Source organism: Planococcus antarcticus DSM 14505, from assembly GCF_001687565.2.
GTDB lineage: Bacteria > Bacillota > Bacilli > Bacillales_A > Planococcaceae > Planococcus > Planococcus antarcticus.
In genome coordinates this window covers 1,600,586-1,831,271 of record NZ_CP016534.2, presented here as the reverse complement: position 1 = coordinate 1,831,271, position 230,686 = coordinate 1,600,586, and the positions used below count along the sequence as shown (strand labels likewise).

General features: G+C 42.1%; 224 protein-coding genes, 12 pseudogenes, 1 riboswitch and 1 other annotated feature (2 of these 238 cut by a window edge). Of the genes and pseudogenes, 40 read left to right on the top strand and 196 right to left on the bottom strand.

Annotated features, from left to right (window positions below; translation table 11 throughout):
* The 12 genes and pseudogenes from BBH88_RS09155 to BBH88_RS09110 form a co-directional block, all read right to left on the bottom strand.
* Positions 1-558: the 5' portion of a glycosyltransferase family 2 protein gene (locus tag BBH88_RS09155; protein ID WP_006829531.1), read on the bottom strand. It extends 417 nt beyond the left edge of the window; 558 of the gene's 975 nt are visible here — the first part of the coding sequence; its start codon is at positions 556-558; its stop codon lies beyond the left edge, outside the window.
* Between the two features lie 50 nt (positions 559-608).
* Positions 609-1,343, bottom strand: a complete 735-nt coding sequence (locus BBH88_RS09150; RefSeq protein ID WP_006829530.1) for a WbqC family protein — start codon at positions 1,341-1,343, stop codon at positions 609-611.
* A gap of 90 nt (positions 1,344-1,433) precedes the next feature.
* Positions 1,434-2,207: an SDR family NAD(P)-dependent oxidoreductase gene (locus BBH88_RS09145; protein ID WP_065536910.1), complete on the bottom strand. Its 774-nt coding sequence runs from the start codon at positions 2,205-2,207 to the stop codon at positions 1,434-1,436.
* A 386-nt stretch (positions 2,208-2,593) separates the two neighbouring features.
* Positions 2,594-3,169, bottom strand: a complete 576-nt coding sequence (locus tag BBH88_RS09140) for a GNAT family N-acetyltransferase (protein ID WP_238323442.1) — start codon at positions 3,167-3,169, stop codon at positions 2,594-2,596.
* Positions 3,170-3,824: 655 nt separating this feature from the next.
* Positions 3,825-4,025 carry a hypothetical protein gene (locus BBH88_RS09135; RefSeq protein WP_006829527.1) on the bottom strand — a complete coding sequence of 67 codons (201 nt, stop codon included), beginning with the start codon at positions 4,023-4,025 and terminating at the stop codon, positions 3,825-3,827.
* Positions 4,026-4,072: 47 nt separating this feature from the next.
* Entirely contained in the window at positions 4,073-4,423 is a 351-nt protein-coding gene (locus BBH88_RS19640; RefSeq protein ID WP_006829526.1) for a hypothetical protein, read from the bottom strand.
* Positions 4,416-4,973 (bottom strand): alpha/beta fold hydrolase, encoded by a 558-nt coding sequence (locus BBH88_RS19635; protein ID WP_006829525.1) that lies wholly within the window; start codon positions 4,971-4,973, stop codon positions 4,416-4,418. The genes BBH88_RS19640 and BBH88_RS19635 overlap by 8 nt, the downstream gene beginning before the upstream one ends.
* Before the next feature lie 23 nt (positions 4,974-4,996).
* A pseudogene (locus tag BBH88_RS09125) lies at positions 4,997-5,464 on the bottom strand (GNAT family N-acetyltransferase).
* A 562-nt stretch (positions 5,465-6,026) separates the two neighbouring features.
* Positions 6,027-6,194 (bottom strand): class I SAM-dependent methyltransferase, encoded by a 168-nt coding sequence (locus tag BBH88_RS19185; RefSeq protein WP_006829524.1) that lies wholly within the window; start codon positions 6,192-6,194, stop codon positions 6,027-6,029.
* Between the two features lie 110 nt (positions 6,195-6,304).
* Positions 6,305-7,885: a YndJ family protein gene (locus BBH88_RS09120; RefSeq protein ID WP_065536911.1), complete on the bottom strand. Its 1,581-nt coding sequence runs from the start codon at positions 7,883-7,885 to the stop codon at positions 6,305-6,307.
* Positions 7,854-8,465 carry a DUF4166 domain-containing protein gene (locus BBH88_RS09115; protein ID WP_065536912.1) on the bottom strand — a complete coding sequence of 204 codons (612 nt, stop codon included), beginning with the start codon at positions 8,463-8,465 and terminating at the stop codon, positions 7,854-7,856. Before BBH88_RS09115 ends, BBH88_RS09120 begins: the two co-directional genes overlap by 32 nt.
* On the bottom strand, positions 8,462-9,376 hold the full coding sequence (locus BBH88_RS09110) for a DoxX-like family protein (RefSeq protein WP_065536913.1): 915 nt from the start codon (positions 9,374-9,376) through the stop codon (positions 8,462-8,464). The genes BBH88_RS09115 and BBH88_RS09110 overlap by 4 nt, the downstream gene beginning before the upstream one ends.
* Positions 9,377-9,697: 321 nt before the next feature.
* Between BBH88_RS09110 and BBH88_RS09105 the strand changes: the two genes are divergently transcribed.
* On the top strand, positions 9,698-10,063 hold the full coding sequence (locus BBH88_RS09105; protein ID WP_238323441.1) for a DUF4181 domain-containing protein: 366 nt from the start codon (positions 9,698-9,700) through the stop codon (positions 10,061-10,063).
* Positions 10,064-10,398: 335 nt separating this feature from the next.
* Here the strand turns inward: BBH88_RS09105 and BBH88_RS19625 are convergent, their stop codons facing one another.
* The 5 genes and pseudogenes from BBH88_RS19625 to BBH88_RS19615 form a co-directional block, all read right to left on the bottom strand.
* Positions 10,399-11,355 (bottom strand): polynucleotide kinase, encoded by a 957-nt coding sequence (locus BBH88_RS19625; protein WP_331244200.1) that lies wholly within the window; start codon positions 11,353-11,355, stop codon positions 10,399-10,401.
* A 74-nt stretch (positions 11,356-11,429) separates the two neighbouring features.
* A pseudogene (locus BBH88_RS19885) lies at positions 11,430-11,540 on the bottom strand (hypothetical protein); the annotation flags it as partial.
* 790 nt (positions 11,541-12,330) lie between these two features.
* Positions 12,331-12,684 carry a hypothetical protein gene (locus BBH88_RS09095; protein WP_065536914.1) on the bottom strand — a complete coding sequence of 118 codons (354 nt, stop codon included), beginning with the start codon at positions 12,682-12,684 and terminating at the stop codon, positions 12,331-12,333.
* Positions 12,685-12,849: 165 nt separating this feature from the next.
* The gene (locus tag BBH88_RS19620; protein WP_238323440.1) at positions 12,850-13,470 is read right to left on the bottom strand and encodes a hypothetical protein; all 621 of its coding nucleotides are present in this window, start codon (positions 13,468-13,470) and stop codon (positions 12,850-12,852) included.
* A 5-nt stretch (positions 13,471-13,475) separates the two neighbouring features.
* Complete coding sequence (locus BBH88_RS19615) at positions 13,476-14,024, bottom strand: hypothetical protein (protein WP_238323439.1); 549 nt, start codon at positions 14,022-14,024, stop codon at positions 13,476-13,478.
* Between the two features lie 463 nt (positions 14,025-14,487).
* On the opposite strand from BBH88_RS19615, the gene BBH88_RS09085 reads away from it, so the two are divergent.
* Together BBH88_RS09085 and BBH88_RS09080 are read left to right on the top strand one after the other, a co-directional pair.
* Positions 14,488-14,673 (top strand): hypothetical protein, encoded by a 186-nt coding sequence (locus tag BBH88_RS09085; protein ID WP_006829517.1) that lies wholly within the window; start codon positions 14,488-14,490, stop codon positions 14,671-14,673.
* A gap of 326 nt (positions 14,674-14,999) precedes the next feature.
* Positions 15,000-15,278, top strand: a complete 279-nt coding sequence (locus BBH88_RS09080; RefSeq protein ID WP_006829516.1) for a hypothetical protein — start codon at positions 15,000-15,002, stop codon at positions 15,276-15,278.
* An 84-nt stretch (positions 15,279-15,362) separates the two neighbouring features.
* Here the strand turns inward: BBH88_RS09080 and BBH88_RS09075 are convergent, their stop codons facing one another.
* From BBH88_RS09075 to BBH88_RS09060, 3 genes are all read right to left on the bottom strand, one after another.
* Positions 15,363-15,941, bottom strand: a complete 579-nt coding sequence (locus BBH88_RS09075) for a histidine phosphatase family protein (protein ID WP_065536915.1) — start codon at positions 15,939-15,941, stop codon at positions 15,363-15,365.
* 82 nt (positions 15,942-16,023) lie between these two features.
* Positions 16,024-16,752, bottom strand: coding sequence for a HEAT repeat domain-containing protein (locus tag BBH88_RS09070; RefSeq protein ID WP_238323478.1), 729 nt, complete (start codon positions 16,750-16,752; stop codon positions 16,024-16,026).
* Between the two features lie 802 nt (positions 16,753-17,554).
* Positions 17,555-18,646, bottom strand: coding sequence for a glycerol dehydrogenase (locus BBH88_RS09060; RefSeq protein ID WP_065536916.1), 1,092 nt, complete (start codon positions 18,644-18,646; stop codon positions 17,555-17,557).
* Between the two features lie 232 nt (positions 18,647-18,878).
* Here BBH88_RS09060 and BBH88_RS20025 point away from each other — a divergent pair.
* Positions 18,879-19,121: pseudogene (locus BBH88_RS20025) on the top strand (DUF3784 domain-containing protein); the annotation flags it as partial.
* Positions 19,122-19,131: 10 nt separating this feature from the next.
* On the opposite strand, the gene BBH88_RS09055 reads toward BBH88_RS20025, so the two are convergent.
* From BBH88_RS09055 to BBH88_RS09000, 12 genes and pseudogenes are all read right to left on the bottom strand, one after another.
* Positions 19,132-19,521: a metallophosphoesterase family protein gene (locus BBH88_RS09055; protein ID WP_065536917.1), complete on the bottom strand. Its 390-nt coding sequence runs from the start codon at positions 19,519-19,521 to the stop codon at positions 19,132-19,134.
* Positions 19,522-19,601: 80 nt separating this feature from the next.
* A complete protein-coding gene (locus BBH88_RS19880; RefSeq protein ID WP_331244240.1) occupies positions 19,602-19,865 on the bottom strand; it encodes a GNAT family N-acetyltransferase in 264 nt (87 codons plus the stop codon).
* A gap of 11 nt (positions 19,866-19,876) precedes the next feature.
* Positions 19,877-20,110, bottom strand: coding sequence for a GNAT family protein (locus BBH88_RS19875; RefSeq protein ID WP_006829508.1), 234 nt, complete (start codon positions 20,108-20,110; stop codon positions 19,877-19,879).
* A gap of 70 nt (positions 20,111-20,180) precedes the next feature.
* Positions 20,181-20,936 (bottom strand): SDR family oxidoreductase, encoded by a 756-nt coding sequence (locus BBH88_RS09045; protein ID WP_065536918.1) that lies wholly within the window; start codon positions 20,934-20,936, stop codon positions 20,181-20,183.
* A 58-nt stretch (positions 20,937-20,994) separates the two neighbouring features.
* Positions 20,995-21,849, bottom strand: coding sequence for a hypothetical protein (locus BBH88_RS09040; protein WP_006829506.1), 855 nt, complete (start codon positions 21,847-21,849; stop codon positions 20,995-20,997).
* Between the two features lie 342 nt (positions 21,850-22,191).
* Complete coding sequence (locus BBH88_RS09035; protein WP_006829505.1) at positions 22,192-22,662, bottom strand: GNAT family N-acetyltransferase; 471 nt, start codon at positions 22,660-22,662, stop codon at positions 22,192-22,194.
* Positions 22,663-22,688: 26 nt separating this feature from the next.
* On the bottom strand, positions 22,689-23,774 hold the full coding sequence (locus BBH88_RS09030) for a hypothetical protein (protein ID WP_065536919.1): 1,086 nt from the start codon (positions 23,772-23,774) through the stop codon (positions 22,689-22,691).
* 249 nt (positions 23,775-24,023) lie between these two features.
* Positions 24,024-24,485 (bottom strand): GNAT family N-acetyltransferase, encoded by a 462-nt coding sequence (locus BBH88_RS09025; RefSeq protein ID WP_006829503.1) that lies wholly within the window; start codon positions 24,483-24,485, stop codon positions 24,024-24,026.
* 31 nt (positions 24,486-24,516) lie between these two features.
* Positions 24,517-24,699, bottom strand: coding sequence for a hypothetical protein (locus BBH88_RS09020; RefSeq protein ID WP_006829502.1), 183 nt, complete (start codon positions 24,697-24,699; stop codon positions 24,517-24,519).
* A gap of 769 nt (positions 24,700-25,468) precedes the next feature.
* Positions 25,469-25,819: a hypothetical protein gene (locus BBH88_RS09015; protein ID WP_065536920.1), complete on the bottom strand. Its 351-nt coding sequence runs from the start codon at positions 25,817-25,819 to the stop codon at positions 25,469-25,471.
* Positions 25,816-26,775: an IS30 family transposase gene (locus tag BBH88_RS09010; protein ID WP_065536921.1), complete on the bottom strand. Its 960-nt coding sequence runs from the start codon at positions 26,773-26,775 to the stop codon at positions 25,816-25,818. Before BBH88_RS09010 ends, BBH88_RS09015 begins: the two co-directional genes overlap by 4 nt.
* A gap of 1,557 nt (positions 26,776-28,332) precedes the next feature.
* Positions 28,333-29,156: pseudogene (locus BBH88_RS09000) on the bottom strand (SDR family oxidoreductase).
* A gap of 768 nt (positions 29,157-29,924) precedes the next feature.
* Here BBH88_RS09000 and BBH88_RS08995 point away from each other — a divergent pair.
* On the top strand, positions 29,925-30,701 hold the full coding sequence (locus BBH88_RS08995) for a potassium channel family protein (RefSeq protein WP_006830930.1): 777 nt from the start codon (positions 29,925-29,927) through the stop codon (positions 30,699-30,701).
* A 573-nt stretch (positions 30,702-31,274) separates the two neighbouring features.
* On the opposite strand, the gene BBH88_RS08985 is transcribed toward BBH88_RS08995, so the two are convergent.
* Entirely contained in the window at positions 31,275-31,547 is a 273-nt protein-coding gene (locus BBH88_RS08985; RefSeq protein ID WP_065536922.1) for a hypothetical protein, read from the bottom strand.
* 1,445 nt (positions 31,548-32,992) lie between these two features.
* Here BBH88_RS08985 and BBH88_RS08975 point away from each other — a divergent pair.
* Positions 32,993-33,562 carry a biotin transporter BioY gene (locus BBH88_RS08975; protein WP_006830934.1) on the top strand — a complete coding sequence of 190 codons (570 nt, stop codon included), beginning with the start codon at positions 32,993-32,995 and terminating at the stop codon, positions 33,560-33,562.
* Between the two features lie 463 nt (positions 33,563-34,025).
* On the opposite strand, the gene BBH88_RS08970 is transcribed toward BBH88_RS08975, so the two are convergent.
* The 7 genes from BBH88_RS08970 to BBH88_RS19495 all read right to left on the bottom strand — a co-directional run bounded on the left by BBH88_RS08970 (position 34,026) and on the right by BBH88_RS19495 (position 38,897).
* On the bottom strand, positions 34,026-34,325 hold the full coding sequence (locus tag BBH88_RS08970; RefSeq protein ID WP_006830935.1) for a hypothetical protein: 300 nt from the start codon (positions 34,323-34,325) through the stop codon (positions 34,026-34,028).
* 248 nt (positions 34,326-34,573) lie between these two features.
* Positions 34,574-35,059, bottom strand: coding sequence for a GNAT family N-acetyltransferase (locus BBH88_RS08965; protein ID WP_065536923.1), 486 nt, complete (start codon positions 35,057-35,059; stop codon positions 34,574-34,576).
* A gap of 261 nt (positions 35,060-35,320) precedes the next feature.
* Positions 35,321-35,524, bottom strand: coding sequence for an alpha/beta fold hydrolase (locus tag BBH88_RS08960; protein WP_006830937.1), 204 nt, complete (start codon positions 35,522-35,524; stop codon positions 35,321-35,323).
* Between the two features lie 397 nt (positions 35,525-35,921).
* Positions 35,922-37,145 carry an MFS transporter gene (locus tag BBH88_RS08955; RefSeq protein WP_065536924.1) on the bottom strand — a complete coding sequence of 408 codons (1,224 nt, stop codon included), beginning with the start codon at positions 37,143-37,145 and terminating at the stop codon, positions 35,922-35,924.
* Between the two features lie 188 nt (positions 37,146-37,333).
* The gene (locus BBH88_RS08950) at positions 37,334-38,401 is read right to left on the bottom strand and encodes an IS3 family transposase (protein WP_065536925.1); all 1,068 of its coding nucleotides are present in this window, start codon (positions 38,399-38,401) and stop codon (positions 37,334-37,336) included.
* The gene (locus BBH88_RS19500; protein WP_006831696.1) at positions 38,398-38,625 is read right to left on the bottom strand and encodes a hypothetical protein; all 228 of its coding nucleotides are present in this window, start codon (positions 38,623-38,625) and stop codon (positions 38,398-38,400) included. The genes BBH88_RS08950 and BBH88_RS19500 overlap by 4 nt, the downstream gene beginning before the upstream one ends.
* A gap of 107 nt (positions 38,626-38,732) precedes the next feature.
* The gene (locus BBH88_RS19495; protein WP_083387767.1) at positions 38,733-38,897 is read right to left on the bottom strand and encodes a transposase; all 165 of its coding nucleotides are present in this window, start codon (positions 38,895-38,897) and stop codon (positions 38,733-38,735) included.
* A gap of 78 nt (positions 38,898-38,975) precedes the next feature.
* On the opposite strand from BBH88_RS19495, the gene BBH88_RS08940 reads away from it, so the two are divergent.
* Positions 38,976-39,578, top strand: a complete 603-nt coding sequence (locus BBH88_RS08940; RefSeq protein WP_065536926.1) for an IS3 family transposase — start codon at positions 38,976-38,978, stop codon at positions 39,576-39,578.
* A 366-nt stretch (positions 39,579-39,944) separates the two neighbouring features.
* On the top strand, positions 39,945-40,142 hold the full coding sequence (locus tag BBH88_RS08935; RefSeq protein ID WP_006831727.1) for a hypothetical protein: 198 nt from the start codon (positions 39,945-39,947) through the stop codon (positions 40,140-40,142).
* A gap of 220 nt (positions 40,143-40,362) precedes the next feature.
* Here the strand turns inward: BBH88_RS08935 and BBH88_RS08930 are convergent, their stop codons facing one another.
* From BBH88_RS08930 to BBH88_RS08885, 10 genes are all read right to left on the bottom strand, one after another.
* Complete coding sequence (locus BBH88_RS08930) at positions 40,363-41,154, bottom strand: MBL fold metallo-hydrolase (protein ID WP_065536927.1); 792 nt, start codon at positions 41,152-41,154, stop codon at positions 40,363-40,365.
* A gap of 75 nt (positions 41,155-41,229) precedes the next feature.
* Positions 41,230-41,985 carry a class I SAM-dependent methyltransferase gene (locus tag BBH88_RS08925; protein WP_006830683.1) on the bottom strand — a complete coding sequence of 252 codons (756 nt, stop codon included), beginning with the start codon at positions 41,983-41,985 and terminating at the stop codon, positions 41,230-41,232.
* A 157-nt stretch (positions 41,986-42,142) separates the two neighbouring features.
* A complete protein-coding gene (gene dcd / locus BBH88_RS08920) occupies positions 42,143-42,715 on the bottom strand; it encodes a dCTP deaminase (protein ID WP_006830684.1) in 573 nt (190 codons plus the stop codon).
* 52 nt (positions 42,716-42,767) lie between these two features.
* The gene (locus BBH88_RS08915) at positions 42,768-43,619 is read right to left on the bottom strand and encodes a metal ABC transporter permease (RefSeq protein ID WP_006830685.1); all 852 of its coding nucleotides are present in this window, start codon (positions 43,617-43,619) and stop codon (positions 42,768-42,770) included.
* On the bottom strand, positions 43,565-44,272 hold the full coding sequence (locus BBH88_RS08910; protein WP_006830686.1) for a metal ABC transporter ATP-binding protein: 708 nt from the start codon (positions 44,270-44,272) through the stop codon (positions 43,565-43,567). Before BBH88_RS08910 ends, BBH88_RS08915 begins: the two co-directional genes overlap by 55 nt.
* A 222-nt stretch (positions 44,273-44,494) precedes the next feature.
* The gene (locus tag BBH88_RS08905; protein ID WP_065537382.1) at positions 44,495-45,547 is read right to left on the bottom strand and encodes a metal ABC transporter solute-binding protein, Zn/Mn family; all 1,053 of its coding nucleotides are present in this window, start codon (positions 45,545-45,547) and stop codon (positions 44,495-44,497) included.
* Between the two features lie 346 nt (positions 45,548-45,893).
* A complete protein-coding gene (gene sufU, locus BBH88_RS08900; protein ID WP_006830688.1) occupies positions 45,894-46,355 on the bottom strand; it encodes a Fe-S cluster assembly sulfur transfer protein SufU in 462 nt (153 codons plus the stop codon).
* Between the two features lie 15 nt (positions 46,356-46,370).
* Positions 46,371-47,384 carry a CobW family GTP-binding protein gene (locus tag BBH88_RS08895; protein WP_083387766.1) on the bottom strand — a complete coding sequence of 338 codons (1,014 nt, stop codon included), beginning with the start codon at positions 47,382-47,384 and terminating at the stop codon, positions 46,371-46,373.
* Positions 47,385-47,403: 19 nt separating this feature from the next.
* A complete protein-coding gene (locus BBH88_RS08890) occupies positions 47,404-47,790 on the bottom strand; it encodes a (2Fe-2S) ferredoxin domain-containing protein (protein WP_065536929.1) in 387 nt (128 codons plus the stop codon).
* Positions 47,791-47,989: 199 nt separating this feature from the next.
* Complete coding sequence (locus BBH88_RS08885) at positions 47,990-48,922, bottom strand: CobW family GTP-binding protein (RefSeq protein WP_006830691.1); 933 nt, start codon at positions 48,920-48,922, stop codon at positions 47,990-47,992.
* A gap of 521 nt (positions 48,923-49,443) precedes the next feature.
* Here BBH88_RS08885 and BBH88_RS08880 point away from each other — a divergent pair.
* On the top strand, positions 49,444-49,785 hold the full coding sequence (locus tag BBH88_RS08880; protein ID WP_006830692.1) for a hypothetical protein: 342 nt from the start codon (positions 49,444-49,446) through the stop codon (positions 49,783-49,785).
* 489 nt (positions 49,786-50,274) lie between these two features.
* Here BBH88_RS08880 and BBH88_RS08875 read toward each other — a convergent pair whose 3' ends face one another.
* The 5 genes and pseudogenes from BBH88_RS08875 to BBH88_RS08860 all read right to left on the bottom strand — a co-directional run bounded on the left by BBH88_RS08875 (position 50,275) and on the right by BBH88_RS08860 (position 53,719).
* Complete coding sequence (locus tag BBH88_RS08875; RefSeq protein ID WP_065536930.1) at positions 50,275-50,694, bottom strand: hypothetical protein; 420 nt, start codon at positions 50,692-50,694, stop codon at positions 50,275-50,277.
* Positions 50,695-50,878: 184 nt separating this feature from the next.
* Positions 50,879-51,622, bottom strand: coding sequence for an ImmA/IrrE family metallo-endopeptidase (locus tag BBH88_RS08870; protein WP_065536931.1), 744 nt, complete (start codon positions 51,620-51,622; stop codon positions 50,879-50,881).
* Positions 51,612-51,956: a helix-turn-helix domain-containing protein gene (locus BBH88_RS08865; RefSeq protein ID WP_006830695.1), complete on the bottom strand. Its 345-nt coding sequence runs from the start codon at positions 51,954-51,956 to the stop codon at positions 51,612-51,614. Before BBH88_RS08865 ends, BBH88_RS08870 begins: the two co-directional genes overlap by 11 nt.
* Before the next feature lie 549 nt (positions 51,957-52,505).
* Positions 52,506-52,556: pseudogene (locus BBH88_RS20020) on the bottom strand (helix-turn-helix domain-containing protein); the annotation flags it as partial.
* A gap of 18 nt (positions 52,557-52,574) precedes the next feature.
* Positions 52,575-53,719, bottom strand: a protein-coding gene (locus BBH88_RS08860; protein ID WP_154669139.1) for an IS3 family transposase whose coding sequence is annotated in 2 segments (ribosomal slippage) — positions 52,575-53,473 and positions 53,473-53,719 — 1,146 coding nt in all. Because the reading frame shifts where the segments join, the coding sequence is not laid out codon by codon here.
* Positions 53,720-53,794: 75 nt separating this feature from the next.
* Between BBH88_RS08860 and BBH88_RS08850 the strand changes: the two are divergent.
* A pseudogene (locus BBH88_RS08850) lies at positions 53,795-54,199 on the top strand (linear amide C-N hydrolase); the annotation flags it as partial.
* 95 nt (positions 54,200-54,294) lie between these two features.
* Here the strand turns inward: BBH88_RS08850 and BBH88_RS08845 are convergent.
* Positions 54,295-55,200 (bottom strand): LysR family transcriptional regulator, encoded by a 906-nt coding sequence (locus BBH88_RS08845; protein WP_006830700.1) that lies wholly within the window; start codon positions 55,198-55,200, stop codon positions 54,295-54,297.
* Positions 55,201-55,305: 105 nt separating this feature from the next.
* Here BBH88_RS08845 and BBH88_RS08840 point away from each other — a divergent pair, with 105 nt between their 5' ends.
* Positions 55,306-56,340: a YeiH family protein gene (locus BBH88_RS08840; protein ID WP_006830701.1), complete on the top strand. Its 1,035-nt coding sequence runs from the start codon at positions 55,306-55,308 to the stop codon at positions 56,338-56,340.
* Positions 56,341-56,429: 89 nt separating this feature from the next.
* Here BBH88_RS08840 and BBH88_RS08835 read toward each other — a convergent pair.
* From BBH88_RS08835 to BBH88_RS08825, 3 genes and pseudogenes are all read right to left on the bottom strand, one after another.
* Positions 56,430-56,987, bottom strand: a pseudogene (locus tag BBH88_RS08835) (GNAT family N-acetyltransferase).
* A gap of 33 nt (positions 56,988-57,020) precedes the next feature.
* Positions 57,021-57,920, bottom strand: coding sequence for a DMT family transporter (locus tag BBH88_RS08830; protein WP_065536932.1), 900 nt, complete (start codon positions 57,918-57,920; stop codon positions 57,021-57,023).
* 75 nt (positions 57,921-57,995) lie between these two features.
* Complete coding sequence (locus BBH88_RS08825) at positions 57,996-58,856, bottom strand: aminoglycoside phosphotransferase family protein (RefSeq protein ID WP_006830704.1); 861 nt, start codon at positions 58,854-58,856, stop codon at positions 57,996-57,998.
* Between the two features lie 272 nt (positions 58,857-59,128).
* Here BBH88_RS08825 and BBH88_RS08820 point away from each other — a divergent pair, with 272 nt between their 5' ends.
* Positions 59,129-59,581, top strand: coding sequence for a DUF305 domain-containing protein (locus BBH88_RS08820; protein WP_006830705.1), 453 nt, complete (start codon positions 59,129-59,131; stop codon positions 59,579-59,581).
* Between the two features lie 75 nt (positions 59,582-59,656).
* Here BBH88_RS08820 and BBH88_RS08815 read toward each other — a convergent pair whose 3' ends face one another.
* The 3 genes from BBH88_RS08815 to BBH88_RS08805 all read right to left on the bottom strand — a co-directional run bounded on the left by BBH88_RS08815 (position 59,657) and on the right by BBH88_RS08805 (position 62,901).
* Positions 59,657-60,097: an NUDIX hydrolase gene (locus BBH88_RS08815; RefSeq protein WP_006830706.1), complete on the bottom strand. Its 441-nt coding sequence runs from the start codon at positions 60,095-60,097 to the stop codon at positions 59,657-59,659.
* 84 nt (positions 60,098-60,181) lie between these two features.
* Positions 60,182-60,532 carry an NUDIX hydrolase gene (locus tag BBH88_RS08810; RefSeq protein WP_269147318.1) on the bottom strand — a complete coding sequence of 117 codons (351 nt, stop codon included), beginning with the start codon at positions 60,530-60,532 and terminating at the stop codon, positions 60,182-60,184.
* 314 nt (positions 60,533-60,846) lie between these two features.
* On the bottom strand, positions 60,847-62,901 hold the full coding sequence (locus tag BBH88_RS08805) for an ATP-binding protein (RefSeq protein WP_006830707.1): 2,055 nt from the start codon (positions 62,899-62,901) through the stop codon (positions 60,847-60,849).
* Positions 62,902-63,281: 380 nt separating this feature from the next.
* Between BBH88_RS08805 and BBH88_RS08800 the strand changes: the two genes are divergently transcribed.
* Genes BBH88_RS08800 through BBH88_RS08790 form a run of 3 tightly spaced genes read left to right on the top strand, consistent with a single transcriptional unit; the run spans position 63,282 to position 64,887 of the window.
* On the top strand, positions 63,282-63,707 hold the full coding sequence (locus BBH88_RS08800; RefSeq protein ID WP_006830708.1) for a DMT family transporter: 426 nt from the start codon (positions 63,282-63,284) through the stop codon (positions 63,705-63,707).
* A gap of 11 nt (positions 63,708-63,718) precedes the next feature.
* Positions 63,719-64,384: a Crp/Fnr family transcriptional regulator gene (locus BBH88_RS08795; RefSeq protein ID WP_065536933.1), complete on the top strand. Its 666-nt coding sequence runs from the start codon at positions 63,719-63,721 to the stop codon at positions 64,382-64,384.
* Positions 64,385-64,395: 11 nt separating this feature from the next.
* The gene (locus tag BBH88_RS08790; protein ID WP_065536934.1) at positions 64,396-64,887 is read left to right on the top strand and encodes a DMT family transporter; all 492 of its coding nucleotides are present in this window, start codon (positions 64,396-64,398) and stop codon (positions 64,885-64,887) included.
* 479 nt (positions 64,888-65,366) lie between these two features.
* Here the strand turns inward: BBH88_RS08790 and BBH88_RS08785 are convergent, their stop codons facing one another.
* Positions 65,367-67,298 (bottom strand): fructose-1,6-bisphosphatase, encoded by a 1,932-nt coding sequence (locus tag BBH88_RS08785; protein ID WP_006831216.1) that lies wholly within the window; start codon positions 67,296-67,298, stop codon positions 65,367-65,369.
* A 333-nt stretch (positions 67,299-67,631) separates the two neighbouring features.
* Here BBH88_RS08785 and BBH88_RS08780 point away from each other — a divergent pair, with 333 nt between their 5' ends.
* Positions 67,632-68,060 carry a hypothetical protein gene (locus BBH88_RS08780; RefSeq protein WP_065536935.1) on the top strand — a complete coding sequence of 143 codons (429 nt, stop codon included), beginning with the start codon at positions 67,632-67,634 and terminating at the stop codon, positions 68,058-68,060.
* A gap of 230 nt (positions 68,061-68,290) precedes the next feature.
* Here the strand turns inward: BBH88_RS08780 and BBH88_RS08775 are convergent, their stop codons facing one another.
* The 5 genes from BBH88_RS08775 to BBH88_RS08755 form a co-directional block, all read right to left on the bottom strand.
* Entirely contained in the window at positions 68,291-68,851 is a 561-nt protein-coding gene (locus BBH88_RS08775) for a DNA-3-methyladenine glycosylase I (protein WP_238323438.1), read from the bottom strand.
* 181 nt (positions 68,852-69,032) lie between these two features.
* The gene (ilvA, locus tag BBH88_RS08770; protein ID WP_065536936.1) at positions 69,033-70,322 is read right to left on the bottom strand and encodes a threonine ammonia-lyase IlvA; all 1,290 of its coding nucleotides are present in this window, start codon (positions 70,320-70,322) and stop codon (positions 69,033-69,035) included.
* Between the two features lie 512 nt (positions 70,323-70,834).
* Positions 70,835-73,261 carry a DNA topoisomerase IV subunit A gene (parC, locus tag BBH88_RS08765; RefSeq protein ID WP_065536937.1) on the bottom strand — a complete coding sequence of 809 codons (2,427 nt, stop codon included), beginning with the start codon at positions 73,259-73,261 and terminating at the stop codon, positions 70,835-70,837.
* The gene (gene parE / locus BBH88_RS08760) at positions 73,258-75,228 is read right to left on the bottom strand and encodes a DNA topoisomerase IV subunit B (protein ID WP_065536938.1); all 1,971 of its coding nucleotides are present in this window, start codon (positions 75,226-75,228) and stop codon (positions 73,258-73,260) included. Before parE ends, parC begins: the two co-directional genes overlap by 4 nt.
* A 119-nt stretch (positions 75,229-75,347) precedes the next feature.
* Positions 75,348-75,761 (bottom strand): CoA-binding protein, encoded by a 414-nt coding sequence (locus tag BBH88_RS08755; RefSeq protein WP_040852984.1) that lies wholly within the window; start codon positions 75,759-75,761, stop codon positions 75,348-75,350.
* 130 nt (positions 75,762-75,891) lie between these two features.
* On the opposite strand from BBH88_RS08755, the gene plsY reads away from it, so the two are divergent.
* Together plsY and BBH88_RS08745 are read left to right on the top strand one after the other, a co-directional pair.
* Positions 75,892-76,485, top strand: coding sequence for a glycerol-3-phosphate 1-O-acyltransferase PlsY (plsY, locus tag BBH88_RS08750; RefSeq protein ID WP_006831416.1), 594 nt, complete (start codon positions 75,892-75,894; stop codon positions 76,483-76,485).
* A 20-nt stretch (positions 76,486-76,505) separates the two neighbouring features.
* Positions 76,506-76,796 (top strand): HesB/YadR/YfhF family protein, encoded by a 291-nt coding sequence (locus BBH88_RS08745; protein ID WP_006831417.1) that lies wholly within the window; start codon positions 76,506-76,508, stop codon positions 76,794-76,796.
* A 15-nt stretch (positions 76,797-76,811) separates the two neighbouring features.
* On the opposite strand, the gene BBH88_RS08740 is transcribed toward BBH88_RS08745, so the two are convergent.
* From BBH88_RS08740 to BBH88_RS08725, 4 genes are all read right to left on the bottom strand, one after another.
* Positions 76,812-77,120 carry a hypothetical protein gene (locus tag BBH88_RS08740; protein WP_006831418.1) on the bottom strand — a complete coding sequence of 103 codons (309 nt, stop codon included), beginning with the start codon at positions 77,118-77,120 and terminating at the stop codon, positions 76,812-76,814.
* Positions 77,104-77,544: an acyl-CoA thioesterase gene (locus tag BBH88_RS08735; RefSeq protein WP_006831419.1), complete on the bottom strand. Its 441-nt coding sequence runs from the start codon at positions 77,542-77,544 to the stop codon at positions 77,104-77,106. Before BBH88_RS08735 ends, BBH88_RS08740 begins: the two co-directional genes overlap by 17 nt.
* A 252-nt stretch (positions 77,545-77,796) precedes the next feature.
* On the bottom strand, positions 77,797-80,511 hold the full coding sequence (gene acnA, locus BBH88_RS08730; RefSeq protein WP_006831420.1) for an aconitate hydratase AcnA: 2,715 nt from the start codon (positions 80,509-80,511) through the stop codon (positions 77,797-77,799).
* A 141-nt stretch (positions 80,512-80,652) separates the two neighbouring features.
* Positions 80,653-81,144: a DinB family protein gene (locus BBH88_RS08725; protein ID WP_006831421.1), complete on the bottom strand. Its 492-nt coding sequence runs from the start codon at positions 81,142-81,144 to the stop codon at positions 80,653-80,655.
* Between the two features lie 222 nt (positions 81,145-81,366).
* Between BBH88_RS08725 and BBH88_RS08720 the strand changes: the two genes are divergently transcribed.
* The 3 genes from BBH88_RS08720 to BBH88_RS08710 all read left to right on the top strand — a co-directional run bounded on the left by BBH88_RS08720 (position 81,367) and on the right by BBH88_RS08710 (position 83,394).
* Positions 81,367-82,227, top strand: coding sequence for a site-specific integrase (locus tag BBH88_RS08720; protein ID WP_006831422.1), 861 nt, complete (start codon positions 81,367-81,369; stop codon positions 82,225-82,227).
* A gap of 273 nt (positions 82,228-82,500) precedes the next feature.
* Positions 82,501-83,043, top strand: coding sequence for a cysteine hydrolase family protein (locus BBH88_RS08715; protein WP_006831423.1), 543 nt, complete (start codon positions 82,501-82,503; stop codon positions 83,041-83,043).
* Between the two features lie 90 nt (positions 83,044-83,133).
* Positions 83,134-83,394 (top strand): GlsB/YeaQ/YmgE family stress response membrane protein, encoded by a 261-nt coding sequence (locus tag BBH88_RS08710; RefSeq protein WP_065536939.1) that lies wholly within the window; start codon positions 83,134-83,136, stop codon positions 83,392-83,394.
* 38 nt (positions 83,395-83,432) lie between these two features.
* On the opposite strand, the gene BBH88_RS08705 is transcribed toward BBH88_RS08710, so the two are convergent.
* On the bottom strand, positions 83,433-84,071 hold the full coding sequence (locus BBH88_RS08705) for a lytic transglycosylase domain-containing protein (protein WP_065536940.1): 639 nt from the start codon (positions 84,069-84,071) through the stop codon (positions 83,433-83,435).
* A 157-nt stretch (positions 84,072-84,228) separates the two neighbouring features.
* On the opposite strand from BBH88_RS08705, the gene mscL reads away from it, so the two are divergent.
* Positions 84,229-84,597, top strand: a complete 369-nt coding sequence (gene mscL, locus BBH88_RS08700; protein ID WP_065536941.1) for a large conductance mechanosensitive channel protein MscL — start codon at positions 84,229-84,231, stop codon at positions 84,595-84,597.
* A gap of 8 nt (positions 84,598-84,605) precedes the next feature.
* On the opposite strand, the gene BBH88_RS08695 is transcribed toward mscL, so the two are convergent.
* From BBH88_RS08695 to BBH88_RS08685, 4 genes are all read right to left on the bottom strand, one after another.
* Positions 84,606-85,169, bottom strand: a complete 564-nt coding sequence (locus tag BBH88_RS08695) for an SCO family protein (RefSeq protein ID WP_065536942.1) — start codon at positions 85,167-85,169, stop codon at positions 84,606-84,608.
* 94 nt (positions 85,170-85,263) lie between these two features.
* A complete protein-coding gene (locus tag BBH88_RS18825) occupies positions 85,264-85,392 on the bottom strand; it encodes a YvrJ family protein (protein ID WP_006831430.1) in 129 nt (42 codons plus the stop codon).
* A gap of 586 nt (positions 85,393-85,978) precedes the next feature.
* Entirely contained in the window at positions 85,979-86,194 is a 216-nt protein-coding gene (locus BBH88_RS08690; protein ID WP_065536943.1) for a DUF2922 domain-containing protein, read from the bottom strand.
* A 22-nt stretch (positions 86,195-86,216) separates the two neighbouring features.
* A complete protein-coding gene (locus BBH88_RS08685; protein WP_065536944.1) occupies positions 86,217-86,435 on the bottom strand; it encodes a DUF1659 domain-containing protein in 219 nt (72 codons plus the stop codon).
* 119 nt (positions 86,436-86,554) lie between these two features.
* Here BBH88_RS08685 and BBH88_RS08680 point away from each other — a divergent pair, with 119 nt between their 5' ends.
* Positions 86,555-86,989 carry a DUF2621 family protein gene (locus tag BBH88_RS08680; RefSeq protein ID WP_065536945.1) on the top strand — a complete coding sequence of 145 codons (435 nt, stop codon included), beginning with the start codon at positions 86,555-86,557 and terminating at the stop codon, positions 86,987-86,989.
* 14 nt (positions 86,990-87,003) lie between these two features.
* On the opposite strand, the gene BBH88_RS08675 is transcribed toward BBH88_RS08680, so the two are convergent.
* From BBH88_RS08675 to BBH88_RS08655, 5 genes and pseudogenes are all read right to left on the bottom strand, one after another.
* Positions 87,004-87,504, bottom strand: coding sequence for a CcdC family protein (locus BBH88_RS08675; RefSeq protein WP_065536946.1), 501 nt, complete (start codon positions 87,502-87,504; stop codon positions 87,004-87,006).
* Positions 87,497-87,820: a thioredoxin family protein gene (locus tag BBH88_RS08670; RefSeq protein WP_065536947.1), complete on the bottom strand. Its 324-nt coding sequence runs from the start codon at positions 87,818-87,820 to the stop codon at positions 87,497-87,499. The genes BBH88_RS08675 and BBH88_RS08670 overlap by 8 nt, the downstream gene beginning before the upstream one ends.
* Positions 87,821-87,844: 24 nt before the next feature.
* Positions 87,845-88,555, bottom strand: coding sequence for a cytochrome c biogenesis CcdA family protein (locus BBH88_RS08665; protein ID WP_065536948.1), 711 nt, complete (start codon positions 88,553-88,555; stop codon positions 87,845-87,847).
* Positions 88,556-88,965: 410 nt separating this feature from the next.
* Positions 88,966-90,750: pseudogene (locus BBH88_RS08660) on the bottom strand (ABC transporter ATP-binding protein).
* Positions 90,750-90,959 (bottom strand): annotated as a pseudogene (locus BBH88_RS08655) (ATP-binding cassette domain-containing protein); the annotation flags it as partial. The pseudogenes BBH88_RS08655 and BBH88_RS08660, both read right to left, overlap by 1 nt.
* Before the next feature lie 99 nt (positions 90,960-91,058).
* Between BBH88_RS08655 and BBH88_RS08650 the strand changes: the two are divergent.
* Complete coding sequence (locus tag BBH88_RS08650) at positions 91,059-92,018, top strand: IS30 family transposase (protein WP_065536538.1); 960 nt, start codon at positions 91,059-91,061, stop codon at positions 92,016-92,018.
* Between the two features lie 13 nt (positions 92,019-92,031).
* Here BBH88_RS08650 and BBH88_RS08645 read toward each other — a convergent pair.
* From BBH88_RS08645 to BBH88_RS08625, 5 genes and pseudogenes are all read right to left on the bottom strand, one after another.
* Positions 92,032-93,486, bottom strand: a pseudogene (locus BBH88_RS08645) (ABC transporter transmembrane domain-containing protein); the annotation flags it as partial.
* A gap of 514 nt (positions 93,487-94,000) precedes the next feature.
* On the bottom strand, positions 94,001-95,374 hold the full coding sequence (gene argH / locus BBH88_RS08640; RefSeq protein ID WP_006831438.1) for an argininosuccinate lyase: 1,374 nt from the start codon (positions 95,372-95,374) through the stop codon (positions 94,001-94,003).
* The gene (locus BBH88_RS08635; protein ID WP_193781246.1) at positions 95,371-96,606 is read right to left on the bottom strand and encodes an argininosuccinate synthase; all 1,236 of its coding nucleotides are present in this window, start codon (positions 96,604-96,606) and stop codon (positions 95,371-95,373) included. Before BBH88_RS08635 ends, argH begins: the two co-directional genes overlap by 4 nt.
* 135 nt (positions 96,607-96,741) lie before the next feature.
* Entirely contained in the window at positions 96,742-97,302 is a 561-nt protein-coding gene (locus tag BBH88_RS08630; protein ID WP_006831440.1) for a DUF3221 domain-containing protein, read from the bottom strand.
* 98 nt (positions 97,303-97,400) lie between these two features.
* Positions 97,401-98,348: an MBL fold metallo-hydrolase gene (locus BBH88_RS08625; protein ID WP_006831441.1), complete on the bottom strand. Its 948-nt coding sequence runs from the start codon at positions 98,346-98,348 to the stop codon at positions 97,401-97,403.
* Positions 98,349-98,465: 117 nt separating this feature from the next.
* Positions 98,466-98,671, top strand: a binding site (T-box leader).
* Positions 98,672-98,720: 49 nt separating this feature from the next.
* Between BBH88_RS08625 and proC the strand changes: the two genes are divergently transcribed.
* Together proC and namA are read left to right on the top strand one after the other, a co-directional pair.
* Positions 98,721-99,524 carry a pyrroline-5-carboxylate reductase gene (proC, locus tag BBH88_RS08620; protein ID WP_081487873.1) on the top strand — a complete coding sequence of 268 codons (804 nt, stop codon included), beginning with the start codon at positions 98,721-98,723 and terminating at the stop codon, positions 99,522-99,524.
* A gap of 46 nt (positions 99,525-99,570) precedes the next feature.
* Positions 99,571-100,587, top strand: coding sequence for an NADPH dehydrogenase NamA (gene namA / locus BBH88_RS08615; RefSeq protein ID WP_065536950.1), 1,017 nt, complete (start codon positions 99,571-99,573; stop codon positions 100,585-100,587).
* Between the two features lie 403 nt (positions 100,588-100,990).
* On the opposite strand, the gene rnz is transcribed toward namA, so the two are convergent.
* The 5 genes from rnz to mce form a co-directional block, all read right to left on the bottom strand.
* On the bottom strand, positions 100,991-101,935 hold the full coding sequence (rnz, locus tag BBH88_RS08610) for a ribonuclease Z (protein ID WP_065536951.1): 945 nt from the start codon (positions 101,933-101,935) through the stop codon (positions 100,991-100,993).
* 7 nt (positions 101,936-101,942) lie between these two features.
* Positions 101,943-103,184, bottom strand: a complete 1,242-nt coding sequence (locus BBH88_RS08605) for a DNA polymerase IV (protein ID WP_006831445.1) — start codon at positions 103,182-103,184, stop codon at positions 101,943-101,945.
* A 92-nt stretch (positions 103,185-103,276) separates the two neighbouring features.
* Positions 103,277-104,395, bottom strand: coding sequence for a M20/M25/M40 family metallo-hydrolase (locus BBH88_RS08600; protein WP_065536952.1), 1,119 nt, complete (start codon positions 104,393-104,395; stop codon positions 103,277-103,279).
* 20 nt (positions 104,396-104,415) lie between these two features.
* The gene (locus BBH88_RS08595) at positions 104,416-105,957 is read right to left on the bottom strand and encodes an acyl-CoA carboxylase subunit beta (RefSeq protein ID WP_006831447.1); all 1,542 of its coding nucleotides are present in this window, start codon (positions 105,955-105,957) and stop codon (positions 104,416-104,418) included.
* Positions 105,958-105,971: 14 nt separating this feature from the next.
* Complete coding sequence (gene mce / locus BBH88_RS08590) at positions 105,972-106,370, bottom strand: methylmalonyl-CoA epimerase (protein WP_006831448.1); 399 nt, start codon at positions 106,368-106,370, stop codon at positions 105,972-105,974.
* Positions 106,371-106,538: 168 nt separating this feature from the next.
* On the opposite strand from mce, the gene prli42 reads away from it, so the two are divergent.
* On the top strand, positions 106,539-106,634 hold the full coding sequence (prli42, locus tag BBH88_RS19175; protein ID WP_154669138.1) for a stressosome-associated protein Prli42: 96 nt from the start codon (positions 106,539-106,541) through the stop codon (positions 106,632-106,634).
* Between the two features lie 337 nt (positions 106,635-106,971).
* Here prli42 and BBH88_RS08585 read toward each other — a convergent pair whose 3' ends face one another.
* The 13 genes from BBH88_RS08585 to BBH88_RS08525 form a co-directional block, all read right to left on the bottom strand.
* The gene (locus BBH88_RS08585; RefSeq protein ID WP_006831449.1) at positions 106,972-107,964 is read right to left on the bottom strand and encodes an aromatic acid exporter family protein; all 993 of its coding nucleotides are present in this window, start codon (positions 107,962-107,964) and stop codon (positions 106,972-106,974) included.
* 54 nt (positions 107,965-108,018) lie between these two features.
* Positions 108,019-108,459: a BrxA/BrxB family bacilliredoxin gene (locus BBH88_RS08580; protein WP_006831450.1), complete on the bottom strand. Its 441-nt coding sequence runs from the start codon at positions 108,457-108,459 to the stop codon at positions 108,019-108,021.
* Between the two features lie 65 nt (positions 108,460-108,524).
* A complete protein-coding gene (gene meaB / locus BBH88_RS08575) occupies positions 108,525-109,592 on the bottom strand; it encodes a methylmalonyl Co-A mutase-associated GTPase MeaB (protein ID WP_006831451.1) in 1,068 nt (355 codons plus the stop codon).
* A complete protein-coding gene (scpA, locus tag BBH88_RS08570; RefSeq protein WP_006831452.1) occupies positions 109,592-111,739 on the bottom strand; it encodes a methylmalonyl-CoA mutase in 2,148 nt (715 codons plus the stop codon). The genes meaB and scpA overlap by 1 nt, the downstream gene beginning before the upstream one ends.
* The gene (locus tag BBH88_RS08565; protein WP_006831453.1) at positions 111,739-113,433 is read right to left on the bottom strand and encodes a methylmalonyl-CoA mutase family protein; all 1,695 of its coding nucleotides are present in this window, start codon (positions 113,431-113,433) and stop codon (positions 111,739-111,741) included. The genes scpA and BBH88_RS08565 overlap by 1 nt, the downstream gene beginning before the upstream one ends.
* Positions 113,434-113,530: 97 nt before the next feature.
* Positions 113,531-114,871 (bottom strand): dihydrolipoamide acetyltransferase family protein, encoded by a 1,341-nt coding sequence (locus tag BBH88_RS08560; protein WP_006831454.1) that lies wholly within the window; start codon positions 114,869-114,871, stop codon positions 113,531-113,533.
* Between the two features lie 427 nt (positions 114,872-115,298).
* Entirely contained in the window at positions 115,299-116,282 is a 984-nt protein-coding gene (locus BBH88_RS08555) for an alpha-ketoacid dehydrogenase subunit beta (RefSeq protein WP_006830423.1), read from the bottom strand.
* Complete coding sequence (locus BBH88_RS08550) at positions 116,282-117,286, bottom strand: thiamine pyrophosphate-dependent dehydrogenase E1 component subunit alpha (RefSeq protein ID WP_006830424.1); 1,005 nt, start codon at positions 117,284-117,286, stop codon at positions 116,282-116,284. The genes BBH88_RS08555 and BBH88_RS08550 overlap by 1 nt, the downstream gene beginning before the upstream one ends.
* Before the next feature lie 15 nt (positions 117,287-117,301).
* Positions 117,302-118,729: a dihydrolipoyl dehydrogenase gene (lpdA, locus tag BBH88_RS08545; RefSeq protein WP_006830425.1), complete on the bottom strand. Its 1,428-nt coding sequence runs from the start codon at positions 118,727-118,729 to the stop codon at positions 117,302-117,304.
* A 79-nt stretch (positions 118,730-118,808) separates the two neighbouring features.
* On the bottom strand, positions 118,809-119,891 hold the full coding sequence (gene buk / locus BBH88_RS08540) for a butyrate kinase (RefSeq protein ID WP_006830426.1): 1,083 nt from the start codon (positions 119,889-119,891) through the stop codon (positions 118,809-118,811).
* 154 nt (positions 119,892-120,045) lie between these two features.
* Complete coding sequence (locus BBH88_RS08535) at positions 120,046-121,140, bottom strand: Leu/Phe/Val dehydrogenase (protein ID WP_006830427.1); 1,095 nt, start codon at positions 121,138-121,140, stop codon at positions 120,046-120,048.
* Between the two features lie 2 nt (positions 121,141-121,142).
* Positions 121,143-122,075: a phosphate butyryltransferase gene (gene yqiS, locus BBH88_RS08530; RefSeq protein ID WP_006830428.1), complete on the bottom strand. Its 933-nt coding sequence runs from the start codon at positions 122,073-122,075 to the stop codon at positions 121,143-121,145.
* Positions 122,076-122,209: 134 nt separating this feature from the next.
* The gene (locus tag BBH88_RS08525) at positions 122,210-124,255 is read right to left on the bottom strand and encodes a sigma-54 interaction domain-containing protein (protein WP_006830429.1); all 2,046 of its coding nucleotides are present in this window, start codon (positions 124,253-124,255) and stop codon (positions 122,210-122,212) included.
* A 125-nt stretch (positions 124,256-124,380) separates the two neighbouring features.
* Here BBH88_RS08525 and BBH88_RS08520 point away from each other — a divergent pair, with 125 nt between their 5' ends.
* Positions 124,381-124,614 carry a DUF2627 domain-containing protein gene (locus BBH88_RS08520; protein WP_006830430.1) on the top strand — a complete coding sequence of 78 codons (234 nt, stop codon included), beginning with the start codon at positions 124,381-124,383 and terminating at the stop codon, positions 124,612-124,614.
* 10 nt (positions 124,615-124,624) lie between these two features.
* Here BBH88_RS08520 and BBH88_RS08515 read toward each other — a convergent pair whose 3' ends face one another.
* From BBH88_RS08515 to BBH88_RS08420, 19 genes are all read right to left on the bottom strand, one after another.
* Complete coding sequence (locus BBH88_RS08515; protein WP_065536953.1) at positions 124,625-125,359, bottom strand: glycerophosphodiester phosphodiesterase; 735 nt, start codon at positions 125,357-125,359, stop codon at positions 124,625-124,627.
* A gap of 1,422 nt (positions 125,360-126,781) precedes the next feature.
* On the bottom strand, positions 126,782-127,579 hold the full coding sequence (gene spo0A, locus BBH88_RS08505) for a sporulation transcription factor Spo0A (protein ID WP_006830432.1): 798 nt from the start codon (positions 127,577-127,579) through the stop codon (positions 126,782-126,784).
* Positions 127,580-127,661: 82 nt separating this feature from the next.
* Positions 127,662-129,359: a DNA repair protein RecN gene (recN, locus tag BBH88_RS08500; RefSeq protein ID WP_006830433.1), complete on the bottom strand. Its 1,698-nt coding sequence runs from the start codon at positions 129,357-129,359 to the stop codon at positions 127,662-127,664.
* Positions 129,360-129,375: 16 nt separating this feature from the next.
* Complete coding sequence (ahrC, locus tag BBH88_RS08495) at positions 129,376-129,825, bottom strand: transcriptional regulator AhrC/ArgR (RefSeq protein ID WP_006830434.1); 450 nt, start codon at positions 129,823-129,825, stop codon at positions 129,376-129,378.
* Positions 129,826-130,046: 221 nt separating this feature from the next.
* Positions 130,047-130,868 carry a TlyA family RNA methyltransferase gene (locus BBH88_RS08490; protein ID WP_006830435.1) on the bottom strand — a complete coding sequence of 274 codons (822 nt, stop codon included), beginning with the start codon at positions 130,866-130,868 and terminating at the stop codon, positions 130,047-130,049.
* Positions 130,865-132,769, bottom strand: a complete 1,905-nt coding sequence (gene dxs / locus BBH88_RS08485) for a 1-deoxy-D-xylulose-5-phosphate synthase (RefSeq protein WP_065536955.1) — start codon at positions 132,767-132,769, stop codon at positions 130,865-130,867. The genes BBH88_RS08490 and dxs overlap by 4 nt, the downstream gene beginning before the upstream one ends.
* Before the next feature lie 93 nt (positions 132,770-132,862).
* Positions 132,863-133,744, bottom strand: coding sequence for a polyprenyl synthetase family protein (locus BBH88_RS08480; protein ID WP_006830437.1), 882 nt, complete (start codon positions 133,742-133,744; stop codon positions 132,863-132,865).
* Positions 133,741-133,977, bottom strand: a complete 237-nt coding sequence (gene xseB / locus BBH88_RS08475; protein ID WP_006830438.1) for an exodeoxyribonuclease VII small subunit — start codon at positions 133,975-133,977, stop codon at positions 133,741-133,743. Before xseB ends, BBH88_RS08480 begins: the two co-directional genes overlap by 4 nt.
* Before the next feature lie 4 nt (positions 133,978-133,981).
* Positions 133,982-135,331: an exodeoxyribonuclease VII large subunit gene (gene xseA, locus BBH88_RS08470; RefSeq protein ID WP_065536956.1), complete on the bottom strand. Its 1,350-nt coding sequence runs from the start codon at positions 135,329-135,331 to the stop codon at positions 133,982-133,984.
* A gap of 84 nt (positions 135,332-135,415) precedes the next feature.
* A complete protein-coding gene (gene folD, locus BBH88_RS08465) occupies positions 135,416-136,276 on the bottom strand; it encodes a bifunctional methylenetetrahydrofolate dehydrogenase/methenyltetrahydrofolate cyclohydrolase FolD (RefSeq protein ID WP_065536957.1) in 861 nt (286 codons plus the stop codon).
* Positions 136,277-136,290: 14 nt separating this feature from the next.
* Positions 136,291-136,680: a transcription antitermination factor NusB gene (gene nusB, locus BBH88_RS08460; protein WP_006830441.1), complete on the bottom strand. Its 390-nt coding sequence runs from the start codon at positions 136,678-136,680 to the stop codon at positions 136,291-136,293.
* Positions 136,681-136,888: 208 nt separating this feature from the next.
* Positions 136,889-137,284 (bottom strand): Asp23/Gls24 family envelope stress response protein, encoded by a 396-nt coding sequence (locus BBH88_RS08455; protein ID WP_006830442.1) that lies wholly within the window; start codon positions 137,282-137,284, stop codon positions 136,889-136,891.
* A 15-nt stretch (positions 137,285-137,299) separates the two neighbouring features.
* Positions 137,300-138,649 (bottom strand): acetyl-CoA carboxylase biotin carboxylase subunit, encoded by a 1,350-nt coding sequence (gene accC, locus BBH88_RS08450; protein ID WP_006830443.1) that lies wholly within the window; start codon positions 138,647-138,649, stop codon positions 137,300-137,302.
* A gap of 17 nt (positions 138,650-138,666) precedes the next feature.
* Complete coding sequence (gene accB / locus BBH88_RS08445; protein WP_006830444.1) at positions 138,667-139,173, bottom strand: acetyl-CoA carboxylase biotin carboxyl carrier protein; 507 nt, start codon at positions 139,171-139,173, stop codon at positions 138,667-138,669.
* Positions 139,174-139,299: 126 nt separating this feature from the next.
* Positions 139,300-139,860 (bottom strand): elongation factor P, encoded by a 561-nt coding sequence (gene efp, locus BBH88_RS08440; protein ID WP_006830445.1) that lies wholly within the window; start codon positions 139,858-139,860, stop codon positions 139,300-139,302.
* A gap of 17 nt (positions 139,861-139,877) precedes the next feature.
* On the bottom strand, positions 139,878-140,945 hold the full coding sequence (locus BBH88_RS08435) for a M24 family metallopeptidase (protein WP_269148246.1): 1,068 nt from the start codon (positions 140,943-140,945) through the stop codon (positions 139,878-139,880).
* Positions 140,942-141,382 carry a type II 3-dehydroquinate dehydratase gene (gene aroQ / locus BBH88_RS08430; protein ID WP_006830447.1) on the bottom strand — a complete coding sequence of 147 codons (441 nt, stop codon included), beginning with the start codon at positions 141,380-141,382 and terminating at the stop codon, positions 140,942-140,944. Before aroQ ends, BBH88_RS08435 begins: the two co-directional genes overlap by 4 nt.
* Before the next feature lie 413 nt (positions 141,383-141,795).
* Positions 141,796-144,354: a vitamin B12-dependent ribonucleotide reductase gene (locus BBH88_RS08425; protein ID WP_006830448.1), complete on the bottom strand. Its 2,559-nt coding sequence runs from the start codon at positions 144,352-144,354 to the stop codon at positions 141,796-141,798.
* A gap of 187 nt (positions 144,355-144,541) precedes the next feature.
* Positions 144,542-145,321: a lipoate--protein ligase family protein gene (locus BBH88_RS08420; protein WP_050977246.1), complete on the bottom strand. Its 780-nt coding sequence runs from the start codon at positions 145,319-145,321 to the stop codon at positions 144,542-144,544.
* A gap of 156 nt (positions 145,322-145,477) precedes the next feature.
* Here BBH88_RS08420 and BBH88_RS08415 point away from each other — a divergent pair, with 156 nt between their 5' ends.
* Positions 145,478-145,861 (top strand): rhodanese-like domain-containing protein, encoded by a 384-nt coding sequence (locus tag BBH88_RS08415; protein WP_006830450.1) that lies wholly within the window; start codon positions 145,478-145,480, stop codon positions 145,859-145,861.
* 186 nt (positions 145,862-146,047) lie between these two features.
* Here the strand turns inward: BBH88_RS08415 and gcvPB are convergent, their stop codons facing one another.
* The 11 genes from gcvPB to comGA form a co-directional block, all read right to left on the bottom strand.
* Complete coding sequence (gene gcvPB, locus BBH88_RS08410; protein WP_006830451.1) at positions 146,048-147,511, bottom strand: aminomethyl-transferring glycine dehydrogenase subunit GcvPB; 1,464 nt, start codon at positions 147,509-147,511, stop codon at positions 146,048-146,050.
* Positions 147,504-148,871 carry an aminomethyl-transferring glycine dehydrogenase subunit GcvPA gene (gcvPA, locus tag BBH88_RS08405; RefSeq protein ID WP_006830452.1) on the bottom strand — a complete coding sequence of 456 codons (1,368 nt, stop codon included), beginning with the start codon at positions 148,869-148,871 and terminating at the stop codon, positions 147,504-147,506. The genes gcvPB and gcvPA overlap by 8 nt, the downstream gene beginning before the upstream one ends.
* Positions 148,872-148,899: 28 nt before the next feature.
* The gene (gene gcvT / locus BBH88_RS08400) at positions 148,900-150,000 is read right to left on the bottom strand and encodes a glycine cleavage system aminomethyltransferase GcvT (protein WP_006830453.1); all 1,101 of its coding nucleotides are present in this window, start codon (positions 149,998-150,000) and stop codon (positions 148,900-148,902) included.
* A gap of 169 nt (positions 150,001-150,169) precedes the next feature.
* Positions 150,170-150,261: riboswitch (glycine riboswitch) on the bottom strand.
* Between the two features lie 142 nt (positions 150,262-150,403).
* Entirely contained in the window at positions 150,404-150,916 is a 513-nt protein-coding gene (locus BBH88_RS08395; RefSeq protein ID WP_006830454.1) for a shikimate kinase, read from the bottom strand.
* Between the two features lie 23 nt (positions 150,917-150,939).
* The gene (locus BBH88_RS08390) at positions 150,940-151,143 is read right to left on the bottom strand and encodes a hypothetical protein (RefSeq protein ID WP_006830455.1); all 204 of its coding nucleotides are present in this window, start codon (positions 151,141-151,143) and stop codon (positions 150,940-150,942) included.
* Positions 151,124-151,561, bottom strand: coding sequence for a competence type IV pilus minor pilin ComGF (gene comGF / locus BBH88_RS08385; protein WP_065536958.1), 438 nt, complete (start codon positions 151,559-151,561; stop codon positions 151,124-151,126). The genes BBH88_RS08390 and comGF overlap by 20 nt, the downstream gene beginning before the upstream one ends.
* Complete coding sequence (locus tag BBH88_RS08380) at positions 151,549-151,812, bottom strand: hypothetical protein (RefSeq protein WP_006830457.1); 264 nt, start codon at positions 151,810-151,812, stop codon at positions 151,549-151,551. Before BBH88_RS08380 ends, comGF begins: the two co-directional genes overlap by 13 nt.
* A gap of 25 nt (positions 151,813-151,837) precedes the next feature.
* A complete protein-coding gene (comGD, locus tag BBH88_RS08375) occupies positions 151,838-152,275 on the bottom strand; it encodes a competence type IV pilus minor pilin ComGD (protein ID WP_269147314.1) in 438 nt (145 codons plus the stop codon).
* On the bottom strand, positions 152,262-152,576 hold the full coding sequence (gene comGC, locus BBH88_RS08370; RefSeq protein WP_006830459.1) for a competence type IV pilus major pilin ComGC: 315 nt from the start codon (positions 152,574-152,576) through the stop codon (positions 152,262-152,264). Before comGC ends, comGD begins: the two co-directional genes overlap by 14 nt.
* An 11-nt stretch (positions 152,577-152,587) precedes the next feature.
* Entirely contained in the window at positions 152,588-153,631 is a 1,044-nt protein-coding gene (comGB, locus tag BBH88_RS08365) for a competence type IV pilus assembly protein ComGB (protein WP_065536959.1), read from the bottom strand.
* A complete protein-coding gene (comGA, locus tag BBH88_RS08360; RefSeq protein ID WP_006830461.1) occupies positions 153,585-154,628 on the bottom strand; it encodes a competence type IV pilus ATPase ComGA in 1,044 nt (347 codons plus the stop codon). The genes comGB and comGA overlap by 47 nt, the downstream gene beginning before the upstream one ends.
* Positions 154,629-154,941: 313 nt before the next feature.
* On the opposite strand from comGA, the gene BBH88_RS08355 reads away from it, so the two are divergent.
* On the top strand, positions 154,942-155,184 hold the full coding sequence (locus BBH88_RS08355; RefSeq protein ID WP_006830462.1) for a DUF2626 domain-containing protein: 243 nt from the start codon (positions 154,942-154,944) through the stop codon (positions 155,182-155,184).
* 91 nt (positions 155,185-155,275) lie between these two features.
* Here the strand turns inward: BBH88_RS08355 and BBH88_RS08350 are convergent, their stop codons facing one another.
* Entirely contained in the window at positions 155,276-155,914 is a 639-nt protein-coding gene (locus BBH88_RS08350; RefSeq protein WP_006830463.1) for an MBL fold metallo-hydrolase, read from the bottom strand.
* A 152-nt stretch (positions 155,915-156,066) separates the two neighbouring features.
* Between BBH88_RS08350 and BBH88_RS08345 the strand changes: the two genes are divergently transcribed.
* The gene (locus BBH88_RS08345) at positions 156,067-156,249 is read left to right on the top strand and encodes a DUF2759 domain-containing protein (RefSeq protein ID WP_006830464.1); all 183 of its coding nucleotides are present in this window, start codon (positions 156,067-156,069) and stop codon (positions 156,247-156,249) included.
* A 32-nt stretch (positions 156,250-156,281) separates the two neighbouring features.
* Here the strand turns inward: BBH88_RS08345 and BBH88_RS08340 are convergent, their stop codons facing one another.
* The 13 genes from BBH88_RS08340 to BBH88_RS08280 all read right to left on the bottom strand — a co-directional run bounded on the left by BBH88_RS08340 (position 156,282) and on the right by BBH88_RS08280 (position 169,511).
* Complete coding sequence (locus BBH88_RS08340; RefSeq protein WP_065536960.1) at positions 156,282-158,186, bottom strand: LTA synthase family protein; 1,905 nt, start codon at positions 158,184-158,186, stop codon at positions 156,282-156,284.
* A 136-nt stretch (positions 158,187-158,322) separates the two neighbouring features.
* Positions 158,323-158,520: a YqgQ family protein gene (locus tag BBH88_RS08335; RefSeq protein ID WP_006830466.1), complete on the bottom strand. Its 198-nt coding sequence runs from the start codon at positions 158,518-158,520 to the stop codon at positions 158,323-158,325.
* Complete coding sequence (locus BBH88_RS08330) at positions 158,517-159,092, bottom strand: 5-formyltetrahydrofolate cyclo-ligase (RefSeq protein WP_065536961.1); 576 nt, start codon at positions 159,090-159,092, stop codon at positions 158,517-158,519. Before BBH88_RS08330 ends, BBH88_RS08335 begins: the two co-directional genes overlap by 4 nt.
* Positions 159,093-159,156: 64 nt before the next feature.
* Positions 159,157-159,306, bottom strand: a complete 150-nt coding sequence (rpmG, locus tag BBH88_RS08325; RefSeq protein WP_006830468.1) for a 50S ribosomal protein L33 — start codon at positions 159,304-159,306, stop codon at positions 159,157-159,159.
* Positions 159,307-159,541: 235 nt separating this feature from the next.
* Positions 159,542-160,201 carry a phosphate signaling complex protein PhoU gene (gene phoU / locus BBH88_RS08320; RefSeq protein WP_006830469.1) on the bottom strand — a complete coding sequence of 220 codons (660 nt, stop codon included), beginning with the start codon at positions 160,199-160,201 and terminating at the stop codon, positions 159,542-159,544.
* Positions 160,202-160,219: 18 nt separating this feature from the next.
* Complete coding sequence (gene pstB / locus BBH88_RS08315; RefSeq protein ID WP_006830470.1) at positions 160,220-161,032, bottom strand: phosphate ABC transporter ATP-binding protein PstB; 813 nt, start codon at positions 161,030-161,032, stop codon at positions 160,220-160,222.
* Between the two features lie 28 nt (positions 161,033-161,060).
* The gene (pstA, locus tag BBH88_RS08310; RefSeq protein WP_065536962.1) at positions 161,061-161,939 is read right to left on the bottom strand and encodes a phosphate ABC transporter permease PstA; all 879 of its coding nucleotides are present in this window, start codon (positions 161,937-161,939) and stop codon (positions 161,061-161,063) included.
* A 1-nt stretch (position 161,940) separates the two neighbouring features.
* A complete protein-coding gene (gene pstC / locus BBH88_RS08305; RefSeq protein ID WP_065536963.1) occupies positions 161,941-162,867 on the bottom strand; it encodes a phosphate ABC transporter permease subunit PstC in 927 nt (308 codons plus the stop codon).
* 73 nt (positions 162,868-162,940) lie between these two features.
* A complete protein-coding gene (locus BBH88_RS08300; RefSeq protein WP_065536964.1) occupies positions 162,941-163,918 on the bottom strand; it encodes a PstS family phosphate ABC transporter substrate-binding protein in 978 nt (325 codons plus the stop codon).
* A gap of 165 nt (positions 163,919-164,083) precedes the next feature.
* Positions 164,084-166,261, bottom strand: a complete 2,178-nt coding sequence (locus tag BBH88_RS08295; protein ID WP_065536965.1) for a peptidoglycan D,D-transpeptidase FtsI family protein — start codon at positions 166,259-166,261, stop codon at positions 164,084-164,086.
* Positions 166,262-166,373: 112 nt separating this feature from the next.
* Positions 166,374-166,982 carry a superoxide dismutase SodA gene (sodA, locus tag BBH88_RS08290; RefSeq protein ID WP_006830475.1) on the bottom strand — a complete coding sequence of 203 codons (609 nt, stop codon included), beginning with the start codon at positions 166,980-166,982 and terminating at the stop codon, positions 166,374-166,376.
* A gap of 154 nt (positions 166,983-167,136) precedes the next feature.
* Positions 167,137-167,616, bottom strand: a complete 480-nt coding sequence (locus tag BBH88_RS08285) for a DUF456 domain-containing protein (RefSeq protein ID WP_006830476.1) — start codon at positions 167,614-167,616, stop codon at positions 167,137-167,139.
* Positions 167,617-167,879: 263 nt separating this feature from the next.
* The gene (locus BBH88_RS08280) at positions 167,880-169,511 is read right to left on the bottom strand and encodes a Na/Pi cotransporter family protein (protein WP_065536966.1); all 1,632 of its coding nucleotides are present in this window, start codon (positions 169,509-169,511) and stop codon (positions 167,880-167,882) included.
* Positions 169,512-169,673: 162 nt separating this feature from the next.
* On the opposite strand from BBH88_RS08280, the gene BBH88_RS08275 reads away from it, so the two are divergent.
* The 3 genes from BBH88_RS08275 (at position 169,674) to BBH88_RS08265 (ending at position 172,105) form a co-directional block, all read left to right on the top strand.
* Positions 169,674-170,192, top strand: a complete 519-nt coding sequence (locus BBH88_RS08275) for a DUF1189 family protein (protein ID WP_065536967.1) — start codon at positions 169,674-169,676, stop codon at positions 170,190-170,192.
* A gap of 188 nt (positions 170,193-170,380) precedes the next feature.
* Positions 170,381-171,502 (top strand): flavodoxin-dependent (E)-4-hydroxy-3-methylbut-2-enyl-diphosphate synthase, encoded by a 1,122-nt coding sequence (ispG, locus tag BBH88_RS08270; RefSeq protein ID WP_006831035.1) that lies wholly within the window; start codon positions 170,381-170,383, stop codon positions 171,500-171,502.
* 12 nt (positions 171,503-171,514) lie between these two features.
* Positions 171,515-172,105, top strand: coding sequence for a hypothetical protein (locus tag BBH88_RS08265; protein WP_006831036.1), 591 nt, complete (start codon positions 171,515-171,517; stop codon positions 172,103-172,105).
* A gap of 47 nt (positions 172,106-172,152) precedes the next feature.
* Here the strand turns inward: BBH88_RS08265 and BBH88_RS08260 are convergent, their stop codons facing one another.
* The 5 genes from BBH88_RS08260 to BBH88_RS08240 form a co-directional block, all read right to left on the bottom strand.
* The gene (locus BBH88_RS08260; protein WP_006831037.1) at positions 172,153-172,563 is read right to left on the bottom strand and encodes a Fur family transcriptional regulator; all 411 of its coding nucleotides are present in this window, start codon (positions 172,561-172,563) and stop codon (positions 172,153-172,155) included.
* Positions 172,560-173,414: a metal ABC transporter permease gene (locus tag BBH88_RS08255; RefSeq protein ID WP_065536968.1), complete on the bottom strand. Its 855-nt coding sequence runs from the start codon at positions 173,412-173,414 to the stop codon at positions 172,560-172,562. Before BBH88_RS08255 ends, BBH88_RS08260 begins: the two co-directional genes overlap by 4 nt.
* Entirely contained in the window at positions 173,411-174,178 is a 768-nt protein-coding gene (locus BBH88_RS08250) for a metal ABC transporter ATP-binding protein (RefSeq protein ID WP_006831039.1), read from the bottom strand. The genes BBH88_RS08255 and BBH88_RS08250 overlap by 4 nt, the downstream gene beginning before the upstream one ends.
* 353 nt (positions 174,179-174,531) lie before the next feature.
* Complete coding sequence (locus BBH88_RS08245) at positions 174,532-175,425, bottom strand: deoxyribonuclease IV (RefSeq protein ID WP_065536969.1); 894 nt, start codon at positions 175,423-175,425, stop codon at positions 174,532-174,534.
* 15 nt (positions 175,426-175,440) lie between these two features.
* The gene (locus BBH88_RS08240) at positions 175,441-176,733 is read right to left on the bottom strand and encodes a DEAD/DEAH box helicase (RefSeq protein ID WP_006831041.1); all 1,293 of its coding nucleotides are present in this window, start codon (positions 176,731-176,733) and stop codon (positions 175,441-175,443) included.
* 130 nt (positions 176,734-176,863) lie between these two features.
* Between BBH88_RS08240 and BBH88_RS08235 the strand changes: the two genes are divergently transcribed.
* Positions 176,864-177,844, top strand: coding sequence for a 4-hydroxy-3-methylbut-2-enyl diphosphate reductase (locus BBH88_RS08235; protein WP_006831042.1), 981 nt, complete (start codon positions 176,864-176,866; stop codon positions 177,842-177,844).
* A 471-nt stretch (positions 177,845-178,315) separates the two neighbouring features.
* On the opposite strand, the gene BBH88_RS08230 is transcribed toward BBH88_RS08235, so the two are convergent.
* The 6 genes from BBH88_RS08230 to yfcC form a co-directional block, all read right to left on the bottom strand.
* The gene (locus BBH88_RS08230; protein WP_065536970.1) at positions 178,316-180,805 is read right to left on the bottom strand and encodes an FtsX-like permease family protein; all 2,490 of its coding nucleotides are present in this window, start codon (positions 180,803-180,805) and stop codon (positions 178,316-178,318) included.
* The gene (locus BBH88_RS08225) at positions 180,802-181,560 is read right to left on the bottom strand and encodes an ABC transporter ATP-binding protein (protein ID WP_006831044.1); all 759 of its coding nucleotides are present in this window, start codon (positions 181,558-181,560) and stop codon (positions 180,802-180,804) included. Before BBH88_RS08225 ends, BBH88_RS08230 begins: the two co-directional genes overlap by 4 nt.
* Before the next feature lie 298 nt (positions 181,561-181,858).
* Positions 181,859-182,263, bottom strand: a complete 405-nt coding sequence (locus tag BBH88_RS08220; protein ID WP_065536971.1) for a hypothetical protein — start codon at positions 182,261-182,263, stop codon at positions 181,859-181,861.
* A gap of 146 nt (positions 182,264-182,409) precedes the next feature.
* Positions 182,410-182,589 (bottom strand): hypothetical protein, encoded by a 180-nt coding sequence (locus tag BBH88_RS08215; RefSeq protein ID WP_065536972.1) that lies wholly within the window; start codon positions 182,587-182,589, stop codon positions 182,410-182,412.
* 429 nt (positions 182,590-183,018) lie between these two features.
* Positions 183,019-184,191, bottom strand: coding sequence for a beta-aspartyl-peptidase (iadA, locus tag BBH88_RS08210; RefSeq protein ID WP_006831046.1), 1,173 nt, complete (start codon positions 184,189-184,191; stop codon positions 183,019-183,021).
* Positions 184,192-184,240: 49 nt separating this feature from the next.
* A complete protein-coding gene (gene yfcC / locus BBH88_RS08205; RefSeq protein WP_006831047.1) occupies positions 184,241-185,755 on the bottom strand; it encodes a putative basic amino acid antiporter YfcC in 1,515 nt (504 codons plus the stop codon).
* A 354-nt stretch (positions 185,756-186,109) separates the two neighbouring features.
* Here yfcC and BBH88_RS08200 point away from each other — a divergent pair.
* The 3 genes and pseudogenes from BBH88_RS08200 to BBH88_RS08190 form a co-directional block, all read left to right on the top strand.
* A pseudogene (locus BBH88_RS08200) lies at positions 186,110-186,706 on the top strand (IS256 family transposase); the annotation flags it as partial.
* 83 nt (positions 186,707-186,789) lie between these two features.
* Positions 186,790-188,166 (top strand): IS4 family transposase, encoded by a 1,377-nt coding sequence (locus BBH88_RS08195; protein ID WP_065536973.1) that lies wholly within the window; start codon positions 186,790-186,792, stop codon positions 188,164-188,166.
* Positions 188,167-188,307: 141 nt separating this feature from the next.
* Positions 188,308-188,910, top strand: a pseudogene (locus BBH88_RS08190) (IS256 family transposase); the annotation flags it as partial.
* A 342-nt stretch (positions 188,911-189,252) separates the two neighbouring features.
* Here the strand turns inward: BBH88_RS08190 and BBH88_RS08185 are convergent.
* From BBH88_RS08185 to BBH88_RS08085, 21 genes are all read right to left on the bottom strand, one after another.
* Positions 189,253-190,677, bottom strand: a complete 1,425-nt coding sequence (locus BBH88_RS08185) for an aldehyde dehydrogenase family protein (RefSeq protein WP_065536974.1) — start codon at positions 190,675-190,677, stop codon at positions 189,253-189,255.
* Positions 190,674-191,885, bottom strand: a complete 1,212-nt coding sequence (locus BBH88_RS08180) for an iron-containing alcohol dehydrogenase (protein ID WP_238323435.1) — start codon at positions 191,883-191,885, stop codon at positions 190,674-190,676. The genes BBH88_RS08185 and BBH88_RS08180 overlap by 4 nt, the downstream gene beginning before the upstream one ends.
* A 66-nt stretch (positions 191,886-191,951) precedes the next feature.
* A complete protein-coding gene (locus BBH88_RS08175; protein WP_238323433.1) occupies positions 191,952-192,722 on the bottom strand; it encodes an SDR family NAD(P)-dependent oxidoreductase in 771 nt (256 codons plus the stop codon).
* A gap of 39 nt (positions 192,723-192,761) precedes the next feature.
* Positions 192,762-193,013 carry a substrate-binding domain-containing protein gene (locus BBH88_RS20015; RefSeq protein ID WP_083387763.1) on the bottom strand — a complete coding sequence of 84 codons (252 nt, stop codon included), beginning with the start codon at positions 193,011-193,013 and terminating at the stop codon, positions 192,762-192,764.
* A gap of 6 nt (positions 193,014-193,019) precedes the next feature.
* Positions 193,020-193,778 carry a LacI family DNA-binding transcriptional regulator gene (locus BBH88_RS08165; RefSeq protein WP_065536976.1) on the bottom strand — a complete coding sequence of 253 codons (759 nt, stop codon included), beginning with the start codon at positions 193,776-193,778 and terminating at the stop codon, positions 193,020-193,022.
* Between the two features lie 279 nt (positions 193,779-194,057).
* Positions 194,058-195,074 (bottom strand): ester cyclase, encoded by a 1,017-nt coding sequence (locus BBH88_RS08160; RefSeq protein WP_065536977.1) that lies wholly within the window; start codon positions 195,072-195,074, stop codon positions 194,058-194,060.
* Between the two features lie 33 nt (positions 195,075-195,107).
* Positions 195,108-196,703, bottom strand: a complete 1,596-nt coding sequence (locus tag BBH88_RS08155) for a sodium:solute symporter family transporter (protein WP_065536978.1) — start codon at positions 196,701-196,703, stop codon at positions 195,108-195,110.
* A gap of 69 nt (positions 196,704-196,772) precedes the next feature.
* Complete coding sequence (locus BBH88_RS08150; RefSeq protein ID WP_065537387.1) at positions 196,773-197,531, bottom strand: HpcH/HpaI aldolase family protein; 759 nt, start codon at positions 197,529-197,531, stop codon at positions 196,773-196,775.
* Between the two features lie 31 nt (positions 197,532-197,562).
* Positions 197,563-198,267: an alpha/beta fold hydrolase gene (locus tag BBH88_RS08145; RefSeq protein WP_065536979.1), complete on the bottom strand. Its 705-nt coding sequence runs from the start codon at positions 198,265-198,267 to the stop codon at positions 197,563-197,565.
* A 3-nt stretch (positions 198,268-198,270) separates the two neighbouring features.
* Positions 198,271-198,891 carry a cupin domain-containing protein gene (locus tag BBH88_RS08140; protein ID WP_065536980.1) on the bottom strand — a complete coding sequence of 207 codons (621 nt, stop codon included), beginning with the start codon at positions 198,889-198,891 and terminating at the stop codon, positions 198,271-198,273.
* 112 nt (positions 198,892-199,003) lie between these two features.
* Positions 199,004-200,188: an ester cyclase gene (locus BBH88_RS08135; RefSeq protein ID WP_065536981.1), complete on the bottom strand. Its 1,185-nt coding sequence runs from the start codon at positions 200,186-200,188 to the stop codon at positions 199,004-199,006.
* Between the two features lie 435 nt (positions 200,189-200,623).
* Positions 200,624-201,646, bottom strand: a complete 1,023-nt coding sequence (locus tag BBH88_RS08130; RefSeq protein ID WP_065536982.1) for a LacI family DNA-binding transcriptional regulator — start codon at positions 201,644-201,646, stop codon at positions 200,624-200,626.
* A gap of 1,106 nt (positions 201,647-202,752) precedes the next feature.
* Positions 202,753-203,931: a staphylopine family metallophore export MFS transporter CntE gene (cntE, locus tag BBH88_RS08125; RefSeq protein WP_065536983.1), complete on the bottom strand. Its 1,179-nt coding sequence runs from the start codon at positions 203,929-203,931 to the stop codon at positions 202,753-202,755.
* Positions 203,932-203,981: 50 nt separating this feature from the next.
* Positions 203,982-204,728: an ABC transporter ATP-binding protein gene (locus tag BBH88_RS08120; RefSeq protein WP_065536984.1), complete on the bottom strand. Its 747-nt coding sequence runs from the start codon at positions 204,726-204,728 to the stop codon at positions 203,982-203,984.
* Complete coding sequence (gene cntD / locus BBH88_RS08115; RefSeq protein ID WP_065536985.1) at positions 204,729-205,538, bottom strand: staphylopine uptake ABC transporter ATP-binding protein CntD; 810 nt, start codon at positions 205,536-205,538, stop codon at positions 204,729-204,731.
* Positions 205,538-206,422, bottom strand: a complete 885-nt coding sequence (gene cntC / locus BBH88_RS08110; protein ID WP_065536986.1) for a staphylopine uptake ABC transporter permease subunit CntC — start codon at positions 206,420-206,422, stop codon at positions 205,538-205,540. The genes cntD and cntC overlap by 1 nt, the downstream gene beginning before the upstream one ends.
* Complete coding sequence (opp1B, locus tag BBH88_RS08105; protein ID WP_065536987.1) at positions 206,423-207,355, bottom strand: nickel/cobalt ABC transporter permease; 933 nt, start codon at positions 207,353-207,355, stop codon at positions 206,423-206,425.
* 89 nt (positions 207,356-207,444) lie between these two features.
* Positions 207,445-209,055 carry a staphylopine-dependent metal ABC transporter substrate-binding lipoprotein gene (cntA, locus tag BBH88_RS08100; RefSeq protein ID WP_065536988.1) on the bottom strand — a complete coding sequence of 537 codons (1,611 nt, stop codon included), beginning with the start codon at positions 209,053-209,055 and terminating at the stop codon, positions 207,445-207,447.
* Positions 209,056-209,200: 145 nt separating this feature from the next.
* Positions 209,201-210,517 (bottom strand): opine metallophore biosynthesis dehydrogenase, encoded by a 1,317-nt coding sequence (locus tag BBH88_RS08095; protein WP_065536989.1) that lies wholly within the window; start codon positions 210,515-210,517, stop codon positions 209,201-209,203.
* Between the two features lie 26 nt (positions 210,518-210,543).
* A complete protein-coding gene (locus tag BBH88_RS08090) occupies positions 210,544-211,338 on the bottom strand; it encodes a nicotianamine synthase family protein (protein WP_065536990.1) in 795 nt (264 codons plus the stop codon).
* A 24-nt stretch (positions 211,339-211,362) separates the two neighbouring features.
* The gene (locus tag BBH88_RS08085; RefSeq protein WP_065537388.1) at positions 211,363-212,196 is read right to left on the bottom strand and encodes a histidine racemase CntK family protein; all 834 of its coding nucleotides are present in this window, start codon (positions 212,194-212,196) and stop codon (positions 211,363-211,365) included.
* A gap of 707 nt (positions 212,197-212,903) precedes the next feature.
* Between BBH88_RS08085 and BBH88_RS08080 the strand changes: the two genes are divergently transcribed.
* On the top strand, positions 212,904-213,230 hold the full coding sequence (locus BBH88_RS08080; protein WP_065536991.1) for a hypothetical protein: 327 nt from the start codon (positions 212,904-212,906) through the stop codon (positions 213,228-213,230).
* A 607-nt stretch (positions 213,231-213,837) separates the two neighbouring features.
* Here the strand turns inward: BBH88_RS08080 and BBH88_RS08070 are convergent.
* From BBH88_RS08070 to BBH88_RS08030, 9 genes are all read right to left on the bottom strand, one after another.
* Positions 213,838-214,737, bottom strand: coding sequence for a hypothetical protein (locus tag BBH88_RS08070; protein WP_065536993.1), 900 nt, complete (start codon positions 214,735-214,737; stop codon positions 213,838-213,840).
* Positions 214,738-215,276: 539 nt separating this feature from the next.
* Positions 215,277-216,389, bottom strand: coding sequence for a Nif3-like dinuclear metal center hexameric protein (locus tag BBH88_RS08065; RefSeq protein WP_006828679.1), 1,113 nt, complete (start codon positions 216,387-216,389; stop codon positions 215,277-215,279).
* A complete protein-coding gene (locus BBH88_RS08060) occupies positions 216,376-217,089 on the bottom strand; it encodes a tRNA (adenine(22)-N(1))-methyltransferase (protein WP_065536994.1) in 714 nt (237 codons plus the stop codon). Before BBH88_RS08060 ends, BBH88_RS08065 begins: the two co-directional genes overlap by 14 nt.
* Before the next feature lie 62 nt (positions 217,090-217,151).
* A complete protein-coding gene (gene cccA / locus BBH88_RS08055) occupies positions 217,152-217,544 on the bottom strand; it encodes a cytochrome c550 (RefSeq protein WP_006828681.1) in 393 nt (130 codons plus the stop codon).
* A 261-nt stretch (positions 217,545-217,805) separates the two neighbouring features.
* Entirely contained in the window at positions 217,806-218,945 is a 1,140-nt protein-coding gene (locus BBH88_RS08050; RefSeq protein WP_065536995.1) for an acyl-CoA dehydrogenase, read from the bottom strand.
* A gap of 151 nt (positions 218,946-219,096) precedes the next feature.
* Positions 219,097-220,251, bottom strand: a complete 1,155-nt coding sequence (gene rpoD / locus BBH88_RS08045) for an RNA polymerase sigma factor RpoD (protein WP_006828683.1) — start codon at positions 220,249-220,251, stop codon at positions 219,097-219,099.
* A 33-nt stretch (positions 220,252-220,284) separates the two neighbouring features.
* Positions 220,285-222,084 carry a DNA primase gene (gene dnaG, locus BBH88_RS08040; RefSeq protein WP_065536996.1) on the bottom strand — a complete coding sequence of 600 codons (1,800 nt, stop codon included), beginning with the start codon at positions 222,082-222,084 and terminating at the stop codon, positions 220,285-220,287.
* A 199-nt stretch (positions 222,085-222,283) separates the two neighbouring features.
* Complete coding sequence (locus BBH88_RS08035; protein WP_065536997.1) at positions 222,284-223,090, bottom strand: pyruvate, water dikinase regulatory protein; 807 nt, start codon at positions 223,088-223,090, stop codon at positions 222,284-222,286.
* 10 nt (positions 223,091-223,100) lie between these two features.
* Complete coding sequence (locus tag BBH88_RS08030) at positions 223,101-223,739, bottom strand: transcriptional regulator CcpN (RefSeq protein ID WP_006828686.1); 639 nt, start codon at positions 223,737-223,739, stop codon at positions 223,101-223,103.
* A gap of 325 nt (positions 223,740-224,064) precedes the next feature.
* On the opposite strand from BBH88_RS08030, the gene BBH88_RS08025 reads away from it, so the two are divergent.
* Positions 224,065-225,441, top strand: a complete 1,377-nt coding sequence (locus tag BBH88_RS08025; protein WP_006828687.1) for a glycine--tRNA ligase — start codon at positions 224,065-224,067, stop codon at positions 225,439-225,441.
* Between the two features lie 813 nt (positions 225,442-226,254).
* Here the strand turns inward: BBH88_RS08025 and recO are convergent.
* The 6 genes in view from recO to BBH88_RS07995 are tightly spaced (at most 19 nt apart) and all read right to left on the bottom strand, a layout consistent with a single transcriptional unit that may run on beyond the window.
* Positions 226,255-227,037 carry a DNA repair protein RecO gene (gene recO, locus BBH88_RS08020; RefSeq protein WP_006828688.1) on the bottom strand — a complete coding sequence of 261 codons (783 nt, stop codon included), beginning with the start codon at positions 227,035-227,037 and terminating at the stop codon, positions 226,255-226,257.
* A gap of 12 nt (positions 227,038-227,049) precedes the next feature.
* Positions 227,050-227,967 (bottom strand): GTPase Era, encoded by a 918-nt coding sequence (gene era / locus BBH88_RS08015; protein WP_006828689.1) that lies wholly within the window; start codon positions 227,965-227,967, stop codon positions 227,050-227,052.
* Entirely contained in the window at positions 227,951-228,361 is a 411-nt protein-coding gene (locus tag BBH88_RS08010) for a cytidine deaminase (protein ID WP_006828690.1), read from the bottom strand. Before BBH88_RS08010 ends, era begins: the two co-directional genes overlap by 17 nt.
* A 19-nt stretch (positions 228,362-228,380) precedes the next feature.
* Positions 228,381-228,734: a diacylglycerol kinase family protein gene (locus BBH88_RS08005; RefSeq protein ID WP_006828691.1), complete on the bottom strand. Its 354-nt coding sequence runs from the start codon at positions 228,732-228,734 to the stop codon at positions 228,381-228,383.
* Positions 228,721-229,203, bottom strand: coding sequence for an rRNA maturation RNase YbeY (gene ybeY, locus BBH88_RS08000; protein WP_065536998.1), 483 nt, complete (start codon positions 229,201-229,203; stop codon positions 228,721-228,723). The genes BBH88_RS08005 and ybeY overlap by 14 nt, the downstream gene beginning before the upstream one ends.
* 14 nt (positions 229,204-229,217) lie before the next feature.
* On the bottom strand, positions 229,218-230,686 hold the 3' portion of the coding sequence (locus BBH88_RS07995) for an HD family phosphohydrolase (protein ID WP_040851913.1). It continues 652 nt past the right edge of the window; only the last 1,469 of its 2,121 coding nucleotides appear in the window; its start codon lies beyond the right edge, outside the window; its stop codon occupies positions 229,218-229,220.

Genomic DNA, 230,686 nt, shown 5'->3' with positions numbered 1-230,686 from the left:
TGCATCAAAATAGAAGGCAGGTACATGATCGGCCATCTCACGCCGATACACCATAGAATTGGTCGGGAAAAGTTCCCCGCCCCCTTCAATTACTTCTTCAGTGGAAAATATTCTATCCTGTCGACTAGGTCTCACTCTGTCAATCATCTTTTTGCGAATTTCAGAGAATTTAAATGCGGAATGGACACTTAACACACATTCCGGATTAGCTTCTAAGTAATCCACCTGTTTTTGTAATTTATAAGGATCTGTCCAATAATCATCCCCTTCACAAATAGCCATATATTTCCCCTTGGCTCGCCGTTGATTTACCTGCAGCATCGTAGCACCTTGAGAAAATTGATTTTCTTTTTGATAAATAGGCTTTATTATATCTGGAAATTTTTTTTCATAGTCTTTAATAATATTAGTAGTGTTATCTACTGATGCATCATCATGAATTAGAATTTCAAATTTAAAATTCGTCTTTTGCATCAAAAAGCCATCGATGGTTTCCGCTATATAATGCTCGTGGTTATAAGCAAGACAATCGACACTCACTAAGATATCTCTTCCCATTGCTCCTGCCCCCCAATCCCATTAGTTTTTTCAAGCTCAATCCATTACAGTTAACTGCCTATATGAAGGAGCGGATAAAAATCTTTAATAATTGTGAAATCATCCAGCATGGAATTGATCTCCTTAGGACTGTTGAACATCATCACGTCAATTATAGATAAATTAGGCACAAATTTCTTCACTTCTTTTTGCTGGTAACTTATATCATTTGTTTTAATGATCTCTAATTTGACACCTTTCGATTCAAAATCCAGTGGTGAATAAAGCGAAAGCCCTCCATAAGCATTCACGTATTGATCAGCTGACAGCATGTTGCAGATTTCTATTAGTTTATCTTGTCCTTTAAGATTCTCGCTTTTCTTCAAATCAGAAGAAAGCAATATATGTGTATGCAAATCTAAATACGTGCATACCTCTATAATAGAATTTGTAAGATATTTAGCCAAATTTAACTCTTCTTGGTTAATCACTTTTTCCATCAAAATATAAACTTCTTTAAAATAAGGTGCTTTACAATAGGTTTCTTTTATGGTTTTCAGCAATTTTTTATTGTAGATAAGATCATTATCAATTTCAATTTCATTGATTCGCTTGTTTTGGCTCACTTTAGACATTTTTAAGGAAATAGCCTTTTCTTCCCCGTTCACTAATATATTGTTCTTATTTATCCAACCCTTTTTCTTATAATTAACATCGTCATAAATGACATACGTATCAACTGCTTTAATTAATTGCCAGTATCCAATATAAGGAAAAAAATACGGTTGCATAATACCTACTTTCATAACCTTACCCCCACGTATATTAAGTTTAAGGCTGAGAAAAGCCATTCTAAATAGTTGTCGCCACAGAGTCCTTGTGTTATCTTAACTCAATTAACGAGCTCCCATGCCTCCGTCTATCCGGTATTGACTGCCTGTTATAAATTCGGAATCGTCACTTGCTAGGAAGAGAATCAGTTTTGCCACTTCTGACATGGTTCCATATCTACCTAGAGGAATACGAGATGCAATCCTTTCCCGAACTTCTGATGGATTTTCACTGTTAACACTTTCTTCGTTTTTTCTCATCATCGTCGAATCAAGGGGTGCTGGATGAATAGAATTTACTCTAACCGATTTATTCCCGGCTTCTATAGCTGCTGTTTTCGTCAACCCAACAACTGCGTGCTTTGAAGCAGCGTAAAGCGAATTTCCACCGCTTCCCATCAGTCCAGAAACAGATGAAGTATTGATAATGCTACCACTTTTTTGTTGCATCATGATAGGCAGCACTTTTTTCAACCCAAGAAAAACTCCTTTGACATTAATATTCATGATCAAATCAAAATCTTCTACAGTTTGATCTATTAAAGGCGCAACTTTCCCTAAAATGCCCGCATTATTTAGAAAAATATCAATTCTGCCCCATCTATCCAACACTTCTTCGATATAGTTTGTTACTTCCTTCTCCGAAGTAACATTTGCAATCACACTGAAAACTTCGCCAAAGTGCGAAAGATTTTCCGCGCATTTTGCGAGCGTTTTCTCATCGCGATCTACTAGCGCCACCTTAGCGCCTTCTTTCAAAAAAATCTCTGCAGCCACTTTTCCAAGATCTCCAGCTGCGCCTGTAATTACGGCTACTTTCCCTTTTAATTTATCCGACATTTATTCACCCTCCAAAATGCAAAATCTTAGCTTCTTTCTTATTGGATTACTTAGCTTTTTCAAGGTGAAATCGATAATTGGCACTGATGCAACTAACTAGACCAACAAGCTAAAGCTCTAGTCGACTTCCACCGCGGTTTATTATTTAGTATTCGTACGTTTCAGAAAACCTTCAAAAAACCGATCTTCTGCTGCAATGCAACAATGAGATCGATTTTCTTCACTTTATCTGACAAGTCGCCGCCTGCGACCTGCTTAGTCATCACAACATGATGTGGCAAACGAAGACTATAAACGTGTAACTAATCACATGTCTCAATGTTCATTTGATCAGTGAAAGTCGAATTTTTATTTGTCTACGATCCATAATTTGACCAATTGGACACTTATGAATCGGCATTCCAATATCCCAGTTCCAAGCATAGCTGTTCGTATTCTTTCTTCAAAATACTGACAATAATTTGTTCGTAATATCGGTTGTTACGAAAAGCATAATCTCGTTTTCTTCCCTCTTCGACCCAACCACATTTTCCAAGGAATAAATTATAAGAAGGAATATTATGTTCCAGAATATCCCCTTCTAAACGATGTAGTTGAAGTTCTTCAAAAGCATATTTCATAGTGGTCATTACTGTATCACGGCCGTATCCGTGTCCACGCATATTCTTTTTCCCTATTAAAATCCCATGATGGGCAGAACGATTTCTATAATCAATATTCAAAATATTTGAGATGCCAATAAAGCCATCTTGCTCTGTTTCAATCGCCAAACGCAGGTTTCGATTATCGAATTCCAGGCGATCAAACCATCGATTCTGTTGTTCAGAGGAAATCGGGATTGTCCATCCTCCAAGAAGGTGGGCGATTTCCGGATCATTATAAAAACTTCGCAGCTCTTCCATGTCTGCTCTTTCTAATGCTCGTAAAGTCACTTTTTTCCCTTTAACATTCATAATTTTCATCACCCTTTCTTTTTATTTTTTCTCTGATTGGTTTGCTGCACAAGTTAACATAACAAGAGACTTCAATTCGCTCCATGATTTTTGAATCCCTATTTTCGTCAAGTAGTTATTAAGGAACTCAAATCGAGAAAATATAACAGCTTTACACATCGTTTCTCCCTCTTATAAGCAAGTTAATCTCAAACTTCTCCTTTAAAAAATTTAAATCATTAGTATTTACAGTTCAATTGTATCATGTTTACTGAAAATTTAGACATTTATTTTTAAATTTTTTTATTAAATTCCCGAACATATGTCGAAGTTTTCCTACTTTAAGTTCTATATAAACCTAATTAATTGACAGAAATCAATACCTGATCGTCTGATTTTTTGAGGATTTACTTTATTTAACAATTTTCTTTTGACTTAATAACCTGGCACTCTAAAAAGTGAATGCTAGAGCAAGAAAAGATACCACTAATTTCCCCGCTTCTTCTCAGTGTTCCTTTCAAATTAACTTCTGACGATTGCAATTGATTTGGCAATCCATCATGGGGATGACCATTTTGCATTTGTATAGACGATTGCCGTTGACTTCAAATTCACTTATGGATATGCCATGAAAAAAGAAAGCTGACTTATGGGGTGTTTGAGGAATAATTCCTCCCACTCCCTCTTACCATACATCGAATTTTGCTAAAAAACCAGATTTGAAAAAAACTGTATATTTCCTTTCCTCCCTGTCAGTGTCGCTTTGACCCATGTAATTCATTGTCACTAAATGCTTGCTGTGATCATAATTTAGTTTCATTAATTGTGAATCAGTGTAGTTGGTAGCCCTTAATTTTGCTTCCATGTCTTGACCACTTAATCTCACTGTCTTGCCTCCACTTCTAGTTGATTATGTATATACAATTTCACGCTTCACTTCGAAGCTATAAAAAGTTCTTTCACAATCGCTATTATTAAATCAGATCGGTCCAGATGAACGGAATGTGTTGATTTCGCTGCATAAATTAAGTTGCTATTTTCTGAAAGTGTTGCTTGCTCTCTAATCAATTGCTCCCATGTATCTTCAAGGAGAGTGATCTCTGTTTCGGGTAATCCCTCTTCTATCCCTTGTTGAATAACATGCCTCTTATCCCGGCCAATAACAAACAGCAGTGTATTAGAAAGACACCCCATTTTTTTGATAGCTTTGGCATCTGCTTTCCAATTTTTTACTTCGGAGTTCATCGCTTTGTATAAATTAGGTTTTTGCTGGAATTCAATCAACTTCTTTTGTATTGATAAAGGCAGTTTTTTTTTGATTTTCCGATAATACAGGCTTAATAATTTGTTTCAATTCTTTTTCGAGTAAGAAAGAATAACTTTTGCATTCTTCCATCCATTCTTCATCTGAAGAATTTTGGTTTAATACAGGAAGGTCCAACATGTCAAGTCGCTCCACATCAACAGAAGTAGAGTCTACCAGAAGTAATGCACTCACTTTATCGGGATATAACTTGGTAAAGTGCTGCGCACATAATCCACCATACGAGTGACCGATTAGAACAATTAGTTCGTCCACTCCTAAAACGCATAACAACTGATTGATTTCATCAACTACTTGAGAACTTGTGCGTACTTCTTCCCCTAATTCACTTTCTCCAAGTCCCGGTCGATGTAACATAAAAACTCTGTTAGTTTGACTTAGAGCTTCTGTCACTTCAAACCATTCTTCAAACGAGCATCCCATTCCAGATAGAATAAGGATTGGAATTCCTCTTTCCCCTCTAAGAAATACTTCCATTCTTTTATTGTTTACATCCACAATATGTCTCATTTCCATGCTCCTTGTCAAAATTATTAGAATGATTGATAAGTCATACTTAGAAAATCGAAACTGCTACCATTTGTAGCATGTGTAAAAGTTACCCCTTCTTCAAAGCCTACTTTTTTATAGACTTTTATGGCTCTTACATTGAACTTAGCTACTGATAAAGTAATTTTTTCTGGACTGTATGCTGATTTCGCAAAGTCTAATCCGGCTTTCACAAAGTTCAAGCCGTTTCCTTTTCCTGTAAAAAGCGGATTCATTCCTAGCTCTATATCGATCTCACCATGATTAATTTCATTGAAATTAAAAAAACCTTAAACTTCACTATTTTTGATGGTCACAACATAAGAATCTCCTCTTTGAGTCGGGTCAAGAAATTCCTGAAGATCCTCTTGATCAGCATTCATATTGTAAAATGAATACTCCTTATTATAGCGCCAGTCATTTGCAATTTCCTCAGCTTGTTCTTGCGTCATTGATTGAAATTTGTACCCCATACTTACCCCCCTTTTTCCTTTACTATTGCTAGAAGAGTAAAACTTGAATTGACATATTGAGGTCTAGAAATAAAAAATCCGGAGCAAACACTTTTTATTTAAGCGTTAGCCTCTCAGATTTCAGCAGCATTATTCTTCCAATGGGTCCGTCAAATTATGGGCAGTTTCATTAAGACTGGTGAATTCTGAGGATTCGCTGTAAATGTCAATTTCCTCTTGCCACCGGTTTGTTCCGGAAATGGCAGTAAGAAGAAGCTGATACGTCTCGTCTCCCAAACTTTGAGCATACTTATCATCTGTGCTCAAGTTAGTCCATTTCTCATGAGATGCATTCACGAAGCTTGTAAAATCCGGGTATTCGATTTTTTCTACCTCTCGTTCGGATACTTTCGACAGCGTCCTTCTCGTTTCTGAAGCTTGTATTCCTTCTTGCGTGGCTACAGAATTTGATCCATCTACATTCGCAGCAATAATATCGAAGAAGAATCTGGCTTTATTCTTCCTCTTTCATATGGTCCGGCAATCCCTTTGATATATCCCATTCCTCCAAATATGATTGCAATCATATTTGGAGAAAATCCAAGCCATCTATTTGATGGCCGTTTTCGTAAAGCTTCAAGGCTACAACACCCGTACCGAATCCAATGTCCAATACGTGCGACTGCTCTTTTTTCGTGATTTCGTTAAAAACCATATTTAATATATTTTTGTATCCGGTAAAAGGATACAAATTATTGTCCTCACTTACTTGGACTGTCCTGTCTTATTCGTCTGCCCACAAATCAAATCCTCGGTTATCAAGCAGGAATGATCCCCCCTTTATATAGTCCATTCATTTGATCAAATCACTATCGAATGAGTTTTGTCCACTTTCTCTTTTATTACATAATCAATATGCAGGAAGTGGAGGCCAAACAAAGTCATGTCATGTGAAGCCAACAGGTCGTCGTCCACTTCTCTGATGGTAAAACTTTCGTGCAGCGGGAGTTGGAATAGATATCGACCGACTGCCAAATAGGTTCCCGCATCTCCGTCTCCGTTGCTCGTCAAATAGAGCCGCTCATCGTCAACTTCCGCTTGCAGAATTCCGTGCATCGAAGAGAAAGGCAATGGCAATGCGACGTTCATGTATGTCCTCCCGTTCGATTGATGTTGGGAGTAAATCGCGGTAAATACTGTCTCTACACCGATTTTCCGTTTCCATACTCTTGGCTTGCTTCTTCCATCACTTTGTTCGTCTACCAACTGCACTTGCCCGGTCATTTCTATTTGAGCCGAAGAAAAAGGCAAGTTGAGCTGCCCTATTTTCCGGCTGATAAACTGATAAATAAATGCAAAAGGCTTGAACCAGGCAGACCAGTTTACAGATGCGAACAATTCGTACCTGTCTGTATTTTCGTAAAAATCAATCGTTCTAAAAGGGAGCTTTCCATGACCTGTATAGTCTGCCATTTGATCCACCAGACCTGGGTAAGGCGCTCCTGGATTTTCCAACTTCCCTCGGATCTTGCTTATAGGGAAACTGAACGATTTTTGCTTCGTGGCTGGCACTTGCAATGCCCAGCCAATTACGGTGAATGACCCGAATAGTAGACAATTCAAAAAACCATGGAAAGCCAGCATGACTGGAATCGCTACAACCGTATTGCCGGTGAAATTGCCGTACGCATAAAGAAATGACCACAAAATGGTGGCGCATAACGTCACCAGCGGAATTCGAACGGCAATCGCTTGTACAGAGCTGGAAAACTTCAACCGGAACGTGTAATAAGTAATTGCATAGATTGTGCCTACATAAAGCGACACCGCAATAATTTCGATAGCAGTTGAAAACGTAATGCCAATCGCCAAGGTCATCGGCCCTGTCGCAATGATGAATGCACATACTTTATAGAGCTTTGTCATTTGTATCCGACCGATCAGTCCCACTGAAATACAAAGCATAAATGCGGAATAATGAAAATGGATCGCTGTTAACCAAGTTGTGGTCTCATCAAATCCGGTATCAAACTGTCCAATATAGGCAAGAAACCACATTCCGCCGATCGCTATGTAGACAAGTCCCAGGTCGATCATCAATTCAGCGGTATTTGTAAACCCTCGCTTTAAAAACCGGTCTATCCCTTTCGAAGCGATCCAAAAGGTGGAAAAAAGATAAACTAATGCACCCAACAGTTCAACGGGATAAGGCATAGTAAAACTAATCAGTGCCACAACCATCATCCCGATAGCCAAAATTAATTTATCCATTTTGCGAAGTTGAACGACCAGTTGCAGCAGCAATGGAACGAAAAGCAATTGAGCTATAGATAAATAATGAAGATAGCCATCTTCGCCATTAAACAAAAAACAGAAAAGAAACAAAATAGTTCCAAATACAATCAGTGGATTACCTAACGCTTTCCGTAAATTCACCAGCATACCTCATAATCCTTCCTATCAAGCTATTGTAGATGGATACATGGATGGTGTAGACATCCTTTACTTCGTCGTATCCTTCCAGCACAAAAACCCGTCCTTTAAAGAGTTTTGGGATAGTCAATTCCTTCTTACCCACCACAACTTTTTGTGTTCCGGAAGTGATCATCAGAAAACCTTCCTTTGTAACATCAAACAGTAAATCTGAGTAGAATAAAGGCACATCACCCAAGAAGTCCTTCACCAGCCGCTTTTCCAAATCGAGTGTCATTTTGGCATTGAACTTGCGCACCGACTCTGGAAAGAAAAACGATCTTTCCCAAGAAACTTCAGCCTCGCCCTCTTGATTGATGCGGCAGCGGTTGGCAATTGTAAAAGGAATATTTTCCCCGCTTTCAGGAAATAAAAAATTGAGCTTAGATGCAAGGAGATACAAAGGAAAAAGCAGCTTACTGCCAGTTTGTATTTGCTGCATCTTCCCATCTGCATAAAAAGTCTGGTCCAAAGGTAAGGCATAGCGATACTGCAGTTTCGGGTGCAGCTGTTCAAACTTCTTTCCTAATAAAGTCGAGTAAATAGTCAAGCGGCTTTCCCTCTCTTTCTTTTGCAGCTTTTTGCAGTCGGGAGCTGTTCATGGAGCAGCAATCCGATGATCGATAAAATCCACAGAGTGACGTTTAGCGTGATGACATTAAAAGGTGCAATGGCTACGGCTGGAGCGGCAATGATTGCACTCAATGTAAGGAAAGGGAAAATGATGACTTGCAGCTTCAGCAAAGGTTTCTGCAGTTTCGGCACGAGCCAGCAACAGGCAAATAATATCTCTGCTACACCGATCCAAATAACCGCAGTAGCGCCTTGTGCAGCAGTTAATGGCGACAGCTGCGTCAACATGCTAATTTCTAGAGGATGTTGCGTTAAGACTTTCGGGACCAATCCTTGGTAAAACCAAACAAACGCAAACAAAAAACAAATGGCATAAAAAGCAAAAAAACGACGATATTGGGTTTTCGGACTTTCTCCTGCTTCAATCCATCGCTTTAACACATCGAAACTTAAAGCAGTTCCCCATCCCATCACCGGGCGAAATAATCGGTCAACCCACTTTCCCAGAACACCATACCGAACATCATAATCATATTGCGTTAAAAATGTGGTGCCTTTTTCATGAGGCATGTATTTCCAATAACCTTTGCCTTCAGCAATAGGCGACAGCAATTGCTCTGTACCAAAATGCAAAGCAGAAGTTTTTTCACCGCTCGCTTTTTCATGTGTGCCTTGACTTTCACCCCACCCTGATATTTGAATGCCGGGCATCACTTTTGTGGAGTAGGTAAAAGTTTGCATATTCTCTCCCGGTAGCTTGTCGTTATATGTAATCGAAGAAAAACGTAAATCCCATTGTTCATGCAGCTTTGGCTGCTGGGTATACTTCCATACTTTTTCTACATCATCTTGCACTTCAATTTCAACATAAATCGGCTTCGGCTTCATAAAATCTATCAAATCCTTTTTTAGAATTTCTCTTGCGACTTACTAGTCTTCACAACTTATATAGTCTTATATTACCATCGAAGACGAGAATTTAATCAGGAAAATCAGGAAAATTTTGCTCTGTAAGAGCTGATTTTCTCAGTATCCGGATGACTTGTTACTCAAGGATGCTTAGAAGAAAGAGTGTAAGTTGCATGACCCATATCCTGTGGGCCCAATGCGTCCGTCTGGAGCGGTTTCTTCGTTTCCCTACCTCATTGAGTTGAAAAAGCTGTTTCTTTAATTCAACTTATATAAGTGCTAAGTATCGGAGGAGATTTTATGTATGAAAATAACTCATCTTTTTGGCTGGACCTGCTCGTCATACTTGGCCCGTTTTTCATACTGACCTATTTGTTTAATAGCATTATGAGAAGATGGTTGAAAGTTGAAAAGCCAAAGATGTTCTCGCATAACCACGTTAATGTCAAACACAAGAAAATCGATTGGACCATTAGAGGTCTTATTGTTGTCTTGATGATTATCGGTGCGTTTGTAAACATTAACAGAATTCCGTTAGAACCTATTTTATTCTTGGAACCCTGGTTTTTGTTGTTGATTTTAGTAACTGTGACCGAAATCGTACGAGCAGTTATGGAAAAGAAATATGTAGAAAATCCGAATGCTTACATTTATACCGTCAGCTAACTAGTTTTCATAATGATTTTGCTCACCTCATTATTTTCTACTGACTTTTGGGGAGTCTTATAGTCATGGGGAACAGAAAAAGTCTTTTCTCAAAAGGCTTTTTCTATGGCAATATATCGTAGCTAGTAGTGACTCGAACTTCGCTTTCTTTGAACCCAGTCTTCTCGAATCAATTAATGCTCATAATCATTACTTCAATTTCGCCGACCGCGTCTTCTCGTCTTCTCCAGTTTAATGCAATTTCATTTCGGATCCTCTCTTTCGCTGTGCTAAATCCTTATAAAAGCCAAAAAGAGCCAGAAGACTTTAACTGCTTCTGGCTCCTTTTGGCTTGGTTACAATCTGGGATCTACAGGATCTGACTCCATCGCAAGTGTCCCCAAACTGCATTCATGAACCCGTTCGATCGAATCTCCACTTGTGTAGCGAATCAGACCTTCTAGACCGAGCGCGAATTCCTTTAACGCCATTTTCTGTTTTTTGCTGGTGTTTCTGTTTTTTAGTCTGTCTAAGTTTTTGTCTTCTAAATAATCCATTCCGTAAATGATTCGTAAGTATTTGCGGCCCCTTACTTTAATGGCCGGCTGCAGCAGTTTCCCTTTGTTTTTGGCGATAAAAAACTCTGGTTTGATAATGAGGCCCTCATGGCCATCTTCTGTTATTTCCTGCCACCACTTTATTACGTCATTTTCGCTAGCTTCATCTGTTATTATTTTGAATTCTGTTTCCACAAATAGTTCAGACTCACTGGCAAGAAACTGAGTCATTTCCATATGCCAGGTATGAGGTTTGTCGATGAAAGCCTTGTTGCTGTGTGCCAGCACGTGAAATGGGGCAATTTGTATCGAGTTGATCGAGTCGACATCCCAACAGTATTTCTGGAACACTTCATTAAATTCATGAGCATTTTCAAGCTTCTGTTTGTACTCATCGAGCCACAGCTGCAAGCTTTCATTGGTTCCAAGTGCCGCACTCAATTTCGCTTTCAGTAGCGAACGGTCCACCATTGCATTTTCTGCTACATGCGCGTATTGGCTGCTGATTAGTTCTTTCGCTTTTATGTTCCATGGCATGATTTCCGCATCCAAGAGAACATAATCTGTTGCGTATTGTTCAAAGTAATTCATGCCAAATAAGTCTTTGTTCAACTGCACAAGAAGCTGTTCTTCTGTTTCACTGTCGAAAAATCGCTTCCCGGTTCTAGTGTAGATTGTCCCCAATGATTCGATTCCAGTGTGTTTTGACGATGCTTGCTTGTCTTTGAATAACAACAAAATGCCGCGGCTGCCCATGTGTTTTTTTCTGCGATCATCGTGTGGATTCCATTGCTTCTGTAATACTCAATTGCTTCTTTCGGATGCTCAAGATAATCTGCCAGTCCAGAGACCTTTGGAGTTGGGCTCATCGTTGGCGGAATATATACCAATTGTTCGATTGAAACCGTGAAGTGAGATACCGCATCGATTGCCGGTTTCACTTGTTCTGGAAATATTTTCACTTCTCCCAGCTCTTCCGTCAATACGGAGTAGCCTTGGATAAATTTTGCAAGGTTTGGTGGGTTTAATCGGTTCTTTTCCCACTCGGCCAACGGATTTTCATCAGCCCCTGAATAATCTTGCTTTGCCTTTACAGCTGCAAATTCTCTTTCTGGGTAACGATAAGCCGTCAATTTCCCGCCAAAAACAACGCCCTGGTCAACGTTGATAGTGTTGTTGATCAGTAAAGGCTTGGGTTTGGGATCATGTCCCCAAACTATCAATAGCTTGTTCTGATGAGCCACAGTCCAATCTTTCCGGACAGGCTTGCCGTTGTCGTTAAATCCATCCGTATCTCCGTAGCGGCAAAAATCACTGATGGCCTCGGATTGCTTACCGATAAATGCATCTCTAATGCCTGCGTGCGTGCAGACCAAAATCGGCGCTCCGTTCTTTTTGAATACGTAATGGGAAGCTGCTTCTAAGAGGAATAGATTTGCGACTCGATTAATGGACAGGGTTTTAGAGAAATTTAAAGATGTCTGACAAAAAGTGCTGCTTACAGAAGAAGCCCCCAATATTCGGCATTTTTATGAGAAGAACGGATTCGATTCTTGCGACAAGGGTACACTCGTTGCGTTTGCAATAATAGATCAGTAAACACTTGCATACCGCTAGTCATAAAAAGCGCATTCGATTTTCTCGAATGCGCTTTTTTGAACTGAACATCAAGTGGCACAAAGCAACGGCTATACTTACTCCATATGTAGATAACGTATACAACATTCTCTGTTAGTTAATAAATAAGAATAGGTATTCCCCGTTTTTGTTTGAAGCTTTGGAGTTAATCGATCTGCTGTAGTTAATCCATTTCACTTTTTTTAACCGGAGCTCTACTTTCTGGTGAAGTTCTTCCTCGGTTTTCATGATTGTGAAGACCACTTTCTCGTAAGGCCATTGGAAATGGCTCATCGCTGCATTTACGGGCGAATCATCCAGCAACAACTTGCAGAATTCATCTGCTGTCTCGGCTTTTTCTGCGAGCGCATCTTCCGCTCTAATGACGAATTCATAGAGTTTTCTTTTTTCCAGTGGAAGTCTTGCCACTTCGCTCTTCCATAAAAAGTCTATTAGTCGTTCACTCATTCCACTCTCTCCTTATGCGTTTATAGGTTTCGATCCCTATCTCAAAAGCTGGTAGAAGGGCTACTATTGATTTCAAAGATTTCTTTCATTTTTTACTCCATGCTGTTAACAAGAACTTTAGCAATATGGATTTCCTTGCTTAAAAAACTATTTCGTTTCTGATGCTTAAACATTTTGAGTTATGCGTTCAGCTGCTTGGCGGGCTCCTGAAATATTTCTTGCGATTGGTCCGATTTCCAGTTCAGCCAATGCACCCATCACGTATAAACTTTGGCCCCATTGAAGATTTTCAGCAACAATAGGATAGCCGCTGTTGGCGCATTTCAAGTGGTTATCTTCTATCGCTGGCGCCAGCCACTCTTTACCTGGCAACATAGCCTGAAATCCAGTGGCCAATAAAACTGTTCCGCTTTCCTGGAGCAATTGGTTGGATTTATTGTAAAGCTTTATGGTGCCTTTTTCAAATTTACCTTGATGAACTTCTCCATTCATAGTGAGTTTGGTATTTTTCCGTTGTTGATGCAGCAGCTTTATATATAAATCGCGAGAAATCGATCCTTTATAGCGCGCCTTAATGATTTGTTCGCGCCGGTTTTGATAGCAATGCGTTTTGTGGAAAGCTGTTTGCTTTTTCGGTCCCAACCATCCTGGATCGCTGTCAAAATCATGGATCCTAAAAGGATTCTGTTTTAACAGTGTCACTTGCTGTGGAAACATTTTGTTCAATTTGAGTGTTAAATGGACGGCAGAAATGCCCCCGCCAATAACTGTAAAAGGCGGCTTCAACTCTTCTAGTTCCGGTAGAGTAGGGTCAAAAATGTGGTAAACGGGTGCCTCGGTACTCTTTTAAAAGCTTCTGCCCATTTCGGCAAGTATAATTGTTCATTATTCCCAATAGCCAATATCAAGTTTTCACCTTCTACTGTTCCATTGTTTTTCATGTTTATTTGCCAACCTGCAGCACTTTGATTGATGGGTTCGACCAATCCCTTTTTCCAGCTCTTTTTCAGCGACAATTCTTTAATCAAACAATTGCAGTGTTCTTCAAACAACAACAGAAAAGGACGTTTAAATCTTCCTAGAAACGAAGCGCTGTCGTCCAATTCATTGTTCTTCGCAAAAGCTTCCAAGCCGAATGGGTTTACATCCAGGTGGTGGACTCCGGGCGAACGCAGGAAAGGCATTGAAATGGTGTTTATGCACCGATGCCAATTGGCTAAGGGCTCAGCGTGCTGATCAATTATCAATAACTTATCTGCACTGACTTTTTGCTTCTTCAATAAGTAACTGGTTATGGTTATTCCTTGGACTCCTCCACCTACAACTATCCATTTGTACATTAATCACTTTCTCCTTTCTTTCATAGTTTCATTTTAGGTGAACCTTTAAACGTAATCATTACTATTTAAAAAATATAATATTAAACTTACCACTTCTTTCTTGAATGAACAAGTTGAATATGTTTATAACTTCGTTTGATATGTAGAAGCTGAAATTTGGATATCGTTTTTTCATTGGGTATCGGTCAAATGGTAGACAGTTCGATTGCTGAGGATGTGTGGTTAGAAGAGTTGTTTTTCCGGTTGCAATTTTTCATTTTTTATAAATTTTTTGCAAAACAATAGTAGCTCCAAGTGAATAAGTAATGTAAATTATTGAAAAGAAATTAAGTTTCTAATTGTACTTAACTTATTAAATTACATTTTCCTCTAAATATAATGAAACTTTATTGGAAATCAACAGGTATATGTTAAGGAGACGATAATTCATATGAACTTTTCAAGTAATACAAGGAGATACATCATGAAACTTGATTGTCCCTATTTCTACATAATTTCTATTAGAGTAATGCTTATTACTTTAGTTGATCTCGATCATAAAAACCGGGGTTCATTTGAGTGGTTTGACAATATTATGCCGTTTGCATTTATTACTGGCTTCTTTATCGGCTATACAGACAAGCTTCCGATGAAAAACAAGCATTCTTAATTTACGCTGTAAATGCAATCTAAGAAAAATTGAAATGGGGAGAGAACATGCACTTTATCATTATTTTCTTTATCATATTCATACTTATGGCATTTCTGCATGTAGCTGGAGAATTTTTAATCACCCGAAACAGTTTTTCAAAAAAGACTGGCTTTAGAATAATAGTTAGTTCACTTATGGGCAGTCTAGTAATCAGTGTTTATTACTACTTGGCTCAAAGATTCCAGTTTTAATACAGGTACGCATCTTTACTATTTCTATCTACTGCGTATTGGCTTCATTTACTCTTAATGTTGAATTAAGTAGATAACGGAAGGAGTTTTAAAGTGGATATTTTGATTTTTGTAAGTTATATTGCCTTGTTAAGTTATTCTGTCAATAAATTTGCCGGAAACCAACGGCATAGATGGATCCATTCAGGTTATATTACCGCTTTTCTGCTTCCTATATTGGTTTTCTTTCTTGCAACTAGAACAGTCGGCACTCTCACAGGTGACGGAATTGCAGGAGGAGTTGCGGGCTTGGGCTATGCAGTGGCTACCTTAATTTGTGGATTCATCTTTTTATATGTAGGTTATACCTCTAAAAATGTTCGCGACGCCTAACATGATTTCTACTAGTAAGTCTTTAGATCCTAATTGTTGAAATCCAGTCGACCCAGCTATTTCATTTTTAATTTTAAACATTCATTACTCAACCACCAGTTGAATCCATTCTGTCTCTCCTAGAAAGTCTTCTCTTGTAAATGCTTGACCGAGAATCGTTTTCCGATAAGAAGTGATGGTACCATCATGTGTGACTAAGTAAATTCTCCCGCGTTTAAAGTTTCGGCAAAAGCCTATAAACTGCTCGGCCAAAGAGCTAAATTCGTCTTCAGAAAGTGTGTTAATGCCTTTTGACCACAAAGAGTGCGCAACATTCGCTGCAGCCGTAAAGTTTCCAAATTCATTTTGAAGCCTTTCTAAATCTAGCAATTCATCACATGGCAATGTAGCGGCACCCATTCGGGCTGGAAATATACGTGGTGCTAGTAGAGGATGTACGATTTTGCGGCAAGCAATATTCCCGCTCCATATCGAAGCCGTTTGGAGGGTTCTAAGAGTTGGGCTGACAATTAACACATCTTTAGCAGTTAACGGAAGTGAGGATTTTAATCTCTCAGCTTGACTAATTCCGTTAATTGTTAGTGAAGGATTGGCCCGTTGAAGGCTGTCAGGCAAATTCACTGTGTGCTCGCCCTGACCATGGCGAATAAAAATCAATTCCATATGTTCACCTCCAATTAAAGTACGCTATTTTTCTGTGAATAGAAATTGAGAGCAACTGGTTGGTCAATAGATTGCTATCATATTATGAGCTTAGTTCATCCAATACTCGTTGCAGTGTAGATTGAGCAGCAATCGTCGGCTCCCTTCTTAATGCTACTTGCAGAGCCTTTTTGATCCCCTTTTCGTTCTCGTGGTCGGCTAAGATCGCCACACTATTGGCGACAGCACATCTTACTACATAGGATGGATCGCTCAATAAATTCAGTAGTGATTTCAAATGCATTTTGGACCCCAACAAGTACAATCCGGTATAGAAACCTACTTTTGCTAAACTGCTCGTTTCCTGCTGAAGTTGGGTTTGCAGCACAGGAATGGCTGTTGTGGCTCCAATTTTGCCAAGTCCTTCTGCCGCATCTCTGCGGACAATTTCTTCCTCATCAACTAGAGACTCAATAAGGTATCTTTCTGCTCGGATATCTCTCAGTTCACCTAAGCCTTTTATAGCGGATATACGCACCAATTCGTCTGAGTCTTTCAGGCGTCTGATGTACGCGTTGAAAACATCTTCCCCGACATACCCCCACAATGCTTCAAGTACCAAGTAACGAATTTCTTCATCCGGATCTTCCGTCAAGGGCAGAAGAGTGGATTTGATCGTTGCGTTGATTGGCAATTCGCCTAAAACTCCAATGGCCGTTATTCTGACCTCTCGATCATCAACTGTTAAATATGCAGCTATTTCCTGAAAGGCATCTGGTTCACCGTGTGCCAACAAATTTTGGATTGCTGTTATTTTTTGCTTTGTATCCATGATCAAAAAGTTCAACTCCTCTTTTAAACTGCTGTGTAGAACACCATAAACAGGCTGATCACAGCAATGAGACAAAGGGTAATAAAAACCACTTTTCTTCCTAGAACGCTTTTAAAATACAGATTTAACAATAGGAAATAAAGCAAACTGATGATCAGAATGAAAAGTAAGAACCCTTCTATGTCACTAATCTCGTGAGCATGAATAGAGACCAGCAAACCTAGAAAAAGAAAAACACCATATAAATTCATAAGGGTTTTCATCCTGTTCGGTTTTGGTGCATCAGCTTCTTTGTGTGACGCTTTTTGCGAGTGGGAGTCCATTTTTCACCTTTCCTTTTATTCATTTAAATATCTATACGAAAAGAGTGATCCGATAGTTTCAAAAAAGAGTTTCAATTTTCATTAATCGATCCGAATGCTTTTCATTGGAATTCGATAATGATAATTCCCCAAACAAATGCGAGAATATACTGTAAAAAAATGCGTCATTTCTGCTAAGCGAGCACATCAAAGACAAGTATCGTTTATCCCCTCCAATAATCGATCAACTCGGAAGTTCTTATTTTTTCTATGTGCATGCCTCGGACTTCTTTGCTTTGAATTTATACGTCTGTAAAATATGATCGATCATTCAGTAAATAGATGAATTCATCAAAGATTTTTTGTGCTTTCAATAAAATTACAAGAACCCCTTCTGGACTATAAAATCCAAAAGGGGTTCTTGTTTAGTCAATACTAAACTTGCATCTTATTGAAAACAGTTTGGCTAAATACGACTCCTACATATAATCGACCAAGAATTAGACAGTCGTGAGTGCATTTACTGCCAAAATAGCATCTGCCACTTGTTCAGGCGTCAGTTCTGGATTCATATTGTGTGTTGTTTCGCCTTCCACTGTTGCCAATTTGCCGACTTCCAACAAATCTTCGTAAGCTACATCGTCCAAATGAAGATCTTTCAATGTGGTAGGCAATTCGATTGCTTTAAAGAAGTCAGCATAACGCATGATTTCTTCTTCGGAATAGCCTTCGAGCACCAATTGAGTCAAGACTCCGTATGCCACTTTCTGGCCGTGGGTCAACTTGTGAATGTTCCCTTTTAATGCGGTAAATCCGTTGTGAATGGCATGAGCTGCGGCTAATCCACCGTTTTCAAAACCTAATCCCGACAACAGTGTATTTGCTTCAATAATCGCTTCTACTTGGGGAGTCACAATTTTTTGCTTGGCTGCTTTGTATGCCGCAATCCCTTGATCAAACAGGATTTCTTCTGCTTTTTCAGCAATCGCAATTGCTGCGAGCGTTGCTTTACCGCCAGCCATTGTATTGGAATTGCGTTTCTGTGAAGCTTTTACTTCAACGAGCGTCGCCATCGCATCACCCATGCCTGAAGCAAGCAAGAAGATCGGTGCACCCACAACCACTTTGGAATCAATCAAAACCAATTCCGGGTTTTTATTATAGAATTTGTAACCTTCAAATACGCCTTCATCTGAGTAGATGACAGAAAGTGCGCTTGTTGGTGCGTCTGTTGAAGCGGTAGTTGGAGCCACGACAACTGGAATGCCCAATGCATCGCCAACGGCTTTTGCTGTATCGATGGTTTTACCGCCGCCTAAGCCAATGACGACGTCCGCTTCTTTATCTTTGCCGACTTCAGTCAGACGATTAATTTCTGTATTGGATGCCTCGCCGGTAAACTCTTCGTAAATGTAAGTTATGTTGGTTACATCAAAACTTTCTTTCACAGTATTTCCAGTAATTTCCCAAACAATGCTATCCGATAACACGAACGGAGCTTTTCCGATTTTCGCTACCTCCTCGCCAATTTCGCTAAGAACCCCAGCACCTTGGATATATTTTTTGGGTGAAATAAATACTTTCTTTTGCATAATTAATTGCTCCTTTCAAATCTTGTATTATAGCCTATTTAAATAATAACGTTAAGTTCTGTGTTTCCCTGCAATTTAGCTAGGTAAACAAAGTGTGTTTTCAAAAACTATGCTCTTGGTACAACTTACGTGTAGTAACTTGTATTCAAAACGTCAATAAAGTGAAACTTTATAAGAAACGAAACGATATGATAACTATAAGTTGTTCCGTCTGAGGAGGTGTTTATCATTTATGACGATTGAAATGCTTATTCCACTTGCGTTAATGTTTCTGTTTCTTATCATGAGTCTCATTTTACTGCAGGGAAAAGGCGCTATTCTTATCGTGGGTTATAATACGATGCCTGCTGAAGAAAAGGCGAAGTATGATGCAGTGGCTTTGTGTAAAGCGACAGAGCAAATACTGCTCATTGTTACGTTCTCAATTGGCTTCATTTTTATGGGAGTGATTCTTCAACTACATTGGTTAGTAAACATCGGGATTTTTATAATGGTTGCTTCCATCGCAATTGCTTTGGTTGATATGAATACGGGGAATCGATATAAAAAAAGCAATGCTCATAAATTTCCTCTGGAACTGCTAAAAATTCATAGCCCAATAAGAAGCCGTGATTTTTGTAAGGTACACTTCTCAACTCGACCACAAGATCTTCTGCGGTTATTTTAATGGTCGCATGATTTCCAATTACAAAGGATGTATCAGTCCTCGAAAATAACAGATCTAGCACTTCATTGGTTTCATAGCCAATACCAACCATATCTCCAATACAGTAAATATGTTCAATGTCGGGATTGTCGTCTATTTCATCCAATACCGCATGCAAAGCCGCAATGTTGCCATGCACGTCTGCAATTACAGCAATTGTTGTACTCACTATAACATCCCCTTTAAACCATCTTTTTTTAGAAGTAAATTACTTACCCGCAAAACATGAACTCCTCATTTTCATGGAACTTAAATGCTCTTTTCCCAGGAATAATGAATAAACTTCATCTTTTGACCATTCATTTCAAACTCTTCATCGCTAATTCCCTTTTGATTAGAGCCGATTTTCCTCAACACTTTTTGAGATGCTATATTAACAATGGTTGTTTTTGCATATATTTTCTCTAAAGATAAATCCCCAGTTAATAGTTTTTTTACGGCTCTATAGCCAATCCCTTGCCCTGTATAGATATCTCCTATTCTTAAACCTAATTCTGCAGTGTTAGTAGTTATATCAATATCAACTAGATTAACTCTACCGAGAATGTTCCCATAATATCTTTCACGAGGTAAAAGCGAGAGTTGCCACTTTCTTGTTCTTTTAATAATTTTCGATGTCTGCCGCTAAAAACCTGCCAACTATAGTAGTCCTCTCCTCTACTCGGCACCATTTTCTCAAAAAATGTTCTATTTTCTATCTCAAATTCTAATAATTTTTCTGCATCACTTTCGTTTATTAAGTTTACTGAAATCTCCATAACTTCCCTCTTCAGATGGTTAGCAATAAAAGGCTGCTATTACTGTGTTGTTTCGACATACTTACTTTATCTACCCCCTAAGAAAGCCACCCTCTGAATTGATAATCTGTCCGGTGATCCATCCTGCTTCTTCGCTGGCCAAAAAGGCTATAATGTTTGCCGCATCTTCAGCTTTCCCGATTCTTCCTGCCTTAAACTTGGGAAGCAGATGTAGCCGAATGTCATCTGTCATCCAAGTCGTATCGGTCGGACCTGGATTAACTGCATTGACTGTAATGCCCAATTCGGCGAGCTCTGAAGATAGCGAAACGGTAAAGGCTGAAATTGCCCCTTTAGTTGCTGCGTAGGCTAATTCCCCAGGCATTGGTCCCAAGCTTTGTCCAGAAGTTAAGTTGATAATTCTGCCGTACTTGCTGTCACTTTTTTGGAATTGCCGAGCAAATTCTGTGCAAAGTAGACTAGTAGTCCTGACATTCTCGTAGTAATGGTCATCCAATAGTTTTTCCGTAAGCTCCATATAATTTGAATCGGTTGAGTAGGCCGCATTGTTGATCAATATGTTAGGTGGTCCAAGTTTTTCCGACACTTCAGAAAACACAGTTTTATAAGCACCCTTTTTAGACAAATCTACTTCTATAAACTCACACTGCACACCCATATCGATAATTTCTAATTTAAACTTGTCAGGGAAATCAGAGCTCGATTCCCAGTGAGTAAAAAATATATCAACACCTCGTGTAGCCAGCTTGCGGCAGACGGCTGCCCCAATTCCTTTTGGATTGCCAACACCGGTTACAATCGCTACGCATTTTTGTTGTTCAGACATTTTAGATGCCTCCTTTTAAAGTGAACATTGCTCAAAGCTTTAGCATTTAAACACCTAGTTACCAATCATAACTTTTCAAACGCTCTGCTTCCTTGCTGCATCCCATCTTTTCAAGTTCTTTTACGAGAAAAGCTTTAAGTTCTGAGTCCTCGAAAATTACTCCAGTAAACTGAGCATCGCGTATGAATACCAGTTTACTTTCATCAGAAGCCTGCTCAAAATACGTGCAAATTTCTGTGAAAGTCATGTTTTCTGTCCTTTCTAACGAAGTACTGCATTGCTCTCCGCTTGTCTTACCAAAAATGGCAACTCCAAGACAATCTAAAGTAGGCAATACCATTTGTGCATTTCGTTTAACAGTTACTGTAGTCTGTACGTAGTCATAAACATCAACAATTTCTTTGCAATCCATGAAATTTCTTAGTTTTAATTCCATCTCATTTCGCTTAGAATTTGCTTCGGAATCCTCCTCTGCCTCCTTTAGGAAGCGCTGACACTGATCCTTCGACTCAATCATCGGTCCATTGTATAGCAACAGTAGGTCGGTGTCGGTGTCGCTAGTAAGATAGTCAATAAACTCTTTCGGCTTGCGTGCCAGCAGTTTCACAGCATTTTCTGGATCCTCCATCGGAGATACACAGACAACAAAGGCTTGTTCCAAATCTGTGATCTTCCCAAAATCAGTCAATAGGCCAACATGAATTCCATCTACACCTGTAGTCATGAATGGCAGCACATCAAGCGGTGTTTGATGGTAAGCCATCCTGATGTCAGTCCATCCTAAACCGAAATTTCCATCAAATGGCTCTCCTTTCTTATCTAGTAAATCAGCAAACTCCTTTAACTTTTTCAATGTCGGCGGGAGAAAACTCAAATCGAGTTCCGCTTCGTCCTGCCCTTCCATCAAGTCCATCGTCTAACCCCCAATTTTTAATTTACTCTATATAGAAATTTCTGGATTTTTATAGTCAATCAGCAAAGTTTTCTAACAAATTTTCTAACTCTTCTTCGCCGTAGATATCCCCATCTGAAATGAACTTCTCGATTACGACTGTATCATCCATAAATTCTATTTCCCATTTCTGACCGGGTACAGTTATTTCTACCGTGGTGGCTTCCTTTCTTACTTCATCTAATTTGTAGTAGATTTTTTTCTTCCAGCTTATTCAGAAAATCGTTTAATGTCATAGCAATCTTCCTCCTCAAAAATTTTTAACAACTTTTTCTCGGTTTCAAATTAATAAATGCAATAAACTCAAACCAATTCCTTAATAAAGTAGCTGCATTCCCCATCATTCAAAAATAAGTTGTATCCTCTGTTCTTGTATAAATCAATTGCGCTTTGCCAGCCGTTATTTGTTTCTAAAACTAATTGTTGATACCCATTTTCTTTCGACCATGCCTCCAAACTATTGATCATCCGTTTTGCGACTCCAGACCTTCTGTGTTCCTTTAAAACAGACATTCTTTCAATTCTTCCTACGCCCGAAGCTTCAAAGGAAACAGCGCCAGTGCAAATTACTTGACCCACATAGATCCCAATTAAAAACACAGCACCTTGTCGGCTGAAGCTCTCGATAATGCTCTTCAAATCCGGATTGTACCTGGAATCGATAAAGCCAAAGCGCTCTTCTAATCCTTTTAAGATCACATCTCTAGCTTCCTCTTCAAATGGCTGTGTAATCTGATATATTTGCATTTCCTCTGAAACGTTAATCAAATTCATTTTATTCACCTTGCCCGTATAAAATTTTATCCACTAACTGTACTCTCTAGCCCAGCAATTTGAGAAGCAGCCAATGCTTTTAACTCTTCAGCAAGCACTAAAAGCCGCTCTTCTATCTCTGCTTTATTGCCATACTGAATTCTCGTTTCTTCAGATATCTCTTCTGATAACAAGCAAAAATGGCTGAATGCCGTTTCAAGCAACTGCAGTAATTGTTCCCCTCTGACTTCGTTAGCTACTTTCGAATCTCCAGCACTGTATCCAGCTAGAAATCCTTCAGCCATACTTTTCAACTGGTCAGCGCTCTCTGAAAATCGATGTTTGCTATAGCGTTCTGTATCTGCCAGAGTGATAAAGTACGTCTCATAAAGGTTCATAAAATTGCCGGCCATCCCTCTTGAATAATAAATGCTTGGATATGGATCGATTAAACGTATGCGGCCGCCATCGAGTAGAATGTTCTCGGGTGAAACATCTTGATTCACCAAGAGCGGCTTCGTGAATTGCCGATTTCTAAGGTCTGCAGCCAATTGAATGGCTCTGCTGACGAGTGGGTCCTTGAACTCCGAGCGGGCCGACCCTAAGACTCTGTAATCTGCTATATGCTCTTCGCTTTCTTCTTCAAGAAATTCATTCGCATCCCTTTCAAACGTACCATGCAATCCTTTTTCCTGCGTCCAGGCAAGGTTTCCAAATCCTTCAAGTTCGTGTGAAATCTCTTCTGTTTTTCTGTGAATCATTCCTACTTCCTGTCCTGTTTGAAAAGCTGTTTTTTCAGTCATCTTATGTAAATCGATTTGTTTTCCAGCGAAGGTTTCCAGCGTGTAGATGAGTTCCGGCGAAACATGAAATTCATAAAACTCAGGTGTAGCACCTACCACCGCTTTATTGACAGACTGGTAATACAGTTTTGTTCCGCCATAGTCTGCTTTCAACATGGCTTCGTTAAAGGGGATAGATTTTCCATAAGCTTCTTCCTTTGGAATACGCAGTACGAATTCACCGCCGTCTTTCTTGACTTGCCAAGCGTAATGCCAAGCTCCTTCTCCAAGAAATACCGGTTCTTGAACGTCGGCATGCTTCAATGCATCTACTAGTTTTGCTTTATTCATTCGTTTGCCTGCTCTCTATTCGATATATGGATCATCTTTCTCAATTCTTTATAAAGGGAGATATTCGAAATTTTAATCCCCTATATTTTCCATGTTATTTCTTTAAATTTTAGTTTGACGAGAATTGCTTTATTAAGTGACCTTTCATAGTATGCACATTTATACAAAAAGGGAGAGAAAAAAAGCTTCTGAATAGCTTCCTTTCTCCCTTCTCTTTTTAACATTATTTGCTTTTGGACTATGTAAATATTAAAGCTTTAGCTTCATACCTTCATGAGATGCTGTAAAACCAAGTTGCTCGTAAAAGCGCAATGCATCTTCGCGTTTTTTATCCGTAGTAAGTTGAACCAAGTGGCAGCCCCGCTCTTTCGCCCGGCAGATCGCCCATTGAATGAGCTTGGTTCCTACGCCTTTTCCGCGTAGGGAAGAAGATGTTCTCACGCCTTCGATCGTAGCTCTCCAGCCACCTTGATACGTCAGATAAGGCGTAAATGTAATCTGTTGGACACCGATAATTTCAGCGCCTATACAAGCTACTATCAATTCATTATTGGGATCATTTGTAATAGCCTGAAATGCTTTAAGATAACTTTCTGGAAGTGGCTGCTCATAACGTTCTCGCTGGCTTCCAAGAAGGTCATCAGCCAACATTTTTACTATACTATCCACATCTTCTATAGTGGCGAGTTTAAACTCAATTTTTTCTTCCACGTTTGCACACCTCCGGTTCTTCTTAATATATTTAGAATAGAAGATTTTGAAAAAGTGAGATGGTGAGTATAGCTGTAAATAATGTGCCGGCAGTCATTAAAGTGACAATTTTACGCCCATTCTTAACGTCTGAAAACTTTGAGAGCTCTCTGGATATAAAAATCCAAATCACACTAGTAACGATAGCTAGTATGCCAATTGATTCCGTAAACATGTACAAATCCTCCTTCACTTCCATTTTATGTGAACCTTTCTTTTCTTATATACGAAACGACAAATTTAAAGTTTCATTTTTTTGTAATATGATTTTCAGAGTTTTCACTTGTTGAATTTGATGATTTTGTTCCTCATTACAATAAAATGGTGTATAAATTGAACTAAAGAATCATCCTTTTATACAAGAAGGACCCTTGATTGCCCGGTCACTCCTTAACTCCCGCTATGAGCCAAGAAGACCGCATATCTCCTATGTTCACCTAGTCCGTGGACGAGCCAACGCTCATTTAATCTAATGAAAATAAGCACCTTAAAAATTCACTGCTATCTTATGGTCGATCAACAGATAAGAATCATTAGTTCACCATATACAGTTTCTTGTTACTATAACGTTTTCCAAATAGTTGAAACTATCAATATTCTATACCGTATATTTAAGAAGACAATTTTATGTTCTTAGCATTCCAAATATTAATCTGGTCAAAGAGTGGCTCTTCCTCAAATTTAAATTGAATGTATGAGCTTTTCGATTGCCACCCCATTCAGAAAGCGAGATAGATTCTGTTTCCACGGAGTTGCTAATGTTTTTTTATTTTTGATCACTTGATGTTCTCGTTAACAACCAACCTACATAAAAATAATCATACTACTTACATATAATATTCTGGGCTTAATTTTCTTTCCCATCCTCCACTTCAAACCTAGACACGCAATAAAATTATTAGTTACATTAGACCAACTTCGTTGCAAAACAGGTGGCAGTTTTTTCAATCATCCGCTGCAAACACTTTTTTGTTTTGCTCTAATGCAACCAAGCAAAGCGTTTTTAGATCTTCAGCAAACTTATTTATGCCCCATATGATTTTATCTACTTCCCATCGCTTATTGGTGTTTAGGCTATATTCATTCAGTAGTCTTTCACAAATAATGACCAACTCATATAAGTCTCTAGATGAAAACAAACGATCGCTATACGGATCTAAGTTTAATAGAAGGCCGTATCTTTGCGCTGGATTGCCTTCCTGATTCAACAGATAGTTGTGAAGTTCTTCATTGAACTTTGCATGTTTTTCAGAGCTATCTGCTTCTTTGGGTCTATTAACAATTCCGTTTGTCAATATAAGCTAGACAAATCCATTCCATTCAGGTGACTCAAAAATGCCTCCAGGGGTGTACGGTAATTCAGCGACTTCCGAGGGATATTATTCCGCTTGTCTGCCACCGTGGAAATGAACGGTTGATCCACCTGGTTGAAGTCCATTTCCTTTGGCAAGCCGTCTTTTCGAAGCAGCCCATTGGAGTTTTCATTCAAGGCGCGCTGGGAAGGCGTGCCGGGATCCGCAAAATAAATCGAGACGTCGTGCTGGTTGCACAGCGGTTTCCAATTGGAGAATTCTTTCCCACAGTCAAACGTGATGGATTTGAACAGGTTTCTGGGAACCCCTTGAAACCACTGATTCAGCGTAGTTTCAATATCGCATGCCTTGCGTCCCGCAGGCTTCAAGGCGATGATGACTTTCGTCAGCCGTTCGACCAGCGTGATCACCGCACTTTTGTGGCGGGCGCCCACAATGGTGTCGCCTTCGATATGTCCGAACTCTTTTTGGAAAGAAGGATAGTCGGTTTCTCGTTCGGAAATATGTCGTTTGAACGCCTGCTTTCCGCGGCGTTCCTCGTGCCCATTGGGTTTTCGTTTCCCTTTCATGGGCAGTGTGGCTACATCAAAGACCTGATTTTTGAACATGCGATAGAGCGTGCGTGCGGAACAATCGATCACCGTTTCTGCACGGCCGACAATGACATCAGGCGTCCATCCCTGCGCCACCTTGTCTTGAATATAGACAACTTGTTTCTTCGGCAAGACCAGTTTTCGTCGGCCGCAGCGTTGTTTGTTTTTCTTGTATTGTTTGTAGAAATCGAGAGCTGTATAGCCCGATTTCAGGAAGTTGATGACATTATAGATCGGCTGCCTGGAACGGTTCAGGCATTCTGCAATTATCGCCACAGGTATATGTTGGCGGTGGTAGGATTCTATCATCACCAATTCATCCGTGGTAAGATGGGTGTAGGTCATTCGTGATCACTCCTCTGTTTTTCTTTGGTCGGAAAATACATTTAGAGTGTATCACGAATGGCTTTTTCAGTTGTCTAGCTTAATTTTACAATCGGCGCAATATAAAAATCGATTCCATTCGTCATTATTTCCCGCCTTATCTTAGAACTGGTAATTTTCAAAAGCATAAAGTTAATTCTTTAGCCAGTACAAGTTGTTATTATACTGCTTTTGTAGTTCACGTCTTATTTGTATATGATAAAATAGATCTGATAATTCCACCAATATTTTTTTGCAACTAAGAATATCTTCTGCGCGAGAAAAAATTCGGGCAATCGCAACCATGATTAATCATGTAGAAACTGATTTCAATGGCCCCCCCATTCTCCTTCCCCATTAAACGGGTCAATTCGCTGGATGTGATGGCAGCAAGAGGCTGTTTTTTTTCGGATCATCATATCTTCCTGGTATATCTGCCAAGACACAGAAAAAGTATAACAGCCCTTTTGGATTAGTTAAGCGGTTAAAGCGCTTAGAATGCTGGTTTTCCAAGTATATATAGATTTCCAAGAAGATCAAGAATCAATCTATTCATCAGGAGAGAAAAAGCCTTATCGAGTGAAACTGATTTTTCGTGGTGGTGAAGTAGGTATCGAAATTTTTAAGCTTCTTTCAGAACCGCATTGGACCGAATATCACTGCTTCATTTATTTTCCTGATCATTATCGAAATAAGCCTTGTTATGCAGCCGTTTATGGGTTTGCAAAAGTTCATAGAAACCCAGACCTGACAAATTTTTTATATATAAGTTGAATTAAAGAAACAGCTTTTTCAACTCAACGAGGTAGGGAAACGAAGAAATCGCTCCAGACGGACGCTTTGGGCCCACAGGATGTGGATCATGCAACTGGCGCGATAGGACGTCGCGGTGCCAGTTGCCAAGGACCTCGCCCCAGCCTCCTCGTCGCAAGCTCCTGCGGGGTCTCCAGGATGTCGCTTCACTGCTCCAGCAGGAAAGTCATTGAACGAAGAGAGTTCGGGCAACGGCTTTGCGACGAAGCTAGCGCAGCGATGCAGGAGCACATCTTTGCCCTTCGCCGACTTGCGCTCTTTCTTCTAAGCACCCTTGAGTAACAAGTCATCAAGATACGGAGCAAATCAGCGGAGACTGTTATGAGAGCAGCGCAAGTGACATGGAAAGAAATCCACTCGGGCAGGCCCGAGTTCGTTCAGCGCAAGCGCTTAGCAGCTGATTGGCAGAACATTAACAGCCCGGAATCATTCGTTCAACTTATATAGCAAGGAAAAATAACTTTACGATTCCGTAAAACGGACAAAACGGAATATATATTTTTTGAAGGGGTGAGGAGTATGACAACACTTGCTGATTTAAGAAGCTGAACAGTTAGAATGAGTCGATAAAAAAAGTCTTGGAAGTCCTGAATGCATTTGGAGTCGGAAAATTTTTAATAGACTTAATGATATATTGGAAAATGAAAAGGCTGCCGGATGGCAGCCTTTTTCTAAAAGCATGAGTAACAGACTCGTATAAAACCATCTAGTCTTTACTTACTTCCATTAGTCTTCTGTTGTTTTTTTCCAACTATCGTCCATCACCATTTTGCCCGGCCACGTATAAGCTGTAATACCGCCGTCTACCACAATATCTTGTCCTGTGAGATAAGAACTGTCGCCAGAAACCAGAAACAAAACTGTCGTTGCAATTTCTTTAGGATCTCCAAGACGTCCTAAAGGTGCCAGCCATCTATTTGTCTCTCTAAACTGTTTTCCGCTTTCTTCTTCCTTTGACCCAGCCAAATGATCGATAAGTGGTGTTTCAATGGTTCCCGGTGATACGGAATTTGCCCGAATATTGGATCTCCCATATTCAATTGCGAGGGATTTTGTGAAATTGATAATACCGCCTTTTGCTGCGTTATAACCTGAACGGTTTAAGTCAGCAAAACTTCCAGACATAGAGGCATTATTGACGATCGCCCCTCCATTTTCTAGCATGAGTGGAATAAAATATTTGCTCATAAGAAAGGTGCCACGCAAATCTGTTTCCATAATTTCGTCAAACAAGTCAACCGGATATTCATGCACTTTTCCGCCTTCTTGGTCTATCCCAGCATTATTGAATAAAGCATGGATGGTTCCATATTCATCTTTTACTTGGTTGGCAAATGTTTTATTTCCTCTTCTTTTGCAATATTCACTTGAAAGCTTTTGGCCTTTCCACCATTTTTATTTATTTGAGCAACTGTTTCGGTTAACGCGTCTTGCTAAATATCCGCAATTAGCACAATTGCCCCTTCGGCTGCAAAAACTTCCGCTGTAGCTTTTCCTATTCCAGTCGCTCCACCTGTAATGACCGTAACCTTATTTTGTAGCTTTCCCATTTTCTTTCCTCCTTCACTATTTTCAAGTTATACATTTGCTTAGAAAATTCTGGTAAATAAATTAACAATAAAGAGTTATCCAGAATTTTTTGCATTGTTCATTTGAGGATTCTTTTCTAAACTACCCTTTAATATTGAGGTAAACCGCTTTTTCCAATGTAACCTGTTAATGTTGCAACAGAATTGACGAATACAATGTACATAGGAAGTCTGGAGAAAGGATTAAATGTACAGCCATTGCCGTGCTATAAAGAAGGCGTCCCCTCAAAATATGATTATCGTAAACGATTATTTTATAATCATCGATGCCTTAACAGGTGTTTTTTTACATGTCCAGAACGAGTCGCTTGCCCCCCCATATCTACATGTGGTGAGATGGATTACGAAGTGCAGGATCACGAAAACAGAAGTTGTGCATGGAAGTTGGCGTCGAACGACATATGTCATTCGGTATCTCCGATGCACCTGTGGTTAGAAGCTACTTCATGAGCTTCAAGACAGCATGATTCCTTACAAAAGATATGAGGCCAAAGCAACTGAATTGATGTAGAACAAGATGATTCTCGAACTGCCAATATTAAGGGTGATGATATAGCCGGTTTCCATATCTTTCAGCGGCAACACGGATTTTTTATGTTATGTTAAGAGCTAAATGCTTGCAGTAGGCGCGACTGACTCCTACATTACCATTCAATATAGCAGCGTAAAACCGCGTGATCAGTGCTCATTTTAATAGTGTATACTTAATATAAAAGGGGAAATTCAAAATTGATTATACTACGACGACTCTACCTGCAGGCGACCAGCCTGTCCTGGCTTATACTCACTGTCAGCACAATGGTACTCATTGCTTTCAGTACACTCCTACTCCCTGTCATAGAGCCATCAACTTTTACTAAATATGCAGATTCATTATGGTTTACTATGACGACTATCTTGACAGTCGGTTACGGTGACCTTTATCCTGCCACTTCTGCAGGAAGAATTTTTACAGTAGTTTTTTTATACATAATAGGCATCGGATTGTTTGCGTCATTCATTGGAAAAGCGATAGAAAGTCTAACCTTACATAAAAAACGGGAAGAAAGGGGCGAGTTGATGTTCAAGGGAAAAAACCATATTGTCATCATCGATTGGTCATATAAAGCTGAAAATGCAATAGCTGAGATATTGAAGCAAGATGAACAAATCGAGGTTGTGGTGATTGATAGACTGGAAAAAGCAAAAGAGATCAATACAAGAATTCACTATGTCCGAGGGAATGCCACCCACGAAAAAGTACTGCGACAGGCAAATGTTCAACAGGCGAAAGCGGTCCTGATTTTTGCGGACGACCGGATTGAGGATCAGATGCTGACCGATGGGAAATCACTGCTGATTGCCACAGCTGTAGAAAGAATGTCCCCACGTGTATATACGACTGTGGAAGTTGAACGGGAGGAACATCTCCCAAGCTTCTCGCACGTAAAGGTCGATAAGTTTATCATGTCCAACAGTACCATAGCGAAAATGGCCGTAAACTCAATCTTTTCTGAAGCGAACTAAGCTAAAAAAATAAAACGAGGCTGTCCCAAAAGTCCTTAAAATAAAACTGCCGAAGAATGAGGATTCTTTTTCTCCGGCAGTTTTTATTATGTAGTGGATTTTGAATACAGCTGGCATATGTTGGTTACTTTCAGGAGATTGTTGGCCATCGCTACAATCTCCTGAAATGTTTAATGTTCTTCTGATAATTGCAGTACTGTTGCTCGATATACATCCTGTATGAAATGAAGGAATCGAATCAAGGTTCTTTAAAACCGAAAATAGCTGTAAAAGCAATATATACATATATCCCTAAACCACATGCGTTTGACGACACCAAATAAAGTCTGACATTTCCTATCACCCCGAGTAATCCCAGAACGATTCTTGCTACACCGAAAAGAAGCGGCAAATAGAAATCGATTTCTATAATAAACACCAAACGGTCAAAGCCTTCTGGTGAATAAGGAAGTGCAAACGGCAGAATCATTAAAGCAAAAAAAATTGCTGAGAGAATTGAGTAGGATTTTTCAGTAAAATATTCCTCCTTCTGATTAGTTTCCTTAGAAATCCAAAACTGTTTGAATGAAAATTTTATGAACCTGAAACAATATCAATGGGAGTAGAATTGCCATTGATAAGCACCTCAATCACTTCAGTATCCTTGTCTACTTTTAGTTTGTAGACGTGTTGCTCAACTAAATTGCTAACTTTGGTAGCTGTCTTTAGTTTAATGTTTAATTTATCTCCATCTTCTTCAAGTTCAGCTGTCACAGTGTCCCGTGATTGATAAATGAGGTAGGCTATTTCGCCATTTTTAGTTATAAACTGGAGAGCAGCCTCCGGATCTACCCAGCTCTTGGACATTTTTTTGGTACTCTCTCTACCTTGAAGATGCTTATCGAAGAACCAGTTAAATTACATGTTGAAAGTAAAACAGCGATTGACACAACTGCTAAGAGTTTATTCAATTTATCATCTCTTTCTGCCAGTATTTAATCCGAACTTTTAATGACTAAAAAGATCTATTAATGTTTATTAGTAGCCTATTATCTTGAAGAGTAGTTTCTGTCAGTACCAAATACAGAATCAACCTCAATCGCAACTTATTTTGTTGTAAGTCATCATATAAAGTCGAACAGCTAGAAAATAAAAATAGCTCAAATGGATAAATCAACTAAGGAGTGTTTCCAAATGAGCTATGCCCATATCGTTCTACGGGAACGTGTGGTAATCGGGATTGATTGCCCGGAAAAGAAATTGCTGTCCTTCAGCCGCGCAGTTGAAACAAAGCAAGGGCAGGATTAACTACGGGCTAAAATGCTGTCAGCCGTATAACGCCCTGTTGGCGAAGCTCGACTATGATGCCATTTACACATAATTCTTAACGCTTTCAGATTTAAAAATTTCTAACACCTTATAGCCAAAAACTAATCCTGCAATGGTAGGGACAGTCGCTTCACCAAAGAGAAGGATTTTGGGTATAGGGAGCCAACTTCCAAATAGTGGCGAGTATGGCAAGAAAATCACTAGTACAATATAAAGCGCCGGTAATCCAATAGCTACGAATTTAATCCAATCAAAATTCCAAGAATCTCTTTCTTTCTTTGCAGCATAAATTTTGGCATGCAAATCAGTAAGTCGATAATCACTGGAAATAGAAAAATGTATACTTGAATTGAGAAAAGGTTAAATGTCATTTGGGATCTTTCAGCACCTGCTCCTGTAGTTACATTCCAAAATACAATATTAGTCCGATTGCTAGTGTCCAAATGAAATAATATAAAAACCATTTCAGAACAAATTCCCCTTTTTTTGTTGCTGAACAAAACTTAATAACCCATATACGGAATTGTGTGATAACGGTTTCATTTTTTTGGAAATTAGTTTATCCAGGAGGGAACTTATAGGGCGAGTTCGTTAATTGATACAACCCCAATGAGGGCAGTGATTTTTGACTGGACTAGTTTTTTGGCTATGTACTTTCGACTTTCTTCCTGAACAAAACGAATTCCACAGAATCCATAGAAAAACTAGGCTACCGAGAATTTCATGGTAGCGTGGCACTAAACACTGTAAGTAGAAGGCTTAAATTGGAGCTCCGCTGTCCATATTTTTTAGTTTAAAAGTTTTTAGAAAAAACGACTTCCCTATCTGTTCTCCTGTACTTCTATTTCATCAATTTGAAATCACCTTATTCAGGTCGGTTTTTATTACTAAAAAAGCTTATTGACAGGCTTTATCCGTATAAGATAAGATATGAGTTAACCTTAAATTTAAATAAGTTAACTAATAAAGGAGGTATACACCCCGTGACAGGATCAAATTTGAAGTTGAGAATGATGATTGTTACTGCACTCTTTGCAGCGATTATTGGTATATTGGCCCAGATAACGATTCCATTGCCGCTAGTACCTATTACAGGTCAAACATTGGCGATTGGGCTTGCCGCAACGATCTTAGGCCCTAAATACGGAACGATATCTGTGTTGGTTTATTTGGGAATCGGTGCAGTCGGAATTCCCGTTTTCTCGCAAATGTCTGGCGGATTGGGGAGCTTGTTTGGGCCAACCGGCGGATATTTGTTTGGGTTTATTCCAACTGCCTTTGTTATTGGTTTTTACCTTCAGAAAACAAGTTTTACAGTTACTAATGCGATTATTGCAAATGTTATCGGCATGTTTGTCGCATTGATTTTTGGAACCGTTTGGTTAAAGATATTTGCTAACCTTTCATGGACAGGAGCATTTTTGGGTGGGTTTGCCCCTTTCATTTTCGTAGGTGTTATTAAAGCCGCTCTCGCTGCATGGATTGGAATCTCAGTTAGAAACCGGTTGAAATCGGCAAGACTTTTATATGTCACAGAACAAAAAATCACTTAAGATTATCAATAGCCGAAACCCGCTGTTACACTCTTGCAGCTAGTAGGTAAACTTGCCTTACACCTACACTACAATTTGAAAAAACTGCCGACCTAAAGTTAGGACGGCAGTTTTTTTCGTGCACTCAGCATTTACCTGCAGATTTTTCCAGCAACTCGAGCTTCTTTTATCAATAAAACCACAAAACCATTCAGATCTGGCTCTTTTCTAACTTTTAAGGCCAACACATTGCCGAGAAAAAGACCAATCACCTCTGCTTTTTCAAAACCTTTGTGTTTAAAGGTTTAAACAAGTACTGTCCATAACAAGAGAAGAAGCTCGAAGTCTAGCTTCTTCTTTTCTGTTTCCTTTGAAACTCTTCAGTCCATCATAGAAAATTTTAGTATAGTGAGGCTTGAAAACAGAAAAAACCCAATAGGTCACTTTTTAAGGTTTCCACCATTTGGCGTTCAGCTTACAACTGCTATTGGTTTTCTTTTTCTACTATTGGTTCATTTGTTGTTTCTTCGACTAAAAAGTACTTCGCTTTCCATTCGTTGTCCGCAGACCTGTAGAGAAACGTAAGGCCTGTAATAAATAAACTGGTACTGATAAGTATCGGAACAATTCCGATTTCTATGAGCGCAGAGCCGTAGAGCCCCCAATGTTCAAAATAGCCGACCGACGATAACTCCAGTGCGTAAACCGCCGCCGCAACCAAGGTAAACCCTAATAACATAATACCTGATAAAATCCCGATTCCGCCTATAATGACATATTTCATTTTGACTTCACCCTTCACTCTCGATTTCGATAAAAAAATATTTCTGAAATATTCGAAACGCCTTTACTTTGAAAAGTTTTCGATGCCAGATGTGCTTGCACTTCCGGTGACAAAGTGCTCGGCTTCTTTAGGAGGGGCGATATTCTCTAGTTTCCTGCAACCGATCGACCTTCAAACAAGAAAATGATTTATCTATTTAGCCATAATTCTCGAGGCTCCCCTTGCGTAACCAGTAGCAAAACGATGTCTTATACTTTCAAAACCATTTCTATTGTTTTCAGTATATGTCCATCAAAATCATCATCAAACTCTCTAACAACTTCAAATGCTTTTGCTTCATAAAATTTCAGCCCTGACAGATTGTCCTTTTCTACATCCACAAAAATTTCTTTCACACCATCTAACGCTTTAATGCCTTTTTGTAACAACGCTGAACCTATACCTTTTCCTTGAAATTCAGGATAAATATAAATAGCAGCTAATCCAACTATTCCATCTTTATTTACTTGTGAAAAATTAGCAAAACCAACAACTTTTCCAGAAATATCGACTACAAAAATAACCGATGACTCCATGCGTTGCTCCATTCTTTCGTCATTGTAAGCAGACCTCAGAAAATTCTCTTGTACATCTAATGGAATTATCCCCTCATAAGTAGAATTCCAAGTTTTGTGTGCAATATCTTGTACTTGTTTAATGTCTTCCGCTCGCATTTTTCGAACTAATAAATCCATAAATTTACCCCTTTTCAAATTGCCATTTATTGTGCATCGTGCTCCCCCTGAATAAATAAAAATCGGATTATGAACTTCTTTTGTTCGTTCTTAGAGATCATAGGTAGAAGATTTATTTCCAAAAAATGATCCAAACGCAGACCACCCGTTTTACCGCAGTTCGGTTTTTTCATAGATTCTTTTAATTTATCTTCTGATTGATAAGAAAATAGCGCCCATTCTTAAATAGCTTATTGACGAAATTCAAGGATGAGTCTAGGATCATTCAGTATGGTCACAATGTCTGCAATCCGATTGTAATCCAGTAGAATGTCCGATAAAAGCCACCTTTTCATGCTCAAGTACTTTCCTAAATATTTCTAGAACTTTCAACATCTCATCCAGGCTATGCTCTTCAGCTTTATTTGCTTTAACAGAACTTCCAGCTCCGCGAAGCTTAATCAAATACACATAGTAATCATTCATAAAAGCCGCTACCATCAATTGCAGGTTTGTTTGAATTCACTGTAAAGATGTGTAGTGGCTAACGGCTCCTCCTCTCCTTTATGAAAGACTTCAACGTTTCCTCTGTCTGTTTTGATAATTCTCTCTTTCCACTCTCCTGATATTTTTTCTTTCTATTCAGACTATAATCATACAATATATGTAAATGATTTGATATAGAACTAATCAAATAACACTTTTTAATAGAGGGTTTCATTCCCAAACAAATTGGAATAGTGAAATGAACACTCAATGTTCAATAAAAAATGCCAATTGATATTAAAAACGTTCGTGAAAGTGCGCATCTACGAAGAAAAAAAGAAACATTTAAATATTTCTTCTCTTCCAATAGCGGACTTTCCGTACCACACATAAATAACTAACTGTTTAAGTTCATATTCTCTCCAAAATGTACTTTTCTTCTTTTAGCGGTTACTACCTTGAATGCCATAATCCCTAATAATAAAAAAGTAAATGAACCTATTAAGCCTACAGACCGTATTGAAGTCAATTCAGCTGCCAAACCAATTATTACGGTTAGAATGATTATAAACAAAGCTTCAACCATACTGAACAAACTGCCAAACCTCCCCATCATTTTCACTGGCACATTGTTCTGATAGAACGTCAAATAACCCGTGTTTGCAAAAGTGATGGCAAATCCAATCACAAAAGTTCCCATTGCAGCACTGATAAAACCTTGAGAGCTGTAGAGAGCAAGATAACCGACTGCAGTAAAAATAGATCCACCCCCGATTAGCAAGTTGACTGCCAATTGTTTGGAAAAAACGGTGTTGATAACAGAACCCAAAATAATTCCCGTTCCAAATACACTGAGTAAGAATCCATAGTTCGTGTCTGACATCAGAATAACTTCTTTCGCAAAAGCTGCTTCTAATGAATCTAGGGCAGTCATAAATATCGTCATTCCAACAAAAAGAAGATAAATCTTTAAAATAAAAGTATGAGTATGACTGAACTTGTAAACTACTTTAAAGTCATCTTTTATCATCTTCCGAGAAAGTTTTTCAGTTTCGGATGGTACTGTTTGCGAATCAACATTAGGCAATAAAAAGATGATAAAAGCTGACAAAATTAACGCAACGGAGTTTATATAGATAGCCGTGTCAGGTGTGCCCATCCAAAATAAAATATCCGCTATTGCAGGGCCGATTAATGTTCCGCAAGAATTGATAAAGCTTCTCAAAGCATTAAATCGTTGGCGATCTTTCTCTGGTATTAGTTTGGTCATATACACCATTGACGTGGGCTCAAACATGGCACTTCCGATATTAATGATAAATACGATGACATAAACATAGACCAGCGAAGGAAGCACAGGGATCAATGCAATACATAAAGCACGTGAAATATCTAACCCAATCATAAACTTCCTCGAATTAATACGATCTATTAGGCTTCCTGCCCATGAATTAGAACAAATCGTCGCGATCGGCCCTAAAATATACAGTAAAGAGATTGCTAGAGGAGAGCCCGTTTCATTGAGGATAATTAAATTCAAGGCAATCAGATAAACCCATCCGCCTATATTCGAAATACCGATATCACCTAACAATAATAAAGAATACTTCCAGTTTTTCATCGTAACCGCTCCCCCAATGAATTTTAGCCAAACAAAAAAATCTCACCCCCAAGACAATTGTCTTGGGGACGAGATTACTAAAATCGTGGTGCCACCCCTATTTGTTAATACGTCACCATATTAACCTTACTCGGTATCGGTGTTTGTCAATATAGTTGTCGCATCTCTCTGTTTTCGAAAACTGCTATTTATTCCTTCTGCCGTTGAAGCAACTGATCCGTCCGCGCCTTCTCTTTCATCGGATTCAATGCGACGGATTCATGCGGTTGCCAATTTTTTGTCGTTCTTGCCCACCGTTCCGGCCGATTTTGTTTCGCTTGTATGTAAACTTCATGCCGATTTTTCAGTACTTCCACGTGAACACCCGTGTGACGCTGTTCTGGCGTCACAAAGTTAATACTGCTGTGCTGATGCTCATGCGTATGCCAGTGGACGAACCGAGTGGTCCATTCCCGTGCCTCTTCAAGAGAGGCAAATCCGTCAACCGGAAACTCTGGCCGGTATTTAAGTGTCCGAAAAATGGCTTCCGAATACGGATTGTCGTTACTGACGCGCGGTCTGGAGTATGAACTTTGAATCCCCAGTTTCTTAAGCAACGCCTGGAACGTCGCGGCTTTCATCGGGCTGCCGTTATCGGAATGCAGTACCAGTGGCGCTCCGTGTATTTTTTCGCTGACGACGGTTTTTCTGATCAGATCGGCCGCATGATTGGCATCTTCCATTTCCCACACTTCCCAGCCGACAATCTTTCGACTAAACAGGTCGATGATCAAATAGAGTCGATAATATAGCCCTTTCACCGGACCTTTCAGCCACGTGATATCCCACGTCCAGACCTGGTTCGGATCCGTCGCCAAATAGCTCTCCGGCAATTTCGCTTTCGGGCGTTTGCTTTGGCCGCGGTGCTGTTGCATCTGTTCTTGGCGCAAAATACGGTACATCGTCGATTCAGAGGCGATGTAGATGGACCGATCGGCGAGCTTCGGCACAATCTGGGAAGGAGGCAAGTCCACAAATTCTTCTTTCTTACCGATTTGCAGCACTTCTTGTCGCTCTTCTTCACTCAGTTTATTTTGAGGCACAGGTCGCTCGGCGTGGGGGCGTTGATCTTCTTTCACTTCGCCACCGGAGACCCACCGTTCATACGTGCGGACATTGATATTCAATTCCTGACAGGCACGGGCCAAGCGGGCCCCGTTGCGGTTCGCTTCTTGGATGAGTTCAACCGCACGTCGGCGATCTGGCGGGCGGATCATTCGTCCTCTGGATCCCCCCAAATCGCTCGGGCCTTTTTTCGCAGAAGCAATAACGCCGCAGCTTCAGCCAGCGCCTTCTCTTTTTTACGCAGATCTTTTTCCACTTCAGCTGTCCGCCGTTTTTCTTCCTTCAGTTCCTGAGAAAGCCGTTTGGTCTGGTTGATTTCACCTGTGTTGGCCCCTAGACAACTGATGCGCCAAGCATCAATCTGTTCTTTGTACAAGCCCTTTTTCCGGCAGTATTCCGCGTCATCGCGTAGGTTTCCAGCACCACCAGAAACTTATCTTCACTGTTCCAGCGTTCGGATGCTTGGTCATTTCCCGGTGTCGCTTATCCGGCACTGCGTGCTTGTTTTCGCCATTTATAAAGTGTTTGTTTGGAAATCTCGAGATCTTCCGTGATGCTTTTAACGGATTCGTTTTGAGGGGGCATCATCCGTTTCAGGATAGCGTCCTTCTGTTCTTTCGTATAACGCGTTCTATTTTCACTCGTCATGTCGCACAACCTTCATCTAATAATTAAAGTATAACAAGAGAGTTTCGTACGACAACCAGCCTAACACAGGGTCGTTACATGAAAGAGCTAGGACTCTGTGCATTGCCAGTAAAACAATTCGTGACAACGACGGATTCCAACCATCACCAATTCGTTTACCCAAATCTTCTCGAGCGCCGTTTTAATGTCGACAAGCCCAATACGGTCTGGGTATACGATATCACGTATATCTGGACGCTAGAGGGATGGTTGTATCTGGCGAGTGTAATGGATCTATTCTCGCGCAAGATTATCGGGTGGAGTCTGGATGTCACGATGAAGACCGAACTGCCACTTGGGGCGCTGCAAGAGGCGCTGCTCTTGCGAAATCCCACTGGTGAGCCAATCCATCACTCTGACCGCGGCTCTCAATACTGTTCCGATGAGTACATTAAGTGCTTGAAAAAAGCCGAATTCCAAATCAGCATGAGCCGCAAGGGAGATCCGTACGATAACGCCTGCATCGAATCGTTTCACGCCACCATTAAGAAAGAGCTAATTTACCGCCACCGGTTCCGAACACGGGAAGACGCTCGAAAGGCAATCGGCCATTACATCGATGACTTCTATAATTTGCGTAGACGGCACTCCACACTCGGTTATTTGTCACCCGAAAACTATGAAAAAAATACGCATCCCTGATATCAGAACGATTGGTTTCGTGACAGTTTGACAGCCATGAGAAGTGGTTCGCTTTTGAACCGCTTCTCATGGCTGTCCGATCAAGCGGAGCGCGATAGGGTTTTTGAAGAAAAAGTACAGTTTTTCTGTGTCCACTTTCTTGACAGAAGACCAAAGAAAGACATTAATCAACCTCTCTTCTCTCCATTCTTATATGAATTGCTTCCGATGACTCATGATATGTAAACTAGATTATTTTCAGAAAGCTAGCTTTCTTCTTCGAGAACTGATTTTGTTCAGCAGACATATTTCCGATCAATACTTTTTTAAAAATATTTTAAATCATTTCTATGGTAGTATAAGGATAAAATAAAAAGAGGTGAATTGATGAATAAAATTTTGGTATTCTTAATTTTAGGGATGGGATTAACTGGTGCCGTTTTGATCATCTCGGTTGCTCTGTTATTCAATCCTCCATTTGGAAATGTGTTGAAGGTAATTACTGCTGGTTCAACAATAGCTTTCGTTATATTTGCTAGTTCGGCTCTAGTGCTTCGTCGGCGATTAGATGAAAAAAGAGCGTAATATATTTATTAAATTAATAAAGTCAGTTTTAAGGAGCAGACAAATTTGTCTGCTCCTTTTTTGGCTCAACACCAAATTATTTCTGGGACCAGGTGGTTTGGATCCAAATAAAACCAGCCGTTCAGCTTTGCTGGGGAATTTCACTTTTTTCACTCCTTCCACTAGCTTTGGTGCAGAGGATTCGCATTCACATCGGTGCTTCTCTGCTGAACCGCCTCTTTTAGTTATCCAGGGGCACCCATGTCCATTGCCCTTCGACTTTCTTCACTTTACCCAGTCCTGGAAACGGATAATGACATGCAAAAACTTGTGCTGATTGCTCATGGGCTTCTTGCAAAAAAGCCTGGCGTGTCTCCATGCCCTTGCCAGGATCCAGTTCGGCAGCAATATGAGAGGCAGGATGTGAAAGAGTGACTGGGTCGTTGAGAATATCGGAAGCGACCAACAAGCGTGTGCCTTGCGACTCAATAGAAACCGTCAGATGGCCTTCTGTATGGCCTGGAGTATGCTTAACTGAGATGCCCCGACAAATGTGAAAATTAGAATGAATGAAGGTGATCTGGCCTTTTAGTGCAGCCAAGGTCATTGATTCCGTAGTTTCCGGATGCTTTGACCAGTAATTCCACTCTTCAGCTGTAATCAGATGTTCAGCATTGGAAAAGACGGGTTTTCCATTTTGAGAAAGCCCCCCGATATGATCTAAATGGCCGTGAGTAATGATGATTGTGTGAATATCTTCAGGCCGGATCCCTTCCTGTTGAAGCTGCCTTAGCAAGTAGCCCCCAGTCGGCAAATATTCCTCACCAAAGCCTGCGTCTATTAGTATTTTTTTCTCTCCTGTATCAATAAGCAAAAAGTTTAGGGGAGCATTGAACTCTTCAGGAATATGTTCAATTATGTCCTGAGGCGTATTCGAAAAAAAGAATTCCTTGGATACCGGAAACGCCCCATCTGATAAAGCGATGAGTTTAAATTCCCCAACTTGGAAATGCCAGTTATCATTTATTTTCATCGTTCTGCTCCTTTCGGATTTTTTGGTGTGTTCGACTTGAATTGACAATTAACACGTATAGAAAAGATGAATGTCTTATTGACCTTTTTTACAAATAAAAATCATTCGCGGAGATTTCTGGAAATGATATTCGCTGCCGTCGTAATGTCCAAGAATTTTTTGGACATAAAGCCCTTTTGATGTTAACATTTTCATCATTTTGTCAAGATCATACAGCTTAATAATTTCTTCGTACTGTTTTTCTTCGCTGCCGGAAATCATAAAGATATTTTTATGCACATGTCCGTTTTCAACTTTCCTATACTGAATTAATTCGATCGGTCCAATCTCTTCTCTTGAATAAGGTATGAGGTTTTCTTCAACGAATTTAGGATTAAGATAATCCATAATGAAATAGCCGCCTTCTTTTAGAGATTGGCTAATTCCCTCAATTACTTTTTCGTTTTCCGCATCCTGGGGAAAATACCCAAAGCTTGTAAACATGTTTAACACCAGATCCATTTCCTTTTGAAACGGAATATTTCTCATGTCACACCTCATATATTGAATCGGTAAATTCACAGTCAAACGGATTGCCTCTTGGAGCAATGGAGCTGATAGATCGACTCCAGTAACTCTCCAGCCAAGTTCTGCAAGGTAACGTGAATGTCTTCCATAACCGCAACATAAGTCAAGAACTGATTGCCCTTTTTCCCAAGGAATTAGTTCCAATAATTTCCTCAACTCATTTTCTGCCTCACTGTGTCTGTGTTGATAAATTTTTATATAGTCTGTCTGGAAATGTTCTTCATACCAAGGGGTTGTTTCTAGTTTCAATTGATTACTTACCATAAAATCACCTCTCCTTAAATCAGTCCTGTTTTTAAATAGAAGTTCAAACGAGTTGAACCCTCAACAACTTCATCATATTTTGCTACATTTTATACATGCTCAATTCATTAAAAACAGCTTCTTTTTGAAAGAAGCTGTTCCCAAACTTAGACTACATTTAATCGAATTGCTCAAATTTCGGTTTTTTTTGATGTATTTCTTCTTTATCGTTATCAAGGTAGATACGGCTTTCGGTTGCTTTTTGTTGGTAATTATACTTCCCTTTATAGGTGTGGCCCTCTTGGTCTAACTTAGCAAAGACTAGCTGACAAAGACGTCTTCCTGCTTTTAGCTCGATGGGTATACGGTTTGCGTTATAAAGTTCCAAGGTGATATGGCCTTTAAATCCAGGGTCTACCCAACCTGCATTCTGAATAAATAAACCCAGTCTTCCAATTGAGCTTCTTCCTTCGACAAAAGCCGTTAGGTCGTTGGGTAATTCAACAGTCTCAATTGTCGTCCCAAGAACAAAACCTTGAGGGGGTATGATGATTGTATCTTGGTAAACCTCTTTATATTTAGCAGGTTTCTCTAATGAAATATAAGGGGTTGAATGCTCATCCATGATTAAAAAATGATTTGAAATCCGCAAATCAATGGAGGCTGGTTGAACCTGGCTTGATGCCATTGGCTTAATTGTAAGTTCTTTCTTTTCTATTTTTTCTGCAATTGTTAACCCGGAAAGAATCATTTAGAAAACCGCCTTTTTAGTGATTGTTTATGGTAATACCTAAAACCAAACGTTATTTATAAGTAACTCTACGAATTTCCTTCTTCCCTCTTCTAGTTAAGTGAATGATTGTTTTTTGTATAATAGAACCAATTACTAAACTAATGACTAAAATTAAAGTAATCGTAGCACCCGGTGGAGTACCAAACATATAGGAAGAGATTAAACCGGAATAAATACTAAACAGAGCAATTACAATCGCTGTAATCATCACTGCTTTGAACCCTTTTGTAAACCTAATTGCAAAAGCTGCTGGCAGCACCATCAAAGCAGAAACTAAGAGCACGCCGATTGTTGGTATAATAACTGAAATAGCTATTCCAACCAGAATGCTAAAGGATAATGACAATAAATTCGTGTTAATGCCACTTGTGTAAGCTGTATCTTCATCAAAAGTCATTAAGTACAGCGCTCTCCTGAAAAAAAAGAGAAAAAGAAGGACTATTAACGTCACAACTGCTAACACATAAAGCTGTTTGGCACTTGTGGTGACGATTGAACCAAATAGATATTGCTCGATATTGGTTGTCAATCCGCCATCACTTAAAGATAATAAAACTAAAGCAAACGATAATCCTGCGGCCATCATAATGGCAATTGAAACTTCTGAATAGGTTTTATATCCCCTTCTCATATACTCGATTCCTATTGCCCCTGCGATTACCACCAGAATTGTCGAAAGTGTAATATTCTGGTTAATAAAAAAACCGATGGCTACACCTGAAAGTGAAATATGAGATAGAGTATCTGCCATCAAAGCTTGTCTTCTCAAAACAAGGTAAATTCCTAGCAATGGGCTCATAATACCAATCAATCCACCTGCCCAAAATGCTCGTTGCATGAATCCAAGGTCAAACATTTCCACTCACCTTGCTCTCCTTTCTCTAATCGAAGTACTTTGTCTAAATAACGCTCAACCTCGTCTTGTTCATGGGTAACCATTAAAACGGTTCGATTATGCTTTTTTACTTGGTGGGACATAAATCTGTAAAATTCCATTCTACTTTCTGCATCCATTCCCGTTGTTGGCTCATCTAGCACGAGAAGATCCGGATCGCTTGCAAGTACTCTGGCGATAATTATTTTCTGCTTTTGCCCTCCTGATAAATCTCCAATCTTACGAGAACGAAACTCCCACATTCCCACCATTTTTAATGCGTTTTCGATTTGCGCTAAATCGTCTTTGGTTAATGTCTTTAACCATTTGCCTTTTTTATATCTGCCTGATCTGACCAGTTCTTGTACGGTACTTGGAAATCCTATATTAAATGAAGAAATTTGTTGCGGTACATAACCGATGGTGAGAGGTTTTCCTTGAATGTTTCTTTTTCTGGTCGTCACACTACCTTCCCACGGCTTTAACAACCCAAGCAGGATACGTAAAATTGTCGATTTGGAGGCTCCATTCGGTCCCATTACACCAACGAACTCCCCACTTTGAATATCAAAGGAAACCCCGTTGAGTATAGGGACATGGTTATAACCAAATACTATGTTTTTCAGTGAAATAAGTTTCATACTCTCTCTCCTTACCAGAAAAGATACACACATAAAAAATTCTTAATCAGTTTTTTGATTCTTTGCCTTTTTCAAACATAATCATTCATTTCAGCTGCTGTTTATATTTTCTCGCCCGTGGCATGGGTATTTATATGTTGCTGCCGCATTGTACCAGCCCTGTACTTTCACATCTATTGCAACTAATACGGTGCAATTAACAGCAAAGAACTGTTGCTTAGACTATTTTTTAAGGGACTTTTCCAGTGACGTTAAGTTATTTTTCATAATGTCTATATAACCTAAACCTGCTTCTTTATCTTCTTGGCTTAAACCTTCTAAAGTGCTCAATACTTCCGTTTCCGCCCCAATTTCAGTAGCTAATGTTTCGGCCACTTTGGGGGAGGTCGTCTCTCCAAAATAAATCACATTTATTTCTTTTTCTTCAGCGAAATCCTTTAATTCAGCAAGCTTCGCTGGACTCGGTTCCTGAGAAGGTGACAATCCTGCAATGGGTACTTGAACCAAATCATATTCTCTGGCTAAATAGCCAAAAGCAGCATGTTGAGTTATAATTTCTTTCCCAGAAATATCTTTTAATGTTTTGTGAAATAGTTCATCTAATTCTTTTAATTCTTGGGTATATTCCTCACTACGACTTTCATAATAGCGTTGATTTTCTGGATCTAACTTTACAATCGCGTCCGTAATGGTTTTGACTTCTTCCTGAGCAAGCACTGGACTTAACCATACGTGCGGATCTAATTGCTCACCGCCATGTTCATGGTGAACCTCTTCTTCCTCATGGTGGTCCCCTTCTTCTCCGTACTCATGGTATTCTTCGTGGTGACCTTCTTCTTCTCCATGCCCATAGACTTCTTCGTGATCATGCTCGTGGGCGGCCCCTTCCATTAAGTCAATACCCTGACTAGCTTCTACAAACAAGGGTTGATTCTCATCTAAACTATCTTGAATAGAAGTAATCCAAGTTTCCATATAGGTACTGTTATAAATGACCACATCTGCCTCTTGGATCATCGCCATATCTTTCGGAGTGGGTTTCCAATCATGTGGTTCAACATTTGAGGGAACTAAAAGTTCCACATTAGCTTTATCTTGGGTAATATTCCTAGTGAACTCATACATAGGAAAAAAGGTCGTCACAATCTTTAATTGATCATCTGATGCCGATGAGTCTTCGTTTTGACCGGAAGATTCATTCTGATTGCTATTGCATCCAGCCAATGCAAGGATGCAAGACAGAATTAATACCATCGAAGTTTTTACTTTTGCCAAATTCATTATTTCTCCTCATTTCTTTATAGCAAAAATTTAGATACCTTTTAAATCGTAATCATTACGATTTACAGGAAGCTATAGATACTCTAGCATTTCCTCCCAAAAAAGACAAGCAAATTTTAAACCGCGGTTATACAATGGCCATTGTATTGTAATTCGCATCATGTTCATTTACGCACGCAAATAAGATGACCCTCATTGACTAACAAACAACCTGTCTTTCCAAAATGAAAGGACTGGCGGATGATTCCAGCAGAATGCTCAAGCAATAGCGTCAAAAAAAGATGACTCCGATACAATACCAGAGTCATCTCATCGCAGCCTAACTGCAGGGTGCTTTTATTTATTTATCCATTAACTGGGAGGTATTTAAGTTATAGTCTTGGTTTTCTTTTAATAGTTTATCGAGTGCCTGCCAAGTCATCAATGCACAATTATGTCGGGCTTTCAATTTATGCACACCTTCTAGCGATAAGCTATCGCCTAAGTCTATTGCTGTTGTCTTTTCTCCCCGCCGAATTAAAACTTCAAATGCATTTCTTAGAGATGCAATCTCTTTAATTGATTTATTTTCAATCAGTTCTGTCATCATAGAGGCTGAGGCCATGCTTATACTACAGCCCTCGCCAATAAAAGCCGCTTTATTCACATGGTCTTGTTCTATATCTAAATACAATGTCATGACATCGCCGCACGTGGGGTTTTTGAAGTGCACCTTTCGAATCCTATTTCCCCGTAATTCTTGGAAATTTCTTTTTCGCCGATAATGCTCCATGATAACATGGCGATACAAGTCATCAAGCATAAAAATAGCACCTCCTTATTTTGTGGTAGTAGCCACGGGGTCATTTGCTATACAATCTTTGAATTGCCTTTCCAGTTCTCCTTTGTCTAAATTTTTCCCAATAAACACAAGCTCACTTAGTCTTGATTCATTTTCTTTCCATTTGCGACCAGGATGTCCTGAAAATAACATATGAAGACCCTGAAAGACGATTCTTTCGTCTATACCCCTAATAGAAAGAATCCCTTTATATCGTAAGAGGTCCTCTCCCTTTTCACGTACCAAGTAACTCATCCATTGCTCTACTTTAATTAAATCGAGGGGTTTAGTTTCTATAAAAGCAACGGAAGACACTCTATCATCATGCTCATGATCGTGATGATCTTCCAAAAAATGAGGATCAATTTCAAGCTTCCGAGTCACATCAAATGTGTTGATGCCCAAGATAGTATTTAAATTGATTTCGCAATTTCGAGCCTGAATACGCTTAGCAGCAGGGTTCATTTTCGAAATTCTTTTCTCTAGTTTATTCAATTCGTCTTCTGATACTAAATCCGTTTTATTTAAAATGAGAACATCTGCAAAAGCAATTTGCTCTTGAGCCTCATCATTTCCGTCCAGATGCCTTGTAACATGTTTACTATCTACAACAGTGATAATGCTGTCTACTTGGAACTTTTGTGAAAGCAATTCATCCATGAAGAAAGTTTGGGCCACTGGGGCTGGGTCAGCTAAGCCCGTAGTTTCAATTAAGACACGATCGAATTTCACTTTTCCTTCTTCCATGGAAAAAGTTAACGTGCGCAAAATCCGAATTAAATCACCACGAACAGTACAACAGATACAGCCATTGTTCATTTCTAGAATTTCCTCGTCTCCACTAACAACTAGCTGATTATCTATTCCTACTTCTCCAAACTCATTGACAATGACCGCAACCTTTTGATTGTGCTTTTCCGTTAGTATCCGATTTAAAAGGGTGGTTTTCCCTGCGCCAAGATAGCCTGTCAAAATAGTAACAGGAATTTTAGCCGGTTTTGATAAAGTCATCGCATTCATCTCCGTTTAGTTATTTTGATGCCTTACTTACTTTTTCGCTATCTTTAGCAACACCTTTAACGACACCCGTTGAGCGCTCGAAAACCTCGCCATTAAAAGAATGGCTTATTTTCGTTGAAAAATTTTCATTTGCATGAAGAGAATCAACAAAGAGATGGGCATCCTCTGGCTTTAAGTCCTTATACCATATGCCTTTGGGATAATCGATAACAACACATTTGTCATGACATCGTCCATTGCACCGAGTACGGGTAGTGTGAATAGTACCGTCCAACTCTCGGCGAGAAATTTCAGATCGAATTGCTTGTGTTAATTCTTCAGCTCCAAATTGGTTGCAGCTTCCACCGTTGCATATAAGAACATGATGTTCCGTGGTTTGTAGATCCCAAGTAGCCATTTAGAAGTTCCCTCCAGTTAAATCGAAATCGTGATGATGAGTCTTTTACTTAATCAAAAGTTTAATTCTGTTTTCTTTTTTGACTTCGTTCTTTATTTTTCAGTCATCACAACGCTATAAATCGTAATGATTACTATTTGCAATTTAAATTTTATCTCTTTATATCAGAAAACACAACCAATACAATGAAGAACCATCTTCAAATTGGGAGAATACTTTTTTTCTCTATGTCATTCAATATCTTTTGGAGAATATCATGGTCAATATCATCCCCGATAAAAACAAGCGTATTTTTCATCTTTAACCCTGCTTTGGTGTGAAAGGGCATTCCATATGAATATTGAAAAAGAAGAGTTTCTTCACTCTCAGTGAAGCGAATATATCCTTTAATACGATAGATCGTATCTGGCATTGCTTTTAAAAATTCTTCAAATAACTTCTGATTAATAGGATGTAAAAAGGTATGGACATAGGTTTTTATATGAAGATGTTGGGTGACATGCACTTTTTCATGTTCGCCGTTTTCTAGTTTCTCGGAAGTAATTAGTTCATTGACATTGACTTCTGCGAAAACGGTTGGAACAATTTTTCCAGAAGGATTAATACTGCGTACTTCTTCTTCTATACAATTCTGTGTATGCTTAGATACACAATCCACTTTATTCAATAAAATAATATCAGCATGTTTTACTTGTTCTATGATAAGTCGCTGAAGAGGTATCCTTAATTTTTTTCGATTGATCCAGCTAACAGCATCTACAAGAGTGATAATGGAACGAATCTTTAGTTTCTCAGCTAAAAGAGGAGATAAACAAGTATCCAATACTTCGATTGGGTGGGCCACTCCAGTGGTTTCGATATAAATGACATCTAAATCGTATTCGCGCAAGAGTTCAGCTATTTGTATTTCAAACTCCCCGGAAAGTGTGCAGCAGACACAGCCGTTAAGCAATTCTTTTAAGGGTGTTTCTTTAGGAACAGAATCTGAATCAATCGAGACTTTTCCCACTTCATTCATAATTACCGCAACTTTTCTTTCAGCTTGTTGCTCTTTTGCTAGAATTTTTTGTAGAAAAGTCGTTTTCCCGGACCCTAAAAAGCCGGATAAAATAATTATTTCTACCTTTTTCATCATTTATCACCCTTTCATTGTTGTTCCATTACTATAACGCAAAGGTTGTTAAAAGTAATCATTACGATTTAAAGAGACTTAGCACTAGCATTCTCTGGGATTTCAATTGATCAGTTCCTATTTTTTCTTCAGCCTATTGCCGTCAAAAATTTCAGAAGTGACTCGTCATTTATTGCTTTCATTCGAATAACAATTAAATTTTTGTTTTTAAAAGTACACTTGTTCATATATAGATTATCCGATTACGCCATTTAGCAGAGGTCCGATACCTGGTAGAAAGCGGTGATTCCGCCAGACGTTGCACGGACGGTTTTGGATTAGTCCCCGGAAAGGACTGATTTTGAACATGCCCTCCCGAAAATTTCTGAGGAGTCTGCTCCTTTTAACTCGCATTTACAATTTACAGGCGATAAAGTGGTCTTAAACTATGCCAAAAGCACATATATCAGAAATATGTTTCGTAAATCTTTGAAAAGGAAATAATATTATCAACAACAAAAAAATACAAAGGAGGTTTTTTTATGAGTACCCAACACAATGTCCATGAGCATCATTCCCACCAGCATAATCTGTCATGCGGCCACACAAAGATAAAGCATGAGGATCACATCGACTATGTGCATAACGGACATCTTCATCATGAGCATGAAGGACATTGGGATGAATGCAAAATTTCTATTACCGAGATGAACCCGGATGTTTGTGTACCTATGAATTGTGGTTGCAAGCACGACAGCGATTGCGGACATGAAATGGTTCCACATGGTGACCACGTGGATTATTTAGTGAATGGCCGTCTGCACCATGTCCATGACGGGCACTGTGACGACCACGGTCCTGTTGAATTAGTTACCGTAAAGTAGACCATTTACAAGAAACCATCTAAACTGCCATTGTCCGATATTCAGTAGGACAATGGCAGTTTAATTTTAGAAGTTTGAAGTCGAATAATTTTAGTAGAGGTGAGTGTAAAAAATAGACGTTCTCAGCTCGTCGCGATGCTATAGTAAAAATTGCTTCAGCTTAGTTTTTTGGTGAATTCAGAATGTAACAAGTTTGCGTATTAGGGACTACTAAAAGCCTTCTGGAAGCTGGAGTCGCCTCCTCTTACAAAATGATTCGCAACTCTAACGCTCTGTCTCTTACAAACAAAATAACTTCCTTCTATATCATATTCTTGTTTCCAGTAAAGCGTTCGTAAAAGTACACTTTTACGAACGCTTTAAAAACAGAGTAAAACCTATAGAAAGAACGTTCGTAAAGGTGGCAACACACTTTACGAACGTTCTTTTGCTGCACTCCACGTTTACGAACAGAAACCACTCGTGTGTGAACAGGTTGCTCCCTGCGAATCAGGTTATTCGTCTATCGAATTTCCCAATCTTCTGCGGTTGAATGGCTTTGAAGAATTTTCGCACCATACTTCGTTCGGCAATTTCATGTGAAATCACAAAGTAACAAAAATCTTCCAGTGTATCTTGTTCCATCAACACACTTTCTTCGTCCTCTTCAACGGTGATGTAAATAGGGGCATCTTCAATGACCTCACGAATATCCAAGTCATTGCTACAAATGATTCCTGCACTCAGGAGCATTGCGGCTGCTAAGCTGTGAATTTCGCCAAGGTCGTTTGTGTTTTTCAATCGGCGTCCTTCAGCCTCTTTTTTTACATCGAGCTGATAAAATGCCTCGCGCATTTCCCTAAGATAGATCACATACAAATCATACAATTCTTCTGTCGGGACGAGTGTTTCTGCTTGCGGATCAAACAAAATCCATTGCCCACTCGCTATGAATTCGTCTGCCTTTTTCCGTACCGATGCTACCTGAAGCTCCTTTAGAACTTCTATATGAACATAGATCTCTTCGTATTACTGATTCAACCATTGGAACACATCCGTCTTCTGAAAACTTCCAGCATGAATGATCATATTGGCGTCAATAAACACTTTGCCTTTACGTTTCATGCTGTTCTTCCTCTGCGACACGCTTCATTTCTTGTTCCTGCAATTTTTTCGCCAACTGGCTGTTGTACTTCTTTAGTTTATGGGATGCGGCCAAAGAATCAACGACTCCTTTTTCAAGAGCATCTTCGACAACGTGCTCATAGGCGGTAAAACGTTCAAACGGTTGCGGAAAATCTAACGTGCTCTCAGACAAGTCCAACTTTACTCGTTCGTTCTTCCATTCCTCTTCAGTAAAGGAAACTCCAATAAGGGAAATTCCTAATTCTTTCAACCGACGAACCACGGCTTCATAAGGAACTTCCGAAAAATCTGCAATGAGAATAATGGCTTCTTTCGGCTCATATAACTTCTTGAACTGAAGCCATAAATCCTTCATTATTGCCTTCGGCAACATGATTGCTGCGGCAAAGCGATCAGCTGCGCGTTCGTGATCAAAATCTTCGTCCTGTAACTGGCTAGCTTCAGACAAATGCCAAAGCTCATGCGCTGCCGTAAAATACCGCACCCGCAACGGATGAAACGTATTGAGCGCGATAAATTGAGCTCCCGATTCGTGACTGACGGCTGCCCCGTAATAAGTAGGATCTTCTACATATTGGTAAATCACTTTTGCTTTACTAGCGAGTATTCGTTCGATATGTGAACCAATAAATATCGCATTAGCAGTGGTTTCTTCTAAAAAATCAGCTGCAAACGCCTCTGCAATCGCTTCTGCCTGTTTTTTACGATCCATTTTTTTGCCCACGCTTCAACCCAAGATAATCTTCAATTGCGAATAGCAACTCTTCCACTTCTTGCTTGGAGCGTCGGTTGGACGTTGTTCCTCTCAACTGGACAACCAACCGTTTTGAGTTAAGAGAGCTGTCTTCCATCAGTTCGTTCACCGACAAACCAAGTACTTTTGCTAACTCAGGGATTCTTTTTGGTTGAATCGTTCGATTACCCGACAGCATATGGCCAACTAATGCTTTGCTTATGTTTAGTTCTTCAGCTAACCATTGATGGGACTTCCCATTTTCTTGGAGCCAAATCTTTACTTTTTCAATCACTACTTCATTTGTTCTCATGTTCTACCGCCTCCTTTAACTACATTTATTATATAACTATTTGTAGTCGACTACAAACCAATCAACTTTTCTTTTTTCTGTCCTCTTCTTTGGTCAGGAATAAAAAATAATTTATTTTTTAGTCAATGTATAGTTGGATAATTTTGAGCTCTTATTGCCGGATTAACATATAGATGTTTATTCTATAGTGATAACAATAAAACAGGTCGCTGCAGTTTAGGACTATATAATAGAAGAAACTCAATGTTATAATGGTAGGAACAGAACCCATCACGCCTCTTAATCATGCGGACCATGGTGGGTCGAATACTTTTCGAGTCTCATGGAAGTTTGTGAAGACCCATTAAATTTATCTGTGTTACTCAAATGAAATTAGTAACGAAGGGTTATTAAGGTGGGAAAGGTTCCCCACGCGCTCACGATGAGTTACCAGAGATCCTGGATACGCCGCCCAGGTAATAACCCCCTAAATATATAAGCCTCTAACTTCGGTTAGAGGCTTTTTTTTGTTCTTCTACCTTATTTCCTTATGTCACATATTCTTGAGAGCTACTTCTTTTCCAAATACCGATAAATAGTAGTACGAGAAATGCCCCATCTTGGTAAGTCAACACTAAATCAAACAACTTTTTTAAGGGCTGCGTTTCGATAAGTGACAGGGCTGGTGTAGCCTAAGCTGCCGTGTAAACGAATATGATTGTACCAATGGACGTAATCAAATAGCTCAAGTGATAGCTGATTAAGGGATTCAAAGTGCATGCCGTTGATCAGTTCCGTCTTCAGAATCTTAAACGTAGCTTCTGCCACCGCATTGTCATAAGGGTTTCCTTTTTGACTCAGCGACCGTTCAATTTGATGCGTCTCTAGTAAGGCATCAATACCGGCATTTTTAAATTCAGATCCACGGTCTGTATGGAAAATGTTCACGGCTCCCAGGTCGCTTTTGACCGTCGCGAAGGCACGCTGAACTAAAGCAGCGTCTTTTCGCTCACCCAGACTGTACCCGACAATTTCACGGTTATAGAGATCGAGAAGGAAACAAATATAATTCCACCGGCCGCCAACCTTCACGTACGTTAAGTCACTAACCAATACGGCACTTTTCTCTGTTGGATTGAATTCACGGTTTAATACGTTTCGATACGTTGCTTCGTTAGGAGGCGTAACCATCGGCTTGTACGAAGGCAGTGCGTATTTCGATTGGATGCCAAGTGTCGCCATGAGGCGTCCAATACGACGTCTCGAGACGATCCAATTCTTTCTGATCTTCAGTTCTTCTTTCAGTTTACGCGTCCCATAGACACGGCGATTCTCATGAAAGATTGCCCAGATTTCATCTTTTAATTCTTGTTCTGCTCGAGCTTTTTGGCGTTCTTTTTCTACTGAAACGGACGTTTCATAGTAAAAAGTACTGCGAGCGATTTGCAGGACATTACACATTGCTGATACCGAATAGAGGTGTTGATTCTGTTGAATGATCTCTATTTTCGTCCCATGATCAGCGCTGCTTGCTTTAAAATATCCACTTCCATCTCCAACTGTTTGTTTCGTTTCTTGTAGGCAAGTAATTCTGCCTCCAGCGGGCTTCGATTATCCTTCTCTTCGAATGAACCCGTTCGATTGAATTGGGCAATCCATCGATCGAGTGCGGAAGCCGTTAGGTCATATTCTCGGACAATATCTACCCGGCTTTTTCCACCTGCGTGCAGTGCAACCACCTGTTTTTTAAATTCTGCAGAAAATGTGCGTCTCTTTTGGGTCATAGTAGATTCTCCTCACGTATTGTGGACTATTCTACGCCCCCTTATATTTTCTGTCCAACTAAGTGTAGACTATCCACTCCAGCTAATAAATTTTCAAAACAACTAGAGTTGACTATTTATAGCCTTGGCATGGGAGGACTTGGGCTTCCTGGGGATTTATCTTCACCTTCCCGATTTGTCAGAGCGGCTTTTGCTAAATTGAATTCGGTCTCAGGTGATTCTGAAACTGAAAGTATCGGTCAATTTTTCCATCTGTTAAAATCAGTAGCATACCCAAAAGGCTTATGTGAAGCAGGTGACGGAAAATTTGAATACACGATTTATTATTCTTGCTGCAATGTCGATAAAGGTATTTATTATTACACGACTTACGAAAATAGCCAAATTTCCGCTGTCAATATGAACAACGTAGATTTAGAGAGCGCGCAATTGACAATGTATCCATTAGTCAATGAGGAGCAAATCAACTTTATAAATTAACCCGAGTAACATGAAAGCGATTCTGTAATTAGTGGCAGAATTGTTTTTTTGTTTGTTTAATAATGTCTATCTTTGCTACTAAACACTAACTTTCTTTAGAGAATTTTGAAATCAGTCAACTCCTTATGACTTCTCAGCAAATCAAGGAATGCAGAAAGAGCTTTGGTCTGGAACGGCGACCTAGTAACGATAGAAAAGTCTCGTGTGTAAGGCATTTCTTTAACGTCCAAGACTTTTATGTCCCCATAGCGCAGCTCTTTTTGAATCGCCCATTCCGACAGCAGGCTGATTCCCATACCGGCCTCGACCATGGCTTTGATTGGCTGAGTACTGCTGAAATGCATGATGGACTGTGGGGATATCGAAAATTGCTCAAAGACATTTTCTGTCGCTTCTCTCGTACCTGAGCCAAGTTCTCTTAAAATCCATGTTTCCTCTATCAACTCTTCCATCTTTATTGGCTCTTTGCGATGTGTTAGAAAATGATCAGATGGAGCAACGATGACCATGCGATCTTCCGCAAACGGTTCAGTCTTCAATTCCTGTACCCCTTTGAAATGACCTTCTACTATACCGACATCCAGCTGGTGACTAAGTACGAGACCTGCAATCGTTGTTGTGTTGCCAATGGTGACGGTCGGTTTAATGTCTGGATATTGCTCTTTTGCTTCTGCAATAATGCGTGGCAACAAGTATTCGCCGAATGTATAACTAGCACCGATCGCAATCGACCCGCTCGCTTTATGGGTCAAATCTTCAAGAAGATGATTCATTTTTGCATAAAGTTCTTTAATTTCAACAGCATGGTGAAAAACAATTTCACCTGCTTTGTTTAGCCTGACGTATTTATTGGTTCGTTCCATCAACTTGACTCCTGTCGATTCTTCTAATGACCGAATATATTGACTAACGGCTGGTTGTGTCATGTGCAACGCTTCGGCTGCTCTGGAAAAATTCTTCTTTTCGATTACCTTGAGAAATACTTCTAATCGCTGATCCATACTATGCCTCCGCTTTTATATATCTAATTACTTATCATCACCATTCTAATTATTTATTTTACTAATGTATAGAGTTTTTCTATGCTTACTGCAGGAGGTTTTATCATGTCTACCTATCAAAATAAACTGAATCGTTTCAACTTACCTCCGTCTTCACCGGAAATTGCTTGGCTAGGCGGTGTAGCATTTACATTTTTGCTCGCTTTTGTTGGGTATCTATTAGCACAAGTACCTGGCTTTGATCAGATTGGCCAATTGGCCTGTGCCATTATCATCGCAGTTTTCTACCGGCAAATTTTCAGTTATCCCAGTGCCATTCGCTCAGGCATCACATTTTCTTCCAAACGTTTGTTGCGTGTTGCCATTATTCTATACGGATTAAAATTAAATATTGATACAGTCTTGAGCGATGGACTGTGGTTGCTTGTACGGGATATTGGCGTTATTACTTTTGCTATTTTGATGACTATTTGGCTAGCAAAACGCTTTAAAGCCGATCAAACTATTTCCTTGCTGCTCGGCGTTGGCACCGGGGTTTGTGGAGCGGCTGCGATTGCAGCGATTGCCCCAATCATCAAAGCAAAAGACGAAGATACTGCGATTGGCGTCGGCATCATTGCATTAATGGGGACTATATTCGCTATTTCTTATACCATCATTCGTCCATTTTTGCCGCTTGACGACATCGAATACGGCATGTGGGTCGGCATCAGCCTTCATGAAATTGCCCATGTCGCATTAGCCGGGGCTCCGGCTGGAGAAGACGGACTCGCTGTGGCTTTATTAGGCAAACTGGGCCGCGTCTTCTTACTTGTTCCTCTTTGCTTTATCTTTATTTTCATGATGAAGCGGAAAAACAAAGATCTGAAAACTACTGCGAAGGTTGAATTCCCATGGTTCCTACTTGGTTTTATCTCACTCAGTATTTTAGGAAGTTATGTCTTTGGTCCCGTTATTCCTTTCCCTGATGCGTTGCGTGACTTCGTGTCGACATGGACTACTTGGTTACTGGCAGCTGCAATGGTTGGACTTGGCTTGAATGTTAGCCTGCGAGATTTGCGTGAACGTGCCTTATTGCCGCTTGCCGCTATGACCATTACGTCAATTTTATTATCGATCCTTACGTATTTTATCGTTTGATGAAAAATGCGCTCTGACAAAAAGAAAGAACTAGCCGATTGGCTAGTTCTTTCTTTTTGTATGTTGTTTTTCCAGTAACAACTTCCACTTCACTTGCCTCGTGCTGCCCACTCTTGCCGCAATATTCCCATTTTAATCGCATCGTGATACTGCCCTTTTACCATGCGTGCTTTTCGTATACGCGCTTCTTCTTTCATACCCAGCCGTTCAGCCACTTTCACCATTCGCTCATTGCCCGACCAAGTCGACATTCCTAGTCGGTGCAGGTCAGTGAACTCGAAAAGAAAATCGATCCATAGCTAATATGCTTCAGAACCATAGCCACCGTTCCAATATTCGGTATTGTAAATGACGACCCCGGTTTCTAGCCAATTTGTATGATGGTCCACCCAATAGGCTCCCACATAACCAATTACTTTTTCGTCAACTTTTACAATAAGCGATGCTGGTACACCGCTCGTTATAACTTCTTCTTCCAGCCACTTTTTACGGTGTTCTTCTTTACTTAGCCATGCTTCTGGAATATAGGGGCCATTCCATTTTTTCGCTTCTTGTTGTTTTTCTATAAAGCGCCAGTAATAGAGCTCGTCTAGCCCAGTTGCTGTTGCTTCTGTAAGCGTAATTTTTATTCCCGTTATTTGGATCAAACTAGTACTCCATCCTTTCTTACGTGCATGCACTTACTGCTTTAGGTCACTGTAAAGATTAGCGTTCGCGGGTATACGTTCTTCCGGCCAATTGACAAGAAAAATTCCTACAAAGATTAAACTTCCACCAATTAAAAGAGGCAAGCCGATTTCTTCTCCTAATACTAGCCATCCAGATATAATGCCGAAAAAAGGAGCTAAAAAGAGGAAAGCACTGACCTTGCCGGAATCTCCTTTTTGCAACAAATAAAACCAAATTGTAAATTGAACAATCGAAGCTGGAATAGAAAGCCATAAAAGAATTGAAATAGATGCAGTGTTTAAGACAAAATAAGATGCTTCTAGGAAAACCGAGCCAATTAGTAAAATGAGGCCCCCAAACAGCATCTGATAAGCGGTTAAGACCCATATATCAATGGCACTTCCCCATTTTTTGATCAACAGCGTTCCTACAGCCCAAAAAACAGCGCTCAAAAAACCAAGCAAAGTACCGATTTGAATATCCAAATGGCTTCCCATCGTGACAAAAACACCCGCAAATCCGACGAATACCCCCAGCCACTGGACCACTCGGTATCGCATGCCCAGTGCAAGTGTGCCGATCAATACTACCAGCAATGGATTCATGAAAGTTAGGATGGCTGACTCCCCTGAAGTAATGGTTCGCAAGCTCAGGAAAATAGCGCCCATAACGCCTGCAGTTTGAATGGCACCAATCAAGACCACTTTTGCCCATGTGACTCTATTCCTTGGATGCGTTCTTTTAAACAGCAGCACAAAGAAAATCATGATGCTGCCGGCTATGGTAAAACGTATGCCTGCCAACAACAAAGGCGATATGTAAATTAAACCGATCTTAGCAACTACAAAAGAAGAACCCATTAAACCGGTTGTAAGGATGACCAAAAAAGAGAAAATTAGTTTTTCTTTCAATTTGCACACTCCTTTGCCTTAAGCTTGTTTGTTGTTATTGAACTTGGCTTGAAGCATAAACACTCTAAACAATAGTTACTGGCTGTTGACGATTGTGTTCCAGTAATTCCAAATCTCAAGATAGGCCTGCCAATCAGCAGGATGGTGCTTCCTGCAGATTGCCAATCGTTGATACAAAATGATGAGCACTTCTCCGTAAAACTGTTTGTTATTGGGCACTTTCACTATTAATCTATCGATGGCGAAATCCAATGCTTCTTTCGTTACATCGTGCGGAGACGAAAAGAAAGCATAAATTAAATCGTAATGTGGCCACCCGAAAATTGGTGTTGGATCGATGACACCAACTAGCTTTTCTTCACGGATGATAAAATTATGATCTCCACAATCTCCGTGCAGCAAATAAGGCATTTGTTGTAGGTGGCTGTTAGTTAGTTCAGTAAAAGAAGGCGGTATAATAGTCATATTTTCCTTCTTCAAGTAGGGTCTCAGACTTTCTGTTGCCACCAATACTTCTTCCGATAGAAATTTCCCCCATGAGCTCACTGACGCATTTTGCCAGCCCCAGGCTTCAGGAGATGAAATAGTTTGATAGTGGTTTATGAAGTCGATCACTAATGTTTGAAGCAACTCTTTTTTGCAGGTGTTGAATGTGGTGGTTGACCCAGGAATATATGTATAGATCATATACAGATATGTACGATCGACAGTTACTAAATTTGGCAGTAGAGAAACATGCTCATACGCCAAAAGAAATTCAGCTTCTGCTTGAGTCACCTTTTCTTTGTTTATTTTGAGGATATAGATCATGCTATTTTCTTGGTCAAGACGATAAACCTCACTCGTCGTTCCGCCATTCAGTGCTGTGATATCCCAATTCGCAGCAGGAAGAATTTTCTCTTCCGCCAAGTGAGTCATGATTGCTGAAATGTACATTTTCCACCTCTTGTTCTCAAGATATTTGCATGTCATATTGTTAGAATAATCATATCATTCTTTAGTCTAGTAATTCACAATACTTATTTTTTAGCTCTTACGATAAAAAACTGAATACCTTTAAACATATAAGGACGTAAAGGCCATTATATCGAAGCACTCACAATCTAATTTATGCAGATTCTATGGAGTTTAAGCTAAGTAATTCATGGTATATACATAAAGAAGAACCATTTTTCAGCTAATTAACGACAAAAGGAGGAGAGTGACTTATGAATGCTTATTTAAAATTCGGAATTATGATTGCAACTTCAACTTTTTTGATGTACTGGTTGATGTTCTTGAATGTATTTCAACTGGACCATATCTTCTATAGCGAAACAAGACTGTATATGGCATTGATCATGGGGGCTATTATGGCGTTTGTTATGTTGCTATTCATGTGGCCTATGTACAAAAACAAAAAAATAAACACACTGATTCTTGCGTCAAGTGCAGTCGTATTCGCTCTTTCATTATGGCTTGTCCGCAGTCAAGTGCTTATTGAAGACACAGGGTGGATGAAAGCGATGATCCCTCACCATTCAATCGCCATCTTGACGAGTGAACGGGCCAATATTTCTGATCCCCGCGTCCGAGAGTTGGTGGACTCAATTATAGAAGCCCAGCGCGAAGAAATTGCCGAGATGAAAAAGCTGATTGACGACCTTGAAGACGAGGAATAATTTCAGACAATCAAAAAAAAGCAGGCTAAGAGCGAATCAACCGCTCTTAGCCTGCTTTTTTTTCGTTGTGTTCTGTCAAAATGCTATATAAAACGGATGGCTACTGCTATTTAGACAGAACTCGATTGTTTGCTTAAAGTTTTTCCAAGTGACCATTTCCAGAGCTTCTGCAATGGGATAAAAGGCTACTTCCAGACTTTCGGCCGAAGTGGTTTCTATGCCCCCGACTGGTTTCGCTAAAAAAAGCGTATTGCAAATCGATTTTTCTACATTTTGAAACATACCGCAAAAATTTTCGATTTCAATGTCTATTCCCGCTTCTTCTTTTACTTCTCGGATTGCAGCCTCTTTAAGAGATTCTCCTTCTTCAACCTGTCCTCCTGGCATTTCCCATCCTCTCCGTGGACCTTTAATCAGCAATATTTCACCTCGCTCATTGAGAACAACGGCAGCTGCAGAAAGAATATGTTTGGGAGACAAATAAACAGGATTAGCATTTTGAATTTGAATAATCACTAGACATCTCTACTTTAAATCATTTTAATTTTATTTATCAATTTTCGATTTTATTTATTATTCGAATAACATTAGCAAACGATCTTAACTTTCAAGTTTTATCCATTCACCGACTTCACTGCCGTAAAGATTATACCGATCCCATAACACCGGAACAACCAATTGAATATTATTCATTCTTTCCCATTCAGTCAAGTTGATAAATTGTGCTGAATAGACTTCATCCATCTGCAAGTTTAAATCGGTCAGTTTGAGTTGCTCTGGACTCTTCCATGTATAGCTATCTAAAAAATAATTATTTTTCTTCAAACTGCCGATAAGAAGAAGATCCTGCCGATTGGCAACAAGCCCTGTTTCTTTTTCAAGTTCACGAATTGCTCCAGACAAACTGCCTTCTCCAGCGGTCACTGATCCTCCTGTGCATTCCCATAACAGAGGGCAAGTCTTTAGCGCATCTCTTTAGGTAACCAACAGCTCACCATCCTTGTTAAAGGTGAAGATTTTCACTAAGAGGTGGTATTCACCTTCTCTCATTACTTGACCGCGAACGTGATGTTTACCGAGTAAGTTTCGTTCTCCATCGAATAAACCCCATATTTCCATTGAATCATTTTGTCCTTTCTTTTGGCCAAGTTGATTATGCAGTTTTCTTTGTTACAGAGGAAAAGAAGAGACCTTGCAGCACAAGCAATCACATCTTTTCGTTATGGAGTTCCGCTAAACACCAAACTATCTTTGCTCTACTTTTTCTAGCTTTCAAGATGGAATTTCACGGAAAACACGGTGCCTTCAGCACTTGATTGTACTTCGATTTTCGCGTTGTGGCGAGCGGCAATGGCATATGTGACACCCAATCCCAAGCCAGTGCCGTTGTCTTTTGTCGTATAGAAAGGAGTGCCAATTTTTTTCAGAACTTCCTCATCCATTCCCTTGCCTTGATCCAGAATTTCGAGTACGACCGTCTTCTCTTCTTCGATGTATGTACGGACCCTAAGCATTTTTCCGGTTTCCATCGCTTCAAGACCATTTCGACACAGATTAATGAGCAATTGACGAATTTCATCGCGGTTTAAAGACATTTCGGGAAGGTCACGAGTCTCAAACTGAATAAATTTATTTTGATTGAGCGTATCAATCTTCAATAAAGGAGAAATATCATGAATAATGGCATTCAAATCCAGCATCTGTAAATCTGACGTCCGCGTATTGCCAATCGACAGAAATTCCGAAATAATAGAGTTGGCGCGGTCCAGCTCGTCAATCATGAGCTCAAAATACGAGTTAAAATGATTCAGTTCTTTATTATCTGTCAGCAACTGCAGAAAACCACGAACTGTAGTCATCGGATTCCGGATTTCGTGGCTGATTCCCGCGGCCATCTGTCCGATCAGTTCTAAATTGGATAAACGTTTCAATTCGTTTTCATAGTTCTTTTTTTCTGTAGTGTTTTTACACAAACAGCAGATGCCATCGTCAAATGGATAGGCAACCACGTCATACCAATAGGAATCAGCAACAGAAGATATTTCAAAATGCACCGGGACCCGCTCGAACATTGCACGGGACAGTTCTTTATAGAGAACAGTATTAAAATTTTCCGAAAAAATCGACCATATCGTCTTGCCCATCACATGTTCGGCCTTTTTCCCTTCTGGAAGTGGCTGGTGGTGATTGACATAGATAAATTCCCAGTCCTTGTTTAATGCGAAAAATCCATCTGTTATGCTTTCAATGACACTGGTGACTTTGTCATTGGCATTAGCCAATTCATTTGTCCGCTTTTTCACACGAAGTTCCAGTTGGTCCATGTAAGTTAGATTGGAATAGGTGAGTGCTGTGGCATCGACGATAGACTGTGCCAGATGCACCTGCGATTTCTCATCAGACTGCAAGGTCTCCATTAAGCAGGCAATGGCGATAAAACCAAAAGCGTCTCCTTTGGAAATCAATGGAATGAGCAATAGCTTGCATCTTTCCTCACTTGGAATAAACTTAATCGTTTGCTGGACAATTACTTCATGGACGATATGTTTCTTGCTTTGATTTGTTTGAATATCATTCAGAACCTTTTTCCATTCGTCTTCTGTCCATTCTGCTTCTTTGCTCATTCCATTAAAGCTTAGAGTGTCCGAATCATTTGAGTCTTTCAAATAGACTGCAACATTCTTGCAATCTACCGTTTTGCTTAAATAATAAAAGCAGGTATCCAAGCTTTCCTCTACGGTTGAACACCTGGAAAGCTCACGGTTGGCATCAAGCAACAATTGTTTTTCAACAATTAACTGTTCTTTTTGTTTTAAGTTGTTGGCGTTTTGGATAGCCACTGCTGCCATATTGACATACGCTTCTATGCTTTGAATCTGCATCTCTGTGATGTTCATCGGTTTTCCACAATCAAATAGAAAAACCAGTCCAAATAGATTCTGCTCGTAAATGATCGGAAGACCAAGAAGAGAATGGATTTTGAATGAAGCCACAGCGCTAGGGTTTGGCCGATTGTCCTTTGAAGTATCGGGAATATAAATTGTCTGTTTAGCGGTAACGACATCTTTTGCAAACAGGTCCGTTTCAATGTCGATTTTTTGTGAAAAGATGGATTGTCCATTGATGAACTCCGGTTTTCCCGCTACTGCTTTAAAGTATCCGGTGCCGTCTGGCAAGTAGATTCCAACCGAATCACATTGAACGATTTCCTCTGATATGGCTGTGGTGACATGCTCCAGCACTTCATGCAACTCGAGCTTTGTATTGATGATTTTCGTTAGTTCTGCTAACCTGGAATATCTATTTTGTTCTTTTAACATGGCTACTCACTCCGCTCTTGATCATCATGAAATGAAGATTTCTACATTTTTTTGGATAAACCGTTCGATTTCATCAAGATATTATGTCAGTATTTTACCATACAAATTTTTGCAAAGGCTGATAAATTTTAAACGAACATGCTATGCTAACGATTTTTGGGGATGTGCATGATATCAGTAAATACTTACATTATAGTGAAAATAAGCATGTCCAAACTGCTGAATGTTTCATAAAAAATGATTGCGCTTTTTTTTCAGTTTGTGTAAATTCTGCAAACAGATTCAGTCAACTCAGTTACACTAGATCAAAAGGGACATATGTCCTTTCAGCTCCCATTATATTCCTGTACATTAAAACGAAAGAAAGGTGGATGGACAAAATGAAAGGCATGCTTTTCGCATTGGCGGGCGGTTTTTTCCTGACGTTTCAAAGTGTCGCCAACGCCACAATCAGCGACAGTATCGGCACTTGGCAAGCAGCTACCATGACGCAATTTACAGGCTTTGTGCTGGCCATCTTAATTGTCCTCTTGCTGCGGGATCAGTCCTACCGGAACTTAACGCAAGTTCCACCGCTGTATGCTTCCGGCGGAATGCTGGCGGCTGTTGTTCTTTATAGCAATATGACCGCTGTCCACCGCATGGGTGTTACGCTGACAATCGGAGTTTTCCTGATTGCACAGCTCGTTACGGCCGTGCTGATTGACGGCAAGGGCTGGTTCGACATGGCCAAGCAAAAAATCGGCCGGACACAGATTGCCGGACTGCTGCTGATGATTGCAGGAGTCATTGTTTTGAAATGGTAAGGAGGATGACAATGGACCAAGCTATCCACAATTTTCTTCGCCGGTACGAACTGGCGGATATATTTCCGGAACGGCTCCGGCATTCTATGCACATAGAAAAGTTGTCCAGTGGTGAGCGACTGCTGTCTCAAGGAGACGATTCCGACACGCTTTATCTGCTAGTCGAAGGAAAACTGAAGGTTTCCATGCTGTCTCCTGAAGGGAAACGGTTGATCTTGGCATTCAAAAGCCCGTTCGATTTGGTGGGGGACATCGAATATGTCCAGCACTGCCCGCTCATCAACACGGTGGAAGCGGTCACTAATACTCGGGTCATCCGGATCCCATATCACGTGCTGCGAAAAGAAATGGGAGACAATGCCGTGTGGCTCGAGTTTCTCTTGAAAACGATTACGCGGAAATTTGAAATGAAATCGTACGCCATGAACTTCAACCTGCTTTATCCGGTAGACGTTCGCCTGGCCAGCTACTTGCTGTCCATGACACCGACGCAGCCGAAACTCGATGCCACTTCCCTTGTCGACATGGCAGACTTGATCGGCACAAGCTATCGTCATTTGAACCGGATCTTGCTGCAATTTCAAAAGGCCGGCTGGATTACCAAGAAACGCGGAAGGATTACCATCCTTGACCGCGCCTCCCTGCTTGCTCAGGCGGTTCAAAATATTTACGAATAGGAGTACAAGTTATGGCAATCGGCATCTTACTGGCGTTACTCGGCGGCGCATTTGTCTGCCTTCAAAATACATTCAATGCTAACGTCAAAAAACGAGTCAGTGTCTGGAACACTACAGCACTCGTCTTGCTGCTCGGATTTTTGGCATCTCTGGCTGCGGGACTGACTTTTGAAGGGAGCGGCCTGTTTAGATTCCAGGCACAGCCTTGGTTCTGGTTCAGTGGTATTCTCGGAGTTGGCGTCGTTGCCTGTGTTACTCAAGGCGTACAGATTCTCGGTCCAAGCCGTGCCATTTCCCTCATCATGGTGTCGCAGATTTTCTTCGGCTTGATGTGGGATACACTCGGCTGGTTCGGCCTCGAAAAAATCCCTTTCACCTGGCAGTCCCTGTTCGGCGTGCTGTTGATCAGCAGTGGTATTGTGCTGTTTCAATTGGGACCGAAACTGGAACAGCGTGAAAGGAAAAGAAAGTCTTTCGATGTTCGTGGCTCAGTAAAAGGGTAATGAAAAATTAATTGAATTTTAAAAGTAGATACACCTGCAAATAGACACCAATTCGAAATAAATGAGGTGTCTATTTTTATTACATAACAAGTCTTCAATATCTAAGGATTCGGTCAGTGATTATAGGATAGTAATAATTACAGAGGTCAGTTTTTAATTTCCCATTCTCTCACCTATAAGAATTTTCCATCTGTTACCTAATGAAAACTAACATTATAGGTTGCTTAACCAGTAGAATATGGAGCAAACTAGTGGAGACTCCCGCGGGAAAACAAAGTGCCGAAATCCACTCGGGCTGTAAGTCCGAGTTAGTTTGGCGCAAGCCCGCAGGAAAGCGGAGCTAGTTTGCGGAATATTCATAACAAAGATGTTATATTGTTTAGATTCAATTATTTACATGCAGACACAAAAAAGGAAGAGCCAGCACGATTTCGTTGCAGCTCTTCCTTTTCCTATGCCCCTATTGTTTCAAAAAACGCTTACTTCATATAACGGTATTCCCTTAAACTGTTCAAATTGAAAATCTCCTGCAGCAAGCCTTCTCCAATATTCGTTTCCCGGACTTTCTTGCGCTCTAGTTCCTCGTCAACTAGCCGTTTAACGGATAATACGTCCGTCCCGTTTTGCAGAACTTCTTCTTTTGAATTAAACAGCTGATGAGCAACTAGCTGCATGCCGTAGGAATTGTACAGCAACGTATATCCGGCAATTCCTGTCGTTGACTGGTAAGCTTTCGAGAAGCCACCGTCAATGACTAACATTTTGCCATTCGCTTTGATTGGGTTTTCCCCGTCCCGCTCCTTGACCGGTGTATGACCGTTGATGATACGCCCATGATCCGGATTTAACTCGAATTCAGCCAGTATTTTGCGGCATATTTCCTCATCTTCGCGCAAATAATAATAAGGATTTTTCCGTTCCTTATGCGTTTCTTTGTCTTTAATAAAATAGCGCTCAAAGGTAGTCATTTCACGCTTTCCGAAAAGGGACGAGTATTCTCCTGTCCATAGGTACCAGACCATATCGGTCGCAAAGTCATCGGTTTCTTCCGGATGGGCGAAGGAATAGCGCAAATAACGTTCGAAAAGATCCAACAATTCCCGTCCGGCATAACTCTTCCCTTCAATCTCCATTTTTTCCATATTGCCGTTTTCTTCCAGTGGAATGCACCCGTGAATGAGCAGATTGCCATTGTACTTCAAATAAAGGCTGCCTTTTTTCATAAGAAAACGCATATGCCGTGTCAGTTTTTCTGAATGCTGTACAGAGAACAGCAGTTTATCCATGACCCGTTTTTCTTCTTCCAATAGTTCATCTGGCTGCTCTGGATTGATCGTTGCAAAACACGTGTTTTCGAGTGGATAGGTTTTTCCGTGGATGGTTGCTTGCTTTTTCTCGTAATCGACTTTCTCTAACAACAGGCGGTCTTCCATCGCAAAGCAAGGGCGCCTCTTGATAATTGGGCTTTCCAACTTGAACTGGATGACAGAAATGGCCTGATGGATTTTAGTGATTTGCAGCTGTTCCTGCTCCGTCATTTTTTCACCTGAAATTCTTTTCGGATGAAAAGCTGGATTGTCATCGTAATACTTCTCCGCCAAGTTCAACAGTGGTCGCAAGTTGATGCCGTAGACATCTTCAATAATATCCAAGTTATTGTAGCGTGCACAAATCCTTAGAATGTTCGCCAGGCACACTTTCGATCCGGCATATGCACCGATCCACAAGACGTCGTGGTTTCCCCATTGAATGTCCACAGAATGATAATCGATCAGTGTATCCACGATTTTATGCGGATCCGGACCCCGGTCGTAAATGTCACCTACCACATGCAAATGATCTACCGTTAGGCGTTGAGTCGTATAGGCAAGGCCAATAATCAGCTGATCGGCTTGTCCCAGCGAGATGATTTGTTCAACCATTTTGGCGTAATACTCTTTTTTGTTTTTAAACTCATCTGTTTTGTACAGCAGCTCTTCAATAATGTAGACAAACTGATTCGGCAAAGCTTTGCGCAGTTTTGAACGTGTGTATTTAGAGGCTGCATAAGAAATAAGCTTCAGTAGCCGTTCAATAACTTCTATGTACCAGGCTTGCAATTCTTTTTTGCTGGTGAAGTGGCTTTTGATCAATTGCAGTTTTTCTTCTGGATAATAAACCAACGTCGCAAATTCGTTGAGTTCTTTTTCGCTCAGCTCATTCTTGAACAGATCTCTTATTTTCACTTTCACATTTCCGGAACCGTTTCGCAGCACATGTTGAAATGCCTGGAACTCTCCGTGTAAATCGCTCACAAAATGTTCGGTCCCTTTGGGAAGATCTAGGATGGCTTCAAGATTAATGATTTCAGTCGCGACTTTTTCTTCGCAGTCATATTTTTGCGCTAACAAATCCAAATATTTTAAATTCAACATCACGTAATCCCCCTTCGCGTCTCGCTTCCATTCTTCCATGCATCGGAACGATAGAAACGGATAAGATAAAGATTGAAAATTCAGGATCAGCAGCTGGCCAAGCTAACAGTAAATATATGCACATGACTTTAATAATCTGGTTTTATTTGGATAGAATTAATCGTATCATTAAGCAAATAGGTCGCGTTAACTAATTCACGAAAAAAGAGTCTTCCTTATGACTCAGTTTACAGGAGAAACCTTGTAAGCTCTAGTAGAAAAAACAGAACAGCGAAAAGCTTTCCGAAAACGGAGGCAATCCATCCATTCAGAGAAAATGAGGTAATTGATATGATTAAATTTGCAGTGATCCAAAGCATTGAGTTGTCCTTGCGCTGGGACGAGCTTTTGAATGTCGCGCTCGGCTTGGCGGATGAGTTTAATGTCGTGTTCCCAAACGGAGAATACGCCCCCGAAAATTTTTTATTGAACGGAAGACCCGAATTCGAATCCGTGTCCGATTTAAAAGTGAGTCATTGGCTAAATATGGAAGACAACTCGATTTATTTTGGCAGTCTGGATGATTCCATACGAAAGTTGATTATGGACTTTAACCACCAAGATCCTACCAAAGATATGAGCTATCTTTGGCATTACAGCTTATATAGACATGGAATCGAATTGCTGAACGTTCAAGATTTCACTGTTTGTCTCCTTGATTTGGATACCGAATTGACCGCTCACCTTCAGCAGTTACAGATCAACTGGCGAGACGAATAGGGCGGTTCTTCCAGGCACCGGGTTGGGGAAAACGATAGGCTTGTAACAAATACAAGGATGGCGATCAAACTGTTCCAATGAAATTCTCCCCTTTTATTTCCATCTTTTTTTGTGTACATCTTACTTACCTTCTTTACCTGTATTCTGCATTTATCTGGAAATTCCTTGTGGAAACGAAAAAGAACAGAGAAGCAATGACTCGGCTTCTCTGTTCTTTAATTTGTTTCGCATTAATTTTGCGTACGGTATTCACAATCTTTGATATGATCATTGATCATCCCAATGGCCTGCATGAAAGAGTATGTCGTCACAGGCCCTACAAACTTGAAGCCCCGCTTTTTCAAATCTTTGCTAAGCTGAACCGATACTGAGGACTGAGCGGGAATCTGTCTATCGGTCTCCCAATTGTTGTGGATTGTCTTGCCGTCTGTATAGCTCCACAGGAACTCAGCAAAACTGTCCCACTCTTTCAAGATACTTAGCACCGCCTGGGCATTTGTACGGACTGATTGAAGCTTTGCACCATGCTTGATTACTGCACAATTTTCCTTTATGGACAACAGATTCGCATCTGTCAGCTCCGCACAATGCGCAATGTCAAAATGATCAAAAGCCTCCTGGTAAGCGTTGCGCTTGGATAACACGATATTCCAGGATAGACCGGCTTGAGCGCCTTCTAGTATCAGCATTTCGAAAATATATCGATCATCCCAGCTCGGCTTGCACCATTCTTCGTCGTGATAGTTCTGCATGAGCATATTGCTTTGCGCCCATAAACACCGTTTTTCCACTTGTCCCACCCCGTCTCTTTAGTTGACTTCACCGTACCATTCAAAAAACCCTGACAGCTGTCGATTTCCAGTTTTTTCAGCTATTTAAAACGTTAAACAAGCGTTCGCCTTTGTGCTAATGCACATTGCAAAACGCCTGTTTATTCAAGTAAGTCTGGATGATCAAAAGGCTGTCAATTCCCTAAATCAATAAATTAAACAGCAGGGAATCATTATTGATATCTTTGTACGGAAAACCATTTTCTGCCATGCGTTTGACGAGTGGTTCATAGTCTTCTCGGCATTTCAGTTCGATGCCGACTAGAACCGGGCCTTCTTCGCGGTTTGTTCGTTTCGTGTATTCGAAATGGGTGATGTCATCGGTTTCACCCAGCACTTGTTCCATAAATTTGCGAAGTGCGCCTGCACGTTGCGGGAATGTGACGATGAAATAATGCTTGAGCCCTTCATAGATCAAGGACTTTTCCTTTATTTCCTGCATCCGCTCAATGTCGTTATTGCCCCCACTGATGACGCATACCACGTTTTTGCCTCTAATGTCATCTTTATAGAAATCAAGAGCGGCTATGGACAAAGCGCCAGCTGGTTCTGCGACTATGGCATTTTCGTTATACAGCTGCAAAATGGTTGTGCAGACCTTGCCTTCTGGGACCAGTGCGATGTCATCTAGTACCTCGGAACAGATAGCCATGGAAAGATCACCGACCTGTTTGACCGCAGCCCCGTCAACAAAGGTATCAACCGTGTCGAGGCGCGTCACTTGACCATTGGCCAGCGAAGTTTTCATGCCGGCAGCCCCCGCTGGTTCGACGCCAATCAGTTTAGTCGAAGGGCTGATGCCTTTTAGGTAAGAGCCTACGCCTGACGCCAATCCGCCGCCGCCAATTGCACAAAACAAATAATCGACCGATTCCTGCATATCATTGAGAATTTCCACAGCAACCGTTCCTTGTCCTGCAATGATGCGGTTGTCATTAAAAGGATGAACAAAGATTTTTTCTTCTTCTGTACAATATTCCATCGCCGCTGTAAAAGAGTCGTCAAAGGAGTCTCCTGTCAAGACAACCGATACCTTGTCACCCCCAAAACGTTTGACCTGCGACACTTTTTGGCGTGGCGTCGTCAGTGGCATAAAGATTTTCCCTTCGATGCCGAGTGCAAAGCATGAGTAAGCGACACCTTGTGCATGATTGCCGGCGCTTGCACATACCACTCCTTTGGCGCGTTCCGGAGCATTCAAGCTGCGGATGAAATTATAGGCACCACGTAGCTTAAAGGATCGAACTACCTGCAAATCCTCGCGCTTCAAGTAAACATTGCAGCCATATCGTGCGGACAGCAGCTCATTTTTTTGCAATGGCGTCTTGATGACGACATCCTTAAGTGCTTGGTTAGCAACCATGATTTCTTCCACAGATACTTTTGAAAAAGTCACTTCCCTGTCAAGCTCTGTGATGTTGGTTTTAGTCATAGATGTCACCCTCTTGTTTTTATTTATCTCACTACTCTAACACATCAAAGCGCTCAATTGGTGAGAAAATTGCGACAATTAAACTAAAAATTTTAATACATTAGTTTAGTTTTTTCTTTTTCAACTCACATGTCTTCAGGTAATAGCCGAGGAACAATAGGGAAAATATTTCTCCGTGTTTTTATGCGTAGAACCTTGGCTTTCTTGCGTATTTTCCCCCTGAACGTGCGTAACAGCAACTGGATCGTGCGTGGTTTTCCCCAAGCGTGCGTATTATCGAAAAAGCGTGCATATCCACTCGCGTTCGTGCATTTCGTGAAGACCCCCGAAAAAGTTCACCAAACAAAGCCCGAGCTTGATCATCCTCTACTTCTACGAGGTTTTTACCCGCGCAAAACTATTCATATTTATTCAAGCTCGTTAAATTTTAACCATTCATAAGCATTTGAATCCATTTAAATATTCATAAAGAAATCCCCCTTCTCTTTGAATAAAAGAAGGAGGATTTTAAATTATTCTTTTCTTTCAAAACGATAGGCAGAATTCACTTGCCCATCTGTTGCCTCATCCGCAATAAATGAACCATTCGAATAACGATCTACGTTTTTCAATGAATTAGCAACCAAAGAGATTCGAATACCTTTGGCAGTTTCCAAAATAATTTCTTCTTTTCCGGTCGCGCCAATTACAGCTACCACACGGTGAGGGTTAGATTTTAATTCCCGAAGCATGACAACACCACGCTTCGCACGGTTGCCGCTTTCAAATTCCTGCAGCTTCATTTTCTTCGCCGCCCCGCGATGAGTGATCAACACAAGCTCCTGCTTCACTTCCGGGTCAATCATGACAGCTGAAACGGCCTCGTCGCCGTCCTTCAAGTTGACGCCTTTGACCCCTCCGGTACGAAGTCCGGTCAGTGGAACTTCGTCCAGTGGGAAACGGACACCGTAGGCTTGCTTTGTACCGATGAATAATTCTGTTTCTTTGGTCACTAATGTCGCATAAATCATCGCATCGTCTGATTTTAGATTCATTGTCTTAATGGCGCGTGAATAGCGCTGAATCTGATAATCCTTCAAAGCCGAACGTTTGACCTGGCCTAGTTTTGAAACGGTTAGGATACTAGCATCTGCATCAAATTTCTCGAATGGATAAACCGCAAGAACAGATTCATTAGCATCCAATTGCACGATGCTGGATAAATGCTGTCCAAGATCTTTCCATTTGATATCAGGCAACTCGTTGATCGGTTGGAAAACGAAGTTCCCAGCCGTGGTAAAAATCAGAATCGTATGCTGCGTATTCAAATTGCCTTCGAACAGCAAGTAATCCGATTCTTTCATCGCAAAGTCCTTGCCGTTTGAAGCCGCATGCGAACGTGTACTGGTCCGCTTAACATAGCCTTCTTTCGTGATTGTCACTACCACTTCTTCACTTGGAATCATGATTTCACGTGTGATGGTGATTTCTTCGATCTTGTCTTCAATAACCGAACGGCGTGGTTCGGCGAATTGCTTACGGATGCTTGCTAATTCTTTCTTGATGATATTTTTCAATTTGGTCGGGCTAGTCAGGATACCCGTCAATTCAGCGATCAGTTTCTTCAGATCGTTTTCTTCTTTTTGCAGGTCGGTGATGTCGGTATTGGTCAGTCGGTATAATTGCAAGGACACAATCGCTTCGGACTGCGCTTCAGAGAAATCAAACGACGCAATCAAGTTGTTCTTGGCATCGCGTTTGTCTTTTGAAGAACGGATGGTTTTGATGACTTTATCCAGAATCGACAAAGCTTTCATCAAGCCTTCCACAATATGCATGCGATCACTAGCTTTTTGCAGATCGAATTCCGAACGCTTGGTGATGACTTCTTTCTGATGTTCGATATAGGCATCCAGCATCGTCTGCAAAGTCATCATTGTCGGACGACGCTTATAGATAGCGACCATATTGAAGTTGTAGCTGACTTGCAGATCGGTATTTTTGTAAAGATAGCTTAAAATCCCGTTGGCTTGCACATCTTTTTTCAATTCGATGACAATGCGCAAACCGCTTCTATCGGATTCATCCCGCACTTCAGAGATGCCTTCAAGCTTGCGGTCAAAGCGGTGATCATCGATTTTCTTGATCATATTGGCTTTATTGACTTCAAAAGGAATTTCCGTAACGACAATTTGCTCTTTTCCGCCTTTTAACGGTTCTATTTGGGCTTTTGAACGGACGATGATCTTGCCTTTGCCAGTTTCGTAAGCTTTACGGATGCCGTCCAGTCCCTGGATAATGCCGCCTGTCGGGAAATCCGGCCCCTTAATGACGGTCATCAGTTCAGCAACAGTCGCTTGTGGATTGTCCATGCGCATCAATACGGCATCGAGCACTTCATGAAGCGCATGCGGTGGGATATCGGTGGCGTAACCGGCAGAAATACCGGTCGATCCGTTGACCAACAGGTTCGGGAAACGGGCCGGCAAAACAGTCGGTTCCATATCGGAATCATCAAAGTTCGGAATAAAATCCACTGTGCGTTTATCAATGTCGCGCAGCAATTCGGAAGAAATGGCAGACAAACGGGCTTCTGTGTAACGCATTGCAGCTGGTGAATCACCATCCATCGAGCCGTTATTGCCGTGCATTTCAACGAGCATATGGCGAATTTTCCAGTCCTGGCTCAATCGCACCATCGCTTCATAAACCGAGCTGTCTCCGTGTGGATGATAGTTGCCGATAACGTTACCAACGGTTTTGGCCGATTTACGAAACGCTTTATCGTTAGTATTGCCTTCATGGTACATCGCATATAAAATTCTGCGCTGAACAGGTTTTAACCCGTCACGGGCATCCGGCAGCGCCCGGTCCTGGATAATGTATTTGCTGTAACGGCCAAACCGATCGCCGATTACTTCTTCGAGTGGCAAATCTTGGTATCTTTCGGTTTGTGTCATACAATTTCCTCCTCAGCGTGAATCAAATCATTTTCTAGTATATTGCTATCATCTTCCAGTCCAAAGTCGACATTGTTTTCAATCCAGCGGCGTCTTGGTTCCACTTTATCACCCATTAATGTTGTAATGCCACGTTCTGCGCGTGCACTGTCTTCAATCGTAACGCGAATCAGCGTACGGGTCTCCGGGTTCATGGTGGTTTCCCATAACTGGTCTGCGTTCATCTCACCCAAACCTTTGTAACGCTGCAGCATATAGCCTTTGCCGACTTTTTTGATGGAGGCATCCAAATCTGCTTCTGTCCAGGCGTAATCGATGATTTCTTTTTTGCCAACTCCTTTGGAAACTTTGTAGAGCGGCGGCAATGCGATAAACACTTTGCCCGCTTCGATTAATGGCTTCATATAACGGAAGAAGAATGTCAGCAACAGCACTTGAATATGCGCTCCATCGGTATCCGCATCAGTCATGATGATGATTTTATTGTAGGCGATGTCGTCAATTGAAAAGTCAGAAGAAACCCCTCCGCCAATAGCATGAATGATGGTCGAAATTTCTTCATTTTTCATGATTTCTTCAAGTTTCGCTTTTTCGGTGTTGACGACTTTCCCGCGTAGCGGCAGGATTGCCTGGAATGTCCGGTCGCGTCCCTGTTTGGCAGAACCACCAGCCGAATCTCCCTCCACCAAGTATAATTCGTTTTTCGAGGCGTTGCGTGATTGGGCAGGTGTCAATTTACCGGACAACAGTGCATCCGATTTCTTGCGTTTTTTGCCGTTTCGCGCATCTTCCCGTGCTTTTCGGGCAGCCAATCGGGCCTGTGATGCCCGGATTGCTTTTCGTACGAGAGAAGCGCTGAGATCTGCGTTTTCTTCCAGGAAGTACATCAATTTCTGAGAAACAACCGAATCGACAATGCTTCGCGCTTCGCTTGTACCCAGCTTGCTTTTCGTCTGCCCTTCAAATTGCAGCATCGCTTCAGGGATGCGAACAGAAATAATTGCCGCCAAACCTTCTCGGATGTCAGAGCCTTCTATGTTCTTGTCTTTGTCTTTCAACAAGTTAATTTTTCGCGCATAATCATTGAAAACTCTTGTCATGGCCGCTTTCGCGCCGGTTTCATGCGTACCGCCGTCACGGGTCCGGACGTTGTTAACAAACGATAGAATTGTTTCGGAATAGCCATCGTTAAATTGGAAAGAAAACTCGATTTCCATTTCGTCCTGTTGACCTTCAATATAGGCCACTGGATGAAGCACATCTTTTTCTTCATTGAGATAGGCAACAAAAGCTTCAATTCCCGTTTCGTAATGAAAAACATCCTTGGCTTCTGTTCGCTGATCGAATAGCTCAATCTTCAGTCCTTTCAACAAGAAAGCAGATTCACGCAGGCGTTCCGAAAGGGTCTCGTAATTGTATTTGGACACTGAAAAAATGGTTTCGTCCGGCAAAAAGTGGATTAACGTGCCACTTTCTTTTGTCGAACCAATTTCTTCCAATGTCGTGTCCGGTTTGCCGCCATTTTCAAAGCGCTGGCGGTATTTTTTGCCATCTCGGAAAATCGTCACTTCCAAAAATTTAGACAGTGCATTGACGACAGATGCGCCGACGCCGTGAAGACCTCCGCTTGTCTTGTAGCCGCCCTGCCCGAATTTCCCGCCGGCATGCAGAACCGTCAAAATCACTTCCGGTGTGGGTTTGCCACTGCGGTGCATTCCCGTTGGCATGCCGCGACCGTAATCCCGGACACTGATGCTATTGTCATCCTGAATGGTAACGGTGATTTTATCTCCGTGGCCTGCAAGTGCTTCATCGACAGAGTTATCGACAATTTCATAGACCAAATGGTGAAGTCCACGTGTATCCGTCGAACCGATGTACATCCCTGGCCGTTTCCTGACAGCATCTAAGCCTTCGAGTACTTGAATCGCTTCTTCGTTGTATGCCGTATTTTGAATTTTAGCCATTTAATTCCCTCCAACAAACGTTTGTTCGCTTTTTTCTCTCTCTTTATCGTATTCTATTTCTTGTCTATCTGTCAAACTTCATAGAAAAAGAGCGCTGGGCGCCCTTTTGCGGTATTGCCTTATTTCAGGATGGCGTGTTCCACTTTGATGCAACGGTCCATTATGACTGTATATCCCACATCAGCCAACCGATTAAATACGTTCTCATCAACCACATTTAATTGTGTCCAAAATACTGGACAATCGATTTTTATGAACTCATCGGCGATACCCTCCAGAAACTCACTGCGCCGGAAAACGTTGACGATATCCACTTTTTCTGGAATGTCACTCAAAGAAGCGTAACTTTTTTCACCCAGTACAGTATCTGCCCGTGGATTAACCGGAATGATGCGGTAACCTGCCCGTTGCATAGATTCTGATACGATATAGGAAGTTCTGCTAGGATTTGGGCTAAGACCGATTACGGCAATGGTTTTCGCATGATCGAGTACATTCTTGATTTCTTTGCGGCTCGGATTGTTCAAGATGATCACCTGTCCTTTTTATTCTATCATACACGATTTCGTCCTGCCTGTTGAATAATTCGCCGTCTATTGTTCAAAGAACATCAGTCATGGTAAACTGAAACTACAAAATAAGGTTGTTCTAAAGGAGTTCATAATGACTATACTGCTTCCCATTCTATTAGCTTACCTCCTCGGCTCGATTCCGTCTGCCTTATGGGTCGGGAAACTATTTTACAAAACAGACATCCGAACAAAAGGAAGCGGCAACCTCGGTGCTACCAATACATTCCGGACACTCGGCAAGAAAGCCGGTATCGCCGTCACTCTGCTGGACATTCTGAAAGGAACGGCTGCTACACTGATTCCACTTTATATCACAACCGATATCCATCCTTTGGTTTTTGGCATCATTGCAGTTATTGGCCATATTTATCCGGTATTCGCTAAATTTAAAGGTGGAAAAGCCGTTGCCACATCTGGCGGCATCTTGCTCGGCTATCAATGGCCGTTGTTCATCATGGCGGTTGCTGTGCTATTGATTGCATTAAAAATTACTAAAATGGTATCATTATCATCAATTATTCTGGCAGTCGTATTCATCATCTACATAACTATTTATGCAATCTTTACAGGAGACTACTTGTTCATGATTGTCATTTATATTCTGGCGTTATTCATCATCTTCCGCCACCGCACCAATATTGCCCGTATTCGTGCTGGCACAGAACCAAAAATCAACTGGCTATAAACAGTGGAAGGACGTGTGACATGCAGATTAACATTAGTGACGATGCACTCAATTGGTTTAAGGAAGAAATGGAAGTGGTATCAGGAGAAGCGGTCCGCTTCTTTGTCCGTTATGGTGGTTCAAGCAAGCTACAGCCAGGATTTTCACTGGGTGTAACCAAGGATCAGCCACATGAAATGGCTGTCCAACTGGAACAAGACCAAGTCACCTATTTTATTGAACAAAGCGATGTCTGGTATTTTGATGGACATAATCTCCAGGTCAGTGTGAACGATGACTTGCACGAACTTGATTATTCATATGCAAAATAAAAAAGCATGAATAGCTCATGCTTTTTTATTTTGCAATTTATTCAGTTGCTCTAGTTGGCCCTCTTGGCGCAAAATTGCTCGTTGACGCTCACCGAACAAGTCAAAATGCGGATAATCCCCTCGCAAATCTAGCCATTCAGGCTGTAATCCATACTGCCTGCCCCAAGAAACAAGTTTTTCCAAGTCGCAGCAGCCAACTTTGGTGACCGTACTACAGCCTGGAAAGCGGTCATCCACCCAGTAATGGGTCAAAAACGAGATTTTTCCGTCGATGACCCCTTGTTTCCAGTGTTCGAGTTCGTCTCGCTTAATTCCGAACGCCATCAGCAGCCTGCCTTTTGATTTCTTCGTATTTTTCATGCCATTCTGGATAGATTTTTTTGATTGAAACCGGTCGGAATGACTCTTTTTTGACGACAACATGCTCGGAGATCGCAGTTGCGGCAATTGCACCATCGTCATGGACAATTTCATAGCCGTATTTGGTACGCAGGCGTCCGTGTTCCTCTACCCACGTACGGATAAAGGCTTTTTCCCCGTAGCGAAGAGCGGCTCTATATTGAATGGAAATATCAGTCACCGGAGACAAATAACCATCCTTCTCCATACCTGCATAGGTAAATCCTAAGTCTTCAATCAGCTTAGTACGCCCGATTTCCAGCCAGATGATGTAGTTAGCATGATAAACTACCCCCATTTGATCGGTTTCCGCGTAACGGATTTCAATTTCTTTTTCACTTATGTACATGTCTATTTCACCTCTTTACCAGTATACAAGATATTCGTTTTTAGATGTAAGAGAAAAGGCTGCTGAGGAAAATCCCCAGCAGCCTTTTGCAGTTTTTTTATAGCTTAGAAACTCTAATTCCTAGCTTATTATTTATTGTCTAGCTCGTCTAACGAATTGATTTTAGGTCATAACTGGCTGTGCGACTAAAAATACATCACTTCACCAGTAGGTCTTAAGACTGTTGGATCAACACGTTCGCTTCTGCTTTTCTTATACTTCAAGTAATTTGTTACGAAGCACCATTTGCAGGATGCCGCCGTGGCGGAAATAATCTACTTCCACTTCGGAATCGAAACGTGCCAATACTTTAAACTCAGTTACTTTACCATCTTCAGCAGTAGCTGTAACAGTAAGAACGTCGCGTGGTTTCACGTCATCAGTCAAGTTGACGCTGATGGTTTCGTGTCCTGTCAATCCAAGAGAATCTGCGCTTTCGCCGTTAACGAATTGCAACGGTAGAACGCCCATCATTACTAGGTTTGAACGGTGAATACGCTCATAGCTTTCAGCGATAACTGTTTTGATGCCTAGAAGGAATGTTCCTTTAGCCGCCCAGTCACGTGAAGAGCCCATGCCGTAATCCTTACCAGTCAAGACAACAAGTCCAGTGCCTTGTTCCTGATACTTCATCGCTGCATCGTAAATCGCCATTGTCTCGCCCGTTGGCCAGTAAGTCGTGTAACCGCCTGTTGTTCCTGGGGCTACCTGGTTACGAATACGGATATTCGCGAATGTTCCGCGCATCATGACTTCATGGTTACCACGACGAGATCCGTAAGAGTTGAAGTTACGAGGCTCGACGCCGTTTTCACGAAGGTATAGACCTGCTGGCGTATCTTTACCAATCGCACCAGCTGGTGAAATATGGTCAGTCGTGATCGAGTCTGCGAATTTCGCAACAACACGAAGGTCAGATAACGCTTGGATTGGAGCAGGCTCTTTTGCAAGACCTTCAAAGAATGGCGGATTTTGGATATAAGTTGATGTAGCATCAAACTCATACAAAGAATCATCGTTTGTCTCAATCGCGTTCCAAGCTTCGTTCTCGTTAAATACATGCTCGTACTCTTTGCGGAACAATTCTGGAGTGACTGTGTCTTTAACGACTTTTTTGATTTCTTCAGTTGATGGCCAGATATCTTTAAAGAAAACGTCTTTGCCTTCTTTATCAGTGCCGATTGGTTCAACTGCGAAGTCGATATCCACTGTCCCAGCAAGTGCATAAGCAACAACTAGCATTGGAGAAGCCAAGTAGTTAGCTTTCACAAGCGGATGGATGCGCCCTTCAAAGTTACGGTTACCAGATAATACAGATGACACCAGCAAATCGTTGTCTAAAATCGCTTCTTCAATTTCAGGAAGCAATGGACCCGAGTTACCGATACACGTTGTACAGCCGTAGCCAACTAAGTTAAAGCCGATTTGATTCATGTAATCCAATAAACCAGAATCATTTAAGTAACCTGTAACAACTTTAGATCCCGGAGCTAGTGAGGTTTTCACGTATGCAGGTGGAACTAATCCTTTTTCTACTGCCTTTTTCGCTACTAATCCAGCACCTAACATTACGTATGGGTTAGAAGTGTTTGTACAAGATGTAATAGCTGCAATTGCCAATGCACCAGTCTTCATTTCAGCAGTTTTGCCGGTTTTGAATTGGACTGTTGCTGTTTTTTCGATTTCAGCTTCATCAAGTGCAAAACCGTGTGGCCCTTCTTCACCTGTTACAGCTTTGTTGAACTCGGGTTTCATTTGAGACAAGGGAATCAAATCCTGTGGACGTTTTGGTCCTGCCAAGTTTGGTTCGATTTTAGAAAGATCGATTTCTACAAGGTCCGTGTAGATCGGATCTTCATTTTCAACTTTGAAGAACATATCGTTCTCCTGCAAATACTTCTTCGTTACAGCGATTTGGTCTTCATCACGTGCAGTCAAACGCATATAATTAAGTGCTTCTTCATCAACTGGGAAGAATCCGCAAGTTGCACCGTATTCTGGAGCCATATTGGCAATTGTTGCGCGGTCAGCAAGTGGCAATGTCGTCACACCAGGACCGAAGAACTCAACAAATTTACCTACTACACCTTTTTTACGCAAAGTTTGTGTCACTTTCAACGCCAAATCAGTTGCAGTTGCACCGTTTGGAAGTTCACCCGTCATTTTAACCCCGATAACTTCAGGAATCGGGAAGTATGAAGGTTGTCCGAGCATCCCGGCTTCAGCTTCAATGCCGCCAACGCCCCATCCAAGAACACCAATTCCGTTGATCATTGTCGTATGTGAATCTGTTCCGAACAATGTATCAGGAAAAGTTTCGAATGTACCGTCTGTGTTTTCAATTGCGTGGACAACGTTTGCCAAGTACTCAAGGTTTACTTGGTGAACGATACCTGTCGCAGGTGGAACTGCACGATAATTGTCGTAAGCTTTTTGAGCCCAGCTAAGGAACTGGTAACGCTCTGCATTGCGGTCAAACTCAAGCTCCATGTTAATGCGGAGTGAATCTTCAGTGCCGTATTTATCAACTTGAACCGAGTGGTCAATGACAAGATCCACTGGAATTTCAGGGTTAATTTTGTCTGGATCTCCACCCATTTCTGCCATCGCTGAACGAAGTGCAGCCAAATCAACGACTACTGGTACGCCTGTGAAATCTTGAAGGATAACGCGTGAGGGCTTGAATGGAACTTCTGCTTCTTTGTTGACATCCTTGCCCCATTTTGCTAATTCTTCAACATGCTCATCTTTGATAACATATCCGTCGTGCTGACGCAATACGGATTCCAATAGAACTTTAATTGAATAAGGAAGGCGTGATACTTTAGCGATCCCTGCTTCTTCTAATGCAGCTAAACGGTAATAATTATACGTTTTGCCGTTAAGCTCAAAAGAAGTGCGGCTGTTGTGCAAACTGCTCTTTGCCATGTGTGTGTTCCTCCTTTGAATCTTTTGAAAAGGCCCGTGACAGCGCTTTTCTCCTCTTCTATCATACCGAACGTGAGAGCATAAGTAAATTACATTAAAATTATACAATGTGATAAGTTTTTCAAATGACTATCTTGTGAATCAATCGAGTTTACTTAATGTTTTCTCCAATTGCTTGAAATGGCGCTTTTCGTGCAGACCGACAAATGGGAACCATTGAATCAGTGGAACTTTACCGAATACTGGATGGTCCATAGATTTTTGCTTGAGCTGTTCATGTGTTGCCTGGCCAAATACTTCATACAGGAAATTATGTGAGGCATTTAAGCGTTCTTTCATTTCTGTAAGTGTGACGAATTCATCTGTCGGTACAACCTGTTTTGGCGCTTCCACTTTGAATGACCGGCTAACTGTCAGAGCAATCGGTTTTTTCAAAGCTTTTTCACTCGTTTCTTTCTTAAGTTCATGCGACACACCTTTCGCAACCGTATTTTCCATTAATTGAAGATGATCCAGTATCTGAATAGGTGACCACTCTTCCGCGGATGGTTTTTGATTTAATTTTTCATCTGTCATCCCCTCTACTGCCTGAAGAATATGACTTCTTATCTTTGCGTTGTCTTCTTTAAACATATCGGTATCCACCTTTATTTCATCTATTTACCCATCCTTATTAACATACCCTAATCTGCATAAATTATATACATCCAACGAGATCTGTTTTTCCTGTTGCCTTCAACTATCCGCAAGCACAAAATGACAGACTCTAGATAGGATTCGTAAGGGAAAACACGTTCTATTTACTTGAATGAATGGTATAATTTACGTAAATCTATTTAGAAGAGGTGACGCATAATGCCTTATGGTTATGAGAAATTCCGACTGGATAACGGCATTAGTCCGAACACAGTTGTTCATGAAGTCCAATTGATTCGCTCGCTCTTCGCTTTTCTTAGGCATACGTACAAAAAACCGGTGGAACCACATAACATTCGCCCTTCCGATATCCAGCAATTTCTAATGGATCAGCATGCATCCGGCATTAAAGACAGCACATTAAACCGAAAACTCATTTATATCAGAAGGTGGTTTGACTATATGTGGCAGATTGGTCGTATTCCAAACGATTTTATGCCCAAGTTCAAATTCAGTGAAAAACTGGATTTGACGCCATCTGATATCTATTTAGATTATGAAGATTTGCTGAAAAAGAAAGAGTCAGTGCTCGAAGCTGATCAGTTGTCCTTGAATGCCAAAATTCTTTTCATTTTATATCTTCGTGGACTTCGACTGCGGGATATGGTAACGATTGACGTGGAGAATTTTGATGACCGCAGCGGAAAATTGACTTTGGCGGTTGAGAAAAAGGATGGCTACCAATGCCTCCTGGGATTTAACGGCAAAGAGATTCCCGTTATGCTTGAGGGTATTGAACGCGCGGTATTCCGTGGGACACCCTACTTGCTATCATCCAAAGTGAAAAACGAATACACGATGTTTCAGATGGGATCACTGTCAGATTATACCGAAGCACTTTCCTCTTTTGTCGGCACCCCAATGCGCTCGGGTGATATCCGTTTTGCCTACGTCCATTACCTGTATTCTGTTAAGCATAAGAACCTGGAAGAAATCCAGGAAATCCTGGGCGTCTCACTTGACTCTGCATCGCGGATTCTCAAGGATTCTTTGGTTCGCCTAAAACGAGGCACACCGTAAAACAGCCTATCCCATTGAGTTGGGATAGGCTGTTTTATAGTTCCAGTCATATAAAAAAACCGAAATCCAAAGCAAAATTTAAAATGAGCAATGTATGAATAACAACAAAAATTATTGCTTGTCTATTCAGCTTTTCAACATTTTCGTATTGCATCAGGACCACCCCTTCTCCCTTAATAGTCTGATTATACTGAAAACAAAGTCTCATGACAAGCATTGTTTCTTTCGGAATTTTATGGTTTATAATCAAGAAAAAGAATAGGAGTGGAGTTAATGAAAAAAGCATTGTTGGTGGTCGATTATACGGTGGATTTTGTAGCAGAAAATGGCGCATTGACCTGCGGAGAACCTGGACAAGCTCTTGAAGAACCGATTTGTAAATTGACGGAACAGTTTTTGGAAGATGATGAACTGGTAGTAATGCCAGTCGATCTGCACGACAAAGAGGATGCCTTCCATCCAGAAGCGCAGCTTTTTCCTCCCCATAATATAAGAGGAACTGCTGGAAGAGAGCTTTACGGTCGCCTCGCAGAGGTCTATAAAGCAAATGCGAATCGCATCATATGGTTGGACAAAACGAGATACAGTGCATTTGCCGGCACCAATCTGGAATTGCTACTGCGTGAACGTAATATAGAAGAAATCCATATTGCTGGGGTATGTACGGATATCTGCGTGCTACACACTGCAGTCGATGCCTACAATAAGGGATACACGATTTTCATCCATGAAAATGGCGTCGCCAGCTTTGATCAGGCAGGACACGATTGGGCTTTGCGGCATTTCACCACTACCTTAGGCGCACATCTTTTATAATTTTTTTGTCCTTTAATGTTTCAACTGTACTAAATGGGGTTATACCTAGAGTGTAGCAATTATACATCACATTAAAAGGAGCTGGAAAAAATGGGTATTATTTTATATCTTATTATGGGTGGTATCATCGGTTGGATCGCGGGAATGATTTTAGGTAAAGACGTTCCAGGCGGCATTATCGGTAACATCATCGCAGGTATCGTTGGTGCCTGGTTAGGTGGATTAATTCTAGGAGATTTAGGTCCTGTCATTTGGGACGTAGCAATCATCCCTGCATTAATTGGTGCTTTGATCTTCGTATTCGTTCTTAGCCTGATTATGGGATCTATGAGAAAAGGCCGTAAAGCCTAATAATAAAGAGTGGACAATTGTCCACTCTTTTTTTGCGTTTAGTTATATTCCTCTTCGTATAGATTATAGTAATGAAGGACATCGGCTACATACTCTTCGCTGTGGTTATATTGGAAAATCGCGCTTTCCAGGTCACCTTCCGCTGCACCATTCTGCGACAAATAATTCGCTGCACTGTATAGGGAATCCGTTAGATTATAAGGATCCGCTATACCATCTCCGTTCCCATCAACTCCGTAGCCGCCATAGTACGCAATTACGTCAAGATTTGTCTTGTCTTCTTCGCTAATCTCACCTTGGCCTTTACCAGAACAAGTGGGGTGACTCCATCCGACAAATGTGCAGGGCATAAATTGCAGGTGCCCTTCTGCTCCAACCGGGGACAGCAAAGGATCCATAGTCGAAAATCTGGTTTCAATCCGGTGATGGGCAGCAAGCAAAGTCCAAGGAATGCTGTAGACCTCCCCCGCTTCTTTATAAAGTGGAATGTTTTCTTCCGGCACTTCCAGTTCAATTATTCGGCTTGGTGCTTCCTTGAGCGTATCCATCACGGAGGGCGAATTGAATAGCATAAAGAGAAGGATGCCGAGTGTACCAGCAACAATTACTGCCGGCACTAAAAGGATCAGACAGCCTAATTGACGCTTATATTTTTTGGGTATCTTCTTTTTTTTCATTTCTTCACACCTAATCATTCATTTGTTTCAGTGTAGCACACCTTCCCTTTCATTGCCGTTTCCCCGCGGATGGACCGCTTTGCAAAAATTCTGTATCGAGCTATATTATTCATTTTCTTCTGATACTATTAACAATTAAAAGCGGGAGGTGAATTTTATGTGGGAGAATTTCAAAAAATTCGCCTTGAAAGGAAACTTCCTTGACCTTGCTGTGGCCGTTGTTATCGGTACAGCTTTTGGGAAAGTGGTTTCTGCTTTAGTTGAAGATATCATTATGCCAGTGGTCGGAATATTGGTAGGTGGAGTCAGCGTCGAGAATTGGAGTTATACCTTTAATAAAGTAGTTTTGAATTACGGTTTATTTATACAAGCGATTATCGACTTTTTCATCATTGCTTTCTCGATTTTTGTGGTTATCCGTATTTTCACCAAACTAAAACGCAAAAAAGATTTGCCTGCTGAAGAAGAACCGGAAATTCTGCTTGAAATCAGAGATCTTTTAAAAAAAGAAAAAACCGGTCTATGACCGGTTTTTTACTTTTCTTCAATTAATTCGCGCAAATCGTTCTTAATATCTTCCACTGGCACATTCTCAAAGCCGTCGTAATTATTGACGACAACTCCATTCTGGTCTACCAAGTAGAAAGCTGTACCATGTATGACTTGATCGCTTTTGGGATCATTTCGCACAAAAGAATTAAAATTATCTTTCGCAAACTCCGATATCTCCGATTGCTCATAACCCGTAAGCAAATGCCAGTTGGATTCATCTGGAACCGAATATTGCGCCAAATATTCCTGCATGGTTTCCGGTGTATCAACATTTGGGTCTACACTGAATGCCACAATTTTGTATTCGTCTAACCCTTCCGCTTCGAGCTCTTCTTGGATTCCGCTCAAATTGAATGTCATCGGCAGGCACACCGTTTCACAGTTCGTAAAAACAAAAGTTGCCAGCCAAGGCGTACCTTTTAAATCTTTTAAAGACACCGAGTCTCCCCGATGATCTGTATAAGAAAATTCCTCAATTGTAGAACTGCCACATGCCCCTAAAAACAGAACCAGGCTCAGCAAAACTGAAAAAGAAATAAATCGCATGAGATTGCCTCCACTCTTTCATCCTTTTAATCATAGCGAAAGTGCAGAAACTCCACAACATATCTTACACCGTCATTGTCACAAATTTGTGAAGTTAGGACAGCTTTAATGTAATGAGTGCGTCATGAATGGCGACTAATTTCGTCTCCACGCGATGCATCAAATAAAAAGACACAAAAATGGGGAAACCAAGTTCCTGAATCCATTGCATCCACTCTGCCATTATTTTCACCTCTATTCTAGAATAGCGTAGGCAGCCATGTAGATTCGACGGGCATAAGACGCCTTGGCGAAGCGGCATCTTTTCAGCCGCACAGCCGAGGTGGCTTATGACCCAAGAATCTGGCTGCCGGAGTCTGGACAAAATGAATAGCGTAGGTAGCCATGTAGATTCGACGGGCATAAGACGCCTTGGCGAAGCGGCATCTTTTCAGCCGCACAGCCGAGGTGGCTTATGACCCAAGAATCTGGCTGCCGGAGTCTGGACAAAATGAATAGCGTAGGCAGCCATGTAGATTCGACGGGCATAAGACGCCTCGGCGAAGCGGCATCTTTTCAGCCGCACAGCCGAGGTGGCTTATGACCCAAGAATCTGGCTGCCGGAGTCTGGACAAAATGAATAGCGTAGGTAGCCATGTAGATTCGACGGGCATAAGACGCCTTGGCGAAGCGGCATCTTTTCAGCCGCACAGCCGAGGTGGCTTATGACCCGAAGAGCTGGGCGCCGGAGTCTGGACAAAGAATAGCGTAGGCAGCCTATTCATTCAACTATCTAAAAAAAGCTCTCCCGAGTCAGGAGAGCTTCTTACTTATACTTCGTACTCCACAATATTCCGTTCGACAATCCGTGCACCTTTGACAGTGCTGAGTGATGAACCTTCCACTTCGAAGACATCCTGCGTGATGATTGCCTGCATCCCTGCCAGCAATTCCGCATCTGTGACATCCGCGCGTGGTTCGTCCACGGTCAATGTGACATCTTTTCCTGTAGTGGTCGTGAAAATCAATTCCAATGTTTTTGCCATCTCTTACTCCTCCTTAAATTGTTTACTGATAGATCGTCATTGCAGATTGTTTTTCAACATCCATCAACGTTTTTGTTCCGAAGTTCGTCAATACAGCTGCCGTTTCGAAGATGCCGTCTGCGGTTGAAGCTTCTTTAACATTGAGGTACGATTTAAACTTTCTCTTTACTTTGCCGTTTGCATCCAAGCCATTGTCGTACGTGCAGCGGATGCTGGCGCTTTTAAAATCACTAAAGGCCATGTTTCTCACCTCCTTTCATTCGCTATATAGACACAGTTGGAAAAAAGAGATACATTTTTAATGAATTTCTTTCTAAACCCTTCTATAATAGAAGTAATGGAAAAATGAGGTGAAACAATATGGAACTGAGTGGCTGGTTTTTGTGGTTTATCCTATTTTGGGTAGTCGTGCTGGTGGGGCTTTTCGCAATTGGTGGATATTTCATGTTCAGAAAGTTCCTGAAGTCTATGCCGAAGGAAGATGGCCTTTCAGATTTGAACTGGGAAGAATATTACGTTGATAAAACCATCCATTTGTGGGGCGATGAAGAAAAGGCAATGTTAAATGAGTTAGTGCAGCCGGTTCCTGATTTATTCCGTCCTGTGGCAAAACAGAAAATTGCTGGCAGGATCGGGCAAGTCCTGCTTGAAGAAAAAGTCAAAAAGATGAAGCTGGAACACATCATTCGCGGTTATATTCTAGCAACTCCAAAACGCGACCATAAATTTTTAAGAAAAAAACTGGCTGAGATGGAAATCGATGTCCGTCCATACGAACGATACTTTGAACAGTAAAAAGCGCCATTCCCTTAAGTGGGAATAGCGCTTTTATCCTTTGCTGCGATTTTTTTGTATTGCCATAGCATGGACAGCCGCCATGGCCAAAGCATACCGAAAGCCAGGATCCAGAACATACCTCCCAATTCGCCGATATCTATGCTCGAACTCAATACTACTTTGCCAATAACACGCACTAGCAACAGCCCAAACAAGATAAAGACAAATGCTTTCGATTGCTTCAAATAAATATCGCCATTACGGACTTCGAATCTGGAGGTCCAGATTAAAACAGTTGAAAAAAGAATTCCGACGGCTAGGGCTTCGAAAATCTGCAAAGATGAAACACGGAAAAACGGGAAAATGAACATCAGGGCACCGGTCGACATAAAAAACGGCGGCAGGATGATTTTCTTGACCGAGGCCGGTTTTTTAGCCGATTTCGAACGAATAACCATTGCCAGTAACCCCATTGCAAACGCACCAATAGTTGTGACGACCAAATAAACTTCAGTGGGGATTTGATCAAACATTTAAACTCCCCTCCAGCTCATCCAATCTGCGACGCAATTCTTCAATCGGTACAAATCGTGCAAAGCGATGAATTTCCTTTCCTTGCCGGAATAATAGGACTACAGGTGCTGTAAAGAGCATCAACTGCCCTGCCAGTTCTGAAATTCTGGCTGCATTCACCAAGTAGAATGGCAGTTGGTAGTCATTTTCAAATGCTTCGACTTGAGGACGCAAACCTTCACAGACTGAGCAATTATCCGTCTTCACAAAAAGCAGAAACGACTGCCCTTCACCAATTTTTGATTGGTATTCTTGCATTCCGGAAATAGTTTCCATCCTTGTCACCTACTTACTGTTAAATTAGAATCCTTGGAAATCACCAAAGAACGGACCCAGGATACGGATTAGATACGTCATGCCATCGAAAAACAACAGAATACCTACTCCAATCATAACATAACCGCCGATCTTCATGATTTTCTGGTTATGTTTGCGGAGCCAGCCCATACGTGCAACGAAGAACGACAAGACGAAAAATGGAATCGCAAAGCCGAGTACGTATGCCAGCATATACCAGACACCCGACCCTGGATTGGCAGCAGCAAGCGCATAAATAGCCGCAGTGATTGGTCCTGTACACGGTGTCCAGCCGGCTGCAAACGCCAACCCGATAACGAATGTTCCTAAAAATCCAGCTGGGCGATTTTTAAATGAGAACTTTCGGTCTTGCATAAGGAATTTCGGTGAAAAGACACCGACAATCATTAGCCCGAACAAAACAATAAATATAGCACCTACTTGGCGGATCAATTCATCATAGCGGATAAACCATTCATAGAAGAACGATGTACTAAAACCGAGCGCAATGAAAATTGTTGAAAATCCTAATAAGAAAAACAGCGTATGGAACATCCCCCGTCGCTGCATCACTTTTTTATCGTTCTTAATTTCATCCATGGTCATGCCTGTTATATAGGATAAAAATGCAGGATACAAAGGCAGCGTACAAGGCGAAATAAAACTTAAAAAGCCTGCGCCAAAAGCCAAAAACAAATTAATATCAGATGCCACTGGTAATTCTCCTTCCTGTGCTCTTCCCATCTTATCAAATTTAAAGATGAAACACTGCTCTTGTACCTGTGAAATCTTTGTGGACAAATAAGCGACCAATTCATCCCATTAAATTCTTCTACTCTTAGTTTCAGCACATGCTGGCAGAATACCTCTATGTCTTTCACCACTTCATAAGCCGATCGAGCTAACAATTCTGTTAAAAATCGATTTCGAACCATTGTTTGTATGGCATTTTGGTTTTATAATCTTTGCTTGTTTAGTTTTTTGCTTGTTGACGTTTTTGAACTTTTCAGTAAAACCTTTTGTAGTTTGTTACATAGTAAGTAATAACAAACGTGTTGTGAATTTTCATTTGCAAAATGAACTCATTTATCAAAAAAAAGAACGGCCTGAGCCGTTCCTCCTGTTTACTCTACGATTCCGTTTTGCAGCAAATACATTTTATGGTACAAGCCCCGCTGCTGAAGCAATTGCTGATGTGTGCCCCGCTCCACAATTTCGCCTTGATACAGTACCAAAATAAGTTCTGCCTCTTGAATGGTACTAAGCCTGTGGGCGATTGCGATGGTCGTCCGCCCACGCCTCATGCATTCAAGACTAGCCTGTATGGCCACTTCCGTTTCGGTGTCGATACTAGCCGTTGCTTCATCCAGCACCAGAATTTTCGGATCGGTCGCCATCGTTCGCGCAAAAGCCACCAATTGCCGCTGGCCACTTGAAAAAGTGGATCCCCGCTCAGTCACTTTTTGGCTATAGCCATCCGGCAATGCTTCGATAAAGCGGTTTGCCCGGACAAATTCGGCTGCTTCCCGGACTGCCGCTGCCGCAATCGTTTGATCGTAGAGGCGGATATTACTCTCGATTGTGCCATAAAACAAGAAAGGATCCTGCAACACCAGCCCCATTTTTCTGCGCAATTCGTCTGTCTCATATTACTTCACTGATACGCCGTCTATGAGGATTTCACCTTTGTCAAATTCATAAAAGCGCATCAGTAAATTGATAATGGAACTTTTGCCGCTTCCCGTATGGCCAACAAGTGCAACGGTCTGTCCCGGCCACGCCCTAAAGGAAATATTCTTCAGAACCTCGGTATGGCCATCATAGGAAAAGCTGACGTCGCGAAATTCGATTTTGCCTCCCTCGATCTTAGCTGCGGCATCCGACTGCCGGGATGTTTTTTCTTGTTCATCCAGCAGTTGGAAAACGCGGGATGCAGCGACAATGGCCTGTTGAAATATCGACAGACGCTGCATGACTTGATTGATGAGTTCAAAAAAGCGATCGATATAGGTGACGAACGCATAGATGACTCCGACTTCGACTGTATTCGAAAATGAGGTAACCCCGAAATAGCTCAGCAGCATAATCAACGCCAATGCGTATACAAGATCGATAGCGGGACGTAGCAGTAAGCCGTCGATTTTAATATTCCGCTTGCCTGCCAGCCAATGCTTGTCATTGATTTCATTAAACTCGTCCTTGAGACGGGTTTAATGGCCAAAAGCCTGAATCATGCCCATGCCCTGCACCGATTCGGATAACTTGGCATTTAATTGCCCCAAACGCTCCCGTAAATCCTGGTAAAACACCGAGCTGTATTTTCGGTACAGGTAAATAATCCAACCGAGAATTGGCAGCAACACTAGCGTAATAAGTGCTAGACGGACGTTAAGGAAAAACATCGCGATGTAAACGCTGACTATCAAGAATGCACTTTGGACAAAGCCGATCAGCACGGTGACAAACATTTCCTTGATGGCTTCGGTGTCATTGGTGACGCGTGACACGATGCCACCAGCGGGAGTCTTATCAAAATAACGCATCCCAAGACTATGTACTTTGGTGAAAACATCAATCCGCAGTTGCTGGATAATCTTTAATGCTGCCTCTTGAAACTTCAGCAGTTGAAAATAGCTAATGATGACATTGGACGTTTGAATAAACAAATAGGCAGCGGCTAAACCAATGACCGGGCCCGTCGGAAAACTTCCCGGCGTCAAATAGTCATCGATAAAAATTTTGATGAGCAACGGACCGAGTACATCGCCAAGCACCGTCAAGATCAACAAACCCATCGCTAAAGCTAACATTTTCTTATGCGGCAGCAAGTATTGCAATAAACGCCCGAAGATGATCCATTGGTCCCGCCCGGTAAGTTTCTGTTGTTTTACGGTTTCTTTGGTCAGCATTACATCTCACCTCCTTGTTCGACAAGCGCTTCTAGTTGCTGCAGCTCATACATTTCACAATAACGTCCTTGTTTCCTCATCAGCTCTTCATGGGAACCGATTTCGACAATTGTACCGTCGTCCATCACCAGGATTTGATGCGCATGCTGGATGGCGCTCAATCGATGAGAAGTGATGATGGTAGTTTTTCCAATCCGTGTTTTTTTCAATTCGCCGATTGTAAAATTAAGCTAGACAACTGAAAAAGCCATTCGTGATACACTCTAAATGTATTTTCCGACCAAAGAAAAACAGAGGAGTGATCACGAATGACCTACACCCATCTTACCACGGATGAATTGGTGATGATAGAATCCTACCACCGCCAACATATACCTGTGGCGATAATTGCAGAATGCCTGAACCGTTCCAGGCAGCCGATCTATAATGTCATCAACTTCCTGAAATCGGGCTATACAGCTCTCGATTTCTACAAACAATACAAGAAAAACAAACAACGCTGCGGCCGACGAAAACTGGTCTTGCCGAAGAAACAAGTTGTCTATATTCAAGACAAGGTGGCGCAGGGATGGACGCCTGATGTCATTGTCGGCCGTGCAGAAACGGTGATCGATTGTTCCGCACGCACGCTCTATCGCATGTTCAAAAATCAGGTCTTTGATGTAGCCACACTGCCCATGAAAGGGAAACGAAAACCCAATGGGCACGAGGAACGCCGCGGAAAGCAGGCGTTCAAACGACATATTTCCGAACGAGAAACCGACTATCCTTCTTTCCAAAAAGAGTTCGGACATATCGAAGGCGACACCATTGTGGGCGCCCGCCACAAAAGTGCGGTGATCACGCTGGTCGAACGGCTGACGAAAGTCATCATCGCCTTGAAGCCTGCGGGACGCAAGGCATGCGATATTGAAACTACGCTGAATCAGTGGTTTCAAGGGGTCCCGAGAAATCTGTTCAAATCCATCACCTTTGATTGCGGGAAGGAATTCTCCAATTGGAAGCCGCTGTGCAACCGGCACGACGTCTCGATTTACTTTGCGGATCCCGGAACGCCTTCCCAGCGCGCCTTGAATGAAAATTCCAACGGACTCCTTCGAAAAGACGGCTTGGCAAAGGAAATGGATTTCAACCAGGTCGATCAACCGTTCATTTCCGCGGTGGCTGACAAGCGGAATAATATCCCGCGGAAGTCGCTGGATTACCGTACACCCCTGGAGGCATTTTTGAGTCACCTGAATGGAATGGATTTGTCTAGCTTATATTGACAAACGGAAATTCCTTTAGAATCGCTTTTTCTGTTTTGGCATCCACCGCAGACAGCGAATCGTCCAAAATCAACAGCTCAGGCTTTGTCATCAATGCCCGCGCAATGGAAATCCGTTGCTTTTGTCCGCCAGATAACGACACACCACGTTCTCCAACCATTGTGGCGTAGCCATCTGTGAAATTCAGGATATCTTCATGAATATGCGCCAAACTAGCAGCCTCTGAACTTCCACTAGGCTTGCATCCGATCGCGCAAATGCGATATTGCCGGCAATACTAGTAGAAAATAGGAAATGGTCTTGGGGAACATAGCCGATCACCTGCCGCAAACGCTGTTTTTTAAAGCTATCGATAGAATAGCCACCGAATAGGATTGAGCCTTCGTAGTTATCAAATTCACGCAAGAGCAGACGAAGAATAGCAGACTTTCCGGAACCGGTCTTGCCTGCTATCCCAAGCGTCTCACCATGTCTGACCTTGAAATAGACATCTCTGAGTGCCTCCCGTTGATCTCCGGTAAATTTAAAGCGATCCAGCGAAACAATCAGGTCACCTGATGGATTTTCATCGATGGCATCTTCACGATCGTCGATGTCAATCGGTTCTGCCAGCAGCAAACGGATGCGGTCATACGAAGCACGGCCGCGTTCCACGATATTGAAAAGCCAGCCGAAGGCCCAGCATCGGCCATACCAACAAACCAAGATAGGCAGTAAAAGCAATCAAATCACCAATGGTCATATCGCTGTTCACTAAGAAATAAGACCCAAAACTGATGGTCAGAAAATAGCAAATACCGATAATTGCAGGAATTGTCGGATCAAATAAGGAATCTACGCGCGCTACTCGTATATTTTCATTCACGACCCGTTCTGACAGGTTGGTAAAATCCTCTATGTCCTGCTGCTCCTGTCCAAAGGTCTTGATAACCTTCATTCCGGAAATACTTTCCTGCGTCTTGTCGTTCAACCCTGAAAATGCCTGCTGCGCTCCATGAAGCCGCTGGTGCACCAGTTTGCCGTAGTAATTGGTCATATAAGCCATCAATGGCATTGGCAGCAGCACGATTAGCGTCAACTTCCAATCGATTGTGATGGCCATAGCAGCGATGACAAAGCCGGCTGTTTGTTGAACTGCCTGCAGATCATTGGTGGCATGCGCCATCAAATCACCAACACGCCGTTTTTGGTAGAAAGCCGGGGACATTTTTGTGAAATGCTGAAACAGCTGCTCCCGCTGATTTCGTGCCCACAGGATGGACGAACCAAATACCAGCCGCCGCCATACATATCTGAGCACATACATTGCTAAGGCAGCCGCTGCCAGAATCCCCAGCCATTGGAGCAGATATTCCGGTGTCAAAGTACCCTGACTGATGCGGTCGACTACAAATCCGATAATACGCGGAGGCAAAACTCCGAGAAATGCAACAATCATCAACAGGAAAATTCCCGTCATGTATTGCATTTTACTCCTTGCTGTTTTATGTTTTTGTGTGGTTTACCTTACCCGTGATATGCGTTTAAATTAAATTCCTAATTACAACCGGAATTTTTCGCTGTTACTATTCTACTAATTAGTTGCTGAAATATATTCAAAAAAAAAAAAGAGCGACAGGCGGCAAAGTGTAAAGAGGTGCTTCTGCATTGCTGCGCGACAAAGCGGCTACCGAAATGCTGATTTCTAAGTTCAATTCACCTAATTGAACAAGTTGGTTTTCATTGGACCAATACAGTATTTTTCATCTCATTTATTATAGCGAGTATTGTTAACTATTGGAAAGACAATCTTTCGACTTGTGAAATAAATCAAACTTCTTGATAGACTCGATCTCCTCTCCCCATTTATTTCTAGTAAAGCTGCAAAGCAATAAAAAACGACAAAAAAATAAAAGCCGATTTTCCATAGGGGAATAGAAAAATCGGCTTTTATGGACCGCTGGCGGGTACCAATCGCGAGCGGCTTTATAGTATGGACTTAGTTACCCGATGAGTTGCTTGGCAAGTCCCAATTGATGATGTACTTGTTCAAAACCTGTGCCGCCCAGAGAGTTTCTTCGCTCTACTGCTGTTCTTGGCTTTAAGGTATTATAAATATCTTCATCAATTAACGTACTCGCTTCTTGAAGATCAGCAAGTGGCAAATCTTTCAGGAAATAACCGCGCTGGATGCAAGTGAAAACCAGTTTCCCGGTCACATCATGCGCTTCACGGAACGGCATGCCTTTGGCAGCCAGATAATCCGCCAATTCTGTAGCATTAGAGAAATCGGAATGCACCGCTTTTTCCATGGAATCTGCACGGACTGTCATGGTGCGAATCATGCCTTCGAAAATCGGCAATGAGCCCATCAAGGTATGGACCGTGTCGAACATGCCTTCCTTGTCTTCCTGCATGTCCTTATTATAAGCCAGTGGAAGACCTTTCAATGTCGTCAGCAATCCGAAAAGATTGCCATAGACGCGCCCAGTCTTGCCACGAATCAGTTCCGCCATATCCGGATTTTTTTTCTGCGGCATGATACTTGATCCTGTCGAGAAGGTATCATCCAGCTCGATAAAACGGAATTCTTCGCTGGACCAAAGAATAATTTCTTCGGCAAAACGCGACATATGCATCATCAATATCGATGAATTGCTAAGGAACTCCAAAATAAAATCACGATCACTAACGGCATCTAAGCTGTTTTGGTAAACGTTTGAAAAACCTAGAAGCTCTGCCGACATTTCACGGTCGATTGGAAACGTTGTGCCGGACATCGCACCAGCTCCAAGCGGAGAAATATCGATACGCTTTAATGATTCCATCAACCGTTCTTTGTCGCGCTGCAGCATCCAGAAATAAGTCATTAAATGATGCCCAAACGAAATCGGCTGTGCACGCTGAAGATGTGTATAGCCAGGCACAATGGTTTCGACATGCGTTTCCGCTTGCGTGACGATGGCGTCCTGGAAAGCCGTAACGGCTTCGATAATCTCTCCAACACGGTTTTTCAAATACAAATGCATATCGGTCGCTACTTGGTCGTTACGGCTTCTTGCTGTGTGCAGTTTGCCGCCGACAGGACCGATTTCATCGATTAACTGTTTTTCTAAATTTAAGTGGATGTCTTCATTCGATACACTGAATTCCAAATCGCCGTCATGCGCTTTCTGTTTCAGCGTCTCGAGACCGGATAAGATAAGCTCCCCATCTTCTTTAGAAAGAATCTGGCAAGCAACCAGCATTTTCACATGCGCTGTGCTGCCTTCCAGATCCTCCATTACCAGCTTTTGATCATAGGAAATGGAAGCACCAAACTCATCAACCCACTGTTCGGCCGATTTTTGAAAACGGCCGCCCCACAGTTTGGTCATGCTTTCACCTTCTCTTTCAAGTCTTCAGGAACCGCCACTTCTTTTTTGTTGACCATTGAGTTAACAACTGTCGGAAGACCCCATAGTTCGATAAAGCCGACTGCAGATGCATGGTTGAATGTATCATCTGTCGAATAAGTTGCCAATTGCTCATTGTAAAGCGAATTTGCCGATTTACGACCTTCGATAATGGCATGTCCTTTAAACAGTTTGACACGTACTGTTCCGTTAACAAAAACTTGTGTTTCTTTCAGGAATGCTTCTAGTGCAGTACGCAGCGGAGAGAACCAAAGACCTTCATAAATCAATTCAGTCAGTTTTTTTTCGATAACTGGCTTGAAATGGGCCATTTCTTTTACCAAAGTAATATCTTCGAGCTCTTTATGCGCTGCAATTAAAGTCATCGCTGCAGGTGCTTCATAGATTTCACGTGATTTAATGCCGACCAGTCTGTTTTCGATATGGTCAATTCTTCCTACACCGTGTTTACCAGCAATATCATTTAACTCAAGAATTAGTTTTGAGAATGAGTACGATACGCCATTCAATTGAGTCGGAACACCGTTAACAAATTCAATTTCGACAACGTCGGCTGTATCTGGCGTATTTTCAAGTGCATTTGTGATGTCATAAGCTTCTTCTGGCGGCGTCGTCCACGGATTTTCCAAGACGCCACATTCGTTTGCACGGCCCCATAGATTTTGATCGATCGAGTACGGGCTATCTAAATTGACGGGAATCGGAATATTATGCTCTTTGGCATAAGCGATTTCTTCGTCACGTGACCATCCCCACTGACGCACTGGTGCTACGACTTCAAGGTTTGGATTTAATGATTTAATCGAAACTTCAAAACGCACTTGATCGTTGCCTTTTCCTGTGCAGCCATGCGCAACGGCAGTTGAACCAGTAGCTTCTGCGATTTCGACCAATTTTTTCGAAATCAGTGGACGTGATAAAGCAGAGACTAATGGGTATTTCCCTTCATATAAAGTATGAGCCTGCAGTGAAATCAATGCATATTCATCCGCAAATTCGTCTCTTGCATCGATCATATAACTCTCAACTGCTCCAACCTGAAGCGCTTTTTGTTTAATGAAATCCAAATCTTTTCCTTCCCCGATATCCAGGCACACTGCGACAACGTCGTAGCCTTGACCTTTTAGCCATGGAATGGCCACCGATGTATCTAATCCACCTGAGTATGCGAGTACAATCTTTTTATTCAATATGAAAACCTCCAATGTATTTTTATGCAATTTTTTAAATGAATATACACATCATATCATGGATATTTGACAAGTGCAAGCCATAAAACCAGAAAATCTTCACAAAAAAACAGCAGCTAGAGCTGCTGTTTCTTTTCTTCATTCATTTTCTTCTCCACCAATTGTATATTCATGTGTATCAAGATCTATCCGAACTTCAGACATTTCTCCTGTTTCCATATTGCTAAACAAGAAGCCAATCTCATTATCTCTGACTATCGGCTGTCCCATCATGATCAATCTCGACAATTGCTCTGTATTGATAAATGCCTCGAGTGCTTCTGATTGTTCGACGGAATCTTCATCGGTCAGGATAGTGATGGTCTCTGCTTCCCCTTGCATCGGGAAGGACTCGGCAAGCGGCCCCTGATAGTCCATGCTGACTTTCATGCCAGTACGAATGTCTCGAATCACGCCTTCTGTCGTTTCAGCGCCATCGCTGAACTGGACCTTAACATCTTCAGGAATGCTGAAATAAATATTGTTGACGAGGATGCTTTCTCCGCTAACTTGTGTGATAAATCCTTCTTCAGTCATGCTTTCCTGATCGACTGCCATTTCTGCTTTTTCCGGTTCCTCTGTTTCAGCCGGTTCGGCTTCTTCATTTGAACATGCGGCAAGCAAGAAGACACTAGCTACTAATAAACTCCATTTTTTCAAAGCTACCCAATCCTTTTCCTATATATTCATGATGTCGTAAACACTGACGGTTTAATTTTACATGTTGCACGGAATAGTTGCAATTATCAGCTTTGATTTCAAACCTTATTGTAGTAGAAGATGCCGTCATCACCTAAACGTTCTGAAATCAGCCCTTCTTCTTGCAGGTAGTCAATTTGACCAATTGTCTCAGATAAAGTCAGACCTAGTTCTTTTTCATAGGCGTGAGAAAACAATTCTTTCGTAAGTTCATAGACTGTGAGGTTTCTTTCGCCAATCATGCCAAGTGCCTTCATGGCCCGCTGATGCTGCTTTGCTAAACGAGAAGTGATCAACTCATTGATATTACGTACTTCTTCACCATGTCCGCTGTAAATCACATCTATTGGCATTTTCAATAGTCGGCTGAGTGAAGCATTGTATTGCAGCAGCGACTTCGGACGCCCTTGCGCTGGGTCTAATGGTGGTTCGATCAGTGGATTGGATGATACCTTTGCAATAACATGGTCGCCCCCAATCATCTCATGCGTTTCTTTGTTCCAGAATGACAGATGGCTTTGGGCATGCCCAAGCGTTTCGAGAACTTCCCATTCTGGATGACCCGGCAAAGTATCGCCTTCATTAATGGCTTTGTCCAAAGGCCGACTACCCATCAAGTTCAAAGGACGTTTCATTTTTTTGACCCAAAACTGCAGATCGCCCGGCACTCCTTCCTCCTTCAGTCTTTCCATATAGAACGCATCGTGGTATTCAAAAAAATCTTGATCGCGGCGAAGCCACAGGTCATTATACGGATGCCCGTATAGTTTTGCATTTTCAAAGCCATCTACCCACCCAGCGTGATCAGGGTGGTGATGAGTTAGCACGACTTGTTCTACATCTCCTGGTTCTGCGCCAAACTCTTTAAGACCTGCTTTAATGGCCATCCAGGCTTCGGGTGTTTTTGGACCTGTATCAATCAAAGTCAGCATATCGCCTTTTAATAGATAAGAATTAACATCTCCAACTGCAAATGGTGTTGGTATAATAATTTTATGTAGAGTCATAATTACCATCTCCTTAAATGAATCACTATTCAACTATCATACATGGAAAACAGAAAGCCGTCACGCCTTTAAGAGATTTGACAAAAGCTTGCTCTATCCTCTATAATTTATAAACATATGTGAGCGAAGATAAAGACCAGTACACAAAGTGATGGTGTAAAGAGAGTGCAGCTTTAGCTGAAATGCGCACCCCCTCTCCTTTGTGGAACCTCCTTTTGAGCTGTCGTGAAAACACGACCGTTTGTCCGCGTTATGGATATCGAGTAGTGTCTTAATGGCAAACTTAGGTGGTACCGCGGAAACAAAGCGTTTTCGTCCTTGTATAAACAGGGATGATTGCGCTTTTTAATTTGAGGAAAGAGAGTGAGTTAAATGAAAATAGTCTGTGTAGGAGCCGGATCGATGGCAGAGTCCATGATCCACGGCTGGATCAATAAGCGAATTATGAAACCAGAAGAAATTTCGGTGATGAACCGATCTGATCAAGATCGACTGGAGTTTTTGAGCGATGAATACGGCGTCAATATCGTCTGCCAAGACAAGACCGAGCTGAAAGATGCTAATTTCATCTTATTGGCGATGAAGCCAAAAGATGTAGAAGTTGCACTCAGTGGAATCAAAGATAAACTGACTGGCAATACCGTTATTGTATCAGTAGCTGCAGGTGTTTCGATTAAAACCATCCAAAAGCATGTTGGTGAATTCCCAGTAGCCCGCGCGATGCCGAATACATCCGCTAAAGTGGGCAAGTCGGCTACCGGAGTGGCATGGAGTAAACATGTATCGAAGGAACAGCAGCATGAATTGCGCAATCTATTGTCCTCAATAGGTAGCGTGACGGTCGTAGCAGAAGAACAATTGCATGCTGTTACAGGCGTTGCGGGCAGCGGACCAGCTTATATTTATTATTTTGCGGAAGCGATGACTGAAGCCGCCGTCGCGAATGGCCTATCAAACGCTGATGCAACAAAACTGGTGCGCCAAACTTTTGCGGGCGCCGCTGAAATGTTACAGCAGGAAGATTTCGCTGAATTGCGCATAAAAGTCACAAGCCCTAACGGCACAACTGCCGCCGGTCTTGACTCTTTAGCAGAAAACAACTTTAAAAATATTGTTGGTCAATGTGTAACCAAAGCTTCCAACCGATCCAAAGAGCTCGGAAAAGAATTTAAGTAAATTCTTCTGTATACTTTATAGTTGTGTATATAGAAGGAGGATGTTTATGGCGAAATTGTTTGAACCCTTTACAATTAAAGAAACTGTTTTCAAAAACCGCATCGTAATGGCGCCTATGTGCATGTACCAATGCGATCAAGAAGACGGCAAAGTGACGGACTGGCATCGTGTCCACTACCCAACCCGCGCAGTTGGAGGTGTTGGCCTCATCATTACCGAAGCGACGGCTATCCAGCCAGAGGGACGCATTTCGTCAAGAGACCTTGGCATTTGGAATGACAACCACATTGACGGCCAAGAGGAAATTGTCCGATTGATGAAACAAAATGGAGCCAAAACCGGTATTCAATTGGCCCATGCTGGTAGAAAAGCTACAATTGATAGTGAGATTTACTCTGCCAGCGCCATTGCTTTTGATGACAACTATAAAATACCGAAAGAAATGTCTATAGAAGATATCGAAGAAACAATTGAAGCTTTTAGAAATGGAGCGATTCGTGCAAAAAAAGCCGGATTTGATGTTATCGAAGTTCATGCTGCACATGGCTACTTAATCAACCAATTCCTGTCACCTTTAACAAATAAACGTACCGACCTTTATGGAGGCAGCGCAAAAAACCGCTACCACCTGTTGAGTCAGGTCATTGATGCAATCAATGAGGTATGGGATGGCCCGCTATTTGCCCGTATCTCTGCACATGATTACAGCGAAGGCGGCATGACACCGGAACAATATGTGGAAATGTGCCAATGGATGAAGCAGCAGGGTGTTGATTTGATTGATGTCAGCTCTGGTGCTGTTGTACCTGCTCGTATTCCTGTGTTCCCTGGCTATCAGGTGCCATTTGCGGAAACCATTAAAAAGCATACTCCGATAGCAACTGGAGCGGTTGGCTTAATCACCAGTCCGCTGCAGGCAGAGGAAATTCTTCGAAATGACCGCGCGGATCTGGTCTTCCTAGCCCGCGAGTTGCTTCGCGACCCTTATTGGGCATACACAGCTGCAAAAGTACTGGACGCGGATATCACGGCTCCAGTGCCGTATGAACGCGGCTGGGTATAAGTCGGTTGCAAAATATTTCAGATTTAGTATACTAAAGGTAACGTAAAAAACCGAATGCGTGAGCATTCGGCCAGCTGTATGCCGCCACGAGAGCGGTTGGCTGGAATAGAGGCTTAAAAAATAACCGTCATTCCACGCCACATGGGACGGTTATTTTTTTTTGTTGATGACCAAAATCATTGAAACGACGAGTGTCAAAGCGCTGATCGTTAACCCGATACTCGTAAAAACGAGACCGAATGATTCTGCAATGGTCATGTTACCACCCCCTTTCTTGGGGAATGGCCAAACCGCCCTCATACAGCTGTAACTTTATTTTATCACAAAAAGAACGTACGTTCTATTATTTCCGTAAATAATTTTACTTTTTACTAAAAAAAGCCATCTTTTGAGGATGACTTACTTATTTTTTCCTTATTTTTTTATCATGTTGCAACCACTCAAATTCAGCGAAATCTTGGGCAATAAATCCTCGCGGGTGAATTTCCTTCATCTGTTTCAGCAATAGTTTATCATCTTCTGGCAGAAAACGAGCACTGATGTGATTCAAAATCAATGTAGTGGCACCGGCCAGACGCGCAGTTTCTGCTGCATCATAGACGGTTGAATGGCCGTATTCTCCGGCCATTTTTTTAGAAGTTCCGTCAAACGTTGCTTCGTGAACCAAAACATCCGCCCCGCGCCCCAATTCTACAGCTGCCTCACAATAACGAGTGTCTCCAAGAATCGTCACGATAAACCCAGGCTCCTCGGGTTCTGTGACATCTCCGCTCCGAACCCATCGACCATCCGTGATTTCCACATCTCCTCCGTTTTTCAGTTTCGCCAGTAGTGGACCTTTTGGGACTCCAAGCGCCAATGCTTTATTGACCATTAATTTTGGCGGTAACGGCTTTTGAATAATGCGAAAACCATAAGATGGGATTACATGATTGAGCAACCGGGTCTCCACTGTCATCAGCTCGTCTTCAAATAACACACCCTCTGTCAGTTCATGGTAGACAATTCGATAAGTCAAGTGAGTCCGGCTGAGCGTTAACGTCATTTCGACAAATTCTTTTATTCCTGATGGTCCATAAATTTCAAGAGGTTCATCTCCTCCTTGAAATGAACGAGAGCCGAGTAAACCTGGCAAACCGAAAATATGGTCTCCGTGCATATGGCTGATAAAGATTTTTTCGATTTTGCGTGGCTTTATAGTAGTATGAAGAATTTGATGCTGCGTCGCTTCTCCGCAGTCAAACAACCAGACAGTTCCCCTTTCTTCGAGCAATTTCAGTACCAGCGCGGAAGTGTTGCGTTGTTTAGAAGGCATCCCGGCACCGGTGCCAAGAAATAATAATTGCATGTTTTCCCTACTTTCTCTCATGATCATGATCGTCCAGAAAATCTTTGCTGAAGCTTGTTTTGGAATCATAATTTGCTTTTTTAATTTTTGTTCCTCGTGTTAATATGCTTTTTCCAAAACGGCTTTCCAATTTAGCCATCAAATCAAGGATTGGTTCTTCTTTGGCATGCTCTTGAAAATTAAAAATCGATAATTGTTCTGTCATATCACCTTTATCTGCGACATTCGATACTGTAACGCCAATCAGTCGCAAAGGTTCGCCGTTCCAATGCCTGGTGAATAATTGCCAAGCATTCCGGTGAATATCGTCTGCTTTCCAAACCGTATTGTTTAGCGTGACGCTTCGGGTTCTGTTTTTCCAATCAGAGCTACGGGTTTGAATACTGACCGTGGGGCCGGCTAATTCTTTCGCTTCCAGTCGATTAGCCACTTTTTCACTAAGCTGCCGAAACAATGCTTTTAATTTTTGTTCATCCGTTTCATCTACTGGTAAAGTTGTTGATGTCCCAACACTTTTTGTATCATAGATCGAATCGGGATCGACTGCCCGGTCGTCGATTCCATTTGCACGCGACTGCAGACGGCCACCGTTTTTCCCCATCTTTTCTTTGACCAATCCTTCATTTGCTGTGGCCAGCTCACCGATGGTTTCAATTTTCAAGATTTTCAACCGAGCTGCCGTACTGTCGCCAATGCCGTGCATATCAATTACCGGTTTTGGCCATAGCAATGCCTGAATGTCACGCTTTCTCAATATCGTAATGCCCATCGGTTTTTTCATGTCGGAAGCTGTTTTTGCCAAAAATTTATTGGGTGCAATGCCAATCGAACAGGGTAAATCCAATTCAGCGAGCAGACGTTGTTGTATGTTTTTAGCGATTTCCAATGCATGCCGCTGTTGCGTCAATTCCGTCACGTCTAAGTAGCCCTCATCAATCGATACCGGCTCTACCATATCCGTGTAGGAACGCAATATTTCAAACATCGCTTTGGAAGCTGCTCGATAGCGCTCAAAATTGGGTGGCAGCAACAAGAGACCAGGGAATTTCCGCTTGGCTTCATGCACTTGCATCGTCGTATAAATACCGTGTGCTCTAGCTTCATAAGAACATGTGACAATAATACCTTTCCGTTCTTTCGGATTGCCGGCGATGGCAATGGCTTTCCCTTTCAGCTCTGGATTATGCGATTGTTCGACTGACGCATAAAAACTGTTCATATCAATGTGAAAAATAACTCGGCTAGCCATAAAGCGCTCTCCACTTTTCTTTTTTCTTTCAGTGTATCAAAAAAAGAGAGAACATACATCCTGTTCTCTCTTTTCCGCTATGCTTCCACTATTCAGTTGAGAGTTGATTCTTTGACGATTTCAACAAGTAATTGGGTCAATTTTTCAAGTTCTTCAATTGGCATACGTTCATTTTTCGTATGGATCTCTTCATATCCAACGCAAAGATTAACCGTAGGAATACCGAAGCCATTAAAAATATTGGCATCACTTCCGCCTCCACTTGTCAGAACCGGTGACGGGCGGCCTATTTTGGCAGCTGCTTTTTGAGCAATTTCTACGACCGGATCCATGTCATCAAAATGGAAGCCGGGATACATCAGCTTGACTTCCGTTTCTGCACGTCCACCAAGTCTTTCCGCAGTCTGTTCAAAAACGGATTCCATATGAGTGGTCTGACTCGCCAGTTTATCTTCGCTGATCGAACGCGCTTCCGATAAAATATGGACTTCATCACAAACGATATTGGTAGCTCCACCACCTTCAAAACGTCCGATATTGGCAGTCGTTTCCTCATCGATGCGGCCTAAAGTCATTTTGGCGATGGCTTTGGCAGCGATGGTGATGGCTGAAACGCCTTTTTCAGGTGCTACGCCCGCATGCGCTGTTTTGCCGAAGATTGTAGTCCATAATTTCGCCTGATTTGGAGCGGCTGTCACAATGCCGCCTACTTTGCCGTCGCTGTCCACAGCATACCCATATTTTGCAATCAATAGCGAGGAATCCAGTTCTTTGGCACCGACAAGACCACTTTCTTCTCCAGCTGTAATGACCAATTGAATATCGCCATGTTCAATCTGTTGTTCTTGAAGCACACGAATCATTTCAAACAATGCGGCAATACCAGCTTTGTCATCAGCACCTAGGATCGTGGTGCCATCTGAATAGACATAGCCATCACGGATCTCAGGCTTGACGCCGACTCCTGGAGTGACCGTATCCATATGGACAGTAAAATAGATAGCCGGAACCTGGTTCAAAGTTCCGCGCAGCGTGGCAATGATATTACCCGCACCATGGCCGGTAACTGCAGCTGATTCATCTATCGCTACATGGAAGCCCATTGATTCAAGCTTTTTTTGCAGAATAGCGGAAATTTCGCCTTCATATTTTGTTTCGGAATCAATTTGAAGTAGTTCCAGAAATTCATTTATTAATCTTTCGTTATTCATCTAAAGCACCTCTTCTATAATTACAGCGGCATATTGCCGTGTTTTTTGGCTGGACGAGTATCTTTTTTATTGCGCATCATTTCTAAGGCCTGAATTAATTTAATGCGTGTTTCGCGAGGATCGATCACATCATCGACCATGCCACGTGCAGCAGCGACATACGGATTCGCAAATTTCACGCGATATTCCTCAATTTTCGCTGCACGGGTTTCTTCCGGATTATCGCTTGCCGCAATTTCGCGAGCAAAAATGATGTTCGCTGCACCGTTCGGCCCCATAACTGCGATTTCCGCATTTGGCCATGAATACACCAAGTCGGCACCGATGGATTTAGAATTAAGCGCTACATATGCTCCCCCATAAGCTTTCCTCAAAATGACCGTCATTTTAGGGACCGTCGCTTCTGAATAAGCATATAAAATTTTTGCTCCGTGACGGATGATGCCGCCGTGTTCTTGTTTGATACCAGGGAAAAAGCCTGTAACGTCCTCGAACGTGATCAGCGGGATATTGAACGAATCACAGAACCGGATAAAGCGAGCTGATTTGTCAGAAGAATCGATATCAAGTCCACCGGCCATAACTTTCGGCTGGTTGCAGACTAGACCCACTGTCTCCCCTTTTATACGCGCAAGTCCTATCACAATATTACGGGCAAACTCCGGCTGTACTTCCATGAAGCTGTCTTTGTCAACCACTTGTTCGACCACTTTTCGCACATCATACGGACGAATCGCTTCATAGGGCACGACGTCGGCCAGATCCGGACGGTAATCGTCATCTTGGCCGCCTGCTAGACGAGGGGGCATTTCCTGGTTGTTTTGTGGCAGGTAGCTAATCAATCGACGGACCATTTCGAGCACTTTTTGTTCCGAATCCCCACGGAAATGGGCGTTGCCACTGATTGCTGTATGTACTCTAGATCCTCCAAGATCTTCAGAGGAAATTTTTTCACCTGTCACCGTTTCAATGACTTTAGGTCCGGTAATGAACATTTGGCTCGTCTTATCGACCATGAAAACGAAATCGGTGATTGCTGGTGAATAAACTGCGCCGCCTGCAGAAGGCCCCATGATAACAGAAATCTGCGGGATGACCCCCGAATAAATAGAATTACGATAAAAAATTTGACCATAGCCATCCAGCGACAGGACACCTTCTTGAATACGCGCACCACCTGAATCGTTCAAGCCGATGAACGGCGCACCATTACGGGCAGCTAAGTCCATAACATTGGCGATTTTTTTAGCATGCATCTCACCTAAAGCTCCTCCGAAAACAGTAAAGTCTTGAGAAAATAAATAAATAGCTCTGCCATTCACTTTGCCATATCCCGTGACAACTCCTTCACCAGGACCTGCTGCCATACCGAAGTCTGTCGTGCGGTGTTCTACAAAAGGACTCAATTCAACAAATGAATCTTCATCAAGCAATAAATCAATACGTTCACGTGCTGTCAGCTTGCCTTTTTCGTGCTGTCTAGCGATACGTTCTTCGCCACCGCCAAGTTCAATTTCACGCTTACGGTCGTACAATTCATTGATTCTTTCGTAAATATCCATTTCCCCACTCCCAATCACTCTTTTTCACAAAGTTCGTATAATACCCCATTCGATGATTTTGGATGCAAAAACGCTACCATGGCTCCGCCGGCTCCAGGCTTGGGTTTGTCGTTAAGCAGTTGCACTCCACTTTCTCGTAATTCTTCCATTCTCTGCTCGATGTTAACGACCCCAAATGCAATATGATGGATGCCTTCACCTTTTTTCTCCAGAAATTTGAAGATGGCGCTTTCATCATCCATCGGTTCCAACAATTCCAGTTTTACATTGCCAGCATCGATAAATGCAACCCGCACTTTCTGCGATTCCACTTCTTCAACTTTAATAAGCGGGAGTCCGAGCGTGTCTGTGTAATAAGGAAGGACAGCATTCAAATCCCTTACAGCGATTCCGATATGATCTACTTTCTTCATCCTTTTTCACTTCCTTTTTTGACTTCTCCCTTATTGTACAGATTCACGGTCAAAAACTCTAGTTGTTAGCGAATATTTGGAAAACAGACAGCTTGTCTCTTCAACTCTCAAGGAAAATATGTTATGATTCGCACATAGATATTTGATTGACAAAGGAGTTTACCACTAATGAGAAATGCGGCTTTCCGCAAGTTTATCGTATACGCAATGATTGGCATCATGCTTTTATCAAGTTTGATGTTCGGCTTGAGCTTTGTAATTTAATGGATTCGTAAAAACAGCAGAAGCCTTGAGGCTTCTGCTGTTTTTACGTTGGACTATTTTTGCTAGCCATTTCGCGGAGTTCCATCAAGCTACTCGGGCGCTTCCGCTTTTCTTCATTGTCCAGACTCCAGCGCCCAGCTCTTTGGGTCACAAGTCAACCCAGCTGTGTGGCAAAGAACGCCACTTCGCTGGTTCGCCTTATGCCCGGCAGAGCTACTCGGGCGCTTCCGCTTTTCTTCATTGTCCAGACTCCAGCGCCCAGCTCTTTGGGTTACAAGTCAACCCAGCTGTGTGGCAAAGAACGCCACTTCGCTGGTTCGCCTTATGCCCGGCAGAGCTACTCGGGCGCTTCCGCTTTTCTTGTATTAAATCCTTTGTAGGCTTGTTTGATCTCCAGATAGGATTCCATTTCATGAATGACTTGGTATAGTTCGGCCATGGCTAGAAATTTTTCGTGGTGATCGGGTAAGGGCAAAGCTGCAAAATTCTCTTTAACTTTGTCCAGTTTCGAAATATACCGATACGCCGTATTGCCTGAATGAACGTGTTCTGATAAGTCTTCCAAAAAGTCGGCCACCAGATCTGTCTGGTCTACTATAACTGGTAACGCAGTGATTTTCGGCAAAATGCGTTCAATGATTTCAAGCTGCTGCTCACGCATTTCAAAATAATGATAGTATTTGTTGTCATGGCGTGTAATATGGTTTTCAACATCCTGATAAGCCAAAGCCTTTGCCTTCTCTAGCAATTTTCGGGCATCCATCAGTTCTTTGCCACTCCAGGCCGATTCTCCTTCACGCAAATAAACGACGATTTCTCGAAAAATGGCCGCGTACATATTTTCAATTTCATGACGGTAGTTTGCTAGCTTTTTCTCAATGCTTGGCATGTACATATTGACTGCCAGCGCTGTACCGAAACCTACCATCATCAAAATTAATTCGTTTGTCAGCAAATCAAAATCCAGATTTTTAGCATCGTACAAATGGAGTAGAATAACTGAACTAGATACAAAACCATCCTGAAACCGCAATGTCACTAGAAGTGGAATAAAGAGGACAATGAGGATACCGATCACGATCGGGTGATAAGCGATTCCTTCAAAAAAGATAAAGGCATATAAGATCCCAATCAAGCTGGCGATAAAACGGGAAAAGGCTGCACGAATCGACTTTTTCTTTGTCGGTTGTATGCACAGGATGGTCAAGATTCCAGCAGATACATAGTAGTCGAGCTGCAGCAATTGAGCGATATAAATCGCGATTGCTACACCCAATGCAGTTTTCATCGTGCGGTAACCAATAGAATAAGGCTTCAAATTTAGCTTCATTGTTCCCTCCAAATTTTGAAATGAAAAAGATGCCTCCAAAAGAGACATCTTTTCTTAAACTTCGTCGCAATGCTGTTCGAATATCGCTTGGATATGAGTAATAACAGACATTGGATCATGGCCTTCAATTTCATGGCGTCCAATTTCGTCAACCATTTTTCCATCTTTTAAAAAGACAAATGATGGCGAAGATGGTAAATGATCGTCACCAAAAATTGCGCGTGCCTGAGCTGTTGCTTCTTTATCCTGTCCAGCGAAAACTGTGTACAGGTTGTCCGGGCGTTTGTCGTAATGGATCGAATGCAAAGCAGCTGGGCGTGCAATGCCGCCTGCACATCCGCATACAGAGTTAACCATTACAAGGCTCGTGCCTTTTTGTGAAAAGGCTTCATTTACCGATTCAGCTGATTCAAGCTGTGTATATCCCCCGTCTATCAATTCTTGACGGGCTTGTGTAGCTATATCATTCATCAGAAAGTTAAAATCCATGCTCATCAAATATCACTCCTTATCATTACTTCTTTAATCATAGCAGGTGTTCAACCCACTTGCAAAAAAGCTTACTCAAAAAGGCGGGCAATTGCCTGCGCCACAGTGAGTTCATCATTCAGCACTAGTTTTTCCAATGTTTTGACCAGTTGCCGCCGTTCTGCATCATCAAAAAAGCGGCTGTGCAACTCGTCTGTAATCATCGAGCGGAACCAGTCTTTAGTCTGTTCCTGGCGGCGCTTTTTCCAGTAGCCACTGTTTTTCACCGCTGTTTCGAATTCCTGTACCATTTCCCAAACATCTGGAATGCCGGTGCTTTCAAGAGAAGAAGCAGCAACTGGACGGGTTGTCCAGCCTTCAGTTGCCGGCTGCAGAAAATGCAGCATCTGCTTGTATTCCGCAACCGTCTTTTTCGACAGGCGCACATTTTCTCCGTCCGCTTTGTGAACAACGATGGCATCCGCCAATTCCAATATCCCTTTTTTCATGCCCTGCAGTTCGTCTCCTGCACCAGTCAACACCAGCAGTAAGAACATGTCGACCATACCCCGCACCAATGTTTCACTTTGACCAACACCGACCGTTTCCACCAAAATAACATCGTATCCGGCCGCTTCACACAGCAGCATCGTTTCACGCGTCTTTTTATGAACCCCGCCGAGCGTTCCGGCTGTAGGCGAGGGACGAATAAACGCATTCGGATTCCGTGCCAGTTGCTCCATACGTGTCTTGTCTCCAAGGATACTGCCGCCGGTGAGCGAGGAACTCGGATCGATCGCCAAAACAGCAACCCGGTGCCCAAGCTCTGTTAACGTTTCGCCGAAAGTTTCGATAAATGTGCTTTTTCCCGCTCCTGGAACACCGGTAATGCCAATGCGGATACTGTTGCCGGTGAATGGCAGCAATTGGTTCAGCAATTCCTGGCCGTTCTGTTTATGATCGGGATTTGAACTTTCAAGCAACGTGATCGCTTTCCCCAAATATAGCCGTGATCCACGCCGAACTCCTTCTGCAATGGTCTGAATGTCCAAGATTTCTTCAGCCGGCTTCTTGAATTTTTTCCGCGGCAAGGCCTTCATGCCATCATGTGTTTCATGAACGCCTTCCATTACACGCCTCGATATTTTTTCACGGCTCATCAGTCTGCCACTTCCTCGTAACCAAGGCGCACATAGATTTCTTCAATGACTTTTTGCGCCGCTACCGGTATCACTGTTCCGGGACCAAAGATCGCGCTGGCTCCGTTATTGCGAAGGAATTCATAATCCTGTGCTGGTATGACTCCGCCGACCACAATAAGAATATCCTCTCGGCCAATTTTCGATAGCTCTGCTTTTAGGTCCGGCACCAATGTCATATGCCCCGCTGCCAGTGAGCTGACTCCAATTACATGGACATCATTTTCCGCTGCCTGTTGAGCCGTTTCAGCCGGTGTCTGGAACAACGGTCCGATGTCGACATCAAAGCCCAAATCGGCAAACGCAGTCGCGATCACTTTCGCTCCGCGGTCATGCCCGTCCTGTCCCATTTTAGCAATTAAAATACGCGGACGACGGCCTTCATTTTCAATAAAGTCTTCTGTCATTTCTTTAACAATTTCCATTTCCTGCTGATTCGAGAAGTTTGAACTATAAACTCCACTCACTGAACGAATCACTGCCTTATGTCTTCCGGATGCTTTTTCAATCGCATCGGAGATTTCACCAAGTGATGCACGGTGCCGTGCTGCTTCGATAGCACAAGCCAGAATATTATTCTCCCCGCTTTTCGCAGCTTCTGTCAATGCGTCTAGTGCTTCCGCCACTTTCCCGTTGTCACGTCCGGCTTTCATGCGGTCCAGCCGCTCGATCTGGGTTTTGCGGACCATGGTATTATCGATATTAAGAATATCAATTGGATCTTCTTGATCAAGGCGATAACGGTTAACACCGATAATCACTTCTTCATTGGAATCGATCTGTGCCTGCTTTTTCGCCGCAGCTTCCTCAATACGCATTTTCGGCAACCCGGTTTCGATGGCTTTTGCCATTCCACCTAGTTCTTCGACTTCTTCAATTAGATCCCAAGCTTTTTCCATCAACTCTTTGGTTAACGTCTCGACATAGTACGAGCCTCCCCATGGATCGATGACATTGGTCATCATGGTTTCTTCCTGGAGGAATAATTGCGTATTGCGCGCAATCCGTGCAGAAAAATCGGTTGGCAAAGCAATGGCTTCATCAAGTGCGTTAGTATGGAGCGATTGTGTATGACCCATAGCCGCCGCATTCGCTTCAATCAACGTCCGAGTGACATTATTGAACGGATCTTGCTCGGTCAAACTCCATCCCGATGTCTGAGAATGCGTCCGCAGCGCTAAGGCTTTGTCATTTTTCGGATCGAAGGTTTTCATCATTTTTGCCCAAATTTCACGTCCGGCGCGCATTTTTGCTACTTCCATGAAGTAATTCATGCCGATGCCCCAGAAAAAGGACAGGCGCGGTGCAAAGTGATCGATGTCGATGCCCGCTGCAAGCCCAGTACGGACATATTCAAGTCCATCTGCAAGCGTATAGGCCAATTCAAGATCTGCTGTCGCTCCCGCTTCTTGAATATGATAGCCGGAAATCGAAATCGAATTGAATTTCGGCATATGATCGGACGTGTATTTAAAAATATCCGCAATGATTTGCATTGACATAGCGGGCGGATAAATATACGTATTGCGAACCATGTATTCTTTTAAAATGTCATTTTGGATGGTCCCGGCCAGTTGGTCAGGCAAAACGCCTTGTTCTTCCGCCGCGACGATAAAAAATGCCATGATCGGCACTACTGCACCATTCATTGTCATCGATACGGACATCTGGTCCAGTGGAATGCCGTCAAATAGGATCTTCATGTCTTCAACGCTATCAATGGCAACACCAGCCTTTCCTACATCACCGACCACTCGCTCATGATCCGAATCATAGCCACGGTGTGTTGCCAAGTCAAAAGCAACGGATAAACCTTTTTGCCCCATTGCTAAATTTCGACGGTAAAAAGCATTGCTTTCTTCTGCTGTCGAAAATCCCGCATACTGGCGCACGGTCCAAGGACGCGAAACGTACATGGTCGGGTAAGGTCCGCGCATATTCGGTGCAAATCCGGGCATGCTTTCTTCGAGGAAATCAATGTCTTGCTGCGTATAAATCGGTTTAATATCAATACCTTCATTCGTGGTAAAGGGGCTTTGTTGCTGAACCGGTTGGGAAGCCCTAGCCAATTGATCTAGCTTTACTTTGGAAAAATCGGGTTTAGCCATTAGAGCGCCTCCTTTCCTAGAGCGAGAATTTTCTCCAGTTTTGCAGTGATTTGCTGACCGGAATATAATGTGTCCTTGATACCGTAATTTTCCCATTCAGCGAGCTGCTCTTTCGGGTACTTGCCTGCAAGGTCGATGCTTGCCTTGGTATCCAATCCTCGAACAATAGCTGCAACAGCTTCTTTAGATCCACACAGTACCGCATAATCAATGCTTTCGTCAGCGAGGAATCGATTGATTTCTTTAGCCTTTGCCAAATGTGGACTAGTCAGTGATTCAATTCCACCAACTGCTAGAAATCCAGAAACAAAATCAACTTGTGCTTTGATTTTTTTCAGCGGTTCAATCAGAACAATGGCAGTTTTTAAGTCGGTCACTCTGCTTTGTGCCCGAAGTTTCTCAAACGGTGTTGCCAGCCTTTTCGCGGTCATATATTCCAAGTGGCCTTCGTCGATTTTCGAGTCTTTGACCGGTTCTTGTGGGTTGGCGTATATATTGGTGCCTATCAACGATTGTTTACGCGTTGCCACGTTGTTTTCTCGTTCGATCCATTTAGCTTGAATATCGTCTGTTAGCCACCCTGATTTAATGACCTCAGAATACCCTCCTGCTTCTTCAATCTCCAAGAAGTAGCTCCATGCTGCCTCTACGTATTCTTTCGTCAAGGTTTCGATAAAGTAAGATCCCGCTGAAGGATCGACTACGTGCGACACGTGCGCTTCTTCTTTGATAACCAGTTGAACATTGCGGGCGATGCGTCGACTCGACAGATCTGGTCTTGTCAGGAAATCATGCGGGTGAACGGTGTGCGCATCGGTTCCGCCGAGTACTGCTGCAAATGTAGAATTTCCTGCACGCAACAGGTTCACATAAGGATCTAGTTTCGAGTAAGAACGGACGGATGTCTCGGTAAAGAGCGGAATCGTCGGCGCTTCTTGTCCGTATGCGGAACTGAAAACCTGCCACAAAACACGGAATGCCCGCAGCTTGGCGATTTCCTGAAAAAATTGCGTATCTACTGCAAAACGAATCCATGTATTTTTAGCGGCTTCTAAAAATTCAGCATCCTCCATCCGTTCCGATAGGATGCTAAGCGCGACCCCTAGTTCATGCACTGCAGTTCCCCCGGCATGATGTATGGGAATGGTATCGACTAAGCGAGTGCGAACATGTTTTGGCGCATCGATTGCTTCTTCAGAAAAAATAACGCCTTGTACTTGATCCAACTGCTCTGGCGCTACAAAATCGAATACCCGCAAAATGCTCTGATCTTCGCTGACCAATTTAAAGTAAAGAGGATATTGAACAATCAATCCTGCTAGTTCATTCAATTGCTCGTCTGTCCATTCAAATTTACGGAAGCCTGTATAGACAATGGTTTCATTTCCACGGAGAATATCGTCTTTCATTAACGCCAGGTATTCCTGTGCAGAATCCGCGATCACTTCTTGAGAAACGAGCCAACTTGGCTGATGCTTGCCATGCTGAATCGCAGCTACTTGTGCCGGGATATAGCTGCCTAATTGATCCAGCATATTTTTGGTATACAGAGGTTCAAGTTTCACATCTTCAATTGTAGGCGTTTTCAAAGTTTCTTCGAAGAGCTTGCCTTTAATCGCTTTTTCAGCTGCTTGTTGCCATTCACTGTATGTACGTGTTGGAAATTTCGTTTTTTTCATCGACTCGATTGTCAAACTATTCCCTCCTCAAAGGCTATCTATCTTTATTTTACCCCACTAGACGCCGACATTAAAGAAAAAAAAGCTTGGAGTCCAAAGACTCCAGCTTTTCTTAATAAACAGATGTATTTTCTTTTGACATATTTTCTAGGATTTCTTTGACACGAGCCAGGAATTGACCGCAGACAAGACCATCAAGCACACGGTGATCGAGCGATAGGCAAAGGTTAACCATGTCGCGTGCAGCAATCATGCCGTTATCCATAATGACTGGACGTTTGACGATTGATTCTACTTGCATAATGGCTGCTTGTGGATGATTGATAATGCCCATCGACTGAACAGAACCGAACGATCCGGTATTGTTAACAGTAAACGTTCCACCCTGCATGTCAGCTGACTTTATTTTACCTGAACGTGCTTTCATTGCCAGTTCGTTAACTTCTTTACCGATGCCTTTAACTGATTTTTCATCAGAATTTCTGATGACCGGAACAAACAATGCACTATCCGAAGCGACGGCGATGGAAATGTTGATATCTTTTTTCTGAATGATTTTATCTCCAGCCCACATTGAGTTCATCATCGGGAATTCTTTTAAAGCTTGTGAAACGGCTTTGACGAAGAAAGCAAAATACGTAATATTGAAACCTTCTTTTTTCTTAAAATCGCCTTTGATGGAATCACGGTATTGGACCAGGTTGGTAACGTCCACTTCAATCATCATCCATGCATGCGGTGCTTCGTGTTTGCTCTTCAGCATATTTGCAGCAATCGCTTTGCGGACACCAGTGACCGGAATTTCAATATCACCAGGTGCACTTTCGATTGCTGCAGGAGCGGCTTTTGGAGCTTCTTGGGCAGATGCAGGTTGTGCCGCCGGCTGCTCTTTCTGCGGAGTCTGAGCCTGAGCTGCTGGAGCGTCTCCGACCTTCGGAATGTTGCCACTGTCGATTAACGCCATCAAATCTTTGCGGGTGATGCGCCCTTCGTTCCCTGAACCTTCCACTTGGGTCAGGTCAATATCGTTATCCTGAGCTAAACGGAGTACTGCAGGCGAGTATCGACCTTTCGAACCAGATGGTTTGACAGGCTGGGAAGATCCTTCCGTCCCTTCCAGTTTTTCCGTAGGCTTCGCGCCGGCTGCCGGCATTTCGGTCTCTTTGTCTCCACTGGTAGGCTTAGCTTCTTCTGCAGGTGCAGCGTCGCCGCCTTCGGTTTCGATGGTGCAGACAATTTCGCCGACCGCCAAAGTTTCACCTTCTGAAGCAAGCAGTTCCTTGATTGTTCCAGTGAATGATGAAGGTACTTCCGCAGTCACTTTGTCTGTATTCACTTCAGCAAGCGGATCGTATTTGTTGACATGATCGCCTGGCTGAACGAGCCATTTTTCAATGGTTCCTTCTGTAACACTTTCGCCCAGCTGAGGCATTTTAATGTTTTCAATAGCCAAGGGAGTTCCTCCTTTACTTGATGGTTCTATTTTATTGAAAAAACGTCGGTTCCGCTTTTCTTTGTCCAGCTTCACCGGCCAACTCCTCGGGTCGTAAGTCGTTCTGGCTGTGCGGCAAAGAGCGCCGCTTTGCCAAAACGTCTTACGCCTGTCAGAGCTGTGCGGCCGGTTCCGCTTTTCTTTTTGTCTAGCTTCAGCGCCCAGATTCTAGGGTCATAAGCCACTCCGGCTATGCGGCAAAGAACGCCGCTTCGCCGGTGCGTCTTATGCCCGTCAAATCTACACGGGCGCTTACGCTTTTCTTTTTGTCTAGCTTCAGCGCCCAGATTCTAGGGTCATAAGCCACTCCGGCTATGCGGCAAAGAACGCCGCTTCGCCGGTGCGTCTTATGCCCGTCAAATCTACACAGGCGCTTCCGCTTTTCTTTTTAAAACTCCGCTAGTTCTCTCATTGCTTTTTCTACTTTGTCTGGGTTGATCATGAAGAATTTCTCCATGGTCGGTGCGTAGGCCATTGACGGAATATCAGGCCCAGCAAGACGTTTGATTGGGGCATCCAAATCGAACAGGCAGTTTTCAGCGATGATTGCTGCCACTTCTCCGATGATGCTTCCTTCTTTATTATCTTCTGTGACCAGTAGCACTTTGCCGGTTTTCTTAGCGGCTTCGATGATGCCTTCTTTGTCGAGTGGATAGATTGTACGTAAATCAAGGATGTGCGCAGAGATCCCATCTTCCGCCAGGCGTTCTGCAGCCTGCAATGCAAAGTGAACTGCTAAACCGTAGGTGATGACGGTGATGTCTTCGCCTTCGCGTTTGACGTCCGCTTTGCCGATTTCAATCGTATAATCTTCTTCTGGCACTTCGCCTTTGATCAGGCGGTAAGCGCGTTTGTGTTCAAAGAACATAACAGGATCTTCATCGCGGATTGCTGCCTTCAAGAGGCCTTTAGCATCGTATGGTGTTGACGGAATGACGATTTTTAAACCAGGCTGGTTCGCGAAGATCGCTTCTACAGACTGGGAGTGATAAAGAGCGCCGTGTACGCCGCCGCCAAATGGTGCACGGAAAACAATCGGACATGACCAATCGTTATTTGAACGGTAACGGATTCGAGATGCTTCTGAAATAATCTGGTTGATGGCTGGCATAATGAAGTCCGCAAACTGCATTTCTGCAATCGGGCGCAACCCATACATCGCTGCACCAATTCCAACACCGGCAATTGCCGATTCTGCTAGTGGTGTATCTAAGACGCGGTCTTCACCAAATTGATCGTAAAGACCTTGTGTCGCTTTAAAGACACCGCCTTTTTTACCGACATCTTCTCCGAGAACAAAGACGTTTTCGTCACGTTCCATTTCTTCTTTCATGGCAAGCGTGATGGCATCAATATAAGACATAATCGCCATTATTCGTCTCCTCCTTCTTCGGCATAGACATATTTCATTGCATCTTCTGGTTCTGCGTATGGAGCTTCTTCTGCATAATCAGTCGCTTCATTGACGATCACCATAATGCGATCATTAATTTCTTTTTCAATTTCATCTGTCATAATATTGTTTTCTTTTAAATAAGCACCAAATGTCAAAATTGGATCTGTCGATTTTTGTGCTGCTAATTCGTCCGCTGAACGGTATTGTCGATGGTCATCATCTGAAGAGTGAGCAGTCATTCGTTCAGAAACGGTTTCGATTAGGCTCGGGCCTTCCCCGCGACGTGCACGGTCAGCAGCTTCTTTAACATGTTTGTACACTTCGATTGGGTCATTGCCATCAATCGTTACACCTGGCATACCGTAACCAATTGCACGATCCGAAACATTCTTACAAGCTAGTTGACGTTCAACTGGTACGGAAATTGCGTATTTATTGTTTTCAACCATAATGATAACAGGTAATTTATGAACGCCGGCAAAGTTCATGCCTTCGTGGAAATCACCTTGGTTAGAAGATCCTTCACCAAGAGTAGTAAACGTGATGAAATCTTTTTTCTTCATCTTCCCTGCTAAAGCGACACCCACTGCGTGTGGCAATTGTGTTGTAACGGGTGAAGATCCAGTCAGGATGCGGTTGCTTTTTTGACCGAAATGACCAGGCATTTGGCGACCACCGGAGTTTGGATCTTCCGCTTTAGCGAAAGCTGATAGCATCAAATCTTTTGCCGTCATTCCGAAGTGAAGGACCACCCCGATATCCCGATAATAAGGTGCGATATAGTCCTTTGTGTTATCAAGAGCAAAAGCAGCGCCAACCTGAGCTGCCTCTTGACCCTGACATGAAATCACGAAAGGAATTTTTCCGGCACGGTTCAATAGCCACATGCGTTCATCCACACGGCGTGCCATCAACATTGTTTCGTACATTCTCAATAAATCATCATTTGTTAAGCCAATTTCTTCATGTTTAGAAGCCATTAATTTTTTCCTCCTTTAACTATGAATTGCTTTGCCATCAACTGCCAATGCTGCTTCGCCCATAACCTCTGAAAGCGTTGGATGGGGATGAATCGTTTCAGCAATTTCCCATGGAGTTGCGTCCAATACCATTGCCAGGCCAGCTTCGGATATCATATCCGTAACATGCGGTCCGATCATGTGAACGCCAAGAATATCGTTTGTTTTTTTGTCTGCGATAATTTTGACAAAACCATCAGATTCACCGTACACCAATGCTTTACCGATGGCTTTAAAAGAAAACTTGCCCACTTTAACATCGTGGCCATTCTCTTTCGCCTGTTCTTCTGTAATACCAACGCTTGCTGCTTCCGGATTGGAATAAACGCAGCGCGACACTAGATCGTAATCGATGGCATGTGGGTTATTGCCTTTAATATGCTCGATGGCCGTAATGCCTTCGTGTGAAGCAACGTGCGCCAATTGTAAGCCACCAATTACATCACCAATTGCGTATATATGTGATTCTTTTGTCTGGAAGGTTTTTTTTACTTGAACAAAGCCTTTTTCGACAATAATATCCGTATTTTCAATGCCGATGTTTTCGACATTCGCTTGACGTCCGACAGAAATCAGCATTTTTTCCGCAGAAAAACTTTCGTTTTTACCATTAATTTCTGCTTGAACCGTCACACCATTTTCGCCTGTTTCCAATGTATCCGCCATCACTTTCGCACTTGTCGCAAAAGTGACGCCTTTTTTCTTCAGTAGCTTTAGCATTTCCTTGGATATATCTTTATCTTCCGTCGGAATGATACGGTCTGCATATTCAATAACTGTCACATCGACGCCAAAATCATTGAGCATTGATGCCCATTCGATTCCGATAACACCGCCGCCGACAATCAAAATCGATTTTGGCAAGCTTTCCATTTTCAAAGCCTCGTCTGAACTCATGACAAATTCGCCATCAACCGTCAAGCCTGGCAGAGTGCGCGGGCGTGATCCGGTGGCGATGATGACATTGTTCGGAATTAGCATTTCATTCTCTTCTCCATTTTTCATTTCAACAGAAATGGTTCCGGCGTTTGGCGAGAAGATAGACGGTCCCAAAATTCGGCCGATACCTTCATAGACGTCGATCTTACCTTTTTTCATCAACCCCTGCACACCTGCGTGCAATTGATCGACAATTCCTTGTTTACGTTCCTGAACACGTGCAAAATCCAATGAAACTTCACCCGTTTGAACACCAAAATCAGCCGCGTGATTTTTGGTCGTTGCGAATACTTCTGCACTGCGAAGCAACGCTTTACTTGGAATGCAGCCTCTATGTAAGCAAGTACCGCCAAGTTCGCCTCTTTCGACGATTGCTGTCTTCAAACCCAGCTGTGCAGAGCGAATTGCAGCTACGTAACCACCCGTTCCGCCGCCTAAAATGACGACATCATAATTTTGAGCCATAGATTTGTCCTCCTTCTTTCTGCTTCAACTTGCAGTAAAAATATTTATACCCTCAACTGATTGAAGTTTTTCGCACCTATTAAAACAGATACGTTTTAACTTGTTCTTCTCCATTCAATACACGCACAGCACCCTCGGCCAAAGCTTGGAGTTCATTTTCACCCGGCTGGATCTCTACATCAGCAATCCAGCTGACACGCTCGGTAATTGCTTCTACAAAATCTTTACCGTGAGCGAGTCCCCCAGTCAGAATGATGGCATCAACGCGGCCTTTCAAAACAGCGCTGGCGGCTCCGATTTCTCGGGCGACTTGATAAGCCATTGCCTGATAAATCAATTCTGCTTTTTTATCGCCTTTCAAAATGCGTTGTTCCACCTTTACTACATCATTCGTTTCCAGGTAGGCAAACAGTCCGCCTTGCCTCACCAGTTTCTTCATGACTTCATGTCGGCTGAATTGTCCAGAAAAGCATAAGTCCACCAAATCACCAGCTGGTACAGTTCCAGCACGTTCAGGACTGAACGGACCATCACCGTTCAAACCATTATTGACATCGATGACGCGGCCGCCCTCATGGACTCCGACTGTGATGCCACTACCCATATGAGCAACGACCAAGCTGACATCTTCGTATGAGCGCCCAGTTTTTTTAACGTATCGCCGAGCGACCGCTTTTTGATTGAGGGCATGGAAAATGGACTTTCGCTCAATCAAAGAAAAGCCAGATATCCGCGCAATCGGCTCCATTTCATCAATGACTACAGGATCGACGATGAACGAAGGAATATTCAAGCCAGCCGCAATTTCAAAGGCAATAATGCCTCCCAAATTAGAAGCGTGCTGCCCTGAATACCCTTCTCGCAAATCTTTCATCATCTCGTCGTTAACTGCATAAGTTCCACCTTCGATAGGCCGAAGCAAACCGCCTCTTCCACAGACCGCAGCCAAATTGGAAACATTCATGCCTTCTTCGTCCAAAGCTTCAAGAATGCTGTTCTTTCTAAAGACGTTTTGGTCGGAAATACTTGAATATCCACCTAAATTTTTTGGTGAATGATGAATGGTCTTTTCCATAATTAGGATATCGTTGTCAAAAACGCCGATTTTAGTCGAAGTCGTGGCAGGGTTAATGACTAGAATACGATTCAGCTGTTTTTGCACATCGATCCCCCTATTCTTCTATCTATTGTGAGAAGCATTGATTACATAAAACGATGGGTAAAAGCTGATTTCTTTGGTTCACCTCATATAGAAACGATCCTATTTCAGATAAAAACAGCAGGTGAAAATGAATGTCTCACCTGCTGGTCTTTGTTTATCTTCTGCTTAAGATATTATGTTCGTTTCTTAAGAATTGAGATCTTGACTTACGGACGCGTTCGATGCGCTCTTCAGCCATGCGGTCTGCAGCAATATAGCTCGGCACATTATCGCGTTTCGAGATTTCAAAGATTTTTGTAATGCTGTCGTAGATTGTTTCAACGCGCTTCATCGCACGTTCGTTGTTGTAGCCGTATAATTCATCTGCAACGTTGATGACGCCACCGGAGTTAATAACAAAATCAGGAGCATATACGATGCCGCGTGCTTCAAGCTCATCTCCGTGGTGAGACTCCTTCAATTGATTGTTGGCTGAACCGGCAACCACTTTTACTTTCAATTGTGGAATCGTTTCATCGTTAATGATAGCGCCCATTGCACATGGAGCAAAAATATCCGCTTCCTGTGAGTAGATGTCATTTGGTGCGACAGCTATTGCACCGAATGCTTGGACTGCACGTTGCACCGCTTCCTGATTAATATCCGTCACGATCAATTTTGCGCCTTCTTTATGAAGATATTCACAAAGTGGGTATGCCACGTTGCCAACGCCCTGTACAGCTACTGTCTTGCCTTCCAAGGAGTCATCGCCGAATGCTTCTAAAGCGGCAGCTTTCATGCCGATATACGCGCCGTACGCAGTGACTGGTGATGGATTGCCTGAAGAACCGAAGGCTGGTGATATGCCTGTTACGTAATCCGTTTCTTCGTGGATCAAGTCCATATCTGCCACTGTTGTTCCAACGTCCTCAGCAGTAATATAGCGCCCGTTCAATCCTTGAATGAAACGTCCGAATGCACGGAACATCTCTTCGTTCTTGTCTTTCAGTGGATCGCCGATAATAACCGTTTTTCCGCCCCCAAGGTTCAGTCCGGCTGCAGCGTTTTTATATGTCATTCCGCGTCCAAGGCGGATTGCGTCTTCAACTGCTTCTTCTTCAGTTGCATAATTCCACATGCGTGTGCCGCCAAGTGCCGGTCCAAGCGTAGTGTCGTGGATACAAATAATGGCTTTCAGCCCTGAGTTTTTATCTTGGCAAAAAATTAATTGTTCGTAATCGTGTTGTTCCATTCTGTTGAAAATTTCCATTGCTAATTCCCCCTAATATATGTTCCTAAAGTTAGCGATGAGCAAATCGCCAAAGCCAATGAATATAGTTTACTTTCGGCACTGTCAGCACGTGATGACAAGACAATCGGCGCTTTCGCACCAGCGATGATACTGCCGACTTTTGCATTTGAAAAAAAGACCAGTGATTTATATAGGATATTGCCAGATTCAATAGTTGGAACAAGTAGGATATCGGCTTTGCCGGCATTGTCGCCCGCTATTTGTTTGTGTTTGGCCGCATCTACGGATATGGCATTGTCCAGGGCAAATGGCCCGTCCACGATACAATCCTTAATTTGGCCACGCTGATTCATCGCCGTCAATGCCGCAGCGTCAAGAGTAGCCTGCATGTTTGGATTGATTACTTCCACTCCTGCTAAAGGCGCAACAATTGGCCTTTCAACGCCGACTGAACGTGCGATCTGAACAGCATTTTGGATAATTTGTACTTTTTGAGGTAAATCAGGACTGATGTTCATGCCTGCATCTGTCACAAATATTAGCCTATCAAAACCAGGGACTTCAAAAGCGGCAATATGGGACATGACCGACCCGGTTCTTAAGCCATAATTGGGATTCAATACCGCTTTCAACAGCACCGCCGTTGCAATCTGACCTTTCATCAAAATATCAGATTCGTTCATGAACACGGATTTCACCGCTCTCTCAGCTGCCATTTCTACACTGCTGACATGATGGATCAGAACATCAGGATGATCGAGCAGCTGCGGGAAATGTTCTCGTAGCATTATTGTGATTGATGGTTCGTCGTCGTACAGGCGAAAACACGCCATTTTCCGGCTGACAGCCATACTAATAGCTTCCAAAACGGCCAAATCGGTAGCAACGGCAACTGCCACTGTGTGTTCGGAACCGTTCGGAACATTTTCGATTAAATGATTTAATGTGGCCATAACTGCTCACCTCATTCTTCTTAATTAAAACAGAACAGATAGTCATATATAAGGGATGAAAGCGTTTTATTTGGATTTACACCCCCAAAACATTGCAATTAATTGCAAAACCCTGCAAAAAGTTGCAAAACCAGTTACATTAGTCCGTATTTTTCTAATTTGTAATAGAGTGTCCTCAAAGAGATTTCCATCTGCTTTGCTGTCTTCGATTTATTACCGCTAGATTGCTTTAAAGCGCGGTGCAGAATTCCCCGTTCAACTGTGTCCAGTTGCTCCTGTAAGGAGGCAGAGGACGGAATGACCACTTCATTTTTCGCTTCTGCAACGCGGAGCATATTTAGAGGGATGTGCTCTTCAGTCAATTGTCTGTCATTCATTTGCATGAAAATCATGGAGCGGCTGAGCACATTCTCCAGTTCCCTAACGTTGCCAGGCCAGTCATAAACACGCAAATACTGAAGAGCTTTATCAGAAATGGAGTTTACGCTGCGACCATATTCTTGATTCAATTTCAATAACAGCCGTTCAACGATTCTTGGTATATCCTGCTTGCGGTTACGTAATGGCGGGATTAGAATCGGCATCCGATTCAAACGGTAATAGAGGTCTTCACGAAATTTACCATCCAGCAAGGCTTTTTCCATATTAGCATTTGTCGAAGCAATAACTCGGACGTTGACAGGAATCGGTTTACTGCCACCAATGCGTAAGGTTTCGTGTTCTTGCAACACACGCAATAATTTGCTTTGCATGGCAGACGATAATTCGCCGATTTCGTCCAAAAAAATGCTGCCGTTGTTTGCTTCTTCAAACAGCCCTCGTTTTTCTCCGGTTTTAATACCTGGTATTACTCCTTCTTCGTAGCCAAAAAGCTCACTTTCCAGCAGTTCTTCGGAAAGTGCAGCGCAGCTGACGCGCACAAATTTGTTGAATTTCCGTTCGCTAGCGCTGTGGATGGCATGTGCAAAAAGCTCTTTGCCGGTACCGGATTCACCTCGCAACAGCACGGTGACCAAAGTCTGTGCAGCCAGTTTCGCCTGTTGGAGAGACAATTGCATTTCGGACGATAAGCCGATAATGTCATCAAAGGTGTACTTGGATTCCAAGGTCCGGATAATGCTGCGGGCACGGTCAAGCTCTTTCATGAGAGAACGAATTTCGGTCGTGTCATGGATAACGCCGACACTGCCTTTTAATTTATTGTCGACGATGATCGGCGCGACATTGACGATTACTTCGCGGTTCGACGGCCCGACTTTCAAATTGACTCCACGCACCGGCTTCCGGGTCTGCAGCGCCTTTAAGTGCATGCTTTCTCCTTCAGATATATCCGCTGATGCAGGCTGACCGATGACATCATCCATCTGCAGGCCGGTAATTCGCGTATACGCTGGATTGACAAGTAGGCCATTGCCTTTTTCATCAACCACTGAAATCGCATCGTCACTCGATTGGATAATGGCTTCCAACATCGTCTGAATTTCCTTCAGATCTGTGATCTCTTCAGCTAGCGATACCACTTCAGTGATATCTTTAAACACCGCAAATGCTCCGATCGTTTCTCCATTATCGTCTATCATCGGGAAACGGGAAGTGACAATTTTCGATCCATTTTTAAGCTCCAGTTCCCTGTTCAGTTCAATTCGCCCAGTTTCATAGATTCTCGGCAATTCACTCAGGGAGATAAACTCGTGAATGTGCCTGCCGATGGTTTCATCTACTTTCACTTCTAGCATCCTTGCTGCACTTTTGTTGATAAAAGTAATATGACTAGTATTGTCGATGCCAATCATACCTTCTTCTATTGAATTGAAAATAATTTTCTCTCGGTGACTTTCTTTGCTGAGCTGATTGATAAAATGTTCTTTCTCTTCTAATAGTCGGACAATTACGTTGGCCAGACTTCCAGGAATGATGACGGTCTTTTTCAAGAAATATTCTCGTAGTTCCTGGTGAAGGGAATCGCTGCCGGTCACATTAAAAACGATGTCAATGTCTGTTTTGCTAAAGTTCAGGTAATCTTCTGCAACCGGAATACTGTGTGATATCGCGGTCAGGATTGCTGTTGCTGCAAGGTCCAAGTCAACCACACCGGACACATGTAGATAATCGGATTCCAATAGAGTGTTTAAAATAGCAGAGCCCCCGATTCCGCCTCCTATAATCAATACATTTTGCAAATTGATTCACCCTTTCACCTGAATTTTTGCAAGTAATTGCAAGAATGTTTTAAGCGTACATCAAGAAGGTTTTCTTGACAACTTTAACTTAATTAGAAACAATAGGTGATGAAGGATGTGGGAATATGGCTCGTTTATTGGCATTCATCATTTTGCTGATTCCTGGGATTATGGCTGCGTATGGCATCAAGTTGATGCGCGATACTTTGTTCAACAAATTGCTTGAGCCCTATCCGGCTCTTTGGCTCCAATTTACACTCGGCACGCTTTTCGTGGTTGTCGGAATCGGTTTTTTTGCAGGATTTCTGTTGAACCGCGATCGTAAAAAAGGAAACGTTTCGAAAAGATTTCAGAAATAAAAAATTGCGCCTACCCAATAAGGGTAGACGCAATTTTTCTTTTTACACGATCCGGATAGTTTGTAATGATACCAACCGTCTGCGGATCGAGCCGATCTATCAGAGATTCCGATCCAAGTACTCCGTATAGTCGGACTTTCTTGTTCAGCTTGCAGATATCCTTCCAGTCCGACTTGGCAAGAAATCGCTTATGGAGATGGATGCTGTCCACCCAGTCCATTTCTTTAAGACGGGACAGCTGAACATTCTTTTTAATGATTAAAGCCATTTCCGTTGAAGGCATCAACATTTTCATTTCACTGAGCAGTTTGGGGTTGAATGAAGACAAGTGGACATCCTCCATTCCCTCCAGCATGGCGGCAAGAATCTGAGGTCCTTTCGGATTTTTCGCAAACGATTCTTTTAACTCGACATTTAATGGGATTCTCTTTCTTTTTGCCCATTGAAACACCTCATAAGCCAACGGCATTTGATGGTGGTGAAAACTGCGCAACCATTTTCTGCCAATCCGCAATTCCTTTACTTCTTCATAAGCAAGCGTTTCGATGCCCGCGTTTAAACCTGTCAGCCGCCGTAAGTTACCATCGTGATAAACCACTACAACTCCGTCTTTTGTAATCTGTACGTCGAGCTCGATGCCAACACCCAATTCACACGCTTTGAAAAAAGCGTTCCATGTATTTTCCAATGCATATCCTGAAGCGCCACGGTGTGCATACACTTTGACTTCAGACAATAAAACCATCCTCTTCCATTTCTGAAATCCGCCAATCAAACAAAGCGGGTTTTGCATATGCTTTTGTTGCTGTCGGATTTATAATTTATCTCCCCATTTTAACATTTCCAGCCTTCAAGTAAAAGCTTTGCCGTTTTCTTCAGTGTAGTCACTATTTTTTCTTGTCACAGGTTTTGAATTTTTCGAATAATTCCTTATGTAAATAACTACATTTAAAGTTGAAAACAAGTTTATTCGACAAATTGCAGGATTCGAATGCAATTTATTCAGAGAAGTTACTCTAAATCAATTCCTATTCTTACTGCACACTCAAAGCCTTTGTAACACGTCTGATCCTCTTGTCTTACAGATTTCATATAGAATTATGATGATCGCCCACTTGATTTATTTGCACAGTTTCCATCACTCAAGCATTTACGGCGAATCCTTTTTGACATTAAGTCATAATCCAGTGAAATCTATTTGGTTTTGGCCATGAATTCCTTATCCATCCAAATCAAGATAAGACTTTTTTTGATGGGTCGTTTTATGTTTGATATCTATCGAATGTTCCGACATCGCTTGAACATATTCCAGACCTTCCACTTTCCCCGCACCTTCTGCAATTGCAATGTTATCCGGGTCCTAAATTGATTTGTTGCCATTTGAATTCTTCAAGCTATCCAAGATTTTAACAATTCCGATTCCGATACAGGCATACTCATTAAAGGCATTCAGTAATATTTAATCTTTTTTCATAGCCAAACTTGCTCAGTCCTATTTTCTTTTATCCTCTACTAGCATAGGAGCATTAAGTACCACTATAGCAAAAATTTTTGAGCTCTCTACTTTTCTACTATTCCTCTTATCTAACTGAGTACATTTGACAACTGACACAGAAATTCTACCTTTTTTTGTAAAGCTGTCGGAGCGACGAGTGACTACCTGTTTTTGCACTCTTGAAATACAATTAATTTTCCCATAAAAAAACCGATGAGCTGTGATCTCATCGGTTATATAATCTATAGGCATACTATCTGTTTCGCTACAAAGACAACATGGTAGAAAACGCAATGAGAATAGCGGAGCAATTAACACCGTAAAAATATAGCCGGTCAACGACAGTCCCTTCGCCATTGCCCAAAAAGTAATCATCAATTTGTCTAATTAATTGCAATTACGCTCGCCTCTTTTCGCTCTGCTGAATTTGTCGGTTTTCGCACCAATAATGGTGTCTGTTTTCTTCTGTCCAAAAAAATGACGTCTTGTCTTAACGTCTTAACCTTTTCCTTTATTTCGCCACTCCTAAACACTATTCCTTCACACAAAATTCGAAAATCTCTGCCACAAAAATCCCTTCTTTTCTTTAGCAGGCTAAAAAGCTTGAGGTGGTAAGCTTTTTAGCCTGCTGATATTCTTTTAGAACGCAAAAAAAACTTTCTTTTCGCGATTTCAGCGATTAGAAAGTTTTTTGAAATTCTGTAGATTTGATTTATCACGCATTTCCAGTTGCAGGCTATCCGCTACCATTGCAATGAACTCAGAATTGGTTGGTTTTGATTCCAGATGAGCCACGCTGTAACCAAAGATTTTGGAGATGTGATCCACGGTTTCATGGCGATTCCAGACCTGTTCGATTGCATGCCGAATCGATCTCTCAACACGAGTCGAGGTCGTGTCAAACTTTGTGGCAATGCGTGGATACAGTACTTTAGTGACTTTATTGAGAATTTCGGGCTGCTCCAAAACGAGCGATACCGCTTCCTTTAGATAGTTATAGCCCTTCAAATGCGGTGGTATTCCGATATCTTTGACTATATTGGTAATTCGGTCCTCTTTCGTCAACCGGCTGTTCGGTTGATCCGACCTATTCCTCGTATTCATAATATGATTGATTTGCACAGCCAATCGGTCGGCTTCAAAAGGCTTCATGATGAAGTAAGATGCACCGTAATCAGCCGCCTGGCTCATAATCGATTCCTGTCCGAACGCAGACAGCATGATGACGTCTATCTCCCGCAAGTCCCCATTTTCCTTGATGGCATCTAGCACGGCTATGCCGTCCAGATAAGGCATGATGATGTCCAGCAACAAAATATCGACAGACAGGTTTTGCAGCATCTCGATGCAGGTCTTGCCGTTATAGGCAACATCCACCACTTCCATATTGGGTTGTGCATTTAAATAATCTTTCATCAGTCCGACCAATTCGCGATTATCATCTGCAATTGCGATTTTTATTTTGTCCATTCGACTCTCTCCTTGATGACTGACTCTTATAGACGCTGGGACAGACAACGGGATTTCCTTTTTCCACGACTGTCTCAGTAACTTATTTCATCAATAGTTTCCGGTCCGCTGCAAGCGACAGCAATTCTTCCGCATGCTGAAGGGTAAGATCTGTTATTTCTGCGCCTGACAGCATTCGGCTCATTTCTTCGGTTCGTTCACGTCCATCCAGTTCTGTGACTGCTGTGGTGGTACGTTGTTTGTCTACTTTTTTCTCAATAAATAAATGCTGGTCTGCCATAGCAGCAACTTGAGGCAGATGCGAGATGCACAGCACCTGGGAATGGACCGATATGGCCGCTATCTTCTCAGCAATCGCTTGCGCTACCCGTCCGCTGACGCCAGTATCCACTTCATCAAAAATAATGGACGTAATGCCTTGGTGCTTGGAAAAAATAGTTTTCAACGCCAGCATCATACGGGACAATTCCCCACCTGATGCCACTTTGGTTAAAGGTTTCAGTGGCTCACCAAGATTTGTCGAGATGTAAAAAGAAATCGCATCATGGCCATTCCGGTCGAAACGGCTATTTGGCAATACAGAAAAATTCACTTCAAAAGATGCTTTTGCCATATGTAATTCCTGTAATTGTTCCATGATAGCCTTGCCTAGGCTTTTGGCGGCTTTTCGGCGAAGAATGGTCAGTTCTTCCGCTTCGACACGCAAGTCTTCAGTTAACTCCTTTAACTTTTCCTGATCCAGCTGATAGCGTTGATCACGGTTGACCAATTTATCCAATTCATCTGTCTGCTTCTCATGATACAGTAAAATGTCTTCAACGGAAGCACCATATTTTCTTTTTAGAGATTGAATGACGGCCAAGCGCTGCTCGATATCATTTAAACGGGCAGGATCAAATTCCATATCGTCTAAAATTCGTTTGATTTCCGTTCCTGTGTCTTGAATTAAATAAAAAGCACTAGACAGGGTTTCAGAAGAACCAGTGAAGGTTTCATCTACCGATGCGGCGTGTTCAAGTTCAGACATGGCTGAGCCGATCCAGTCCAAACCTTTGCTTTCGCCCTGGATCGCTTCGTGTGCTGCTGAAATCGATTCGTAAATCTTATTGAAATTTTGCAACTTTTTTCGTTCTTGAACCAGCTCTTCTTCTTCGCCGAGAACTAATTCCGCCGCTTCGATTTCCTGTAGCTGGAACGTCAGCAAATCAATGCGCTGTGCGATTTGTTGTTCGTTTTCTGTATAAGAAGAAAATTCACGTTTTAATTTTGTATACTTATCGAATGTGTGGGTATAGCTTTCTTTTGACTTAGTTAGACTCTTTCCAGCAAATTGATCTAATAGGTGGAGATGCTGTTTTTCATCCATCAATTCTTGCGTCTCATGCTGCCCATGAATATCGATTAGCGAAGCGCCAACCTCTCTCAAAATGGAGATGGTCACCAGCTTGCCATTGATGCGGCAGACATTTTTTCCTTTGTCGTTCAATTCTCGGCGCAACAAAATATCGCCATCACTCCAAGAAATGCCGAATTCCTCTAATCTGCGAAATACCGGATGCTGCTCGTCTTCCAATGAAAACAATCCTTCAATTTCTGCTTTTTTGGCACCATGCCGAATAAACTCCTGACTTCCACGTCCACCAGCCAAAAGATGGACAGCATCAATGATGATGGATTTTCCAGCACCGGTTTCTCCTGTCAAAACAGTCAGCCCTTCAGAAAAGCTGACAGTTAGTGCATCGATAATAGCAAAATTACGTATGTCCAATTCCCGAAGCATTTCCGTTCACCTCTTTTTAAAGCATTTCGATTAAACGCTGTCTTAGAATTTCACGATGTTCGGTATCTCTGCAAATAATTAGGCAAGTATCATCTCCGCATATGGTACCAAGAATCTCTTCCCAGTCTAAATGGTCAATCAGCGATCCGATTGCATGGGCATTGCCCGGCAATGTTTTCATGACCAGAAAATGGCTGGCACCGTCAATGCTGACAAAAGCATCTGTCAACGCACGATGCAGTTTCTGCATTGGATTAAATCGCTGATCCGCAGGTAAGCTGTATTTATAGCGTCCGTCCTGCAGTGGAACTTTCACTAAATGCAATTCCTTTATATCACGCGATACAGTGGCTTGTGTCACTTCGTACCCAGCTGACTTCAGCAAGTCTACCAGTTCATCTTGCGTTTCAATTTCACGATTCGAAATGAGATCACGTATTTTAATGTGACGTTGTCCCTTGTTCATGGTGTTCCCCCTTGAATGAATATTTATTCCATATACTTAATATCCTACAGTTATTTCATGCATAAGACAAGAAAAGCGCAAGACTACGTGTAGCATGGACAGGTGTAACCGCACAGCTTGTCCAAAGAGCTAGGAAGTAGGTCAGCACAAAAATAAACAGTGAAACTGTTAAAATCATATTTTTACAAGCTATAAGAAAACACATCCCTCTTGGAATGTGCTTACAATAATTTGTGTGCTGACTCTACCGTCTCGTTGATCGATGAAACAGAGATATCGGCTATTTCATCGCCTTCAGCGGCGGATTGAAGATGAAACAAAAACTCGATATTGCCTTCTCCACCAGTAATCGGTGAAAACGACATATTTTTCACATAGAAACCGGAATCGACCGCAAACATGCCGACTTTTTGCAACACGTCGCGATGAATTTTTGCATCCCGGATGATTCCTTTTTTCCCAACATTTTCTCTTCCGGCTTCAAACTGCGGTTTGACTAGTGCAATCACGTCGCCTCCTGGAACCAAAACCTCTTTTAAAACCGGAAATATGATGCGCAAGGAAATGAAAGACACGTCGATTGTCGCGAATTCCGGCAGCCCCTGACCAAAATCCTCAGGTTTGGAATGGCGGAAATTCACCCGTTCCATCACCGTCACGCGTTCATCTTGCCGAATCTTCCAGGCCAATTGGTTATAGCCGACATCGAGCGCGTAGCAATGCTTGGCACCGTTTTGAAGGGCACAATCCGTAAAGCCGCCCGTTGATGAGCCAATATCGAGCATCAGTTTGCCGTCCACCGACAAATCGAATTCCTGAAGGGCTTTTTCAAGCTTCAGTCCTCCGCGGCTGACGTATTTCAAGTCATTGCCTTTCATCTGCAGGGGTGCGTCTTCTGAAATTTTCTCTCCTGGCTTGTTCATCCGCTCAGAACCTGAATAGATGATTCCGGCCATAATAGCCCGTTTTGCTTTTTCACGTGTTTCACAGATGCTCCGTTCAACCAACAAAACATCTACACGTTCTTTTTTGGGTTTGTTCATAGAATGGTCGAGCCTGCCTGCTTTTGGGCTTTCGTCCATTTTTTGACGACCCGGACGACTTCGTCGCTGTTTAGATGGATTTCATCCAGCAATTCAGAAACGTCGCCATGTTCGATAAATTGATCCGGAATTCCCAAACGGTCAATAGCAGACTCGCGATAGTCATTTTCCTGTGCAAACTCCAGAACGGCACTGCCGAATCCGCCTTGTAAAACAGCTTCTTCTATCGTCACCACCGGGATATTGCGCTCGAAGATAGTGTGCAGCATTGCCTGATCCATCGGTTTGATGAAACGGGCATTGACCACTTCAGCTGAAATGCCTTGCTCAAGTAATTGTTCTGCTGCATGCAACGCCATCGGAATTGTTGTGCCGAATGTCAAAATTACCGCATCGGTTCCTTCTTTCAGTACTTCCCATGAACCGATCGGCAACGCGTGAAGTTCCTCATCCATCGGAACGCCTAGGCCGTTGCCTCTTGGATAACGTAAAGCAATAGGTCCACCGTTGTAATCAATAGCAGTTTTAACCATATGTTGTCCTTCATTTTCGTCTTTTGGCATCATGATGACCATGTTCGGCAAATGACGCAAGAATGCGATATCAAAAACGCCCTGATGCGTTTCACCGTCTGCTCCAACTAGACCAGAACGGTCGATTCCGATAAAGACATTCAAATTCTGGCGGCAAATATCGTGGACTACCTGATCGTATGCGCGTTGCAGGAATGTGGAATAAATAGCCAAGAATGGCTTCATATCCTGTGTCGCCAGTCCAGCAGCCATCGTAGTGGCATGCTGTTCCGCAATCCCGACATCAAACATGCGATCTGGAAATTCAGAAGCAAATCCTTCCAGTTTCGAACCGACAGGCATTGCTGGCGTAATGGCCACAATCCGTTCATCCGTACGGGCAAGTTTACGGACAGTTTCCGCTACCAGGCCGCTCCATGAAGGTGCTTTTGAAGAAGATTTCACTAAATCGCCTGTTTCCATCTTGTAAGGACCAATGCCATGCCAAGTTCCAATTATATCCTGTTCTGCCGGCAAGAATCCTTTGCCTTTTTTCGTGACAACATGAAGCAGCACAGGTCCTTTTGTTTTCTTAGCATAACGCATATTTTCTTCCAGTTCTTCCAGGTCGTGGCCATCGATCGGCCCCAAATAAGTAAAGCCCATTTCTTCGAAGAACATGCCGGAAACCACTAGATATTTCAAGGAATCTTTTACCCGTTCAGCCGTTGAAGCCAGTCTGTCACCGACAGCAGGCACTTTTTTCAATAGATATTCCAGATCGTCTTTGACTTTATTGTATTTTCCGGCTGTCCGCATCCGGCCGAGCATACTGTGCATGGCACCGACATTCGGAGCAATGGACATTTCGTTGTCATTCAGAATAATCGTCATATCCGTCTTTGTATGACCAATATGATTTAACGCTTCAAAAGCCATTCCGCCTGTTAATGCCCCGTCACCAATAATTGGAATGACGTAATTGCCGGTTTTTTTAATATCACGAGCTGCCGCCATTCCCATTGCTGCTGATAAGGAAGTCGAACTGTGGCCGGTTTCCCAGACATCGTGATCGCTTTCATTGCGTTTTGGGAATCCGCAAAGGCCTTTGAATTGACGCAAAGTGTCGAATTGGCTAGCTCTTCCTGTCAAGATTTTATGGACATAGGATTGATGCCCCACGTCCCAAATAAATTTGTCTGTCGGGCTGTCGAATACTTTATGCAGCGCAACCGTCAGTTCCACTACTCCGAGATTCGGACCGATATGCCCGCCTGTTCTTGATAAATTTTCTATTAGAAACCGTCTTATATCTTTACTTAATACTTCAAGCTGTTTGGTATTCAACTCTTTTAAGAAAGATGGACTAGTAATCGAATGAAGATCCATTGCCATCACGCTCCTTTTATAAAATTTTCCTTCAGACTGTCTGTTCATATTATATCAGTCCACTGCGAATGTACAAATCAGAGCCTTGAAAAATCAGCTTTTTCTTTGGACGATTAACTGTGTAAGCTGCATAAGCAATGCTTTTTCACCTTTCAGTGATTGGAGGGCATTGATCGCTTCAGAAGCGTGAAATTCCAGCTTCTCCTTGGCTTTCGGCAAAGTCAAAAGACCTGGATACGTGCTTTTTTCGCTTGATTCATCTTTCCCAGCTGTTTTTCCAAGCTCCTGTGAAGTTCCTGTGACATCCAAAATGTCATCTTGGATTTGGAAAGCAAGTCCTATATGCTCACCAAATCGGCTGAGTGCTAAAATTTCCTCATTGGAAGCTTGCGCTAGGATGCCACCGGCCAAAATACTGTATGTCAGCAAAGCACCCGTTTTTAAACGGTGTACCTGCTCCAATTCTTCGAGTGTCAGTTTCTTCTCTTCGCCTTCGATATCCAACACCTGCCCACCAACCATTCCTTCAGCTCCTGAAGAAACACTCATCAAATCCATCAAGCGCACTTTATCGTCACTTGAAACATGTTGCAAGCGTGCCACGATGCCAAAGCTGTAAGTCAACAGTGCATCACCGGCAAGAATGGCAACGGCTTCCCCGAAAACCTTGTGATTGGTGGGCATACCACGCCGTAAATCGTCATTGTCCATACTCGGCAAATCATCATGGATCAGCGAATAGGTATGGATCATTTCAATTGCTGCAGCCACTTTGAGCGCATCCGGATGTTCTTGCCCGCTCAATTCATGAAGGACCGCCAACAGCAGAATCGGACGGATCCGTTTTCCACCAGCCTGAAGCGAGTAATGCATCGATTCCTTTAACGAATTCGGTATCGACAGGGACAAGATCTGCTCAGCCATTTCCTGTTGGATAAGTGGTTCGTAGTGAGTACGGAATTCGGTTAAATTCATTTGGCATTCCCGTCCATTTCTATGTCAGTCGGCACTTCTTTGCCATCTTTCATCATCGTCACCAATTGGCTTTCCGCATTCTGCAATTTATCATGACAAATTTTTGAAAGCTCCATTCCTTTTTGGTAAAGCGTCAGCGCTTGTTCAAGCGGAACATCCCCTTGCTCGAGCTGACGGACAATTTCCTCCAATTGTTCCATTGCATCATTAAACATGATTTTCTTTTCAGCCATTGTTTCAGTCTCCTCCATTTGCTGGATTTATTTCATTGACAATTGTTTGGACGGTACCGTCTTTCATCGCGATAGTCAGTCGATCGCCTGCTTTCACTTGCGATACACTTTTAACGACGGCTCCTTCTACATATGGGATCGAATAACCCCGGTCCATGATTTTAAGTGGACTCAGCGCATCAAGCGTTCGAATTGCTGACGACAATTGCTGCGAGCGACTCTTCAGCAATTGATCCAGCTGATAATCGAGCCTTCTTGACAGCTCTGCCACTTCTGTTTCGGATTGGCGTATCCGCTGGAGCGGCACGCGTGATTTCAGTTGCTGATCCAGCGTCCGGTACCGTTCTTGTGAACGTTTTAAGTGTTGCAGTGATTCCCGCTGCAGCGACTCGGTGGCGCGCTCAACACGCTCGATAAACGGACGGTATAAACGCTCCGGATAGGACAGCGGCAACGATGAGGTGTATCGATTCAAGGCTTGCTTTTGCTGATTGACGGTTCCCGAAACAACCCGGTACATGCGGCTGCGATAATTTGAAACACGTTCTAGCAGCTCTGCTTGGCTTGGTACAGCCAATTCCGCAGCAGCTGTCGGTGTTGGTGCCCGAAGATCTGAAACGAAATCAGCGATAGTGGTATCGGTTTCATGGCCAATAGCAGAAATGACTGGGATCCGCGAATCAAAGATGACACGCGCTACCGCTTCTTCATTGAAAGCCCATAAGTCTTCAATCGAGCCACCCCCTCGTCCAACAATCAACACATCAAATTCGCCTTTATTGGCCGCCTGGATGGACTTGACTATAGATTGCGTCGCCCCGGTTCCTTGCACAAGCGTTGGAAACAGCACAACGTCTGCTAACGGATAACGACGATAGAGCGTGATGATGATGTCGCGTACTGCCGCACCTGTCTGGGCAGTGACCACCGCTATTCTTTTCGGAAAACGCGGCAGTTCCTTTTTATGGGAAGCATTGAACAACCCTTCTTTAGCCAACTTTTCTTTTAATTGTTCAAATGCCAGATAGTAATCACCGATGCCATCAGACTGCATGGACTGTGCATACAATTGGTATTGGCCGGACGCTTCATAGACCGAGACATCCCCGCGGATTAGCACAGTCATACCACTTTCCGGCTTGAATTTAACGGATTTAGCGCTTGCCGAAAACATGACGCCCGGCAAACGTGCGACATTGTCCTTCAATGTGAAATAAATATGGCCACTGGTATGGATTTTGACATTCGACAGCTCACCTTTGACATAGACGTCGCGGAGGTGGGGATCGGCATCAAATTTCTTCTTTATGTATTTGGTTAACGCTTTGACACTTAAGTACGGGTCGGTTGACACACTTTCAACCCCTATCTGTGAATTTAAAAAGCTGTCTTTCTTTCGAAAAACAGCCCTATTGTTCCTTATTTTACATGCTTATATCTATTTTGTCTTTGATAACCCTTTTTCAGCTGATTGCAGTGTATTTCCCATCAGCATCGCAATGGTCATCGGTCCAACGCCGCCTGGTACCGGCGTCACGAAGCCAGCCGTTTCCTGGACATCCTCAAAATCGACATCTCCGCATAATTTGCCGCTGTTGTCCCGGTTCATGCCGACATCAACGATGACTGCACCCGGTTTGATGAACGTATGATCGATGAATTTTGCTCTGCCGATGGCTGCGATCAGGATATCCGCCTGGACTGTAAAATTCGCCAAATCCTTGGTTTTGGAGTGGCAATAAGTCACGGTCGCATCCCTTTGAAGCAGCAACTGTCCAATCGGCTTGCCGACGATATTGCTGCGACCGATTACCACTGCATGCTTGCCCGCCGGATCAATGCCGTAATGAGCCAGCAATTCCATGATGCCACGCGGTGTGCACGGCAGAAAGGCCTCTTTGCCAATCATCATATTGCCGACTGAAATCGGATGGAATCCATCGACATCTTTTTCGGGGCTAATCGCCGAAATGACCTCAAATTCGTCGATTTGCTTCGGTAGTGGTAATTGCACAAGAATGCCGTGGATATGCGGATCCTTATTCAACTCATCAATTTTCGTAAGCAGTTCCTGTTCGGTCAGTGAATCGGGAAACTGGTGAAGGTCAGATCGCATGCCCAGTGCTTCACAGGTCTTTTTCTTATTTTTCACATATGTAAGGGAGGCAGAGTTTTCCCCAACTAGCACGACGGCAAGCCCTGGGATGATGCCCTGCTGCGCTAATTTTTCCACGCGTTCTTTTACTTGTATTTTAATTTTCTGGCTTACCGCTTTTCCATCAATCAATTTTGCAGTCATGTAAACCCCTCCAATTAATTTGCTGTTTCGTCTGTGAATTTCGAGAGGACACCATTGACGAAGCGGCTGGATTTATCGTCTCCGAATGTTTTGCTCAGTTCAATCGCTTCGTTCATGATGACGCGTGATGGCGCATCCTCCATATAGTTCAGTTCAAAGATGGCCATGCGAAGAATCGTTCGTTCAATCTTCGGCAACCTCTCCAACGACCAGTTTTCTAGGTGACCGACCAGTTTTTCATCGATCTCTGCCACATTGGCATGGGTGCCCTGCACTAGCAAACTATAGAAATTGTCATTTTCTCCAGCCATTACATGGTCCATGGCTTCATCGATGGTCAGTTCAGTGCCTTCTAATTGAAATAAGGTCTGAAGCGCTTTTTCGCGTGCTTCGTGTCGTTTCATAATATATCCGATCTCCTTTTCACAGCTAATTACCCTTCATTATACAGGTATTCCGGCTGAACTTCCATGTTTGAAATGTTCGGTCAATAGGTCATTGGCGCCTTTTGTGCTTTGTGTTCTAACGCAGAAACATTTTGGATTCAACCGTTAAAAACAAAGAAGAGGCTGTCCCGAAGCCATTGTTTGGTCTTCAGGACAGCCTCACTGCTTATTCTGCTGCTTGAGGCTCGAAATTGACACCGGTAATATGGACATTCACTTCCTGTGTTTGAAGTGAAGTCATATTTTCAAGTGTCTGCCGTACCTGTTCTTGAATCTTTAAAGCAGTCTTCGGAATGGAAACACCGTAATTGATGACACAATAAACATCAATCGCCAGTCCTTCTTCAGACAAGTCGGTTTTGATGCCTTTGCCGTGAACCTTTTTCCCCAAACGCTCGACAACGCCGGATGCAAAATTGCCACGCATGCTGGCAACACCTTCAATGTCTGTTGCAGCGATGCTTGCGATGATTTCCAACACTTCCGGAGCCACTTCGATATTGCCTAAATCCTGTGCTCCAAGTGATTTCATGCGTACGTAAGGTGCTGTTTTTTCTGCCATTTGAAAAGCTCCTCCTTATGATCCCAGTACATCGTATTTTTCAAGGAATTTCGTATTAAAATCGCCTGACTTGAATACTTCGTGATCCATTAATTTCAAATGGAATGGAATCGTCGTAAACACTCCTTCGATGACGAACTCATCCAAAGCGCGCTTCATTTTTGCGATCGCTTCTTCGCGCGTATCTGCGAACGTAATCAGTTTCGCCACCATGGAATCATAATAGGGCGGAATCGTATACCCTGAATACATAGCGGAATCAATTCTTACACCCATACCGCCCGGGGGCAGGTACATGTCAATTTTCCCAGCTGAAGGCATGAAATTCTTGGCCGGATTTTCCGCATTGATGCGGCATTCGATCGACCAGCCTTTAAAAGTTACATCTTCCTGTTTATAGGCAAGTGTTTCGCCCGAAGCAACCTTCAATTGTTGTTGGATCAAGTCAATTCCTGTAATCATTTCAGTAACCGGATGTTCTACCTGGATGCGGGTGTTCATTTCCATAAAATAGAATTTTTGGTTGACGGCGTCAAAGATGAATTCCACTGTCCCTGCTCCACGGTAATCGACAGACAAAGCCGCTTTGACCGCGGCATCGCCCATTTCTGCGCGCAATTCTGGCGACAGAGCCGGTGATGGCGCTTCTTCGACCAGTTTTTGCATGCGGCGCTGGATGGAACAATCACGCTCGCCTAAATGAATGGCGTTGCCATGGGAATCGGCAAGTACTTGAATTTCGATATGGCGGAAATCCTCGATGAATTTCTCGATATAGACACCTGGATTGCCGAAAGCCGCTGCCGCTTCTTTCTGTGTCATGTTCAGGCCTTTGATGAAATCCTCGCGCGTATGTGCTACACGGATTCCTTTTCCACCACCGCCAGCGGTCGCTTTGATAATGACCGGAAATCCGAGTTCATCGGCAATGCGCAGCCCATCTTCTTCACTGGCAACAATACCGGTCGAACCTGGAACGACAGGCACTCCTGCTTTCCGCATCGTTTCACGCGCAACATCTTTCGTGCCCATACGTGAAATCGCATCTGCAGTCGGACCGATGAACATAATGTCACAGGCTTCACAAAGTTCAGCAAAGCTGGCGTTTTCTGCCAGGAATCCGTACCCCGGATGGATGCCGTCACAATTTGTCAATTTGGCCACTGATATAATATTGGAAAAGTTCAAATAGCTGTCTTTTGATAATTTCGGACCGATGCAATAAGCTTCATCCGCAAGTTCGACATGAAGCGCTTCTTTATCGGCTTCTGAATATACAGCTACCGTCTCGATATCCATTTCTTTACAGGCACGGATGATCCGGACCGCAATTTCTCCACGGTTTGCAATCAATACTTTCTTCATCGTCATCTCCCCTTTCCTCAGTTTGCTTTCACAAGGAATAAAGGCTGGCCGTATTCAACCAGCTGACCATCTTTTACAAGAATTTCAGCAATTTCCCCATCCACTTCAGCTTCGATTTCATTGAATAACTTCATCGCTTCGACGATGCAGACCACTTGATCGGAAGTGACCTTTGTTCCTGGCTGAACATAAGCTGCCTCATCAGGAGTTGGAGACTCATAAAATGTGCCAACCATCGGCGAAAGAATTTTGTGGTACTCAGAGTCGTTATCAACCGGGATTTCCGGCGTTTCCTGTGATACCAATCTCTCTGCTTCTGATTCCTTTGTTGGTGCTGGTGCACTTGGTGCTTCTACTGTTTTTAAAGCTTGAGGTGCTTGGACAGAAGAGCTGCCAGTTTGCCGAGCATTGCCCGAACCATTTTTTTTCATTTTGACTTTGACGCCTTCAAATTCGTAAGAGAATTCTTCAATTGATGACCCATCTACCAATTTGATAATTTCACGGATTTCTTGAATTTTCATATTCATCCTACTCCCCTAATATATATTTAACTGATTTCTATTCTATTTTAGACTTTTTCAGGCTATTTTGAAATAGCTAAGCCAACTTTTTAAAAAAAGGCCTCTAAAATAGAGGCCTCCTACATATTATTGAGCTCGTGACACGTATGAAGAGTCGGTTGTGTTGACGATTAAATGATCGCCTTCATTGATGAAGAATGGTACTTGGACAGACAAGCCGGTTGACAGCTTCGCTGGTTTTGAACCGCCGCTTGCTGTGTCGCCTTTGATGCCTGGATCTGTTTCGACCACCTCAAGGACAACTGTGTTCGGCAATTCAACGCCTAACACTTCGCCTTGGAACTGGATTACCTGGACTTCCATGTTTTCCTGAAGAAACTTCAATTCGTATTCAATGTTTTTTTCAGGCAATTCGATTTGATCGAAAGTCTCCATATCCATAAATGCATGCATATCTCCATTAGCATATAAATATTGCATTTTACTATTGTCAATTTGTGCTTTGGCTACTTTTTCACCCGCACGGAATGTCTTTTCAGTGACACTGCCAGTACGCAGATTGCGAAGTTTTGATCGCACAAATGCTGCACCTTTACCCGGTTTTACATGCTGGAATTCTATAACGCGCCAAATTCCGCCGTCTACTTCAATTGTGACACCTGTTTTAAAATCGTTTACTGAAATCATAATAGTTCCTCCGTTTGTTATAAAATGCGTAGCTCTTTTGTGGAGTTAGTCAACCGTTCATTTCCTGACTCGGTTATCAGTATATCATCTTCAATGCGCACTCCGCCAATTCCCGGAAGATAAATTCCTGGTTCCACCGTTACAGCCATGCCCGGCTCCAAAACCGTTTCCGATCTGAATGACAGGCCGGGACTTTCGTGGACTTCCAAACCGATACCGTGCCCCGTAGAATGCCCAAATGCTTCGCCATAACCTTTAGATTTGATGAAGTCACGCGCAATGGCGTCCGCTTCGATGCCACTCATGCCCGGTCCGATTTTTTCCACGCCCAATTCCTGTGCTTTCAATACAATATCATAAATTTCCTTCATCTGCGCTGATGGTTCACCAACAGCCACCGTGCGCGTAATATCAGAGATATAACCGTTATAAAGGGCTCCGTAATCCAAGGTAATCATGTCGCCTTTTTCAATGACCTTATCCGACGCTACGCCATGCGGCAGCGCTGAGCGAAGTCCTGAAGCAACAATGATATCAAAACTCGATGAAGTCGCTCCTTGCTTTCTCATGAAAAACTCGAGCTCATTGGAAACTTCCAGTTCTTTCAGCCCCGGACGAATAAACCCACAAATATGTTCAAAGGCATCATCCGCGATTTTAGCGGCAGCTTTCAGGATAGAAACTTCCTCGGGCGTCTTGACCATCCGGATCTTTTCAATCAAATCGCTGATGGGTTCCAATTCCGCATCCATTTTCGTTTTGTACTGAATGGCCGTTGCATAGGTCATGTAATCCTGCTCAAAAGCAAGGGTTTGAATGCCCAAGGACTTAATGGTCTGAACAGCCTGGTCCATCAGATTTTTTTCTGCTTGTACCACTTCAAACTCTTTTATCTGGTCGTTTGCCTGTTCCGTATAACGGAAATCCGTAATGAATATCGCTCTTTCCGGTGTGATAATCGCCAGCCCGGCAGTACCGGTAAATTCGGTGATATAGCGGAGGTTAAAAGGACTGGTGACTAATATTGCCCCAACTTCCCTGCGCTTCATTTCAGTGCGTAATTTTTGAAGTTTCAATGTGTTCATCCTCTCTCCTGTCTTAAGATCAAAGCTTGTAGCGCCAACTTGTAGACATCCTGTCCAAATCCAACAATCTGCCCGGTGGTGACCGGGGAGATATAAGAATAGTGGCGGAATTCCTCGCGTTTGTGAACATTCGATATATGTACTTCAATTACAGGGACCTGGATGGCGGCAATGGCATCACGTATAGCAATGCTCGTATGCGTATAGGCACCCGCATTCAAAACGATACCAGTAAGCGCTTCATCGCCCGCTCCATGAATCCAGTCGATCAATTCGCCTTCATGGTTCGACTGACGGCAAATCAATTCAATATTATGGTGATAAGAAAACTCCACCAGCTCCTGCTCCAGCTCTTCTAGTGTAAACGTTCCATATGCTTCTTTCTCTCGTTTACCCAGGCGGTTTAAATTTGGACCATTCAATATCAGCACGCGCATTCGACCTTCTCCTTCCCCTGACACATTCTTCATTATTTTAACATATCAGAACAATCGAGCAACTATAAAAGAAAAGCGCAAGCGCCCATGTAGATTCGACGGGCATAAGACGCGCTGGCGAAGTGGCGTTTCTTCAGCTGCACAGCTAGGGTGGCTTATGACCCTAGCATCTGGCTGCTGACGTCTAGACATAGAAAAGCGAATGCGCCTGCTTAGCTCTGACAGGCATAAGACAGACCTACAGAGTGGCGTTCTTTGCCACTCTGCAGGGTTGGCTTATGACCCGAAGAGCTAGGCGCTGGCGTCTGGACATAGAAAAGCGGATGCTCCTACTCAACACAGTCCGAGTAACTCATTTTCATTAAAAAAACAAAAAAAAGCGCGGTGGCTGTTTGGCCATCGCGCTGATCAGTTTACAATCCGCATTTCAGTTGAGCGTTGCAGTTAGTGCAAGTATTGCAGCCGCCCATTTCTTCCACTGTCCCTTTACGGCAAACCGGACACGTGTCGCCCACTTCTGAACCGATAGCGACATTAGTAGAACGGAGATCTTGAATCGTGTCGATCAAGACGATCGGACGCTTGCCAGTTTCTTCCGGCTGGTGTTCTTCTTCAAATGTGTTGTCTTCAGCTTTTAATGTTAGAACTTGTGAGTCGCGGCTGCCGTCGACGTAAACCGTACCGCCTTTTGCTCCACCTTTGTATAAACGCTCATAGACACCTTCTACTTGTTTGACTGTATAGCCGCGCGGTGCGTTGACTGTTTTCGAAATGGATGAATCGATCCAACGCTGGATGATGCACTGGACATCTGCGTGTGCTTCCGGCGCCAGGTCCATAGACGTGACAAATGCCTTCGGCAGGTTTTCTTCATTGGCTTCTGGGTTGTTCTTCAGGTATTCACCGACAATATCAGCTTTGACCTCAATAAATTTTCCAAGGCGGCCGCTGCGATAGTAGGTGAATGAATAGTAAGGTTCAAGTCCAGTTGAAACGCCGACCATCGTTCCAGTAGATCCTGTTGGCGCCACTGTCAATAGATGTGAATTGCGGATTCCTTTTTCAAGGACTGCTTCACGGACGTGCTCTGGCATGTCCTGCATAAATCCGGTTTCAGTGAACGCTTTGCGAAGTGCTGCCGTTTCATCATCGGTTTTGCCGACAAGAAATGGGAAGCTGCCGCGTTCTGCTGCCAAGTCAGTCGATACTTCATACGCCGCCGTGGCAATCGTCTTGAAGATTTCATCCACAAGGTCATTGCCTTCAGGTGAACCGTATTCTTTATCACAGTAAATTAATAGATCAGCAAGTCCCATGACGCCAAGTCCGACACGACGTTCGCCGAGTGCCTGCACTTGGTTTTCTTCCAGGAAATATGGAGTTGCATCAATGACATTGTCTTGCATGCGGACACCGACGCGGACAGTATCTTTCAAAGCTTCAAAGTCGACTGTCTTCGTTTTCGAATCTACGAATTGTGCTAGGTTGACCGCAGCCAAATTACAGACAGAATAAGGTGCCAGTGGCTGTTCGCCGCAAGGGTTTGTCGCAACGACTTTTTGTCCATATGCCGCCGCATTTGTTTTTTCATTGGCGTTATCAATAAAGAAAATGCCGGGTTCTGCTGAATATGTCGCGCAGATATTGACTAGGTTCCATAGTTCACGGGCTTTCATCGTGCGGTAGACACGGACGCCGTGGCCCATTCGCTCCCATTCGCGGACATCGCCCACTTCTTGCCATTGTTCGTTGTAAACGGCCATTTCTTCTTTTGAATAGGATTCTACTGCTGGGAAGCGTAATTCGAAATCAGCATCGTTTTCAACAGCTGTCATGAAATCGCTCGTCAAGGTGACTGAAATGTTAGCACCTGTCAAAAATTCTTCATTATGGACCGTATAAGTTCCGCCATCGCGCAGCTTCGTATCAGCGTCACGCATAATCTTCTCGTTGAATCCGCCCATGCCAGGGATTGTGCGGTAGTTTAGGATTCCTTGGTACATCGCATCTTCCTGCTCTGTCAAAGGCTTGAATTTCAGTTTATCATAAGCCAATTTCTTGATGGTTTCATCTTCAGTGTTTTCGATCAAATAGCGCAAGATACGCGGATTTTGCATTTTCGAAATGATAAATTCCGCAATATCTGGATGCCAGTCGGCAAGCATGATCATCTGAGCCCCGCGTCGTGAGCCCCCTTGCTCGACAAGATGCGTCAGCTTAGCGATATCATCCAGCCAGGATACAGAACCTGATGATTTGCCGTTGACTCCGCGAGCTAATGTGTTTCGTGGTCGAAGTGTTGAACCGTTGGTACCAACTCCGCCTCCTCGACTCATAATTTCCATCACCTGCTTGCGGTGATCAGAAATACCTTCGCGCGAATCGGCTACAAATGGCATAACGTAACAATTGAAATACGTTACATCCGTATCGGCTCCAGCTCCGTAGAGAACGCGGCCAGCTGGGATGAACTTTAAGCCAACTAATTGCTGGTAGAATTTTTTAAACCACTCTTGGCGCTTTTCAGGTGTTTTCTCTACAGAAGCAAGTCCTGTCGCATTACGTTTCGCAATCTGCTCATAGAATACTTCAAGTGGCTTCTCGATTACTTCGATGGGGCGATTGACAATACCCGCTTCTTGTTCCTTAGGATTGTCGATAGCACTTCTATAGTCTTCCTCGATCCAAACCTGCGCTTTGTTGGATTGCTGATCGATTGAGACAATATAGCCAAGGCCGCGGGCAGGGAATTTCGGATCTTCCTTGACAGTCAATACAACAAAATCGCCTGCCTTAAGAGTTTTTTTCTCCGTATCCTTAAATGAATAGCGGTCAATCATCACGAGGCGAGATACCCCTTTATGCGTTAATTTCATATCAGGAGTAATTGTGTGTACTTGCGGGAACGTTTTGATATCTTCGTTCAACGCTCTGGAATTTAATGAATACTGGGATTGTGTGACGGAAACCATTTGACAATTCCTCCTTCGTGTTATATGGAGTTATATACTATATATAGTATTACTTCATTTCCCAGCATACTACATATTGAAACTTCATTTCAATAATAATTTTCCGCTGTAGAATCTTACCAGTTTAAAAAGCTTTATTTAGCAAGGTTTCTAGCTTTAAAAATCTGCAAAATGAGCCAAAAGTCACTTAAGCGCGGAAATTCCATTCGTCATTGGCGTATTTTTTTTCTTCTAAAGTCTTGACATCCTCGAGTTGCTGTTCCGTCAATACATAAGGCTGTAGGTCGATGGATAAGGCCTGCTCAAATCCGGTCTTGAATGCCTGGATGCATTCTTCCTGAGTGGTCGGTTCCTTGCGAAGCGAATTGATCGACACCGCTTTTTCAGGGATCTTGATACGCATTCGCTGTTTGGCCTCTTCGTTCGAAAATTTAAAAACAGACAACAGCTTCTCAGCATCCAAGTCAATCAGAATCGCACCATGCTGCAAAATAACGCCTTTTTGTCGTGTTTGTGCACTGCCCGCCACTTTCTTTCCTCCAACAACCATTTCATACCAGCTCGGCGCATCAAAACAGACCGCCGATTTGGGTTTTTTCAGGTCAGCACGCTTGTCGTCTGTATCCGGAACAGAGAAATAGGCATCCAGCCCAAGATTCTTGAAACCTTCCAGCAGTCCTTCGCTCAATACGCGATAGGCTTCTGTGACCGTTTCCGGAATGTCTGGATAATCTTCGCTGACAATGATGCTGTATGTAAGTTCATGCTCATGGAGAACGCCTCTGCCTCCTGTCGGCCGACGGACAAATCCAAGGCCGAGCCGGTTGACCATCTCCATGTCAATTTCCTTTTCTACTTTCTGAAAATAACCGATGGACAGTGCTGCCGGTTCCCAGCTGTAAAAACGGATGACCGGCGGGATGAGCCCTTCACTGTGCCATGTTAGCAGGGCTTCATCAAGCGCCATGTTGAAAGACGGACTGCACGCACCTGAATTGACAAAAATCCATTTTGGATATTTCACAAGATCGCCTCCTATTTCCGATAATTAGTGTAACATTAGCATTGAATATCCGTCATCTCTTCTTTTATAATAAAGGAAGATGAGAAAGGGGCAAGAACATTGGAATTTCTGTACATCACGATCGCCGTAGTTTTGGCAATCATTATTTACGCGGTGATTTCTTATTTCCGCATCAAAAAAGCCGTCACTAACCTGACGCAGGAACAATTTATCGAAGGCTACCGCAAAGCCCAATTGATAGACGTGCGCGAGCCGAAAGATTTTGCGGCTGGCCATATCCTGGGGGCACGCAATATTCCACAATCACAATTGCGCCAGCGCTATAAAGAAATCCGAGAGGACAAGCCAGTCTATCTATACGACCAGAACGGGGCACGCAGCGGACGCGTCGCAATTTTTCTGAAGAAAAAAGGCTACAATCAATTGTTCCAACTGCAAGGCGGATTCAAGCAGTGGACCGGTAAAATAAAAGCCAAAGTCTAAGCCTAAAAGCCCTTCCACAATGTGGAAGGGCTTTTCTACATTTGTAGTCATACAAAGTTAAAGATAAGCTTGACGGCAGTTTCGACGATTATTGGATACATATTGACGATGTGGAATCATCAAACAATCAGTCATCCTTTCAAAAAAAGACGTGGAAGCCATTTGGCCCTCACGTCTTTTTCGATTTTATTCAGCTTTATAGTAGCGAAGTACTGGTTGTCGTGCTGCTTTCGTTTCATCCAAACGACTAATCACTGTAGTATGAGGTGCATTTTGGACGATTTCCGGGTTTTCTTCTACCTCTTTGGCAATCTGAATCATCGCGTCGATGAAGGCGTCCAAGGTTTCCTTGGATTCAGTTTCTGTCGGTTCGATCATCATGCCTTCTTCCACATTTATTGGGAAGTAGATAGTTGGCGGATGGTAACCGAAGTCAAGCAGGCGTTTCGCCATATCTAATGTCCGGACGCCAAGTTTTTTCTGGCGGCGGCCGCTCAGGACGAATTCATGTTTACAATGACGATCATACGGCAAATCAAAATGAGGCTGCAGTCTGCGCATCATATAGTTAGCGTTGAGTACCGCGTATTCCGTAACTGCTTTTAGACCATCTGGTCCCATTGAACGGATATACGTATAGGCTCTTACATTAATGCCGAAGTTGCCATAGAACGGTTTGACACGACCAATTGATTCTGGGCGGTCGTAGTCGAACGTATAGGCATCGTCTTTTTTCACCAATAACGGTTTTGGCAAGTATGGCAACAAGTCATTTTTCACACCGACTGGACCAGATCCAGGTCCACCACCGCCGTGAGGTCCTGTGAAAGTTTTGTGCAAGTTTAAGTGAACCACGTCAAAGCCCATATCTCCAGGACGCGCTTTTGACATGACCGCATTCAAGTTAGCGCCGTCGTAATAAAGCTTGCCGCCCACTTCATGGATAATAGCCGCCATTTCCAAAATTTGTTCTTCAAACAAGCCAAGCGTATTTGGATTTGTCAACATCAACGCTGCCGTATCTTCTCCGACCACGCGCTTTAAATCTTCTAAGTCCACAAGACCTTGGTCGCTTGATTTCACTGTTACGGTCTCGAATCCAGCAACAGTCGCTGAAGCAGGATTTGTGCCGTGTGCTGAATCTGGAACAATAACTTTTGTCCGTTTAAAGTCCCCTCGTGCCTCATGGTAGGCCCGAATCATCATTAATCCCGTCCACTCACCATGTGCACCTGCAGCAGGTTGCAATGTAACTTCATCCATACCGGTGATTTCTTTTAAATGCTCTTGAAGGTCAAACATCAAAGCAAGAGCCCCTTGGACAGTTTTTTCATCCTGCAACGGATGAATATTGGCAAACCCTGGGTAACGAGCTACCGTTTCGTTGATTTTCGGATTGTATTTCATGGTGCAAGATCCTAGAGGATAAAACCCAGAATCCACACCGTGGTTGCGGTTGGATAACGCTGTGTAATGACGCATAATATCAAGTTCTGATACTTCCGGTAGTTCTGCTGCTTCTGTACGAATCAAATCGGTTGGCAATAGCTCGCTCAAGTCAACTTCAGGTACGTCAAGTGTTGGCAAACTATAGCCAACGCGACCTTCTTTAGTCAATTCAAAAATTAGTGCTTGGTTATCTTTATGCATGAGTAGCCCCCGCTTCCTTCACTTTTGCAGCAATTCCCTGCACAAATGCATCGATTTCTTCTTTTGTGCGCTGTTCCGTAACCGCAACTAGCATATGGTCTTGAAATTCATCAAAACTTAATCCAAGGTCGTAGCCGCCGATCATGCCTTTTTCAAACAAGCGGTCATTCAATTGCTTGACAGGTTCTTCTGTCTTGACGACGATTTCATTGAAATGAGCGCCTTCAAATGCAATTTCAAGACCCACTTTTTTCAATTGCTGTTTCATATAATGTGTTTTCACAATATTTTGTTTTGCGATTTCTTGTGTGCCGACTTTTCCAAGCGCGGTCATGGCAACAGAAGCTGCCAACGCATTCAAGGCTTGGTTCGAGCAGATATTCGATGTCGCTTTGTCGCGACGGATATGCTGTTCACGTGCCTGCAATGTTAAAACAAATCCGCGGCGGCCTTCTTCATCCGTCGTTTCACCGACTAAACGACCTGGAACTTTACGCATTAATTTTTTCGTTACAGCAAAATAACCGCAATGAGGTCCGCCGTATGCTTCTGGAATACCAAAAGGCTGTGCGTCTCCTACTGTAATATCGGCTCCAAGTTGCCCCGGTGAAGTTAATGCACCCAGCGCTAATGGATTAGAAGAAACCGACAATAAAGCACCGGCTTCATGGACGATCGGCTCGATTTCCTTTAAGTTTTCAACTTGACCAAAGAAGTTTGGATACTGAATCATCACTGTCGCAACGTTCTCATCCAGCATCTCTTTTAATGCATCTAAATCGGTATGGCCATCTTTTATTGGAATTTCAATAACTTCGATAGACTGACCAAGAGCATAGGTACGGACAACGTCGCGTGATTCTGGATGAACTGCACGTGACACGAGAATTTTCTTGCGTTTTGTATGTCCTGCAGCAAGCATACCCGCTTCAGCAAGTGCCGTACCGCCGTCATACATAGACGAGTTAGCAATATCCATGCCCGTCAATTCACTGATCATTGTTTGAAATTCAAAAATGGCTTGTAGTTCGCCTTGTGAGATTTCTGGCTGATACGGCGTATACGCTGTATAGAACTCAGAACGCGAAATCACGTGATCAACAATAATCGGTTTGTAATGGTCATAAACGCCTGCTCCTAAAAACGACGCATAGCGATTAGTATCAGCGTTTTGAGAAGCAAGCTGGGCCAATTCTTTTGTTAATGAAGATTCGGATTTGGCTGCTTTAATATTATATTCACCTTTAAAGCGCACTTTTTCCGGAATATCCGAAAATAATTCATCGATTGAATTAATGCCGATTGTTTCCAGCATTTCTTTTTCGTCTTGAGTCGTCATTGGTAAGTAGCGATGGTTCATTGAGCTCTGTCCCCTTTTCAAGTGAAATTTAGTTGGATCGTTTATAAAATGGCGTTTCTACTGTTTTCGCTTTTAGTCGCTTACCACGAATTTCAACTTCCAATTCGACTCCAAGTTCAGCATAGTCACTTGAAACTAAAGCCAGTCCAATATTCTTTTTGAGTGTTGGAGATTGAGTTCCGGTTGTTACTTCCCCAATTTTTTGATTTCCTGCATATATGGGATAGCCATTGCGTGGAATGCCTTTGTCGATCATTTCAATGCCCATTAATTTTCTTGGAACGCCAGCTTCTTTTTGCGCTTCCAACGCTTTTTTACCGTTGAAATCTTGTTCTTTTTTCAATTTCACAACAAAGTTGATGCCAGCTTCAAGCGGTGTGATGTCTTTCGACAGCTCCTGGCCGTATAAAGCAAGGCAGGCTTCAAAACGCAATGTATCGCGTGCACCAAGTCCTACCGGCACGACGCCCTCTGATTTACCTTCTGACAAGATGCCATCCCAAAGGTCAACCAATGCATCAGGTGCTGCGTAAATTTCAAAACCGCTTTCGCCGGTATAGCCGGTCCGCGATAAAATAACTTTGTGGCCGATAATTTCAACATCCTGCTTAAATCGGAAAGGTTTGATTGCTGAAAGATCTTCGTCAGTTAAGCGTTGAAGCACCGTTTCAGCTAAAGGTCCCTGCAGAGCCAACAAACCATAGCGTTCAGATGCGTTGTCTAATGTGACATCGCCCGTTTTCACCTGCTCCATCCAATTGAAATCCTTTTCGATATTAGATGCATTGACAACCAGTAGATAATGCTGGTCTGCTAATTTATAAACTAGCAAGTCATCCACTGTGCCGCCATCTTCATAGCACATTGCTGTATATTGCGCTTGTCCACCTTGAATTTTAGACACATCATTTGTTACAAGATGCTGGAGATAATCTAAACTATCTGCCCCTGTAACGAAAATTTCACCCATATGCGAGACATCAAAAAGACCTGCTTTTGTTCTGACTGCTTCGTGTTCTTCTTTAATGCTTGAAAATTGCACGGGCAGTTCCCAACCACCAAAATCGATTGTTTTGCCACCATATTTCGAATACGTTTCAAACAGAGGTGTACGCTTTAACTGTGCCAATGATTTTCCTCCTTATTTTTCAAACTCCTCCGGCCTGCACCAACGTGCGCTTGAACACGAAAAAAGGACAGAGATTTCCCTTTAGAGGGAAATCTCTGTCCTGGAACCTGAAAGTTTACCGTAATGGCTTTCCTCGTTGGTAGCTGACATGCAGCATTCTCCAGAGATGCGTCCTGTACGAGTCTTTTTGCCTGAGAGATTCACGACTTCTGTCATTTGCTCCTTCGGCGACGCATCCGCGTTCTCTCCTCATACAATCATCCGCCCAAATCAAAATTGATTGGTCCAATCCGTTATACTGAATAGTATAACTTTTATTATATCTTAACATTGATCATAGGAAAGCGCAATCTTTTTTCTCCAACAGAACAAAAGACGAACGAAATGATTAATTAAAATCAAATCATTCGCCTTTAAGTCGATTTACTTGAAAAGCAGCATATTGCGTAATTTGCCGCAACGTACGAAATTCGGTACGTATGGTAATATGCGCAGTTTGCTTATAATCCCGATAACGATCTTTGTGTAGCCCTTCAATTTCCTCACGCGTGGATCGACGGACAATCGGCCGGTTGGGATCTCTGTGAATCCGCCGCCAGATTTCACGGAAAGGTGCATCCAAAAACAGCACCAGCCCCGTATTTCTCATAATTTTCTGGTTTGCTTTTCGCATGGTGACGCCGCCGCCTGTTGAGATGATGCAATGATCATTTTTAAAATTTTGCAAAAACTGTGTTTCCAGCCCCCGAAAATATTCTTCGCCATGCTGCTCGAAGATTTCTGGAATCGTTTTACCTGTCTGCCGGACAATCTCTTTGTCCATGTCATAAAAGGGCAATTTCAGAAGAAAACTTAGCCTCCTGCCGACCGCGCTTTTGCCGCAGCCCATAAATCCAATCAAATATATTCTGTTCATCCTACCCACCCGATACTTTACCTCTACTCAGGCATTTTATTTTGCTCAATATCCATCAGTAGTTGTATCGTAGCATGTCTGTGCATATTTTCCAAACCATCATATGTTTTATATTGGATGGAATAGAGTGTCAGTGTGTGCGATAACAGCATGATTGCAGACAGGAAAAAGACGATGGCAATGGGATAAACTGAACCTTTCTCGTTGCTAAGGTTGCGTGAAAACATATTCTGCCTCTTCCAGACTGCCAGTAGTAAATTCGGTGCGGACTTTCAGCGTATTCCCGTCTAGTGAAAAACTGCATAGCTGGACACGTGTCAGCATGACTTCGTGGCCTTTCCGGTCTTTTTGTTTGCGAATCATATCCGTATACAATTCGATATCAAATTCCTCTCCCATCCGGATGATACGAATCCCGCTTCCTCCATTGATGATTTCAAGCGAGTCACTGTTGTTCAGGTAACTCTGCAAATCGACAGCAAACAATTGCCATTCTGAACTGTGCGGATCCAAGTCTTCTGTAAAACTGACTGCGAAACCGTAGAACAAGACGATCAGTGGGAGCATCATCAGCAGTATCAGCAAATCGAAAATGGACGTTACAAATGAAAAACCTTTTTCGTCCAGCCAAGCTATTCGACGCATAGTTGCTCTATCTCCCCTTTATAGTCTGCGTAATCGACACATAGTTGACCAGTCATTTTCCAGTTATAGACGATACCGTTGACTGTGCGCTGCCCACTCACTAAACCTGTTGAGCGCATCTCCCTCGCAGCTTCATGCAGAGTTTCATATGCACTGACGCGTTCTTTTTTTAATTGAAGGCTTTGCTGAACATTGAGCATGACTGGCAACAAACTTCCGAAAATGATGAAGACCATCAACAGGCTGACCATAGTTTCTGCCCAGGAAATTCCTCTTTCATTCAGAAAACACCACCCTCCCTCTCCCAAGATGGACAACCAATACCTTTTCTCCACTGCTTGTAGCAAAACGGAATGTACCGGATTGGACAACAGAGCCGTTTGAATTGAAATAGATTTCATTGAGATTGCTGGTTTTTTTCAATGTCATCGAATTCGGTAGTTTTCTGGACAACACCACTGACTGAAGGTCTGTAAAGATTTCATAAGTCCCTTTGGTTTCTCTAAAAATAACTTTTGCCGTTTTTTTCAGGGAATAACTTTGGCTCTGCGCGAAATAGATATCCTGCTGGAGGATATCAAAAAATCGCTGTTCTTCTTTTTTGATAGCAAAGGTCTGGTATCCGGGAATCGAAATGGCGACGATTGCCATTAGGACGACTAGCACCAACAGCATCTCTAGCAAAGTAAAGCCCTGTTCTTTAAGGTTTTGCAGATGTTACCACCCCGCCAACCGAGATATTCACCACATCACCATTTGGACAATCCGTTTCCCCTGTTTTGAGATAGCCTTCTGTTACAAGATCCGTTAAAGTCGGCATCGTTTTCAAGTCCATGCGATAAGACTCCACCTGTCCCTGGACCATCTGCACGAATGCTTTACAGCCTTTTTCGTCAACCGCTGATGATTGTTTTGTGACATTCGGGATTGCGATGGCAATTAGCACGGTGATAATCAGCATGACGATCAGCATTTCAATTAAAGTAAATCCTTTTTGACTTTTTAATAAGCGCATGTTCTTCCTCCTCAAATGGTATGGACTAGGTTATACATCGGCATCAAGATTGCCAAATAAGCGCCTACGATACAGACGGCAATCAGAATAAAGAAACTTGGTTGAATAATGCGCAGCAGTTGCTGCGTTTGCTGTTCAATGCGCTCCATTAACACTTCACTGTAAAGAATTAGTTCTTTGCCCAGATATCCGGTCATTTCACCATGTTGAACAAATGCGGGCATATCCCTAGAGACGAACGAAAAATGCTCGAGCGATGTCGAGAAGGTTTGACCCATCATCAGTTCCTCATGCGATAGCCGGGTCATAAACTGGATAATTTTATGGTAGTTCTGGCGCTGCAGCAGGTCGAGTGACTCCTGCATGGAAATGCCACTGTGTAGTAATGTACCGAGCTCACGCGCGAGCAAGTGTGACCAATACAGTTTCATAAAGCCACGAAAAACGGGAATCGCTAACAGCCAGTTAATTTGCTGATGAATAGGTTGTCTTTTCAGTAGCAACCTAAATGCATAAACCGAAAGGGCCACAATGACAAAAATTGCGATAAAAAAATCGGGCAGACTCAGTAAATAAGACGGTACACCTGAAGATTCATCTCCGGACTGAAGCGACTTCATCATTTCGGTCAAATTCGGTACATAGCTGGTGCGAAAAAACAAAAACAGTACAGATGTGAAAATCAGTAGAGATACCGGGTAGATCAAGATATTTTTCAGTTTTTTCTGCACTTGTTCAGTCCGCGCGAAACTTTTCGCAATGCTGTCAATCGATTCTGGCAGACGGCCGTGGTATTCCGCGATTTCAACCGGAAATAGCACATGGTCTTTGAAGCCCAAATACTTCAGGATTTCAGCGGCATTGCCTCCACTTTTTAAAATGACGGTGATGCCGCTCAGTGTTTCCTCTAGCTTGGAGGTATGCATTGGCAACAATAGACTCAAAGCAATCGGCAGCAGGTAGCCTTCTTTCATCAGAACGGCCAAGCGGGTCAGGAACTGCTCACGATCACGAAGACGAATCTTGTCTGAACGCGTAGGAAGCTTGAATCGCACCGATTTTCACCCCTTCCCGGACTTGTCCGTCAAACGACAGCTCATATGGCAATGTATAGGTTTTTTTCAGCCTTGCTGATAGTAAGGCATCATCTAACCGTTGACCATCGAGAATTTCATAAAGTGCACGATGACAAGATTCCGACTGTCCGATGTCAGAAAACACCGGAATTATTCTTTGGGCAGAAACAGCAATAAGGGTTTGCGACATATCTTCAAAAGATACACCCAGATCACGCAACCGGTGCAGACAGCCAACAGAATGTCTGGCATGAATGGTTGAAAAAACCAAGTGACCCGTTAATGCTGCTCGCACTGCAATTTGAGCCGTCTCCGCATCGCGTATCTCTCCAATCATGATGATGTCAGGATCGTGCCGGAGAATCGCTTTTAACCCAGCCGCATAGCTAAGGCCAGCTTTTTCATTTACTTGAATTTGCAAAATCGCTTGATTTTTTCGTTCTACGGGATCTTCGAGTGTGATGATATTGCGGTTCAGCTTTTCAGCACAATGTTTCAGCAATGAGTATAAAGTAGTTGATTTGCCACAACCAGTTGGACCTGTTAGCAAAATTAGACCTTGAGATGCTTCGGACAATTTTTCTAACAGACGAGCTGAGTCACGGAACGCTGCCAGCTGATGAAGGGATTGAGCGGTGTCGTCCGGCATAATCCGGATGACAATACTTTCCTTAGTCAACACAGAAGGCAATGTCGAAATTCGAAAATAATGGGATAGGTCACAGATAGAGAGCTGGAATGAACCGGTTTGGGGTTTTCTTCTTTCACTCATGTCTAAAAGGGATAGGTATTTGAAATAAGCGATCATGCGATCACCGAGATCAAAGGGGAGTTGTGTCACTTGCCGCAGACTTTGGAAAGAACGGTAAGAAACGGTGTAGCAGGATGGTTCGGGTTTGATGTGGATGTCTGTCGTGCCACTTTTCGCCGCATCGTGTAAAAGGTCAACACAGCGGCGTTCGATAATCGATTGCATATCCACCTCCTGCTTCGGTTTGAACAAAGGCCGCCTCTCTGTTCCCACATAGTATAGCCGGCTCTTTTTGAGAAAGGAATAGCTTTCGTCAAAATAAAATTTTGAATCCCAGATTCGCGCCAAATCTCATATTTGAGGACCTCTTACTTTAGCTTTGTAGAAGAGATTTACGGATTTTTTCCAATTCAGTATGCTCGCAACACCCGTACACCTGTTTGTCACAAAGAAAGACCAACTCGCTGTTTACACATTCACTCTGTTTCCTATATAATGAATGAGAGATTATTGTGTTGTGGCAAAGGAGGGATTACCCATGAATAATATGTTCAAATTAATGGGATGGTGGACTGGTATATTTGCAGTTCTCTTTTATGTAGGCGATATGGTTGAAGTATCATTATTAATGGTCGCTAACACCGGATTTTTTGTTCTTCTTGGATTTTTAAATATTTCTGAACGCATGTATTTGTATATTTTTGGCGCCTATTTGACTGTGTTTTTCGTAGGCTTCACTTATTACTCTACGTTCATCCACGTTCCTGGTGCTGGACATTAATCAACGCGAATAAAAAACAAAAGGTGTACCGGATTTTTTCCGGTACACCTTTTGTTTTTTATTAAGTAGATCATGACAAATTCCTACTGATCTAAAATCCAGTCAAAAATGGATTGCTGTTCATTTCTTGCTCAGGAGTCGTTTCCAGGCCATGGCCTGGATAAAGAATCATATGTTCAGGAAGCGTCAGCAGCGAGTCATGGATGGATTCTAGAAGTTTTTTCTCTGAGCCATCTATTAAATCCGTACGGCCAATGCTGCCACGAAAAAGTGTATCGCCTACTATAGCGAATCCTTCATTGCCAAATGAAAAACTGACACTCCCTGGAGAATGTCCAGGTGTGTGTAAAATAGCAATCTCGAAAGAACCGATCTGCAGATTTTCCTCATCCGTCAGCAAAATATCCGCATCTTTAATCCGGTAATCAGGCAAAGCTGGGTACTTCCCTGAACCATTTAAATTGGGTCGGCTCAGCCACTCTTTCTCTAAGTGGTGCAGATAGACCGGAATTGAATAACGTTCACGAATGTCATCAACTGCTCCAATATGATCAAAATGAGCATGAGTCAATAAGATGGCAATCGGTTTTAGGTTTTTCTTTTTCAACAGCGCATGTATTCTGGCGCTTTCTTCTCCTGGATCGAAAATCAGGCATTCCTTTCGATCATCTGATATGATGTAACAGTTAGTCTGGACTGGTCCAAGCTCCAATTGGTCAATTTTCAACATCCTCTTCACCTCTCTTCGATTATAACACGACACACTTTGCTGGGCTGTCAACATACTGACACTTTTTACCCTCGACAAAAGGGAGGAATTTCTTTACAATATAAAGAGAACAAAGCGGCACTGGCTGTTTAAGTTGAAGGGAGTGTCATTCGATGAGTTGGATTTTAATGGTTATTTTTGGACTTACTGCAGTTCTTGCGGCAATCGGCACTGTACAAACGTTAAAGAATAAAGAAGTCTTAGGCTTTCTTTTTAACTTTGGAACGTTTGTAATTTTCGGCGCCTTCACAGTTGCGACGGTTATCACACACGGTTATCCACCAGGACTACATTAATCTGAAAAAGAGAGCGCTGGGCGCTCTCTTTTTTATTGTTTTAATTCAACGTCGGGAATAGTAGTCAGCTGTCCATCTTCTTCATCATAAAAACGCAGCAGATCGCCATTGATGATCGACTCAGAATACTCAAGCTCTGTGAATGCCTGCTCGATGTATGGTGCACACAGATCCTGCTCGGTAGGTTCACTAGTATCCTTGTCGTAACAGACATTGCCTGCATAAACCACTTCATCGGTGACAAAACGCCCATCGCGAAAAACCACAAATTCTTCATGCTCCTCTGAGAACAAATCGCTGCCAAACTGAATATCTTTTGACGTATCGATGCCCATGAGGTTCATAATGGTCGGACGCATATCGATTTGTCCACCTACTTCATCATCTACATAGCCTTCACCGTATCCTGGGATATGGACAAAGAATGGAACTTTCTGTAATTCGGCAGAAGTAAAATCTGTCACTTCCTCGTCAAGATACTGCGACATAGCTTCGTTATGGTTCTCGGAAATTCCATAATGATCGCCGTACATAACGATGATCGAATTTTCGTAAAGCCCTTGTTCTTTCAAGTCCTCAAAAAGAACTTTTATCGATTCATCCAAGTAACGAGATGTCTGGAAATAACGGTTCAAGGTTCCTGAATTTGAATCGTATTCATCAATCAATTTATCTTCTTCATCCAACGTAAATGGATGGTGGTTGGTCAGCGTTAGCAAACGACTATAGAAAGGCTGCTGCATTTCGGTCATGTGCTCGACCGATTGCTCTGCGAACGGAATGTCTTTCATTCCCCAATTAACTGCTTCACCTTCGCCGATTTCAAAGCTTTCAATATCGTAAAATTTATCGATGTTCATTGATTCGTACATAATGTCGCGGTTCCAAAAGCTTTTCGTATTGGCATGCTGGACATTGGTTGAGTAGCCATTGTTACCAAGGCTCTCCGCCATGGAATTGAAAGTATTCCCGCTGTGCGTGAAGAATACCGCACCGCCGCTTAGCGGATAAAGTGAATTTTCAAGCAAAAATTCCGAATCCGAAGTTTTACCCAATCCTGTTTGGTGATAGAAATTCTCAAAATAGATTGTATCTTCGTCTTCAGTCAACGAGTTCAGGAACGGTGTAATCGTTTGTCCGTTCATTTCGCTGTTGATCGCGAAACTCTGAAGCGACTCCAACGTGACGACAATCAGATTGCGACCTTCGGCAATGCCTTCCATTTCTTTTGAAGGTTCAATCTGGTTGGCGCGCACGTAGTTATTGGCTTCAACCAGCTCAGAGCCATCAGCTAGCGCACGCTGCGCCTGTGATTTGGATTGTACGTATATATCATATAGATGATAATTGTACATCCCCAGGTTTTTCACCAGCATTTCACGGTCAAAACTGCGTGTCAGCAACTGTGGTCGCTCTGTTTCTGCCAGCCCTAAGTTAAAGAACAAGACAGCAAGTGCCAAAACATAATAGGCCTTGCGCTGAACTGAAAAAGAGGCGTCTTTACCCGATTTTACGTTGATGAATTTAATTGCAATTAGAATAATCAGGACGTCTGTGAAGTAAAAAAGATCTGTCCAGAATACACTAGCTGCTGCGCTCACACCCAAATCGCCAAAGTTATCGGTCTGAAACAGAACCGGCAAAGTGATGAAATCACTAAAAAACCGATAGAAAGCAACGTTTCCATAAAGGACAATTGATGTAATTACAGCTACTAATACTAAGTAGCGGTTCTTAGCTTTCTCACTTCTAAAAAACAACGAAATCCCATAAATAAATAAAAGCATACTTAAAGGATTGATAAACAATATGAACTCTTGCAATACATTATCAACTGTAATTGAAAAACTTGTTTTATAAACAATGTATGTCTTCAGCCAAGTAGCGATGATAGCAATTGCCAAGATTGAATGTATCGGCCACTCTTTTTTCAACATTCCTGGACACCCTCCTATTCTAATTAAATGTTTCGAATACGTTATAATAGTTTAGTATAGAATATTTTTTCGGTCAAATGAAGTAATCACTCTTATTCTAGACGAATAAGTTTGACTAAAGTTTCGTTAACCGAATTTACTTCTTATCATACTCCACCTTTTTTTGACGGAGAATAAGCAATGCAGAAGCGTATTCTTTTGCGGAGATAAATTGCAACCGGTAAAGTTCTTTGACTTCATCTTCCATCAACTCTAAATCCGCCTTGTAGTCAGCGGTATAGATGACGGTGCCGTAGCGTTTTAGCAATTGCATGACATCGTATAGATTTTTCATTCATCCACCGCCTTTGTTAGGATAAAGCCACTTTCTGTATAGATGCCTTGAACCGGCAAATCGTGTGATTCTACAGGGATCGACTCTGCGATTTGGCGATCGAAAGCTAAAGAACGGGTGGCGCCCGTATAATTTGCTAAAAAACGATCGTAATAGCCTCCACCAAAGCCGATTCTAAAACCCTGCTTTGAAAAAACCACACCCGGTACGATCAATAAATCGATAGCATTCGGTTTTACGTATGTTGTTGTTGAGACAATCGGCTCTTGTAATTTCATATAGACAACTTCCAATTGATCCTTGTGTTCGATCACCCGGAAATCCATGCCTCGACTCGCGGGATGGCATTTCGGTGTGGCTACTTTTTTGCCCGCCGCCCAGCATATTTCAAGCAAGCGGAACGTATCGACTTCTGGGAAAGCAGAAAGTGTCATGCCGATAGTGTCTGCTTCCACAAATACTGGATCCTCCAACAAACGGCTGATAACCGTTTCCGACTTTTTTCTATATTCTTCTAATGTCATTTGATTGAGCATAGCGAGCACTTTTTTTCGCTGCATAACTTTATCCATATCAGCATCAACTCCTTTACAAAGAAAAAAGCCAAAACCCGAATAGGTTTTGGCAATCAATGAATTACTTCGTTTCGCGGTGTACTGTCATTTTCTTTTCACGTGAGCAATATTTTTTCATTTCAAGACGCTCAGGGTTGTTGCGCTTATTTTTAACAGTGCTGTAGTTACGTTCGCTACATTCTGTACAAGCTAAAGTGATGTTAACACGCATCGGTATCCCTCCTAATTCTTTCAAAGATCATTTGTAAATAAGCGTGATCTATACGACTTAATTATTATAGCATATTCAGCCGTAAAGTCTACTGTAAAAATCCATTTAATTGAACCTTTCTAAATTAAAATGAGTGCCGAGAGCTTAAAAGCTTTCGGCACTCATTTTTTCACTCCCAAAAGACTGTGATTTACTGACAGTACAGAGGCTTACCCCCGCGGAATGAAATGCTATTTTATTTATTCAGGTCGTAATGCTGTCCCCGAACCAAATAAAACAATTGTTCAGCGATGTTGGTGGCATGATCGGCAGAACGTTCCATATAACGGCTGATAAACGCCAATTGTGTAATTTGGCTGAGCCTGTCCGGATTTTCTCCACCCGCACGCATCAACTTACGGATTACATCGCCGTATAATTCGTCCACCTGGTCGTCTAGTTCAGCAATCTCTTTTGCTTTGACGACATCTTCTTCAACAAACGCATCGATGACCTGGCGCAGCATGGCAACAGCCAATTTTTGCATCTGTTGGATCTGACCGATTTGAGGCAACAGCTGCTGGTTGCCAATGCGGATGGTCTCTTTTGCGATATTGACCGCGTAATCTCCCACGCGTTCCATATCTGACGCCACTTTAATGGTCACAACGAGACGTCTCAAATCGGTGGCAACCGGCGATTGCTTGGCTATCAACAAGATCACTCGATCATTGATGAATTCTTCCAGCTGATTGATGTCTTTATCATCTTCGATTACTTCAAGTGCTGCATCCACGTCCTGATTGATCAGCGCTTCCATCGATTTATTTAAGGCGTTAACCGCCATGGTACTCAAATCAATTAATTGCTCTTGTGCAGAATTCAGTTCGAAATCAAATTTTTCACGTACGGACAAAAGTTCCGCCTCCTTCCATCAACCGAATCGCCCTGAAATATAATCTTCCGTCCGTTTGTCGGAAGGGTTTGAAAAGATGTTATCGGTGTGGTCAAACTCAACCACTTCTCCATTCAAAAAGAAAGCTGTTTTATCTGAAATCCGTGCTGCTTGCTGCATATTGTGCGTCACGATAATAATGCTGTAATCTTTCTTCAGCTCCTGGACCAACTCTTCCACTTTCAGTGTCGAAATGGGATCCAGTGCCGATGTTGGCTCATCCATCAAGATGACATCCGGTTCAATCGCCAGTGCCCGGGCAATACAAATCCGTTGCTGCTGACCTCCTGAAATACTATAGGCGTTTTCATTCAGGCGGTCTTTTACTTCCTCCCAAATGGCTGCTCCACGCAAACTTTTTTCAACGATTTCATCAAGGATCTTCTTATTTTTGATGCCGTGGATCCGTGGACCGTATGCGACATTGTCATAAATGGATTTCGGGAACGGATTCGGCTTTTGGAAAACCATGCCAACACGTGTCCGAAGCTCTTCCACTCCGTAATCCTGATCGAAGATATTGCGTCCGCGGTAGAGGATTTCACCAGATGTCTTGACTGATGTCACCAATTCAACCATACGGTTCAAAGTCTTGATGTATGTCGATTTACCGCATCCCGAAGGTCCGATAATAGCGGTTACTTCATTTTCCATGATTTCCAGATCAATATTCTTTAACGCATGGTTTCTGCCGTACCAAAGATTGAGCTGTTTGGTTTCATAAACCGTCTCTTTAACTGTTAGGTCTGATGTTGTCCCAGATACGGACTTATTTGTAATGATGGTTGTCATTTGTAGAACCCCTTCCACATAATTTGCGTTAGTAGCGTTTATCGAACTTATTGCGGATAATTACAGCAATCGAATTCATGAACAGCAAAACTGCCATCAATACGATGATTCCAGCTGCTGCTACCGCTTGGAACTCTTGCTGCGGCCTGCTTGACCAATCATAGATTTGCATTGGCAGAGCAGTGAATGTGTCCAAGACTCCTTCCGGTAAAAATTGAATAATGACCGGAACACCGATGACGATCAGTGGCGCTGTTTCCCCGATAGCGCGTGACAGAGCCAAAATGCTTCCCGTCAAAATTCCCGGAATGGCCGCTGGGAGGATGATTTTGAGGATAGTCTGCCATTTAGTGGCGCCCATGCCGTAGGAGGCGTCACGAAGTTCACCCGGAACTGCGCGAATCGCTTCCTGTGAAGCAACAATAATGACTGGCAGGATCAATAAACTCATTGTGAAGCCCGCAGCTAAAATGCTGTTGCCTAATGCCATTGCACGAACAAATATGGTCAATCCGAGCAATCCGAACACTACTGACGGAACGCCTGCCAGGTTTGAGATATTCATTCGGATAAAGCTGGTGATGTGATTTTGTTTTGCGTATTCTTCCAAGTAGATTGCCGATCCAACACCTAAGATAATCGACGTCGGTGCGACAACCGTCATCAGCCATAACGAGCCGACCAGCGCCGCTTTAATACCGGCCTGATCCGGGAAACGCGAAGCAAAATTAGTCAGGAAATCAATCGATAAATATCCTGCTCCCTGCGTGACGATCCGGTAAAGCAAAATGACCAATGCCAATAATGCCAGTAACGTAGCAGCAAGGAAGATATATTTGAAGATGGCGTTGGCAATCAATCTGCCATTCATCCGTTTGACTACTGTTTGTTGTTCGATATATCTCATATTAGTATTCCTCCCTGAAACGTTTGGATACGTAGCCGGCAAGGATGTTCATAGCCATGGTAAAGAGGAAAAGGGTAAATCCTACCGCGTATATGGAATAGTAGATAGTCGTTCCGTATCCGGCATCCCCTTTTGATACTTGGACAATGTAGGCTGTCATCGTTTGGATCGAGCCGGTAAAGTCTCCGTCGAATCTTGGTGTCGAGCCTGCAGCAAGCGACACGATCATAGTCTCTCCGATCGCTCTAGATACGGCCAGGACAACCGAGGCCACAATTCCCGAAAGTGCGGCTGGCATGGTAATTTTCCACGCCACTTCAAACTTTGTCGAACCCATTGCCAATGCCCCTTCACGAATGCTTTTCGGGACAGAAGACATGGCATCCTCCGACAAAGAGGCAATCATCGGAATGATCATGATACCGACGACGATTCCGGGAGAAATCGCGTTAAAGATTTTAATTTCCGGAAATACTGCCTGAAGCACCGGTGTCACAAATGTCAATGCGAAGAAACCATAGACGATTGTGGGAACACCCGCCAGTACTTCAAGTACGGGTTTTACAACACGCCGGACATTTTCGCTGGCATATTCACTCAAGTAAATCGCCGCTGAAATCCCGATTGGCACCGCTACAATAATCGCAATTACTGTTATTTTCAGCGTGCCGATGATCAAAGGCCAAATGCCGAACTGAGCTTCGTTATTGGAAAATGGCAGCCAGGTTGTGCCTGTAATGAAATCAAAAAACGGAACGCGTGTAAAGAATGTGATGGTTTCAAAAATCAATGTTAAGACAATCCCGATGGATGTCAAAACTGAAACAGAAGCAATCAAAAATAAAATGATTGGAATGATTTTTTCGATTACTTTCTTGTTCCTCTTGCCTCTCGACTGCGCGATCATTTCCTGCACAGATGGTCGCATATAGAATCCCCTTTCAACCGCAAAAGGTGAGCAGTGGCTGCTCACCCTGAGACTGGAATAAACTGTTAGTTGTTTATTCTTTTAAAGCTTCAAGATCGGCTAAGCCAGCTTCATAATCTTCTTCATTCAATGCCACATACCCAACTGCTTCTGCCATAGCTCCGGCGTTTTCAATTGTGTATTGCATGAAATCATATGCTGCTTCATTTTCGCTAATTGCCGAGTTTTTCGCATAAACGAATAGTGGACGTGATAATGGCGCATACTCACCAGACTCGATTGTCTCAGTATTCGGCTCAATTCCTTCGATTGGAACTAATTTTAATGTATCCTGGTTTGCTATATAGTACGCGTAACCGAAGAATCCGATTGAGTTCGGGCTGCCCTGGATTCCCTGCACCAAAGTATTGTCATCTTCTGAAAGAGTCGCCGAGCTGACAATATCTTCTTCTTCAAGAATCACTTCGTTAAAGTAATCGTAAGTTCCTGAAGCAGTTCCTGGTGCATAGAAGACAATTTCTTCATCAGGCCATTCAGGATCGATGTCCGACCACATTTTCGTTGTACCATCTTCCACCCATAGTTTCTTCAGTTGTTCGACTGTAAGATTATCTACAAAGTCGTTTTCCTGGTTGACTACTACTGACAGGCCATCATAAGCCAATAGGAATTCTGTATACTCGATTCCGGCTTCTTCAAGCGCGGCGGCTTCTTCTTCTTTTATAGGACGTGAAGCGTTAGAGAAATCTGTTTCGCCTTGGATGAACTTTTCAAATCCGCCACCCGTGCCTGAAACACCTACTGTAACTTGAACATCCGGCTGAGCTCCGGCATATTCTTCAACGATGCCTTCTAGGATCGGTGCTACGGTAGAAGATCCGTCACCTATTACAGATCCTTCAACAACTGCTTCTTCTTCTCCAGCCGTATCTGAACCTGTTTCTTCTGTTTCTGAACCAGTATCGCCTGACTCTTCTGTGCCGCCACATGCACCAAGAATTAAAGCCGAACCAAGAATAGTAGATGCCATTGCAAATTTCCAATTTCTCATTGCGTTGTTTCCCCCTAAAGTTTATGTTTGTTTACCTTTTCAACTATAAAGAGTGTTTGTTGAGGACATATAAAGACAATGTTAAGAAATTGTAAATAGCCTATTCCTCATAAAAAAAGCTCCAAAGGAGATTTCTCGTAAAGAGAACTTCCTTGGAGCTTAGTTTTATTCGCCTTCTATCACTACTGAATTGCTGTAAGGTGCTTTTATTAAATTAGAAGCTGATTGTGCTTCTTTGTTTTTCAACTCGAAGTATTTATCAGCCGCCGCGCGGGCGATTTCGTTGTTGGCTCTCGGAACGTTTTCCGGATCAGTTGTGACATACGGAATCACCACAGCATAAGCAATTTCCGGGTTGTCATACGGTGCGTAGCCGACATGCGCGATGTTGATGGCATATTGCCCGTTCATTTCATGGTCTTTTTCAAAGAAATACACTTCAGCTGTCCCGGTTTTTCCGGCTGCTGTATAAGGTGCATCACTGAATTGGCCACGCGCTGATCCAGAATTTCCAATATACACATTGCGCATTCCCGTCTGAACCTGATCGATTTCTTCCTGTGTATTATTGATGCGATTCAGGATTTCGGGCTCTACAATTGTTTCAATCGGACCAAGCGTCTCCCCGTCTCTAGAAGCTGCTCGAATTTCTTTGACGACATGCGGCTCCATCCGGTATCCATCATTGGCAATCGTCGAGATATACTGAGCCAGTTGAAGCGGCGTATACGTATCAAACTGCCCAATTGCCAAATCGAGCAGCATGGAACCAGGAGTGGTGCCGCCCATATAACCTGTTGCTTCGTTCGGCAAGTCGATGCCTGTTTTGACGCCAAGTCCGAATTGCGCAAATGAATTGCGCATTGTGGCGAAACTTTCCGGTGCCACATAAAGACCCCGGTTATATTGATATTCCGCTCCTGCGATCTTCATGGCAATTTTAAACATGTAGACATTGGAAGAGCGTTCGATGGCCATTAAATCCGTCATCGGAATACGGTTGAATAATTGCGTATTAAAAATGGAATTCTTTTGGGATGTTCCGGCAAACTTTAAGGGTTCGTCTATTTGGACTTCACCCAACTCTACTGCGCCTTCGGTATAGCCGGTCAGCAGTGTCGCACCTTTAACGGTCGACCCCATTTCATGAGAAGCTGTGAATGTGCCGAAAGCATAGTCATTGATGACTTGCTTGCCGTCTTCATCTTTACCAAGACGCTTGCCTACCATAGAAAGGACTTCTCCTGTCTGGGGATCCATCATGACCAAGTAGGCATCTTTTACCAATTTCGAGCTCGGTCCAGCTTTTAGTTGCAACAATTTATCTTCCACAATTTTTTCCAGTTCACTCTGCAATTCGCTATCGATTGAAAGAACCAGGTCTTTGCCGGCTTCTCCTTCATCTACAGGAATGGTTTCGATGACGCTGCCTCTGCCATCCGTGACGTTTTTGACGACCGACTTTTGTCCCTGCAGCACTTCTTCATACTGCTGCTCCAAAAAGCTGGTGCCGACACGGTCATTCCGTGAATAATCACGAGCCAAGTAATAGTCAAGTTTATTGGCAGGTATTCCAGTTTCCGGAGTTGTCGTGCTTCCGAGTATCGTCAAGTCGCTCGATTTGACCCGTTTCCAGTCCGTCATCGTGTTGACGCCTTTGAGGTTCGGGTCGGTCAGGCGTTCTGAAACGCGAGCAAACTCTTCAGCTGTAACATCTTCGTTTTTAATCATCTGAGGAGCCAATGCATAACCGGAAGTCATTTCGCGGTAAATAGCCAGTATTTCTAGATCTTCAGCGCTTAAACTAGCTAGCTCTTCTTCCGTGATTTTCTCTCTGACCAGTGCGTCCAGTTTGCGCTGCTTTTCTTTTTCTGTAATAGCTTCAGCGGCAATTGCGGTTTTTTCATCATCTGTCACTTTTTTACTTGCACTTTCAGTATTTAATTGTATATAAAAATCCTGTTTATCCCGAAGCGTCACTTTGTCATCATCTTTTTCGATCAGTTTGGCCAATTCCTTTGCTACAGTCATCATTTCTTCTCTTTTGGTTGTTTGCATCGCCGTATAGGTAATCGCATTGACCGGTGTATTGTCGACTTGAATGCGGCCTGCACTGTCGAAGATGCGGCCTCTTGGCACACTGGTGTTGACGGGGACTTCTTCCGTTCTGGCAATGGCACGCGCATAGTCTTCGCCTTTAACGATTTGAAGAAACCCTAAACGGAGAATTAGCACAGAAAACAAGAGGAAAATAGTAAAAAAGAGGATATTCATCCGAAAGACAGTGTTGGACTGCAGTTTTACTCTCGCAAGTGAAACGCGTCTTTTTTGAGGTGGTTTCATGAGAAGTTTGCTCCTTTCGTAAAAATATCCACTTAACAGTATATCATCACATAAAAAAACACACACACTTTTTCGGACGAAAAAGTGTGTGTAAGGTTTCAATTATTGACAATTATTTTGCTGTTTCGTAACGATTAGAAGCTTCTTCCCAATTCACTACGTTCCAGAATGCATTAATGTAATCTGGGCGTTTGTTTTGGTATTTCAAGTAGTAGGCGTGCTCCCATACATCAAGTCCAAGTAAAGGTGTCTTACCTTCCATCAATGGAGAGTCTTGGTTAGGAGTTGAAGTAATTTCTAGTTCTCCGTTTGAAAGAACAAGCCAAGCCCAGCCTGAACCAAAACGAGTTTTGCCGGCAGCAGCGAATTTCTCTTTGAATTCGTCAAAGCTTCCGAACTTGCTGTTGATAGCTTCGCCTAAAGCGCCTGTCGGGTTGCCCCCACCGCTTGGAGATAAAAGCTTCCAGAATAACGAATGGTTAGCGTGTCCTCCGCCGTTGTTGCGGACTGCAGTACGCGCAGATTCAGGAACTGCATCCAAATCAGCAATCAATTCTTCTACTGATTTTGAAGCAAGATCATCGTGGCCTTCTAAAGCCGCATTTACGTTCGTGATGTACGTGTTATGGTGTTTTGTGTGGTGAATATTCATCGTTTCCTTGTCGATATGCGGTTCAAGTGCGTCATACGCGTAAGGTAATTCCGGTAATTCATATGCCATGATCAAATTCCTCCTTGAGTCTATTGGTCTACCTTCTTAGCCTATCAAAATTTTCACACCTACACAAACATAACGCACGGTAAATCTTGTTATTCAGACCTTTGACTGATTTATCCTGATTTAACAGCACGTGGAACTCTGGAACTGCACAAATTTAGATCGTAAAGAAGAAAATGGCAACCATAACAACTTGAATAATTCCTTTCGTAAAGACAGAAGTGATAAACCCGACAACTGAACCAATTCCTGACATGACTGACTTTTTCAGTGACGATTTATTAAAAAGAATCTCCGCAATGATTGCGCCAAGGAAGGGACCGATTAAAATGCCGATGATCGGTATAACAAAAGGACCGATGATCAGGCCGACTGTACTGCCCCAAAGTCCGGCTCGAGAGCCGCCGAATTTTTTGACGCCGAAGGCATTAGCAATGGCATCTGCGCCAAATAACAAAATGACGAACAGGCTTTGAATCGCCCAGAACCACCAAGGCAGATCGCTGAAACTGAAAAACAACCCATACATAATAAAGCCGCCGAAAACAAACAAGACTGCGGGAATAATTGGGTAAACCAAACCGATAAAACCGATAACGAAGCAAAGCAGGATAACAATCCAGCCGATAATTTCCATCTGTACCCCTCCCTATAAGTAAAGCTCTCTTCCATCGTGCCTTACATTTTTTAAAATGTAAAGCGGGAGGAAAGAGAGCTTTATTTGTGTTTTTCGTTTACTGCACAGCGTACAACTTTTCGGATCATTAGTCACTCTGTGGCCAGCTGCAGCGCCTAGAACCTCGGGGTCTTAAGTCCGCTTACCTGTGCGGCACAAAACGCCGCTTCGGTAACCTGTCTTAAGCCTGTCGGTTCTGTACAGGCGCTTCCGCTTTTCTTTTATCAAGCGCGGTTTCCTAGAATTGCTTCTGCAATATTTACTGAGTGGTCTCCGATACGTTCCAGGTTGCTGACGATATCGACAAAAACGATTCCGGCTTGTCCCGTACAGATACCCTCATTCAAGCGCAAGATGTGCTTTTTGCGGAATTTGCGTTCCATCTTGTCGATCAGATCTTCTTGTTCGGCTACTTCACGAGCCAATTCATGGCTGGTCGTATTCAACGCGTTAAGCGCTTTTTGGACCGTTGCAATGGTTAAGGTAAACATTTCCGTTAAATCTTCCATTGCATCTTCCGTGATTTTCACCTTATTGTTTTCCTGGTAATCGACCAGCTCAATGATGTTTTCGAAATGGTCTCCAATCCGTTCAATATCCCGGACTGTTTCCATCAGCATCGTATGGCGTGTCGAATCCGCTGCTGAAATGGATTCTGCTGAAATCAAAACCAGATAATCGGTGATTTTGCTGTCTAGATTATTGATGGCATCTTCCAGCTGGTAACCCATTTCTGCATTCTTTTTGCTCTTCGTCATCAAATATGCATAGGTTTCCTGCAGCCCCTGGACTGAATATTCGCCCATGCGCAAAATTTCTTCTTTTGCCTGCCCCAGCGCAATCGAAGGTGATTGTTCGATAAAGTGGATATCCAGATGCTTTGGTTTAAATTCGACCAAAACTTCTTCACCTGGAATGGCTTTCGTCACTAGATAAGCCCAAGCACCTATTAATGGAAATTGAATAATTGTGTTCGCTACGTTAAATGAACCGTGGGCAAAGGCAATCTGCATTTTCGGTTCCAATGCCAGTACACCCGAAATCCACTCCACGTACGCAGTAAAAGGAATTAGCAAAATCAAAAAGAGTACCGAACCGACAATATTGAATAGTACATGGACTGCTGCTGCACGGCGCGCTGCAATCGAAGTACCCAATGCTGCAAGAACAGCTGTGATAGTCGTACCGATGTTGTCACCGAAGAGTACCGGCAATGAGGCACCCAGTGTGAGGATATTCTCAGCGTAAAGCCCTTGCAGAATCGCCACCGTTCCACTAGAACTCTGAACAATCAACGTAAAGACCGTTCCGACGACAACTCCAAGAATCGGAAACTCACTCAAGCTTACCGTCATGTCGATAAAGGCTGGCAATTCGCGCAGCGGCTTCATGCCGCCGCTCATCAATTCCATTCCGTAGAAGAGACCACCGAAGCCGAAAATAACCTGTCCGATGTTTTGTATCTGATTTTTCTTGATAAAGAAAATCATTGCGGCCCCGACTGCCATAATCGGTAAAGCGTAAGCTCCTACATCCAGCCCGATGATAAAGGCTGTGACCGTGGTTCCGATGTTAGCACCCATAATGACACCAATTGCCTGTCTCAATGTCATAAATCCGGCACTTACCAAACCAACTACAATAACGGTAGTACCTGAACTCGATTGAATTAAGATGGTAACGATAATCCCGACCAGAACACCCATGAATGGGTTGGTTGTAAAACGGTCCAGAATGTCTCGAAGTTTGTCGCCTGCAGCTTTCTGCAAAGCATCACCCATAAACTTAATTGAAAATAGGAAAATCCCTAATCCGCCGAAAAAGGAAAAGAGGATTTCTTGCCAGTTCATTTCCACGATACTTATTCAACTCCTAAATTTTCATATTCGCACCTAACCTATTATGAATAGTTTACTAAGATTTTGTAAACACCTTTATTGAAAATTTACATTCCCGTAACAAAGCGCCGTTTTTTTCTTCTGCCGGCGTGGTACGATTATTATATAGATGAAAGGAAGATGAACGTGAATATATACCAATTATTCAAAGCGAGTTTAATGGAACCTAAAAGACAGGCAGCCGTCCGTATTATGACAATCGGCAAGATCATGCAGTTTATCTTTGTCTTTGTAGGTCTTTTGACAATTGTCTCTTTTATCGAATGGATTTTCGGTTTAGGTGATGCCACCAGCAGTATGGCTGGACTCGTAGAATTTATGGAGGAAATTGAATGGCTGCTGTATCCGTTCGCTTTGGTTTTTTTGTTTGTTTTCACTACGCTTTATCATTTTATCAAAATCAGTTTGTTTGCCCTGATCGCCTTAGTAATCTTGAACGCCAGAAAGCGCCGAGGTGAATATCGCCATTTGTGGAGAACCACTTCTCTCAGTGTCACAGTTCCGACATTACTGACATTTGTTTTAAGTTTCTTTAACTTGGGCTTCAGCGTCTCATTAGCCACCAGCCTGTTGACTCTCCTCTATTTGTATTTGGCGATCGGCTATTATCCCAAAAAACCACCACTGCAAAAGAAATAATCCTAAGGTAAATTTAATGTAAAGAAAGCCAGTAATCAGCCGTCTTTCTTGTCTTTTCGAGCGCTACACTGCTAAAATAGCTATAGGTAATGGAATTGAACCGACAACTTTCGGAAGACCCGGGAATTGTTGGACAAAGATAGGTGAGCCGATAGAACTGGCCATCATTAAAAAGGAGAGGTTTTTTCATGAGCGAAATGACACACCGTTCAAACACACGCCCCGTAAAAGTCGGAGATTTGACGATTGGCGGCAGTAATGAATTATTTATACAAAGTATGGCAACCACCAAAACCCACGATGTGGAAGCGACGGTTGCTGAAATTTTACGGTTGGAAGAAGCGGGTTGCCAAATCGTCCGTGTAGCCTGTCCTGACGAACGCGCAGCTTATTCGATTGGCGCCATCAAAGAACGCATCCATATACCATTAGTAGTGGATATTCATTTTGATTATAAATTGGCCTTGATAGCCATTGAACAGGGTGCAGATAAAATCCGTATCAACCCCGGCAACATCGGACGCCGCGAAAAAGTGGAAGCTGTTGTCAATGCTGCAAAAGCTAAAGGCATCCCGATTCGCATCGGTGTCAACGCCGGTTCATTGGAACGTAAAATCCTTGAAAAATATGGCTATCCAACGGCTGAAGGCATGGTCGAAAGTGCTCTTCATCACATTAAAATCCTGGAAGACCTTGATTTCCACGACATCATTGTTTCATTGAAAGCATCGGATGTCAGCCTGGCCGTCGAAGCTTATGAACTGGCTTCTAAAGCATTCGACTATCCACTGCATTTAGGGATCACAGAATCCGGTACGTTGTTCTCAGGTACTGTGAAAAGTGCTGCTGGCCTTGGCGCATTATTCGCTAAAGGCATCGGCAACACGCTGCGTGTATCGTTGAGTGCGGATCCTGTTGAGGAAGTTAAAGTGGCCCGTGAAATGCTGAAGATATTCGGTCTTTCTTCAAACGCTGCAACGTTGATTTCATGCCCGACGTGCGGACGCATTGAAATTGACTTGATTTCCATTGCTAATGAAGTGGAAGAATACATTTCCCACATCAAAGCGCCATTAAAAGTAGCCGTTTTGGGTTGTGCGGTAAACGGTCCCGGTGAAGCGCGTGAAGCAGATATCGGCATTGCCGGTGCTCGAGGAGAAGGATTGCTGTTTATGAATGGCAAAACTGTCCGTAAAGTTCCTGAAGCGACAATGGTCGAAGAATTGAAAATCGAAATCGACAAATTAGCTGAGGCCTATTTCGCCAAACAAGCTGCAGAGAAAAAAGAACTAGAAGAACTACAAGCCTAAGGTTGTGAACAGATGAGATACCGTTTTGGAATAGATATCGATGGAACAGTGACTTCTCCGACATCACTGATTCCTCACATTAATGAAAAATTCAACAGCGAATTGACACTAGATGATATTAAGGAATACGATTTAACTGCTGCTCTTCCCCATTTGACGCAGAGTGAATTTTATTCCTGGTTCCGGGATTCCGAGCCGCGGATTTATGCGGCTTCTCCTGTTTCTGAAAATGCTAAGAAGATCTTGAACAACTGGAAAGACCAATACGAACTGTATTACATTTCCGCTAGAGGCGATAATGTCCGTGACGTCACATTTGATTGGTTTGCGGAACATGCCATCGCCTATGACCACATCGAACTGATCGGTTCGCACAAGAAAATCGAAACAGCGAAGCGCCATAATGTCCATCTGTTCTTCGAAGATAAACACGATAATGCCGTGGAAATTGCTGAAGAGTTGGACATACCTGTTTTACTGTTCGATACCCCTTACAATCGTCAGCCGATTCCCAACAAAGTCATCCGAGTCTATGATTGGCTAGAAGCGAACGAATGGGTAAAGAATGAATTCAGCATCCAAAAGACATTGAGCGGCAAATAACCGTTCAAAACGCATAAAAGCGAGAGTGGAAAAATCCACTCTCGCTTTTATTTGCATTCTGGACATTTTCCATAGATCTCGAATTTATGGTTGGCGATCTCGTATGCTGGTAAAGCAGCTCCCAACATATCCATGGGACAGACCGGAATTTCTTTTATTTTGCCGCAGTCCATGCAAATGAAATGATGATGATGGTGATCGCTTTCGCATTGCATACGGAAATGGCGCTCACCCGACAATTCCGTTTCCTCCAAAATACCCAGAGATACGAAAGTCGCCAGATTCCGATACACCGTGTCATAGCTCATGCTAGGGTATTCTTTCTGCATAACATCTAGTAAATCCCGTGCCGTCAAATAGCGGTCGTCATTGGAAAACAACTCCAAAATCTGATTGCGTTTTGAAGTTTCTTTATAACCTTTGTCTTTCAGGATATTCCATGCATTGGTTAAATTCATGCGATCGCTCCTTTTTTAAGTGAAACCATGATCTTTTTATAAGAGATGACCAAGAGTAACAGGAAAATGGACGTAACTACGATTGTACCACCCGGTGCCAAATCAAAATAAAAAGCAGTAACAAGGCCAGTGATGACGGAAACTTCACCAAAAACGATGGACAGAACAATGGTTTGCTTAAAGCTTTTCGTTACCCTCATAGCGGTTGCAACTGGAATCGTCATCAATGACGACACCAGCAAAATACCAACGATACGCATAGATCCGGCAATGACCAATGCCGTGACGATCATGAACATGAAATGAATCCATTTAGCGGGTAACCCGGAAGCTCTGGCATACTCGTCATCAAAAGACAGAACAAATAATTCCTTGAAAAAGAAATAGATGAATGCCAGCACAACAATTGCGATTCCTGCAACAATCAGCAAATCTTCCCTACTGACTGCAGAAACCGATCCAAACAAATAGCCGAACAAGTCATTGGAGAAGCCTTGCGCCAAGGAAATGAAAATAGCGCCAAAGCCGATACCTGCCGACAAAATGATCGGAATGGCCAATTCCTCGTAATGCTTGTATAGGCTTCTCAAGCGTTCAATCAGCACCGAACCGGCAACTGACGCCGCAATTCCGAGAAACAAAGGGTTCAACAGCGCCAATGAAGCGACACTCTGGCTCAAATAAAGGCTCCCCGCGATTCCTGCAAGTGTCACATGGCTTAAAGCATCTGCAATCAAGGAGAGCCTGCGGACAACGATAAACACGCCGAGAAGAGGCGCGATGACTCCAATGATCAAACCGGCTGCAAAAGCGTTCTGTAAAAATTCATAAGACAATATAGCTTGAATCATGCATGGCTTCCTCCGATATGGTGAATTTTTCGGACAGAATGACCGTACCATGCTTCACGCTGCTCATCGCTCATTGTGTGAAGCTGTTCTTTAAATCCGTGGAAATGAATGGTCTGGTTTAAACAGGCTACGTGCGTAATCCGGTCTGTTACCGTATCGACATCATGCGTCACCAGAACCAGCGTGATTTTCTTTTCGCGATTCAGCAAAGCAAGCATGTCATAAAAGGCTTGGACATTCTGATGGTCAATACCGACAGTCGGTTCATCAAGAATCAAGATCTTCGGCTTTGCTATCAAAGCTCGAGCGATGAAAATCCGCTGCTGTTGACCACCTGACAGCTCGCTGACGCTTCGACCAATAAAATCTTGCATGCCGACCGCTTCTAGCGCTTCTGTCACTTGTTGGTGAGTGGATTTTGGCAAACGGTGGAACAATCCAGTTTTCTTGGCTAGGCCACCTGCTACAACTTCTTTTACGGTCGCTGGAAAGCCGACATTAAATGAATTGGATTTTTGGGATACATAGCCGATCCATTCACGGTTCTTAAAATTTTTCGCATCTACACCAAAAAGCTCTATTGTTCCTTTGCTGGGCTTCATGAGCCCCAGCATAATTTTCAGTAAAGTTGATTTCCCGGAACCGTTCGGACCCAAAATCGCCAGAAAATCACCTTCCTCTACTTTCATGGAAATGTTATGGAGCGCTTTTGTTTGTTCATATTCAAAACTAATTTCTTTAATGTCAATTAATGGCGTAACCATTATGTCGCCTCGTTTCTAATTAATAATGATTACGATTTACATTACAAAAGTATAGTAGAGTTCATCGATAATGTAAATAGATTGGGCTTAAATAACTTTGCGACAGATTATGCTCTTACTTTTAGATAGTATCCTGCTTGTAATATACCAGAAATCACACTAATTCGGAGTCTATAGGATAACGTTCATGTAGCTTAAGACTGAGTGTTTTTTTATGTTTTCACTATGACGTTTCTTTAAAGGACTTTGCTGATTTGCTCCGAACCTTCCCTTTTTATGACTAATGAAAATCATAAAAAGCTGAAGACAGTCCCGTAAAAATCGGGTTTGTCTTCAGCTTTAGCTTTTTGAATTTATAAAGGAGATTTCAATTCTTCAATAGCACCTGGAGAAAAGATCCCCGCTTTAAACATTTCAATTTCAAATGCGTAAGGCGGTTTTTTGTTTTTGGCATCTAGTCCGACATAAGGCGTTTCGAGAATTTTCGGTACGTGCATAAGATCCGGATGATGAACGATCCCATTCAAAGCATCAAAACCGATTTCACCAAAGCCAATGTTTTCGTGGCGATCTTTGCCCGCCCCGCGAACATTTTTGCTGTCGTTGATGTGCAGCACTTGCAGGCGATCTATGCCAACAATACGATCGAACTCCTCTAGTACTCCATCGAAATCTTCTTTGATGTTGTAGCCTGCATCATGCGTGTGGCACGTGTCAAAGCAAACGGACAAACGCTTGTTATGAGTAACGCCGTTGATGATCGCGGCGATTTCTTCAAAACTGCGTCCACATTCCGTACCTTTTCCGGCCATGGTCTCAAGTGCGATGTTGACCGGATAATCCTGTGTCAAGACTTCGTTCAAGCCTTCGATGATTTTAGCAATTCCAGCATCTGTTCCGGCTCCAACATGAGCGCCAGGATGCAAAACGATTTGCCTCGCTCCAAGAGCAGCTGTCCGCTCAATTTCTTTTTGAAGAAATTCAACGCCCAGTTCGAAGGTTTCAGGCTTTTGGGTATTGCCTAAATTGATGATATACGGTGCATGGACGACAATATTTGTTAAATTATTGGCCGCCATATGGGCAAATCCCGCCTCAATATTTAGCTCTTCAATCGGTTTACGGCGCGTGTTCTGAGGTGCACCGGTATAGATCATGAAAGTCGACGCTCCGTAGGAAGCGGCTTCTTCACTTGCTGCAAGCAGCATTTTTTTGCCGCTCATTGATACGTGAGATCCTAATAACATGAAACTATCTCCTTACTATTTGCGATTTTTGCGTCGTTCCGCTTTTTTGATTTCATCCATTTTCCACTTCATTTTCTTTTTGTACATAGGTCTTACCTTTTTCGGCTTGTGAACCATCGTTTTCGCTTTAGCGTCTATTTCGTTTGCTTTTTTCGTGCGCGTCGTCCGGCTATGACGCTCTTTCAAATCAACGAATTCGCCTTTAATGATATCCTTTTGCTGGAAAGGAATGCCCATTTTTTCAATACGGACAATGGCATCGTCTTCTTCTGGCTTGAATAGTGTAATAGCTAGCCCCTTCATTCCTGCGCGAGCTGTACGACCAACACGGTGAATAAAGAATTCTAGGTCTTCAGGCAATTCATAGTTGATAACGTGGCTGACTCCTTGGATATCAATGCCTCGTGCAGCAAGATCTGTCGCTACGATGTATTGATATTCCAGGTCACGGATTTGACGCATCATTTTGACGCGTTCACGCGGAGCCAAGTCGCCATGCACACGACCGACTCGAATGCCTTCTTTCGCCAATTGGTCAGCGACATAATCGGCATTCGTGCGGGTATTGACGAAAATAATTGCCAAATAGGGATTGATGACTTTCATAACATCCTGCAGGCGCTCCATTTTCTTTTTACTGCGGACTGGTACAAGGTAAAAGTCCAGGCCATCTGCAGTTGGGCGTTTATCCCCGATTTTCACATGCACTGGTGATTCCATGTACTTTTTCAGGAAAGGTTTTAATTTTTCAGGAATAGTCGCTGAAAAGACATACATCTCCAATTTGTCTTGCATTTTGCCAGCTACTTGGTCGATTTCTTCAATAAAACCTAAGTCGAAAGCCAAATCAGCTTCATCTACCACAAGAATTTTCCCTGTGTGTACCAATAAAGCATTTTCTTTAACAAGGTCTCTTAAACGACCCGGTGTCCCGATTACGATATGCGGCTGTGTTTTCAATTTATTGATTGAACGCTGCTTGTCTGTTCCACCGATAAACGATTTCACTTCAATGCCAGATCCAACAACCAGTTTTTGCAACTCATTATAAATCTGTGTTCCAAGTTCACGCGTCGGTGCTGCGATTACCGCCTGCACTTCTTGTTTGCTAACGTCGATGCGTTCAACAATCGGGATTATGAAACTATGTGTTTTTCCAGTCCCTGTATGGGATTGGCCAATGGCACTTGAGCCTTTCAATATATGGGGCATCATTTCCTTTTGGATTGGTGTCGGTTCTATAAACCCGAGTTTTTCTACCGCTTCCAATAGGAAGGGTTTAAATGGATATTCGTTGAATTTTGTCATGGGATTAAATTCCCTCCTTACGCTCTAGACATTATAGCATAAAATAGCCCCTTTACGCGATGCAACTTTTGTAAAGCTGTGCCGTCTCCGTTATAATGAATGTATGATTTTGAAAGGAGCGCGGTACTTGATGAAGGTTATGAAAATATCGCCAAGAGGATATTGCTACGGAGTAGTGGATGCCATGGTCATCGCAAAAAATGCTGCGATGGACGAAAGTTTGCCACGTCCCATTTATATACTAGGAATGATTGTCCACAATAAACACGTAACAGATGCATTCGAGGCAGACGGCATCATTACATTGGACGGTACTAACCGTCTCGAAATTTTAGAAAAAGTGGAAACTGGTACCGTTATTTTCACGGCCCACGGTGTCTCACCTCAAGTCCGCGAGTTGGCAAGGCGCAAAGGTCTCGTTTCAATCGATGCTACATGTCCTGATGTCACCGTGACCCATGACTTGATTCGCGAGAAAACTGCGGATGGTTATCAGATCGTTTATATCGGAAAAAGTGGCCATCCTGAACCCGAAGGTGCAATCGGCGTTGCGCCCGACATGGTCCATTTGGTAGAAAGCGTAGACGATGTTAATCGTTTGGAACTTGACTCTGAAAAAATTATTGTCACCAACCAAACTACGATGAGCCAATGGGATGTCGTGGACATGATGGAACGTTTGAAAGAGAAATTTCCACATTCCGAAGTCCACAAGGAAATTTGCTTGGCTACTCAAGTACGTCAGGAAGCAGTAGCACAGCAGGCCGGTGAAACTGATTTATTGATCGTCATTGGGGACCCGATGAGCAATAACTCAAATCGTCTGGCGCAAGTGTCTCAAGACATCGCCGGTACTCCTGCATACCGCATATCCGATTTGTCAGAGTTGAAATTGGAGTGGCTAGAAGGCGTTGAAACTGTAGGTATTACGGCAGGCGCTTCTACACCGACGCCAATCGTTAAAGAAGTGATGAAATTCTTGGATCTTTATGACCCAGCAGATCCAAGCACATTTGAATTGACTCGTTCTGTTCCATTGAATAAAATCTTACCGAAAATCAAACATCCGAAACCATCGGATCGTATTGAGCCTTATCCGGTAGGAGAATAAAAAAAGCTGTCATTAAAAGTTAGTTCGCTAACTTTTAATGGCGGCTTTTTCTTTGTGTTCCACATTATCGAATTAAGTAAATGCTCTTTTATAAGTCGCTTCGTATGTTTTAGTCTTTCTGTGCTATCAAATAGCTAGGTTAGCTCTTAATAAGTGATTATAAAATATGTGTCTAAGCTTTTTTGTCAAAATAACGTAGGGTTCTATAACTGTCAAAAAACTAAAAAGAAATGATATTTGTGATCATGAATTATTTTCATTCTAATATTTTGCACTACGCATTAGTCGATTTTAAAGATAGGTTGCACTGGTTTAGGTGTTTATTTTGCCTAGAAATCCAAAAAACCAGTAGCCATTATAAAGAGGCAACCAGGTTTCTCGAATTACATCCCTATTTATTTTAAAATTCCGATAATCTCTCATATATAAACTCAATTATAAACATGTTCGCATTATCAAATTCTCTTCTATTTACTTATTATCGCTTAGAATTTCCATACTGATTTTTTTATTTGCCATTACCCATCCTACGGGCACAAAGATAAGCAAGCTAGCAAGCCACATAGCAGCTGCTAATCCCACGATTAAAGTAAAGTTCATTGCAACCGGGCCAGAGTCGATAAGTGACACGATGAGGGTAAACACCAGCTCAGATAGCACACCAAAAGTAAGGCCAATCACCAGATAAAAAGAAATTTGCGTTACAATGATTTTCACAATTCCTGTTGGTTTGACACCGATTGTCCTTAGTATTGCAAACTTTTTTCTTTTAGCGAGTATGTTGTTAAGAAGCGTATTTAAAACTCCAGCCATCACAGAAACAACCAGTACAATCAAAACCAAAATGAAGATGGCCCAGCGTTGCAGAAACATAGCGGAAGCTTCTTCTAATGACGCTGCATACGTATTGACTACGAGTTCTGGATACACACTTGTTACGCTTTCAAAAGAATTGATAACTTCTGATTCATCAAGCGAGTCTACATATGCTTTATAAAAGTTGGTCGAAGGATTGTTTAGAGCTTTCGCTTGCCAATCAAAAAGAACTTCTCCTTCAGTAACTGCAGAAGAAATGGCACCGACCCTCATGGTTGTTATATACTCTGCTTGCTGCTTATCGTCAGAATAGATGCCGATATCCATGGAATCGCCAATAGTTAACTTGTGTTGCTGTGCAAATGCGGGGGAGATGATTGCTGTTTTTGCCAATTCCACTTCGGTTAATTCCGGTAGAATCTCCATGTTTTCTAAAGTCGCTAAATCTGCTAGGGTGTAGTCAAAAGAGATTGACTGGTTAGTATTGTCGAATAGATGCGCCCCACCAAAGGTACTGACCGTTTCAACTTTCACATTTGGTACTAATTCGCGTATTTCTCCGGCCAACTCAGCCGGATCGATTTCAGATTGCTGAATTCGGCTCGTGATGACTACAGAAGTAGGAAATTGCTCTTGGATATAATCGGTATTATTGTGTTCAATATTAGTCAGCATGACCGAACCGAAAACTGCGATAATCATAACCACGCTAATCGAAAGAATAACGAAGCTATTCTTTTTGATTTGTGGCTTTAAATTCTGAATGGCAATGAGAACATTGCTAGATAAAAACTTTCCGTACGCTGGCACTCCTACATTTAACAGGCTAGTAAGCCACAGAGGCAAGGCCATAAAAAGACCTGTCATTAGGAAGAATCCACTCGACAAAATCAGCATCGCTCTTGCATGATCATTTGCAGCAAGAATAACACCAAACAACAGCGATACAAGAGAAGCAATCCATAGCACTTTCACTACTAACCGACGCATTTTCCTATTTTTAAAATCAAGTTCTTCATTTTCTTGTAAAATAGTTAACGGTAAAATCTTTGCTGATTTGAGAACTGGAATATAGAGGAACAATTGAATCACCAGACTTGACCCGACGACAACGGGAATGGCCACTTCCCATGCAAATGGTGCCTGAGAAAGTGAAACGGAAAATAAACGCCCAAATATTGGTTGAAGGAATTGATCAGCTACATACGAAATCACCAATCCCAGTAGAGCACCTACAACGGTTATTGCTGTACTTTGAATTCGGATCACTTTAGCCAATTGGTTTGTTTTAGCGCCAAGCGCGCGCATAATCGCAAATTGGTTTTTATTCTTGTAAATAAATAAGTCGAAATTAGAAATCACCATAATGGAAGTAACAATCAAAATCAGTATTGAAAGGATGATAATAAATAAAGAGAGCGAATTCAAGTTACTTTTTGCTACTTCGTCTTGTTCAATAATGTCGACACGCAAGTCAGGCTGGATTTTTTTAACTTCATTGGCCATGGCAATCAAGTCGGTGTCTTCTTTGGTTTTTACCATTAAAGCAGTGGTTTCATTTTTAGAATTTGGTAGACCGGACTGGTTAAACTGTTTCGCTCGTTCTAGTTCAAAAATGACCATATCAGGAGCGATTCCTGTTCCTTGGGCATTCTTTAGAATTTCTGCAATTTTGAAGACATCTTGCTCAATCTCGATAGAGTCGCCCTTAGAAAGCTTTAACGATTTCGCCAGGTTTTCTGTAATAGCGACAGTATCTTCCTTCAAATTTACGGTCGTTTTATATCTACTCTTAGCGATAGCATCGTTCTCAATTCCCAGTCCATACACTTCTCCACCCAACGGTGCTACATATGCTTGTGTGACTAGTGCTTGCGAAATAGCAGTCGTCGAAGGATGGTTTGCTACAGCTTGAAACAATTCTTGCTCGTTTTCTACAGGATTTTCATCGCTATAGACAAAGGCAATGTCCATATCACCGTACATCGTTCGGAGGTCTTCTTGAAGAGTTTGTTTTGCATTAACCGTAAAAAGCGTCATGGTCAACACAAGAGATACAGCGATTGCGATACTGGCAATCGAGGTAAAGACTAGAAATTTGTTTTCTCTGAATAAACGGAACGCCAACTGATTAAGTGATTTCATTCATTGGCACCTTTTAAGATATCCTGAGAGATTTTCATGATTTTTTCAAGATCTTTGTCACCGGAACATTCATACTCATTAGTAATTTTACCATCATGAAAAAACAGGACTCGATCTGCATAAGTGGCCACTTTTGAATCGTGCGTAACCACAAGTATACTTTGGTTGAGTTCTTTCTTCATTGACGTCAATACATCTAGAATTTCACTGGAAGTATTCGCATCTAGGTTTCCGGTCAGTTCGTCCGCCAATAGAATTGGGGGGTCGCCGATAAGAGCACGACCAATCGCGATTCGTTGTTGCTGTCCACCAGATAATTGGACAGGACGATGCTTCTTCCACTTTGTTAAACCCATCCGTTCGATCATGTTGGCTGTTTTTCTGTCGATGGTTTCTTTTGATTCATTTTTCAACAGCAGTGGTAGCGAAATATTTTCTTCCACCGTTAGATCTTTCAGCAAATTATAAGCTTGAAAAATAAATCCGATGTTTTCTCTACGGTAGTCCGTTGCTTTAGGCTCTACAAAGAAATCTTCTGAATTTACACCGTTTAATCGTATGTGGCCACTGGTTGGCTCATCCAATGCTCCTAATACATTTAACAATGTACTCTTCCCTGAGCCACTTGTCCCCATAATCGCAACGAATTCTCCAGCATATAGGTTAAAGGAGATTCCTTTTAAGGCTTCAATTTCAACTTCTTTTCCTTTATATGTTTTCACTAAATTATCAACCTCTAGGATCACTTTTCTCATTAAAACTATTGGCCTCACTCGCTGCATATATTTTCTTTTACACACTACTTAGCTGTTACTTTATTTAGAACTAGTACCATATAAATACAATATCACAAGTTGAAAAATCTATCCTTTTTTCATGAATTACAAGAAGGTTTAATGGATATGTTAATCCACTTTACTATTCGAAGCTTTTAAGCAAGGTGTGTCCATAAAAAAAGAAAGAACTCGATATCTAGTTCTTTCTCTTCCGATAACGTTATGATATGTAAACTACTCATTGGATTCTAAATTTCACTTTCCACTCATTCACTAATTATTCCCCAGTTTTCTTCCCGTTGTACATAATAAGTTCGGCTAAACTCAATAAATCTTTGCTTTCGCATGCTTGCTCAGCCAGATCGAGCCAAGCAGCAACAACTTCCGGAGACTGTTTCAGAAGTTCGACTTCCCGCAAATAGAGGAAACTTTCACAATTCAAAACATGCAGCTTTTCAAGATTGAATTGCTCAAAAAACGAAAGCACCTCTTTTGGACGCATAAAGAACTTATCGGTAAAGCCTTGTCCAACGCAATTGCCGTGTTTGAAGAGGACTTCCAATTGCGCTTTTCTTTCCTCTTCCAAGATAAACTGCGGATTTTGAGCAAGATAATCCCAGACAAATGAATAAGACGACACGAAGGCAACAAAGACTGTTCCGCCAGGTTTTAATACCTTCAAACATTCCGTGATGTTCTGAATTGGTTATCACTGATGTTTGATAAATCCTGACTGTCGACACATATATCTGCAGTGACAGTCCAAGTTCTTTTGCCTTATCCAACCCAAGGGCTACATTATTCGGCGGCAAGTCGACTAAAGTCACCTCACAGCCTAGCTCGTGAGATGCAACGCAAATTTTCCCAGACTACCACCGAGTTCAATACTTTGTCCATCGGTTTGATATAGCGCTTAAGGAAGCGTTTCGTCAATTCATACTCGATTTTGTGTCGTTCCAGCTTTTTCCATTCACAGTCTACTTTCTCATCATAAAATTTTCGTACCATTTCTATGCTCTCCACTCTACCAGCTCCTTATTCCTTTTTAGTTGCGCCTTTTGTTTGAAGAAGTTTAAATCGAGGCCACTAAATTTTTTCTCTTAAGAGTTGCTATTATCATTATGGCTTTTAGGAGCAGAGGCAGCTTGGAAATAACCCACATAGTTGGGTAAATGTTTTAAACAAGAATCTCTACCTTTTTGATTATTTTAGAACTTTTCTAAAAACGAGAGTGTAAAATATCTTGTATTAAACTTTCCATTAAACGGGACTGAGTTCACTTTCTCAATACAGTTGCCCATTAAGCCAAAAAACTCTTACGAATGTCGGGTCAACAAACATCCATAAGAGAGTTCCTGCAAAGCAAATAATCTTCTTACCAATTCCTGCGTTAGTATATGGTTAAACAAAATGATACTTTCGTTCTGTGACGTTCGATTACTCAAATGTCCCTTTGACAACAGGCTTGCCATCTTGGACCATTATTTTCCCTGATGCTAAAACCGTATCGATTTCGAAGTCTTCCTGATTTATCAAGACCAAATCGGCATCCCTGCCTTTTTCAATAATTCCTTTGGAATTCAGTTTTAAAATCGATGCTGGATTCGCTGTTACTGTTCGCAAAGCATCTGGTACTGATACGCCCTCCTCGGAGATTGCTTCACGTACCGCTTTGAAAAGCGAGTCGACTTTCCCGAGCTGTAGACCTCTGAATTCACCTTCCGGGCCGAAGTCCGGCAGACTTGCCTGTCCATCAGAAGTAAAGGTTATCAGACTAGGGTCCACGCCAGCCTCAAGCATTTGTCTCAAGGCAGAACTTGCCTTCACTTCACCTTCAGCCAGAAATTTCGGAATCGTACTTGTGGTGAAATCTACGTAGCCGCCTTTTTTGGCATAAACAATGCCTGCGTCAAACAGATATGGGTTGCGATTAATATGTGTCGGATAAAACTGCTTGATTGGAATATCCGTAGTCTCGATTACTTTTTCGATAAGTGATAAACAATCCGGACTATCACCGACATGGACATTTACGATCCCTGCTTTTCCGGAGAGCATTCCGCCGATTCTGGCAGCGGAAGCGATTTTTGCCAGTTCCTCTACCGTTGGCTGAGATGAGCGATGATCTGCAATCGCGATTTCACCTACACCAATCACCTCTTCAATTAAAATCAAATCATTTTCCACTGTTTCTGTCAGTGTCTTGACTGGTACCTGGTAAGATCCCGTATGAACATAGCACGACAAGCCTTCTTCTTTCAGCCCTTTCGCTTTTGCTATCAATGCGGACATGGTACGGGTCGTACCATCTGTCCCAATTACGCCGACAAGGGTGGTGACGCCGGCCAGTGTCGCATCTGTCAGCTGAAGTTCAGGGGTGCGTGTCCGATATCCGCCTTCTCCACCTCCGCCCATAATGTGAACATGGGCATCAATGAATCCCGGGGCAACTATTTTACCAGCCGCTTCAATTACGTTAACTTCAATAGGAAAAGGGGGTACTGCTATCTCTTCAGCAATAAGCCCTATTTTCCCGCCAATCAGAAGAATATCTTTTTTCCCGACTGATTCCGGAGTAAAAACCTCACCATTCTTTATGAGAGTCAGCATCTTTTCAATCCCCTTTCTTTATAGTTGAATAGCCCTTGGAACGAATGAATCAAAGACCGATTAACACGGCGATCACAATGAAAATACACGATAATGCCATTAGGAGCAAAAGAAATTTAAAGATAAATTTTGCCCACACTCCCCAATCCAGTCGCGCGACACCAAGCGTTCCTAGCAACGCTGCAGAAGTTGGAACAAAGATGTTGGTCAGTCCATCCCCCAACTGAAACGCCAATACAGCCACTTGCCGGGAAACACCTGCGATGTCTGCAAGCGGTGCCATTAAAGGCATCGTAAGAGCAGCTTGGCCGGATCCGGAAACGACGAAGAAATTGAAAACGGACTGAAATCCATACATGAAAACCGCGGATAGCATAGCAGGAAAATCTCCTATTAGTTGTCCGGCCCCATAAAGCATGGTATTGAGAATAGAAGGCATATCCGGACTGTCACCACCAAGGATTATCACAATGCCTTTTGCCATCCCGACAATGAGTGCAGCCGGGAGCAAATCTTTAGCACCCTCGATAAAACTATCTGCAATATCGTCCACCCGCATGGCATTCAGCTTGAAGATTACGCCGATAATACCAGCAATCAGACCAATCGTAAAGAACTGGGTTGCTATTTCAGGTATAAAATAAGCATGCTCTATTACTCCCCAAATAATCCATATAATACCGGCTACGAGAGTTCCGATAACCAATGCATGGCCTAGTGTAAAGTTGGATGCCAAATGTGCAAATTTCTCTGCTTCTTTTCGGAAAAAAGCATCAGATTTATAAGAAGGTGAACGCTGAGGATCTTTTTTGATACGCGATGCATAATGCCAAGTAAAGATAATTCCTATAATTGTGAAGACAGCCCACATTATCACACGGAACAGGGCACCTGAGAGAACCGGAATATCGGCAATCCCTTGCGCGATTGCTACGCTAAAAGGGTTCATCCACGAGGTTGCAAATCCGATTTGGGTCGCGACATATGTAATGAGTATGCCGGTTATCGCATCATAGCCGAGTCGAATCATAATCGGAACAAGAATTATGGCAAAAGCAATCGCTTCTTCTCCCATTCCGAATACAGCACCGCCCAGTGAAAAGAGAAAGAACATGACAGGGATAATCAGTACATCCCGGCCTTGTGTTTTATCTATGACTCTTAATATCCCTTCTTCTACAGCACGGGTGCGGAGAATAATTCCGAATGCGCCACCGATAATCAGGATAAAGGCAACAACCCCAACAGCTGAACCCCATTTATCTCCTGATACTAAGCCTTCAAATACATAGTTCAGAAACCCTACTCCACCCCCCGCTTCAAAAAGTGAAGTGCCAAGATAGACAAAATCTCCTTCACCGTCTGTTACAAACGAAAAGCTTTCTGGAATCAGTACGGTTCGTGTCGACTCTGCTCCGCTTTCGCCGTACGTGATTTCTTCTGTCTCAAACTGACCGACCGGCACGAAATAGGTCGAAATAGCAGCCAGGGCCACAATGAAAAAAACGATGACAAATGTATGTGGAACTTTCCATTCCTTCTGTTGCTTTTTCTCTTCTTCCATTCTCTTAACCCCTTTATTAAAATTTTCTGCTTAGTTAGTATACCCAAAGTCTCGCAGTTCGCTCAACCTTTTTTCATTCCCTCAATAGCAGACTACCGTATCTTTATTCATTCAAATTGTATAAACCAATTATTTTAATCAAATAATTCAAGTGATTATCGAATTTTCTCGTTGCATATTTATGTGCAACAACTAGTATAAATTTAAGCAGAATTTTCATTAAATTTTGTGAATTTATTCTTTATTATATCGAGAGCGTAAAATATCTTGTGTAAATGAATAAATAGAAAAAGGAAGACCTTTTCTTGTAGAATGAAGTCACCACAACCCATTCACAGAAAAGAGGCCTTCCCTATGACTCATTTTACAACAGATATCATGCAAGCTCTAGTAAAAAAAGAAGACATCTCCGAAGTTTTTCGAACGCACTTAGAGGCGGCGGTTAACACGCTCCTTCAGACGGAACTCACGGCTTTTCTAGATTATGAAAAACACGATCGCGTCGGTTTCAATTCCGGTAATTCCCGAAATGGCGCTTACACGCGGACACTCCATACAGAGTATGGAGATTTGGTGCTTTCGATGCCGCGTGACCGGAACGGCGAGTTCAACCAACAGACGGTCGCACCATACAAGCGCTCAAACGATACACTGGAGTCCTTCGTCATTCATATGTTCCAAAAAGGGGTCATGATGTCCGAAATCGCGGATCTGATTGAAAAGATGTACGGCCACCACTACACACCGCAAACGATTTCCAACATGACGAAAGCGATAAGTGAACAAGTGGAAGCCTTCAAAGTGCGTCCACTGGATAAGCGCTACGCATGCGTCTATTTGGATCCGACGTATATATCTCTTAAGCGCGATACCGTCTCCAAAGAAGCCGTCTATATAGTCGTCGGCATCCGGGAGGACGGTTCAAAAGAAGTCCTAGCCTATACAGTGGCCATAGCTGTCAACTTAAGAAAAAGGAGTAACTTCTCTCGAAAGATGGTATGGAAGACTCCCCATCAATGAGAGGAGTTTTTTCTATGGTAGCTCAAGTCACTCCCAACTACCTCAACCCGTTATTTGCATTTCTTGAACCGGAAAAGGTGGATGCCCTCGCCAAAGAAACGGGGTTCATCCAACGGAAAAGAAAATGGACCGCCAGCGATTTTCTGTCGTTGCTTTTTCAGGTTCATGGGAATTTGATCGACCCTAGCTTGCAAGAACTCAGCACCAAGCTCCTTTCCAAACAGGAAATCGCGATCAGCCGTACGGCAGTGGATCAGAAATTCACCGGAAAAGCTGTCCACTTTCTTCAGCGATTAGTAGAAGAACTGTTCTTGATTCAGCAACAGCTTCTACTCGCTAAGCATGCGTTCGCAACGGACTGTCCTTTCACCAGCTTACGGGTCTTAGATGCGACGCACATCCATGTGCCCAATTCCCTGAAAGCCCGCGCCAAAAAAACACGCCAGACTTCAGTGAAAATCCAACACGAATTTGATGTATTGACAGGACGGCTTACCTTTTTGCGCGTCGATCTTGAAAACGTCAACGACACCGTCATGGGAGCGAAACGGGTGCCGTTTCTTGATGAACAAGAGTTGTGCCTACAAGATCTCGGCTATTTTCATTTTCAGGTGTTCGAACGGATTCATGAAAAAAACAACTACTTCCTCACGAAGTTTCGGAACGACGCTTATTTGGCCTATCAAAATTCGTTTCCTGATCATCATCCGGATGGATCCGTCGTTAAGAGTAGCGAGTATCAGCGCATTGAGCTCGTTCAGCTCTGCGAGAAAATGGCGCCGGGGGAAACCTTGGAACTTGAACAAGTCTACTTTGGTCGAGATGCTCATTTTCCGGCACGGTGTGTGCTGTTCTCCCAAAGCGACAAACAGAAACAAAAACGCCTGCAAAAGCTTCAGCGACGGGCATCAAAAACGGGGAAAAAGCCCAAGCAACTGGTCCACGATTTAGCCGGTATGACGGGGTATATGACCAACTTGCCTGAACCTGTTTCAGGTTCGCAGCTTGTCGAATTGTATCGGCTGCGTTGGCAAATTGAATTGAATTTCAAAGCGATGAAATCTTATCTGGAAATCGATCATTTCCGATTGGTCAAACAGGAACGTTGGCTCTGCCATTTCTATGCCACGTTACTCGTTTTTCTTTTGAGCCAATTGATTGCTTATCAAATCCGGAATACGATTTGGGAAGAAGAAGAGAAAGAAATCAGTGAAACCATCGCGATTCGAAGTATCGCCTGTGAATTTTTGGCGCAAATGTACGAAGCCATCAAACAAAAAAAGAAGACGCTTCTAAGCTTTGTCCCCTTGATTACCCAATTACTCATCAGGACCGCACGGAAGCCGAATTCCGCTAAAGGGACTGCCTTAAAACGCCTTCAATTCACTTAGAACAATCCAACAAACGCCTCCTAAAAAAGGGGGGGTTATTTGGCGTTCTTAGGTATCTCCATTTCCGCAATCCTCCAAGTTCAAACCCTTCCCCCACACAATTTTATCGCCAACATTCTACGTCATTTCTTAAGTTGAGAGCTATGCTATACAGTGGCTCCCACGGAATCCGCATTCGTTTGGGAAGAAGTCCTATTGGACTTGAAAGAACGCGGTGTCGAAGAGGTGCTTCTGTTTATCACGGATGGCTTGAAAGGCATCACCGATCGGATCTTCGCGGTCTTTCCAGACGCGAAGTATCAGGCGTGCTGCGTCCATTTGTCGCGTGGGATTGCCCACAAAGTTCGTGTCACCGATCGAAAAGAGATTTGCGAAGACTTCAAATCGGTATACCGAGCAGAGAGCCGGGAACTGGGGGAAGAAGCACTTAAAGCATTTGTTGTTAAGTGGAAAACAACTTATCCGAAGGTGACCCAATCGCTGGAGTCGAATCCGTTTATCTTCACTTTCTACGACTCTCCCAAGTCCATCTGGCGGAGCATCTATTCAACGAACCTCATCGAATCATTTAACAAGGGTATAAAGAAATACAGCAAGCGCAAAGAGCAATTTCCGAACGAAGATTCCTTGGATCGCTTCCTGGTTTCCCAATTTGAAATCTATAACCAGAACTTCTTCACTCGCTGCCATAACGGTTTTGATCAAGCTCGCGCAGAGCTGACAGCGATGTCCAAAGAAGCTTAGTGGTCGACCAACATACAAGAATAGGATTTATCTATTTACACATAATTCTTGACGGTCTCAGCATTTCAAATTTACTTTAGTGATAGGTGAATATTTATAGATTCTTGTATTTAACTTTTACCTTAGAACTAATTTTGTAAAACTCTACTTATCTTTAAAGTTAAACCGTTCGTAAAAGTACACATTTACGAAAAAAAGGAGAAAAGAGTTGCTTCGTAAGTCTCTTTTCTCCTTTTTAATACAAGTAACTTCCGATAAGCTGCTATATGTAAACTGAGTACCTGATCAGAATTCTCTTCTATTTCATTTACACAAGATATTTTATGCGCTCTTCTTTTTTTGTTATAAATTAAATACTGCCAATTTTAATTCCGTCATTTCTTCTGTAGCATACTTGATTCCCTCACGTCCCGTGCCGCTATTTTTTACACCGCCGTATGGCATTTGATCGACCCGGAATGATGGAATATCATTTACAATAACACCACCCACTTCAATTTGAGCTACCGCTTCAAATGCTTTATGGATCGAAGTGGTGTAGACACCTGCCTGGAGACCATACTGCGAATCGTTTACTCGCTCAATCGCTTCTTCCCATTTGTCATAAGTATTAACAAGCACAAGGGGGGCGAATGCTTCTTTGCAATTAATGGATACATGGGCAGGTACATTCGCAATTATTGTTGGTTCTACTATTGAGCCATTTCTCTTGCCACCACACAAAATATTCGCCCCTGCATTTTCTGCTTCCCGAATCCACTCTTCAGCTCTTACTGCTTCTTTTTCTTGAATGAGTGCAGAAATATCCGTTTCTTCCTCAGCAGGATCACCAATCTTCAACTCTCTTACTTTTTGTATCATCGCTTTCGTTAAAGCTTCATACAAATCTTTCTTGACGAAGATTCGTTGAATAGATATGCATACTTGTCCTGCATATGCAAAAGCCCCTTCTACACAACGAATGGCTACATCATTGATGTCTTCTACACTATCAATAATAACCGACGAGTTGGATCCAAGTTCCAAAGTGACTTTTTTCAATCCCGATTTTGCTTTAATATCCACCCCGACTTCCAAACTACCGGTGAATGTGATTAGTTTTATATCAGGGTGAGTCACCAATAGATCTCCTACTTCTCCCCCTCGTCCAATAACTACATGTAAGGCACCCGCTGGAAGTCCCGCTTCTTCAAAAATTTTGGCAGTCTTGATAGCACTTAATGGTGTCTGTGATGCCGGTTTCAGTACTACTGTGTTCCCTGCTGCGAATGCAGGCCCTAACTTATGTGCTACAAGATTAAACGGAAAGTTAAATGGTGTGATGGCTCCAATAACGCCCAAAGGTTCACGTACCGTATAACCGAACTTCCCTTTCCCCCCTTTTGCGGCATCCATTGGAATTGTTTCTCCAGTTAAACGCTTGGCTTCTTCAGCGGCAAACTTGTACGTTTCTATAGTCCGTTGGATTTCTCCCCTTGCCGCTTTCAACGGCTTAGCATTTTCCCGTGTCAGAATTTGTGCACATTCCTCGAGTTGTTCTTCAAATAGACGAGCAACTTTTTCTAAAATCTGTGACCGCTCCAAGGCTGATAATGCTTTCATTTTTGCTGTTGCTTTTTTTGCACTATCTACTGCTTCCAAAACATCTTCTTTTGTAGAAATCGGAATTTTTGCAATGACTTCACCACTATAAGGAGATTTCAAGTCGTATGTGGTCTTACCCTCATGCCATTCACCATTAACAAACATCTTTTTTTCGGTTATCATTTTACAAGAACACCAACCTTTCCAAAATAGGCATTTTCATATATTTCTTTGATAGCTTCCTCTGTAAGTTTATATGGCGTATTTGCCAAGAGGCGATCTACTTTTGAAGCACTTTCAGCCAAAGCAGGTAATGAATCTTCTGGAATTCCCAACTCTTTCAATGTTGAAGGCAAGTTTAGCGTATCTAATAATTCTAATAAATAGTGAACGACTGCATCCAATGCCTTGTTTGGGTGTTGCGAATAATCCCCTAATTGCAAGAATGACGCCACTTCCACTAGCTCATCCGTACAAGTTTTACCTATTTTTTCAAAAACATAAGGCATCAATAACGCGTTCGCCACCCCATGCTCGATGTGGAATTTCCCTCCAAGTGGATAGGCAAGTGCATGTACTGCTCCCACGCCTGCATTGGCTAAAGAAACACCCGCCAATGCACTTACCCATGCCATACCAGTCCTTGATTCGAGATCAGTTCCATTATGAACAGCTCGCGTAATATATTTCGGGAACAAACGCATCGCCTTCTCTGCAAAAATCTTTGTCAGCGGAGTTCCACGGACAGAAATATATGATTCAATCGCATGTGTGAAAGCATCTACACCCGATGATGCTGATACACGCGCTGGACAAGATACTGTCAATTCCGGATCAATAATTGCCAAATCAGGTAATAAGGCAGGGCTGACAATTCCTCTTTTCAATCCTTGTTCTTCATCACCAAATATAGCGTTCATCGTAACTTCTGAACCTGTACCAGATGTGGTTGGCAACAAAATACACGGTGTGCTACGTGGTCCAATTTGTTCTCTACCGCTTAAAAAATGAGCAATTTTTTCTTGAGCCAATAGAGCAGCAGCTGTCTTTGCAACATCCAATGCACTTCCACCGCCAATCCCAATTACCAAGTCACAATTTTCCTCTCTCAATTTATGCGTAACTGTTTCTACCAGTTTGAATGTAGGTTCACCTACAATCTCAGTAAAAGTGAATATAGGTACACCCGTCTGTTCTAAAATATTCTCCAACTTCTTTACCAAACCAGCATTCGCTACCCCTTTGTCGCTTACAATGGCTATTTTAGTAGGCGAATACTTCTCGATTTCTTCTGGCAAGTTCTTATGTGCCCCCACGCCGAATTTAACGTTTCCCGGCATTCTGAAATCAGATGCCATGTTTCTATCATGTAAAGTTTTCAATTGAATCAACCACCTAATCTATTATTATTTTAGAGAATACGTATTCTCTAATGTGAAAAAATATAGGAAAGACCTTTACCAAACAGTCCATCCTCCGTCTACTACCAAGGAATGTCCAGTTACCATATCAGACGCACCTGAAGCTAGATAAAGTACAGCTCCAAATAAGTCATCAGGTTTTGCCAACCGGCCTAAAGGTATTCGACTAAGTACTTCATCACGAAATTCCTCTTTTTCAAACATTTTTTTGGTCATCGGTGTTTCGATAAAGGTCGGTGCAATAGCATTTACATTTATTTGATAAGGTGCCCACTCAATCGCCATCGCTTTCATTAATTGTGTGACGCCTCCCTTGCTTGAACAATAAGCAGTTCGATCATAATAACCTACAAAAGCCATTTGGGATGTAATATGGATTACTTTGCCCGACTTCTGATCACACATATGACGCCCCACTTCTTTTGTCATAAAAAACAGGCTTTTAAGGTTCAAATCCATAACCATATCCCAATCTTGCTCCGTCGTTTCAAACGCTGGTTTTGGTATGTTAGTTCCTGCATTATTAATTAAAATATCAATTCTACCGAATTCAGCGACAATTTTTTGAACTACACCTGGAATTGACGAAACATCCAGTAAATCCACCGATATCGCAAGTGCTCTTCTCCCTTTTTCTTCAATTTCCTTTGCAAGCTCTTGCAATTCTTGCTCGTTGCGGGCAAGAATTGCAAGATTAGCTCCCGCATCAGCCAGCAGTAAGGCGATATCTCTGCCGATTCCTTTACTGGCACCCGTAACAACTGCAACTTTATCTGTTATCCCGAAGATAGATTGAATCGTAACCAATTACGTATAACCTCCTCTATCTAAAGATTGAATTAAATTTCATTTTTTTGTGGTTGAACGAATTATTAACTCAGGTTTAAGGACCAAATGAAAAGGAAGATCATCTTCCTTTTCATTAATGGTATGAAGTAACTTTTCCAAGGCCAGCTCAGTCATTTTTTTCTTGTTTTGAGAAATAGTTGTTAGATTAATATGGGGATTGGCAGCGATATCAATATTATCAAACCCTATAACCGAAAAATCTCTTGGCACTTCCAAACCCATCTCTGTAAGTGCATCGATGACATTCATAGCAATCTAGTCAGATGCAGCATATAAACTGGTGGGCTTGTTTCCCAATAATAGAATGTCTTTTAAAAACTTCTTTATCTGTTCTTTCTCAGTTTTTTCACTAAAAACAAACCTAGGATCATTGGATAATCCATGTTTTTGAAGCGCTTTCATATATCCTTTATATCTTTGATAAAACGTCGAAAAATGAAGTGATCCTGAGATATAGTCAATTTTCTCATGCCCAAGTCCGACTAGATGATCTACTGCCAACCATGAGCCAAGCTCATTATCAGTCACAACAAAAGACGTTCCCTTATCGTCTGTATGGCGATTAAAAAGTACAATTGGAAATCCTTTCTTCGCTAGATTCGTCGTTACAGTATCCCTTCGATTTACAGAAGCAACAAGAATACCATCTACTCTTCTCCCCACCATGTTCCGTAGAGCCCACTCTAAATTCTCCAGACGGTAATCTGTATCAGAAATAATAACATCAATTCCTTGTTCCCTAGCTTTCGAAATTACTACTTTGGAAGTTTCTGAGAAGAATGGGTTAGAGATATCACCTACAACCAATCCAATTGTTTTAGATTTTTTCAAGACCAAACTTCTTGCAACTAAATCTGGATAAAAATCCAATTCTTTTATAGCTTTTAAAACTTTTTTACGTGTTTCTCCACTAATCTCAGGATAATCATTTAATACTTTTGAAACGGTTGATTGGGAAACTCCTGCCTTTTGGGCAATATCGATAACTGTAACTTTCATCATTTCTAACTTCATTTCTCTACCCTGATATCACTTGTAAAGGACATTACTTTCAAAGACGAAAGTTACAGAGAATACGTATTCCTTATTCTCTGTAACTCAAACTTGATCATTCCACTTTTATCTCTTTTTATTCCATATTTAAAATACTGCTATATCAACGCTTATCTAATTTAGTTTTATTAAAATGCCTCCCTACTGTATAAATTTTTTACATTCATATAAATTTTGTTATACTGCCATTGTTCTTCACCTATGGGTATAACTTTAGTGAACTTATGCAATTTCGATCGCTTATTTTAATTTAGGATTGGTAATATTAACTGTGCGTTCCAAGATATCCACTCCCTGTTGTTTTAGCCAATAAGGGATATCAATTAACACCCAATTTTCCTCGAGCTTATCCCCTTCCCGACGATAGACATCAACAACTTGCATATCTGCACAAACTTCTCCTCCCGGTAATCCTAAGAACCCACCAATAGGTGTGTTCGTTAAGTTTGGCCAACCAAAAAAGCAGGCAAAGTTTCCTTCTGAAAAACGGCATACATGACCATTAAACTTTTTATCTTTCAGGTTGTTTCGAAAAGGCAGTTGATGCTGTTTTTGATAACCAGGGATGGTATAACTTGCACCGATGCCCCCTGGCCCATACCAAATCATATTTTCTGACCAAGCCCGTCCCAATAACTCCGGCGGACAATCCATTGAGCCCGTTTCATTAAGTTCAGACAGATCATTTATCATCTTATTTACTAGATTAAGCGTCTTTTTGCTTTTCTCTGCATCCGCATCTTCAAAAAGGAGCCCATCATGATTTTTTGGTCCAGGGTATACAAAGTAACTTCCAGTATCTGGTGGTAGTGGATTAATACCCGCTTGCTGCATGAATCCAATAATATCAACAAACAAACCAGTTTGAGAAATCTTCCCGTCTTCAATACAGTTAAATTCCGCATATCTTAAGTTGATCATTTTTCCAGTCGCGCGAATCCCCAGCCAATCTGACTCGAAGTTCCCCATAAAATGCCCCATACTCATGACCCATTCTTCATCGCCGTACTCATTATTCCCTGCAATAAAAATATCCTGCCGCCTTTGCATTCTGGTTAAGCTCTTCTTTAACGGTTGCCAAAACTCTCTCGCCACATCTATTTGGTTATTTATTTCACGGAAAGGATAAACTCCTCTCCACAAATAATTGGCTGTTGTATATTTTGTTAGTATTTCTTCCACAGTATCGGTAGTAGCTTCTTCCAGTTCATTAAAATAATCTAATACGAGTTTCTTACTAGCGGAAAAGTTGCCCATTTCCCTCTCTCCTTCCTATCAATCAACAGCGCTTTATATGAACTGTAAAACGACTAGAACCAGTGTCTGTATAGCAAAGAATCCTAAAAGAATATATGCATATTTATCAATTGTTCCCGGAAGAATCGAAACACCATCTTCATCTGTTGTTCTGCCTTCAGCAATCAGCTTGTTTCTCTGACCTTTAAAGGTAAATTCATCGTAATTTACAGCATGTTTTTCATTGATGAGCATACTTGCCACATATCCGATACTTGTAGTTAACAAAAAACCGACTGGATAGTTCCATAACCAGTTGGCAATCTCTAATTTACCAAAGAAAATCGTGAGCGCGATCCCTAAGACAAAGCCAATAGCGACACCAATATCTCCTGCTTTTTTCGTGAACATTGCCAATACGAACATAGCAATCATGGCGCCTGAAAAATAAGACAAATAGCTTCCTATAACTGCTAAGATTGAAGCAGTTGTGTCTCCAAATGCCATAAGTGTAAATCCAATAAGCAGAAGTCCAAATATGAACGTGAATACTTTGGAAACCCTCAGTGAAGCTTCTTTTCCTTTGGTAAAGTATTTTTCATAGATATCTTTTACAAATACAGTTGTTACCGAGTTTAATACAGAGTCAATACTGGACATGGCTGCGGCAAATACAGCAGCGATAATAATTCCTAAAACGCCTATCGGAATACTTCCAGCCAAGAAAGTGATCATCACATCATTAGCATTTTCGAATTGTTTACCATCATAGAAAATATATAATAGAATTCCGAGTACGATAAATAGGAAATAAATTGTATTCATTACAATACCACTGATGGCAATCGACTTTTTCACTTCACGGACGGATTTTGCTGCAATCATTCGTTGAGTTTGTGTTTGGTCTGTAGCGAAGTATTTAAGCCACAAGAACGAACCTCCAATTAAAGCTGCCCAAAATCCATTTTCCAATTGTAAGTCAAAAGAAAAGTCCAGTGGATTAAATTTCCCCGCATCTTTCGCCACATTGATTCCTTCAAAAAATCCAATATCTAATTTCATAATGACTATGATAAAAATCACAAGTAACCCACCGAATAGAACCACCATTTGGATTGCATCCGTCCAAATAACCGCTTTCAAACCGCCAAGCAACGTATATAGTATAGAAACCGCGACTACAATTGGTACGATAAGTATTAATGACCAACCTGTAAATGTCTGAATGATTAAAGAAGGGATAAATATAAACGAACCGATTTGGATAATATTAGAAACCAGAAATCCTAAAACGATCAATAATCTACTTTTACTGCCAAGCCGCATTTCTATATATTCATAGATAGATGTCACTTTCAAATTATAGAAAAACGGCAAGAACACCACTAATGTGACGACAAGAACTAAAGGGATACTGAAATTCAACATGAATGCGTTTAACCCATTAGTATAAGAATAGCCGGGACCGCCGATAAATCCATTCGCACTTAACGTCGTTGCTGCAATTGACAACGCAATGGGGATTGTCGCGACCGTTCTACCACCAATAAAGTAGTCCTCTTGCGTTTTGTTGCCTTTTCCTAATCTATAACCCATGTAAACGAGCACTACCATATAAACTACCACTATCATTATGTCAATTGGACCCATATATCAAACACCTTCTTTTTAGATTATTGTAAAATACAGTTCTTCATTCAGCCACAACATACAAGTCCATCAACTTTCACCTTGTCTGACAAGGTTCTTCAACCCTTCAAATATGACCGTATTCGTTACAACACTCACATATTTCGCGCCTTTATCAAACGCGTCCTTCACACTAGTTGAATCCCCAGCCACTGTGCCTATTGTATAGTTATTTTTTTGTGCGGTCTCATATAAGCGAGCGATTCTTTTTTGCACGTCGGGATGTTTTGCGCCTTCTTTTTTAAAGCCCATATTAACGGATAGATCCGTCGAACCGATGAACGCAATATCAATTCCTGCAACACTCATAATTTCCTCAAAGTTTTCAGTCGCCTCGACTGTTTCAATATGTGGAATCACTAATATTTCCTCGTTAGAAGAATCTATGAAAGCTTCTCCGCTGTCCATCCCATATCGAGCAGCACGATGCGAAAAAGCCACCCCTCTATTTCCAAAGGGAGGAAACTTGGCTTGAGCAATTACATTTTCTGCATCTTCTTTTGTATTGACCATCGGCACTTGAATTCCTTTTGCGCCTCGATCCAATGCTTTTTGAATACTTGAAGGATCATAGGAAACGCGAACGAGTGGAACTAAGCCTACATTCTCCGCAGTTCGGATCAAATTCTCCAATTCTGTATAACTGAAAGCTGCGTGTTCATCGTCAATCACGATAAAGTCAAACCCTGCATATCCAATCATTTCAACTAGATTCGGAGAATACATCCCGACAAATCCACCTAGGACACGCTCTCCGTTTTTAATCTGATCTTTTAATGTATTCTTCATGATTTCTACTCCCCACATTGCACGTTTTGTCTTAAACTTCACCTAACCATTCTCTTAACGCATTCGTCACTGCTTCCGGCTGCTCCATACTGCTTAAATGTCCACACTCTCTTACAATGACTAATCCAGAAGTTGGTATATGTTCATGCATTTCTTTATGTAAAGACACCGGACAAACCGTGTCTTCTTTCCCCACTAAAATAAGTGTGGGACATGGAATGGACTGCAAGTAAGGTCGATAATCGATTCGAGTAGCAACTGCATGTAATTGACGTAAGTAAGCATCGGGGCCAACCGCTTCTGCCATCTCAATAATCGCAGAAGTTAATTCTATATTCGTTAAATGATCTGGATGAACTAAATAAGGCAACAGATGATCTTTCGTGATTTCACTGAAGCGACCTTCATTCACTAAATTGATGAAACCGTTCCAAGCCGTTCTCTGTTCAGGCTTCGGACCCGTTGGATTGGTATTCAGTAACGCCAGCCTATTCACCCGTTCAGGGGCTAGTTTGACAATCTCTAATGCCACCATTCCACCGAGTGATAATCCCGCTAGCGAAAATTTTGCCGGTGCTTTTGCCAACACAGTGTTCGCCATCTCTTTCAACGTATCGTCGCTTGTCACGTCCCCGATTGTAATGTCTGCAACGGCAGACAAGTGGTTTGTCTGGTGTTCCCACTGCCTGGCATCGCATAACGTTCCGGGTAATAACACTAGATTTTCTTTACTCATTTCTTATCGTTCGCCTGCTTTTAACTTTTTAGCCATTTTCTTCTCGAGTTCGCTAAAGTTGGCAGGCTTAATCATTTTACCGGTTTCGTCTGCATAGAATCCGTGCTCTTTAGCCTTTTTAGTCACTTCGGGTGCCCAGTAAGGATCTTTCCCTTCATATGCTTCATGCTCTTCGAGAATCGCGAATATCCACGCGTCTTCTTCACTAATATTTTCAAACCCTCTCCACAGTCCTGGCGGCAGAGAAATCATATCCCATTCTTCTATTATGGTTTCCCCTTCAACCTCGTCTTCACTATTGCCCCAGTAAAAACGCCATTTTCCTGTCAATGGAAGAAACGTCTCAATGTAATCATGTGTATGATACGCTGGTCCATTTCCTTTAGGTGCTTTAACCATTCCAATTTGGAACCCATGCTTTTCTGTGATTGCCGGAGTATACGCATCGTTTTCACTTGCTGTATCCCCAATAAGTGAATAATTTAACCGCTGATGTCCAGGGATGATGCTGTCAATAAACATTAATGGAATAGAATTTTTCCTTAATTCATCAAAGCGTACAATCCAATTTTTTTCCATGTCGTCATTTGTAACTACTTTTTTCACTTTTGGTTGATCTGCCATTTTCATATCCCCTTTATAATTAATTTAAATTTATACATTTACCTTTCAGCCTACAAGAGTTAGTTTTGAAGCATCACCCTTTCAATTCGTGATTTATTTAACTGCTATACACTTAAGCGAGGGATTCTCCTTCCACTTTTTCATTGGAGTCATTCTCTATTTGCATATAAATCTGTTTTAGTACATCTAGGCCATCAAATGTAAGCCACTCTTCTGTTACTTTTTCATCATTTATCTGCAAATGCGAGATACCTAATATTTCTACCGATTGCCCGCTAGGTGTACCGAAATACCCAATACCTTCATGCAGTCCTTGCAATCTCCATCTAACCGCAACGTCCCATGAACCTTCCTGATTCCTCTCGTTACACGTCACGCGATCGACAAAGAAGGCAGCATTTGGAAATGACGCAAACAAACTAATCAGCATGCCTTGAATTTGTTGCGAACCGGTTAAATCTGTCCCACAGATGAAGTGAACATTTGCATTCTCCGCATAAAAGTCATTCACGTAATTAAATAGTCTACGTTCCCAAATCTTGTTATACAATTCCAAAGTGAAATCACCAATTTCAAACGCGGTGGATTTTCGTATGAATTCCGCAGGCATAAATTGCCCCTTTCGAACCTCACTTATTCCGAAATGACGTTGCGATGCTGGACCTTTATGTACAGATTGTTTTGCGAGGAGTTTCGCGACTTCAACCGGATCATATCCGAGCTGTTTCACAATGTAGAGATTGTCGCGAACCAGCCATTCCTCAACTATTCGATTGGAATGGACGAAGCAGTCGACAATCGTTCGAAACATGACTCTCTTTCCCGTTGCTGGTCCAAAGGACGAATCCCCCAAATTGGTCGTATTCGAAACAATCCGATGTGATGATAAAAACCCTTCCTTATCGTTTCCTGACCAAATTACATTTTCTCCGTATAGTTTACGATCTGGAAAGGCATGTAGTGTTTGTAGTGTTCCTGATACTACTTCACTCACACCTTGAATTGAATTCACGCCTGTATGCATCACCACATCGTTATGGTAAGTTTCATAAATGACACCAATCCCTTTTTCCTCCCAAATTTTATGGGTAATCGACATAATGTAGTCAACAATATCTCGATATTCCTTACTAAATCCTTCCATGCTTTGGATCCTTTTTGTACTTTTCGAAAACTCATTGTAGTCCATGAAACCTACTGGCTGGACTTCTTCGGAATCCCCATAAAATACGTTGCTAGGTTTCTTGTTTCTCACATGTTCTACTTCTTTTACAGTCTCAAACTTGTTTTCGCTCATTCATTTCATCCTCTTTCCTCTTTTGAATGCGCATTCAAAACTATTAAATGGCAGTCCATCCACCCTCCACTTTAATGGTTTTTTATCACTTCCAAAGTATCTTTTAAAATATTCACTCCTGCGTTAGTCACTAATACATTCAATCCGCCCATTTATTTGACTGCTTCATCGGTCAATTTTTAAATTTTATCGACATATATCAAGTTGCACAAATGTAAGAACAATTCGCATTCTAGTTTAAGAGTTCTTCAACAGCCGATTTCAGCGTATCCTTATTTCTGCCTGTTATCACTGTATGTGCGTCTAATTCGGCAATCACAATCGTAATTTCTCTTCCAATTCCTTCGTTATCGCTTTTAACAAAGATCTTTTTACCTTCCAGATCAGGAAAGTGAATCACTTCACTCTCCCTTTCTTAGTCTATTTTCAACACCTTCATCGAACGCCTGTCGTTTTTCTCGAAAACACTTCAGCATCCAGCACAATTTGAACTGGTAAGGTACTGACTTCCTTATTACTTTTTCTTTCCATAATGACAATCAGGTTTTCCAATGCCAATCTTGCCATCTTCTTCATCGGCTGCGCAACGGTTGATAATCCTATATAACTATTTCCAGCAAGACTTATATTATCAAAACCGATTACTGATAATTGACTCGGAATCTCAATATTTTCACTTGAAGCCGCATCTAGTACGGCCAACGCCATTTGATCAGATGCGACGAATAAACAACTAGGACGTTCTGGCTGACGGAGTAACTTTTTCGTAAATGCATAGACCTTTTCATATAGAAATTCATCTGTATAGACAAAATTAGGGTTCAACTTCAAATTATAATGTGTAAGTGCTGACTCGAATCCGATATTGCGTAAATGAGTCGTTACATATTTTTCCGGCCCAGCAATATAGCCGATATCACGATGCCCCAACTCATACAGGTGTTCAACCGCAAGCCGTGCACCTTGGTAATTATTCACCGCAACATAATTCGCTTTATCGTGTTCAATAATGCTGTTGTATAAAATGACTGGGAAGTGTTGATCGAAGAGTTCTCTGATTTTCTTATTGTCTTTATCCGCTCCGGCAATAATTATCCCGTCAACACGCTGTCCTTTCAGACTATCAATATATTGCACTAAACTTTCTTCATCATGATTTGTATTACATAAAATGACGTTATAATCATTCTCTTGTGCAATCCGAGTAATCACTTTTGCAGATTCTGAAAAAAAGGCATTTGTAATATCTCCGACAATCAGCCCTATTGTTCTCGTTTCCCGATTCGCTAAACTTCTTGCGATTTCATCCCTCGTGAATTCCAATTCTTCGATCGCCTTCAGGACTTTCTCTTTCGTTTCTTTTTTTATAAATTGATAATCATTCAGCACTCGAGAAACAGTTGATTGAGAAACACCCGCTTTTTTTGCAACATCATATGCATTAATCGATTTTTTCATGATTTTTTCTTTTCACTCACTTTCTTCTCCTTTTTAGAAGCGCTCTCATTACCTATAATGGATTATTAAGAAGTAAATTCTTCCATTGCTACCTGAATAGCTTTTACACCCGCTAAGCAGTTGAAACTTGTTTTTTAAGCTAAATTAATGGCTTCATTTATATGTAACAAGAAACTATACTTATCTGATTGTTAGGATATCCTCTACTTCATATGAATGCGCATTCAAAATAAAAGGTTTCTTAAAATTTAATAGCACCTAACAACGATTCTCGCATGAAGCCGCAAGAATTGCTTACAGTCCATTGAAAATAAAGTTCCATCGATATAGCAAATAATCAGCGAACTTCTAAAAGATTATAATAGATTAAGTCATGACTCTTTAAATTCGTAAAAAGTAGAGAAACAACAACCCATTTCACTCAATTGAAATCTGATTATCAGTAAACTTAACATATTGAATATTTAAAATCAATAGTTTTTTAACAAGTTATTGTTCAAAATTGTTTAGCCAATCGACAGGAATAGCCATCTAGTTTTGTGATCTAGGTAGGCTAGATGGTTATTTCACATAAATTCAACTTTCACTCTACAAAAGTTGAAAAAGAAAAGGACAAAAGAAGACGGAAAATATATACTAATAAAAATACTCAGAAATTTGATTTTCGATTTTCCTAAAAAAAGAATGTTTCAAGAAAATTTGATGTGACCATAGCATGTACCGTAGTGAAACCCAAAAATTTAAACCCGATGATTCCTATAAAAACAGTAATACCTATAAGTAAAGATACTTTATTACTTTCATCTGTTGAATCTATCCTAAATCCTTCTTTTTTCAAAAATTTTATTATACCAAAAAAGAAGAATTTTAATGTAACTGAACTGCATTTAAGTTACATTCAGTTCTTAGTCTTTGTTGACTACTTCTCCTCTAGCTCAGTTGCCCGGTCTCTAAACAAGTCTGATGGTAATAGCTTCCGATAAGGTGTCATATGTTAACCTGGCAATTTTTCTTAACAAAACATGGTCATTCTTTTATTCTACAAATATTTGTAAGTTAAATAAATCTGCTACATACAATAATTTAATTAACGAACGACTTCATTATCACCCAATAAATATCTTTCTACGATCATAAGAAAAGATTAACATTGCCAAGCCTAACACAGCACAAAACATATACGCAGTTGAAAATGAATAGCTATCAGCAATCGGCCCCAGAAGCACACCCCCTAAGGACACACCCAAGTCTGCCATGGCAATAAATAAACCAAGTAACACATTACGATCCCCTTGAGGTAAGACAAAGCTTAGATACGTCGTTAATGTGGGGTAAAGAAGTGCTTGCGCTATGCCTATTAAAATAGCACCTAGATAAAAAAAGATAACCCCACCGCTGATTGCAAAACTTACAGATTGTGCCCCCACTGCTAAAAGGAGCATTGTCCCCATCATAAAAAATGAATGCCACTTTCCATCAGAAGGAATTAGTTTTCTAAAGGAAAAACGAGAAATCACAACGGCTATTGCCATTAACATAAGAAAAATCCCGGCATTTCCACTTCGTACCTCTTCAGCATATAGAGGGATAAAGATGGTAATTGCGCCAAATATAATTGAACCACTCAACATAAGAACACCGCATTTAAATAAATGCGGGTTTTTCATTAACTGACTAAATGAGGCCAACATATTTCCAGTTTGCGCAGGATTTTTCGTATCAGGCTGGGCTTTAGCTTTTTCCATTTTAGCATTATAACCAAATACTCCTGTGAAAATGGCAATTGCTATCATCACAACACCGAAGTATTCCATATCACCTCGCCAAATACCCAACGCCAATAAAGGTCCCACGATTCCTGGTATGTATGAAAACAAAGAATAAAGTGAGATTCCTTGAGAACGATCTTTTTCTGGCAGGGCATCGATAATCCCGATCTGCAATGCCATTGAAAAGAACGCTGTTGAGACCCCTTGTAAAATGCGAGCCACTACAAAGCCACCCAGTCCCGTCACTGTATATAAAATGAGAGCAAACCCGTTTACAATAAGTATTACTCGCAGCACTTTTATTGGCCCGTATTTTTGTATAATCTGGCCTGCCCATGGTCTAAAAAACATGGTCGTAAACAAATAGGCTCCCATAATCAACCCTATCGTTGTATTGGTGGCCCCTAAAGCCTCCCCTTGCAGAGGGATGATTACATTCAATATAGAGTTGGCACTAAAATACAGAAGCACCAACAGATATAATCGTATAAATGACCAAGACAAAGCTCCACTCAAAATATTTCCCTCCACTGTTTAACAGTATTAAATTCATACAGATGTCTTGACTAAAAGGTTATCAGCGACTTTAATAGTTCTTTTGCATAGGCTGACTTAACGTCCTTCAAGTGTTCAATGTCCACCATTTCTTCAATCTGTCCATCCTTAAAAATGATGATTCTGTCACAGATATAGGCTGCAGCCTGTAAATCGTGCGTAATGAACACATAACTCATATTGTAGATTCTCTTTAAATCTTTGAGTAATTCAAGAATTTTTGTTTGCACAGAGACATCTAACGAACTGATCGCCTCATCCAATAAAATGCACTTTGGTTGTGTAGATATCGCTCTTGCAATACACACTCGTTGAACCTCTCCACCTGATAGTTCATGAGGGTATTTGTTCCGATATGTCGAAGGTAATCCAACTTGATTCAGTAAGCTGAGAACCTTTTCTTTATTCTCTTTTATATTCTTGTTCTGAGTCTTTAAGGGCTCAAGGATTGCATCTTCCACAGTAAAAAAAGGATTAATAGAGGATTTGTAGTCTTGAAAAACAGCGCTTATGTTACTTAACCGAACTTTCCTGTCCTTAACATTCATTCCGTTAAATGAAACTGTTCCACGATCTGGCTTTTCAATTCCCAGTACCAATCGCCCTAATGTTGATTTCCCACTCCCACTTTCACCAATGATGCCAAGACATTCTCCACTTTTGCATTCAAAACTAATATTTTTTAAAACGCTTTGCTTTTCTCTGGACAACAGTGCACCTTTTTTATAAGATTTTTCTACGCTTTCCACTTTCAGCAATTAGGATTCCTCCCCCATAATTCGTTTGAAATTATTGCTTAAAGCCAGTCTAGTAGAGACTAAATACTTTGTGTAATCGTGTTTTGCATCCGAAAAAACTTCATCCGTAGTTCCTTTTTCAACAATGTCTCCATCCTTCATCACTAAAACTTCGTCCGCAATTTTTCTTACGACTCCCAAATCATGAGAAATAAAAATGATGGAACAACTCATCCTATTTCGTAAGCTGATAAATTGTTCAATCACTTCAAATTGCGAGATGGTATCAAGTGCCGTTGTTGGTTCATCAGCTATTATAATGTCCGGTTCTAAGACAACGGCTAGCGCAATCATAATTCGTTGCAACATCCCCCCCGATAGTTGATGGGGATATTTATTCATGATCTCTGTTGGATTTTTTAACATGACACTTTCCATGGCACTTTTCATTTTTACTTCCATTTCATTTCTATTCCAATCGAAATGTTCCGCAAGTGTTTCTCGTAAATGCACACCGACTACACAGGAAGGATCGAACGCACTCATCCCATTTTGCAGGATCATGCAAAGATTTTTCCCTCTTTTCTTCCTCAATTCCTTTTCAGAAAGTTGGTTGAGGTTTTCTCCTTTAAAAAGAATATCTCCGGATTGGTGAAGTGAAGAGCTATTAAGCCTCATAATTGCTCTGCAAGTAACAGACTTACCACTTCCGCTTTCTCCCACAATCGCAAGACAGCTTCCAGATTCCACATGAAATGAACTGTTTTTAATAATATTTTTCTCGGAATGAACATCCCACACCTTTAAATTTTTCACTTCCAGTATATTCATCACTTACTGAGCTCCCTTTTTTTAAATAGAGATAAGTTCTCTTTCTTTCTTTTTTTTGAGGTAACTAGTTTAGGATCCAACGCAACTTGGAGCGAGTCGGATAAAAAATTAAATGCTGATACCACAATGACAATAGCTAACCCAGGTACTAGCATTAATTCCGGTCTAGTGAACATAACTTCTCTCGCTTCATTTAACATCATTCCCCATTCAGGAGTAGGTGCTTGAATTCCTAATCCCAAAAATGAAAATCCAGAAATTTGTAATATCATCGACCCAATGGAGCTGCTTGATATGACGGCAATATCAGCGAAAGTCACTGGGATGATGTGTCTGAAGATTATTTGTGTATCACTAATTCCTGATGCTTTGGAAAACTTCACATAGTCTAATTCAGCGTATTGCATAACAGACGCTCTGATGACTCGTGCAAACCATGCCCATTTAATTAGGGCAAAAGCAATTAGGATATTTTGGAGACCCACGCCGAATATACCAATAACCGCCAAAGCCATTACGTATCCCGGAAATGAAAGCATCGTATCGCATATTCTCATAATGACTGCATCGACTTTTCCTTTAAAATAGCCGGCAAGAAAGCCTAAAAATGCGCCTATTAGGACAGAAATAAATAAAACTACCAATACCCATAAGATACTTGGTCGAATTCCATAAATGATTCTTGATAAAATGCACCTGCCTAGATGATCATTGCCCAATAGGTACTCCCATGAAGGAGATGCGTACCGAAGGCTCATATTAACTTCATTAGGATCAAACGGTGCGAATAAAGGCGCGAAAATACCTGCAATAATTGTAGAGACAATAATCAGCAAAGATAGCAAAGCCAACTTATCCTTACTTAAGTTTTTTAATATCCTCATTTACAGATCATTCCTTAGCTTGGGATTCATTGCAGCATTAATAATGTCCGAGATTGCATTAAACAACACAAAGGCTACGGCTAAGACGAGCACGTATGCCTGAATAATAGGGAAATCTCTGCTAAGAATTGCTCTCACACTTAGACTTCCTAACCCTGGCCAAGCAAAAACATTCTCAATAACAACTGTGCTTCCTAATATGATGGGTATGGCCATACCAAATATTGAAATGGATACTTGCAATGAATTCCGCAGGATGTGCATGGTTATTTTCTTTTCTGGTAACCCCGATGCTCTTCCATAAAGAACATAGTCCTCATTCAAATTATTGATCATAGAGGTCCTGACATTTCTAAAATAGAGACCAGCATAACTGATTGTGATAACAACAACTGGTAGGATATAACTTTTATATGAATCCATTCCGCTTGTGGGCAACAAGTCTAGCTTTACCGAGAAGTACCAAATCATAAGGGTAGCCAACCAGTATGATGGCATTGCGGTTAAGAAAAAAGAAATGCCCCTTACCGATTTATCTATCATCTTCCCTTCATTTAATGCACAGACTACTCCTAATACTATAGATACCAAGATAATTGCTATCGATGAAATTAATGTCAATTTGAATGTATTAAAAAAGGCCGGACCTAGTAATGACCATACTGGTTTCCCATTAATATACGAATCACCAAAGTCTAATTGTAAGGATGAAACGAGCCAATCAAAATATCTTAGAATAAATGGCTGATCCATCCCGAATTCTTCTTTTGTCTGCTCTACTAGTTCGTCTGTTATTTGTGGAACTCCTTGCGCTTGCAGTATCACTTCAGCCGGATCCATGGGAGAAAGATTAATTAAGACGAACGTCAAAAATGAAATGACTAAAAGTAAAGGCATAGATACGAGCATCCTTCTAATGATGTATCTTTTCATAAAAATCTCCTTCCATAAAATAGCTACCCACTAAACTTTTGTACTTTTCATAAATAAAAAGGGGAAGATCTCCCCTTTTTTTAAAAAGCTTATTTAAAGTTCATCAACTCGAACGGCAGCTCAAACTGAGTCTGCTTGAATGAAACTCCAGTTAGATTTTGAGGCGCGATTACAGTCATCCCGCCGTTTGAAATAGGAATAAAAACAGCTTCTTCGTGAACAGTCGTCAATATCTCGGCATACAATGCTTTTCTAGCTTGTTCATCTGTCGACACCATAACTTGTTCAATGTTGTCGTATAGCTCATCTTCTTTTTTAATGCCTTTTGTTGTATGCAAATAAGAAGCCTCAGAAGTAAAAGCAGCGATTGTACTTTGTGGATCATACGCCAGACCCCAAGTTTGATTGAATAGTAAATCGTAGTCGCCTGTGGCCCTTCTATTCGCAATTGACGTTGACTCTTCCCCCGTAATTTCCAGTTGAAGACCAATTTCTTTTAGTGATGCTTGGATGAACTCAGCCTGCGTTTTCTGAGAAGACGAGCTGCTATCATAGTAAAGTTTCATCTCTAATTTTTTTCCATCTTTCGTTCTAGCTTCACTGCTGTTTTCTGATTTCCAACCGTTTTTTTCTAGAATCTCTATGGCTTTTTCTACATCATAGCCACGCTTCTTCAAATCAACGTCGGCATAATTCACATTAGGTGAAAATAGGGTTTCGGCCATTGATTCTGTGCCATTAAGAATATCCTTGCTAATGGTTTCTTTATCAATCGAATACCAAATGGCTTCACGTACAGCTGTTTCACTTATTGGGTTGTCCGCTTTACTGCTATTGGCTACAAGCATTTTGGTGTTCATAGGTTCACTTCTGATGAGTTGATAATCACCAGAATCCTCCAACTGATTCATGCCTTCAACAGCGATACTATCTGCACCACGATCATCCGTAAATGCAAAATTGATCTCTCCTTTTTGCAATGCCAAAAGGGTTGTTTCTCCGGCCGGCAATACTTTAGCCGTTATCCTCTTAATTTCTGGCGCTCCATTCCAGTAATCTTCATTTGCTTCAAAAGTTGCAAATTCGGCAGTTTTGTGTTCAGTGAGCACATAGGAGCCTGTCCCGTTAAAGCCACTTACACCATCTTTGGTTTCTCCATTTTCAAAATCTTTGGGTGAGATAAATACATAAGGCCGGGTCATGGACAACTCAACCAACGTTGGATAATAGGGTTCGGACAATTCCAATTCAACAGTATATTCATCTACTACGTTCACATTTTCCATTTTTGTGGATAGTTTAATCCACGCATGCTTTTCTGCATTACTCTGTACAGCATCGAGATTTTTCTTCACTGCCTCAGCGTTGAACGGCTCTCCATCATGAAATTGCACATCTTCCCTTAAGAAGAACGTGTATACTTTGCCATCTTCAGAAATTTCCCAGGATTCAGCAAGCAATGGCTGAATCCCATCCTTTGTGTTTTCAACTAACGATTCATAGACCATGCCTTGAGCCGGCATCGAACCGGTATATAAATGCGGGTTCATATCATTAATATCCTGAGCAACAGCATAAACTAACTCATTATCAGTTTCATCACTCTTTTTCTCATTCGCAGAGTCTTCTTCAGAACAGGCAGCCAGAACAGATAAAACCAATAACAGTAGACCTAGAACCTTAATTTTTTTTATTAACATTGTATTTATTCTCCCTTTAATCACATTTAGTTTAAACCGTCTTGCTTTACTGATTTGATGCAACTTGACTATAAAATCCGATATTTTTAAAGTAGTAACTATTACGATTTACAGAGCATATTTAGTAGGTTCTTCGAAGCAAGTCCTAATTCTTTTGTTGTGCTTTAACACTTTTCTCTATTTCACTGCATATCATATTTATGTCGTCCTCAAAACTTTGTATGGAAAATGCATCAGATAATAATTCAGTTTCATGAGATTGAACAACTTCTTGAATTTTACTTTCATATGCCTGAATGAACTTATCTATTACTGGACAATCTGAATTTAAGTATTTTGCGATTCCTTGTATTATTTTTATACGGTAATAATCTTCCTTTGGCATTCTTGGAATATCCCATTTCCCTTCTCTGTTAATAAACATTTTTTTTATAGGTACCGCAGAAAAGTCAAAGTATCTTCCATCTTCATCTGGCTTTGAAAAAGGATCCACTAATAGTGAGGTATAACGAATATATAATAAGTACTCTTGATGTATGGTCTTTAAATCAACAAAGCTTTCTATATCTCGACGCGATAAACTTTCCAATCTCACTGGATAATTATCGTCTGTCATAAACTTAAGTAAGTTTATACTTTTAATATTTATTTTCTCTAAAAGCATCATTAGTTCTTTCCATTGAGATAACATATCACGTATTAAATATTGTGTAACAGGTCCTTCCGGATATACTTTATACACATATTTTTTATCATTTAAGTTTCCGAATATAGCATTTAATGAAAATTCATTCATAAACAAGGGAGGATGAACATACAAAGAAATATTTCTTGTTTCTGCCTCAAGAGGTGTATCCATCATTTTTAACACAATACCTAATTGCTCAAAAACATCGTATAGTCTTTCCATATTTTTAGACGCTTGATGCGAAGAGCCTAAGTACACTTTTTTCTTGACAGCTGTTGTTATTATACGGTTTGAAGGCTTCTCATCGGCCCATCTAGTATCACCATAATACGTAGAAAAACTAATAATTTCTGTGTTTGAATTGTAGTTGCTGATATAATTCTTAATTAAGTTATTGGAGCCAAAAGTTGGAGAAACCAAAATAATACATTTCACTTTTTTTAGGACTTTATCATTGATTTGTTTGATAACTTCTATATAGGCATCTGTTGTTACAGATAGAATAATGGTATCCCATTCCCCCAGTATGGTTTCATACCCTTCAAAAATTTGATCTAGAGAATCGTCACCTCTCATGGTTCGATGTTTTTCATTTTGAATGCTTGCGTGTATTTGACGATTGTTCTGCTCAAGTGCTGAAAAAAAAGATTCTGAGCGAACGGATTCTCTTCCTGCAATTGCTATGTAACAACCTGTATGTTTTTTGAAATTTACTGCAAGTTGAATTGAAGTAGGGCCAGTTCCTAAAATTAAAACTCGATTAAAATCACTCATAAACTCTCCCTTTCTAAAATATAAGCTTATGCTTTTTTATATAATGCGATATCAAACACGTGGTCAGGACGTAAAATATTTTCAACCATCATCCATTTTTTTTCATTAACCTTTTTCATTGGATAGTTAAATAGTGATTTCAAATGATCACCATATCTCATGACCACGACTACATTTTCATTCGTTAAAGTATGTAATTGCTCTAGTATTTCGTACTTTATTCCAACTGTTGAGCTAAAAATGATATGGGTTGCTTCTTTTGTGAAATTAAGGTCTTCCACTACTGATTGTTCTAGTCTGATATTTAAACCATTGCCTAACTTCTCTACAACTTTTAATCCCAGTGTAATGGCTTCCTCATCGATATCTGTGCCAACTACCTCTGCTCCAGTTTGCTGAGCTATTAACAACGGTGTCATCGGAAAAGAACCAGATCCTATTAACAATACTTTGGATTCAGAATCGGCTTGAAAACTCCCAAATTCCGTCTTAATACACGACTCTATATTTTTAAAATAATCGGACACATCATTATTTCCATTCAGTAGTTTCAACGCACGGTATTTTTCCAAAATAGCAACACAATAGGCTGATTTTTTTCTTAACTCTGTTAAAATCTGGTCAAACTCACTAGATTTATGTAGTGCTAGTTGTTCCCACGTTACTTTATTGCTCTCACTTGTGATGAACTTTGAGTAGTCATCAATTATATTCTCTAATTCAGAACTCCTATCGGTTGCATGATCGTAGTTTTCCGCTATTTCATCGAACTTTTCTAAAAAGTCATTTAAATATTCATAAAAAGTCTTTAACTCAATCATTCATGTCACCCCTAATCGAATTAATTAACAATCTATAAAAGCTTTTCCTTGTGCCACGATGCTGACACTTCCTTCAATATTCAGGCTTGTGAGTTCTCCTTCATGACATGCAGCGTTTACGGTAATAATACCGCCAGGTTGTCTTATTTTTACAGCAACTTCCCCTTTATTCCTCCATGCTAAGTAAGCTCCTATAGATGCTGTCCCGGATCCACACCCCCTTTCCCATATCAAGCTATCTAGATGTGGAACATACATGAGAGGAGCCAGCTCTTCAGATTTAGATTTATACAATAAAACACCAATTAAGTTAGTACCCGACGTTGCTCCGATCAACCTTGCTAGATTTTCTGCTTTTTTTCTCATTCGGTTATTGAATTCGTCGACTTCTATTACAATATGTATAAAATCAGGATAATTTACTGTTATTATATTCAACTCTTCATTTTCAAAATGAACTATCTTCAAATCTACCTTTTTAGGAATGGGCATATTAACTTGACAGTAGTACACTTCTGATTTTTTTTGAACTTGACAGATAACTAATTGTTCTGTACCTGAAGATTCTAATAATACATCTGTCGAATCGTTTTGTCTTAGCCCTTTTTCGGATGCAATAAAAGCTGCTAATGCCATGCAAGCATTGCCACAAAATTCATTACCACCCATTTGTAAATGTGCAGCTGCTTCTGCATTTACTGGTTTTTCTATAAAACCTACTTGTTCTGCATAGACACTGTCATATGACATTACTCTTGAAGCAATGTAGGAATGCTTTTCGAATGGATAACTAGTTTTTATAAGAATAGTCATATTTTGTGTGGGATTTAATTTTATAAATTCTATCTCTTGTTTCATCACAATAATCCTCATCCCTCCTTATTAACGATTTTAAGAACCTATTTTCTGTTATCGCTTTTTATCACCCCAATAAACTGTTAGGTATTGTCTATCCATATCTCTTTTAAATGCTCTTTATATGAAAAAAGTAATCATTACGATTTACATCATATCTTTTTTATTTTTAAACTGCAACCTTTTTATAAATATGCAAATTTCTAATAAATTTAGTGAATAGATGCACTCATCAAAGCACACTAATTTGAAACAGAAAGAGAAGACGCCCTTGACTAAGCATCTTCCCTCTATTGCACTGATATTACGTAGTATCAGGCACCATCTTCTTTTTCCGGAAGTCAATTTCGAAATCTATTCAACTAGGTTTTGATGATTCAAAACAAATCAGTATACTACTTCATAGCCAGGTTCTTCTGTTAAAATTTAATCCTTTTTGGCTATTTCTTTTAGCTGAAAGTTTGAATTTGCAGCTAAACTACTTTTATCTTTTGCAATAAGATAACCATGAGCCGCAATGAATTTTTTAAATATATTGACTTACATAAGTGGTTCAGTTTTAAGTAACCGGTTACAAATTTAAAAAACCTTTTTAAAAGGAGTGTGAAAAGCATAATCTTTGCGAAAAGAAAGTATATTTTCTTAACGTTTAATAAAGTTAAGAAAAGGAAATTGTACTAATATCAAAAAAACACAAAGGAGGTTTTCTTATGAGCACTGAGCACCATTCCCACCAGCATAATCTGTCATGCGGCCACACGAAAATAAAGCATGAGGATCACATTGATTATGTGCACAATGGCCATCTTCACCATGAACACGAAGGCCACCGGGATGAATGCAGAATTTCTGTTACCGATACGAACCCAGATGTTTGTGCACCCATGAATTGCGGATGTAGGAACGACAACGACTGCGGACATGAACTTGTTCCACATGGTGATCACGTGGATTATCTAGTGAATGACCGTCTGCACCAAGTTCATGACGGTCATTGTGACGACCATGGCCCTGTTGAATTAGTTCCGGTAAAGTAGAATTTTTACAAACACTTCTGATGCTTTCCGACGAATCTAATAGCTAGAAGCACAGGAAAAAACACCTATGCTGCCTGTATCCGATATTAAATCTGACAAGAGCAGCATAGGTGTTTTTTTAGAGCTTCATATTACAACGCCAGTTCAAAGATTGTCGAGTTCTTTAATATACATAAGAGTAATGACAGCTACCGATAATTGATGATATGTAAACCTAATCCTTTTTAAAAAGTGAATTACAAAAATTGTAAATAAATACTTTAAATAATAATTGTTAACAAGTCAGTTTTTTCTGCTGAAGCCATTTTAATGCTCGTCAAGAAAATACACAAATGCCTTCCCGCTAATTATCGGGAAGGCATTTTCTCTATTATTCAATTTTATTCCATTCCTTTAATATCACGATTAATAATACGATAATAATTGTAAGGCTGTAAATAAACAAAATCCATGAAGTCGGTCTTGGAGAAATATCTAACTGCATTTGGTGGATGATATCTGCAATAGAGTAGATAAAGGCAAGGATTGCAAGCACTAAAACAAAAATTATTTTTTGTTTTTCCGTTACCTTCATAACGCTTGGGTGTTTATGTTGCTCATAAGCATCCTACCTCCAATTATAAGGTGTTCCTGGAATCGCCTTATAGGCAGCCAGTGTTTTATTGCAAAGACTAAAATATTTAATAACAAGATAAAGAGTTCCAACACCGGGAATAGTTTTTAAGTACTGTTTAAAGAACTTTTTCAAATTAGAGATAGTAGGATACTTTATAGATTTAAATGCTTTATCGAGTAAACCAATAGCAGTGAAGTTATACAGCGCACCTACTTCATAAGAACGGACTGCATCAACGTTCCTAGTGAAAGTATCAAATTTGGTCGTATAAGAACCAATTGTTTTTTGTTTGCCAAGTTCTCGAGCCAAACCTCCACCATTACTATTCTTATAATATGCGTAATTCTGACCAGCTGTTCTTGCCTTGAGCCATGTACCAGTTGCCATAGCTGTAAACTCATTGTTAGTCCCCACACTTGCCGGATACACTGGAGGTTTCCAGAGGTGTATGTCGTCATGGGGCTTACTAGGAGCGGTTTCATCAGTTATAGAAACCATTTCTTGATGTATAATCTTATTGGCAAGCAAATCTTTTTGAGTTACGGAAATGATATCTCCCTGTAAGATTGTTGCGGTCGAAAATTTTTCCGTTAGAGTAGATGTCCCATTCTCTACCAATGATTTTTTTGTGGTCACTACATCACCAACAATTTGTTCTTCATATAAATAAATCTTACCATCTTCAAGCGCTTTGTAAATAACCTCTCCTTCTATGTCTTTAATTAGTTCGATAATTTCATGTGGAGTACCATTCAGTATCTCTTGTTCATCTAGTGTATCATTGGCAGCTGAACTTTTTGGAAAAGAGGGCAACACTACTGACATAATAGAGACTACTACTGAAAAATAAATCATTCCATTCCTAAATGAATACAATTTCGTTACTTTCAAAATTTCTTCTCCTATCAAAACGGGTTATTTTAATACTATATTTAACAAATTTACATCACTTTAGTTACCCATTCAATTTATTTAATAAAACTAAGATACCACTAAACATTAATAAAAACCATATTTTTCTAATATTATATTATAAAAGGAAATCAGAAGCTTAGAGCTGTTTTTTCTAATATTTTTTTATTTTGACATAATTTTTTAAACATTTTGTATTTTTTAACTATGTAGGAGCTTATATGAAATCGAGGAGTAAAAAGTATTCAATCAATTCAACAAGTTTCAATGAATTGGCTCTTTTGAACCGTTCGTAAAAGTACACTATTACGAACGCTCTAAAAAAAGCTAAATATCGGCAAAAAAATCGTTCGTAAATGTATCAAAACACTTTACGAACGTTCGCCAGTTTGCATACATTTTTACGAACGCTTTCAAGCAGAACTAAAGGGAACGATCTTTATTTCGAATTACGTTTTGGATAAACTTTTAAGAAGAGATCATGAATAAAAAAAAGAAGAAGCCGCGGCTTCTTCTTTTTAAATGAACCGAAAAGGTTCTGTATTTGTTTGAGACTGTAAAAATTCACATTGCCAAGTTGGCTGTTGCTTAGACATATGGTCTACTACTCCTTGAATCATCACTTTTTCTACATGATGGCCCGGGTCGACAATATTCAACCCTATCGCTTGTGCGTCTTGAGCTGTATGGAAATACATATCACCCGTGACGTAGACATCCGCTCCGGCACGTTTAGCTTGTTGGAAATATTTGTTGCCATCGCCACCGAGCACTGCGACTTTTTTAATAATGGCGTCTGGATCGCCAACGATGCGTAGAGCCGGAACCTCAAGCTGCTGTTTTGTCCACTCTGCAAACTGAGTCAATGTCATTGGTGTTTCAAGTGTTCCGACGCGTCCGAGCCCCATCGCTTCTCCTTTATTTTCTAAGGTAAACACATCATACGCTACTTCTTCGTAAGGATGCGCCGAAATCATAGCTTTAATGACACGGTCTTTGTCGGGTTTACGGACTACTACTTCTATTTTTGATTCCGAAGCCACTGCCATTTCCCCAACTTCACCCGTGTATGGATTAGCTCCAGCAGTTGGGCGGAAACGACCTGTTCCAGAAAACGTATAGCTGCACGATTCATAATCACCAATTGCTCCAGCTCCTGCTTTAGCCAATGCTTCACGAACTGCTTCTTCATGACTTTCCGGAGCGAACACTGCAATTTTTACTAATTCCGCTTCATAAGTCGGAACCAACACATTGGTGTTTTTCATTCCCAATGCCTCCGCCAATAAATCATTGACACCACCCGTTGCCACATCTAGATTGGTATGCGCCGCATAGACCGCAATGTCAGATTTAATGAGTTTTTCCATCAACCGCCCTAGTGGAAAATCCGTCTGCAGATTTTTCAGGGGACGAAAAATCGGTGGATGATGAGCGATTATCAATCCTGCGCCTTTAGCTATTGCTTCGTCAACAACTTCTTCATTGACGTCCAAGGTCACCAAGACCCGGTCGACTTTCTTGTTCAGGCTTCCCACATGCAAACCGATCGGATCACCTTCCATCGCTAAGTACTTAGGCGACCATTTCTCGAATTCCTCGATGATCTGCCGGCCATTAGGAATTTTCACGCTGCAGCACCTCTTCTACTAACTGTATTTTTTCGATCAATCCCTGTTTTTTCTCAATAATTCCCTTTGTCTGAGCGGTGGATTCCATCAGAGCAACGATTTTTTTCCATTGGTCGCTTTCACGTGTCCATTTTTCCTGGAAAATAGCCGTTTTTTCCTTCAATAGTTCAGGTCCCATCAGCATTTGCTGCGGTGTCCATAAAACAGTTGCCTCGACTTTTTGAAGAACCAGTATTTCATAAATTTTTTCATTTTCTTTTAAAATCTCTTCTTCTACAATGCCCCAGTTGTTGGCGACAGCCCAATCCCGGATGGATTTGGCGTGGACATTAGGCTGCAGGATCAAACGCTCTACTCCAACGAGCTGCTTTTTGCCCTGCACCAAAATCGAGCAGATCAACGGACCACCCATGCCCGCAATGGTGACAGTGCTGATGCTATCTTCAGGCAGGATGACGTCAAGTCCACTCGCCAACCGAACATCGATCTGTGCGGTAAGCCCTTCCTGCTGAACCTGTTTTTGAGCCGATTCAAATGGACCTTTGACAACCTCCCCCGCTATGACTTTATCCACTACGCCATTCAATACCAGATGACAAGGCAAATAAGCATGGTCGCTTCCGATGTCTGCCACTACTGTGCCCTTTGGAACGTGATGGGCCACTCTTGTCAGCCGATGCGATAATTGTTGAGCATTCATTAAGATCCTCCTAATTTGACAGAAAAACCCTTAGCTCCAGAAGAACTAAGGGTTTTTGGATGCTATTCGAGTGATAATACCCACTCAGCCATTGCTGCTACATTCTCTTCTGGAACAAGACCGGCTGGCATAGTGCCTTTACCGTTGATCAAAATATCTTCGATGTCTGGCTGTGGCAGCTCAGTAGCAATCAATGATGGACCTACTCCGCCTTCATAGCTTGAACCGTGACAAGAAATACAGTTTGCTTGCGCGAACTCTTCAGGATCAAAATCGCCTTCTGCAGTTTCTCCGCCTTCTTCACCTTCAGCAGCTTCTCCGCCGCCTTCTTCTTCTGTTGCCTGTTCTTCTGCGATTTCAGCTTCGTCGTTAACTCCTTGTACTGATAAGAAGAAAATTAAACCAATACCGAACGCCATGATTAAGATATAAGGAACAATTGCATTTTTTTGCATCCGTTACCCCTCCCTCTACTAAATTCTGCTTGATGATATTATTCGTATCATTCATTATTGTACTGTATTATCCACGAAACGAAAAGTCTTAACAGATAACTTTTCTTTGTTTGTGACAAAAACGGTAATTTAATTTCTATTTACCCCTTCTGCAAAGAGTTTTTTGTCCATACTTTCTTGATAAAACTTATTTCACAAAATCTTTTCCAACGAAAAGTCTACTACAAGAAGAGCCCTGCAAATCGCAGGGCTTCAATTTTTTCAGCAGCCGATTTGGCGTGCTATGACCATGCGCTGGATTTCAGACGTTCCTTCGCCAATTTCCAATAATTTTGCATCGCGCATATAACGTTCGACTTCGTATTCCTTCATATAACCATAACCCCCATGAATCTGGATCGCTTCATCAGCCACTTCCATGGAAATTTCGGAAGCATACAGTTTCGCCATTGACGCTTCTTTAGTAAATGGCCGTCCCTGATCCTTTAGCCAAGCGGCTTTGTAAACCATATTGCGAGCTAATTCAATTTTCATCGCCATATCGGCCAACTTGAACTGAGTAATCTGGAACTCGGACAAAGGCTTGCCAAACTGCTTGCGTTCTTTAGAATAAGCCAATGCTTTGTTGAATGCCGCTTGCGCGATGCCTACAGCCATAGCTGCAATGCCGATGCGTCCGCCATCTAATGTCACCAAGAACTGCTTAAAGCCATCTCCACGCTTGCCTAACAGGTTCTCCTTTGGCACGCGGACATTTTCCAGCACCAATTCCGTCGTATTCGACGAATGAAGTCCCATTTTCTCGTAATTATCGATGATGGTAAAGCCTTCAGCATCGGTCGGTACAATAATGGCACTGATTTCCTTTTTGCCGTCATTCATTCCTGTAATGGCGGTAATCGCCAAATGCTTGGCATGGCTGGCATTGGTGATATAGACTTTGGAACCGTTAATGACCCAGTCGTCGCCATTTTCCACTGCACGGGTTTCTGTTCCTCCGGCATCCGATCCGGCATTGGGTTCCGTCAACCCGAAAGCACCAAACGACTCACCAGTACAAATTGGTGTCAAATACTTTTCTTTCTGTTCTTCAGTTCCAAACAAGTTCAGCGGCGCGCCGCCAAGAGAAATATGTGCAGAATAAGTGATTCCTGTAGATGCACAGGCACGGCTCAACTCTTCAGTCACAATCGCAAAACTGGTGGTGTCCGCTCCAGCTCCGCCGTATTTTTCATCAAACGGCAACCCCATCATTCCCATGTCGGACAGCTGTTTGAAGATTTCAGTCGGAAAAGCCTTAGAACGGTCACGGTCAATGGCACCCGGTGCCACTACCTTATCTGAAAATTCCTTCATGGTCTTTTTGATCATCTGTTGTTCTTGCGTCAAATCGAAATCCATTTGTGTACATCCCCTTTGTTATGAATACGCTTACACCTTTCATTATATAGGAAAAATTAAGACAAACTCAAGCTTTAACTAGAATTCCTTTTTTAGTCCAATAAAAAAGAGCCACTTTCCGGAAAATCCGGTAGCGGCTCAAGTTTTTTTTCTATTCAAGAAAATCTTTAAGGCGTTTGCTACGAGAAGGATGACGAAGTTTGCGCAAGGCTTTTGCTTCAATTTGGCGAATCCGCTCACGCGTAACACCAAACACTTTACCGACTTCTTCCAACGTCCGTGTCCGGCCATCATCCAAGCCGAAGCGTAGACGCAACACGTTTTCTTCACGGTCAGTCAAGGTATCCAAAACATCTTCCAATTGCTCTTTCAGCAATTCATAAGCGGCGTGGTCAGATGGTGATTGCGCATCGGAATCTTCGATAAAGTCTCCTAAATGCGAATCGTCTTCTTCACCAATTGGTGTTTCTAAAGAAACTGGCTCTTGAGCGATTTTCAAAATTTCACGCACTTTTTCAGGCAACAGGTCCATTTCTTCACCGATTTCCTCCGGGGAAGGCTCACGGCCAAGATCCTGAAGCAGCTGGCGCTGTACACGAATCAATTTATTGATGGTTTCCACCATATGAACAGGGATGCGGATCGTCCGTGCTTGATCAGCAATAGCGCGTGTAATGGCCTGACGGATCCACCAGGTTGCATACGTACTGAACTTGAACCCTTTTGAATAATCGAATTTTTCAACTGCTTTGATCAAGCCCATATTTCCTTCCTGGATCAAATCCAGGAACAGCATGCCGCGTCCGACATAGCGCTTTGCAATACTGACAACTAAGCGCAGGTTAGCTTCAGCAAGACGTTTTTTTGCTTCTTCGTCGCCTTGTTCGATTAATTTTGCCAAACGAACTTCTTCTTCCGCTTTTAGCAAATCGACGCGTCCAATTTCCTTCAGGTACATGCGGACAGGATCATTAATTTTGATACCAGGCGGGACGCTTAAATCGTTCAGATCGAATTTATCTTCGGTTGGTTTCATGAGACGGTCCAAATGCTCTTCGTCATCGGATTTCCGTTCCAATTCGATACCATGGCCCTCCAATTGATCGATAAACTCTTCTACTGCATCGGATTCCATTTCGAAAATCGCCAATTTGTCAGCAATTTGTTCATAATTAAGCTCTCCGGTTTTTTTACCTGTTTCGATTAGCTGTTTTTTCGCTTCTTCAACAGTTGCTTCCGGACCTTCAGTAGTCAATGGTACATTGCTTGCTTCAACTTCAGTTTGGCGTTCAGATTTCTCGGCCATGTGACTTCCTCCTTTAAAAAAACCGGAATTAACTTACAATGATTTTCGTAAAGCAATCACTTCTTGTGCAAGAAGTAAAGCGCGCTTTAAGTCATGCTGTTTTTCCGCTTCTTTTGATTGCTGGATTTTAAGATTAATTTGCTGTTCGACCCGATGTTTTTGCAGATGTTTTAAACAATCGGAAATTTCTTCATCCGCATGTTCCGGATCACGTTCGGACAATGCAGTTTCCATGACAAGTTTGCGGAGTTCTGCATCTTGAAGGGTTTCCAGAAATTTATGAAAATCAGCTTTATCCCATTCTTCATAGAAACCAAGCAATTGAACGTACAGCGCCTGGAATTCTTCGCTGATAAATGGAATACCATTGTCTTCGACCTCCAATTTATCCATGACTGACGGATCTGCCAGGGCATGCGATAAGAGCATCCGTTCCGCTCGGTGCAGTGATGTGATCTGTTTCGGCTCTTTTTTAGTCATCTTTACTGTCGCCGGTTCGGGACGGTTCCGTGCAATCGTTTTGTTTTCCAATTTCCGATAATGCTGTAGGATAGCTTCTTGGGATAATCCGGTTTCCCCTGATAATTGTTTTATATATAAATCCCGCTCTAAGGGCGAGGATCTACCGGCCAAAAGTTGCAGCACTTCTTGAATGTACTGCAGCAGGTCGTTTTCATACTGAAAATTTTTATGCCTGCGAGCGTGCATCATCGCGAATGCAATAAAGGCATGAGGCTTTCCAATAATCTGCTCTTTGAATGCTTCAGCGCCATTTTCGCGAACAAAATCATCTGGATCCATCTTGCCGGGTAAGACCGCCACTTCCACTTTAAAATTATCTTCGTTCAAGGAAATCGCCGCTCTTTTAGCAGCTTCCCAGCCTGCATCATCACCATCAAAACAAATGACGACTTCTTGGGCAAAACGCTTCATTTGCCTGATGTGTTGGGCAGTGAGTGACGTACCCATTGTTGCTAAAGCATTGTCAACTCCTGCTTTACCCGCTGCGATGACATCCATAAACCCTTCAAACAAAATAATTTTCCGATTTTTCCTTATAGCGCTTCTGGCATGATGCACATTATAAAGCACTTGGCTTTTTTGGAAAATCGGAGATTCTGGGCTATTCATATATTTGGCTTCCTGTTTAGTGTGCTCAAGGACTCTTCCCGAAAAGGCGATTACTTTACCAGTCTCGTTCATAATTGGAAACATGATTCTACCGCGGAATCGATCAAAATAGCCGCTTGACTGCTCACGAGGAATCGCCAATCCACTCACTTCCAGCTCTTCTTCACTAAAGCCTTTTCGCTTGAGCGCAGACGCCATGTAATTCCATTCCGGAAGCGACCAGCCAATCTTGTTTTTTTCAATAATTTCTCGGGTAAAGCCCCTATTTTCCAAATAGTCCAATGCCACTTGGCCTTCTTCCGTATTCATTAATATATGGTGGTACATATCCGCAGCAAACTCCTGCATCAAAATCAATTGATGATCGCTTTTTGATTGCACCGGACCGGATTCGGCAGGGCTCTGTATGTCGACATCTATGCCTGAGCGGCTTCCCAATCTTGATAAGGCTTCCTGAAACGTTAAATTTTCAATATCCATCAGAAACGTGATGACATTGCCACCAGCTCCACACCCAAAACAATGAAAAATCTGCTTATCGGCGGTGACAGAAAAAGATGGTGTACTTTCTCCGTGGAAAGGGCAGAGACCGAACCAATTGCGGCCCCTTTTTGTTAACTGAACATACTCACCGACAACATCTACAATATCTGTGCTGGAACGGATTTTTTCAATCACTTCTTCAGGAACTCGATTGGACATTATTTTCACCATCTTTAGTTTGCTTAACTACTTTAATTCGTGATAGAAAGACAAAATCCTTCATTTTTCGACAAAAAGATAAAGCAAACTATTTTATCCAATAGTAAGCTTTAGCCACAATTCTCCATTATAAAACGTTTTTATCAAAAAATCCACCAAAAAGAAAGAAAAACCGCCTATACAGGTGGTTTTCCTGAAATCATTTTTGAAGTTTGCTCAAGATCAGGTTAGCAGTTTCTTCTACTGCTCGATTCGTCACATCGACTATTTCGCAGCCGATGCGATCTACCACTTTATGGAAATGCGCGATTTCTTCATGGATGCGCTCGATTTTCGCATAATTGGCATCATCGTTCAAGCCAAGGGCAATCAGCCGTTCTTTGCGGATGTTGTTAAGTTTATCCGGTGAGATGACCAAGCCGAAGCATTTCTTCGGATCCACATGGTACAGCTCATCCGGCGGATCGACTTCAGGCACCAGTGGAACATTGGCGACCTTTAGCCGCTTATGCGCTAAGTATTGGGATAACGGTGTTTTGGAAGTTCTTGAAATTCCAACGAGGACGATGTCAGCCATCAAAATACCACGCGGATCTCTTCCATCATCGTATTTGACAGCGAATTCGATGGCTTCCACCTTTTTAAAGTAATCATCATCCAATTTGCGGACTAAGCCTGCTTCCTGCAACGGCGGTGCGTCTAGCTCCCTTTCCAATGCATCCAAAAGCGGACCCATCAGATCCACTGCCGTGACGTGAAACTTTGTCGTTTCCGACTGCATATAGTCTCGCAGTTCCTGGGAAACTAATGTATAAACGATGAAGGCCTTCTGGGTGACAGCCAATTTGACGATTTCCTGAAGATGATCGATCGAATCGATATAAGAAAAACGCTTGAGGACTGCATTTTGATCTGCGTTCAGGTATTGGCTGATAGCCGCTTTTGCGACCAATTCCCCTGTTTCTCCGACCGAATCGGAGACAATGAACAAACGGAGTGAATTCATGGTTGGCACCTCACAAATCGTGGTTTTCCGATAACGATAAAAACGCACGAGTAATATTCGTTTTTGTTAATCTACCGACGACTTTGAAGCCATCCGGCTGTTCTTCCACCACTGGCAGTGCATCGATTTGCTGATTGATCAGGCGATGTGCTGCCTGAATTAGTGATTCATTTTTTGTGCAATATGTGATGTTCGGCATGCGCGTCATGATGATATGTACAGGGATGGCTGCTAAGTTCTGACTGCCCAGACTCGCACGCAGCAAATCCTTTCTCGACAGCACTCCGGCCAGGTAGGATTTTTTATCCACGACAAAAAGCGTACCCACATCATCCAGGAACATCTGGCTGATGGCGTCGTAGACACTACCGTCTTCCCTGACGACAACCGGAATCGATTGGAAATCCTTGACTTTCATATTGTTCATCGTGTCCGTGACGTCCTGTCCCGGTTTTTTTCCCGAATAAAAATAGCCAACACGCGGACGGGCATCTAGAAAGCCTGCCATTGTCAGGATGGCTAAGTCAGGTCGTAACGTTGATCTTGTTAAGTTCAGGCGATCCGCTATCTGTTCGCCAGTAATCGGTCCGTTGCCTTTAACGATTTGAAGAATTTCCTCTTGCCGTTTATTGAGTTCGATTGGACTCACCGCCTCAAAATATATATATGTTATACTCAATATCAATTATTATATACTAATTAATACGATATTGCGAAGAAAACTTGGCCGTGGTACAATATGAACGAACTTAACAGAGGCAATGACGGATAGATAAGTACTGTAACCAATGAGCGAGCAGGGATGGTGAAAGCCTGCAGCTACAGGAAAAGGCAATCTAGAGCCATTTTTTATTTTAAGCGGGCTGCATTTTGCAGTCAATCGAGGTGGAACCGCGGGTCTTAACGTACTCGTCCTCGGACATGTTGACATGTCCGAGGACGAGTACGATTTTTTATTTTATGGAGGTAATTTTATGTCAATGGAAGATGTAGTAGCATTAGCGAAACACAGAGGATTTGTATTTCCAGGCTCTGAAATTTACGGAGGATTGGCAAACACATGGGATTACGGCCCACTTGGCGTTGAACTGAAAAATAATATTAAAAAAGCATGGTGGAAAAAATTCGTTCAGGAATCTCCTTATAATGTAGGTCTCGATGCAGCGATTTTAATGAACCCTAAAACTTGGATCGCATCTGGGCATGTCGGCAACTTCAATGATCCGATGATTGACTGCAAGAGCTGTAAAACTCGCCACCGCGCGGATAAATTGATTGAAGATGCATTAGACGCTAAAGGTATTGAGTTAATCGTTGATGGCCTATCATTTGAAAAAATGGCTGAACTCATACAAGAACACGAAGTAAAATGTCCAACATGTGGCGCACAGGACTTTACAGAAATTCGCCAGTTTAATTTGATGTTCAAGACTTTCCAAGGCGTTACCGAAGCTTCAACAAACGAAATTTTCCTGCGTCCAGAAACGGCTCAAGGGATTTTCGTCAACTATAAAAACGTTCAACGTTCAATGCGAAAAAAAATGCCTTTCGGAATTGCTCAAATCGGCAAAAGTTTCCGTAACGAAATCACACCGGGTAACTTTACGTTCCGGACACGTGAGTTCGAACAAATGGAGCTTGAGTTTTTTTGCAAACCAGGTGAAGATTTGGAATGGTACGCTTACTGGCGCGATTACTGCAAAAACTGGCTACTGAACTTAAATATGGCTGAAGACAATATGCGCTTGCGTGAGCATGATGAAGATGAGCTTTCGCATTATTCCAATGCTACAGTCGACATCGAATACAAATTCCCGTTTGGCTGGGGCGAGCTATGGGGCATTGCAGACCGCACCGACTTTGACTTGAAACGTCATATGGAGCATTCAGGAGAAGATTTCAATTACATCGATCCAGTGACAAATGAACGTTTTGTTCCTTATTGCATCGAGCCTTCTCTTGGAGCTGACCGCGTAACATTGGCTTTCCTAGTGGATGCTTACAACGTAGAAGAACTCGACAACGACGACAAACGCACCGTATTAAGATTCCACCCGGCCTTGGCACCTTATAAAGCTGCTGTTTTGCCTTTATCTAAAAAATTAGCAGAAGGTGCAACAGGCGTATTCGCTGAACTTGCTAAGCATTTCATGGTGGATTACGACGAGTCACAATCAATCGGCAAACGTTACCGCCGCCAAGATGAAATTGGCACACCTTTTTGCATTACGTACGACTTTGATTCTGTCGAAGACGGTCAGGTAACAGTACGCCACCGTGACTCCATGGAACAAACACGCATGCCAATCGCAGAAGTACAAGCTTATGTCGAGAAGCATATTCAGTTTTAAGAAGAAAAGCGGAAACGGCCGTTCAGCTCCGACAGGCATAAGACGATCTGGTGAAGCGGCGCCTTTTGCCGCATAACCAGAGTAGCTTATGACCCGAGGAGCTGGCCGTTGGAGCTAGACACTGAAAAGCGGAAACGGCCGTTCAGCTCCGACAGGCATAAGACGATCTGGTGAAGCGGCGCCTTTTGCCGCATAACCAGAGTGGCTTATGACCCGAGGAGCTGGCCGTTGGAGCTAGACACTGAAAAGCGGAAACGGCCGTTCAGCTCCGACAGGCATAAGACGATCTGGTGAAGCGGCGCCTTTTGCCGCATAACCAGAGTGGCTTATGACCCGAGGAGCTGGCCGTTGGAGCTAGACACTGAAAAGCGGAAACGGCCGTTCAGCTCCGACAGGCATAAGACGATCTGGTGAAGCGGCGCCTTTTGCCGCATAACCAGAGTGGCTTATGACCCGAGGAGCTGGCCGTTGGAGCTAGACACTGAAAAGCGGAAACGGCCGTTCAGCTCCGACAGGCATAAGACGATCTGGTGAAGCGGCGCCTTTTGCCGCATAACCAGAGTGGCTTATGACCCGAGGAGCTGGCCGTTGGAGCTAGACACTGAAAAGCGGAAACGGCCGTTCAGCTCCGACAGGCATAAGACGATCTGGTGAAGCGGCGCCTTTTGCCGCATAACCAGAGTGGCTTATGACCCGAGGAGCTGGCCGTTGGAGCTAGACACTGAAAAGCGGAAGTGCCTGGTCAGCTCCGACATATCATTAAATAGAATGCTCGGAGAATATAGAAATAAAAAAGAAGAGCTGCCCAAAAGACTATTCGTCTTTTGGCAGCTCTTCTTTTTCGGGCAAAAATTCAGGCGTTCGCTCTAATTGCTCAAGGAATTTCCTCGATTTCAAACGAATTCCCGCTTTTTCCTCATAAATTGTACGAACAATTTGCTTGAGCAAGCTCTTTGATTCTTTTTTTAACGTCAGCGACCCTACCCGTTCAATCGGCACAAAATAGAAAGTACGGATCAATTTCACTAACGCCGGGCTTAACCGAATGATATACGGGTCGATATGGAAACAACGGTGACACAGGAAACCAAGTTCTTGAAAAGAAAAAGCGAATTCTCCTTCGGTCGATCCACAATTTGCACATTGATGAAGCGTTGGCGTAAGGCCTGCCACTTGTAACATTTTCCACTCTACAAAAAGCGTAATTGCTTCGGGATCATAGCCATCGTCTATCGCATGAAGTGCCTGGTACAAAATTTCAAAAATCGTGGATTGTGGCTCATCTTGTTCAGTAAGTCGGTCGATCAGCTCTGTAACATAGCTTGCATAGGCCGTAGACATGATATCTTCGCGAATATGCCGAAGCGATTCTAGCGGGTCTCCAGCTTGTAAAGTTCCCATGCCCTTCCCCTTATAAATAGAAAACGTACCATGTGTAAATACTTGAGTAATGGCCGCTAATCGGCTGGCTGGCTTTTTAGCACCTCTTGCCATACAAGTGATTTTTCCTGCTTCTCTCGTAAACAAGGTGACAATTTTATTCGTCTCACCGTATGGCATTGTACGAATGACAATTCCCTCTACTTGACTTTGCATGGGAAGGACTCCTTAGTATTCGTCTTCTCTAAAGCCGAAATCACGCAAATGCATCGCTTTGTTGCGCCAATCCTTTTGCACTTTGACCCATAGCTCCAAATACACTTTTGATCCAAGTAAATTTTCGATATCCTGACGTGCACGTGTACCAATTTGTTTCAGCAGCACCCCTTTTTTACCGATGACAATGCCTTTTTGGGAATCGCGCTCAACCATGATAGTCGCCTGTATGCGAATCATGTCTTTGTTTTCGGAATCCGGTGCGATTTTTTCAATGACCACTGCAATGGAATGCGGAATTTCTTCACGCGTCAAGTGCAGTGCCTTCTCACGGATCAGCTCGGAAATGATAAAGCGTTCCGGGTGATCCGTGATTTGGTCAGCTGGATAATATTGCGGGCCTTCCGGAAGACGCTCGTTGATTTTCGCCAATAAGGTCTCAACATTATTGCCTTCTAGTGCTGAAATGGGAATCGCTTCTGCAAAATCGAATTCATTGCGGTACGATTCGATGATTTTCGGCAAATTATCGGGATGTACTTGGTCGATTTTATTGATCACTAAAAATACCGGCACATCGATGCCTTTCAGCATTTCAAGCACGTAGCGATCTTCTTTACCTACACGATCTATGCCACTAGCAACGAATAATAAAACATCAACTTCGCGGAATGTATTTTTAGCCACCTTCAACATAAAGTCTCCTAATTTATGGCGCGGTTCATTAATGCCCGGTGTATCGATGAACACCATCTGGCTGTCGTTGGTTGTCACGACGCCTTGAACTTTGTTTCGTGTGGTTTGGGGCTTGTCACTCATAATGGCAATTTTCTGGCCCACTACTCGGTTAAGGAATGTCGATTTGCCGACGTTCGGACGACCGATGATGGAAATGAACCCTGATTTAAATCCGTTATTCTCTGGCTGCATATTTTAAATCCTCCGTTGAAAATGCGCCGGGAAGCAATTCACTGATTGTCGTTTCCTGGACGTCACCTTTTAAGTTTGTTAAGTAAACCGGCATGTCCGGTGCGCAGAACTCCGCCAACACTTGTCTGCACGCACCACAGGGCGATACAGGGCCTGGAGTATCCGCAGATACCGCCAGCGCCATAAAGGTCTTGTCGCCTTCGGACACTGCTTTGAACACCGCTGTGCGCTCTGCACAATTGGTCATAGAATAGCCTGCGTTTTCAATATTGCAGCCTAGGTATACTTTGCCGTCAGTCGTCAGCAAGGCTGCGCCAACAGGGAATTTCGAATAAGGCACATAGGCATTGCTACGTGCTGCTATCGCTTGCTTCATCAATTGTTCTTTTTCCATGTTTATCACCTCTGTGAATTTATAACCATTTAGGTAGAAATATTAGTAATCCAATTATAGCACTTGCCGAGGCAAATACCAAAACAGCACCCGCTGCCATATCCTTAGATTGCTTGGCGAGCGGATGAAGCTCGACTGTTGCCAGGTCAACGACTCGCTCGATAGCTGAATTGATCATCTCCAATGCAATCATGCCACCGATTAGCAGAATGACCACTAGCCATTCCATGTATGACAAACCCGTCAAAATTCCTGTAAACACCACTACAATAGCAGCCAAAAAATGAAAGCGAATGTTTTGCTCACGTTTTAAAGCAGTGCCGATGCCTTGGGCTGCAAACTGGAATGAGCGGAAAAATCTACGCGCCTTCATGTTTATCACGCGTGATGCCGAGTGAAACTAGAATTTCCTCTTGACGAAAAGACATTTTCTTTTCATCTTCTTCTGTCATATGATCGTATCCCAGCAAATGCAAAAAGCCATGGACAGCCAGAAAACCTAACTCCCGTTCGAACGAGTGGCCAAAATCTTCGGCTTGCTCTTTTGTACGGTCCAATGAAATGATAATATCTCCGAGCATACGTGGTTCAGGCAGACCAATTATAGCCGTTTCCCCTTCACCAAGTTCTTCCATAGCAAATGAGATAACATCCGTAGGCTGATCTTTGCCGCGGTATTCACGGTTAATGTCTCGGATCATTTCGTCCGTAACAAAAGTCACCGACACTTCAGAGTCTTTTAATCCTTCTTCTTTCGCTGCATGCTCTAGTATTTTTTGCACAAAAGCGAGTTTCTGCGGGTTCAGGCTTTCTGTTTCGTCCATAAAATCAATGGCTATCATATCTGTTCCTCCGATCAATTAGTTTCTTTTGGATATTCGATGCGCGAATGGAAGATGCCATTCAAAGTTTCGCACATAACCGCCTTTACTTTTTTCAGCTCTTTTAAGGATATATCACATTCATCAAATTGCCCATCTTTCAGTTTATCTTCTACTATCGCATCCACCATTTTTTTTATCTTTTCTGATGTTGGTTCCTTCATCGAACGGACAGCCGCTTCCAAACTGTCGGCGATGCAGATGATAGCAATTTCTTTGGTTTGGGGTTTCGGCCCCTCGTAGCGGAAAGATTCCTCATCGATGTCTGGATCGATTTCTTTCGCTTTGTAATAGAAAAATTTTAATATACTGGTACCATGATGCTGCGCTGCTACATCTACGATTTCTTTTGGCATTTTATGATTTTTGAGCATGTTAGCTCCTTGTACACTATGCGCTAGGATAATATCCCGACTTTTTTCTGGCGGCAGACGGTCATGTGGATTTTCGATATTCACTTGATTTTCAATAAAAAACTGCGGCTTTTTCGTTTTGCCAATATCGTGGTAATAACAGCCCACTCTCGCCAGCAGACCATTGGCTCCGATTGCTTCGCAGGAGGCGTCCGCCAGATTAGCGACCATTAGGCTATGGTGATAGGTGCCCGGCGTTTCCATCAGAATCTTTTTCAAAAGCGGATGGTTCGGATTGGACAGCTCGATCAAACGCATCGTCGACAGCATGCCAAAAGCTGATTCAAAAAACGGCAACAGCCCGATTGCCAATGCCCCGGACAACAGGCCAGAAATAACAGCAGCAGTAAAATAAAATCCGATTTCCGACAAGTTGTACTGAGTCTGGCCAATCAAAAGATAAATTGCGACGAATAATACATTGACTCCTGCTACCGCCAAACTAATTTGCAACAGACGCCCATGGCCCCCATCCCGGTCAATTAAATAAATTGCAGTCAACCCGCTAAAAAGAATATAAAGAGCCACATCCACCTGCAAAGATGCTGAATAGCCGTTTTGCAGCATGATACCCGCTGCTGCACTGATAAGAATTGTCACATAGACAGCAGCCCGTTCATTGATCAGCAAGCGCACAAGCATACCGGCCAGCGCCGTAGGGAAAATAAAAGAAATCACTAAATCAAAGTTTTCGCTGATGGCATATAACAATTTCATAAGCGACAATGAAATGGTTATGACTACAATCATGACCAGCAATTCAGTGGTTTTAATTCTGTCATCTTCCTGCGATCTTGACATCACTGCCAGCATTAGGCCCATGGCGATCACTACGAAAATCAGTAATCCGAGAAGCGGTTTGTAATTCAATTGTTCCTCTGTCATTCCAGCCAGTTCAAGCTGCCGGTAAACTTCCCTGTCCACCACCTGTCCTTCTTGAACGAGCACTTGCCCTTGTAATATACGTGTCGGCTCCACGCTGTTTCGAACTTGTTCTACTTGGCTTGCGGTCAGTTCTTCGTTGACTAGTT

What these genes read in the sequence shown, in the direction of transcription:
- BBH88_RS09150 (WP_006829530.1), bottom strand. Translation starts at nt 1,343, where the DNA reads ATGAAAGTAGGTATTATGCAACCGTATTTTTTTCCTTATATTGGATAC.
- BBH88_RS09145 (WP_065536910.1), bottom strand. Translation starts at nt 2,207, where the DNA reads ATGTCGGATAAATTAAAAGGGAAAGTAGCCGTAATTACAGGCGCAGCT.
- BBH88_RS09140 (WP_238323442.1), bottom strand. Translation starts at nt 3,169, where the DNA reads ATGAAAATTATGAATGTTAAAGGGAAAAAAGTGACTTTACGAGCATTA.
- BBH88_RS19635 (WP_006829525.1), bottom strand. Translation starts at nt 4,973, where the DNA reads ATGAGACATATTGTGGATGTAAACAATAAAAGAATGGAAGTATTTCTT.
- BBH88_RS09120 (WP_065536911.1), bottom strand. Translation starts at nt 7,885, where the DNA reads ATGCTGGTGAATTTACGGAAAGCGTTAGGTAATCCACTGATTGTATTT.
- BBH88_RS09110 (WP_065536913.1), bottom strand. Translation starts at nt 9,376, where the DNA reads ATGAAGCCGAAGCCGATTTATGTTGAAATTGAAGTGCAAGATGATGTA.
- BBH88_RS09105 (WP_238323441.1), top strand. Translation starts at nt 9,698, where the DNA reads ATGTATGAAAATAACTCATCTTTTTGGCTGGACCTGCTCGTCATACTT.
- BBH88_RS19625 (WP_331244200.1), bottom strand. Translation starts at nt 11,355, where the DNA reads ATGGGCAGCCGCGGCATTTTGTTGTTATTCAAAGACAAGCAAGCATCG.
- BBH88_RS09095 (WP_065536914.1), bottom strand. Translation starts at nt 12,684, where the DNA reads ATGAGTGAACGACTAATAGACTTTTTATGGAAGAGCGAAGTGGCAAGA.
- BBH88_RS19615 (WP_238323439.1), bottom strand. Translation starts at nt 14,024, where the DNA reads ATGTACAAATGGATAGTTGTAGGTGGAGGAGTCCAAGGAATAACCATA.
- BBH88_RS09085 (WP_006829517.1), top strand. Translation starts at nt 14,488, where the DNA reads ATGAAACTTGATTGTCCCTATTTCTACATAATTTCTATTAGAGTAATG.
- BBH88_RS09075 (WP_065536915.1), bottom strand. Translation starts at nt 15,941, where the DNA reads ATGGAATTGATTTTTATTCGCCATGGTCAGGGCGAGCACACAGTGAAT.
- BBH88_RS09070 (WP_238323478.1), bottom strand. Translation starts at nt 16,752, where the DNA reads ATGGATACAAAGCAAAAAATAACAGCAATCCAAAATTTGTTGGCACAC.
- BBH88_RS09060 (WP_065536916.1), bottom strand. Translation starts at nt 18,646, where the DNA reads ATGCAAAAGAAAGTATTTATTTCACCCAAAAAATATATCCAAGGTGCT.
- BBH88_RS19875 (WP_006829508.1), bottom strand. Translation starts at nt 20,110, where the DNA reads ATGGAGATTTCAGTAAACTTAATAAACGAAAGTGATGCAGAAAAATTA.
- BBH88_RS09045 (WP_065536918.1), bottom strand. Translation starts at nt 20,936, where the DNA reads ATGTCTGAACAACAAAAATGCGTAGCGATTGTAACCGGTGTTGGCAAT.
- BBH88_RS09040 (WP_006829506.1), bottom strand. Translation starts at nt 21,849, where the DNA reads ATGGACTTGATGGAAGGGCAGGACGAAGCGGAACTCGATTTGAGTTTT.
- BBH88_RS09035 (WP_006829505.1), bottom strand. Translation starts at nt 22,662, where the DNA reads ATGAATTTGATTAACGTTTCAGAGGAAATGCAAATATATCAGATTACA.
- BBH88_RS09030 (WP_065536919.1), bottom strand. Translation starts at nt 23,774, where the DNA reads ATGAATAAAGCAAAACTAGTAGATGCATTGAAGCATGCCGACGTTCAA.
- BBH88_RS09020 (WP_006829502.1), bottom strand. Translation starts at nt 24,699, where the DNA reads ATGTTTACGGAATCAATTGGCATACTAGCTATCGTTACTAGTGTGATT.
- BBH88_RS09010 (WP_065536921.1), bottom strand. Translation starts at nt 26,775, where the DNA reads ATGACCTACACCCATCTTACCACGGATGAATTGGTGATGATAGAATCC.
- BBH88_RS08985 (WP_065536922.1), bottom strand. Translation starts at nt 31,547, where the DNA reads ATGTCCAAGAGCTGGGTAGATCCGGAGGCTGCTCTCCAGTTTATAACT.
- BBH88_RS08970 (WP_006830935.1), bottom strand. Translation starts at nt 34,325, where the DNA reads ATGAAATATGTCATTATAGGCGGAATCGGGATTTTATCAGGTATTATG.
- BBH88_RS08965 (WP_065536923.1), bottom strand. Translation starts at nt 35,059, where the DNA reads ATGGATTTATTAGTTCGAAAAATGCGAGCGGAAGACATTAAACAAGTA.
- BBH88_RS08960 (WP_006830937.1), bottom strand. Translation starts at nt 35,524, where the DNA reads ATGAATGATTACTATGTGTATTTGATTAAGCTTCGCGGAGCTGGAAGT.
- BBH88_RS08955 (WP_065536924.1), bottom strand. Translation starts at nt 37,145, where the DNA reads ATGAAAAACTGGAAGTATTCTTTATTATTGTTAGGTGATATCGGTATT.
- BBH88_RS08950 (WP_065536925.1), bottom strand. Translation starts at nt 38,401, where the DNA reads ATGATCCGCCCGCCAGATCGCCGACGTGCGGTTGAACTCATCCAAGAA.
- BBH88_RS19495 (WP_083387767.1), bottom strand. Translation starts at nt 38,897, where the DNA reads ATGACGAGTGAAAATAGAACGCGTTATACGAAAGAACAGAAGGACGCT.
- BBH88_RS08940 (WP_065536926.1), top strand. Translation starts at nt 38,976, where the DNA reads ATGAAAGAGCTAGGACTCTGTGCATTGCCAGTAAAACAATTCGTGACA.
- BBH88_RS08935 (WP_006831727.1), top strand. Translation starts at nt 39,945, where the DNA reads ATGAATAAAATTTTGGTATTCTTAATTTTAGGGATGGGATTAACTGGT.
- BBH88_RS08930 (WP_065536927.1), bottom strand. Translation starts at nt 41,154, where the DNA reads ATGAAAATAAATGATAACTGGCATTTCCAAGTTGGGGAATTTAAACTC.
- BBH88_RS08925 (WP_006830683.1), bottom strand. Translation starts at nt 41,985, where the DNA reads ATGGTAAGTAATCAATTGAAACTAGAAACAACCCCTTGGTATGAAGAA.
- dcd (WP_006830684.1), bottom strand. Translation starts at nt 42,715, where the DNA reads ATGATTCTTTCCGGGTTAACAATTGCAGAAAAAATAGAAAAGAAAGAA.
- BBH88_RS08910 (WP_006830686.1), bottom strand. Translation starts at nt 44,272, where the DNA reads ATGAAACTTATTTCACTGAAAAACATAGTATTTGGTTATAACCATGTC.
- sufU (WP_006830688.1), bottom strand. Translation starts at nt 46,355, where the DNA reads ATGCTTGATGACTTGTATCGCCATGTTATCATGGAGCATTATCGGCGA.
- BBH88_RS08895 (WP_083387766.1), bottom strand. Translation starts at nt 47,384, where the DNA reads ATGACTTTATCAAAACCGGCTAAAATTCCTGTTACTATTTTGACAGGC.
- BBH88_RS08890 (WP_065536929.1), bottom strand. Translation starts at nt 47,790, where the DNA reads ATGGCTACTTGGGATCTACAAACCACGGAACATCATGTTCTTATATGC.
- BBH88_RS08885 (WP_006830691.1), bottom strand. Translation starts at nt 48,922, where the DNA reads ATGAAAAAGGTAGAAATAATTATTTTATCCGGCTTTTTAGGGTCCGGG.
- BBH88_RS08880 (WP_006830692.1), top strand. Translation starts at nt 49,444, where the DNA reads ATGAGTACCCAACACAATGTCCATGAGCATCATTCCCACCAGCATAAT.
- BBH88_RS08870 (WP_065536931.1), bottom strand. Translation starts at nt 51,622, where the DNA reads ATGGATCGTAAAAAACAGGCAGAAGCGATTGCAGAGGCGTTTGCAGCT.
- BBH88_RS08865 (WP_006830695.1), bottom strand. Translation starts at nt 51,956, where the DNA reads ATGAGAACAAATGAAGTAGTGATTGAAAAAGTAAAGATTTGGCTCCAA.
- BBH88_RS08845 (WP_006830700.1), bottom strand. Translation starts at nt 55,200, where the DNA reads ATGGATCAGCGATTAGAAGTATTTCTCAAGGTAATCGAAAAGAAGAAT.
- BBH88_RS08840 (WP_006830701.1), top strand. Translation starts at nt 55,306, where the DNA reads ATGTCTACCTATCAAAATAAACTGAATCGTTTCAACTTACCTCCGTCT.
- BBH88_RS08825 (WP_006830704.1), bottom strand. Translation starts at nt 58,856, where the DNA reads ATGTACATTTCAGCAATCATGACTCACTTGGCGGAAGAGAAAATTCTT.
- BBH88_RS08820 (WP_006830705.1), top strand. Translation starts at nt 59,129, where the DNA reads ATGAATGCTTATTTAAAATTCGGAATTATGATTGCAACTTCAACTTTT.
- BBH88_RS08805 (WP_006830707.1), bottom strand. Translation starts at nt 62,901, where the DNA reads ATGTTAAAAGAACAAAATAGATATTCCAGGTTAGCAGAACTAACGAAA.
- BBH88_RS08800 (WP_006830708.1), top strand. Translation starts at nt 63,282, where the DNA reads ATGAAAGGCATGCTTTTCGCATTGGCGGGCGGTTTTTTCCTGACGTTT.
- BBH88_RS08795 (WP_065536933.1), top strand. Translation starts at nt 63,719, where the DNA reads ATGGACCAAGCTATCCACAATTTTCTTCGCCGGTACGAACTGGCGGAT.
- BBH88_RS08790 (WP_065536934.1), top strand. Translation starts at nt 64,396, where the DNA reads ATGGCAATCGGCATCTTACTGGCGTTACTCGGCGGCGCATTTGTCTGC.
- BBH88_RS08780 (WP_065536935.1), top strand. Translation starts at nt 67,632, where the DNA reads ATGATTAAATTTGCAGTGATCCAAAGCATTGAGTTGTCCTTGCGCTGG.
- ilvA (WP_065536936.1), bottom strand. Translation starts at nt 70,322, where the DNA reads ATGACTAAAACCAACATCACAGAGCTTGACAGGGAAGTGACTTTTTCA.
- parC (WP_065536937.1), bottom strand. Translation starts at nt 73,261, where the DNA reads ATGACACAAACCGAAAGATACCAAGATTTGCCACTCGAAGAAGTAATC.
- parE (WP_065536938.1), bottom strand. Translation starts at nt 75,228, where the DNA reads ATGGCTAAAATTCAAAATACGGCATACAACGAAGAAGCGATTCAAGTA.
- plsY (WP_006831416.1), top strand. Translation starts at nt 75,892, where the DNA reads ATGACTATACTGCTTCCCATTCTATTAGCTTACCTCCTCGGCTCGATT.
- BBH88_RS08745 (WP_006831417.1), top strand. Translation starts at nt 76,506, where the DNA reads ATGCAGATTAACATTAGTGACGATGCACTCAATTGGTTTAAGGAAGAA.
- BBH88_RS08740 (WP_006831418.1), bottom strand. Translation starts at nt 77,120, where the DNA reads ATGGCGTTCGGAATTAAGCGAGACGAACTCGAACACTGGAAACAAGGG.
- BBH88_RS08735 (WP_006831419.1), bottom strand. Translation starts at nt 77,544, where the DNA reads ATGTACATAAGTGAAAAAGAAATTGAAATCCGTTACGCGGAAACCGAT.
- acnA (WP_006831420.1), bottom strand. Translation starts at nt 80,511, where the DNA reads ATGGCAAAGAGCAGTTTGCACAACAGCCGCACTTCTTTTGAGCTTAAC.
- BBH88_RS08725 (WP_006831421.1), bottom strand. Translation starts at nt 81,144, where the DNA reads ATGTTTAAAGAAGACAACGCAAAGATAAGAAGTCATATTCTTCAGGCA.
- BBH88_RS08720 (WP_006831422.1), top strand. Translation starts at nt 81,367, where the DNA reads ATGCCTTATGGTTATGAGAAATTCCGACTGGATAACGGCATTAGTCCG.
- BBH88_RS08715 (WP_006831423.1), top strand. Translation starts at nt 82,501, where the DNA reads ATGAAAAAAGCATTGTTGGTGGTCGATTATACGGTGGATTTTGTAGCA.
- BBH88_RS08710 (WP_065536939.1), top strand. Translation starts at nt 83,134, where the DNA reads ATGGGTATTATTTTATATCTTATTATGGGTGGTATCATCGGTTGGATC.
- BBH88_RS08705 (WP_065536940.1), bottom strand. Translation starts at nt 84,071, where the DNA reads ATGAAAAAAAAGAAGATACCCAAAAAATATAAGCGTCAATTAGGCTGT.
- mscL (WP_065536941.1), top strand. Translation starts at nt 84,229, where the DNA reads ATGTGGGAGAATTTCAAAAAATTCGCCTTGAAAGGAAACTTCCTTGAC.
- BBH88_RS08695 (WP_065536942.1), bottom strand. Translation starts at nt 85,169, where the DNA reads ATGCGATTTATTTCTTTTTCAGTTTTGCTGAGCCTGGTTCTGTTTTTA.
- BBH88_RS18825 (WP_006831430.1), bottom strand. Translation starts at nt 85,392, where the DNA reads ATGGCAGAGTGGATGCAATGGATTCAGGAACTTGGTTTCCCCATTTTT.
- BBH88_RS08690 (WP_065536943.1), bottom strand. Translation starts at nt 86,194, where the DNA reads ATGGCAAAAACATTGGAATTGATTTTCACGACCACTACAGGAAAAGAT.
- BBH88_RS08685 (WP_065536944.1), bottom strand. Translation starts at nt 86,435, where the DNA reads ATGGCCTTTAGTGATTTTAAAAGCGCCAGCATCCGCTGCACGTACGAC.
- BBH88_RS08680 (WP_065536945.1), top strand. Translation starts at nt 86,555, where the DNA reads ATGGAACTGAGTGGCTGGTTTTTGTGGTTTATCCTATTTTGGGTAGTC.
- BBH88_RS08675 (WP_065536946.1), bottom strand. Translation starts at nt 87,504, where the DNA reads ATGTTTGATCAAATCCCCACTGAAGTTTATTTGGTCGTCACAACTATT.
- BBH88_RS08670 (WP_065536947.1), bottom strand. Translation starts at nt 87,820, where the DNA reads ATGGAAACTATTTCCGGAATGCAAGAATACCAATCAAAAATTGGTGAA.
- BBH88_RS08650 (WP_065536538.1), top strand. Translation starts at nt 91,059, where the DNA reads ATGACCTACACCCATCTTACCACGGATGAATTGGTGATGATAGAATCC.
- argH (WP_006831438.1), bottom strand. Translation starts at nt 95,374, where the DNA reads ATGACCAAACTGTGGGGCGGCCGTTTTCAAAAATCGGCCGAACAGTGG.
- BBH88_RS08625 (WP_006831441.1), bottom strand. Translation starts at nt 98,348, where the DNA reads ATGACTCTACATAAAATTATTATACCAACACCATTTGCAGTTGGAGAT.
- proC (WP_081487873.1), top strand. Translation starts at nt 98,721, where the DNA reads ATGAAAATAGTCTGTGTAGGAGCCGGATCGATGGCAGAGTCCATGATC.
- namA (WP_065536950.1), top strand. Translation starts at nt 99,571, where the DNA reads ATGGCGAAATTGTTTGAACCCTTTACAATTAAAGAAACTGTTTTCAAA.
- rnz (WP_065536951.1), bottom strand. Translation starts at nt 101,935, where the DNA reads ATGCAATTATTATTTCTTGGCACCGGTGCCGGGATGCCTTCTAAACAA.
- BBH88_RS08605 (WP_006831445.1), bottom strand. Translation starts at nt 103,184, where the DNA reads ATGGCTAGCCGAGTTATTTTTCACATTGATATGAACAGTTTTTATGCG.
- BBH88_RS08600 (WP_065536952.1), bottom strand. Translation starts at nt 104,395, where the DNA reads ATGAATAACGAAAGATTAATAAATGAATTTCTGGAACTACTTCAAATT.
- BBH88_RS08595 (WP_006831447.1), bottom strand. Translation starts at nt 105,957, where the DNA reads ATGGATATTTACGAAAGAATCAATGAATTGTACGACCGTAAGCGTGAA.
- mce (WP_006831448.1), bottom strand. Translation starts at nt 106,370, where the DNA reads ATGAAGAAAGTAGATCATATCGGAATCGCTGTAAGGGATTTGAATGCT.
- prli42 (WP_154669138.1), top strand. Translation starts at nt 106,539, where the DNA reads ATGAGAAATGCGGCTTTCCGCAAGTTTATCGTATACGCAATGATTGGC.
- BBH88_RS08585 (WP_006831449.1), bottom strand. Translation starts at nt 107,964, where the DNA reads ATGAAGCTAAATTTGAAGCCTTATTCTATTGGTTACCGCACGATGAAA.
- BBH88_RS08580 (WP_006831450.1), bottom strand. Translation starts at nt 108,459, where the DNA reads ATGAGCATGGATTTTAACTTTCTGATGAATGATATAGCTACACAAGCC.
- meaB (WP_006831451.1), bottom strand. Translation starts at nt 109,592, where the DNA reads ATGAGCCGTGAAAAAATATCGAGGCGTGTAATGGAAGGCGTTCATGAA.
- scpA (WP_006831452.1), bottom strand. Translation starts at nt 111,739, where the DNA reads ATGGCTAAACCCGATTTTTCCAAAGTAAAGCTAGATCAATTGGCTAGG.
- BBH88_RS08555 (WP_006830423.1), bottom strand. Translation starts at nt 116,282, where the DNA reads ATGGCGATTATGTCTTATATTGATGCCATCACGCTTGCCATGAAAGAA.
- BBH88_RS08550 (WP_006830424.1), bottom strand. Translation starts at nt 117,286, where the DNA reads ATGGCTTCTAAACATGAAGAAATTGGCTTAACAAATGATGATTTATTG.
- lpdA (WP_006830425.1), bottom strand. Translation starts at nt 118,729, where the DNA reads ATGGCTCAAAATTATGATGTCGTCATTTTAGGCGGCGGAACGGGTGGT.
- BBH88_RS08535 (WP_006830427.1), bottom strand. Translation starts at nt 121,140, where the DNA reads ATGGAAATTTTCAACAGAATGGAACAACACGATTACGAACAATTAATT.
- yqiS (WP_006830428.1), bottom strand. Translation starts at nt 122,075, where the DNA reads ATGGCCACATTAAATCATTTAATCGAAAATGTTCCGAACGGTTCCGAA.
- BBH88_RS08520 (WP_006830430.1), top strand. Translation starts at nt 124,381, where the DNA reads ATGGCTCGTTTATTGGCATTCATCATTTTGCTGATTCCTGGGATTATG.
- BBH88_RS08515 (WP_065536953.1), bottom strand. Translation starts at nt 125,359, where the DNA reads ATGGTTTTATTGTCTGAAGTCAAAGTGTATGCACACCGTGGCGCTTCA.
- spo0A (WP_006830432.1), bottom strand. Translation starts at nt 127,579, where the DNA reads ATGGACAAAATAAAAATCGCAATTGCAGATGATAATCGCGAATTGGTC.
- recN (WP_006830433.1), bottom strand. Translation starts at nt 129,359, where the DNA reads ATGCTTCGGGAATTGGACATACGTAATTTTGCTATTATCGATGCACTA.
- ahrC (WP_006830434.1), bottom strand. Translation starts at nt 129,825, where the DNA reads ATGAACAAGGGACAACGTCACATTAAAATACGTGATCTCATTTCGAAT.
- BBH88_RS08490 (WP_006830435.1), bottom strand. Translation starts at nt 130,868, where the DNA reads ATGAACAAACCCAAAAAAGAACGTGTAGATGTTTTGTTGGTTGAACGG.
- dxs (WP_065536955.1), bottom strand. Translation starts at nt 132,769, where the DNA reads ATGGATCTTCATTCGATTACTAGTCCATCTTTCTTAAAAGAGTTGAAT.
- BBH88_RS08480 (WP_006830437.1), bottom strand. Translation starts at nt 133,744, where the DNA reads ATGAATTTAACCGAATTCCGTACTCACTACGAACCACTTATCCAACAG.
- xseB (WP_006830438.1), bottom strand. Translation starts at nt 133,977, where the DNA reads ATGGCTGAAAAGAAAATCATGTTTAATGATGCAATGGAACAATTGGAG.
- folD (WP_065536957.1), bottom strand. Translation starts at nt 136,276, where the DNA reads ATGACTGCAAAATTGATTGATGGAAAAGCGGTAAGCCAGAAAATTAAA.
- nusB (WP_006830441.1), bottom strand. Translation starts at nt 136,680, where the DNA reads ATGAAACGACACGAAGCACGCGAAAAAGCGCTTCAGACCTTATTTCAA.
- BBH88_RS08455 (WP_006830442.1), bottom strand. Translation starts at nt 137,284, where the DNA reads ATGGCAGAAAAAACAGCACCTTACGTACGCATGAAATCACTTGGAGCA.
- accC (WP_006830443.1), bottom strand. Translation starts at nt 138,649, where the DNA reads ATGAAGAAAGTATTGATTGCAAACCGTGGAGAAATTGCGGTCCGGATC.
- accB (WP_006830444.1), bottom strand. Translation starts at nt 139,173, where the DNA reads ATGAAAATTCAAGAAATCCGTGAAATTATCAAATTGGTAGATGGGTCA.
- efp (WP_006830445.1), bottom strand. Translation starts at nt 139,860, where the DNA reads ATGATTTCAGTAAACGATTTTAAAACAGGTGTCACAATTGAAGTAGAC.
- BBH88_RS08435 (WP_269148246.1), bottom strand. Translation starts at nt 140,945, where the DNA reads ATGAACACATTGAAACTTCAAAAATTACGCACTGAAATGAAGCGCAGG.
- aroQ (WP_006830447.1), bottom strand. Translation starts at nt 141,382, where the DNA reads ATGCGCGTGCTGATATTGAATGGTCCAAATTTAAACCGCCTGGGTAAA.
- BBH88_RS08425 (WP_006830448.1), bottom strand. Translation starts at nt 144,354, where the DNA reads ATGGTTTCCGTCACACAATCCCAGTATTCATTAAATTCCAGAGCGTTG.
- BBH88_RS08420 (WP_050977246.1), bottom strand. Translation starts at nt 145,321, where the DNA reads ATGGCGCTTGATGAAGCCCTGCTAACATGGCACAGTGAAGGGCTCATC.
- gcvPB (WP_006830451.1), bottom strand. Translation starts at nt 147,511, where the DNA reads ATGCATAAAGATAACCAAGCACTAATTTTTGAATTGACTAAAGAAGGT.
- gcvPA (WP_006830452.1), bottom strand. Translation starts at nt 148,871, where the DNA reads ATGAACCATCGCTACTTACCAATGACGACTCAAGACGAAAAAGAAATG.
- BBH88_RS08395 (WP_006830454.1), bottom strand. Translation starts at nt 150,916, where the DNA reads ATGAACAGAATATATTTGATTGGATTTATGGGCTGCGGCAAAAGCGCG.
- BBH88_RS08390 (WP_006830455.1), bottom strand. Translation starts at nt 151,143, where the DNA reads ATGTTTTCACGCAACCTTAGCAACGAGAAAGGTTCAGTTTATCCCATT.
- comGF (WP_065536958.1), bottom strand. Translation starts at nt 151,561, where the DNA reads ATGCGTCGAATAGCTTGGCTGGACGAAAAAGGTTTTTCATTTGTAACG.
- BBH88_RS08380 (WP_006830457.1), bottom strand. Translation starts at nt 151,812, where the DNA reads ATGGTCAGCCTGTTGATGGTCTTCATCATTTTCGGAAGTTTGTTGCCA.
- comGC (WP_006830459.1), bottom strand. Translation starts at nt 152,576, where the DNA reads ATGCGCTTATTAAAAAGTCAAAAAGGATTTACTTTAATTGAAATGCTG.
- comGA (WP_006830461.1), bottom strand. Translation starts at nt 154,628, where the DNA reads ATGCAATCGATTATCGAACGCCGCTGTGTTGACCTTTTACACGATGCG.
- BBH88_RS08355 (WP_006830462.1), top strand. Translation starts at nt 154,942, where the DNA reads ATGAATAATATGTTCAAATTAATGGGATGGTGGACTGGTATATTTGCA.
- BBH88_RS08350 (WP_006830463.1), bottom strand. Translation starts at nt 155,914, where the DNA reads ATGTTGAAAATTGACCAATTGGAGCTTGGACCAGTCCAGACTAACTGT.
- BBH88_RS08345 (WP_006830464.1), top strand. Translation starts at nt 156,067, where the DNA reads ATGAGTTGGATTTTAATGGTTATTTTTGGACTTACTGCAGTTCTTGCG.
- BBH88_RS08340 (WP_065536960.1), bottom strand. Translation starts at nt 158,186, where the DNA reads ATGTTGAAAAAAGAGTGGCCGATACATTCAATCTTGGCAATTGCTATC.
- BBH88_RS08335 (WP_006830466.1), bottom strand. Translation starts at nt 158,520, where the DNA reads ATGAAAAATCTATACGATGTCATGCAATTGCTAAAACGCTACGGCACC.
- BBH88_RS08330 (WP_065536961.1), bottom strand. Translation starts at nt 159,092, where the DNA reads ATGGATAAAGTTATGCAGCGAAAAAAAGTGCTCGCTATGCTCAATCAA.
- rpmG (WP_006830468.1), bottom strand. Translation starts at nt 159,306, where the DNA reads ATGCGTGTTAACATCACTTTAGCTTGTACAGAATGTAGCGAACGTAAC.
- pstB (WP_006830470.1), bottom strand. Translation starts at nt 161,032, where the DNA reads ATGACAACCATCATTACAAATAAGTCCGTATCTGGGACAACATCAGAC.
- pstA (WP_065536962.1), bottom strand. Translation starts at nt 161,939, where the DNA reads ATGAGATATATCGAACAACAAACAGTAGTCAAACGGATGAATGGCAGA.
- pstC (WP_065536963.1), bottom strand. Translation starts at nt 162,867, where the DNA reads ATGCGACCATCTGTGCAGGAAATGATCGCGCAGTCGAGAGGCAAGAGG.
- BBH88_RS08300 (WP_065536964.1), bottom strand. Translation starts at nt 163,918, where the DNA reads ATGAGAAATTGGAAATTTGCAATGGCATCTACTATTCTTGGTTCGGCT.
- BBH88_RS08295 (WP_065536965.1), bottom strand. Translation starts at nt 166,261, where the DNA reads ATGAAACCACCTCAAAAAAGACGCGTTTCACTTGCGAGAGTAAAACTG.
- sodA (WP_006830475.1), bottom strand. Translation starts at nt 166,982, where the DNA reads ATGGCATATGAATTACCGGAATTACCTTACGCGTATGACGCACTTGAA.
- BBH88_RS08285 (WP_006830476.1), bottom strand. Translation starts at nt 167,616, where the DNA reads ATGGAAATTATCGGCTGGATTGTTATCCTGCTTTGCTTCGTTATCGGT.
- BBH88_RS08275 (WP_065536967.1), top strand. Translation starts at nt 169,674, where the DNA reads ATGAACGTGAATATATACCAATTATTCAAAGCGAGTTTAATGGAACCT.
- ispG (WP_006831035.1), top strand. Translation starts at nt 170,381, where the DNA reads ATGAGCGAAATGACACACCGTTCAAACACACGCCCCGTAAAAGTCGGA.
- BBH88_RS08265 (WP_006831036.1), top strand. Translation starts at nt 171,515, where the DNA reads ATGAGATACCGTTTTGGAATAGATATCGATGGAACAGTGACTTCTCCG.
- BBH88_RS08260 (WP_006831037.1), bottom strand. Translation starts at nt 172,563, where the DNA reads ATGAATTTAACCAATGCATGGAATATCCTGAAAGACAAAGGTTATAAA.
- BBH88_RS08255 (WP_065536968.1), bottom strand. Translation starts at nt 173,414, where the DNA reads ATGATTCAAGCTATATTGTCTTATGAATTTTTACAGAACGCTTTTGCA.
- BBH88_RS08250 (WP_006831039.1), bottom strand. Translation starts at nt 174,178, where the DNA reads ATGGTTACGCCATTAATTGACATTAAAGAAATTAGTTTTGAATATGAA.
- BBH88_RS08245 (WP_065536969.1), bottom strand. Translation starts at nt 175,425, where the DNA reads ATGTTATTAGGATCTCACGTATCAATGAGCGGCAAAAAAATGCTGCTT.
- BBH88_RS08240 (WP_006831041.1), bottom strand. Translation starts at nt 176,733, where the DNA reads ATGACAAAATTCAACGAATATCCATTTAAACCCTTCCTATTGGAAGCG.
- BBH88_RS08235 (WP_006831042.1), top strand. Translation starts at nt 176,864, where the DNA reads ATGAAGGTTATGAAAATATCGCCAAGAGGATATTGCTACGGAGTAGTG.
- BBH88_RS08230 (WP_065536970.1), bottom strand. Translation starts at nt 180,805, where the DNA reads ATGAAATCACTTAATCAGTTGGCGTTCCGTTTATTCAGAGAAAACAAA.
- BBH88_RS08225 (WP_006831044.1), bottom strand. Translation starts at nt 181,560, where the DNA reads ATGAGAAAAGTGATCCTAGAGGTTGATAATTTAGTGAAAACATATAAA.
- BBH88_RS08215 (WP_065536972.1), bottom strand. Translation starts at nt 182,589, where the DNA reads ATGGTACGAAAATTTTATGATGAGAAAGTAGACTGTGAATGGAAAAAG.
- iadA (WP_006831046.1), bottom strand. Translation starts at nt 184,191, where the DNA reads ATGCTGACTCTCATAAAGAATGGTGAGGTTTTTACTCCGGAATCAGTC.
- yfcC (WP_006831047.1), bottom strand. Translation starts at nt 185,755, where the DNA reads ATGGAAGAAGAGAAAAAGCAACAGAAGGAATGGAAAGTTCCACATACA.
- BBH88_RS08195 (WP_065536973.1), top strand. Translation starts at nt 186,790, where the DNA reads ATGGTAGCTCAAGTCACTCCCAACTACCTCAACCCGTTATTTGCATTT.
- BBH88_RS08185 (WP_065536974.1), bottom strand. Translation starts at nt 190,677, where the DNA reads ATGATAACCGAAAAAAAGATGTTTGTTAATGGTGAATGGCATGAGGGT.
- BBH88_RS20015 (WP_083387763.1), bottom strand. Translation starts at nt 193,013, where the DNA reads ATGAATGTCATCGATGCACTTACAGAGATGGGTTTGGAAGTGCCAAGA.
- BBH88_RS08165 (WP_065536976.1), bottom strand. Translation starts at nt 193,778, where the DNA reads ATGAAGTTAGAAATGATGAAAGTTACAGTTATCGATATTGCCCAAAAG.
- BBH88_RS08160 (WP_065536977.1), bottom strand. Translation starts at nt 195,074, where the DNA reads ATGGGCAACTTTTCCGCTAGTAAGAAACTCGTATTAGATTATTTTAAT.
- BBH88_RS08155 (WP_065536978.1), bottom strand. Translation starts at nt 196,703, where the DNA reads ATGGGTCCAATTGACATAATGATAGTGGTAGTTTATATGGTAGTGCTC.
- BBH88_RS08150 (WP_065537387.1), bottom strand. Translation starts at nt 197,531, where the DNA reads ATGAAGAATACATTAAAAGATCAGATTAAAAACGGAGAGCGTGTCCTA.
- BBH88_RS08145 (WP_065536979.1), bottom strand. Translation starts at nt 198,267, where the DNA reads ATGAGTAAAGAAAATCTAGTGTTATTACCCGGAACGTTATGCGATGCC.
- BBH88_RS08140 (WP_065536980.1), bottom strand. Translation starts at nt 198,891, where the DNA reads ATGGCAGATCAACCAAAAGTGAAAAAAGTAGTTACAAATGACGACATG.
- BBH88_RS08135 (WP_065536981.1), bottom strand. Translation starts at nt 200,188, where the DNA reads ATGAGCGAAAACAAGTTTGAGACTGTAAAAGAAGTAGAACATGTGAGA.
- BBH88_RS08130 (WP_065536982.1), bottom strand. Translation starts at nt 201,646, where the DNA reads ATGAAAAAATCGATTAATGCATATGATGTTGCAAAAAAAGCGGGTGTT.
- cntD (WP_065536985.1), bottom strand. Translation starts at nt 205,538, where the DNA reads ATGAATATACTGGAAGTGAAAAATTTAAAGGTGTGGGATGTTCATTCC.
- cntC (WP_065536986.1), bottom strand. Translation starts at nt 206,422, where the DNA reads ATGAGGATATTAAAAAACTTAAGTAAGGATAAGTTGGCTTTGCTATCT.
- opp1B (WP_065536987.1), bottom strand. Translation starts at nt 207,355, where the DNA reads ATGAAAAGATACATCATTAGAAGGATGCTCGTATCTATGCCTTTACTT.
- cntA (WP_065536988.1), bottom strand. Translation starts at nt 209,055, where the DNA reads ATGTTAATAAAAAAAATTAAGGTTCTAGGTCTACTGTTATTGGTTTTA.
- BBH88_RS08095 (WP_065536989.1), bottom strand. Translation starts at nt 210,517, where the DNA reads ATGAGTGATTTTAATCGAGTTTTAATTTTAGGAACTGGCCCTACTTCA.
- BBH88_RS08090 (WP_065536990.1), bottom strand. Translation starts at nt 211,338, where the DNA reads ATGATTGAGTTAAAGACTTTTTATGAATATTTAAATGACTTTTTAGAA.
- BBH88_RS08085 (WP_065537388.1), bottom strand. Translation starts at nt 212,196, where the DNA reads ATGAAACAAGAGATAGAATTTATAAAATTAAATCCCACACAAAATATG.
- BBH88_RS08080 (WP_065536991.1), top strand. Translation starts at nt 212,904, where the DNA reads ATGAGCACTGAGCACCATTCCCACCAGCATAATCTGTCATGCGGCCAC.
- BBH88_RS08060 (WP_065536994.1), bottom strand. Translation starts at nt 217,089, where the DNA reads ATGAATGCTCAACAATTATCGCATCGGCTGACAAGAGTGGCCCATCAC.
- cccA (WP_006828681.1), bottom strand. Translation starts at nt 217,544, where the DNA reads ATGCAAAAAAATGCAATTGTTCCTTATATCTTAATCATGGCGTTCGGT.
- BBH88_RS08050 (WP_065536995.1), bottom strand. Translation starts at nt 218,945, where the DNA reads ATGGATTTCGATTTGACGCAAGAACAACAGATGATCAAAAAGACCATG.
- rpoD (WP_006828683.1), bottom strand. Translation starts at nt 220,251, where the DNA reads ATGGCCGAGAAATCTGAACGCCAAACTGAAGTTGAAGCAAGCAATGTA.
- dnaG (WP_065536996.1), bottom strand. Translation starts at nt 222,084, where the DNA reads ATGTCCAATCGAGTTCCTGAAGAAGTGATTGAAAAAATCCGTTCCAGC.
- BBH88_RS08035 (WP_065536997.1), bottom strand. Translation starts at nt 223,090, where the DNA reads ATGAATTCACTCCGTTTGTTCATTGTCTCCGATTCGGTCGGAGAAACA.
- BBH88_RS08025 (WP_006828687.1), top strand. Translation starts at nt 224,065, where the DNA reads ATGTCAATGGAAGATGTAGTAGCATTAGCGAAACACAGAGGATTTGTA.
- recO (WP_006828688.1), bottom strand. Translation starts at nt 227,037, where the DNA reads ATGCAAAGTCAAGTAGAGGGAATTGTCATTCGTACAATGCCATACGGT.
- era (WP_006828689.1), bottom strand. Translation starts at nt 227,967, where the DNA reads ATGCAGCCAGAGAATAACGGATTTAAATCAGGGTTCATTTCCATCATC.
- BBH88_RS08010 (WP_006828690.1), bottom strand. Translation starts at nt 228,361, where the DNA reads ATGGAAAAAGAACAATTGATGAAGCAAGCGATAGCAGCACGTAGCAAT.
- BBH88_RS08005 (WP_006828691.1), bottom strand. Translation starts at nt 228,734, where the DNA reads ATGAAGGCGCGTAGATTTTTCCGCTCATTCCAGTTTGCAGCCCAAGGC.
- ybeY (WP_065536998.1), bottom strand. Translation starts at nt 229,203, where the DNA reads ATGATAGCCATTGATTTTATGGACGAAACAGAAAGCCTGAACCCGCAG.